The 230686-nt window shown below is 70.1% G+C and carries 194 protein-coding genes and 14 pseudogenes (1 of these 208 only partly in view); 105 read left to right on the top strand and 103 right to left on the bottom strand.

The genetic code is table 11. From position 1 onward, the window contains the following. From CP981_RS06765 to CP981_RS06715, 11 genes are all read left to right on the top strand, one after another. A protein-coding gene (locus tag CP981_RS06765; RefSeq protein ID WP_085924476.1) for a phosphotransferase crosses the window boundary here: on the top strand, window positions 1-489 show its 3' portion. The gene continues 276 nt to the left of window position 1, outside the view; 489 of the gene's 765 nt are visible here — the last part of the coding sequence; its start codon lies beyond the left edge, outside the window; it ends in the stop codon at window positions 487-489. Continuing rightward, window positions 486-1142, top strand: coding sequence for a histidine phosphatase family protein (locus CP981_RS06760; protein WP_085924475.1), 657 nt, complete (start codon window positions 486-488; stop codon window positions 1140-1142). Before CP981_RS06765 ends, CP981_RS06760 begins: the two co-directional genes overlap by 4 nt. Further along, window positions 1139-1975: a phosphotransferase gene (locus CP981_RS06755; RefSeq protein WP_085924474.1), complete on the top strand. Its 837-nt coding sequence runs from the start codon at window positions 1139-1141 to the stop codon at window positions 1973-1975. Before CP981_RS06760 ends, CP981_RS06755 begins: the two co-directional genes overlap by 4 nt. 37 nt (window positions 1976-2012) lie before the next feature. Next, complete coding sequence (locus CP981_RS06750; protein ID WP_244329585.1) at window positions 2013-3008, top strand: NAD-dependent epimerase/dehydratase family protein; 996 nt, start codon at window positions 2013-2015, stop codon at window positions 3006-3008. Window positions 3009-3035: 27 nt separating this feature from the next. Then, window positions 3036-4157, top strand: a complete 1122-nt coding sequence (locus CP981_RS06745; RefSeq protein ID WP_085924473.1) for an adenosylhomocysteinase — start codon at window positions 3036-3038, stop codon at window positions 4155-4157. A gap of 5 nt (window positions 4158-4162) precedes the next feature. Then, entirely contained in the window at window positions 4163-4729 is a 567-nt protein-coding gene (locus CP981_RS06740; protein ID WP_208852907.1) for an NUDIX hydrolase, read from the top strand. A 24-nt stretch (window positions 4730-4753) separates the two neighbouring features. After that, entirely contained in the window at window positions 4754-5554 is an 801-nt protein-coding gene (locus CP981_RS06735; RefSeq protein WP_085924471.1) for a 3-deoxy-manno-octulosonate cytidylyltransferase, read from the top strand. 183 nt (window positions 5555-5737) lie between these two features. After that, window positions 5738-7606 (top strand): pentapeptide repeat-containing protein, encoded by a 1869-nt coding sequence (locus CP981_RS06730; RefSeq protein WP_341873672.1) that lies wholly within the window; start codon window positions 5738-5740, stop codon window positions 7604-7606. Between the two features lie 29 nt (window positions 7607-7635). Continuing rightward, complete coding sequence (locus tag CP981_RS06725; protein ID WP_341873671.1) at window positions 7636-8757, top strand: tyrosine-type recombinase/integrase; 1122 nt, start codon at window positions 7636-7638, stop codon at window positions 8755-8757. Then, window positions 8754-9080 (top strand): helix-turn-helix domain-containing protein, encoded by a 327-nt coding sequence (locus tag CP981_RS06720; protein WP_085924470.1) that lies wholly within the window; start codon window positions 8754-8756, stop codon window positions 9078-9080. The genes CP981_RS06725 and CP981_RS06720 overlap by 4 nt, the downstream gene beginning before the upstream one ends. A 1194-nt stretch (window positions 9081-10274) precedes the next feature. After that, complete coding sequence (locus tag CP981_RS06715; RefSeq protein ID WP_085924469.1) at window positions 10275-11378, top strand: hypothetical protein; 1104 nt, start codon at window positions 10275-10277, stop codon at window positions 11376-11378. 241 nt (window positions 11379-11619) lie between these two features. Here CP981_RS06715 and CP981_RS06710 read toward each other — a convergent pair whose 3' ends face one another. Then, window positions 11620-12729, bottom strand: coding sequence for an FAD-dependent monooxygenase (locus CP981_RS06710; protein WP_085924468.1), 1110 nt, complete (start codon window positions 12727-12729; stop codon window positions 11620-11622). 153 nt (window positions 12730-12882) lie between these two features. On the opposite strand from CP981_RS06710, the gene CP981_RS06705 reads away from it, so the two are divergent. Continuing rightward, a complete protein-coding gene (locus CP981_RS06705) occupies window positions 12883-13821 on the top strand; it encodes a TetR/AcrR family transcriptional regulator C-terminal domain-containing protein (RefSeq protein ID WP_085924467.1) in 939 nt (312 codons plus the stop codon). Window positions 13822-14082: 261 nt separating this feature from the next. Here the strand turns inward: CP981_RS06705 and CP981_RS06700 are convergent, their stop codons facing one another. Beyond that, the gene (locus CP981_RS06700; RefSeq protein WP_167536066.1) at window positions 14083-15012 is read right to left on the bottom strand and encodes a DUF5655 domain-containing protein; all 930 of its coding nucleotides are present in this window, start codon (window positions 15010-15012) and stop codon (window positions 14083-14085) included. Between the two features lie 1347 nt (window positions 15013-16359). Here CP981_RS06700 and CP981_RS37590 point away from each other — a divergent pair. Beyond that, window positions 16360-16527: a hypothetical protein gene (locus CP981_RS37590; RefSeq protein ID WP_167536065.1), complete on the top strand. Its 168-nt coding sequence runs from the start codon at window positions 16360-16362 to the stop codon at window positions 16525-16527. A gap of 512 nt (window positions 16528-17039) precedes the next feature. Here the strand turns inward: CP981_RS37590 and CP981_RS06695 are convergent. Further along, on the bottom strand, window positions 17040-17858 hold the full coding sequence (locus CP981_RS06695; RefSeq protein ID WP_143658864.1) for a hypothetical protein: 819 nt from the start codon (window positions 17856-17858) through the stop codon (window positions 17040-17042). A 96-nt stretch (window positions 17859-17954) separates the two neighbouring features. After that, window positions 17955-19001, bottom strand: a pseudogene (locus CP981_RS06690) (tyrosine-type recombinase/integrase); the annotation flags it as partial. An 847-nt stretch (window positions 19002-19848) separates the two neighbouring features. Here CP981_RS06690 and CP981_RS06680 point away from each other — a divergent pair. The 4 genes from CP981_RS06680 to CP981_RS06665 all read left to right on the top strand — a co-directional run bounded on the left by CP981_RS06680 (window position 19849) and on the right by CP981_RS06665 (window position 22662). Beyond that, entirely contained in the window at window positions 19849-20052 is a 204-nt protein-coding gene (locus CP981_RS06680; RefSeq protein WP_085924465.1) for a cold-shock protein, read from the top strand. A gap of 319 nt (window positions 20053-20371) precedes the next feature. Further along, window positions 20372-21841: a DEAD/DEAH box helicase gene (locus CP981_RS06675; protein ID WP_085924464.1), complete on the top strand. Its 1470-nt coding sequence runs from the start codon at window positions 20372-20374 to the stop codon at window positions 21839-21841. A 46-nt stretch (window positions 21842-21887) separates the two neighbouring features. Further along, the gene (locus CP981_RS06670; protein ID WP_085924561.1) at window positions 21888-22292 is read left to right on the top strand and encodes a CBS domain-containing protein; all 405 of its coding nucleotides are present in this window, start codon (window positions 21888-21890) and stop codon (window positions 22290-22292) included. Between the two features lie 61 nt (window positions 22293-22353). After that, window positions 22354-22662 carry an SCO5918 family protein gene (locus tag CP981_RS06665; RefSeq protein WP_085924463.1) on the top strand — a complete coding sequence of 103 codons (309 nt, stop codon included), beginning with the start codon at window positions 22354-22356 and terminating at the stop codon, window positions 22660-22662. Between the two features lie 128 nt (window positions 22663-22790). On the opposite strand, the gene CP981_RS06660 is transcribed toward CP981_RS06665, so the two are convergent. After that, entirely contained in the window at window positions 22791-23150 is a 360-nt protein-coding gene (locus CP981_RS06660; RefSeq protein WP_085924462.1) for a hypothetical protein, read from the bottom strand. Window positions 23151-24242: 1092 nt separating this feature from the next. Here CP981_RS06660 and CP981_RS06655 point away from each other — a divergent pair. After that, window positions 24243-24581, top strand: a complete 339-nt coding sequence (locus CP981_RS06655) for a helix-turn-helix domain-containing protein (protein WP_085924461.1) — start codon at window positions 24243-24245, stop codon at window positions 24579-24581. Between the two features lie 243 nt (window positions 24582-24824). Continuing rightward, complete coding sequence (locus CP981_RS06650; RefSeq protein WP_085924460.1) at window positions 24825-25028, top strand: cold-shock protein; 204 nt, start codon at window positions 24825-24827, stop codon at window positions 25026-25028. A 326-nt stretch (window positions 25029-25354) separates the two neighbouring features. Here the strand turns inward: CP981_RS06650 and CP981_RS06645 are convergent, their stop codons facing one another. After that, window positions 25355-25915: a hypothetical protein gene (locus CP981_RS06645; RefSeq protein WP_208852906.1), complete on the bottom strand. Its 561-nt coding sequence runs from the start codon at window positions 25913-25915 to the stop codon at window positions 25355-25357. A 212-nt stretch (window positions 25916-26127) separates the two neighbouring features. On the opposite strand from CP981_RS06645, the pseudogene trhA reads away from it, so the two are divergent. After that, window positions 26128-26960 (top strand): annotated as a pseudogene (trhA, locus tag CP981_RS06640) (PAQR family membrane homeostasis protein TrhA). Between the two features lie 293 nt (window positions 26961-27253). Here the strand turns inward: trhA and CP981_RS06635 are convergent. Beyond that, on the bottom strand, window positions 27254-27592 hold the full coding sequence (locus CP981_RS06635; RefSeq protein ID WP_085924459.1) for a MerR family transcriptional regulator: 339 nt from the start codon (window positions 27590-27592) through the stop codon (window positions 27254-27256). 635 nt (window positions 27593-28227) lie between these two features. On the opposite strand from CP981_RS06635, the gene CP981_RS06630 reads away from it, so the two are divergent. Next, entirely contained in the window at window positions 28228-28641 is a 414-nt protein-coding gene (locus CP981_RS06630; protein ID WP_085924458.1) for an ATP-binding protein, read from the top strand. A gap of 352 nt (window positions 28642-28993) precedes the next feature. On the opposite strand, the gene CP981_RS06625 is transcribed toward CP981_RS06630, so the two are convergent. Next, window positions 28994-29518: a serine hydrolase gene (locus CP981_RS06625; protein WP_085924457.1), complete on the bottom strand. Its 525-nt coding sequence runs from the start codon at window positions 29516-29518 to the stop codon at window positions 28994-28996. Window positions 29519-29570: 52 nt separating this feature from the next. Further along, window positions 29571-30638 carry a hypothetical protein gene (locus CP981_RS06620; protein ID WP_341873708.1) on the bottom strand — a complete coding sequence of 356 codons (1068 nt, stop codon included), beginning with the start codon at window positions 30636-30638 and terminating at the stop codon, window positions 29571-29573. Between the two features lie 43 nt (window positions 30639-30681). On the opposite strand from CP981_RS06620, the pseudogene CP981_RS06615 reads away from it, so the two are divergent. Continuing rightward, window positions 30682-31322, top strand: a pseudogene (locus CP981_RS06615) (trypsin-like serine peptidase); the annotation flags it as partial. A 141-nt stretch (window positions 31323-31463) separates the two neighbouring features. Here the strand turns inward: CP981_RS06615 and CP981_RS06610 are convergent. Next, on the bottom strand, window positions 31464-31850 hold the full coding sequence (locus CP981_RS06610; protein WP_085928718.1) for a hypothetical protein: 387 nt from the start codon (window positions 31848-31850) through the stop codon (window positions 31464-31466). A gap of 81 nt (window positions 31851-31931) precedes the next feature. Next, a complete protein-coding gene (locus CP981_RS39125) occupies window positions 31932-35180 on the bottom strand; it encodes an ALF repeat-containing protein (protein WP_280116694.1) in 3249 nt (1082 codons plus the stop codon). Window positions 35181-35659: 479 nt separating this feature from the next. On the opposite strand from CP981_RS39125, the gene CP981_RS06600 reads away from it, so the two are divergent. The 3 genes from CP981_RS06600 to CP981_RS06590 all read left to right on the top strand — a co-directional run bounded on the left by CP981_RS06600 (window position 35660) and on the right by CP981_RS06590 (window position 42678). Continuing rightward, on the top strand, window positions 35660-38107 hold the full coding sequence (locus tag CP981_RS06600; protein WP_150522318.1) for a LamG-like jellyroll fold domain-containing protein: 2448 nt from the start codon (window positions 35660-35662) through the stop codon (window positions 38105-38107). 169 nt (window positions 38108-38276) lie between these two features. Further along, window positions 38277-40367 carry a glycerophosphodiester phosphodiesterase family protein gene (locus tag CP981_RS06595; protein ID WP_167536064.1) on the top strand — a complete coding sequence of 697 codons (2091 nt, stop codon included), beginning with the start codon at window positions 38277-38279 and terminating at the stop codon, window positions 40365-40367. 157 nt (window positions 40368-40524) lie between these two features. After that, the gene (locus CP981_RS06590) at window positions 40525-42678 is read left to right on the top strand and encodes a glycosyltransferase (protein ID WP_085928721.1); all 2154 of its coding nucleotides are present in this window, start codon (window positions 40525-40527) and stop codon (window positions 42676-42678) included. A 90-nt stretch (window positions 42679-42768) separates the two neighbouring features. Here CP981_RS06590 and CP981_RS06580 read toward each other — a convergent pair. The 3 genes and pseudogenes from CP981_RS06580 to CP981_RS06570 form a co-directional block, all read right to left on the bottom strand. Beyond that, window positions 42769-43925, bottom strand: a pseudogene (locus CP981_RS06580) (IS701 family transposase). Window positions 43926-44025: 100 nt separating this feature from the next. Next, window positions 44026-44855: pseudogene (locus tag CP981_RS06575) on the bottom strand (IS5 family transposase). A gap of 103 nt (window positions 44856-44958) precedes the next feature. Next, window positions 44959-45222 (bottom strand): hypothetical protein, encoded by a 264-nt coding sequence (locus CP981_RS06570; protein WP_143658975.1) that lies wholly within the window; start codon window positions 45220-45222, stop codon window positions 44959-44961. A 444-nt stretch (window positions 45223-45666) separates the two neighbouring features. Between CP981_RS06570 and CP981_RS39490 the strand changes: the two are divergent. Continuing rightward, window positions 45667-45798, top strand: a pseudogene (locus CP981_RS39490) (IPT/TIG domain-containing protein); the annotation flags it as partial. Beyond that, window positions 45734-46225: an IPT/TIG domain-containing protein gene (locus tag CP981_RS39485; protein WP_425282207.1), complete on the top strand. Its 492-nt coding sequence runs from the start codon at window positions 45734-45736 to the stop codon at window positions 46223-46225. The pseudogene CP981_RS39490 and the gene CP981_RS39485, both read left to right, overlap by 65 nt. Here the strand turns inward: CP981_RS39485 and CP981_RS06555 are convergent. From CP981_RS06555 to CP981_RS06485, 15 genes and pseudogenes are all read right to left on the bottom strand, one after another. After that, window positions 46214-48076, bottom strand: coding sequence for a hypothetical protein (locus CP981_RS06555; RefSeq protein ID WP_085926502.1), 1863 nt, complete (start codon window positions 48074-48076; stop codon window positions 46214-46216). The genes CP981_RS39485 and CP981_RS06555 overlap by 12 nt on opposite strands. Further along, on the bottom strand, window positions 48069-48497 hold the full coding sequence (locus CP981_RS06550; protein WP_244329583.1) for an ABC-three component system middle component 2: 429 nt from the start codon (window positions 48495-48497) through the stop codon (window positions 48069-48071). Before CP981_RS06550 ends, CP981_RS06555 begins: the two co-directional genes overlap by 8 nt. A 29-nt stretch (window positions 48498-48526) precedes the next feature. Beyond that, on the bottom strand, window positions 48527-49717 hold the full coding sequence (locus tag CP981_RS06545; protein WP_244330013.1) for an ABC-three component system protein: 1191 nt from the start codon (window positions 49715-49717) through the stop codon (window positions 48527-48529). Continuing rightward, window positions 49694-49897 (bottom strand): annotated as a pseudogene (locus tag CP981_RS06540) (transposase family protein); the annotation flags it as partial. The gene CP981_RS06545 and the pseudogene CP981_RS06540, both read right to left, overlap by 24 nt. Window positions 49898-50594: 697 nt before the next feature. Then, window positions 50595-51257 carry an immunity 49 family protein gene (locus CP981_RS06535; RefSeq protein ID WP_244329582.1) on the bottom strand — a complete coding sequence of 221 codons (663 nt, stop codon included), beginning with the start codon at window positions 51255-51257 and terminating at the stop codon, window positions 50595-50597. Window positions 51258-51468: 211 nt separating this feature from the next. Next, on the bottom strand, window positions 51469-52320 hold the full coding sequence (locus CP981_RS06530) for an immunity 49 family protein (protein ID WP_244329581.1): 852 nt from the start codon (window positions 52318-52320) through the stop codon (window positions 51469-51471). A gap of 11 nt (window positions 52321-52331) precedes the next feature. Next, window positions 52332-55148, bottom strand: coding sequence for a hypothetical protein (locus CP981_RS06525; protein ID WP_085926505.1), 2817 nt, complete (start codon window positions 55146-55148; stop codon window positions 52332-52334). Next, the gene (locus CP981_RS06520) at window positions 55145-55597 is read right to left on the bottom strand and encodes a DUF6507 family protein (RefSeq protein WP_085926506.1); all 453 of its coding nucleotides are present in this window, start codon (window positions 55595-55597) and stop codon (window positions 55145-55147) included. Before CP981_RS06520 ends, CP981_RS06525 begins: the two co-directional genes overlap by 4 nt. Window positions 55598-55724: 127 nt before the next feature. Beyond that, entirely contained in the window at window positions 55725-56036 is a 312-nt protein-coding gene (locus tag CP981_RS06515) for a pore-forming ESAT-6 family protein (RefSeq protein WP_042160618.1), read from the bottom strand. Window positions 56037-56085: 49 nt separating this feature from the next. Further along, window positions 56086-56418: a hypothetical protein gene (locus CP981_RS06510; protein WP_085926545.1), complete on the bottom strand. Its 333-nt coding sequence runs from the start codon at window positions 56416-56418 to the stop codon at window positions 56086-56088. 202 nt (window positions 56419-56620) lie between these two features. After that, window positions 56621-58039, bottom strand: a complete 1419-nt coding sequence (locus CP981_RS06505; RefSeq protein ID WP_085926507.1) for a DUF6177 family protein — start codon at window positions 58037-58039, stop codon at window positions 56621-56623. An 85-nt stretch (window positions 58040-58124) separates the two neighbouring features. Beyond that, the gene (gene eccCa, locus CP981_RS06500; protein ID WP_085926508.1) at window positions 58125-62099 is read right to left on the bottom strand and encodes a type VII secretion protein EccCa; all 3975 of its coding nucleotides are present in this window, start codon (window positions 62097-62099) and stop codon (window positions 58125-58127) included. 37 nt (window positions 62100-62136) lie between these two features. Further along, window positions 62137-63363 carry a MinD/ParA family ATP-binding protein gene (locus CP981_RS06495; RefSeq protein WP_085926509.1) on the bottom strand — a complete coding sequence of 409 codons (1227 nt, stop codon included), beginning with the start codon at window positions 63361-63363 and terminating at the stop codon, window positions 62137-62139. A 59-nt stretch (window positions 63364-63422) separates the two neighbouring features. After that, a complete protein-coding gene (gene eccD, locus CP981_RS06490; protein WP_085926510.1) occupies window positions 63423-64778 on the bottom strand; it encodes a type VII secretion integral membrane protein EccD in 1356 nt (451 codons plus the stop codon). A gap of 158 nt (window positions 64779-64936) precedes the next feature. Then, window positions 64937-65215, bottom strand: coding sequence for a hypothetical protein (locus tag CP981_RS06485; RefSeq protein ID WP_085926511.1), 279 nt, complete (start codon window positions 65213-65215; stop codon window positions 64937-64939). Between the two features lie 1614 nt (window positions 65216-66829). On the opposite strand from CP981_RS06485, the gene casA reads away from it, so the two are divergent. The 5 genes from casA to cas6e are packed head-to-tail and all read left to right on the top strand — an operon-like array spanning window position 66830 to window position 72177. Further along, entirely contained in the window at window positions 66830-68635 is a 1806-nt protein-coding gene (gene casA / locus CP981_RS06470; RefSeq protein ID WP_085926512.1) for a type I-E CRISPR-associated protein Cse1/CasA, read from the top strand. Between the two features lie 11 nt (window positions 68636-68646). Then, complete coding sequence (casB, locus tag CP981_RS06465; protein ID WP_085926513.1) at window positions 68647-69279, top strand: type I-E CRISPR-associated protein Cse2/CasB; 633 nt, start codon at window positions 68647-68649, stop codon at window positions 69277-69279. 56 nt (window positions 69280-69335) lie between these two features. Further along, on the top strand, window positions 69336-70490 hold the full coding sequence (cas7e, locus tag CP981_RS06460) for a type I-E CRISPR-associated protein Cas7/Cse4/CasC (RefSeq protein WP_085926514.1): 1155 nt from the start codon (window positions 69336-69338) through the stop codon (window positions 70488-70490). After that, window positions 70487-71350 carry a type I-E CRISPR-associated protein Cas5/CasD gene (gene cas5e, locus CP981_RS06455; protein ID WP_085926515.1) on the top strand — a complete coding sequence of 288 codons (864 nt, stop codon included), beginning with the start codon at window positions 70487-70489 and terminating at the stop codon, window positions 71348-71350. The genes cas7e and cas5e overlap by 4 nt, the downstream gene beginning before the upstream one ends. Before the next feature lie 5 nt (window positions 71351-71355). Further along, entirely contained in the window at window positions 71356-72177 is an 822-nt protein-coding gene (gene cas6e, locus CP981_RS06450; RefSeq protein WP_085926546.1) for a type I-E CRISPR-associated protein Cas6/Cse3/CasE, read from the top strand. On the opposite strand, the gene cas3 is transcribed toward cas6e, so the two are convergent. After that, window positions 72137-75109 (bottom strand): CRISPR-associated helicase Cas3', encoded by a 2973-nt coding sequence (gene cas3, locus CP981_RS06445; RefSeq protein WP_167536063.1) that lies wholly within the window; start codon window positions 75107-75109, stop codon window positions 72137-72139. The genes cas6e and cas3 overlap by 41 nt on opposite strands. A gap of 76 nt (window positions 75110-75185) precedes the next feature. Here cas3 and CP981_RS06440 point away from each other — a divergent pair, with 76 nt between their 5' ends. Further along, window positions 75186-76430: an RNA-dependent RNA polymerase family protein gene (locus tag CP981_RS06440; RefSeq protein ID WP_085926516.1), complete on the top strand. Its 1245-nt coding sequence runs from the start codon at window positions 75186-75188 to the stop codon at window positions 76428-76430. A gap of 47 nt (window positions 76431-76477) precedes the next feature. Further along, window positions 76478-77383, top strand: coding sequence for a nucleotidyl transferase AbiEii/AbiGii toxin family protein (locus CP981_RS06435; protein WP_085926517.1), 906 nt, complete (start codon window positions 76478-76480; stop codon window positions 77381-77383). Between the two features lie 9 nt (window positions 77384-77392). On the opposite strand, the gene CP981_RS06430 is transcribed toward CP981_RS06435, so the two are convergent. From CP981_RS06430 to CP981_RS06415, 3 genes are all read right to left on the bottom strand, one after another. Beyond that, the gene (locus CP981_RS06430) at window positions 77393-78646 is read right to left on the bottom strand and encodes a hypothetical protein (protein ID WP_208852905.1); all 1254 of its coding nucleotides are present in this window, start codon (window positions 78644-78646) and stop codon (window positions 77393-77395) included. A 116-nt stretch (window positions 78647-78762) separates the two neighbouring features. Further along, window positions 78763-79854 carry a hypothetical protein gene (locus tag CP981_RS06425; RefSeq protein WP_244329580.1) on the bottom strand — a complete coding sequence of 364 codons (1092 nt, stop codon included), beginning with the start codon at window positions 79852-79854 and terminating at the stop codon, window positions 78763-78765. A 3117-nt stretch (window positions 79855-82971) separates the two neighbouring features. Next, window positions 82972-84177, bottom strand: a complete 1206-nt coding sequence (locus CP981_RS06415) for a Shedu anti-phage system protein SduA domain-containing protein (RefSeq protein WP_085926520.1) — start codon at window positions 84175-84177, stop codon at window positions 82972-82974. Between the two features lie 1992 nt (window positions 84178-86169). On the opposite strand from CP981_RS06415, the pseudogene CP981_RS06400 reads away from it, so the two are divergent. Together CP981_RS06400 and CP981_RS06390 are read left to right on the top strand one after the other, a co-directional pair. Next, window positions 86170-86945, top strand: a pseudogene (locus CP981_RS06400) (IS630 family transposase); the annotation flags it as partial. A 2867-nt stretch (window positions 86946-89812) separates the two neighbouring features. After that, window positions 89813-90622, top strand: a complete 810-nt coding sequence (locus CP981_RS06390) for a hypothetical protein (RefSeq protein WP_085926522.1) — start codon at window positions 89813-89815, stop codon at window positions 90620-90622. Between the two features lie 901 nt (window positions 90623-91523). Here the strand turns inward: CP981_RS06390 and CP981_RS38115 are convergent. The 4 genes and pseudogenes from CP981_RS38115 to CP981_RS06370 all read right to left on the bottom strand — a co-directional run. Next, window positions 91524-91634 (bottom strand): annotated as a pseudogene (locus CP981_RS38115) (3-hydroxyacyl-CoA dehydrogenase family protein); the annotation flags it as partial. Further along, a complete protein-coding gene (locus CP981_RS37585; protein WP_167536023.1) occupies window positions 91631-91816 on the bottom strand; it encodes a MerR family transcriptional regulator in 186 nt (61 codons plus the stop codon). The gene CP981_RS37585 and the pseudogene CP981_RS38115, both read right to left, overlap by 4 nt. A gap of 1707 nt (window positions 91817-93523) precedes the next feature. Beyond that, the gene (locus CP981_RS06375; protein WP_167536022.1) at window positions 93524-93709 is read right to left on the bottom strand and encodes a helix-turn-helix domain-containing protein; all 186 of its coding nucleotides are present in this window, start codon (window positions 93707-93709) and stop codon (window positions 93524-93526) included. Window positions 93710-93755: 46 nt separating this feature from the next. Then, entirely contained in the window at window positions 93756-94049 is a 294-nt protein-coding gene (locus tag CP981_RS06370; RefSeq protein WP_143658982.1) for a hypothetical protein, read from the bottom strand. Window positions 94050-94089: 40 nt separating this feature from the next. Between CP981_RS06370 and CP981_RS38495 the strand changes: the two are divergent. The 5 genes and pseudogenes from CP981_RS38495 to CP981_RS06345 form a co-directional block, all read left to right on the top strand. Further along, window positions 94090-94236, top strand: a pseudogene (locus tag CP981_RS38495) (peptidase C39 family protein); the annotation flags it as partial. Between the two features lie 480 nt (window positions 94237-94716). Continuing rightward, complete coding sequence (locus CP981_RS06360; protein WP_085926548.1) at window positions 94717-95997, top strand: molybdopterin-dependent oxidoreductase; 1281 nt, start codon at window positions 94717-94719, stop codon at window positions 95995-95997. Continuing rightward, window positions 95994-96512 carry a hypothetical protein gene (locus CP981_RS06355; RefSeq protein ID WP_085926525.1) on the top strand — a complete coding sequence of 173 codons (519 nt, stop codon included), beginning with the start codon at window positions 95994-95996 and terminating at the stop codon, window positions 96510-96512. Before CP981_RS06360 ends, CP981_RS06355 begins: the two co-directional genes overlap by 4 nt. 43 nt (window positions 96513-96555) lie before the next feature. Next, window positions 96556-96738: a hypothetical protein gene (locus tag CP981_RS39345; RefSeq protein WP_085926526.1), complete on the top strand. Its 183-nt coding sequence runs from the start codon at window positions 96556-96558 to the stop codon at window positions 96736-96738. Then, on the top strand, window positions 96735-97448 hold the full coding sequence (locus CP981_RS06345; protein WP_244329579.1) for a methyltransferase domain-containing protein: 714 nt from the start codon (window positions 96735-96737) through the stop codon (window positions 97446-97448). Before CP981_RS39345 ends, CP981_RS06345 begins: the two co-directional genes overlap by 4 nt. 70 nt (window positions 97449-97518) lie before the next feature. Here the strand turns inward: CP981_RS06345 and CP981_RS06340 are convergent, their stop codons facing one another. Further along, a complete protein-coding gene (locus CP981_RS06340; RefSeq protein WP_085926550.1) occupies window positions 97519-98886 on the bottom strand; it encodes a hypothetical protein in 1368 nt (455 codons plus the stop codon). Window positions 98887-99227: 341 nt separating this feature from the next. Between CP981_RS06340 and CP981_RS38485 the strand changes: the two are divergent. From CP981_RS38485 to CP981_RS06320, 3 genes and pseudogenes are all read left to right on the top strand, one after another. Further along, window positions 99228-99686: pseudogene (locus tag CP981_RS38485) on the top strand (NAD-dependent epimerase/dehydratase family protein); the annotation flags it as partial. Between the two features lie 153 nt (window positions 99687-99839). Then, window positions 99840-100568, top strand: a complete 729-nt coding sequence (locus tag CP981_RS06325; RefSeq protein ID WP_208852904.1) for a glycosyltransferase family 2 protein — start codon at window positions 99840-99842, stop codon at window positions 100566-100568. Beyond that, a complete protein-coding gene (locus tag CP981_RS06320; RefSeq protein WP_085926527.1) occupies window positions 100565-101209 on the top strand; it encodes a TIGR04282 family arsenosugar biosynthesis glycosyltransferase in 645 nt (214 codons plus the stop codon). The genes CP981_RS06325 and CP981_RS06320 overlap by 4 nt, the downstream gene beginning before the upstream one ends. Window positions 101210-101398: 189 nt before the next feature. On the opposite strand, the gene CP981_RS06315 is transcribed toward CP981_RS06320, so the two are convergent. Next, on the bottom strand, window positions 101399-102289 hold the full coding sequence (locus tag CP981_RS06315; protein WP_085926528.1) for an aldo/keto reductase: 891 nt from the start codon (window positions 102287-102289) through the stop codon (window positions 101399-101401). A 14-nt stretch (window positions 102290-102303) separates the two neighbouring features. Next, window positions 102304-102795 (bottom strand): NAD-dependent epimerase/dehydratase family protein, encoded by a 492-nt coding sequence (locus tag CP981_RS06310; protein ID WP_085926529.1) that lies wholly within the window; start codon window positions 102793-102795, stop codon window positions 102304-102306. 71 nt (window positions 102796-102866) lie between these two features. Between CP981_RS06310 and CP981_RS06305 the strand changes: the two genes are divergently transcribed. After that, window positions 102867-103814 (top strand): LysR family transcriptional regulator, encoded by a 948-nt coding sequence (locus CP981_RS06305; protein ID WP_085926530.1) that lies wholly within the window; start codon window positions 102867-102869, stop codon window positions 103812-103814. Window positions 103815-103857: 43 nt separating this feature from the next. Here CP981_RS06305 and CP981_RS06300 read toward each other — a convergent pair whose 3' ends face one another. From CP981_RS06300 to CP981_RS06290, 3 genes are all read right to left on the bottom strand, one after another. After that, window positions 103858-105030, bottom strand: coding sequence for an FAD-dependent oxidoreductase (locus CP981_RS06300; protein ID WP_085926531.1), 1173 nt, complete (start codon window positions 105028-105030; stop codon window positions 103858-103860). Between the two features lie 121 nt (window positions 105031-105151). Continuing rightward, window positions 105152-107983, bottom strand: a complete 2832-nt coding sequence (locus CP981_RS06295) for a helix-turn-helix transcriptional regulator (RefSeq protein ID WP_085926532.1) — start codon at window positions 107981-107983, stop codon at window positions 105152-105154. A 618-nt stretch (window positions 107984-108601) separates the two neighbouring features. Next, window positions 108602-109045: a TetR-like C-terminal domain-containing protein gene (locus CP981_RS06290; RefSeq protein ID WP_143658984.1), complete on the bottom strand. Its 444-nt coding sequence runs from the start codon at window positions 109043-109045 to the stop codon at window positions 108602-108604. A 140-nt stretch (window positions 109046-109185) separates the two neighbouring features. Here CP981_RS06290 and CP981_RS06285 point away from each other — a divergent pair, with 140 nt between their 5' ends. After that, the gene (locus CP981_RS06285) at window positions 109186-109467 is read left to right on the top strand and encodes a hypothetical protein (protein WP_244329577.1); all 282 of its coding nucleotides are present in this window, start codon (window positions 109186-109188) and stop codon (window positions 109465-109467) included. A 146-nt stretch (window positions 109468-109613) separates the two neighbouring features. Here CP981_RS06285 and CP981_RS06280 read toward each other — a convergent pair whose 3' ends face one another. Beyond that, a complete protein-coding gene (locus CP981_RS06280; RefSeq protein WP_085926534.1) occupies window positions 109614-110132 on the bottom strand; it encodes a cupin domain-containing protein in 519 nt (172 codons plus the stop codon). Between the two features lie 80 nt (window positions 110133-110212). On the opposite strand from CP981_RS06280, the gene CP981_RS06275 reads away from it, so the two are divergent. Continuing rightward, a complete protein-coding gene (locus tag CP981_RS06275; RefSeq protein ID WP_208852903.1) occupies window positions 110213-111064 on the top strand; it encodes a LysR family transcriptional regulator in 852 nt (283 codons plus the stop codon). A gap of 60 nt (window positions 111065-111124) precedes the next feature. On the opposite strand, the gene CP981_RS06270 is transcribed toward CP981_RS06275, so the two are convergent. After that, the gene (locus CP981_RS06270) at window positions 111125-111850 is read right to left on the bottom strand and encodes an SDR family oxidoreductase (RefSeq protein WP_085926535.1); all 726 of its coding nucleotides are present in this window, start codon (window positions 111848-111850) and stop codon (window positions 111125-111127) included. Window positions 111851-111953: 103 nt separating this feature from the next. On the opposite strand from CP981_RS06270, the gene CP981_RS06265 reads away from it, so the two are divergent. Together CP981_RS06265 and CP981_RS06260 are read left to right on the top strand one after the other, a co-directional pair. Beyond that, a complete protein-coding gene (locus tag CP981_RS06265) occupies window positions 111954-112820 on the top strand; it encodes a LysR family transcriptional regulator (RefSeq protein ID WP_085926536.1) in 867 nt (288 codons plus the stop codon). Window positions 112821-112894: 74 nt separating this feature from the next. Beyond that, complete coding sequence (locus CP981_RS06260) at window positions 112895-113623, top strand: FG-GAP repeat domain-containing protein (protein WP_085926537.1); 729 nt, start codon at window positions 112895-112897, stop codon at window positions 113621-113623. Window positions 113624-113843: 220 nt separating this feature from the next. Here CP981_RS06260 and CP981_RS06255 read toward each other — a convergent pair whose 3' ends face one another. From CP981_RS06255 to CP981_RS06220, 8 genes are all read right to left on the bottom strand, one after another. After that, on the bottom strand, window positions 113844-115175 hold the full coding sequence (locus CP981_RS06255) for an NADase-type glycan-binding domain-containing protein (protein WP_085926538.1): 1332 nt from the start codon (window positions 115173-115175) through the stop codon (window positions 113844-113846). A 2-nt stretch (window positions 115176-115177) separates the two neighbouring features. Next, window positions 115178-115735 (bottom strand): phage tail protein, encoded by a 558-nt coding sequence (locus CP981_RS06250; RefSeq protein WP_085926539.1) that lies wholly within the window; start codon window positions 115733-115735, stop codon window positions 115178-115180. Next, window positions 115732-117735 (bottom strand): putative baseplate assembly protein, encoded by a 2004-nt coding sequence (locus tag CP981_RS06245; protein WP_085926540.1) that lies wholly within the window; start codon window positions 117733-117735, stop codon window positions 115732-115734. The genes CP981_RS06250 and CP981_RS06245 overlap by 4 nt, the downstream gene beginning before the upstream one ends. Then, window positions 117735-118157, bottom strand: coding sequence for a GPW/gp25 family protein (locus CP981_RS06240; protein ID WP_042160556.1), 423 nt, complete (start codon window positions 118155-118157; stop codon window positions 117735-117737). The genes CP981_RS06245 and CP981_RS06240 overlap by 1 nt, the downstream gene beginning before the upstream one ends. Before the next feature lie 48 nt (window positions 118158-118205). After that, window positions 118206-120125, bottom strand: coding sequence for a VgrG-related protein (locus CP981_RS06235; RefSeq protein ID WP_085926541.1), 1920 nt, complete (start codon window positions 120123-120125; stop codon window positions 118206-118208). A gap of 16 nt (window positions 120126-120141) precedes the next feature. After that, window positions 120142-120936: a CIS tube protein gene (locus tag CP981_RS06230; RefSeq protein WP_229893801.1), complete on the bottom strand. Its 795-nt coding sequence runs from the start codon at window positions 120934-120936 to the stop codon at window positions 120142-120144. A 1-nt stretch (window position 120937) separates the two neighbouring features. After that, entirely contained in the window at window positions 120938-121375 is a 438-nt protein-coding gene (locus tag CP981_RS06225) for a phage tail protein (RefSeq protein WP_085926543.1), read from the bottom strand. A 113-nt stretch (window positions 121376-121488) separates the two neighbouring features. Then, a complete protein-coding gene (locus CP981_RS06220; protein WP_150522314.1) occupies window positions 121489-121881 on the bottom strand; it encodes a hypothetical protein in 393 nt (130 codons plus the stop codon). 2053 nt (window positions 121882-123934) lie between these two features. Here CP981_RS06220 and CP981_RS06215 point away from each other — a divergent pair. Further along, a complete protein-coding gene (locus CP981_RS06215) occupies window positions 123935-124132 on the top strand; it encodes a hypothetical protein (RefSeq protein WP_085927348.1) in 198 nt (65 codons plus the stop codon). Between the two features lie 959 nt (window positions 124133-125091). Here CP981_RS06215 and CP981_RS37580 read toward each other — a convergent pair. The 6 genes from CP981_RS37580 to CP981_RS37575 all read right to left on the bottom strand — a co-directional run bounded on the left by CP981_RS37580 (window position 125092) and on the right by CP981_RS37575 (window position 130921). After that, the gene (locus CP981_RS37580; RefSeq protein WP_085927347.1) at window positions 125092-125250 is read right to left on the bottom strand and encodes a DUF6760 family protein; all 159 of its coding nucleotides are present in this window, start codon (window positions 125248-125250) and stop codon (window positions 125092-125094) included. After that, window positions 125247-125660: a hypothetical protein gene (locus CP981_RS06210; RefSeq protein ID WP_085927346.1), complete on the bottom strand. Its 414-nt coding sequence runs from the start codon at window positions 125658-125660 to the stop codon at window positions 125247-125249. Before CP981_RS06210 ends, CP981_RS37580 begins: the two co-directional genes overlap by 4 nt. Further along, on the bottom strand, window positions 125660-126103 hold the full coding sequence (locus tag CP981_RS06205) for a phage tail protein (protein WP_018087540.1): 444 nt from the start codon (window positions 126101-126103) through the stop codon (window positions 125660-125662). Before CP981_RS06205 ends, CP981_RS06210 begins: the two co-directional genes overlap by 1 nt. Before the next feature lie 89 nt (window positions 126104-126192). After that, on the bottom strand, window positions 126193-127776 hold the full coding sequence (locus CP981_RS06200; protein ID WP_085927345.1) for a phage tail sheath family protein: 1584 nt from the start codon (window positions 127774-127776) through the stop codon (window positions 126193-126195). Between the two features lie 89 nt (window positions 127777-127865). Beyond that, window positions 127866-129590: an eCIS core domain-containing protein gene (locus tag CP981_RS38480; protein WP_425282111.1), complete on the bottom strand. Its 1725-nt coding sequence runs from the start codon at window positions 129588-129590 to the stop codon at window positions 127866-127868. 134 nt (window positions 129591-129724) lie between these two features. After that, window positions 129725-130921, bottom strand: coding sequence for a hypothetical protein (locus CP981_RS37575; protein WP_158092693.1), 1197 nt, complete (start codon window positions 130919-130921; stop codon window positions 129725-129727). A gap of 332 nt (window positions 130922-131253) precedes the next feature. Between CP981_RS37575 and CP981_RS06180 the strand changes: the two genes are divergently transcribed. Both CP981_RS06180 and CP981_RS06175 read left to right on the top strand, forming a co-directional pair. After that, window positions 131254-134124, top strand: a complete 2871-nt coding sequence (locus tag CP981_RS06180) for an AfsR/SARP family transcriptional regulator (RefSeq protein ID WP_167536062.1) — start codon at window positions 131254-131256, stop codon at window positions 134122-134124. A 38-nt stretch (window positions 134125-134162) separates the two neighbouring features. After that, on the top strand, window positions 134163-135518 hold the full coding sequence (locus CP981_RS06175) for an RICIN domain-containing protein (protein ID WP_085927341.1): 1356 nt from the start codon (window positions 134163-134165) through the stop codon (window positions 135516-135518). 58 nt (window positions 135519-135576) lie between these two features. On the opposite strand, the gene CP981_RS06170 is transcribed toward CP981_RS06175, so the two are convergent. From CP981_RS06170 to CP981_RS06150, 5 genes are all read right to left on the bottom strand, one after another. Next, entirely contained in the window at window positions 135577-137661 is a 2085-nt protein-coding gene (locus CP981_RS06170) for an ATP-binding protein (RefSeq protein ID WP_085927340.1), read from the bottom strand. Continuing rightward, on the bottom strand, window positions 137658-138317 hold the full coding sequence (locus CP981_RS06165) for a Pvc16 family protein (RefSeq protein WP_085927339.1): 660 nt from the start codon (window positions 138315-138317) through the stop codon (window positions 137658-137660). The genes CP981_RS06170 and CP981_RS06165 overlap by 4 nt, the downstream gene beginning before the upstream one ends. Before the next feature lie 124 nt (window positions 138318-138441). Continuing rightward, a complete protein-coding gene (locus tag CP981_RS06160; protein WP_085927338.1) occupies window positions 138442-139143 on the bottom strand; it encodes a response regulator transcription factor in 702 nt (233 codons plus the stop codon). 227 nt (window positions 139144-139370) lie between these two features. After that, entirely contained in the window at window positions 139371-140906 is a 1536-nt protein-coding gene (locus tag CP981_RS06155) for an amino acid permease (RefSeq protein WP_085927337.1), read from the bottom strand. Window positions 140907-140978: 72 nt separating this feature from the next. After that, entirely contained in the window at window positions 140979-141920 is a 942-nt protein-coding gene (locus CP981_RS06150; protein ID WP_244329576.1) for a hypothetical protein, read from the bottom strand. Between the two features lie 693 nt (window positions 141921-142613). On the opposite strand from CP981_RS06150, the gene CP981_RS38110 reads away from it, so the two are divergent. The 3 genes from CP981_RS38110 to CP981_RS06135 all read left to right on the top strand — a co-directional run bounded on the left by CP981_RS38110 (window position 142614) and on the right by CP981_RS06135 (window position 144956). Next, window positions 142614-143234: a hypothetical protein gene (locus CP981_RS38110; protein WP_244329575.1), complete on the top strand. Its 621-nt coding sequence runs from the start codon at window positions 142614-142616 to the stop codon at window positions 143232-143234. A gap of 173 nt (window positions 143235-143407) precedes the next feature. After that, a complete protein-coding gene (locus CP981_RS06140) occupies window positions 143408-144268 on the top strand; it encodes a DUF3761 domain-containing protein (protein ID WP_244329574.1) in 861 nt (286 codons plus the stop codon). A gap of 121 nt (window positions 144269-144389) precedes the next feature. After that, window positions 144390-144956, top strand: coding sequence for an Rv1352/Rv1906c domain-containing protein (locus CP981_RS06135; RefSeq protein ID WP_085927336.1), 567 nt, complete (start codon window positions 144390-144392; stop codon window positions 144954-144956). Window positions 144957-144981: 25 nt separating this feature from the next. Here the strand turns inward: CP981_RS06135 and CP981_RS06130 are convergent, their stop codons facing one another. Then, window positions 144982-147015 (bottom strand): elongation factor G, encoded by a 2034-nt coding sequence (locus tag CP981_RS06130; RefSeq protein ID WP_085927335.1) that lies wholly within the window; start codon window positions 147013-147015, stop codon window positions 144982-144984. A 263-nt stretch (window positions 147016-147278) separates the two neighbouring features. Here CP981_RS06130 and CP981_RS06125 point away from each other — a divergent pair, with 263 nt between their 5' ends. After that, window positions 147279-149498, top strand: coding sequence for an NADP-dependent isocitrate dehydrogenase (locus CP981_RS06125; protein WP_085927334.1), 2220 nt, complete (start codon window positions 147279-147281; stop codon window positions 149496-149498). A gap of 185 nt (window positions 149499-149683) precedes the next feature. On the opposite strand, the gene CP981_RS06120 is transcribed toward CP981_RS06125, so the two are convergent. The 5 genes from CP981_RS06120 to CP981_RS06100 all read right to left on the bottom strand — a co-directional run bounded on the left by CP981_RS06120 (window position 149684) and on the right by CP981_RS06100 (window position 153418). After that, window positions 149684-150382 (bottom strand): HAD family hydrolase, encoded by a 699-nt coding sequence (locus CP981_RS06120; RefSeq protein ID WP_085927333.1) that lies wholly within the window; start codon window positions 150380-150382, stop codon window positions 149684-149686. Further along, window positions 150379-151119, bottom strand: coding sequence for a phosphatase PAP2 family protein (locus CP981_RS06115; protein WP_085927332.1), 741 nt, complete (start codon window positions 151117-151119; stop codon window positions 150379-150381). The genes CP981_RS06120 and CP981_RS06115 overlap by 4 nt, the downstream gene beginning before the upstream one ends. Before the next feature lie 112 nt (window positions 151120-151231). Next, on the bottom strand, window positions 151232-152167 hold the full coding sequence (locus CP981_RS06110) for a M56 family metallopeptidase (RefSeq protein WP_085927331.1): 936 nt from the start codon (window positions 152165-152167) through the stop codon (window positions 151232-151234). Between the two features lie 138 nt (window positions 152168-152305). Continuing rightward, on the bottom strand, window positions 152306-152905 hold the full coding sequence (locus CP981_RS06105) for a DUF5134 domain-containing protein (protein ID WP_085927330.1): 600 nt from the start codon (window positions 152903-152905) through the stop codon (window positions 152306-152308). Window positions 152906-153031: 126 nt separating this feature from the next. Next, window positions 153032-153418, bottom strand: a complete 387-nt coding sequence (locus tag CP981_RS06100; protein WP_085927329.1) for a VOC family protein — start codon at window positions 153416-153418, stop codon at window positions 153032-153034. Between the two features lie 139 nt (window positions 153419-153557). Here CP981_RS06100 and CP981_RS06095 point away from each other — a divergent pair, with 139 nt between their 5' ends. Continuing rightward, the gene (locus tag CP981_RS06095; protein ID WP_085927328.1) at window positions 153558-154091 is read left to right on the top strand and encodes a GNAT family N-acetyltransferase; all 534 of its coding nucleotides are present in this window, start codon (window positions 153558-153560) and stop codon (window positions 154089-154091) included. A gap of 18 nt (window positions 154092-154109) precedes the next feature. On the opposite strand, the gene CP981_RS06090 is transcribed toward CP981_RS06095, so the two are convergent. From CP981_RS06090 to CP981_RS06075, 4 genes are all read right to left on the bottom strand, one after another. Next, on the bottom strand, window positions 154110-154922 hold the full coding sequence (locus tag CP981_RS06090) for an amino acid ABC transporter ATP-binding protein (RefSeq protein ID WP_244329573.1): 813 nt from the start codon (window positions 154920-154922) through the stop codon (window positions 154110-154112). After that, window positions 154919-155803: an amino acid ABC transporter permease gene (locus CP981_RS06085; protein ID WP_085927327.1), complete on the bottom strand. Its 885-nt coding sequence runs from the start codon at window positions 155801-155803 to the stop codon at window positions 154919-154921. Before CP981_RS06085 ends, CP981_RS06090 begins: the two co-directional genes overlap by 4 nt. A 14-nt stretch (window positions 155804-155817) precedes the next feature. Further along, a complete protein-coding gene (locus tag CP981_RS06080; protein ID WP_085927326.1) occupies window positions 155818-156699 on the bottom strand; it encodes an ABC transporter substrate-binding protein in 882 nt (293 codons plus the stop codon). A 165-nt stretch (window positions 156700-156864) separates the two neighbouring features. Beyond that, window positions 156865-157548 (bottom strand): glycerophosphodiester phosphodiesterase, encoded by a 684-nt coding sequence (locus CP981_RS06075; RefSeq protein WP_085927325.1) that lies wholly within the window; start codon window positions 157546-157548, stop codon window positions 156865-156867. Between the two features lie 524 nt (window positions 157549-158072). Here CP981_RS06075 and CP981_RS06070 point away from each other — a divergent pair. The 5 genes and pseudogenes from CP981_RS06070 to CP981_RS06050 all read left to right on the top strand — a co-directional run bounded on the left by CP981_RS06070 (window position 158073) and on the right by CP981_RS06050 (window position 162378). Next, window positions 158073-159470: a DUF6421 family protein gene (locus CP981_RS06070; RefSeq protein ID WP_085927324.1), complete on the top strand. Its 1398-nt coding sequence runs from the start codon at window positions 158073-158075 to the stop codon at window positions 159468-159470. Window positions 159471-159529: 59 nt separating this feature from the next. Next, complete coding sequence (locus tag CP981_RS06065; protein WP_085927353.1) at window positions 159530-160291, top strand: SDR family oxidoreductase; 762 nt, start codon at window positions 159530-159532, stop codon at window positions 160289-160291. Then, window positions 160270-161358 carry a threonine aldolase family protein gene (locus CP981_RS06060; RefSeq protein WP_085927323.1) on the top strand — a complete coding sequence of 363 codons (1089 nt, stop codon included), beginning with the start codon at window positions 160270-160272 and terminating at the stop codon, window positions 161356-161358. Before CP981_RS06065 ends, CP981_RS06060 begins: the two co-directional genes overlap by 22 nt. 108 nt (window positions 161359-161466) lie before the next feature. After that, window positions 161467-161640: pseudogene (locus CP981_RS38475) on the top strand (transglutaminase); the annotation flags it as partial. Window positions 161641-161652: 12 nt separating this feature from the next. Continuing rightward, window positions 161653-162378 (top strand): B3/B4 domain-containing protein, encoded by a 726-nt coding sequence (locus CP981_RS06050; RefSeq protein ID WP_085927322.1) that lies wholly within the window; start codon window positions 161653-161655, stop codon window positions 162376-162378. Between the two features lie 97 nt (window positions 162379-162475). Here the strand turns inward: CP981_RS06050 and CP981_RS06045 are convergent, their stop codons facing one another. Continuing rightward, the gene (locus tag CP981_RS06045) at window positions 162476-163192 is read right to left on the bottom strand and encodes a lysophospholipid acyltransferase family protein (protein ID WP_085927321.1); all 717 of its coding nucleotides are present in this window, start codon (window positions 163190-163192) and stop codon (window positions 162476-162478) included. 254 nt (window positions 163193-163446) lie between these two features. On the opposite strand from CP981_RS06045, the gene CP981_RS06040 reads away from it, so the two are divergent. The 4 genes from CP981_RS06040 to CP981_RS06025 all read left to right on the top strand — a co-directional run bounded on the left by CP981_RS06040 (window position 163447) and on the right by CP981_RS06025 (window position 166634). Next, window positions 163447-163866 (top strand): TlpA family protein disulfide reductase, encoded by a 420-nt coding sequence (locus CP981_RS06040; protein ID WP_085927320.1) that lies wholly within the window; start codon window positions 163447-163449, stop codon window positions 163864-163866. 225 nt (window positions 163867-164091) lie between these two features. After that, window positions 164092-164598 (top strand): flavin reductase family protein, encoded by a 507-nt coding sequence (locus tag CP981_RS06035; RefSeq protein ID WP_085927319.1) that lies wholly within the window; start codon window positions 164092-164094, stop codon window positions 164596-164598. A gap of 238 nt (window positions 164599-164836) precedes the next feature. Continuing rightward, window positions 164837-165622 carry an electron transfer flavoprotein subunit beta/FixA family protein gene (locus CP981_RS06030; RefSeq protein WP_085927318.1) on the top strand — a complete coding sequence of 262 codons (786 nt, stop codon included), beginning with the start codon at window positions 164837-164839 and terminating at the stop codon, window positions 165620-165622. Between the two features lie 49 nt (window positions 165623-165671). Further along, the gene (locus tag CP981_RS06025) at window positions 165672-166634 is read left to right on the top strand and encodes an electron transfer flavoprotein subunit alpha/FixB family protein (RefSeq protein WP_085927317.1); all 963 of its coding nucleotides are present in this window, start codon (window positions 165672-165674) and stop codon (window positions 166632-166634) included. Between the two features lie 102 nt (window positions 166635-166736). On the opposite strand, the gene CP981_RS06020 is transcribed toward CP981_RS06025, so the two are convergent. Beyond that, window positions 166737-167255: a DinB family protein gene (locus CP981_RS06020; protein ID WP_167536061.1), complete on the bottom strand. Its 519-nt coding sequence runs from the start codon at window positions 167253-167255 to the stop codon at window positions 166737-166739. A 189-nt stretch (window positions 167256-167444) separates the two neighbouring features. On the opposite strand from CP981_RS06020, the gene CP981_RS06015 reads away from it, so the two are divergent. Next, entirely contained in the window at window positions 167445-168731 is a 1287-nt protein-coding gene (locus CP981_RS06015; RefSeq protein ID WP_085927316.1) for a DUF6986 family protein, read from the top strand. A 120-nt stretch (window positions 168732-168851) separates the two neighbouring features. Here CP981_RS06015 and CP981_RS06010 read toward each other — a convergent pair whose 3' ends face one another. After that, entirely contained in the window at window positions 168852-169478 is a 627-nt protein-coding gene (locus tag CP981_RS06010; RefSeq protein ID WP_085927315.1) for a TetR/AcrR family transcriptional regulator, read from the bottom strand. 66 nt (window positions 169479-169544) lie between these two features. On the opposite strand from CP981_RS06010, the gene CP981_RS38105 reads away from it, so the two are divergent. Together CP981_RS38105 and CP981_RS06000 are read left to right on the top strand one after the other, a co-directional pair. Next, window positions 169545-169856 (top strand): hypothetical protein, encoded by a 312-nt coding sequence (locus tag CP981_RS38105; RefSeq protein ID WP_208852902.1) that lies wholly within the window; start codon window positions 169545-169547, stop codon window positions 169854-169856. After that, on the top strand, window positions 169853-170041 hold the full coding sequence (locus tag CP981_RS06000) for a hypothetical protein (RefSeq protein WP_085927314.1): 189 nt from the start codon (window positions 169853-169855) through the stop codon (window positions 170039-170041). The genes CP981_RS38105 and CP981_RS06000 overlap by 4 nt, the downstream gene beginning before the upstream one ends. A 95-nt stretch (window positions 170042-170136) precedes the next feature. Here CP981_RS06000 and CP981_RS05995 read toward each other — a convergent pair whose 3' ends face one another. After that, window positions 170137-171177 (bottom strand): LacI family DNA-binding transcriptional regulator, encoded by a 1041-nt coding sequence (locus CP981_RS05995; RefSeq protein WP_085927313.1) that lies wholly within the window; start codon window positions 171175-171177, stop codon window positions 170137-170139. A gap of 143 nt (window positions 171178-171320) precedes the next feature. Between CP981_RS05995 and CP981_RS05990 the strand changes: the two genes are divergently transcribed. Continuing rightward, complete coding sequence (locus tag CP981_RS05990) at window positions 171321-172274, top strand: ROK family protein (protein WP_085927312.1); 954 nt, start codon at window positions 171321-171323, stop codon at window positions 172272-172274. Between the two features lie 157 nt (window positions 172275-172431). On the opposite strand, the gene CP981_RS05985 is transcribed toward CP981_RS05990, so the two are convergent. Next, complete coding sequence (locus tag CP981_RS05985; RefSeq protein ID WP_244329572.1) at window positions 172432-174507, bottom strand: NPCBM/NEW2 domain-containing protein; 2076 nt, start codon at window positions 174505-174507, stop codon at window positions 172432-172434. A 269-nt stretch (window positions 174508-174776) separates the two neighbouring features. Between CP981_RS05985 and CP981_RS05980 the strand changes: the two genes are divergently transcribed. The 5 genes from CP981_RS05980 (at window position 174777) to CP981_RS05960 (ending at window position 180045) form a co-directional block, all read left to right on the top strand. Then, complete coding sequence (locus CP981_RS05980; protein WP_085927311.1) at window positions 174777-176033, top strand: ABC transporter substrate-binding protein; 1257 nt, start codon at window positions 174777-174779, stop codon at window positions 176031-176033. 44 nt (window positions 176034-176077) lie between these two features. Continuing rightward, window positions 176078-176989 carry a carbohydrate ABC transporter permease gene (locus tag CP981_RS05975; protein ID WP_085927350.1) on the top strand — a complete coding sequence of 304 codons (912 nt, stop codon included), beginning with the start codon at window positions 176078-176080 and terminating at the stop codon, window positions 176987-176989. After that, entirely contained in the window at window positions 176986-177903 is a 918-nt protein-coding gene (locus CP981_RS05970) for a carbohydrate ABC transporter permease (protein ID WP_085927310.1), read from the top strand. The genes CP981_RS05975 and CP981_RS05970 overlap by 4 nt, the downstream gene beginning before the upstream one ends. Window positions 177904-178253: 350 nt before the next feature. Then, window positions 178254-179288 (top strand): NUDIX hydrolase, encoded by a 1035-nt coding sequence (locus CP981_RS05965; RefSeq protein WP_085927309.1) that lies wholly within the window; start codon window positions 178254-178256, stop codon window positions 179286-179288. 391 nt (window positions 179289-179679) lie between these two features. Then, window positions 179680-180045 (top strand): VOC family protein, encoded by a 366-nt coding sequence (locus CP981_RS05960; RefSeq protein ID WP_150522313.1) that lies wholly within the window; start codon window positions 179680-179682, stop codon window positions 180043-180045. Between the two features lie 282 nt (window positions 180046-180327). On the opposite strand, the gene CP981_RS05955 is transcribed toward CP981_RS05960, so the two are convergent. Beyond that, the gene (locus CP981_RS05955; protein ID WP_085928577.1) at window positions 180328-181680 is read right to left on the bottom strand and encodes a dipeptidase; all 1353 of its coding nucleotides are present in this window, start codon (window positions 181678-181680) and stop codon (window positions 180328-180330) included. A 174-nt stretch (window positions 181681-181854) separates the two neighbouring features. Here CP981_RS05955 and CP981_RS05950 point away from each other — a divergent pair, with 174 nt between their 5' ends. The 3 genes from CP981_RS05950 to CP981_RS05940 all read left to right on the top strand — a co-directional run bounded on the left by CP981_RS05950 (window position 181855) and on the right by CP981_RS05940 (window position 185246). Beyond that, window positions 181855-183060 (top strand): geranylgeranyl reductase family protein, encoded by a 1206-nt coding sequence (locus CP981_RS05950; RefSeq protein WP_085928578.1) that lies wholly within the window; start codon window positions 181855-181857, stop codon window positions 183058-183060. Between the two features lie 231 nt (window positions 183061-183291). Continuing rightward, the gene (locus CP981_RS05945) at window positions 183292-184584 is read left to right on the top strand and encodes a sensor histidine kinase (RefSeq protein ID WP_244329571.1); all 1293 of its coding nucleotides are present in this window, start codon (window positions 183292-183294) and stop codon (window positions 184582-184584) included. Next, a complete protein-coding gene (locus CP981_RS05940) occupies window positions 184581-185246 on the top strand; it encodes a response regulator (protein ID WP_085928579.1) in 666 nt (221 codons plus the stop codon). The genes CP981_RS05945 and CP981_RS05940 overlap by 4 nt, the downstream gene beginning before the upstream one ends. Here the strand turns inward: CP981_RS05940 and CP981_RS05935 are convergent. The 3 genes from CP981_RS05935 to CP981_RS05925 all read right to left on the bottom strand — a co-directional run bounded on the left by CP981_RS05935 (window position 185207) and on the right by CP981_RS05925 (window position 187681). Continuing rightward, window positions 185207-185518: a DUF6332 family protein gene (locus CP981_RS05935; RefSeq protein WP_085928580.1), complete on the bottom strand. Its 312-nt coding sequence runs from the start codon at window positions 185516-185518 to the stop codon at window positions 185207-185209. The genes CP981_RS05940 and CP981_RS05935 overlap by 40 nt on opposite strands. 63 nt (window positions 185519-185581) lie before the next feature. Continuing rightward, window positions 185582-186343, bottom strand: coding sequence for a maleylpyruvate isomerase family mycothiol-dependent enzyme (locus tag CP981_RS05930; protein ID WP_085928581.1), 762 nt, complete (start codon window positions 186341-186343; stop codon window positions 185582-185584). A 108-nt stretch (window positions 186344-186451) separates the two neighbouring features. Further along, complete coding sequence (locus tag CP981_RS05925) at window positions 186452-187681, bottom strand: MFS transporter (protein ID WP_085928582.1); 1230 nt, start codon at window positions 187679-187681, stop codon at window positions 186452-186454. Between the two features lie 17 nt (window positions 187682-187698). On the opposite strand from CP981_RS05925, the gene CP981_RS05920 reads away from it, so the two are divergent. From CP981_RS05920 to CP981_RS05900, 5 genes and pseudogenes are all read left to right on the top strand, one after another. Beyond that, window positions 187699-188919, top strand: a complete 1221-nt coding sequence (locus tag CP981_RS05920) for an ROK family protein (protein ID WP_085928583.1) — start codon at window positions 187699-187701, stop codon at window positions 188917-188919. Between the two features lie 238 nt (window positions 188920-189157). Further along, window positions 189158-189301, top strand: a pseudogene (locus tag CP981_RS39480) (ATP-binding protein); the annotation flags it as partial. Between the two features lie 157 nt (window positions 189302-189458). Further along, window positions 189459-190421: an ATP-binding protein gene (locus tag CP981_RS05910; RefSeq protein ID WP_107429616.1), complete on the top strand. Its 963-nt coding sequence runs from the start codon at window positions 189459-189461 to the stop codon at window positions 190419-190421. Between the two features lie 17 nt (window positions 190422-190438). Further along, window positions 190439-190636 carry a response regulator transcription factor gene (locus CP981_RS05905; RefSeq protein ID WP_158092713.1) on the top strand — a complete coding sequence of 66 codons (198 nt, stop codon included), beginning with the start codon at window positions 190439-190441 and terminating at the stop codon, window positions 190634-190636. A 9-nt stretch (window positions 190637-190645) separates the two neighbouring features. After that, on the top strand, window positions 190646-191029 hold the full coding sequence (locus tag CP981_RS05900) for a PPOX class F420-dependent oxidoreductase (RefSeq protein ID WP_085928585.1): 384 nt from the start codon (window positions 190646-190648) through the stop codon (window positions 191027-191029). Window positions 191030-191063: 34 nt separating this feature from the next. Here CP981_RS05900 and CP981_RS05895 read toward each other — a convergent pair whose 3' ends face one another. From CP981_RS05895 to CP981_RS05885, 3 genes are read right to left on the bottom strand one after another with little or no spacing between them, the layout of a single operon-like run. Further along, window positions 191064-192032: a phosphotriesterase family protein gene (locus CP981_RS05895; protein ID WP_085928586.1), complete on the bottom strand. Its 969-nt coding sequence runs from the start codon at window positions 192030-192032 to the stop codon at window positions 191064-191066. Next, window positions 192029-192613, bottom strand: coding sequence for a DUF4865 family protein (locus CP981_RS05890; protein WP_085928587.1), 585 nt, complete (start codon window positions 192611-192613; stop codon window positions 192029-192031). The genes CP981_RS05895 and CP981_RS05890 overlap by 4 nt, the downstream gene beginning before the upstream one ends. A 31-nt stretch (window positions 192614-192644) precedes the next feature. Beyond that, on the bottom strand, window positions 192645-193247 hold the full coding sequence (locus tag CP981_RS05885; RefSeq protein WP_085928588.1) for a TetR/AcrR family transcriptional regulator: 603 nt from the start codon (window positions 193245-193247) through the stop codon (window positions 192645-192647). 267 nt (window positions 193248-193514) lie between these two features. On the opposite strand from CP981_RS05885, the gene CP981_RS05880 reads away from it, so the two are divergent. Next, entirely contained in the window at window positions 193515-193820 is a 306-nt protein-coding gene (locus CP981_RS05880) for an SHOCT domain-containing protein (RefSeq protein ID WP_085928589.1), read from the top strand. 45 nt (window positions 193821-193865) lie between these two features. Here the strand turns inward: CP981_RS05880 and CP981_RS05875 are convergent, their stop codons facing one another. After that, window positions 193866-194372: an ATP-binding protein gene (locus CP981_RS05875; RefSeq protein ID WP_085928590.1), complete on the bottom strand. Its 507-nt coding sequence runs from the start codon at window positions 194370-194372 to the stop codon at window positions 193866-193868. A 175-nt stretch (window positions 194373-194547) separates the two neighbouring features. Then, window positions 194548-194835 carry a hypothetical protein gene (locus tag CP981_RS05870; RefSeq protein ID WP_085928591.1) on the bottom strand — a complete coding sequence of 96 codons (288 nt, stop codon included), beginning with the start codon at window positions 194833-194835 and terminating at the stop codon, window positions 194548-194550. A gap of 241 nt (window positions 194836-195076) precedes the next feature. Here CP981_RS05870 and CP981_RS05865 point away from each other — a divergent pair, with 241 nt between their 5' ends. After that, the gene (locus CP981_RS05865; RefSeq protein ID WP_208852901.1) at window positions 195077-196234 is read left to right on the top strand and encodes a PLP-dependent cysteine synthase family protein; all 1158 of its coding nucleotides are present in this window, start codon (window positions 195077-195079) and stop codon (window positions 196232-196234) included. Between the two features lie 27 nt (window positions 196235-196261). Here the strand turns inward: CP981_RS05865 and CP981_RS05860 are convergent, their stop codons facing one another. After that, window positions 196262-196735, bottom strand: coding sequence for an SRPBCC family protein (locus tag CP981_RS05860; protein ID WP_085928592.1), 474 nt, complete (start codon window positions 196733-196735; stop codon window positions 196262-196264). Window positions 196736-196799: 64 nt separating this feature from the next. Continuing rightward, window positions 196800-197645 (bottom strand): DeoR/GlpR family DNA-binding transcription regulator, encoded by an 846-nt coding sequence (locus CP981_RS05855; RefSeq protein ID WP_085928593.1) that lies wholly within the window; start codon window positions 197643-197645, stop codon window positions 196800-196802. 571 nt (window positions 197646-198216) lie between these two features. Here CP981_RS05855 and CP981_RS05850 point away from each other — a divergent pair. Next, entirely contained in the window at window positions 198217-200634 is a 2418-nt protein-coding gene (locus CP981_RS05850) for a hypothetical protein (RefSeq protein ID WP_208852900.1), read from the top strand. On the opposite strand, the gene CP981_RS05845 is transcribed toward CP981_RS05850, so the two are convergent. From CP981_RS05845 to CP981_RS05820, 6 genes are all read right to left on the bottom strand, one after another. Beyond that, window positions 200604-203042 (bottom strand): right-handed parallel beta-helix repeat-containing protein, encoded by a 2439-nt coding sequence (locus CP981_RS05845; protein WP_085924061.1) that lies wholly within the window; start codon window positions 203040-203042, stop codon window positions 200604-200606. The genes CP981_RS05850 and CP981_RS05845 overlap by 31 nt on opposite strands. A 167-nt stretch (window positions 203043-203209) precedes the next feature. After that, a complete protein-coding gene (locus CP981_RS05840) occupies window positions 203210-203803 on the bottom strand; it encodes an Rv1733c family protein (RefSeq protein WP_085924060.1) in 594 nt (197 codons plus the stop codon). A 175-nt stretch (window positions 203804-203978) separates the two neighbouring features. Then, complete coding sequence (locus CP981_RS05835) at window positions 203979-204422, bottom strand: ATP-binding protein (RefSeq protein ID WP_085924059.1); 444 nt, start codon at window positions 204420-204422, stop codon at window positions 203979-203981. Next, window positions 204416-204826, bottom strand: a complete 411-nt coding sequence (locus CP981_RS05830) for a DEAD/DEAH box helicase family protein (protein ID WP_085924058.1) — start codon at window positions 204824-204826, stop codon at window positions 204416-204418. Before CP981_RS05830 ends, CP981_RS05835 begins: the two co-directional genes overlap by 7 nt. A 134-nt stretch (window positions 204827-204960) precedes the next feature. After that, window positions 204961-205785, bottom strand: coding sequence for an MOSC domain-containing protein (locus CP981_RS05825; protein WP_085924057.1), 825 nt, complete (start codon window positions 205783-205785; stop codon window positions 204961-204963). Window positions 205786-205832: 47 nt separating this feature from the next. Continuing rightward, on the bottom strand, window positions 205833-206285 hold the full coding sequence (locus CP981_RS05820; RefSeq protein WP_085924056.1) for a DUF6643 family protein: 453 nt from the start codon (window positions 206283-206285) through the stop codon (window positions 205833-205835). A 247-nt stretch (window positions 206286-206532) separates the two neighbouring features. Here CP981_RS05820 and CP981_RS05815 point away from each other — a divergent pair, with 247 nt between their 5' ends. Beyond that, window positions 206533-207966: a TerD family protein gene (locus CP981_RS05815; protein WP_085924055.1), complete on the top strand. Its 1434-nt coding sequence runs from the start codon at window positions 206533-206535 to the stop codon at window positions 207964-207966. A 21-nt stretch (window positions 207967-207987) separates the two neighbouring features. Here CP981_RS05815 and CP981_RS05810 read toward each other — a convergent pair whose 3' ends face one another. Then, the gene (locus CP981_RS05810; RefSeq protein ID WP_085924054.1) at window positions 207988-209136 is read right to left on the bottom strand and encodes a glycosyltransferase; all 1149 of its coding nucleotides are present in this window, start codon (window positions 209134-209136) and stop codon (window positions 207988-207990) included. Window positions 209137-209343: 207 nt separating this feature from the next. On the opposite strand from CP981_RS05810, the gene CP981_RS05805 reads away from it, so the two are divergent. The 3 genes from CP981_RS05805 (at window position 209344) to CP981_RS05795 (ending at window position 211510) form a co-directional block, all read left to right on the top strand. After that, window positions 209344-210192, top strand: a complete 849-nt coding sequence (locus CP981_RS05805; protein WP_085924053.1) for a glutamate racemase — start codon at window positions 209344-209346, stop codon at window positions 210190-210192. A gap of 120 nt (window positions 210193-210312) precedes the next feature. Then, window positions 210313-210930, top strand: coding sequence for a hypothetical protein (locus CP981_RS05800; protein ID WP_190841407.1), 618 nt, complete (start codon window positions 210313-210315; stop codon window positions 210928-210930). A 76-nt stretch (window positions 210931-211006) separates the two neighbouring features. Further along, window positions 211007-211510: an NUDIX hydrolase gene (locus CP981_RS05795; RefSeq protein ID WP_085924052.1), complete on the top strand. Its 504-nt coding sequence runs from the start codon at window positions 211007-211009 to the stop codon at window positions 211508-211510. Window positions 211511-211586: 76 nt separating this feature from the next. Here the strand turns inward: CP981_RS05795 and CP981_RS05790 are convergent, their stop codons facing one another. Next, window positions 211587-212129 (bottom strand): hypothetical protein, encoded by a 543-nt coding sequence (locus CP981_RS05790; protein WP_085924051.1) that lies wholly within the window; start codon window positions 212127-212129, stop codon window positions 211587-211589. Window positions 212130-212437: 308 nt separating this feature from the next. On the opposite strand from CP981_RS05790, the gene CP981_RS05785 reads away from it, so the two are divergent. The 3 genes from CP981_RS05785 to CP981_RS05775 all read left to right on the top strand — a co-directional run bounded on the left by CP981_RS05785 (window position 212438) and on the right by CP981_RS05775 (window position 215643). Further along, a complete protein-coding gene (locus CP981_RS05785) occupies window positions 212438-213232 on the top strand; it encodes a 3-hydroxybutyrate dehydrogenase (RefSeq protein WP_085924050.1) in 795 nt (264 codons plus the stop codon). A gap of 71 nt (window positions 213233-213303) precedes the next feature. Then, on the top strand, window positions 213304-215322 hold the full coding sequence (locus CP981_RS05780; protein ID WP_244329570.1) for a helix-turn-helix domain-containing protein: 2019 nt from the start codon (window positions 213304-213306) through the stop codon (window positions 215320-215322). Window positions 215323-215448: 126 nt separating this feature from the next. Next, window positions 215449-215643: a CsbD family protein gene (locus CP981_RS05775; RefSeq protein WP_085924049.1), complete on the top strand. Its 195-nt coding sequence runs from the start codon at window positions 215449-215451 to the stop codon at window positions 215641-215643. 85 nt (window positions 215644-215728) lie between these two features. On the opposite strand, the gene CP981_RS05770 is transcribed toward CP981_RS05775, so the two are convergent. Next, window positions 215729-217153: an MFS transporter gene (locus CP981_RS05770; RefSeq protein WP_244329569.1), complete on the bottom strand. Its 1425-nt coding sequence runs from the start codon at window positions 217151-217153 to the stop codon at window positions 215729-215731. Between the two features lie 364 nt (window positions 217154-217517). Between CP981_RS05770 and CP981_RS05765 the strand changes: the two genes are divergently transcribed. After that, on the top strand, window positions 217518-217946 hold the full coding sequence (locus tag CP981_RS05765) for a hypothetical protein (protein ID WP_085924047.1): 429 nt from the start codon (window positions 217518-217520) through the stop codon (window positions 217944-217946). A gap of 234 nt (window positions 217947-218180) precedes the next feature. Next, the gene (locus CP981_RS05760; RefSeq protein ID WP_085924046.1) at window positions 218181-219101 is read left to right on the top strand and encodes a trypsin-like serine peptidase; all 921 of its coding nucleotides are present in this window, start codon (window positions 218181-218183) and stop codon (window positions 219099-219101) included. Window positions 219102-219347: 246 nt separating this feature from the next. On the opposite strand, the gene CP981_RS05755 is transcribed toward CP981_RS05760, so the two are convergent. Continuing rightward, window positions 219348-219845, bottom strand: a complete 498-nt coding sequence (locus tag CP981_RS05755; RefSeq protein ID WP_085924045.1) for a GNAT family N-acetyltransferase — start codon at window positions 219843-219845, stop codon at window positions 219348-219350. A gap of 294 nt (window positions 219846-220139) precedes the next feature. Here CP981_RS05755 and CP981_RS05750 point away from each other — a divergent pair, with 294 nt between their 5' ends. After that, a complete protein-coding gene (locus CP981_RS05750; protein WP_167536060.1) occupies window positions 220140-220895 on the top strand; it encodes a S1 family peptidase in 756 nt (251 codons plus the stop codon). Between the two features lie 20 nt (window positions 220896-220915). After that, complete coding sequence (locus tag CP981_RS05745; protein ID WP_158092630.1) at window positions 220916-221722, top strand: S1 family peptidase; 807 nt, start codon at window positions 220916-220918, stop codon at window positions 221720-221722. Between the two features lie 153 nt (window positions 221723-221875). Here CP981_RS05745 and CP981_RS38470 read toward each other — a convergent pair. After that, window positions 221876-222175 (bottom strand): annotated as a pseudogene (locus tag CP981_RS38470) (DUF4232 domain-containing protein); the annotation flags it as partial. Here CP981_RS38470 and CP981_RS38465 point away from each other — a divergent pair. The 5 genes from CP981_RS38465 to CP981_RS39475 all read left to right on the top strand — a co-directional run bounded on the left by CP981_RS38465 (window position 222150) and on the right by CP981_RS39475 (window position 225901). Next, window positions 222150-222380, top strand: a complete 231-nt coding sequence (locus CP981_RS38465) for a hypothetical protein (protein WP_244329568.1) — start codon at window positions 222150-222152, stop codon at window positions 222378-222380. The pseudogene CP981_RS38470 and the gene CP981_RS38465 sit on opposite strands and share 26 nt — an antisense overlap. A 409-nt stretch (window positions 222381-222789) precedes the next feature. Then, complete coding sequence (locus CP981_RS05735) at window positions 222790-223614, top strand: hypothetical protein (protein WP_085924076.1); 825 nt, start codon at window positions 222790-222792, stop codon at window positions 223612-223614. A gap of 20 nt (window positions 223615-223634) precedes the next feature. After that, a complete protein-coding gene (locus CP981_RS05730) occupies window positions 223635-224297 on the top strand; it encodes a class F sortase (protein WP_085924075.1) in 663 nt (220 codons plus the stop codon). Window positions 224298-224444: 147 nt separating this feature from the next. Further along, the gene (locus tag CP981_RS05725) at window positions 224445-225653 is read left to right on the top strand and encodes a 4-hydroxybenzoate 3-monooxygenase (protein WP_085924042.1); all 1209 of its coding nucleotides are present in this window, start codon (window positions 224445-224447) and stop codon (window positions 225651-225653) included. 170 nt (window positions 225654-225823) lie between these two features. Further along, window positions 225824-225901, top strand: a complete 78-nt coding sequence (locus CP981_RS39475; RefSeq protein WP_370454205.1) for a 50S ribosomal protein bL37 — start codon at window positions 225824-225826, stop codon at window positions 225899-225901. Between the two features lie 99 nt (window positions 225902-226000). On the opposite strand, the gene CP981_RS05720 is transcribed toward CP981_RS39475, so the two are convergent. Then, a complete protein-coding gene (locus tag CP981_RS05720; protein ID WP_085924041.1) occupies window positions 226001-227233 on the bottom strand; it encodes a serine hydrolase domain-containing protein in 1233 nt (410 codons plus the stop codon). Between the two features lie 348 nt (window positions 227234-227581). Here CP981_RS05720 and CP981_RS05715 point away from each other — a divergent pair, with 348 nt between their 5' ends. From CP981_RS05715 to CP981_RS37570, 3 genes are all read left to right on the top strand, one after another. Continuing rightward, on the top strand, window positions 227582-228406 hold the full coding sequence (locus CP981_RS05715) for a hypothetical protein (protein ID WP_085924040.1): 825 nt from the start codon (window positions 227582-227584) through the stop codon (window positions 228404-228406). 60 nt (window positions 228407-228466) lie between these two features. Continuing rightward, window positions 228467-228790, top strand: a complete 324-nt coding sequence (locus CP981_RS05710; protein ID WP_042160378.1) for a putative quinol monooxygenase — start codon at window positions 228467-228469, stop codon at window positions 228788-228790. A gap of 639 nt (window positions 228791-229429) precedes the next feature. Then, entirely contained in the window at window positions 229430-229606 is a 177-nt protein-coding gene (locus tag CP981_RS37570; RefSeq protein ID WP_158092629.1) for a hypothetical protein, read from the top strand. An 81-nt stretch (window positions 229607-229687) separates the two neighbouring features. Here CP981_RS37570 and CP981_RS05700 read toward each other — a convergent pair whose 3' ends face one another. Beyond that, window positions 229688-230110, bottom strand: coding sequence for a hypothetical protein (locus CP981_RS05700; protein WP_143658850.1), 423 nt, complete (start codon window positions 230108-230110; stop codon window positions 229688-229690). Between the last annotated feature and the right edge of the window lie 576 nt (window positions 230111-230686).

Here is a 230686-nt window from a genome sequence, read left to right as displayed (position 1 = left end):
GAGGGCAGCCTTCTCGCGGCTTTCCGCTCCTGTCGGGAAGTAGCGTTGCGCAACCGGTTGGAGAAGGGCTTTCTGCCCGACACCGCCGCCCTGCACGCGATGCTGACGCTGCTGGAGCGCTCCGCCGATGGGCCTGCCGCCTTCTACAAGGACAGCAACCCGCGGAATTTCCTGATCACCGAGAACGGCACGGTCTTCAGCGTCGACACGGACGACCTCACCCTGGCGCCCTTCGGATACGACCTGGCCAAGCTGATCACGACGCTGATCATGACGCACGGCCCGATCGACCCACCCGACATCGAAGCGGCCCTGAACAGCTACAACCACGCCGCTGCCCGGCACGACGCCCAGCTAGGGGCGACAAGCCGAGAGCGCCTCGGCGACTTCCTCGCACTGCACGCCGTACTGACCGCGCCGTACGCCGGGCGCCACGGCTACCGCTACGGCTGGCTGCATCAGCGCCAACAAACCCAAGGCATCTCGTGATCACCACAGAACTCGTCTTCGTCCGCCACGGCGAGGCTCGCTGCAACGTCGACGGCCGCGTCGGCGGACCCGCAACCTGCACAGGGCTCACCCACCGCGGGTACCTCCAGGTCCAGAGGGCCGCAGCCCAGCTGGCCGCCGAGCACCGAGCCCAGCCCTTCACCGCGCTCTACGCCGGCCCCCGACTGCGCCTACAGCAGAGCGGACAGATCCTCGGGCAGGCCCTCGGCCTGGAGCCCCTCATTGAACCTGGCCTCGATGGCCCCGCTCACGGAGAGGCCGACGGCAAGCCCTGGCACTACGTCAAGACCGCAGCGAACGGCGGACCGCATGCCCACCCAGACCAACCATGGGCCACGGGATCCGACACCTGGAACGGCTACCTCCAGCGAGCCGAGGCGTTTCTCTGCGACCTCATCGCCCGTCACGACGGGGGCCGAGTCCTGTTCGCCGCCCACGGCGAAACGATCCTCGCAGCACACGCCCTCCTGCTCGGACTCGGGCCGATGACGGAAGCCGGCTTCACCGTCTCCCACGCCTCCGTCACTCGCTGGCAGCACCACCACAACCGGCTCGGCCAGCGCCGCTGGATGCTCGACCGGCACAACGACACCGCCCACCTCGCCGCAGCAGCAGCGGGAGCGACGCCGTGAGCACGGCCTACGACGATCCGCGCATCCAACTCGCGCGCCAGACGGTCGGAGCTGTCAGCATCGTCGCCGGCCCGACGCTCCCGCCCCACCTCCTGCAGCTCATCGACACCCGCGGCAACACCTACTTCGCAAAGCAGCACAGAAGCCAGGCGCGATACGTCCAAGAGACGCACGCCTACCTGACGTGGAGACGCCATCTCCAAGACCACGCACCTGAGCTAGTCGACCGCCAGGACTCGACGCACATCCTCCTGCTCACCGCGGTGCCCGGTCGAAGCGGTGACGCACTGGTGCCGGGTTCGGACGAGGAGGAGCGGGCGCACCACGATGCCGGAGCTGTACTTCGAGCTCTTCACCAGGCGACGTGCCGTCGGAGCACCGGCGACATGGGAGACAAGCTGGCAGTCCGTCTCCGAAGCTGGGTTGCCAGGGCCGACCGCGCAGACCTCCTATCGGGCACCGAGCGCAACTTCCTCCTACAGATCGCGGACGAGCTGGCCGGCACCTGCATGGACAGCGCCATCTGCCACCTCGACTACCAACCCAGGAACTGGCGCATCGGAGACGGCTTCTGGGCCTTCGACTTCGAGCACATGCGACGCGACGCCCGCCTCAGGGACTTCGCCCGACTCGAATTCCGCCACTGGCAGGCGGCCCCTCAACTGCGCGAGGCCTTCTTCACCGGATACGGCAGTCGCCCCACGGACACCGAACAACGGCTCCTGGTGCGCTTCGGCGCCATCGAAGCCGTCACCGCGCTCGTCCGCGGCCACGAACAGGACGACGTCCTCCTTAGCGCCCACGGCCGCACCGTCCTGTCCCAACTGAGCTGACCACCACCCACCCGCCAACCCACCTCTGGAGAGTTCCGTGTCAGACAGCCCCTCCGCCGCGACCACATCGAGCCCTCGGCGCGCGCTGGTGACCGGCGCGGCCGGCTTCATCGGATCCCACCTCGCCCACGCCCTGCTCCAGACAGGAACCACCGTCATCGGCGTCGACCGTCGCGACCCCGCAAGAGAGCAGACGGCTGCCACCAACATGGCCGCACTGCACGGTCTCCCTGGCTATATGCACATCACCGCGGACCTCCTCACCTGCGCGATCGATCCGCTCCTCATCGACGCAGACGTTATCTTCCACCTGGCCGGCATTCCCGGCGTACGACCCTCATGGGGACCGCAGTTCAGCGAGTACGTCAACGCCAACATCCTCGCCACCCAGCGGCTCATGGACGCCGCCACCCGCATGCACGTCCCCCGGCTCGTCGTAGCCTCCTCCTCCAGCGTCTACGGCCCCACCAACGGCGGCCCCAGCGTCGAAGGTGATCACCCCCGCCCGGCCTCCCCATACGCCGTCACCAAGCTCGCCGAGGAACAGCTCTGCCTCGCCCACGCCTCCCGAGCCGACTGCCCCACCAGCGTCATCGCCCTGCGGTACTTCACGGTCTACGGCCCCCGCCAGCGCCCCGACATGTTCACCCACCGCGCCCTCCACGCCGCCATGACCGGGGAGCCACTGCGTCTGTACGGAGACGGCCACCAGCGCCGCGACTTCACGTACATCGACGATGCCGTCGCAGCCACCATCTCTGCTGCGGGTGCCCCCATCGACACGGGCATCGTCAATGTCGGCGGCGGAGCCAATGCCTCCTTGCTCGACGTGATCAACATCGCCAACCGCCTCGCCGGCCGAGAGATCCAGATCTATGCCGACAACGTCCGCAACGGAGACGTACTGACCACCCGCGCTGACCCTCGCCGCGCCCAGTCTGTACTCGGCTGGCAGCCGACGGTCGACCTGCCCACCGGCATGCGCGCACAGATGCAGGCCCTGGCCCAGCCCGCCTATCGAAAGGCCGCCTAACCACATGGCGACGAGAGAGGAGTTGCTGTGGAGAGCCCAGAAAAGGCCCGGCTGGACGCCTTCTTCCGGCGAATTACCGAACGCTTCCCCGCCGCAGGTCAGGCCACCTCACTGATCATTACGCACCTGCTCCCCGAACGCCCGGCGTTCCTACGCGCGATGGCTCGCACGACCACCATCGCCGCCGTGCTCCCCAAGCCCAAGTCCGTGACCGAGGAGGCTCTGACAGAGGTCCGCCGCACATACGCCGTCCACACCCTTACCCGTGAACTGTTCGCCGATCCGACCAACGCCCTGGAGTACCTCGAAGAAACCGTGCCCGGTCGCGACATCGTCCTCCTCGACATCGGCGGATACTACGCCCCCAGCCTCCACACGCTGGTCGACAAGTTCTCCGGCCGCATCCTGGGAGTCGTCGAGGACACCGAAAACGGCCACCAGCGGTATGAGGCGCTCGGTCAACTGCCCTGCCCCGTGTTCTCGGTGGCTCGCTCCCCGCTGAAGGACTGCGAGGACCACCTTGTCGGGCGATCCATCGTCTTCTCCACGGACGCCCTGGTCCGCACCCGAGGTGACATCCTCACCAGCCGCGACGCCTGCGTCATCGGATTCGGAAAGGTCGGCCGCAGCATCGCCCAGACCTTGCGAGCCCACGACTTGCGCGTCGTCGTCTACGACAACGACCCCGTCAAGCGGGTGCAAGCCCACTCCCAGGGCTTCCGTACCACCGCCTCCTGCACGGAAGCGATCCGCGAGGCCGGCCTCGTGCTGTGCGCCACCGGCAACCTGGCCCTGCGGCAGAGCGATTTTGCAACCCTGCAGAACGGCGCGTACGTCGCCTCGGTCACCTCCTCCGAGGACGAACTCGAACTCGATGCGCTCGACGACCTCTACCGGCGCACCCCGACGGGGGACCAGCTGACTCGCTACGACGTGACCGGCCACTACTTCTACGTGCTCGCCAACGGCAACGCCGTCAACTTCCTGCACGGCGCGGCCGTCGGCACGTACATCCACCTCGTCCAAGCCGAGATGCTCGCCGCCACATCCGCCCTCAGCCGGGGTGCGCACGACCCGGGCCTCCACGAAATGTCCGCAGACGACCGCCAGGCCATCGCCAGCGTCTGGCTCGACCACTTCGCCAGGTGATCCACATGCCTCCGTCCCGCAGCTACATCCACAACACCACCGAGGCCTACCTCGGGCGCCACCCCGAGGAACGGGAAAGGCTTACGCCTCTCCTGGATGCCCTCTCGCGCCCGGGGGACCCGACCAGCCGTAAGACCTACCCCGGCCACATCACCTGCGGCGCCATCGTGATTGACCGGCACGACCAGGTGCTGCACATCCACCACAAGATCCTCGGCAAGGACCTCGTGCCGGGTGGCCACATCGAGCCTGACGACGCCGCTCTCTCCAGTGCCGCCCAGCGCGAACTCCAGGAGGAGGCCGGCATCCCGCCCAGCGCCGTGGTGCCGCTGACGGGCTACGAAGGCATCCCGCTCGACATCGACGTACACGACATCGCAGCCAACCCCGATAAAGGCGAACCGGCGCACCAGCACTACGACTTCCGGTTCGCTTTCCGACTTCTCGGCGAGCGGAAGATTCACCTCCAAGTCGAGGAAGTCACGGACTACCGGTGGCTGCCCTTCGCCAAGGTCCCTGCACCGACCATCGCTGACAAGCTCGCTCTCCTGCTCAGCTCCACCAGTCCCTGACCCGCCTATCGACCGGAGACCACCGTGGCCGCCACCACAACGAAGTCGAAGCACACCTCGCGCCGTCACATAGCGGTGATCCCATGCCGCTGGGGCGCCTCACGATTCCCAGGAAAGCCCCTGGCCATGCTCGGCGACAAGCCGCTGCTGTGGCATGTCCACCAGCGATGCCAGGAGGCCACGCGGCTCGATGACGCCATCGTCGCGACCGACGACCGTCGCATCGAGGAGACGTGCAGGAAGCTCGCCATTCGCTGCGTGATGACCGGCGAGCACGCCACAGGCACCGACCGTGTCGCCGAATGCGCCCAGTACCTCGACGCCGACGCGTACATCAACGTCCAGGGCGATGAGCCCTTCATCGACCCGGCAGCGATCGACGCCGTCGCGGAAGCAGTGGCTCACCTCGACACAACCACCCCGGCGGTCAACGCTTACACGCGCGTGACTGACGCGGCAGCGGCCATCGACCACAACGTCGTCAAGGTCGTCGTCAGCGCGGACAACAATGCCCTGATGTTCTCCCGCCAGCCGATCCCGTACCCCCGGGGCCACTACCCTGCCTACCTCCGTCAGCTTGGGCTGTACGCGTTCACAGCAGAAGGGCTCGAGATATTCCGGAAACTGAGCCAGGGGCCGCTCGAACGCGCCGAGGGCGTCGAGATGCTGCGTTTCATCGAGCATTCGCGCAACGTGCGGATGTTGCCCGTGGTCGATGCCGGCCTTGCAGTGGACACCCCCGAAGACCTTGTCCGCGCGGGCATCCTTCTGGAACAGGCACAGGCCAGCTCCGGTTCTCCTGAGAGGGGCGGGGGCTGGCCTTAGGTTCTGTCCGTCCGATCATGTGCGGATCCAGATGACCGTGGCGGCGAGGGCCACAGTGCCGAGGTACCTGCTGGAGGGGGAACTCCCAGGTCCCGTTTCCAGACCGGAGAGCTCGAGATTTCAGCGCCGCGCTCCCAGGGCGGGGTGGGCAACTGTCTAGCCACGCTCGATCGTCCTTGGGGCATGACGTCTGCAAACCCCGAACCCCCATCGAGCGCCCCACCGTTGTGGCCGTACTGCGGCCACGATGCCACTCAGGAACACCCGTTCGGCTGCTACGGCATCCGCGTCTCTGGACACACAGCCTGCCTGGCCCACCTGGACGAGACTGACTGCGGCGCCTACCTCGCTACCCTGGCTCCGGGCGCCGACATCGATCACCGCAGCACCCCGTTCACCGAAGACCTGCTGGCCCGGTTACTTGACGCCCTGCGCGACCCCACCACCGAACATCCCCGTATCGGGCCCGCCCGGTTCGACGGGGCGTCCTTCACGGGCCCCGCCCGGTTTGATGAGACGACCTTCACCCACTTCGCCTCGTTCGACGGGGCAACCTTCACCCATGCCGCTTCGTTCGATCGGGTTACCTTCGCCGGTCTCGCCGCGTTCAATCAGACGACCTTCACCTACTCCGTCTGGTTCGACGGGGCGACCTTCACCGGCGCCGCTGCGTTCGGCCGGGCAACTTTCACCGGCGCCGCCCACTTCCGAGTGGCAACCTTCACCGGCGCCGTCCAGTTCCCTGGAGCGACCTTCACCCGCGATGTCACGTTCACCGCGGCCCGATTCGAGGCCGCCCAGTGGCTGGGCCCGCTGGTGTGCGGTGGCGCGGTGAAACTGGATCATGCCGTGTTCGAAACGCCGGTGACGATGATGATCGCCGCGCGAGCGCTATCGCTGCGGCGGACGCGTTGGGCACCCTCGGCCGCGCTGCGGCTGCGTTACGCCGAGGTGGACCTGGCCGGGGCGGTGATGGAGTACCCGGTCACCGTGGCGGCCGAACCGGTCCCCTTCACCGGCCTGAGGGAGGTCCCCCTGTCCGAAGAGGTGCTGGCGGGCCGGGACGTCGGTGTGCGGGTGAGGAACATAAACGGGGTGGACGCCGCGCACCTGGCTCTGACGGACGTGGACCTGTCCGAGTGCCGCTTCGTCGGCGCGGTGCACCTGGACCAGCTCCGCATGGACGGCCGCATCACCTTCGCCCGCCCCCCGATCGGCTGGCACCGCCGCGGACTGATGCCGCTGCGATGGTCCAGGCGCCGTACTCTGGCCGAGGAGCACCACTGGCGCGCCGCCACCGTGAGACAACCCGCCCCCGGCCAGGAGCCTTCCGCCCACGAGTGGCAACCCGGGCCCCACCACCCGGACCTGTCGCCCACCTCCAGCCCGGAGACCCTCGCCGCGCTCTACCGGCAGTTGCGCAAGACCCTGGAGGACGGCAAGAACGAGCCCGGGGCGGCTGATTTCTACTACGGCGAGTGCGAGATGCGTCGTCACGACCGCACCGGCACCCCCTGGGCCGAACGCGCCCTATTGACCACGTACTGGGCGGTGTCCGGGTACGGGTTGCGTGCCTCCCGCGCCCTGGCCTCGCTGGCTGCGGCGATGATCGTCACCGTGGCGGTCACGATGCTGTGGGGCTTGCCCACCCAGGCCCCGAAGACGGAAACCACCGGCCGCCAAGTCGCCGCCGGACAGACACTCGCCCTGACCACCGGCACCCCCGACCCAGTCAATCCCACCGGCCCTTGGGGAGAGCGCGTCACCACGGAGCGGTTCGAGAAGGCTCTGAGCGTAATGATCAACTCGGTGATCTTTCGCTCCTCCGGCCAGGACCCTGACCACTGCCGGCACCTACACCGAGATGACTTCCCGCCTCGCCGAACCTGTCCTCCTTGGCCTCGCGGCCCTGGCCGTGCGCAGCCGCGTCAAACGCTGACCACCACCCAAAGCACCGAACGACCGCAGACGTCACGGTCACCAGGCACTGAAGTGATCGGTGCGCTCGCGCCGTCCCGGATTCCCCGGCGTCCACGTTCGGCGCAACGATGATGCATCGGCTGCAACGCTGGAGGTGGACGGTGACGGGCATCCAGTCTCCGGGGCCTGCGATCTTGGAACTGGCGGAGAACGTAAGGCCGTTGGATCCGGAATCCACGGTCTTCCGGGCGATGCTGGAGGGCTGGGCCCGGCAGCAACGAGCGCGGTTCTTGCAGGAGAGCGGTACGATCGCGCCTCGGCTGGCCTTGATGAGACGGATGGCGGACTTCACTGGCCAGTACCCGTGGCAGTGGACGCCAGCGGAAGCTGAGGCGTTCATCGCGCATCTGCGGTCCGGCTCCAAGCCGATCATGGTGTCGACGGCGCGTGGGTACGAGATCTCGATCCAGATGTTCTGCGCCTACATCAGCGACCCGCGCTACGGCTGGGCGGGCGAGTGCGAGCAGCGCTTCGGGCTGGTGCCCCAGCAGGTCTTCCACGAGTGGAACACCGTGGTGCACGTGGCGGAGTACGAGGGCGATCCGCGTCGTCGGCCGCTGCACTACGACGAGGTGCAGGCGCTGTTCGACGCAGCCGACAGTCGGGTGGAGCAGATCCGTGCCCGGCGGGTCAAAGGCGCGCTGCCGGCGATGCGGGATGCGGCGCTTTTGAAAGTGCTCTACGCGTTCGGTCTGCGGCGGCAGGAAGCTGTCGGACTGGACCTGGTCGACTTTCGGCGGGTGCCGCGAACCGCGCGGTTCGGCCAGTTCGGGGCAGTCTATGTGCGCTTCGGCAAGGCGTCACGAGGCGGCTCGGCGAAGCGGCGCACGGTGCTGCTTGTGCCGGAGATGGACTGGGTCGTGCCGGTGCTGGAGCAATGGGTCGGCGAGGTGCGTCCTCTGCTGCGGGCCGGCACCCATCCCGCGCTGTGGGTCACCGAGCGAGGTGGGCGCCTGCACCGGCGCTCGGTGAACGACATCTTCAACTCGGTACGGGATCTGGCAGGGCTGGCACCGGAGTTGGACCCGCACTGCCTGCGCCACTCGTATGTGACGCACCTGGTGGAGTTCGACTATCCGGAGCGGTTCGTGCAAGAGCAGGTCGGGCATCTGCATGCCTCCACCACGGCGCTGTACACCGGGGTGTCGGATGAGTACCGCACCCGCCAACTGCGCCGTGTCCTGGCCGAGCACCACGACGACCTGTGGGGTGAGAAGCCGTGATTCGGAAGATGGGCTGTGGCTGGCGGCTGCGCCGCCTCATGGCCGAGCAGGGCATGTTCCAGACCTCCGAGCTGGTGCCGCTGCTCGCCGAGCGGGGCGTGCAGCTCTCCCGGGAACAGGTCTATCGCCTGGTGACGCAGGAGCCGCAGCGGCTGTCCATGGACACCTTGGCGGCCTTGTGCGACATCCTGCAGTGCACGCCGAACGACCTGATAGAGATCCGGGTCGTCGACCGGCAGGTCCCCAAGGCGGCCTGCGAGACGTCACCGGCCCCGCCGCCGCAGGTGCGGCGATCGGTGATTCGCCGACCCGAGCAGCCGTGACTGGTCGAGGCGACAGCCGTCGTGACGACGCACGACCCGGCCCTGTCCAAGAAGTCCAGCAACGCCTGCTCATGGCGCTTGGGGAGCAGTGTCCCGAGCTCGACGCGGAGCAGGCCGAGCAGGCCCTTCGCGGGGCCCGGGCATGGACGGGGCGCGGTGCGTCGGAGCTCGATGCGTACATTCATGAGCGGCCGACTGCGTTGCGGGATCCGGGCGTCGGCTTCCCGGTCTCGCTGCGCCGGCTTGCCAAGCTCCTACTGAGTTCCGGCTTTGAGGTGACGTTGCCCGTCTGTGCTGGTTGTGGCGCGGACCAGGATCGGATGACTCTCCACGACCGGCGGCGTCTGTGCGCCAGGTGCCGACCACGGCGAGCCCCGAAGCTGTGCGCACGCTGCGGGAGGATGGGTGTGATTGCCGCCCGCCGGCCCGAGGGCGGCATCTGCTTTCGGTGCTATCGCGTCGACCCGCAGGTCACCCAGCCCTGTGCGAACTGCGGACAGTCGCGGCTACCGGCCGTGCGCCGCGACGACGGCAAACCAGTGTGCGAGCGGTGTTGGGATCGGCCACAACGCGAGTGCTCCCGCTGCCACACCGTCGGCCTGGTCAAGGCCCTCACCGCCGACGGCCCGTTGTGTCCGCGCTGCTACAACGACCAGCGCGAGCGCGGCGAATGCGGATGCTGCGGCGAGATCGCCCCGCTGGCCCGCCGCGCCACCGAGACGCAGCTGGCGTGCTGCTACCGCTGCTACCGGCGCCCCACCCAGCACACCGCCTGCGGCTTCTGCGGTCAGCAGCGTGACTGCCAGCGCCTGGCCGGAGAGAGCTGGGTCTGCCGCCGATGCATGCCCAAGCCGCAGCGGCCGTGCGGCCACTGCGGAAAGTCCCGTCCGACCGCCGCGACCTGGCCGCTTGGCCCGGTGTGTCAGCCCTGCTACGGCACGTTGCGCTACGGCGGCCGTCGGTGCCGCACCTGTGGTCAGGTCCGTCCGCTGACCGGTCGCGACGACGCCGGGACCGGGATCTGTGGCCCATGCGCCGGACACGCATCACCGCCGCCCTGCCTCACCTGCGCCACCGCGGATACCTACGCGCACGGTCAATGCGCGCGCTGCCTCCTCCACGACCGCCTGCGCGACCTGCTTGCCGGCCCCCACCGGTCGGGTCCCCGCTCAGCTCACCCTGCTGATAGACGAGATGATCTCCACCCCGAATCCCGTGCGGCTGCTCAACTGGCTGCAGAAAACAAGCTGTTCCCAGTTCCTTGGCCACCTTGCGGCCAGCGGCGAGCCGATCAGCCACGCCACCCTCGACGCACTACCCGCCGGCCACGACGAGAGCTACGTCCGAGCACTACTCGTGCGCACCAACGTCCTGCCGCCTCGTCAGGAATCGCTCGACCGGATCACCCCATGGCTCGACCGGCTCCTCGCCGAGCGCCCCACCCGGCATGCCCAGCTGCTGCAGCCCTACGTTCAATGGGAGCTGCTGCGCAGGGCGCGTCGCCAGGGCGCCCGCGGCCGATCCGTCGCCGGATCCGGCCTCAAGATCCGCGCGGAAGTCCTCCTCATCCTCGAGTTCCTCACTTGGCTCGATAGCCGCAAACTCACCCTGGCCACCCTGCGCCAGGGCCACGTGGAGGACTGGCTCGATGCCGGACCCGCCCGACGTCACGATCTGTGCATGTTCCTGGCCTGGGCACACCGGCGGGGCCTGACCGGCGCACACGACGTCACCCCCGTCCGTCGCTCCGGAGGCAGCCGGTTTCTCACTGACGACGAACGCTGGGCGCAACTGCGCGAGTGCCTGCACTCCGACGCTCTCCCCTTACGCGTTCGCGTCGGCAGGGCACTCACCCTCCTCTACGGACTGCCTGCCAACCAGATCCGGAACCTGACCGCAGCCGACATCCAACAGCGCGGGACCGACAGCTACCTCAGGCTGCGCACCAGCACCCTCTTCCTCCCGCCCCGCCTGGCCGACCTCTTGGCCGAACTCGCCGCCACCACCCGAGACGAACCCCTGCTGCCGCCCTCGGAGCCATCGCAACAGTGGCTCTTCCCCGGCAACATCCCCGGCCAGCCCATGTCCACGCCCGGCATCAGCCTGCTCATGCGCCGACACGGCTTCCACGTCCAACCCGCACGTATCGCCGCGCTTGTCGCACTCGCCGAGAAGCTACCGGCACCCGTGCTCGCTCAACTGCTGGGCATCTCGATCGACACCGCGCACAAGTGGGCCGCCTACACCCAACCCAATTGGTCCGCCTACCTCGCAGTACGGGACCATGCCTTGGAGTAGAAGTCGCGGAAAACTCAACGGTTTTGGGCTCGACCCGCCACGACGCTCGCAACCAGCCGGATCCGACTGCATGACGCAGTCACGGCCGAGGGAAGGGCTGGTAGCGGGCCGTCTCGCGCACCCGAGGTGCCGCACAGCAGGCGCATTCGTTGGAAGTTCGGCGTCTGCTACCAGGAAGCCGGCCACTCGCCGCCGTCCTCCACGCCGCACCTGCCTGCTCATCTCCGGCAGGGCTGAATGGTCAGTCGTCCAGTGTGATCGCGGTCTTGGCTCGCTCCATGGAATCCTCGGAAGCAGACCCCCCGGGGTTCTCCGTGGCGAGTGCCTGATTGCACTCGACGAACGGGCGCAGTCGTTCCTCATAGCGGGTAAGTGCCGTGCGGTGGTCAGCGCCGGCCTTACGGAGTTCGTCAGCCAGCACGTAGGCGCCCACCAGGGCCAGGCTGGTGCCCTGGCCGGACAGCGGAGACGGGCAGTACCCCGCGTCTCCGACCAGCACTGCTCTGCCCTCCGACCAGCGATCCATGTGGATCTGAGCCATCGCGTCGAAGTAGAAATCGGGTGCTTCCCACATGGCCTTCAGCAGGTTCGGGGTCTCCCCGCCCAGATGTGACATTCGGTCGGCGAGGATCGACTTCTGCTGCTCGGTATCGCGGTAGTCGTAGTCAAGGGGCTCCGATGTGAAGCCGAGAGTAGCCCTGATCTCGGTGTTGTTGCGCACTGGGTAGACGCAGTAGCTCGCGGCGCTGTCCTGGAGCCATACCTGCCAGTCATCGAGGTGCAGGAAGTTGTCGGTGCTGAAGACAGCCACGTGGGGGCCGAGGTGACGGATGAACTGTCGCTCCGGGCCGAAGGTGAGTTGCCGCACCTTCGAGTGCAGGCCGTCCGCACCGACCACGAGATCGAAGGTGCGGTCCTGGCTACGTTCGAAACTGGCCCGTATGCCGTGCGCGCCCTCTTGGAGGAGGGAGATGGAGTCGTCGAAGAGGTACTCGACGTCCTCATGGCTTTGCCGGTACAGCAAGTGCGTGAGGTCCTCGCGCAGCAGCTCGATGTCGTCGCTGTCGAGCCGGCCACTGCTGAGAGTCATGTCGGTGGAGCGCCAGAGTTCGTTGCCGTCGCCGTCGAGCATCGACATGCCACGCATCCGGGTCCGTGCCTGCTGAGTCTGCTCCAGGAGGTGCATCCTGTCGAGGACATCGAGCGCGACACCCCGGACGTCAATCGCCTGACCTCCGGGACGCACGCCGGGGGCGCGTTCGACCACGGTCGGCGCATAGCCGTGATGGCGCAGCCAGTAGGCGAGTGTGAGTCCGGCGACGCTTGCACCGGAGACGAGCACGGTCTTCATGGAATCCCCTTCTTCATACGGTGTACGCACTGAATGTACGACGTACGCGCAGCGCCGCCAAGTGGTGTTTTTGTGCCCCTGTACTAGTGCAGTGAGGGTCGTGAGGGTCATCTTCCCTGGTAATCTCTGTCCTAGTACAGGAAGAAGGAGGGCATGGTGGCCTCGAAACTCATTCCGCCCTACCTGCGCATCGTCGCGGAGATCCGGCGACGCATCGAGGACGGCGAGCTTGCTCCCGGCGACCGAGTCCCGTCGACGCGCCAGATCGCCAAGGAGTGGGACGTGGCGCTGGCCACCGCGACGAAGGCACTGAACACCCTGCGCCAGGAGGGGATCGTGCAGGCCCAGCCACGCGTCGGCACCGTGGTGGCACCCCCTCGCCGCCCCCCGCGAGGCCGGCGCCCCCGCCCGACGCCCGCGCCCGAGCACGAACTGACCCGTGCGCGCATCGTGCGCACCGCCATCGACATCGCCGACTCAGAAGGACTGGATGGGCTGTCCATGCGGGGCATCGCCGCACGCCTGGGTGCCGCCACCATGTCGCCCTATCGCTACGTGAACAGCAAAGACGACCTTGTGCTCCTGATGGCCGACGCGGTCCTCGGCGAACTCTCCTATCCCCCTGAGCCGCCTCGGCGCTGGCGGGCCCGGCTGGAGTTGGGCGCCCGGTCACTCTGGGAGCTGCACCGCGCACATCCCTGGCTTGCGCAGATCGGCCCGCTCACCCGCCCGCTGATGCTGCCCAACCTGATGACCTACTCCGAGTGGATGCTCAGCGCCCTTGACGGGCACGGACTCGACCCGACGACCATGCTCAACCTGAACGTGCTCATCTACAGCTACGTGCAGGGCATCGCAGTCCATCTGGAACGGGAAACCCAGGCTGAGGATGCCACGGGCCTGACCGAAGACCAGTGGCTTGACACCCAGGCGCCGACCCTTGAAGCGATCGTCACCTCTGGCGACTACCCGACGTTCACCCGGGTCATCGATTCCCTCGGCCACGCCGGCTACGACCTGCACCTGGACGAACTGTTCGAGATCGGCCTCACGTCAATGCTCGATGGACTGGCCCTGATCACCGACAGGTGATTCGCCCATCGGAGCCGAGCCCTTGGCCGCATTGCGGACCACGAGGGAGAGCGTCCGCCGAGGAATACCGCACGTTACGAATAAGGTCACTCCACCACTTGAGCAGCGCCTCCACGCCGAGCTGACGAAGGACGACTTCGCCCTGGCCGGGCCGGAGGCATGAGCATGAGAGCGAAGAAGCCGGGGCTGGCGGGCCGCAGACGCCAAAAGGGCGGCTGGAGCATCGAGTAAACCGATGCGCCAGCCGCCCTTCTCGTTGCGTCAGGCCGCCTCGAACGCCCGCCGTATCAGTGGCGCCGCCTTCTCCAGGTCGGCCGCCGAGGCGAGGCGCACCTCCAGGTCCCCGGTCCCCAGGTGCCCGATGCCGCGCATGTCCCGCGTGAAGCCCTCCTCCAACTCGACTGTGTCCGGGTCGAGTCTGAGATAGACCAAGATCGCCTCGTGCTTCGGACGGAAGAGCACCGATGCCACGTTCACCAGCCGCCGGTAGGCGATGTAGTGCCGCAGCGGCGCCACCTCGACCTCGCCCCACGCCGTCAGAGCATCGTCCAGCTCCGCGTACAGGTCCCGCAGGCACTCCGGAACGAGGCCGGCACCCGCCGGCGGAGGAGTCACCGGTGCCGCTGGCGCGTTGGCGACCACCGTCTCTCGGCTTCGCCGAGACGAAGCGGCGGTCGGGAAGCCGGGCGAGGAGTCGACGAGCAGCAGGCTCAGCAGGCCGCCCTCGAAGACCCGGTAACGCACCAGATCGATCCGCTCGGGCAACCGCTGCACGGCCACGCGATCGTGATGGGAGAAGCCTGCCGCGATGCAGACCATCCGCGGGCGACGCCAGTTGATCGACTCGGCAGCCTCCACGCCCAGCACCTTCCGCACGAGCGCCTCGAACTCGTGGTGCGCCGACTCCAGCCAGGAGAGGTAGGAGACGGCCTGCGACAGCACCCCGCTGTCGGAGCCCTTCTTGAACTCGATCACCACCGGGCTGCCGTTCTCGTCCAGCCCGAGCGTGTCGATCCGGCCCCGGTGCCACGGACCGGTCGGGTACTCCGACGCCAGGAACCGGATGCTGAGCATCTGCTCCAGACCGGCCTCGACCCGCCGCTGCAGCTCCACCTCCAGCGCCACCGTCGAACCGGACAGCTCCACGTCCCGTCCGTCCACGTCCCGCCGGAACAACATCAGCTCGGCCACCAGCCAGCGCCCCCTTCCTGTGATCTCTGCAAGAAGACCAATCGACGGACGGCCTGGGGTATTCCGCCTGAGCCGGGGCGCCGGTTTCCGCAGCGTCAACGCGTGCGTTGAGTTCATGTCCCTGCACCCGGCCAGTGGGGTCGACCATGGGGGCGGTTGCGGATCGGTGGCCAAGCTGTGGTCGAGGGTTCGGGCAGCGCCCCCTCTGCGCCTGCTCGATATACCGGAAGTCGCTTTTCCGGAAAAAGCTGGTCCTGGTGTTCGCCGTGTCGGCGCGGAAGTCTATCTGCGGGTGCCGGTTCGGCCGTTACTGACGGATGCGCCAGTTTCCATGAGCTTCACCGGATGCGCCGCAGGTCAGCGCATGGAGGAACCCCCGGCTCCTGTTAGAGGAAGGGGGTCTTCCTGGTCTTCTGCTTGCGACCCGGGAAAGCTGGTCGAGCACCAGCCCGGAATCCGCGGGCTGTTGTCGTCTGCGTATTGGTCGAACTGGGGGTGCCAGATGCTTGTCCGAGGTGATATCGCGCAGGGGCGGCTTCCGGCCTGCCTGACCCTTGGCCAATGGCCGACCGCGCGAGCCGGAGGAGAGCGCGACGAATCATACCTAGTCGGTCAACTTCGCGATCGCCCCAGAGTGAGACGTTCGCGGCCGAGGTCCGGATCTCGCCCGCCTCGGGGCGCGCTGCTGCATATTGGCCACGTGGCAAAGAGGCTGCTTCGGCTCACCAGACGGGAGACTGCATCATGCAGTGCTTTTCGGCCAATGGTTCAGAGGGGCGAGCCCCCTCCTCGGCTGAAGGGGCAACAAGGGAACGCCAGGTCATTGACCTGCGCGTATTCACTAATGTACCCACGCAGCCTGCGTGCGTGAACGCTATAAGCGTCATGGCAGCGCCGGTTTTCGACGGCCTGATCTGTCCGCCCCAGGCTGCGGCACTACGGTCCTGGGTGGTGGCTGCCGCCCGGCACGCCTGCGAGTGCTGCTCGCTGCCTTGATAGACCATCAATCGACATAAGGGATAGGCGTATTGAGTGTAGCCAAGCCCTGCGGCTCGGTTCCTGACCGTGTTTCGAGTTCCGACTTCCAGAGCACTTCGCCGGCTACTCCGCCCGCCACAACATCAGCCGGACCGTCCCCACCGGGGCATGAAGGCGACTTCAGCCGACTGACCCCTCAGCACGCCGGCGACGGCGCCTGGCCTGCTGGCTCGACGCCCCCTGGTCGACCGCATCCACGAACTTGCCGACCACCCCTGAATAAACAAGCAGGTCCGGCGTGGGCCGAAGGTTCCTAGGCCGCCCAGCCCCCGCCGGACCAACAGCACCCCGAAGAACGGAGTACCCACCATGCACAGTATCCGCCGCACGCGGCAGTGGATCGCCCGCCGCCGCACCGCCCTGCTCTCCAGCGCCCTGCGCGGTGCCGCCTACGCCACCGGCACTGGTCTCGTCGGCCTCGCCTTCTACCTGATCCAGCAGCAGCTCGGATCACCCGACGCCCCGGCCGGACGCTGAAGACGCCTTAGCGCGCGACACCGGACCCGGGCCACGCCGCCAGAACATCGCCTGTTGGATGTCGACAAGCGCGTGGACTACGGTGACCGAACGAGACTCCGTGGTGCCAGCATGTCAGCGGAGGGCCGCCACGTGCCGAGGGGTGACGTCCTCCGGTGGACAGACGCCTTTGGACAGGGCAGCACGGGTCAGCACGGCGCAACCCGGTGCACCTGCTCTGATCAGCAGATACGTCACGAGGCGGCACCACGTAGCACCAGGCAACGTGACTGCTCACGGTCTCGTAATGCGTAGGTCTCGGGTTCGAATCCCGAAGGCGGCTCAGTGAGAACCCCAGGTCGGATCTACTCTGACCTGGGGTTTTGTCGTTCAGCGGATGTTAGGGCGGGCGCCGGAAGTGGGCCGTGTGCCTGTCAGCGGTCTCAGTCCTGGTCTCAATCACGTTCACGGGCGCCGAGGGACTCCCGCTCCTGGGGTCGCTGTAGAGCTAGAAGCGCATGGGTTGATCACCCTCATCGATCGGATTGCAGGTCGGGGGTGGATGCCTTGCTGAGTGCCTCCCGTGCGGCGCTCGTGAACCGTTCCCGGCTGAGTTCTCGTGCTTGCTTGTTGCGTATGAGTACATCCCCCATTGAGAACGCCTCGCTCGCAGCAGAGGAGATTCGCTCAAGGTTCGCGCTCAGCGCTTCCCGCGCCTCTCTAGAGGCATGCCGATATCGCTCAATGCTCTCCATCGCTGCCCGCAACAGGGGGTGGCCATCAAGCTCGCCCAGGTCACGCCCCTGACTTCGATGGGTAGCTACGAGTTCCGCAACCTGTCGGCTGCGGCACAGATATTCCTCTGTTGCTTCGGACGCCTCCTCGGTGGGTATCGGGCGCCCATCAACCTCTGCTATTGCGGCCTGGGCCACCTCGGTGAACCGGACGGCGACCTTGACGTCCTCCTGCATCGTCTCTGTCAGAGACTCAGCCGCATACGTGACTTCTGGGGGGCCCAAGATCGCGATGCGTCGTGCGCGCTCTGCCATGCGGTCTGCGGCCAGCCGAAGGTTCTCTAGACCCGTCGAGTCTGAGTTGTCAGCGTCTGCATATGCTTGGGTGATACGTAGACACTCGTCCCAGGCTTCGAGGAAACTCTCATAAGTGTTGAAGCGCTGCTGTCTTAGCCAATGGCCGTGCTCAACGGTGCCTTGGTCTTGTACTTGCCGCCGGACTGCCTCAGCGCTCTTCTCGGCGCCGAACTTGACTGCTCGTGCTCCAACAACGGCCCCAAAGCCCGTTGCAGCGAACCCAAGCACAGCGACAACGAGAGGCATTACTAAGTCGTTCACGCTGACTCATCATGACGGTGCAGCCTGAGCTTGGGAACCCTGCGTCGTATCGAGGCTGTCCCCAGGCGGAAGTGACTCCCACCTGGGAACTCATCCTCAGCAGATGCGGCGGCGACGTCGTGCGCGGGCCGCGCGGTTGTCGACGGGATCAGCCTTGATCGCAGCGGGGCGCTCGGGAGCGGGCACGAAGAACTCGCCCATGCGCCGCATCGCGTCCCTTCGACAGGTGTGATCTGCCCTTCACGTACCGCCTCGTCTGACTGATCTCGGTGTTCCGCAGGATCTCCATGATCGTGGGCATGTCGACGCCCAGGATCGTGCCGGCCGTGTGGCGGCTCCCGTCGTACAGGCGGCGGTCGTCGATCCCGGCCTCGGCGAGCAGCTCCTTGAACTCCTCGTAGTCCTGCCGCGGGTCGAGCGGTCGCCCATCCGGCCGTGAGAACACCACATGGTGTTCTTCCCACAGCTCCTCGGCGGCAGCCCGCATCTCCTCTTGCTGCGCCTTGTGGGCGTGCAGGAACGGGATGAAGACGGGCGGGATCGGGACGGCGTTCCGGCTCTTCTTGGTCTTGGGTCGGGTGAAGGTGAGTCCACCTTCCCTGCGCTGAGGGCAGGCGCTCGCGTGCTTGGCGCACGTATTGGGGCAGGGCTTCGGACAACCCCGCTTGTAGTTCCGGTGCGTGGTGCAGCCGGGCGGGCACGGGTCGAAGCGGTGGAGGCGGCTACCGCAGGCACGAGGGTCGTCACAGCCGTGTCGCCACGTGAGGCGCTGGAGCTGCCACTCCGGACGGAAGAGCTCAGCCTCCAGGTCCACATACGGCCACCGCAGACCGAGGGTTCGCCCTGCCGGAACCCCATGCCGACTCCCACGATCCACCGCATGGAAGTGGGTCGCTTCGCTGCCGCTTCGAGGAACGCCTTGGCCTCCTCCTTGGTGAAGGGATTCGCCTCGGTTTCGTCGATGCTCGGAGGGTCCACGAGCGTCGCGACGTTTTCACCGACGATGCGTCGGCGATGGGCAATCTTCAAGGCGCGGGACAGGATGCGGTGCACTTTCACGACGTGCGAGGGGGCACCCCCGGCATCGAGCAGCGCCCGGTACATCCGCTCTAGTTGCTCCGGTTGTAGCTTGTCGATGCGGTGCGCAGGTCACTGACCTGACGGTAGCCCCAGTGCAACCGGCTCAGCTCGCGTGGTGAGCCTTGTCGACGGTCTCCGTCAAGTGATGGTATCGACAGGCCAGGGTTGTCTGAGAGGCCCTGCAGCGGCGCGGGGCTCCTTTGGGCAGCCAAGCCCTGCCTGATGGCCACTGGCCGCTTCCAGCTAGCGAACGATGGGCGGCCGTGGTGCAGCGCGATTTGTGCACCACGAACGACAGGTACCTCACGCTCCATGGCACGGGCTTCCTCCCGGTGCCGTAGCAGCCTCCCGAGCCGAGGACCGGGCAACGACGCAGACATTCCTTCGGGAAGCCGACGAAGCCGACGAAGCCGCGCAACGGCTGGGCGCCGACGCCAACCACGTGACGCCGAGCAAGCTGCCCCTGAGCACGTACCTCATCACGAGCGCCAGATCGTCGGCCTCAGCGCGGCGTCTGAACTGGCGTGCGCCATTGCCGCGCCCCTGGTGCGACGTGGCCTTCGGTGAGGTGAGGGAACAAGCCCGAACCGAGAAGGCGGGCTTCCTGAATCGTTGCACCCCAGGTGAATCAATACCTGTGCCCGTGAGGTGAGAGTTTAACGGCCCATGCAGTGAGAGTTTTTGCCGCAACGAACAGAGTGGAATTGTCTAACCTACGCAGACCCTGGAGGCGTGCTACTGTCGATCTCAGTTGCAGTTGTGGTTCCCAAAACTTCAAGTGCCCCCACTCGGCTCCTGTCGGTGGGAGTGCTTTTGTATTTCCGGTCATTTTCCGGGCGGGGTAATCATTGCGGCGACACGGCGTCCGCGCAGTGCGGAGGTCGATGTACTGCCCCAAAGGAGATATGACATGGCTGCTGGTACCGTGAAGTGGTTCAACGCGGAAAAGGGCTTCGGCTTCATCGAGCAGGACGGTGGCGGCGCTGACGTGTTCGCCCACTTCTCGAACATCGCCGCCCAGGGCTTCCGCGAGCTGCTCGAAGGCCAGAAGGTGAACTTCGACGTCGCGCAGGGCCAGAAGGGCCTGACAGCCGAGAACATCGTTCCGGCCTGACGCTGACGCACATTTTGTAGCTGGGGCCCGCATCCTTCGGGGTGCGGGCCCCAGCTGCATGCATTTCCCGCAGTGGTTTCACTCGCGAGAAGCCTCGGAGGATCCACAGCTCACCACACGTGGCTCCTCCTTCAGAATGCAGGCGCATCCTGAAGAGCTACACCGCAGATCGCACGTCCCCCATTTAAGCACCCGTGCCCGCGCAAATTTCCGCCGGCCAGATTTGCTTTCATTTGCCATCGGCCCATAGCAGTAATTCCCCGTGCCGCTCATCGCTGCGGGAATTCCTTGATATGCGCCGCATCGAGGAAGGTTCCGCATGAACCGCACACACACGAACGACCGCTCCGCCCGCCCCCGTAATGGAAGTGCCGACGCCAGAAAGAGCGGCAGCCGCTTCGACTCGCCGGCCCGTTCCGGTGGTTACGGCCGCCGGCCCGCCGCAGTGCAGGGTGAGTTCGCGCTCCCCAAGACGATCACCCCCGCGTTGCCCGGCGTTGAGGGCTTCGCCGAGCTCGGCATGCCCGAGCAGCTGCTGGCCGAACTCGGCAAGCAGGGCGTGAGCGCACCGTTCCCGATCCAGGGCGCCACGTTGCCGAACTCCCTGGCGGGCCGTGACGTCCTGGGCCGCGGCCGCACCGGTTCCGGCAAGACCCTCGCCTTCGGCCTCGCCCTGCTCGCCCGTACCGCCGGACAGCGGGCTGAGCCCCGCCAGCCGCTGGGGCTGATCCTCGTACCGACGCGAGAGCTGGCGCAGCAGGTGACCGACGCGCTCACCCCGTACGCCCGCTCCGTCAAGCTGCGGCTGGCCACGCTGGTGGGCGGGATGTCGATCGGCAAGCAGGCCGGCGCACTGCGGGGTGGGGCCGAGGTCGTCGTCGCGACCCCTGGCCGGCTCAAGGACCTCATCGACCGTGGCGACTGCAGGCTGAACCACGTGGGTGTCACGGTGCTGGACGAGGCTGACCAGATGGCTGACATGGGGTTCATGCCGCAGGTCACCGCATTGCTCGACCAGGTCCGCCCGGAGGGGCAGCGGATGCTGTTCTCCGCCACCTTGGACCGTAACGTCGACCTGCTGGTGCGCCGGTATCTGACCGACCCCGTCGTGCATTCGGTCGACCCCTCGGCCGGTGCGGTCACGACGATGGAGCACCACGTCCTGCACGTCCACGGCGCCGACAAGCACGCCGCCACGACCGAGATCGCCGCCCGCGACGGCCGCGTGATCATGTTCCTGGACACCAAGCACGCCGTCGACCGCCTGACCCAGGACCTGCTCAACAGCGGGGTACGGGCCGCCGCGCTGCACGGCGGCAAGTCGCAGCCGCAGCGCACCCGGACCCTGGCCCAGTTCAAGACCGGACATGTCACCGTGCTCGTGGCGACGAACGTCGCGGCGCGAGGCATCCACGTCGACAACCTCGACCTCGTCGTCAACGTCGACCCGCCGACCGACCACAAGGACTACCTCCACCGCGGAGGCCGTACCGCCCGCGCCGGCGAGTCCGGCAGCGTCGTCACGCTCGTCACACCGAACCAGCGCCGCGGCATGGTCCGTCTGATGGCGGACGCCGGGATCCGGCCGCAGACCACCCAGATCCGCTCGGGCGACGAGACCCTGAGCCAAATCACCGGCGCCCAGGCCCCGTCCGGCATCCCGGTCGTCATCACCGCACCGGTGGTAGAACGCCCCCAGCGCAGCGCCTCCTCCCGAGGTCGACGCCGCCCGTCTTCGGCGACCCGGCGCGCGCCCGCACGCCAGTCCGTCTTCGACGCGGCGGCCTAGAAACTTCGTGATCAGGAAGCTGACCCATCTCTGCAGGAGGCACCTTTTGACGCTGGTTCAGATGCAGCCCCGCCCGGCGAGCGCCGACCCCGTGCACAGGACGCTGGTTGAGGTGATGGACGCGGCCGGCCTGCAGGTCTGTGACGACATGAGTGTCGAGGTGGCGCTGTCCGTCATGGCCGCCGCCCGCACGGGCCGACTGGTCCTCTGCGACCAGGACGGCCAGTGCACCGGCCTGGTCACCCGGACCGAACTCAGCGCCGTCCGCGACAGCTCCGCTTACACGGACCGCCTCCGCCTACGGGACATCCTCGGCGAGCAGGGGGCATTCACCTCACCCGTGGCCACGATGGCCGAAGCCGAGCGTGCGATGTGCCGCCTCCGGCTCGGTGCCCTGCCGGTGGTTGACGAGCAAGGCAGCGGTCTGGGCATCCTCGCCCCCTCTCGCTGAACCGCCTCACCCTGGTCGGACCGTTCTCCCCTTCCCCTTCTCCTTCTCCCTGCGAGGCCACATGCGCTGCGTCATCGCCCGTTTCCCCTTCGAGCTCACCAAGAGTGGCGTGCTGGAATCGATGAAGGGCATCAAGCCCGAACCGGGCACCGGCGAATCCGTGATCATCGGCCGCCGCCACTACCCGGTCAAGCAAGTCGGCCAGGTCGTCACCCGCCAGGACCGCCGCGACTTCAGCGCCGCCGAAGTCCTCCGGGCCATGACTCAGCTCGGCTTCACCTGCCGCACTCTCACCACGGCTGCACCTGTACGCATGCTCAGCCCGCTCCAGCAAGCTTCCGCGATGCTCGGCACCCCCGTTTCCGGCTGACCGAGCGAACAGGCACGAGCCGACACCTGAACAGCAGTGTGGGCCCGACTGAACAGCAGTGTGGGCCCGACCGGCGCGTGCCGGTCGGGCCCACACTGCTTGCAACGGGTTCCCGTCGCAGTGGGTGCTCAGTGGTCGGAATAGCTGAAGTCGCCCACGGTCCAGCCGCTGACGTCCTCGATCGCAACGCGGTACATCCCGCCCGTCTCCGGGATCCCCACTGTGCCCTGCAGGATCCGGGCGACATGGAAGTGCAGATGCGTGGGAGGCCCGTCCTTCTTAGCGGGGGCGGGGAAGACGGCGGAGAACTCTTCCAAGCGGTCCGAATCCGTCAGGACCTCCGACACCCTGCGCCTCCACACTGCTTCGGGAGCCAGCCGACCCGTGATGACAGCACCACCGGTGACCACGGTCAGGGACATCTGATTGCTCTGCCCGGACTCCACCAGGGCGACGACGTCAACGAGCAGCTCGTCAGGCTTCGACATGAGGCGGATTATATTCGCCGGCCATTCGGCTGCTTAAGCGGCGACGCTACCGGGCAAGACGGGCAAGCCGCGGCGTCGGCGGCCTCGTCCGCGACCGGGTGTACGAGGCGGTCGAGGAAGTCTCGGGTTGCTCGCGCGCGCCGGCGACGGATTCCGTGGATCGGGCGGTTGCGACGTCGATGCTCAATGCATCCATCAGGTCGCCTTGGTCTCTGGAGCGTCCGTACCCGGTCTTGCCTGCGTGGTGCTTGAGCCCCGGCCTGCGGCGGTTGACCCGGCAATGACACGGCCTCGCGCCTGCCTCGCCGCTGTTCGAAATCGATTACCTCCCCACCGAACACGTGAAAATCTACGTCGACCGGAGTAGACATTGGGTGGTGGTGTGGTTATGGTTTCTCTCGTAGCCCAGAGAGACAGCAGGGCCTGGCAGAGACGAACTGCCGGCCAGTAGTACCGCAGTACCCGCAGTTGCAGTTCGCAGGACGGTGCGGTGGTGGAGTTCCGAAGCCAGGGTTGTTACAGGAAGGCGACGGGACTGACGGCCGGACCGGGTGGCCCGCAGTGATCAGGGGCTGCCGTGAGCAGGACCGCAGTTCGCGTAAGTGCAGCACCCGTAGGTGAAGTTCGCAGTACCCAGCAGTGAAGTAGTGAGCAGCACCTCGGTGAAGGCGTCGGCTGCGGGCGCGCGCATCGGGAGTTCGGCAGTGGGGTTCTAAGCCAGAGCAGACGCAGGACGGGCGACGGGGCTGGCTGCCGAAGAGTGGCGCTGTGCATGGCCACCAGGAGTTCGCAGTACCAGCAGTACGCAGTTCCCATGTGGTAAGTGATTGGTTCAGAGGGAAGAACGGAGGAGCCCCGCACCATCAGGATCGCTCGGGCGGAAGTCTTGGGCCCGGGTACCGCAGGACATCGATAGTGAGGTGGTCTCCGGTCAAGCAACGCGATCCCCGTATCCCCGGCAGAAGCTCGGTCGGGCCAGCGGGAACAGAAGGCCGGCGCAGTACTAGGGCCGGCAGATGGTGTAGCAGTTCCTTCGGGGCCCTGGTGCCACATGGCACCAGGGCCCCTCCACGCGTTCCACAGAGAGGTGCAATGACAGCAGACGACTCGTACGGCCGTCTCGATGACGACGACTACCCCGCCTACACCATGGGCCGGGCCGCCGAGATGCTCGGCACCACCCAGGGCTTCCTCCGCGCCCTCGGCGAAGCACGCCTCATCACCCCGCTCCGCTCCGCGGGCGGCCACCGACGCTACTCCCGCTACCAACTGCGCATCGCCGCCCGCGCCCGGGAACTCGTCGACCAGGGCACACCCATCGAGGCCGCCTGCCGCATTGTCATCCTCGAAGACCAGCTCGAAGAAGCCCAACGCGTCAACGCCGAACACCGCCGCGCCGCCGGATCCCCCAATCCACCGGGTAATGCATGAGACGTGCGTGCCCACCGGCCTCGGCGGCCACGCGCACACGGCCCAGGTGGGCAGCGTGATCATTTCCTATGGTGACGGTGTGTGCGGGCGGGTAGCGTCTGCGTCAGCTGTCATGGTTCGGAAGTTCCCTTCGCCCACGTCTTCGGCGTGGGCGTTCTGCTGTGCTGTGCCGCAGGGGCCAGGGCGATCACCTCCGCCTTCCGCACGTTGCGGGAGGCGCACATCGGCTGGAAGGCATGAGACATGGCTACGGGAACTGCGAAGTCGTTCAACGCGGAGAAGGGCTTCGGCTTCATCGCCCAGGACGGGGGCGGCCCGGACGTGTTCGCCCACTACTCCGCGATCAACTCCTCGGGCTTCCGTGAGCTCCAGGAAGGCCAGGCCGTGACGTTCGACGTCACCCAGGGCCAGAAGGGCCCCCAGGCCGAGAACATCAACTTCGCCTGACGTCGCACTCTGCCCGAGGGATCGGGCACACCCCGTCCGATCTGTCGAGGTGCATCTGGGCACGGTGCGACTTCGGCCGGACCTTCTGAACTCATTCGCTTAAAGGGTTGTCCCGGGTTCGTGCGCATAGCTGTTGAGCCTGGGGCCACGACGGCTACGGTCCTGGTCGCCGGCGTGCAGGTCGTCGGCGACCAGGGTGTTACTCGGAAGCGGCGGGAGCACCGGCCCGGATGAGTAGGGGATACGAGGCCGGGGCTGCGCGCCGCGTGGCGGCTCGGGCGCCGCATGCCCTGTGCGGCTGTCGTGCAGTGGAAGGAGCGGACCTTTTAGATGCTCGTCCAGGCTTCGAGGAAGGCTTTGCGTCCAGCGGGATCGTCCGACCTGCGGTCGGCGTGCAGGACACGCCAGGCGGTGAGTTCCAGATCTCGGAGCCATAGTTCTCCGATGACCTGTGTCTTGAGGTCGGGAAGGTGGTCGGACTCGACGAGGGCTTGACCGATCACCTCCCCGGCTGCGACGCGTTGGGCCGGGGTCATCTCATCGACAGCCGAGAGGATCTGTCGGGCCAGGGCGGTTCCTTCGCCTGCCAGGGATTGCGCCACCTCCGCCTTGATGTTGGCGGGTAGCAGGTAGGCGGTGCCCGAGGACCTCCACAGGTCCGACCAGAAGCGCTCGCCTGCATCGGTGGGGGCAGGGAGCGCGGCCAGCAGTCCGAGGAGATGGCCGATGGCCGCGTAGCCACCGGAGTGGGCCGCTGCGACGACTGCGATGCCGGCGACGCGCTCCACATCGAGATGGCCGGCTTCGAGGTCTGAAGCCAGGCCCAGTTGGTGTTCCAACTGGTCTGTGAGGGGGGCGGATACGTGGGGGCGGACCTCAGGAAGCATCGGCGATCCTTGCGGGTAGGCGAGCGGAGATGCCCGTTCGGAAGCTCTGATCGTTCCCACGACCAGCCGGTCTACTCAGCTTCGGGAGGCCCAATTCGCGGCGGGCACAACGGACCGGAGTCCACACGGCGGCGAGAGCCCACACCCGGCGAGATGCACCTGGCTTTCGGGCTCTCGAAGGGCTGTCCTGCGAGGTCTCCTAGCATGAGCGCATGACTGCCAGTGACGCCCAGAAGTCCGGGGGAGGACGGGAAACCGTGTCCCGTGACGCCGCTGATGCCGAATGTGTCCACGTCGCCTCAGCGCGTGGAGAACACCGCGAAGTCGGGCTGCCCGGCGGATCACAAGGTGACGGTGCAGCAGAAAATGGTCACTCGGTTGCCGCTCTGGTGGAGCAGGCGTCCGACCTGGCCGAATCGATCAAGCCGAGGTTGCGTGGCTGGCTCCATGCCGGAATGGTCCCCGCCGCGCTGATCGCAGGCATCGTACTCATCTGCCTGGCTCGCACCCCACAGGCGGCCTGGGCCTGCGCCGTGTACTCGGTCACCGCCTTGCTGCTGTTTTCAACGAGCGCCATTTACCACCGCGGCACCTGGGGGCCGCTCGGCGAGGCTCTTCTGCGACGTCTCGACCACGCCAACATCTTCCTGATCATCGCCGGAACCTGCACCCCCCTGGCCGTGCTCCTCCTGCCACCGGACCAGAGGTCCGTGCTGTTGTGGATCGTGTGGGCGGGAGCGTTGGCCGGCATCGCGTTCCGGGTCCTGTGGGTCGGAGCCCCGCGCTGGCTGTACACCCCGTGCTACCTGGCCCTGGGATGGGCGCCGGTGCGCGCTACCTGCCCGACTTCCTGCACACCGGCGGAGCGGCCGTACTCACCCTCATCGTGGCCGGCGGTCTCCTCTACAGCGCGGGCGCGGTCGTCTACGCCCTGAAGCGCCCCGACCCCTCACCGCGCTGGTTCGGCTTTCACGAGGTTTTCCACGCGCTGACGGTGGCAGCCTTCACCGCGCACTACATCGCCATTTCCCTCGCAGTCTGCTGACCACTGCGGTTGTCCTGCCGTGGGCCCCGTCCGTCCCTCCCATGCCCCGTTGGCTCGCCCGGCCCCCGATGAATCAGATGCGTGGAGCCTCGCACGCTACCGCGAGATCAGGGACGTTCCGACCGCGGTGCCCGGCCCGGTTGGCGTCAGGCTGACGGCGAAGAACTCCGGCGGCGATATCGCCGGAGTTCGTTTGAAGGGCGGGTGGGACGGGCTGTGGCACCGACGTGTCCGACGCCGACTGAACGTCTCCGGGGCGTGGCGGCGGCCGTGCGCGGGCGCGGGAACGGAGTTCAGACGTCGGCCTTGAGGCGGTGCCCGGAGGATGAAGTGCGCAGTTCTTCGTTGATGCGCTGAGCTTCGTCGAGCTGGTCTTCGAGGATGATGATGCGGCAGGTGGCGTCGACGGGGGTTCCCTGGTCGACGAGTTCGCGGGCGCGTGCGGCGATACGCAGCTGGTAGCGGGAGTAGCGGCGGTGGCCGCCCTCGGAACGCAAAGGCGTGATCAGTTTCGCTTCACCGAGGGCCCGCAGGAAGGCGGGGGTGGTGCCGAGCATTTCGGCGGCTCGCCCCATGGTGTAGGCGGGGTAGTCCTCGTCGTTGAGACGGTCGTGAGAGTTTTCTGCGGTCATTTGCACCTCTGATCGGGGAATGCATCGTGGGGCCCTGGTGCCGAACACGCACCAGGGCCCCGAGGGATTTGAACACCATCTGCCGACTTACTGCGGTGTCGGCTTTCTGTTTCCGCACCGTCGCCCGGGAGAGGGCGAAAAGTGCAGGGATCGCGGATGCGTGACCGGGGACCACCTTCCAATCCGGGGCCTGCGGTACCCGAGCGGCTCACTCCCTCGCCCGGGCGATCCTGATGGCGTCTGCCTCCTCCTCTTTCTTCTGCTGACCTGCTACTGCGGTTCCGCTGGCGGTCCCTGGGGCCGCCCGGCCCGGCAGTCAGTCGCGGGGCCCACGTGCATACCTTTCGGCCCCGCGACTCCACTGCCGTGCCTCTTCTGACACTGCACGCGCGGCAGTTCGACCTCTGCCGCGCCTTTCGATCTCTTGGCTACGACGAAAAGACTAACCCCCGAGGCGCCGCATGTCTACCGCAGTCATGGCAGATTTTCTGTATAGGTGATGGCCGGGCTTCTGTCGTCCACGACTGATGGAAACTGCACCAGGAAGCGCGTTGCCGGGGTGTGGGAACCGAAGGGGCGGGCACACTGCCTGCCACGGCAAAAGGCGCAACGGGTCACAGGTGGGGTGTACACGCATGAACGGTACGAAGATCATCAGCGCCCCTCATCCCGTGCCGACCGTGGTGCGGGGGGAAAGCCCGGACAGCGTCCACCGGGCCCGCGAGGCGGCCCGAGCATTCACCGAGAACCTCACCCCAGCGCCGGATCCCGAGCGTGCGGACGCCTTCCTCCTGGTGGTCTCTGAACTCGCTACCAACGCACTGCGCCACGGCGGTGGCCGGTACACCCTCCAACTCACTGCCGGCCCGGACACGCTGACCGCCGCGGTCAGCGACCTCAGCCCGTCGGCCCCCCGTGAACGCGCACCTGATCTCAACGGTGGTAGCGGTGGCTTCGGCTGGCACATGATCCGCCACCTCACCAGGCACCTGACCATCACCCCTGCCCCCGGAGCCGGTAAAACCATCCATGCCCAACTCCCCCGGTAACCGTGCTGAGGTTGTGGAGAACCTATGCATGACGGCCCGCGGTGACTGGCCAGGTCTGATGTACCTGTCAGAGGGGGAGCGGCGAGAGCATGACGCAGCGGCGGAGCGATTCCGGGAGCGGCATGCTCACCGCGAGGACGGCGGTCGGTGGAGCATTAGCGGATCGCGCGTGAAGCACTGTTCCGCCTGCTGTCCGCCTCCTCCGATGGGGCCTGCGCAGGTCGGAGAAGCTCGCCAAGCTTTTCGCGTCCTTGCCGTCGAAGGACGAGAGGAAGAAGGATCTCGACGCCTGGAACCTGACGCTCACCTGCGACCATGCCGTCACGCGCACCCAGCACCGCGACCACAGCTACTACGGGAGCTCGGTCGTTGAATGCCCCGAGTGCTCTGCCTGCCGTGGCGTTATGCACAGCGAGCGCGTCGGGCCGGCGTACAGCGACGAGGGCGCCCAGGCCGACCGTGCGGCAGTGGACCGGGAGCGCCTTGCCGAAGAACTGACGGCGGTAAGCCGAAGCCCCAGCGTCAGCGGAAGAACGCTGCTGCCACGCAGCGTCACGTCGCGCACGGGCGCGTCCAGGTCGAGGAGGCCAGCCTCTACTGCTTGTCCGGCCAGCGGCCACGTGGCGAGGACCTTGGTGAGGCTGGCTACGTCGTACACGGTGCCCTCGGTCGGGGCGACGTTGCCCAACTCGGGTGCGATGAGGCCGGATGTCAGTACCTCGCGCTGACCGTGGAGGGTGCCGCACACGATGACGCCACCGGGTGTCGCGTCGTCGGCCACCACGTCGTCGAGGGGGCGGTGGCCGCCGCCCCGCCGGCAGGCGACGGCGACTCGCAGGCGGTTCAGGTCGTCGGCAGTGAACGTCGTCACGGGCATGGGTGGGCCTCCGGGGTGGTGGTGATGTCGGCTCCCAGCGTGGCGAGGGTGGTCAGCAGATGGCCGTAGCCGCGCCGGAAGTGGTACATGCCCCGGATCGTAGAAGTCCCCTTGGCGGCCAAGGCGGCAACCAGCAGAGCTGTGCAGCGCGGATGTCTTCGCCGGCCACGTCCGCCGCGCGCAGGCGGGTCGCCCCGTGGACGGAGACGACCGGGCCGTTCGAGGAAATTTCCGCGCCGAACTGTGCGAGCCCCTGCACGTGGGTGTCGCGCCGGGGGTAGATCCGCTCGGTGATGCGGGAGGTGCCGTGGGCCTGGGTGAGCGTCGCGGCGAGCTGCGGCGCGGTGTCGGTCGGCAGCCCAGGGTGAGGCCCGGTTGACGCGTCTACGGCCCGCAGGACGCCGTGCGGGACCGCGGAGATCCCACCGGGCACTTCGGCCAGGAGCACACCGGCGTCGGCGAGCGTGGCGGTCAGCCCGTCGGGGAGTTCGGCGTGGGAGATCCCGGTGAGGGTGAGGGCGCCGCCGGTGGCCGCCGCCGCCATCATGAGCGTGGCCGCCTCGATCCGGTCCCCGGCAATGGTGAACGCGCCGCCCTCGATGGGGTGGTGGCCACCGACGACGTGCAGGCCCCGCGGCCCCCACCGGACGCGGATGCCCCGATCGGCCAAGAACCGGGCGGTCTCGGTGACCTCGGGCTCCACGCTCGGGTGCACGATCAGACTGCGGCCGGGCGCGCAGGAGGCGAGCAGCAAGGCGGAGACGGTGGCGCCGAGGCTCAGCCCGTACGGGGTTGCGACGTCGACCGTGAACGGCTGCACCCCGTGCGGACACACGGCGCGGATGCCGTCCTCGTCCGCACTGACGACCGCACCGGCAGCCTCCATCGCCGCCAGGTGCCGGTCGATGAGCCGGGCGCAGAACGCGTCCCCGCCCGGGTAGGGGAACCAGACCTGTCCGGCGCGTGCCAGCACAGCAGAGGCGAGCACGCAGGTCATGCGTACCTTGCGTCCCAGCTCCCGGTGGATCTCGGGCTGAAGGGCATCGTCCGGGGCGACGCTGAAGTGCCCGCCGTCCACGGTGACGCGCATGCCGGTGTAGGCGAGGATCTGCGCGCACACGCCGGTGTCGAGGATGGGCGGCGCACCGGTGAGCACGAGCGGGGTGTCCACCACCACCGGCCGGGTGTTCTTCACCTACCAGGGCCGCAACGCCTCCTGCTCCGGCGACGCCGTCACCAGCGGCAACAAGAGAACAGTGATCACGGCCGGGCACTGCGTAAAGCTCCAGGGCGCCTGGCACACCAACTGGGTCTTCGTCCCCGGCTACCACGACGGCCAGGCCCCGTACGGCAAGTGGCCGGCGGCCAAAACACTCGCCCCCCCCAGTGGACGGCGAGCGAGGACATCAACTACGACGTCGGCGCCGCGGTGGTCGCCCCGCTCGACGGCAAGAAGCTCACCGACGTCGTCGGCGGCCAGGGCCTGTCCTTCAACTCCGGCTACAGCAAGCCGATGGACGCCTTCGGCTTCCCCGCGGCCGCCCCGTACGACGGCAGCAAGCTCATCTACTGCAGCGGCAACACCATCAAGGACCCGCTGTTCTCCCAGGACCACGGCCTGTCCTGCAACATGACCGGCGGCTCCAGCGGCGGCCCCTGGTTCACCTCGTTCGACGAAAAAACCGGCACCGGCCTCCAGTCCTCGGTGAACAGCTTCGGCTACCAGTTCTGGCCCAACACCATGTTCGGCCCCTACTTCGGCGACGACGCCAAGAACCTCTACAACCAGGCCCAGTCCTCGTGACCCATCCGGGCTGACGGTGGTTCGGGGGCCGTACGAGGAGGAGGTGCGTGCGGCCCCTCAGCCGTGCGGGCGACGTGGCCATGCACCGATCACCCGCCCGCTCCTGGGCCGCATTCGGACTTCGGACTTCCGATTCGGCCGCTACGACAGGATTATCCCCAGGAGCGATCCGATGATGACGGAAGAAATCGCGGAAACTTGATAACGCGCGGGGACATCATACTTCTCTCTCTTGACTCCCGCATTGATCTCCGTGGCGTACTTGTGCATGAGCTTCCTGGCCGGAAAGAGGCCGATCGTGAGCCCCACCCATGCGAAGGAATACAGAATCAGCATGTGCTGCACGGGCCAGTGCTGGTATTGGATTCGGCCGACCAGGATCATGCCGAGGCAGCATGCTGCGGATACGAGAGGAAAGACCGTCCTGCCCTTTCGCCCTGGAATCCATTTAGTCATGGAGAAGCAGAAGAGGGATGTGGCCGCGGCGGCCAGGACTAACAGGTAGACGAGGGGGAGCGAAGCAAGCATGAAGTGCCCCTTTCGGCATGCCCAAAGGCTGGCGGTCACGTGTGCCGCCAGCCCTTGGAGCGGATCCTAACAAGATTCCGGCTACAGCCCCAGCAATCCGGTGATCGGCGATACAAGGTCGTGACCGAACTGCGTGATCTTCGTTGCGACCTTGCCGGCCCCCAGGGCTCCGATCCACTTGGACTGGCCGAAGGTGATCAAGCCCAGGGCTGCGCTTCCCGTGGACTGCCAGAATTGCTGGCTCGTGAATCCGTGCTCGATGCCCGTGAACACCGCGCTGAGCCCTCCGAGCGCTAAGGAGGCAACGGCGAATCCGCCGGCGAGAGCTTCGAGAACGGGCGCGGCCGGCGGGAACATCAGCCCAGCGATGCCGAGTCCGGCGGATATGAACCCGGTGGCGATGCTGAGCTTGTTGGTGGTGTCCGCCCACCACCCCGCGTCCTTCCACCACGGCGTGTCGCCGCCGTTGACGCTGTCGTTATCGGGCGAGTCGACGGGATTGTTGTCGCTCTCCCTGGCTTTCCGCGCTTCCTCGGCTGCTTTTTTGGCGGCCGCCGCGCGTTCGGCCTTCCGCTTGGCCACGGCGATCCGGTGAGCCTGGCTGGCCGCCGCTGCCGCGGTCTTGGCGTCCTTGCCCGCCTGAACGGCCGAGACGCGGGCTTGGGTGGCGGAGGCCTGCGCACTATTGGCGGAGGCCACAGCCCGGTGCGCAGCGCTCAGAGCACGATTGGCGGAGAAGTTCGCCGACCGCGCGGCCGAACGGGCGGTGGCGGCTGCCTTCTTCGCCTCGTTCGCGGAAGCCTGCGCAGCCGCGGCCGACTTGTCCGCAGCATCCGCATTCGCCTTCGCCTCCTTCGCGGACGACAGTGCACGTTTAGCCGACTCCTCAGCCTTGTCCGCCCAATCCGCCGCATCCGTTGCTGCGTTGTGTGCCTTGGCCGCCGCTTGCTGGGCACGGGCCGCGTCCTCCTGCGCCTTGTGCGCGATCTTGGCGGCGGCGGCGATCGAGCCCTGGATGGCGGCGATGTGGGTGGCGGAGTCGTGGTCCAGCTGGGCGGTCTTGTGCTGCACTGTGGCGACGAAGTTGCGGCGCATCCAGGCCGGGCCCTCCATCGCGGCCTGTGCGTGGGCCTTTGTGTAGGGCCCTGCCTTGGCGAGGATGGCGGCGGTGGTGACCGCGTCATCCTGCTTCAGCGCCTCCTGGTAGGTGGTCTCGAAGAATGCGTGCAACGCGGTTGCGGTACCCGCGTTGACTGCTTCATTCGCGGCCTTTTTGACCGCGGAGCCGGGACTGTTGGCGAGGATGCGGAAGATCTGAACGCGATTGTCCATCGCGGCCGCCTCGATCGCGCCTGTCTCCAGGAACGTGGTGGCGGCGTTCGGTGCGTCGCTCTCCAGCGCCTTCTGAGCCGCCTCGGCGATGGCCTGGCTGGAGGTCTGGGCGAGGTAGAGGACGGTCTCTTGGTCGTCCTGCTGCTGCGCGAGAGCCCGATCGGCGTCAATCCACGCGTGGATGTCGGCTTCTGCCCCCGACAGGGCGAAGCGGGCCGCCTCTTTGGTCCAGGTGCCATGTGAGTCGAGGAGGGCAGTGGCGGCCTGGCGCCCTGTAGTGGTGGCCAGTTCGAGGTCGTTCGCCTTCAGTGCTGCCTCGGCGCGGGCGATGAGCTCTTTCGTAGCTTTGTCGGTCTGCTCCTTCTGCGTACGCTTATCGGCGAGCTCGGACAGCTCCTGCTCTTCGACCTGCGCGAGCTGCCGAGCCTCTTGCAGGGCCTGCTTCATGTCCTCGTCCAGACGCTGCCATTCGGCCTCCCGCGCCTTCTTCTCCACTTCGACAGCCTTTGTGACCGCCTTCGTGGCGTTGTTGGCCGCTTCGGTGGCTGCATTGGCGAACTCGGTCGATTTCTTGGCGTATTCGAGGGCCTGCCCCGCATACTTGGCCGCCCACTCGGCAGCGTCTGCGGCCTTCTCGGCATGGTCGGCTGCGGAGTTCGCGGTATCACGTGCGGTTCGCGCCGCCCCGGCGGACGCATTGGCAAGCGCCTGGGCGGTCCCGGCCGCGTTGGTGGCGATGGTGGCGTTGGCATGGGCGATGGACGCCTGTCGCTTGGCTTCGGCCGCCTGGGCCTGGGCCTTGCCCGCCGCGGCGGCTGCCGCGGCTGCGCTGCCGGCTGCGGAAGCCGCATTACGGGCGGCGGAGGCGGCGGCGGATCCGGCGGAGGCGGCCTGTGCGGAGGCGGTGGCGGCGTGGTCGGCGGCCTTCGCGGCGCTTCGGGCCTTGGAGGCAGCGTTGCGTGCAACGATCGCCGCGTTCTTTGCGGCGCTCGCCTGCGAGGCGTCCTTGGAGGCGGCGATAGCGGAGTTGTAGGCGCGGGCGGCGGCGTTCCCCGCACTGGCGGCGGCCTGGCTCGCCGCTGTCGCTGCCCAGGCGGCGCGGCGGGAGGCGGCAACTGCGGCGTGAGAGGCGCGGATGGCTGTGCGGGCGGCGTCCGCGGCACCCTTGGCGGCACTCGCCGCCTTGCGGGCTGCCTTGCCGGACTTGGCCACATCGTCCTTCGCGGCCTCGGCTTCGGCAGCCGCCTTCTGTGCGGCTTCCTTCGCCTTCTCGGCTGCCGTAACGGCGCGGGCGGAGGCCTCCTCGGCCAGCTTCGTCTTCGCGTCGGCCCGTTTGCCTTCGCGTTCGACGACCGCGACGAGTTCCTCGATCGTGGCCGACTCCTGGTCACGGGCCCTGGCGATGTGCTGGCCGGTGTCGAGGAACCACTCGATTTCCTGGGCGCTGCCGGAGAGGGCACGGGAGGCGTACCTCTGCACCTCCGGCCCCGCCTCTGTGAGCATCTTTGACACCTCCACCCGCATGTCTTCCAGGCGGGCGGTGTACTGGCCTCCGGTGAGGAAGGTTTCCAGGGCCGACTGGGTGTCGGTATCGAGGGCGGAGCCTGCCTCCCGGCGCACGGCCTTGTCGCCGGTCGCCATCACTGTCGTGGTGGCGACGCGGAGATCTTCCATGATGGCGGGCTCGTAGCCGTCCTTGAGGAACGCGGCGATAGCCGCATCGCCGCCGTCGATCGCCTTGACGGCCTCGCGGCGGGTGCCCTTTCCGGCCCCAGCGAGGGCGGTCATGATGGCGACTCGGTTGTCCTCCACCGTTGCCCTGGGCAATTCATGATCAAGAAATGTTTTGATTTCGGCATCGGAGCCGAGGAGTGCGGCTTCCGCGGCTGCCCGGGTGGCTTTCCCTCCGGTCATCCACGCCTTGACGGCCTTGGCCCGGTCGGTGTCGGGCAGGTTGAGCGGATCCTCGTCGGTGCCACCCTCCGCGGCATCTGCCACAGCCGCAAGAGGGTTGAGGACGAGGCTCGATGTGGCAGCTGCGGCAGTAGTAGCCGCTGCTGCGGCAAGTAAGCGCCGTCTGCTCCAGTAACTGGTGTCCAAAGCGGTCCTATCGGATGGCGCGCCCGGCGGCAGGCACACAGACGACGGCATGCCGACGAACACGTTCGTGTGGGTTTCCCGCCCATGTCTCGGTAGCGATAGGTGAGTTGACCAGCAACACGAGAGGGCGCTTGCGTGACCATATATACGTGAAGCACTCGCTGGATACCTGTGTACATCCTGTGAAGATGTGAGAAGGAACACAAAGACCATACGGGCGGTAATAAGCGGATTTGCCCTGACTTGTCGAGTGGTGGGGGACGCGAACGCGTGTTTCGATTTCCGGCACCTCCGCGCCCGTACCGCCACCGCACTTGGCGAAGATCGCCCCGAACAGGGGAGCGCGGATCAACTCACCTTTCACGCAAGGGACTTGCATGAATCTCGCACGGCGGACCCTCGTCATGGGTGCGGCAGCGGCGGCCTGCGCGACCGCGGTCATCGCCCCCACCTCACACGGATCCTTACCCCAACTGCCGATGGAGACAGTTGCGGACGCCCAGCCGGGCCATGCGATCGAAGACTTCGTCCACCCGGACGCAGACAAGATCAAAGAAGAAAAGGGGATCACTCTCAAGCGCGGTGACGGCCGCATCATCCTCGCCGAATGCGGCAGCTCAGCAGGGTTGATGGAGGTGTGGTCACGGAAGAACGACAAGGTCTGCTTCCGCATCACAGGTACTTCCGGGTACCTCACCATGGAGATCCCGGCCGTGTTCGCGGTCAAGGGGAGCGCCGATCACGCTGCCGACATCACTCTCACCACGCCGGACAGCAAGAAGGTGGAAGTTGAGGTCGGCAAGGACACCTGGACTCCGGTCGGAGAATCCACCGACCCGCAGGCCCGCGAACACCTTCTGGTCGAGATCGGCGTAGGTCAGGACAGGCCAACGCCTCCGAAGTTGTCGGGAGATGCCGATCGTCCGTGGTTGGCCCGCGTCACAGTGAACAAGCCGGGCTATGAGGGCGGTCGAAGCTGCAGCGGTGCACTCATCGACCGGACATGGGTGCTGACTGCTGCAAGCTGCCTCACGGAGAACCCGTCCCGCCCGCTGCGGACCGCGGCTGCGCCAACGCTCGACGCCACCGCCACCTTCGCCGGGCAACCCCCGGTAAAGATCAATTATTTGATCCCGCGGAGCGACCGGGACGTGCTGCTCGCCCGGCTGGCCACCCCGGTCACCGGCATCAACCCCGCCACGCTCGCGGGAAGCGTCTCCGCTGATGGAACTACGCTGCTGGCTGCAGGGTTCGGCCGTACCGCCACTGAGTGGGTACCCAGCAGTCCGCACCACAGCACCGTGACCCAGAAAGGCGACGCCGCCACCACCCTGGAGCTGACAGGCGGCCGGATCTGCAAGGGCGATGCCGGAGGCCCCGTTCTCGACGGCAACGGACGCATCACGGCGGTTCAAAGTCGCGCCGACCATCCCGGCTGTTTCGGTCAGTCCGGTCAGAGCGCCGACGCGATCGCGGCTCGCACCGACAACATCTCCGGGTGGCTCAAGAGCAGCACCTTCAGCGGCAAGGCAGCGTTCGGCTTGGATGAGGGTGCTGGTGCGCGGCGGATGTCGGGTGGTGTGGCTGAGGAGTTCGTGGCGCAGTTGGGCGGCGGGGCCGAGCTGGGTGTTGCCGGCCGGACGGGTACCGCCCTGCGTCTGAACGGGACGTCGTCGTATGCGGCTACGGCCGGGCCGGTGGTGGACACCACGAAATCTTTCTCGGTATCGGCCTGGGTCAAGCTCGACAACAAGGACCGCAACTACACGTTCCTGTCGCAGGCCGGCAACCGGGCAAGCGGCTTCCAGCTCTACTACTCGAAGACCTACGACAAGTGGGTGTTCAACCGACACACCAAGGACACCGACGACACCACCATCGCCCGGTCCGTGAGTGCGGATGCGGCGCAGGCCGGAACCTGGACGCACCTGGCCGGCGTGTACGACTCCGCGACCAAGAAGGTCCAGCTGTTCGTCAACGGAAAGCCGCAGACAGCAGCCGACTTCACTACTCCGTGGCGAGCCGACGGTGGTCTGCAGATCGGGCGACTGCACTTCCAAGGTGCCTGGCAGGAGAACACCCGCGGTCTTGTCGATGAGGTGCGGACCATTCAGTCCGTCGCCGCACCGGCCGATGTCGCCGCGATCGCCGACGGCGGACTGCCGACCCACCTGCAGGAGCTGGCCTCCTTCCCCCTGGACGAAGAGTCAGGCAGTGCACGGGTCAGCGGTGGTCATGGCGCAGGCCCCGTCGCCACCCTGGCCGGCAGCGGCGCTCAGCTGGGCGTCGTGGGCAAGGTCGGCACCGCCCTGCGTCTGAACGGAACATCCGCCTACGCCGCTACAGCCGGACCGGTGGTGGACACCACGAAATCATTCTCCGTATCGGCCTGGGTCAAGCTCGACAACAAAGACCGCAACTACACGTTCCTGTCGCAGGCCGGCAACCGGGCAAGCGGCTTCCAGCTCTACTACTCGAAGACCTACGACAAGTGGGTGTTCAACCGACACACCAAGGACACCGACGACACCACCATCGCCCGGTCCGTGAGTGCGGATGCGGCGCAGGCCGGAACCTGGACGCACCTGGCCGGCGTGTACGACTCCGCGACCAAGAAGGTCCAGCTGTTCGTCAACGGAAAGCCGCAGACAGCAGCCGACTTCACTACTCCGTGGCGAGCCGGCAGCACCCTGCAGATCGGCAGGCTCTTCTACCAAGGCGTCTGGCAGGAACACTTCGCCGGAGCCATCGACAACGTCCGTATCTGGGACCGATCCATCGAGGCTGAAGAACTCGCCAACGAGGGTATCCAGATCACCGGCTAGTAGTCACTGAAACACATTCTCAGCGGCACCTGGGCCCGGCAGGATCTGCCGGGCCCGGTGCCCCTTCCGCGCCGGCAGGTGAGCTACCGCTCCATACGCCTGGCCTCCTATTGAATGAGGATCTCGAATGAAATCGCGCGGTAGCTTAAAGCTGCCTTCACAGTCTTTTATGGCGTTGGCCGCCGTCCTGTTGACGGCCACTGGGCCCTCACTGTTCGCGACATCGCCCGAGGCAACAGCTTCCGTAGCTCATGCCTCCTCGGCCGAAGAGGCAGCGTTCGGCTTGGATGAGGGTGCTGGTGCGCGGCGGATGTCGGGTGGTGTGGCTGAGGAGTTCGTGGCGCAGTTGGGCGGCGGGGCCGAGCTGGGTGTTGCCGGCCGGACGGGTACCGCCCTGCGTCTGAACGGGACGTCGTCGTATGCGGCTACGGCCGGGCCGGTGGTGGACACCACGAAATCTTTCTCGGTATCGGCCTGGGTCAAGCTCGACAACAAGGACCGCAACTACACGTTCCTGTCGCAGGCCGGCAACCGGGCAAGCGGCTTCCAGCTCTACTACTCGAAGGCCTACGACAAGTGGGTGTTCAACCGGCACACCAAGGACACCGACGACACCACCATAGTCCGGGCCGTGAGCAACAATGCGGCTCACTCGGGCGTATGGACTCATCTAGCCGGTTCCTACGATGCGGCCAAGCAGACACTGTCGCTGTTCGTAGACGGCAAGTTGCAGCAGTCGGTTCAGTTCACTACTCCGTGGCGAGCCGACGGTGGTCTGCAGATCGGGCGACTGCACTTCCAAGGTGCCTGGCAGGAGAACACCCGCGGTCTTGTCGATGAGGTGCGGACCATTCAGTCCGTCGCCGCACCGGCCGATGTCGCCGCGATCGCCGACGGCGGACTGCCGACCCACCTGCAGGAGCTGGCCTCCTTCCCCCTGGACGAAGAGTCAGGCAGTGCACGGGTCAGCGGTGGTCATGGCGCAGGCCCCGTCGCCACCCTGGCCGGCAGCGGCGCTCAGCTGGGCGTCGTGGGCAAGGTCGGCACCGCCCTGCGTCTGAACGGAACATCCGCCTACGCCGCTACAGCCGGACCGGTGGTGGACACCACGAAATCATTCTCCGTATCGGCCTGGGTCAAGCTCGACAACAAAGACCGCAACTACACGTTCCTGTCGCAGGCCGGCAACCGGGCAAGCGGCTTCCAGCTCTACTACTCGAAGACCTACGACAAGTGGGCTTTCAACCGACGCACGAAGGACACCGACGACACGACCATAGTCCGGGCCGTGAGCAACAATGCGGCTCACTCGGGCGTATGGACCCATCTGACCGGTTCCTACGATGCGGCCAAGCAGACACTGTCGCTGTTCGTAGACGGCAAGTTGCAGCAGTCGGTCCCGTTCACCACACCGTGGCGAGCCGACGGCGGCCTGCAGATCGGCCGGCTGCTCCACCAAGGCACCTGGCATGAATACGTCGTCGGCACCATCGACGAGATCCGCATTGCGCAGCGGAGTTCAGCTGTTTCTTGCGCCCGCACCTATGCCATCGGCCACCGTGGCGCCCCGGAGATCGCCCCGGAAAACACGATTGCCTCACTGGAAGCAGCCGCCGATCACGGTGCGGACTGGGTCGAGACGGATGTGCAGTTCACCAAGGACGGTCAACCCGTCATCATGCACGACAACACCGTGGACAGGATGACCAACGGAACAGGACGTATCGACCAGCTCACCGCCGAGGAGATCTCCCGATTGAGGGTGAAGGGGGGCGGACACGTGCCCACCCTGGAAGAGGTCCTGTCCTCCCTGAAGAACCGGCCTGCCCGTCTACTCCTGGAGATCAAGGGGCCGCAGACGTCAGCAGCGGTGGAGCATGCCCTCAAGCTCGTGGCCGAAGCGGGGATGAACGAACGTACCGTGGTCCAGTCCTTCGATGAGGACGTCGTACGGCATGCAGCCGCCTCCGGCTACAGGACCAAGGTCGCACTACTCCGGTCCAAGCTCGATCCGGATCCCGTAGCCACGGCACGCACCTTCGCTCTCAGTGCGTACGCGGTGAACTTCAAGGGACTCTCTGCCCGTCCTGCTGTGGTGGAGCAGCTGAAGGCGGCCGGGGTCGAAGTGTTCGTCTGGACGGTCGACAGCGAGACCGATTGGCAGCTTGCGGCGTCATGGGGTGTTGACGGCGTCATCACCAATCGCCCGGAACTGTTCCTGCCATGGCGGCAATCCCACTGCCCCGAAGCAACGCAGTGAGGAATCAACCCGACCATGACTGGTCACCTTGTCACCGGTGCTTCCCGTGACAAGCGAACGGTTCGACAACCTCCGCAAATCCACCACGGTGTGGTTCCGCTCCCGGACGGCTCCCAGATCGGCGATCGCACATTCCACATCACTGTGAAAGAGAACGATGAAAATCGCGTTCCTCATCAACAATGCGTTCGGCATCGGCGGGACCATCCGATCCACCATGAACCTGTCGCACGCCCTCGCCGCACGCCACGCAGTCGAGGTGGTGAGTGTGCACCGAGTGAGTGACACACCGGCTCTCGCCCTCGATAAACGGGTGCGACTGACCTCCCTGATCGACATGCGTGAAAACAGCCCCGGCTGTGAACGGCGCCACGAGCTGACCCGGCAGCCGTGCACGATGTTCCCCGACACGGGCGCCGCCGCGAACTCCGGGCGCCTGCCGTATTCGGCCCTACACGACGAACGCATCGGCACCTGGCTCCGTCACACCGACGCAGACGTGGTGATTGCCACCCGTCCCGACCTCAACGGCTACCTCGCCCGCGACGCGCGCAGCCGCTACCTGCGCATCGGACAGGAACACCTGAGCCTCGATGCCCACAGTCCGACCCTGCGTGGCCATCAGGCCGATGCCATCGCCGGCCTGGACGCCTTCGTGACCGTATCCGAAGCCGACGCATCCCAGTACCGCGCAGCCCTGCCCGGCGTATCGACGCGAATCCTCTGCATCCCCAACAGCGTGCCCGTGCCCGCGGTCGATCCCTCAACCCGTCGCTCGAAAGTCATCGTGGCCGCGGGCCGGCTGGTCAGCATCAAACGCTATGACCGATTGATCGACGCATTCGCCGAGGTAGCCGCAGACCACCCGGACTGGACCCTGCGCATTTATGGACGCGGCCCCGACAAACCCCGGCTGCGCGAGCAGATCGACCGGCTCGGACTCTACGAACAGGTGCGTCTCATGGGCCCTGTCGCACCGATCGAGACCGAATGGGCAAAGGGCGCCATCGCCGCGGTCTCCTCCGACATGGAGTCCTTCGGCATGACCATCGTCGAAGCCATGCACTGCGGCGTACCGGTCATCGCCACAGATTGCCCGCACGGACCGGCCGAGATCATCGATCACGACACCAACGGCGTCCTCGTGCCGCTGCAGGACAGCAGCGACGCGTACGTGGACGCGCTGAGGCAGCTCATGACGGACGACGCCTTACGCGACCGACTCGGCGATGCCGCCCGTGAACGTGCCCGCGCTTTCGCCCCCGCCTCAGCCGCCCGTCGCTACGAACGGCTCTTCGGTGACCTGCAGACCACTGATCGCCCGTCCCTTTTGACAAGGTTGCGCTCAGCGGTACGCGCAGCCGCGCCCGCGGTGCACACACGGCGGCAGCAACGACCGGCACAGGCCGCAACAGAGCCCCACCACATCACCGCCCCACGCGCATCGGCGCGCGCACGAGCCCTGTCCGACGATGCCCTCCTCATCCGCCTCGTCGCCGACACCCTCCCCACCGGCCTCCTCGACTTCGTCGCCCGGCTGCGCAAGGATCCCAAGGGCCGCGAGATACGCCTCCCCATATCCGAGGCCACCGCACCCGACCAGACTGACCCGCACATCATCCTGCCGGTCGGCGCCGAACTCACCGAAGGCCGCTGGGACTGCTACGTCGCCCACCGTGACAGCAACACCGCCGCGCGTCGTACCCGTCTCACCGCAGCGCTCACTGAACAAGCCGCCCTTGTAGGACGCCACCCCATCGCGGGCCGCAACGGAGTCAGCGCTTGCATCCCGTACACCACAAGCGATGGCTACCTCGCCCTGCGTACCTGGCACCGTCCCGCCCACGCAGAGGTGCACCGCATCACGATCGACGGCGCACACGTCTCGGTCACCGCGACACTGCTCAGTCCGAACATCAAGGCGAACCTGACTGCGGCAGCCGTGGTGGCCGCCTCCCGCACCGGGCCCGAACACGACTTCACCACCTCGGTCACTCAAATTGCCGACGGAAGCTTTGAGTTCACCCTCGACTACCGCGACATGCTCAACCACCGCAGAGCAGAGCACGACCTGTGGGACCTGCGGCTGCGCTTGAACTCCCCAGGCCACGCCCCCATCCCCATAGGCCGCATCGGAGGAGACATAGTTGATCGCAAGATGACAGACAAGACTCCGGTGACGCATCTTGCACACCCGAAGCGTGGCATGACCCGCCTCACGCCCTTCTTCACCGTCGACAACAACCTCGCGCTCAGCGCCAAGGACATACCGGAATCCGCTCGCGACCAGCGCGTCGTGTGTAGTGGCTGATGCGGGCCTGGTGTTGTCGTTTTCGGCGCCAGTGTGACCAGTGCAGGATGTGGTCGACGGGTGTGGGTTGGCGGTCGGTGAGGCGGGTGATCAGGCGTCTGATCTCGGCGAGGCTGAGGTGGATGAGCTGGGAGGATCCGTTTCTGCTTTCTCGGCATCGAGTGCACGGGCCTGCAGGACGGTCAGGCAGGCGTGGGCTGCCATGGCCAGGGTGATGTGACGGTGCCAGCCCGGATAGCGGCGGACTTGGTAGTTGTCCAGGCCGCACTCCTGCTTCGCCGTCTGGAAGCATTCTTCGAGGGCCCACCGGCTGCCGGCGATGTGGATCAACTCGTCCAGGGTGGTGCCGGCGGGGCAGTAGGCGATGTAGTAGGAGATCTGCTCGGGCCGGCTGACGCTGCGGCGGGCGATAACCCAGTGGCGGCGGTCCTCGCGGTGCCAGGGTCGGACTTCGACACGCGCCCAGTCGAACACCCGCATCCCATGAGCACCGTTCCCGCACGAGCGGCGTTTCCACTTCTGCCGCGGCAGGCCCGTGAACAGGTCGTGGACGGGGTGGTCCAGGGCCCAGCGAGTGACGACGGTGTCGTGGCGGGTGGTGGCCATGACATGGAAGACATCGGCCTGCTCCAGCTCGGACCGCCAGCCCTTGCTGAAGCCGTATGCGGCATCAGCGGTCACCCACCGGAACGGAATCTTGTCCGCGATCGCGCGGCGGACCATCTTTTTGGCCATGACGACCTTGGTCTCGAAGCCGACCTCGTCGGCAATGCCGGCCCTGCGGCAGCGTTCACGGTCGTCCGTCCAGGAAGTGGGCAGATATACCTGCGGTCGATCAACGTCCGGCCACCGCCGGCTGCATAGGCGAGGAAGACGCCGACCTGGCAACTCTCCGTCCGTCCCGCGGTTCCGGAGTACTGACGCTGGACCCCTGCCGAGCGCACGCCTTTCTTGAGGAAGCCGGTGTCATCCACAATGAGCACGGCCTCGGGGCCGCCGAGGTGCTCGACGACGTAGTCACGCACATCGTCGAGGACCTCATCCGCTTCCCACTCGATCCGGTTCAGCAGTCGATGGATACGGTCCGGAGCCGCGTGACCGGCCTGTTCGGCCAGTGTCCAGCCGTTCTTCCGCTCCAGCGGAGCAATCAATCCCCGCATGTAGGCAAGCGCCGACTCCCGCGGCTCCGTCCTGGAAAACCGATGCACGAACCGCTCGTGCACAGCATCCAATTCACTGGCCCACATCCTGGCATCAGCAAGGTCCCCACTCGTGCCCAGACCAACGACCGGCCTATCCAACCGTCACGGCAAACACCGTTGCAGTACTAGGAGTTGTCTTCAAATGTCACGCCCACATCAGAAGCGATGCGAGGGCGACGGCTGCTTGGTAGGACTCGGCGGTCTTGTCGTAGCGGGTGGCGATGCCGCGCCACTGTTTCAACCGGTTGAAGCAGCGTTCCACCACGTTGCGCTGCTTGTAGAGCTGCTTGTCGAAAGCCGGCGGGCGTACGCCGCGGCTGCCGCGGCGGAGCCGGTTGCGGATCTGGTCGGCTCGTTCGGGGATGGTGTGGCTGACGCCCCGCCGCCTGAGCCAGGTGCGGATGGCCTTGGAGCTGTAGCCCTTGTCGCCCAGGACATGAGCCGGCCGGACCCGGGGATGTCCCGGGCCGATACGCGGCACCCGTATCGACTCCATCACGGTGGTGAACTGGGTGCAGTCGTTGGTGTTCCCGCCGGTGACAGTGAAGGCGAGCGGGCGGCCCGCCGCGTCGCAGGCGAGATGAATCTTGCTGGTCAGGCCGCCCCGGGAGCGTCCGAGTCCGGGGCTGCGGATCCCCTTTTTCGAGCCCCGGCGGCGTGCTGGTGGGCGCGGACGACGGTGGAGTCGACCGACACGAGCCAGTCGATGTCACCGGCCGCATCCGCCTGCGCCTGGGCGGCCCGCAACATCCGCTCGAAGGTACCGTCCAGCGCCCAACGGCGAAAACGGGTGTGGAGCGTAGCCCACGGCCCGTACCGCTCAGGCACATCCCGCCAAGCCGTGCCGGTACGGAACTTCCACACGATTCCGTTGAGCACAGTGCGGTCATCCAACCGCTTCCGGCCCCGCACGGACTCGGGAAGCAGCGGCCGGACAAACTCCCATTCGGCATCAGACAGTTCATGGCGACGTATCACCCCACCATGATCCACCACTCAAGATCATTTGAAGACACGGCCTAGGACGGGGCAGCCGGGCAGGGGCTCATGGAACCGTGCCGCGGCCTTTGCGGAGGGGCTATCGCCTCCAGACCCGCAGGAAGGTGAGAACGGAGCGATCTGCCAACACCATTGGCGTCAGAGACAGGATCACGCCGGCCTTCAGTAGGTCACTCTGGAAGACCGCAACAAGGATCAGAGCGGTCGTCAGAACGGAAGCCCACCGCACCGTGATTGCACGAATGCTCATGATCGCTGATTGACTGAGGCTGCAGGGTGGAATGCTATTGCCGAAAGACACCAGGCGCTGACTGATCCAGTTCTGGTGCACGCGTGCGATCAACTCGAAGTCCTCCTTCAGGAATTGGGTGGAGCGGACGCGTAAGGGCTTCGAGTCCGGCTGCCGTCGCCTCGGAGCCCTTCTTGCTGTCCTGCCTGCAACGTAGCGAGCAGCCGCCCGCACTACCACTGGCGTGAAACTTCTGAAAGTGGGCTTACTGCCCCCCCCGCCTATAGGTAAGTTGACGCGCAGAACGTCCGATAGGCGGAGCAGATTGAGCATAGGCGGTCAAGTTCGATCATAGGTAGGGCGTTCAGGTAAGGGAAATATCCGCAGGCTTGCTAGAGGTGGGTGATCTGATTCGCATATAGTCCTTCGAAAGAGGGAAGTTCGACCTCTCTTCTCTCCGCTGCCGCTGCAAGTGCAACCCGGACGGGAGCCACCATTCGCGGTCAGGGGACCCACCACGGCTGCATTCATCTACTTCGGGCCACCCCCCTGTGTGGTGTGAGCCCGGCCTCCGGCCCGCTCGCGGGTGGAGCCGCCGTCACCCTCACCGGCACGGACTTGTCCACTGCCACCGCCGTGCGCTTCGGCACCCACACGGTCGTCCCCACCGTCGTCAACGACCGCGAGATGGGCACTACCACGGCCCGCCGGAGACACAGCCGGCGCCGTCGCCGTCAGCGTCATCACAGCGGGCGGCGCCAGCAAGAGCTGGTACTACACCTACGCCGGCGCGCCCACTGTCACCGCTCTCTCGCCCACCTTCGGGGCCCCTTCCGGTGGCATGGCCTTCACGCTGACCGGGACGAACCTGACCAGGGCGAGCGTCACGTTCAACGGTGTGCCGGGCACCAGCATCGTGGTCAACGGCGCGGGGACTTCGCTGACCGGCACCGCACCGCACCGGCGGGCACCGGCACCGTCCAGGTCACCACGCCGGGCGGCAACGCGACCGTCCCCGGCGGCTTCACCTACACCCTCCAGCGCGCCTACGTCACCAACTCCGGCTCCGGCAGCGTCTCCGTCATCAACACGTGGCCTCAGCCGCTCACGGACCTGACCGCCTCTCCCGCCTTGAAGGGAAGAAGCCGGCACGGTCGCCTTCTTGCAGGCCGAACCGGTGGGTGCGGGCTTGGGCGATGACGTCGTGGGGCGGGTCGCCGTTCTCGAAGATGATCACCTGTCCTGGGAAGGTGAGCATGTTCCGGTAGAAGTGATCGACGACGGTCGATGTCATCGGTACGTCGTCACCTGGGGCGTCGCCCTGGGGGTCACTGTGGGGGCCGCGGTAGGTGACGACGGGCGAGTCGAGGACGACGAGCCCGGGGTGCGGCCGGTCGTGCTCACGGCAGTAGTGGGCGAGGGCTGTGGTGAATGCGGAGTGCAGCACGGAGCGGACGCCCTTGCCCCGAGAGGCCCGCAGTCGGTTACCTGCCCTGATCTCCATCTGGTACTGGTCGTACTCCGCGTACTCGACGGAGGGCACCTTCCATGCCTCCAGCGTGTCCTGGAGGACCCGGTCAAAGGCGGAGAGTACCCCGTTCGGAATGTAGTCGGTGGGCCGGTGGGTGGGCGTTGCGGCTTCACCGTCCAGCTGCGACCGGCGTTCTTCCAGTTCCTCGATGCGCTGGTGAAGGTCCAGGTCACGTTCGATGGCCGAGCGGACCTCAAGATGCTGGTCCATGTCCTCGCGCAGCGGGGCGAGCCGTCCCCGGGTGACGGAGATGTCCGCGTCGAGGCGAGCAGCGGATGCCTTCAGCTCCTCCCTGCGGCTGCTGAGTTCTTCGAGCTGACTGAGCAGGTCGCGCATGGTCGGCCGAAGGTCATCGAGGAGGGAGGCGGTCTTGGCCATCTCGGTTTCCACTGCGAGATGTAGCTGAGTCGTCTCGCGTTCGCTGTGGTCGGGGTGCTGGTGTTCGGGTTCGGCGCCGCAGAAGACGCAGGTGCCGACCTTGAAGAACCCCAGGAGGTTGCCGGCCTCGGTGACCATGACGAGCCGGTCGATGTCGGAGCGGTACTGCTTTTCCAGCAGGGTGAACCGGGACATGAGGTCGCCGACCTCGGCCAGGCGCGCTTCTATCCCGGCCAGCTCCTCCGTGACCGACATGCTTTCGGCCACGGAGTTCAGGTGCTGTTGGGTGATGGTCTCGACTGCGCGGGAGTAGCCGTCGATGGTTGTTTGCAGGCGCCGGTGCCGGTCACGGAGTTCCTGGATATTCTCGGAGGTGCTGAGCTTGTTCTGCAGGTCGACGATGATCCGGTCGAGGAGGCTGACCTGCCCTTTGTTGACGCGGCGCTGGCCGGCGTTCATGCCGGTGGTGACCTCGGCGTCGCCTTCTCCGGTAAGCAGCAGCCGCATGACGGAGGCCGCCGCGGTTTTCCCGTTGGCGGAGGAGGAGTGCAGGACTGGGGAGCGTTTGTCGACCATGCGGTTCTCGGGAACGACCGAGAGGTGCACCAGGTCGCTCAGGCGCAGCTCGCGGGTGCCGCCTACATCGTTCGTGCGGATGCGCAGGTCATCCCATCCGAGGCTGCCGAGGAGGAACTGGGAGAGGCTGTTCTTACTGCGCGCGGTGTGCTGGGCCTTGACGTCGAAGTCGGAGGGGCGGGTCACCTGTTCCCGCAGGTCGGCCCAGTACACGTGGATGGTGTTGCTGTCCGGGACACGCAGCAGGGTGAGCGGGGTCCCGTCGTCGAGTTTGAGGCCGAGGAGGATCTGGCTGTATCCCTCGGCTTCGGAGACGGGGTCGAGCTTGCTGCCGCCGAGCATGTACTCGATGGACTCCGCGACGAACGATTTGCCGGTGTCCGAGGCGCCGTAGACGACAGTGAGGGACGGGGCGAAGTCCACTGTGGCGAGCGGCTTGGTCGAGGAGGCGTAGGTGAGGTGTGTCAGACGCAGGTCAGCCATGGCCAGCCCCTTCGGATGCGGAGCCTGTTGCGGCGCGGTTGATGATCTGGTGGGTCACGCTGCGGGCGTGCGCCGGGGAGGCGCAGTGGTGGAGGGCCCACTCGGCGCGTTCGCGCAGAGATGCGACGTAGGGGGCTTCCAGCACTTCGATGAAGGTGGGGCCGTTTTCCGTGGCCGCGTACATGAGGCCGTCGTCGCTGCTGACGAGGTCGGCCAGCCCGGCCCGGATCAGCACGAGAAGACCTTGTTCGAGGAGTTCTCGCTTCCTGCCGAGTTCGCCTTCCTGGGCCGGCAGGTCAGGGTGGAGGCTGTGCGGGCCGTCGAACTCGCCGCTGTGGAGTACGAGGTAGTCCAGCGCGGCGAGCTGGGTGAGGTCGAGGGGCTGGGGGTGGCTCTCGGCCAGGAGGACAAGAGCGCGCACGCCCACCTCGAGTGAGCTGTTGAGCGGGGTCACTGTTCTCCCTCCCGACACCAGATAAGGTGGTTGTCGTTCGCCAGGTGGTGGCATACCCCCTTGCGGACCTGCGGCCCCACGTAGGGCTTGAGGATCGTCTCGGTTACTTCCACGGTTCCCGCGCAGATCATGACGGCTGCGTGGCGTTCCCAGCCGTTGGGGTGAGACCGCTCCGACTCCTCCACGACAATTGTGTAGACATCTTCTTTGACCTGGTCAAAGTATTCCGGCGTGGTCGAGTCCCGCGCGAACACGCGCACGGACTCGGCGGCGAAGAAAGCCACCCGCTGTCGCAGGAGGTGCCCCTTGGCCTCGGCCACGTCCTCGACCTGCTCCAGGGTGTTGATCTTGTCGGGAAACCGCTCACGATAGACATCGACGAGGCGCTGCACGTACCGTGCCTCGTCGTGCCGGGGCCGCTCGGGAGGAGTCAGCTTGATCGGCCCGTTCGCCGGCGGAACGTGCGGGAAACGCGCGAGCCAGTGCGGCGTGGTCATGTGCTCTTCGAGCACCTGATCAAGGTCGATGCACGAGAACATGCCGAAGTCGGTGCCTTCCGCCAGCTCCTCCACCTTGCGGCGCTCGTCATCATCGAGCTTGGTCACGAGCTTGTCCCTGGTCGTGGACAGTTCCTCCAGGAACTTTGCCCGGCACTCGGACGGCTTCGAGATGAGGCGCTTCAGGCTGGCAGCGAATGTGAGAGCAACGAAGACGTAGCGGCTGGGGATGGTGAAATGACCGGCCGCGGCGGCCACGAACATCTTCCGCATCTCCTGGGCCGCAGTGGTCCAGGACAGATCCCGTTTGTACTGCTTGCACTGGTAGTTGTGCCATTCCCCCTCCAGCTTCGCCTGCGTCAGGAAGCCTGCCACGTCGATGCCATGGTCCCCCGCGCCACCTTGCCGCTCAATGAGGTCGTACTTCGCCCCCTGCGTCGGCACCCATTCCTTCACGAACTCCTCAAATTCGCCGGGGTCGTACAGGAGAGTGACCGTCTGCTTCGGCGTCGCCATCCTCGGCATGCTGAGCCTAGGCGGCAGCACTGTCAGTGCCCGCCGCTCTTTGCCCCCCGGCTGACCGTCATGCTGGCTCGTCACACCATCCCCCTTGCTGCGCTTGGCGATCTCAACAGATATCACCGGGACGCAGCCGCATCCAGACCGGAACAGCGGCGCGAACTGCCGCATGGTCAGGTTCGTTCGCCAGTACCCGCGACCAGCAGTGCCTGGTTCTCTAGCGGAAGGCTCCAGGGCCGTCCGCTGCGGACCACGTCCGCACCCTGCCCCTCACTCCGTCTCCAGCTTCCCGAAGGCACGTGGGCTCTGCCCGGAGAGCGGGGCTGTCCAGGACGGCTCCGACACCGTCATCGCACCAGCCACACCAAGATCATCACATCGGGATCAGAGTGACGGTATCCGCTCGGCTGCCGTTATACGAAGCGTCTCCGCTGGCACGGAGCGGACGCTTTCTTGGCGGCCTCCGTACGGCCGTCCCACGGCGTGTCTCCGCCTTGCGGAGACATCCGGGGTTGCACTGGTTCCCGCGCGCATTCCCGGTATCTGCTCCGCGTCGGGTCCCGACAAGCGCGGGAGTCTGGGTGAACCGGACAACGTTCCGTGGTCCCAGCATGCGGGAAGGTGATTACTACGTGGTGAGCGGCGAGGTGCGCCGGTGGACAGCCGGTGGACAGATGCCTTTGGACGGTATAGCACGGGGCGGCACGCCCCAACCTGGTGCACCCGTTCTGATCAGCGAAAACGTCACGAGGTGGCACCACGAGGCATCGGACAACATGATCCCTTTCGGTCTCGTAATGCGTAGGTCTCGGGTTCGAATCCCGAAGACGGCTGTGTGTGCAAGGTTAGCGGGAGGGCCAAGAGCCAGGAGCACCCTTGGTGCAGGCCCGTATGAGGTCGTTGCCGCAGCCCGGAAGGCTGTTCCTCCCTCGGCTCGGTACCGAGGCGCCCAGGAGGGAGAGCCGGGCACCGGCATTTAGAGGACGGGCTGTGCGACGCCCTCAGGGAGGAACCGGACATGCTGGGTAATCCGGCAGGCTAGGCGGTGTTAGGCGTCGAACTCGCCGCGCCAGGCGAAGTCGAGGAGGGCCTCGGGGAGGTAGTCGGTCTCGACCTCGATCGGGAGGCCGTTGGCCTTGGCCAGGCAGGCGATCGCCAGCGGGGCGAGGGCTACGACGCTCAGGATGTTGTGGGTGCGGTCCTCGACTGCGGTCCAGTACTCCTTGTGCCAGCGGACGGCGTCGGCCAGGGCGCCGTTGAAGCCGGCGGCGTCGTTGCGCTGGTAGCGGTAGAGCATCATGATCGGCGGGTACCGCAGATTGCCCATCTCCTCCGCGTCGACGACGCGGGCCTGTTCGGGAGCGCTCAGGTCCACGGCGCGCACCAGGTGCGTGCGCAGGTCGTCCCGGTGGAGCCAGAAGCTCTGGAGGGTCTCCACCCAGGTGTAGGTGTACTCGTCCAGGGCGCCGCCGAGGTCGCGCAGCAGGGACACTGGGATCCGGGCCAGCATGTCGAGGCGGGCTGCTTCACGGCAGATGACCGCGAGGTAGAAGGCGTCGAGCCAGGTGTCTGCGTTGAGGTGGGTCTGCGTCCCGGTGGTGGCGAGGTGGCGCTCCTCCTGGCGGTCTTGCAGGTGATCGCCTCCCGGTCGGGATCGGCGGCGGCGAAGACGGCGGAATGCACCTGCATGGCCAGCGGTCAGGACTCCCACGTCTCCAGCATGACGGCACCGGGGTCCCCCACAGAGCGGACGAGTGTGACGTTCAGTGACTCCATGGCGGCATCCGACCTGGAGCTGTGTGAGGTCTCGATCCTCTCCAGCGATTCCGATGGTGACTCCTCCATGATGGGAACCACCGCCGCCATCGTGTCCTTCTGATAGTCCTGGCGCGGAATGCGCGTTGCCATCTGTTCCAGGTGTCTCACGTGGGGAACTCGCCGCACCAGTTGCGCTTGATGAGGACGGCGGGCAGATATTCGGACTCGACCTCGATGGGGATGCCCGCGTCGTGGGCGATGCAGGCCATGGCGAGAGGGGCGAGGGCGACGAGGCCCGAGATCTGGAAGGCTCGCTCCTCCTCGCTCCAGTACTCCTTGTGCCACTGGAGGGCGTTGGCCAGCGCCCGGTTGAATCCGTCTCGGTCCTTGCGGACGAAGCGGTGGAACATCTCCATCGGGGGGTACAGCAGCTTGCCCACCGTCTCAGGGTCGTCGACGGCTTCCGGGGCGGTGGCGTCGACCGCAGTCACTAGCTTCGGGACGAGGTCCTGACCTCCGAGCCAATAGGTCTGGAGAGTGTCGATCCAAGCGTAGTCGTACTCGCCGAAACGCGAGCCGTTCTCTCGCAGCACGGACAGCGGCACCCGGCACAGGGACGTAATCCTGTCCTTCTCCCTGCACACCACCGCCAGGTAGAAGGCACTGAGCCAGGATCCCGGGTGCACGTACCACTCCGGACCGGTGGCCTGGAGCGTGCGGTCCTTGTGCGCGATGCGGCACTGCACCTGCTCTTCGGTTGTGGTTGCAGCGGCGAACAGGGCGGAGCCGACCTGCATCGCATTCACCCAGGCATCCCACGTGGGGAAGATCGCGGCCCGCGGGTCCATCAGGCAGTGTGCCTCGGCCAGGGTGAGCGTGGTGCCCAGGGCATCACCCAGATTGGTGGTGCCCGCTTCCAGACCGTCGACCAGTTTCTGCGCGTTCTCCTGGAGCACAGCGAGGCCGTCTTCCGCGTTCCCTGTGGGAAAGGGGTGGCGGGGGATGCTCGAGACCAACGCGTTTCTCCTTAGAAGATTTTGAAGTGCTTGAGCTCAGCACCAGCATACTGACCAGTGTTCTCGGTGGCCTGGACGAGAACGTAGCGCAGGCTCTTGTTCTCGATGGCCTCTCTAATCTCCCTGGCGTACTGGGCGTCTTTCGGCGACAGAAGGGCGCGCTGCTCCATATCGGCACAGATTGTGCGGACATACTCGATGGTTCCCTGTTTCACCATGGTGCCCCTGTCGAGCGCACCATTGCCCCGGCGCCAGTCCAGTCGCGCGTTCGGTCCCTTCGCCTCGACGATGATGAGGCTGCCGTCCTTGTCACGCCAGAGCTGGTCGAACCTCTTTGAACCGTTGGGCGTCTCGGGAAGGTCGGTGATCTCGTGGGCCCCCGCGAACTCCTTCTGTAGGAGCATGTGTCGGCGTGCGGCCTCCTCGCCGAGGGCCTCGCCGAGTTTGGTGTTGTTGGAGACGCCCTCGCCGACTGTCTTGTCGAAGTGCTCCTGCGCGTTGGCGAGAGCCTTCGCGGTCTCATCGGTCGGGTTGTTCTTGTAGGCATTCTCGGCGTTGGTCAGGTCCATGCCTGCTGTGCGCTTGGCTGAAACGTCGTCGAGGTGATCGAGGTGGCCTTGCGGGCTGACGGTGTCCCGGCCCCGTACGAGGTCGTCGAGGTGGAACTTCTCCGGGTCCGCGGAAGGCAGTTCGTCGGCGGCCATCCAGCCGCCGTTCGGCTTCTCTACGAGCTTCGGCAGGAGCTGTCCGTCCACCATTTCCTCGGCACTGTTGCGATAGCCGGGCCCCCACTTGTCGTAGTGCTCCGCTCGCCAGGCTGGATCCTCGTTCGCCAGACGCACATGCTCACGCGTGATGGCCGTCCGTTCTGCGGGCGTCCGCTCCTTGGCCGGCTTCTCACGGGCAGCTTCGTACTCCGCGTGATGGGCCGCGCGCGTCGCGTCGTCCACGCCGCCTGGGTTGGCTGCGTCCGGCGAAGGGGTAGCCGGGTGGCCACCGCCCGGGACACCGTTGTCCGTGGAGGAGCTGCCCGACATGACACTGTCGGTCGTGGAGCCGCCCGGTACGTCGTGACCGCCGCCCGTGGACGGGGTGTCCGTGTGGCCTGCGCCGCCCGCGGGATGGTTGTCGCCTGTGTGGCCGGTGCCACCTGTCCCGTTGCCCAGGTTGTTCGTCGCCATGTGGTTGCCCGCGTTACCTCCCGGAGCCCCGTGGTCGCCGGCGCGCCCCGTAGGGGTGGTGTCGTCCGGCCCGGTGTTGCCGTGGCCCGGGTTGTCGCCGGTGCGGGCCGGGTCGGGGATGTCCGAGCCGACGCGTGTGAAGTCGTCGCCTCGTCCGCCGACGCTGGCCAGGACCCGCTGCTCCTGGTGAGCCGGGGTCTCGATTCGTGGGTTGTCCGCGCCCGTGGTGGGTTGGGCGGGCTTCTCCTGGTGGGCGTCCTCGGCGCGTTGGAAGAGGCTGCCGTCCTCGTTGTAGATGTCGGTTCTAGGGTCCATGTACTTGCCGGTGACCGGATCTTTCACCGTCCCCGGTGGGAAGGTGACCGTGTCCTTGGGCAGCTCGATTCTGCCGCCCGGGAGTTTGGTTGCCCCTTCCGGGATGGCGGCGTCCTTGGGCAGCTGGATCGTGCCGTCCGGCATCTCGACGGCGCCTTCAGGCAGGCTGTAGGCGCCCTCGGAGATCTTCGGGGTCTCGACGTGGCCGAGGCCCTTGAGGTGGGCCAGCACGTCGCCGACCTTCGACAGGCCCGCGCCTGCGCCCTTGATGACGTAGGTCATCGGGTCGACGGCGCTGCCCACCTTGCTGACGACGGACAGGCCCTTGGCCAGCGCGCCTGCCTTGCCCGCGCCCTGCACGGCGGCACCGCCACCGCGGGTGAAGAGGGCGGTCACGATGTTGAAGGTGACCGCGCCGGCGGCTCGGGAGCCGTTCGATTCCCACTGGTCCCAGGCCACAAGGGCCTTGCCGGTATCCACCACTGCGGTACGCGAGTCCCGTAGCCAGGAGGGGAGCATCTTCCCCGGCGCCATCCAGTAGGCGACGTTCAAACCGGGCGTGGTGGTGATCGCCACTGCGGTGGAGAGCTTGGCCAGACCGGCCCACGCCTCGCCGGCGGCGTCCCCGCCGTGCCCGCCGAAGAGGGTGTAGATGCCGTCGATGGTGCCCCCCACGCCGTCGACGATGAAGCCCTTGCCGAAGTCCCAGAGGTGCTCTCCCACGTGCCACCAGGGAACGGATTCCTCGACCGTGTCGCCCCAGGGCAGGCTCTTGGATGCCTTGAGGGCTTCGGCGTCGTAGCCGTATCCCTTCTTGTGGGAGGCGTCGATCGTGTGGAGTGCCTTGCCTCCTGGTACCAGCGCGACGATCTTGGCGTGGCAGTCGCGTTCGGCTTCCTGGAACGCTGCCCAGACCTCGGCGATCTTGTTGCGGCGGCCCAGGTTCTCGTCGGTCAGGTCGCCGTCTTCGCTCCAGTCGTCTTCGGCGGCCTCGTTGTCGCGGAAATCGGCGGCTTCCTGCTTGAGCTGCTCCAGCCGGTGGATCAGTGGCCTGATCTCACGGGCGTAGGTGCTCAGAGCCCCGGCGATGGCGTGCATGTCATCGCTCAGGTCGTGCGCCGTGCGCTCCACCGGTTTGGTGACGCCGAACAGCTGCTCCGCCTCGGGTGCCTTGTAGAAGGCGGCCAGTCCGCCGAAGGACTTGTGGACGTCCGAGCCAGCGGTTTGGACCTTGGAGCCGCCAAGGGAGAGCGCCTTCGTCTTGGCTTCCAGAACGTCCAGATCGCCGGTGAAGACCGGTACATCGGCCGGGTCGACCGGTCCGCCGCTCACTTCTTCCCCCCGAAGTCCTTGAGAGCGTCCAGCCGCACCCCGTGGGCGGCGTTCTGGGCGTTCTTGGCCGCCTCCAGATCGCCCTGGACGTATTCATTGGTGGCTTTGGCAGCCCCCAGAACGGCGGCCTGGCAGCGATCGGCCATCGCCGTCATGCGCGGCTTGCGTTTCGTCACGTACTCGGCCAGCGCCGCGGCGACCGGCCCCGTCGCCGTCTGAGTGAACAGGGAGGTGGCCGCCGGTCCCAACGGCTTGTTCGTCGGCGCCCACGGTCCGGGCGACAGCGGTGTTCGGGCCTGCGTGCCCGGCACGGCCGTACCCGCTGCCTGAGCCGCCTCCTGGATGTCAGAGAGCAGTGTGCTGAGGACCTTCCCCAGGTCTTCGGCATGCGTGCCGACGACCTTCAACTGGCCCTGCACTCCCTGCGGCTGGATGTCCCATGACGCCATGAACGCCCCCCTGCGTACACACTTCTTGCACCGCCGCCGCGACCCGCGCGGCGACGCCCCCGTGGCCGGCAACCCGTCCGCGCACTCCGAAGGATTGCCTTATCTGTCGATGCGCTGAGGCGCCAGCTCAGCCGATGTTGTCGACCGCGGCCTTCGCGCGTGCGAGCGTCTGGTGCGCGGTCCCGTCGTTCTTCTCCAGCGTCGTCTTCAGCAGCTGGATGATGCTCCTGACCTCCTGCGAGGCACTGTTCCAGCGCATTTCCTTGCCGTGGTACTCCTCCGCGACACCATCCGCGGCGAAATCCGACATCGCCGCCTTCACCTGCGCATCACGCGCCGCGATCACCTGCTCCAGGCGCGCGATCACCGCCTGGATGTTCCCCTGCGCCTCCGCCGACGCACCCGAGTCGTACGAACGACGGTCCATGCCAGCAGCCACCACAATCACTCCCCCTGAAGATCTGAGTACTTGAGCCGCAAGAAGGCCGTCAGCGGCCCGAGAAGCGGGCCGCGTCGAAGTTCGCCGCCGACATCTGCGACCGGGCATTGTCGGCCTGCTCCTGGTCGCCCGAGCCGAACGCCGTCTCCATGCCCGACTGTCCGCCCACAATCGCGGCCAGCGCACTGTTCAACGATGCCGTGATCTCGTCCGCGCGCGACTTGAACGAGTCGAACGCCACCTTGCCCGACCCGTTGAACTTGCCCTCCAACGGCTGTGCTGCTTGCACGAGTTGGTGGATCAACGTTCCCAGTTCCGTGCTCGACCCCTGCGACTTCGACCTCAGGGTCGAGAGCGTCTGCGCCCCCATGTCGAACTTCATCAGGCTCCCCCCGCCAGACTTGACGATCGTTTGTACGGTCATGCCTATCAATTGCGAAGTCATTGGTGCAATCCGCAATCCCGATGCTATGCCCAAGGTCTGACAACGGCTCAAAACAGCCAGGAGCCCACCCACTTGCCAATGCCCGCGAGGTGCTTGGCAGGGAGGTCCACGCGCACGTTCCCCCCTGTGCCAGGTGCCCTCACTCGCCTTTCAGATGCCGCATCAGGCGTTCGAAGTCCTGCCAGCCCGACAGATCCAACGGGTCCCCAGGCAGTGGGTAGTACATCGCAGGGCGGGTCTTCGGACCGAGGGGGACAGGCGGCTGGGCCAGTGGCGTCTTCCGGGCACGGTCGCCGGGCATCTGGCGCACCTCCTCCGCGCCGAGCACAAAGGCCAGCGGGACACCGGGCCCCTCGAAGCGGGGCGGCACCGCCAAGTCCCGGCGGGCCTTGCGGATCTGGACGAGCATCGACAGGAGGCGGTGGCGGGTGGCGAGCACCTCCGCGGCCCTCGGAAGGGAGTCCACCGGCGGCTCCTCGTCGGGGCCGTAGCCGAACATCAGCGTGACGTACTCCTCCACGCCCGCCTTCGTACGGCTGACGCGCACCGTGGCCAGGCCCGGCCGGTCAGGGCTGCCGACCACCACGAACCAGGTCGGCTCGGGCGCCCGCTCGTAGGCGAGGTCGGTCATCTGGCGCGGCGACCAGGGGAGGTTGGCGGGCTCCGCGGTTCCCCACCCCGCCGGGGGCTCACCGGTGAGTTCGCGCCATATCGACTCCAGCGCACCGCCGAGGACCAGACGTTCGTCCGCGGGGTGGACCGTGCGGAAGGTGACGGCCAGCTGCTGCTCACCGGTGTCCGTGACCTCCTGGTACGAGGCAGCTACCGGGGTGCGGGGGTCATCGGCGGTCGCGTCGGCTGCCGCCACCGGTTGGAACATGCCGTCCTGCCAGCGCAGGACGGCTCCGGACTGTCCGTCGTAGTAGCCGTCCCGCTCGTCGCGCACGACCCAGCGGGACGGCCAGTTGCTCAGGCTGGCGCGTACGGCCGGGGAGAGCGTGGTTCCTGCTGGGGTGACGATCTGGAGGCCCAGTCCGTCACCGGCGGCGGTCTGGACAGCGTCCTGGAGCCAGGCGGTCATGGCGATAACCGGGCGGTCCTGGATGACGACGGCGACCTTGTCGGTGAGGACGTCGACCGCGGGCTGTGCGGCGGCGGGTGTGGGCGCAACGCTCATACCGTCGGTTTCCACCACGGCCAGGGACTGCGCGGCTTCAGGCGGCCAGGCCGAGCCGTCGGCCAAAGCGGCCAGCCGGGCCGCGAAGGTGCCCGCGAGCCGCTCGGCTTCTTCCACACCGGTGGTGGCGCGGGCCTCTGTCCACCAGTACGGAAGCGGCGGCGGGGTGGCTCCGAGCAGCCGCTCGGCCTCGCCCGCGACCTGCACGAGCAGCGGTGCTTCCACGGAGACGAGGGGGCGCCCCTCGGCGTCGCAGAGCCGTACGACCGCGCCTTCGCCCGCCGTGTCCACCAGCTTGTCGGGGCCTCCGGAGAGCAGTCCCGCGAGCATCGCCGACGGGTCGGGCATGCGCTGGGTGAGGGCGATGACGTCCTTGGTCATGTTGTTCTCGTCCGGTCCTTCGTTGTTCGGGGCATGGATGCCGTACGTCTCGTGGTCCGCGTGGGCGGGAGAGCTCTCCTGTATGTCACGCGGGGGAGTACACGGTCTGGATCAGGCGGTTGCTCTGGCCCCTGCGGATGAGGACACCGCGGCCCGGCGGCTGCCAGGAGGCGTAGACGCCGGGAAACAGCTGGCCTTCACCGCGGTCGCCGGCCATGAGGAGCGCGGAGGATCCCGACTCGCGCAAGCCCTGCACCAGAGGCTCGTAGATGCCCCGGGAGGCGCCGGCGACCCGGCGGGTGAGGACGAAGTGGAGACCGATGTCCACCGCGGACGGGATGTACGGCAGGAACGGAGCCAGCGGTTCCTGGCCGGCGGTGGTGAGCACGTCGTAGTCGTCGATGAGGACCACGATCCGCGGACCGCCGCCCCAGCTACCCGGTTCCAGTTCCTCAAGGCCTGCGCCGTCATCGGGTAGCCGCTTGCTCAACTCGGTGCAGACCGCTGTGGCGAGGCCCGCGCACAGCTTGGCGTTGTACGCGTAGCCGCCGTTGAACTCCTCGGGGATCGCGCCACGCAGGCCGCGCCGGGGGTCCATGACGGCGAAGACCAGCTCGTCCTCGCTGTAGCGCTCGATGAGACCGGCGGCGATTGTCTTCAGGAGGTTCGTCTTGCCGCACTCGCTGTCGCCCATGATCAGCAGGTGTTGGTCGTGCTGGAACAGGTCGAGCAGTACGGGTTCGAGTGCTGTCTGGCCCAGGCCGATGGGCACCCGCTGGGGTTCGGCGACCGGGCCCGGCAGGACGTGGGGCTCCAGCCGGTGCGGCAGCACCCGCACCGGCTGTGCGACCTCGCCGCTCCAGGTGGCGCGGATCGACCGGGCCGTGCGCTCCAGAACCGATCCCAGGTCCGCGGTATCGGCGAGCGAGTCCGTACGGGGAAGTGCGACATGTGCGAAGAGCTTGCCGGCGGTCAGGACGCGGCCGGGCTCGTCGGGGGAGAGGGTCACTGCCAGCTTGCTGTCGATGCTGGACTCGCTGGGGTCGTTCAGCCGCAGCTCGACGCGGGTGCCGAAGTTCGACTGGACGGCGATGCGGACGTCGTTCCAGCGGAGCATGCCCGCCACGACGTGGATGCCGTAACCGCCGCCGCGTTGAAGGATGTCGGCGACGGCGTCGTCCAGCTCTTCGAAGTCGTCGCGCAGCGCGCCGAAGCCGTCGATGACGAGCACGATCTCGGCAGAGGCCAGCTGCGGCAGCCGGCCTGCCGCGTGCAGGGTACGCAGCTGATCGACGGAGTCGATGGCATGCTCGCGGAAGAGGTCCTCCCGGGCCGCGAGCATGTTGCGTACCTCGTCGACGGTGCGCGCCACCCGCTCACGGTCGAGGCGACCCGCGACACCCCCGACGTGCGGCAGGCCCGACAGGGCCGCCAGACCGCCGCCGACCAGGTCGAGGCAGTAGACGCCGACCTCCTGCGGGGTGTGAGTCAGCGCGAGGGAGAGGACGAGGGTGCGCAGGAGCGTGGTCTTGCCCGACTGCGGGCCGCCGATGACGGCGGCGTGGCCGCCCGCCACCGTCAGGTCCAGGTACCACTGACCCTGCCACTGCCTGGCCGGATCGTCGAGCAGACCGAGCGGAACCTCCAGTGGGCCGCGGCGCCCCATGAGCTGCGTACCGCGCGCACCGACGTTCAGGGGGCCGGCGACCGCGTCCAGGGCGATCGCGTCGGGCAGCGGGGGCAGCCAGATGCGGCGCACCGAACCAGTGGCGTTGGCCAGCTGCTCGACCATGACGCCCAGCTCGGTCGGCCCCATCTCGCGGCGCCGCACCGCAGGCTCCGGCGCGTCCGCATCCTCCTCAGTGGCAAGGGTGTTGAAGGTGTCGTAGGGGAGGGCGAGGGGCCCGGTGTCCTCTTCGTCCGCGCGCTGCACGGGGCCGCGGTAGGCGCCCGAAACATAGCTGGCCTTGAAGCGGTCGTAGTGGCTGGTGTCAACCTTGAGGTAGCCGAATCCGGGGAGCGGCGGCAGGTGGAAGGCGTCTGCGGTGTCCAGAACCGTACGGGATTCGTCGGCGGAGAAAGTGCGCAGGCCGAGCCGGTACGAGAGGTAGGTGTCCAGACCCTTGAGATGGCCACCCTCGATGCGCTGACTGGACAGCAGCAAGTGCACCCCGATCGAGCGGCCGATACGGCCGATGGACAGAAACAGGTCGATGAAGTCCGGCTTCGCGGTGAGCAGTTCACCGAACTCGTCAATGACGACGAACAGGTGCGGCAGCGCCTCCAGATCCGACCGTCCGCTGGCGCGCAGCGCGGCGTAGTCACCGATGTCGGCGACATTGCCCGCGTCCTTGAGGACCCGCTGACGGCGCTTGACCTCACCGGCGAGCGAGGCGTGGACGCGTTCGACGAGGCCGGCCTGGTTCTCCAGATTGGTGATGACACCGGCGACATGCGGCAGGTCGGCGAACGGCGCGAAGGTCGCCCCGCCCTTGTAGTCGACGAGGACCAGGGCGAGGTCCTCAGGCGGGTGCGTGGCTACCAGGGCGAGGACAATGGTGCGCAGGAGTTCCGACTTCCCCGAGCCAGTGGCACCGACGCACAGACCGTGCGGGCCCATGCCGAGCTCGGAAGACTCCTTCAGGTCCAACAGCACCGGCTCATGTGCATCGTTGATGCCGATCGGTACACGCAGGAAGGCACGTTCGCCGCGCGGCGCCCACAGGCGCGCGAGGTCGAGCTGCGCCACGTCGTCAACGCCGAGCAGCTCGGCGAAGTCCACCGGCCCGGTCAGGGGGGCGTCGGTGAGCGACTCGGCGGACAGCCGCAGTGGCGCCAGCATCCGGGCCAGCCCCTCGGCGAACGGGATGCCGGCCTCGTCCACAGAGCCGTGGGCGAGGACCGGCTCCTGCGCGCGCAAATCCTCGATGAGCACCTGATCGCCGTCGACAGTGATCCGCACGCCGACCTGCCCCGGCTCCTGGACCCGCTGTTCCAGCAGGTGCAGGACGGTGACGCCCATCTCGCGCAGGCCGACGGCCTCGTCGGGACGTGGCAGGTCGACGGCGTCCTCACCATGCCCGTCGGCGACGACCAGCAGCCGGGACGTCATGGACAGGGCGTCCTTGTCGGACAGGCCGCGGCGCACCTCTGCTGCATAGGAGGCGCGACGGCGCAGTTCTGGGCCGAGCTGCCGGGCGAGCTGGGGTGCGGAGGGTGCGATACGGCGAGCGGCTACGGGGCCGTCGAACTGCTCGGAGTCGAGCAGATGCGGCATCCACTTGGCCCACTCCCAGTCGGCGAGCCGGTCCCCGGGCACCGCGATCGCCATTGCCACATCGTCGGGAGCATGCAAGGCAGCGGCTTGCACGAGGAGGGCGCGCGCGACGCGCAGGCAGTCTTCGCGGGGGCCGATGACGCTGACGTTGCCTACACGGTCGAGCGGGACTGTCAGCGGCAGCTCGGTGCCGGTGCGGAAGCGGGCCATCAGCGCCGACGCCTCATTGAGCATGAAGCGGTCGGGCGGGGTGAGGACCGACGAACCCTGCTGCGCGATCTGCAGATCGCGCACGGGCATTTCACCGGTACCGACACGCACGCGCAGAAAGTCGCCGTCGGCGCGACGGCGCTCCCACAGGCGAGCCGGATCGCGCACGATGTCGTAGAGGGCGGCCGGGGCCGGGTTGAGGACATCGGCCCGCTCGCGCCGTTCACGCTCCTCGCCGACCAGCTCCTCGCGCAGATCCTCCAGATAGGCCAGATACGCCTCGCGCTGAGTGCGCCGAGTGCGCTGAGCCTTGCCACGCTGCGAGAAGACCAGCGCGACAGACCCGATGACGGTGACGACGAGAATGATCGCACCCAGCCCGGCGAACTGGCTGTTGCGCACCACCGTCATCATCACCACCGACGACATGACGCCGGCGACCGGCAGCAGCGACATCGCGATATTGCCCGCCTTCCCCTCGGGGAGGTTGGGCGGGGCCTCGATGATGCGCGCCTCGGACGCGGCCGGTGGCCGGGTGGCCCTGGCCGGGCGGTGTATCAGTCGGGTACTCATCCTCGTCCGTCATTCGCGATCGGGCTTGGCATCTGGGTCAGTGACGCTGCTGGGAGAGCTGGAAGACGTCAGCGGCAAGACGGGCGGCGGCTTGCCTGGTCGGGTGAGCCAGCAGTTCGGTATGGATCCGGCCCCCGGCTGCCAAATGCCGGTCATATGGCAGAACCTGAACACTCACCCCGGTGGACCTGAGCGTCTGGATGGCCTCGTCCAGGTCGAGCCCTGAATGGGGTACCAATTCGGTGAGCACGACAACCGTGCCGGCCATCACATGCCGCGGCAGCCCCTGCATCCACTTCAGCACCGCATACGTACTGCGGATGCCCTCCGGCGTGGCAGGCGTGGTCAGAACCCGGCCATGCGCGGCACCGAGCGCGACCCGGCCGACTTCGGCGGGCAACGTCTCACCGTCGATGACCATCACCCCGAAGTAGCGACGCAGCGCCACCACGGCCCGCTCGTACGCCCGGCTGTCCAGCATCACACCGATCTGGCCCTGACTCGCAGGCAGCAACCAGGCGTTGTTGGGCAGTTGGACGAGATATCCGGTGACGTCGAGCAGGGACATGTCCGGCTTGACGATGTCCGCGATATCACTGGTCGTCCAGCGCAGTGCGTCGGCCCCGAGCCGCTGCGGCAGCGAGCCGAGTGCCGGATCGGCCTCCAGGAAGAGCACTGGGTCCTGCCGGTAGTGCGCGTACGTGGTGCCGAGCAGCGCGGCGACGGTCGACTTGCCGGATCCACCCCGGATCGAGGTGACGGCAATCTGCCGACCGGTCGTCACGGGCTGCTGCAGCACCGCAGCGGTGCGGGTGATCTCGGCGACCTCGCGCGCGGCTGACGACGAGAGCGTACGGCGCAGGGCACGTACCGCACGCGCCGCATAGGACTCGCCGTGCCGGGGCTTGCTGCGCAGCGCGTCGGCCAGGCCACCCTCGTCCACCACTACGGCCTGCGAGTCGGGACCGCTCTGGGGCTGGGGGCCCGGGGCGTACGCGGTTGGGGCCTGCTGCTCCTGGTACCCGGCCTGCTGCGGCCAGCCGCCCGGGAGACCCGCCTGCTGCTCCTGCCCCTCGTACGGGCCGGCCTGCCGTGGCGCACCACCGCCAGGGGCGGCGTCCGGCGCTTGGGTGCCCTGTGCCGGCAGTGCGCGGCCCGGCGCGGAAGCGCGGTACGCCTGTCCGCCGGGGCCTTGTGCACCCTGCTCGGCGCCGCCCCTCAGGTCGCGCAGCACATCACCCTGCCAGCCGTCTCCGCTCGGCACGCCTGTTCACCCCCCACTCTGCTGCCCGCCCGCAGCGCCAGCACATCGACTCAGAACTGTCAGAACTGGTTGAGCAGCTGCCCATACACACCGAACACACCAAAGGCGAGCGGGAAGAGCCCCACCATGCCAACGGACTCGACCAGATCGCCCATGCGCCGCAGCCGCACCTGCACATGCTCGGGCACCTGCACCGCCAAAACGACCAACGGCAGCACCGCAGCCACACACAGCACAGACAGCGGCCCGACACCCCCCGCATGCTCCATCCACCACGTCACCAGGCGCACCACCAGGCACGACGCAGCAGCCAAGAGCGCAACAACCTCCACGACCAGCGGGAACGCTCGCGCCCTCGACACCAGCACCACGACAACGAGCGACGCCAGCACCACGCTCCATACGGTCGGCCGCTCGGCCAGTGTGAGCAGCCATCCGGCGAAGACTGCCGAAACCGCAGTGACGATCGTCGAGAGGGCAAGGCCTCGGTGCGTCGCTGCAAGCGCGGTACCTACCTGGTGACGGCTGACGGAGACACCGCCCGAGCGGCGGTCGTCGAGCGCGGTGAGCCCCGATGCCGTCAGCGCAAGCCGCGGCAGCACACCGAGCACCACCAACGAGAAGACAGCCATAACGGCACCGAGCCGGGCCGGATCACCCTGAACCGCGGCCACCGCCTCCCACGCAACGGCGATCGCGGCAGTGGTCACCGCACCAACGAGCCCACCCTTGCCCAGCGGAGAGAAGTAACCAAGGAACACCAGCGTCACGACCAGCGCACCCGCCACGGCAGCGAGCCGCGCGGTGCCAGGCCAGCCGAACGCATCGGCAGCCGTCCACCCCGTGAGAACACCAAGCCCGCCGGCGGCGAGTAGGAGGGCGGTCGCCAGTCCCCGGTTTCCCCGTCCGATCTTGGCGACGAGCGCACCGGCGGCCAGGAGCACAGGCGATACCACTGACAGAGCACCGAACAGGGCGCCCAGTGGGAACTCACGACGGGCGAGCAGCGCGGCGATCACGGCGAAGACGACCGTTGCCACCCCTGCACTGGCCCGGCGCGCAGCGGGACGCCAGCGCCAAGACCGCAGATCGAGGTCGTCAGCGACCTGATCGGTGACGTCGTGCACAACGGGAGCCGGCGGCGCAGAATGCGTCGTCACCAGCCGGAGCACGGCGCCGTCGGCTACCCCGGCCGACGCCAGCGTGCTGTCGTAGGGCAGGACAGAGCCGTCGGCGGTAATCAACTGCCGAGCTACCGGACGCGATGCGGGCCGATCGCCCAGCAACGGCAGGACATCCGGGATCAGTTGCCCTATCGGCGTATCGGAGAGCAGGACGACATCGGCCCGGCGTCGCTCACCGACCAACGTCACTCGGCTCAGTTGCGCCTGGGAACTCGCTGCTCTGCTCACCACTTACCGGAACCTACCATCGCGGGGTTGACGAACTCTTCGGCCAAACGGGACATGCTTCCACGCTGGCTCTGCGTCAGGGAAACCTCTTCTGCACGGTCAGCTCTTCGCGCATTCCCCGGGAATGTCGCAAACTCTGTCCGAATCCGATCCACGGGCTTCTAGGGGGCCGCCGACCTTGTCGGCTGCCCGTACTGCTGCATCTGACGCTGCTGCTTCTCCTGCTCAGCCTTCTGCGTGGCCAGCGTGTGCTGAAGGAACGACCACCCCACGCACCCCGCACACAGGACAGCCGTGATCGCGATCCCCGCGAACACCTTCCCCAGCCGCTCGTCCGCCGTGCGACGTCCCCGCTGCGCCCCGAACAACAGGGCATCCCGCATTCTGCGACGGCGTACCGCCACCGACTCCAGCAGCTGACTGTCGTAATCCCGCGCCATTTCCTCGTCCGTCGCTTCAAGTCGCCTACCGCACTCGCCATGGTCGATGAACCCTTGGCGCCGTTGGCGGCCATACGCTGGCCGTTACTCCACCTTCATGCATGATGGCGCACTCCTGCGCCTGCCGTCGTCCAGCTGGCTCGTCGAGCACCGTCATGCACCCCGGCCGAGGCAGTGCAGGGCGGCCGACTTCAGATTCAGCGACCAGCCAGCACATATCCCGATCGCTCGGTCCACACGACCGTCGAAACGTGCTCCGTGAGCCCGATTCCGGGCAGTGGGACGGGGGGACCGGGGAGCCCGTCACGGGGAGAGCCGACAGCACATGTACGTGTGGGAGAAGCTGGCAGTTTCGTCTGGATCGTCGGGCTGGCCAGAGGGAGATGCCTGCGGTTTGGAGTCCGACCAGGGGGCGCCGGGCGGGTCTCGGTGGCGTTTGTGGCCATGATGTCGTCAGTGGAGGCGGCGACGATGCTCGCGGCGGGCGTGGGCAGCTGCCGGTACGGCTGGGTCCACTCTGCGGCCAGGGAGCAACCCCGCGGGTGCGGGGAGCAGGGCCACCATGGCGGTTTACGTTCACGATCCTGGGGACCAACCCCGCGGGTGCGGGGAGCAGCAACCGACGAATCGGCAGGCTGGCCTACGTCAGGGACCAACCCCGCGGGTGGGGGCAGCTTCATCCAGCACCCTCCTCAGCTGGAGGGACGGGTCCAACCCCCGCGGGTGCGGGGAGCAGACTCGGTAGTCGTCGGCGTAGAAGCGGTAGCCGGGACCAACCCCGCGGGCGCCGGGAGCAGAGCCGCTCAAGGAGGGTACGTGCCTGCTGCTCGGGACCAACCCCGCGGGTGCGGGGAGCAGAGCTTCAAGTTCATCCTCCAGATTCCGGTGCAGGGACCAACCCCGCGGGTGCCGGGAGCAGCCGTGCCACCGCGTCGAACGGGTTCTTCACCGGGGACCAACCCCGCGGGTGCCGGGACCAGCATGGCGCTGTTCGATGTCGCCGAGGCCACGTGGGACCAACCCCGCGGGTGCGGGGAGCAGTTGGCGTAGGCGTTCGCGGTGGTTGGGGTGAGGGGACCAACCCCGCGGGTGCGGGGAGCAGATGCCGCGCGAGCGTAGCTTGCCAGCGTAGGCGGGACTAACCCCGCGGGTGCGGGGAGCAGCCCGCGATCCGGGCCTCCGCGCGGGCCAGCAGGGGACCAACCCCGCGGGTGCGGGGAGCAGATGCCGCCGCCGGGCACCGCGACGACGAAGACGGGACCAACCCCGCGGGTGCGGGGAGCAGACAACCGCGGCCTGGCCCTCGAACAGGTGATCGGGGCCAACCCCGCGGGTGCGGGGAGCAGATCGTCTTGACCTCGGACACGTACATGGAGCTGGGGCCAACCCCGCGGGTGCGGGGAGCAGTGCGGGTGCCTGGCGTGCAAGCTCGGCGCCGTGGGACCAACCCCGCATGCGCGGGGACCACGCACGGAGCAGGCTCTGTACAAGGTGGGCGAGGGGACCAACCCCGCCGGTGCGGGGAACGTTTTGGCATTTGGAGACGGGGCTGGGGGCTGCTGTGTAACGATGCTTCTCGCGTCTCATGGCGTGGATGTATGGGGGGAAGCCTAGTTGTGTAATTTGCTGGATGACGTGTGGTTGTCCGCACGCTCCTCGAACAGTGTTGCGGGGGAGGGGTATCGGGGGCTTGGCGCCTTCGAAGAAGTTGGCGTGCGACGGCTCCTTTTGGAGGCCGAGCGGTTCCAGGACATCGCTGTTGAGCTGCCGACCCAGAAACCGGCGATTTATCGGCAGTTGTTGCTGCCCATCGTCGTGGATGCTCTGGGACGGCCGCGGGATGCCGCTGAGTGGGTTGCGGTGTTCAAGGCTGGGGCCTTCTCTCCTGAGCAGTGCGACAAGCTCAATGCTTACCTTGACGGTCACCGTCACCTGTTCGACCTCTTCGGCAAGGACGCGCCCTTCGCACAGGTCGCGCGGCTGCGCACCGCCAGAGACGAGACCAAAGGGTCTGCGCTTCTGGTGGCGACGGCTGCCACCGGCAACAACGTGCCGCTGTTCTCGTCCCGTTCGGAGGGTGACTCGCTGGATCTGACCCCGGCGCAGGCTGCACGTTGGCTGCTGCACACCCATTGTTGGGACACGGCCGCCATCAAGACAGGTGCAGTGGGCGATCCGCGGGTGAAGGCGGGGAAGACGACGGGGAATCCGGTCGGGCCGCTGGGGCAACTGGGCGTCGTCATGCCCAAGGGTCGTACCGTCTACGAGACTCTTCTGCTCAACATTCCCTTCGGACAGCCACTGCTGTCCGACGACCGGCCTCAGTGGAGGCGTCGAGGGCCGAATGGCAGGGTTGAGGAGACGCTGTCCTGTGCCACACCGGCTTGGCAGGCCCGCGCGTCTCGTGGGCTGTTGGACGTATGGACCTGGCAGTCGCGTCGTATCCGGCTGGTTCCGGAGGAGACCCCAAGCGGGCTGCGGGTCACGCAGGTCGTTGTGGCCGCGGGGGACCGACTGGACAGCACGCCCGATCACGAACCTCATACCGCCTGGATCGTCGACAGTGCCGCTACCCGTGGCAAGAAGAGCGGCAAGGGGAAGAAGGCCGTCTCTCCTGTTCGTCCTCGACGACATCAGCTGGGGCGTGCTGGTTGGCGAGGTCTGAACGCATTGCTGGCGGTTGATCGTGCGGGGGAGCAGATCGATGCGACGGACGTTCGTGCAGGCTTCCACACCAGCGTTCTGCTGAGCCGCATCGGTGCGGTCAGGGAGCGGCTGCCCCAGGAGTACCCGCTCCAGGTAGAGTTGACGGGCATCGCCTACGGCACTCAGTCCTCCATCGTCGAGGATGTCTTCTTCGACGAGATTCCCCTACCGTTGACTGCGCTGAACCCGGACGGCATCGTCTGCGGCTCGCTTCTGGAGGCCCTGAGTCAGGCGGAAAGTCTCGCCAGCGCGGTCAACAGTCTCTCCGCTGATCTGCGGCGGGCGGCCGGCACCGAGCCGATCCCCTGGGACAAGGGGCAACGCCCCGGAGACACCTTGCTGCACGCCCTTGATCCGCTGGTACGTCGGCTGCTGGCCGGACTGCGCACGGTGGGTGAGGACTTCGAGCAGTCCGAGCGTGGATTGACGGCATGGGAGCAAAAGGCCGGGCGGGAGACCTGGAAGGTGGCCGAACAAGTGCTCTCCACAGCCGCCCCGGGGCTCTTCAGTGGCAGGACCGTGACGAAGGACGGCAAGGATCGCGTCTATCAGCTCAGTCGTGCCGAACGTCACTTCCTGGACCGCATGGATGAGATCCTCACCCGCCGCGCGGCCCTGCGGAAGGCCGCACCTGAGCCGCAGCGCAGGCCCCGCTCTCCCAGCCGCCCCGCCACCGCACCACACACGACCGATCGGCCGTCTGACGAAAGCTAAGGGGGACCACCGTGTCTGCCACACCCGAGACCGGCCCCAGCAGCACCACCGAACCCACAGCGTCCACGCCCGTCCGCCGCTACTGGAGCCAGTGCGTACGGAACGATGGCACCTGGCGCATCGATCCCAGGAACGGTGCCCCTATCCAGGCCCCCGGCGAAGACCTCGCCGCCCTGCGGTCCGGCCTGGGGCAGCCGGCTGGCACAGTCCCCGCGCTCTGGCCCTTCTACACCAGCTACACGGACGGACAGGTGACGCCGGAGCTGGAAGCCGAACACGCGGCCCTGTCGCTCTACGGCCTGCATCAGCAGAGCCAGTCCCACCCCATGCACAAGCGGGGTGTTGGGCTGGGGGCGGCCCTGCGCGATCTACGGCACGACGGCCGGTTCAGCACGGAGGCCGTGGACCGCCGGGTCGCAGCCGCAGTGAACACCACCTCTGTGCCTACCCTGGTATATCGGCTGCGGGGCCTGATCACCCAACTCCGGGCGGTCAAAGTGCCCTTGGACTACGACCAGCTGCTGCTAGACATCAAGAACTGGCACTACCCCGAGTCACGTCGACGGGTCCGCCGCACCTGGGGACTGGCGTATCACTCCTGGAATGTCCGCCCGGTCAAGCCGTCCCCTGACCACGTCTCCTAGCGCTCTCACGACAGAGCCGCCACGCCCGTCCGCAGACCGCATCACCGGAGGTCTCCATGGTGCTCACCGCCCCCCGTGCCTACATCGACGTCCACATCCTTCAGACCGTGCCCCCGGCCAACCTCAACCGCGATGATCAGGGCAACCCCAAAGAGGCGTACTACGGCGGTGTGCGACGGTCCCGGGTCTCGTCCCAGGCATGGAAGCGGGCCACCCGCCTCCACTTCACCGAGCGCACGCCCGAACAGGACCTGGCGACCCGCACCAGGCGCATCAGCAGTGCCCTCGCCGGCCTGGTCAGCGCCGACACCGACCTGCCTGCAGAGGCTGCGGCCCGGCTGGCGGGCGCCCTGCTCGCCCCCTTGAAGATCAGCGCTGGAAAGAAGGAGGGGGACACCGCCTACCTGTTCTTCTATGGGCGTCGGCAACTCAGCGCTGTGGCCGCTCTCGTCCGCGATCGTGCGGCCGAACTGGCCGCCCTGGACGACGCAGAGCTGGCAGCCGAGATCGACCGGCTGCCGGTGCAGGAGAAGTTCAGCACTGGACATCCGATGGATGTCGCCCTCTTCGGACGCATGGTGGCCGACATTCCCGCACTGAAGGTCGACGCCGCCACCCAGGTCGCCCACGCCCTGTCCACCCATGCCGTCGAGCTGGAATTCGACTACTTCACCGCCGTCGACGACGAGACCATGAAGGAGCAGGAAACCGGCGCCGGCATGATCGGCACCATCGGCTTCAACTCCGCCACCCTCTACCGCTACGCCTCCGTCAGCCTCCACCAGCTCCTGCACAACCTCACCGACGAGGAGGCAGCGGTCATCGCCGTCGAGGAGTTCGTCACCTCTTTCGCCCGTTCCATGCCCACCGGCTACGGCAACTCCTTCGGCCACCGCACCTTGCCCAGCTTGGTCGCGGTCGTCGTACGCGCAGACCAACCGGTCAACCTCGTTTCCGCCTTCGAGGAACCGGTAGGGGCCCACTCCGGAATCGCCGAGGAGTCCGCCCGCCGCCTGGCGCGCGAGTACGCCACCGCCACCAGGGTGTGGGGCGACACACCCGCCTTCACCGCCCTGTGCCACACCTTCGACTCCTCCGGGAAGACCGCGGAGCAGCTCAGGGACACCTTCGCCGAGCCCGTGGCGTTCCCGAAGCTGCTGACCGGCCTGCGCACCCACCTCACCGACACGGTCAAGCGAGCCACCCGATGACCAGCCCTCCGACGGCAACCCTCGCCCCTCAACGGACGACAACCGAAGCCGTACTCCTGCTCCGCCTGGCCGGCCCCCTCCAATCGTGGGGCTCCCGCAGCGCCTTCAACCGACGCGAGACCAACCCGGAGCCCACCAAATCCGGTGTGATCGGCCTGCTCGCGGCGGCCGCCGGACTGGCTCGCGAGGACCCGCTCGACGAGCTGACGCCGCTCAGCATGGGCGTGCGCGTCGATCAGCCCGGAACGCTGCTGCGTGACTACCACACCGTCAGCGACTTCCGGGGCCGGCCACTGCTCCAGGCCGGAGTCTCGGCCAAGGGCCGTCAGAAACCCACCTCCCCGGCCAAGTACACCCATGTGACCACCCGCTACTACCTCCAGGACGCTGTGTTCGTCGCTGCTGTCACCGGCCCTCGTGACCTGTTGTGCACCCTGGACCAGGCCGTCCGGGCCCCCTCCTTCCCCCTCGCGCTCGGCCGCCGCTCCTGCCCTCCCACCCAGCCGCTCGCCCTCGGCCTGCGGGAAGGAAACCTGGAACACGTCTTGCGGGAGGAGCCCTGGCAGGCCTCCCGGCGTGCCCGTGAGCAGTACGCCGCCCAGTGCGGACGGGAGCAGGAGCTGGACCGGTCGCTGTATCCGGCGCGCATCGACCGTTCCGTCACCCTTGAGGACCCCGAAGGCGACGACGTCCTCCACGACTCCCCGGTCTCCTTCGATCCGTACGCCCGCAGCTTCACCAGCCGACGGGTACGGCATGGCTGGCTGAGTATCCCCACTGGGTTCCCCCAGCCCGACACCGCAGACAACGCCGCGGACGAAGCCGCAGGACACGACCCCTTCGCCCTTCTGGGCTGGTGACCGCCATGACCTACCTCTCCCGCATCCGCATCAACCCCCTTCGCGCCGAAAGCCGTCGTCTGCTGGCCAACCCACGTGCCATGCGCGGTGCCGTCATGGGGGGAATCCCCGACGCCCCGCAGGGCGACCGCGTGCTGTGGCGACTGGACGCAGACAACCCCCGTCGCCCGCACCTGTTCGTGCTCACCTCCGCCAAGCCAGACTGGACCCATATCGTCGAAAAGGCCGGCTGGCCCGACGCCGACGGAGAACACGCCGCCGTCCGCGACTACGCCCCACTCCTCGACCAGATCGCCATCGGCCGGGAGTTCGCGTTCCGCTTGACCGCCAGCCCCGTACAGAACACCGCGGCGCCAGTGAGCCCCACACCCGCGCAGGCAGCCCGCCTCGCCGCTGCCGCGGACAGCGACAGCAAACGCGTACGCGGCTTCAGGCTGGGCCACAGCACCGCAACCGCGCAGCTGAACTGGTTCCTGACCCGTACCGCCCGATGGGGCTTCGACGTCCCCACAGCCCGTACCGACGACGCTGCCCCCGGCCTCGCCGACAGCCGGACCGCCGGTGACGCGCGCAGCGCAGAGGAGGGAGCCGGGGACGTCGGCCCGGCGCGCGACATCCGTATCACCGCAAGCCGTCGGCACTCCTTCGTCAAGAACGGGAAGGGACCCCGCGTCACCTTCCAGAGCGCCACTTTCGAAGGGCGCCTCCAGGTAACCGACCCCGCCGCCTTCGTCACGCGCCTGCTGGAGGGAATCGGCCCTTCGAAGGCATACGGCTGCGGCCTGCTCACCCTCGCCCCACTGCGGAGCCGGACGGCCACGCCGTGACCGGGCCCTCGTCCACCAGTCCGAGCACCGGGTCGTAGCGCACCCGCCGCCCCGAAACGGAAGCGGTGCCGTCGACGCCGAGGACAAGGGCCCTGCGGTACTGCAACCGTTCGTGCCCGCCCCAGCCGGGTGGGACGGACAGCTCAGCGGCCGCTTCCGAAGGGCAGGACGCGGGCAGCTTCACCGTGTCGGCGAGGACCTCGTCAATGAGGTCGTCGTCGGGGACGGAACCGTCCTCTGCCAGAGCCCTCCCCGACAGCGTCAGGTACCTCGCACCGTCATGCTTGACGAGGACGGCCTCCGCCCCGGGATCCCCGTCACGGACCAAGGCGGTCATGCCGGCCTCGCCCTTGGCGGGAGGTACGGCGACGTAATGGAGATCGGCCAGCGTCATTGCCTCTCTGTCACCGCGCCGCGTCAACAGGTAGTAGGAGGCGTTGCCGATGCGCTCCCGTCGCTCGGCCTCCTCCTGCCGCCGGGCCGCGTCGGTGTCGTCCCGCCACGCCGCCGGGACCATGTCATCTCCGCCGTACCCGGCCGCCACCAGCACAGGAATATCCCCCGGGAGACTCCAGCCGCCCGGCTGTCCGGCGGCCGTGAAGACCAGGGCCGCCGTGCGCAGGAGGAGATGGCGGCCATAGCGGGCCTGTGAGCTGGCGGGAAACCTCGGAGCGCCACGGTCGAGCGGGTCCGCGTCGGTGCCGTCCCGGCCAGGAATGGCGCTCCCGGGCGCCCAACCCGTGACGATCACACGTGGCCGGGCCAATCGGCCCGGGCGGCACACCCGGTCACCGCGATGCAGCCGGCCAATTCGCTGCAGCAGCACATCGATCGGGGCCAGGTCGGTGATCAGAACGTCCACATCGATATCAAAAGCCTGCTCGGCCACCCGGGTGGCCACCACGATCATCTGAGGCCGGACCGGCGCCGTGCCGGTCGGCCGCGGGGCGAGCCGGCGCAGACACTCCGCCGTGCGATCGGCACGCGCCCCGAGCGGAATCTGCTCGTGCAGCAGCACCACCCGGTCGCCGAAGCGCTCACGCAATACGGTGCACAGCGCCTGGGCCCGTTCGACGGTGTTGCGAATGACCAGAGCGCATCCGCCGTGCGCCAGTTCTTCTTCGAGTCGGTCGGCTACCGCTGCCTCGGCGGCCGTCCCGGCTGCCCCATGCTCCTCGGAAGCTGCATCCCCCTCGGGAACGGCCTCCGGTATCAGAGCAACGTCGACAGGCCGATCCGTGCGCCAGCTGTCACAGACCGACACGGCGGAGCGGTGGCCGGTGCCGTCCGGTGCGTTCCACACGACGGTGGAGGAGGGGTACCCCTGGGGATGGCGGAGGTCGTCCGCCGTGAACTCCTCGCGTCCCAGGGCTCCAGCCAGATAGGCGTCGACAAGCGCCTGGCGCAGCGGCGCCGGCAGCGTCGCCGACAGCAGCACCACCGGCACGCCCGCCTCGCCGAACCAGCGCAGGCCCTCAAGGAGAAACTGCGAGGTGTAGACATCGGTGGCGTGCACCTCGTCGAGGACGACGACCTTCCCCACCAGCCCCGCCATCCGGAGCATCACAAACTTGGTGCGGGTCGTCGCGTACAGCAGCTGATCGACAGGGCCGACCACGAAGGGGCACAGCAGCCCGCGCGCGTACCCGAAGAACCATTCGGCGGGTACGCGCGCCACCGGCCTGCCGCCCCCGGATCCGTGCGGGCCATCGCTCGCCGACTCGCCGTGCCGCTCGTCCTCGTCGCATTCGCCGACGGCGGCGAGCCTGACCTCCCGCGGCTCTCTCAGCAGGGCGCTCCACTCCTTATTGAAGGTCCGCTTGCCGTGGAGCAGGGCGACCCGATCGGCCAGCTTCTCGTCGATCCGGCTCACCCACTCTCTGACCCTCCCGAACATGGGATCGTCGGTGGACCACTCCGGCATGCCGACGAACACGCCGTCCGCGCCGAACTTCGCCGCCAGGATCTCCGCCGCCATCAGAGCAGTCCTGGTCTTGCCCTCGCCCATCGGCGCCTCGATGACCATCAGGCCGGGAGCCGCCATTTGCCGCGCCGTCTCCATCGCCAGCTCCTGGGAGGGACGCGGCTCGCACCCGAACCGCTTCGCGAAGGCGTCCGGCGGCGGCTCGGGCAGCTCTCCCCAGCCGCCCTGCAGGCCGAGCTGTTGCCAAGCCGCGGCAGCCCGTTGCCGTGCACCTTTGAAGCTCACGTCGGCCAGCTCGTCGATCCCCCGGAAGCCGGGCCCGCTGGCGATCCAGTCTGTCATCACCATGAGCCCGCTCAGCTGGAGTTGGGCGGCACGCGTCGGCACCACTGCGGGGGCGAGAGCGATGAAAGCACCCAGACCCAGTTCTTCGGAAAGACGCTGGACGAGGGCGAGTCGCACCTGCGCCCAGCGTTCGTCGCCCTCCAACTGGCCACGTGCCTTGCGGTCCGGCTTCAGTGCGCTTTCGACGGAGAAGAACCCGTGGTGCCCTGCGACCAGGGGCCACATCCAGTCGACGTGTTCCTCGGGCCAGCCGGCCGCCGACAGCAGCCGTCGCAGCAGATGGCCTCCGGCTCGTCCATGATGCCATGCGAACCGTCCGGCGGTCGGCTCGTGCCACCGCAGTCCGGCCGCCCGTACAGCCTCCGCCCCTGGTGGCCACCGGCGTTGGAAGACAGGAGTGGCTTTTCCGTAGTCGTGCATCCCGCAGAGCCAGATGAACAACCCCCGGCCCTTCCCCGGGCCGCCGGCTGTCTCGTCCAGCAATTGCCGGGTGGACTGAGCCAGATAGCGCTCCCACATGACGTCGGCGACGGCTGCCGCGTCGAGCATGTGCGACAGCAGCAGATTCATGGTTCCGCCGGCATGGCTGGGTGTCTTTCCCACCAAGGCGCCCAGTGCCGCGTGAAGGTCCAGGCTGTCGTCCGGGCCCGGAATGCCGGCCATGCTCCCCCTCTTCGCCACGTCCACTGGTCAGGTTAGGCGATGCGAGCGGCCCCCGTCCGGGTGACATCATGCCGTCGTGCGAGACGACGTCACCGAGCTGAACAGGGCGCTCAGTACGAGTTTCGGCCATGACCTGCTGACCGAGTGGATCCCCGACGCCCTCGGCGCCACCGATGTCATTCGGGATCTGGCTGACGGAACTGTCGCGGTGCCGGAGCGGTTTGATGTCGGGTGGCTTCGGGTGCCCTTGGCCCGGCGGACAGAGAGTGTTCCCGTCGTGCCACCAGCCGTACGCGCCCATGCGCACCTTCTGGTCGAGCGCTCGCTGCACCGCCAAGAGCTGCGCCCGGAGGTGTTCAGCTACCGTTCCCCGGTCTGGGACTACCGCTCCGCCTATCGGGCACGACAGACCCGTATGCGCGAGATGGGACGCCGAAGTGATCTGCCGCTCGTCCTGAGGCTCGACATTCACCGCTTCGGCCAGTCGCTTCCCCTGTGGGTGCTGCTCGATGCTCCCTGGATAACCGGCGAGTTGGCGGGATATCTGACCGCACTGCACCGTGCCACCGGCCGGTGCCTCCTGCCCGGTCACCGCTGGGCCAACCGGCTCGGTACCGCAGTGCTGGCCCCGATCGATGCTCTCCTGACCGTGACGACGCCGGGCCGGTGGCTGCGCTGGGGCGACGACTGGCATGTCTTCGTCCGCAACAGCGCGGAAGCGGAACAGGTCCGAGGTGCCGTGGAAGACGGGCTGGAAGCACTTGGTCTGCGGCTGTCCGAAGAAAAGAGCACCACCGAGCCGGTGAACGATCTGTTCGCGGGACCGGCCCACGACGTCGCGGGCCACCCACCCGAGGTATGGCGCAGGGGGATACAGGACGCCGATGTGCGTGCCCTCAGGTACGCCCTGGCCCGTATCGAGCCCGACGCGCAGGTGTCCCGGGCCCTCGCCGGCACCGTACGAACGTGGCCGGTGCTGCTGCCGCGTGCGGTCCAGTACCTCGACCGCGCCGTGGGTACCCCAGCGGGCCAAGAAGCGGCTCGAGAACTACTGGAGGCCGCCCACACGGATCTGTTCGCGGCCGCACGGATACTTGCCCTGGCCGGCCAGCATCAGGAACTTGCGTCGGGCGTCTCCGACAGGCTGCTGGACCTGGCCGCCGGCTGCGGGATCTCCGGGCTGCGGGCCCTGGCAGCACGCGTCGCCCTGTGCAGCGGGCGTCGGCGGCTGGTACCCGAACCACCTCCGCGCCTGCTGCGCTGGATCGCTCAAGGCGCAGACATCCGGCGGAATCCGCCCTCCGTGGCCACTCTCCTGTGACACCGTCATTCCTGTGAACCGGGCGGACACGCGATCGAGGGGCTTGGATGGAACAGCGGCGCGGGCCATGGGAGCAGGCCGACCGGACCACGCTTCCCACAGCTGACCAACACCTGGTCCAATCCATAGCGGCGGTCCTGTCGAGTATCGACCGGCTCCTGCCACCGCACGCCTGGCATCTCAAGGGTTCGACGGCGCTTCTCGGGTGGATGGGCCCTTCGGCCCGGCTGCCGAATGATGTCGATATGGCTCTTTCGGCGAGCGCGGGCCGACTGCTGCTGTCCGCTACCGAACTGCCTCCCGCCCCGCAGGGGGAGAGCCTCTGGCTGCTGCGTTCGGAACCCGTGGTGTTCAGCTCGCCCGGCAGGGCGACCGTACACCGGGCATTGGTCCGCGTACGGGCGGGGGAGGCCATCGGGAAGGTCCTGCTCAACATCCTGCTGGTGCCGGATGGTGAGGCCGCGGGCGACAACCGCACCGCACCTCTGGACTTTCCCGGCCGGAACGCCCCGGTCACCGTACCGGCGGCGACCCTCAGCCGGTGCCTGGCGCAGAAGCTGCTGCGCTACACCCGCAGGCGCGACGGCGGCAAGATCAATACGCGTTGGACCGATCTCACGGACTTCCTGCTGGCCGCTGCGAGCCCCTTGGCTCCCGCGCTGCTCCTGGACGAGGTGCGGCGTGACGTGGCGATTGAATTCGCCGCCATGGGGCGCACATGGCCGGACCACCTGCCTCAACCACCGTGGGAGTGGCTGGATTTCTGGGACACGGCAACCTTCCGGGACGGCTTGGAGTTCGGCCGCCTGCCTGAAGCAGCGGACCGGCTCGCAGAGTTCTGGAATCCGGTACTGGAGACGAGGGTTGCTCCGTACGGCCCCTCCACCGCACCGGTACCGCCGACGGCGCCACAGGTGTGGTCGTCCAGCGCATGGAAGTGGGCGACCGCATGAGGTCAGGGCTCACGCTCCCGCCGACGTGTCCGGTATCGATTCCTGTATCGATGCGAAGAGTTGGTCGATGTGGCCCTGTGCGGTGGGCGGCAGGTGCAGACGCCACCAGTCGCGCCATCGCAGTGCGTGCGTGAGATGGTGGAAACCCGGGGTGCCGGGTCCTGCCCTCCGCAAAGCGGACAGAAAACCGACGACGGAATCGGCCGCTCGGGAGTCGAGGGGGTTACCGAAAGCGTGGAAGAACCGCTCCTGGTGTCCCGTGCCTTTGAGGGCCTTGGTCACATGGAGGCTGAAATGCGCGCGACGGCGGGCCGCGGTGAGCCCTCGCTCGTCCATGGGCGCCACACCGGCCCCACTGTGCATACGACCCGCACTCTCAGCGTTCGCCGCGACCATCGCCGAACGCATCAGTGCGGCGTCGGAGACGACGCCGGAGAGGCCGTCCCCCAGCGTCGCGAAGAGCCGGCCACCGGCCGCGACCGCGTCGCTCAGGGCCCGCAGATGGCGTGAGAGCAGCGATTCACGCCGCACCCGAAGCCGGTATGCCCGGTCCAACACGTCCGCCACCGGCAGGGATCCGTCCAGCCAAGCCGTGCTCAGGGGAAGCAGCTCGTGCGCACTGCCCTCCGTAACACGCTCACCGCTTTCCCGGTCGAGGGTGCCCCATTCGATGTCGTGAACGTCGCTGACCGCGTAGAGACCTCGCTGCGGTGGCCTCTGCGCGAACACGTCCCAGGCGTCGGCCGACGGCACCCCGGGAAAACGCGGATCTTCTCCCGGGAGGGCACCCGAGCCCTCGTCGGCACCGCCCAGCGGCCGGACAAGGACACCGGCGAGCAGCGAGGCACCCCGCTCAGGTGACAGGAGTCCCGGCACCCGCAACAGGACATCAGCGGCCCGGCACGGCCGAAGATCCGGCCGGTCCCGCCGCAGCCGAGCGGCCATCGAAATGGCGTAGCAGGCACGCAGCAGCCCCTCCCGCCTCTCGTCGCCACTCCCGCTGAGGGAAACGAAGTCGAAGGCCCAGCCATGCCGAACCCCGCTGTCGCTGCCTCCAGCCGGAGGCTCCATGCACAGGCCCGCGGGGACAGCATGCTTCCCGGCGCGGACCAGGACCAGATCCTTGCCGTAGTACGAAGGGTTCCATGCGGTGCCGAGGCGATGCCCGATCGCCGCCAGGCTCTGCCGGACTCGCGAGAGCCCCGCCATGTGATCCCCGCTGTCCTCCACGCTGGCGCGCAACGCGCTCGTGACGACAACCACGCTCGCCTCTTGATGTGGCTCGCGGGCGAAGCGGGCGAGCACGTCCCCCGTGTCCGCACATCCCAACGGGTATCCGGGAGCATGCCGGGGCGGCCACGAGAAGGCCGGTGGCGGCGTCACCGCCTGCCACCCCGCCACTTGCGCCGGAAGAGATCCACGAACAGCCTGCGCAGTCCAGGGAACAGCGTGACGAGGCCCACGGTGACCACACCGGTCGCCCCGAGGATCCGAAACAGCGACGAGGACCCGGCCTGAGGAAGCCCCTGCCAGATAGCGAGCCCCGTGGTCAACGGCAGGCCGACCGCAGCGAGCAGGCCGAGTATCGCGTTGGTCGTCTCCGTCTCGGCGGACTGCACCTGGCGGGACAGTTCGCCGAGGTCGCTGACGAGGCTCTGCAGCGATTGCGGCAGACCGGCACTCTGCTGCCATGCCCGCACCATGGCATCGACGGTTCCTTGCCGGCCGAAGCCGGCCGCCCAGTAGCTGCGACGGAAGACGAGCAGATCCCTTTCCATCTGCGCCACTTTCCGTCGGCGGGGTTCGTGCTCGCCGATCCGCGCCACTTCGCTGCCGAAAGCGTCCAGCACAGTCTGCTGCAACCGGGCCAGAGCCAAGGCATCGGCGTACAGCGTCGCCAGGTGATAGCTGGTGCCGTCGTAGTAGTTACGTGGCACTCCGACACCCGGATCCTGCTCGGTACCCACCAGGGTGAGACCACGAATACCCAGCACGCCCCGGACCTTGGTGGGCAGCGGCAGGCGCATGGCGTGGAGTTGCTCCGCGGCCTCCGGGCCAGGCGGATACAACGTCGCGTGATGCAGATGCCACAGCCACTGATCGAGGGAGTCCCAATTCCGCTGCGCACGCCCCGGATGCAGCCGCACCAGACCACTCTGGGCGGTGACGAGGGTGCAGTGCACCGCCTCCCGCTCGGTGTCAGCGATCCGGCACCCCGACGGCAGCTGCCGTGCGACCCAGGCTCGTTGGGCGCCCTGCCCGTGGTGCGGGTCGACGTCAGCGCACTCCTGAAGGGTTTTCGGTAGCTGCGCCGGCGGATCCGACGGCAGAACGCCGTGCAGAAGAGCCACCCCGTTCGCGTGAACCGGTGAGTCCATGTCCTTCAGCGCGCTGAGCGCAGTGTCGTTCAGGCGCACCAACTCGATGGCTGAAAGCTGGAAACGGGAAGGCGACGCCTCTGCCTGGGGCACCTCCCGATGCCACCGGACGTGCTGCCCCCACAGGAGCGGTTCGAGGTGACGCTGCGTGTATGCGACACGGCGGGATGCGCTGGACACCACTTCGTCGGGCCGGCCAACGCGCCAGCGTCGTTCCAGAGGGCCAGCACGGAAAGACGCCCCCGGGACGTCATCCATGTGGACAGCGATGATCAGGACGGTATCCCTACGGATGAGCGCCCGAGGATCATCCCGTCTCGACGCGCGTCCGTGACGATTGCCTGTACGGCTCATCCGAGGCAGTCCAACGCCTCGCGAAGGTAGCCACGCCGCTCCGACGGCCCCACGTGCCGCCACCGCCTCGGCCCCTCGGAAACCTCACCCCGTACCAGGACACGGGCGTACCGGCCCAACGGCGCCCCCCTGGCAACCAGGGTCATCGTGCCGGGCAGCGCTCTCGCCCGGTGGAATGTGAAAGCCGACATGCCATATGCGTCGCCTGCGCACACCGTGGCTGTTCGGTGCTCTGTCACGACCACTCGCTCCCCGCAGCTTGCGTCGAATCGGTACCCCCATTCGCGGGGCTCATAGCGGACGACCCGGTAACCCGGAGACCGGGACGATTCCGCGCCGAGGAGGGGGTCGCCGTCGCAGAGGGGTTCGTCGGCTTCGGTGATGTCCAACAAGCTGTTGTGCACGGTTCCGCGCAACACGGTGGACGAGAAGTCCCAACGGTGATCGTGGGCTTGTGAGTCCTCTTCACCAGCAAGCCAGACGTGCAGGAAAAGCCGTCTTGAGCCCTCGACTACCAGCGCCAAGGGCAGCTTGACGAAGCCGTTCGGGTGCGCCACGGGCGCGGCTATTGCAGGGGCGAGGAGCGTGTCGTCGTAGGAGTCGTGCAACGCCGCGATGAGCGCGGACCTGGCGAGCCCCTGAGGTACGGGCCCACGGTCGGCAGCTTCGCGGTGGTGCGGCACTGGGTTCGTCCCTGAGGCGTCGACTCGACCTGTTCGCACAGTGCTCCTCGTCGTCTCGCATCACCCACTTACCGTCAGTTTAAGGGACATGGGATGCCGGATGCCGCTCTTATGTTCGGACTGCCGGTCTGTACCGGACCGGAAAGCCGCAGTCCGCGAGGTTTGTTCAGGGCTGCTCGGGAGGCACCACTATCCGGCCCACGGTTCGCTCGCGGCAGTCGGTTACCGAATGGGCGGAGACTGGGCGTCGGCACGTTCTGCCGACTGGCTAGAAGAGGCCGGTGCGCATGTGCTGCGTGAGGTTGTCGAGGACCTCGCGCAGCCACGGGCTGCGGACGGGGTGTCGCGCAGGACGCCCTCCAGGGACCCACCCGCATGCGCGGGGACCACTTCGCCATCCTTGAGGTCAAGAGCGAAGAGGAGGGACCAACCCCGCATGCGCGGGGAGCAGTAGCTCAACGTCGGCCTGGGCCGCATCGAGATGAGACTAACCCCGCGGGTGCGGGGAGCAGCCGAACGTGGGCCATCAAGCCCGGCCATGTAGGGACCATCCCCACAGGCACGGGGAGCAGGCACGAGCTGCTGCACCCCAGCCAACTCAAGCCGGGATCATCCCCGCGCGGGCGGGGACCACTGACAGACGGCACCATCTGTGGAGCCATCCCCGCTTTAACGGGGCAAAGTGGTTCTTTGTGGCATGTCTTGGACTCATTCTCCAACGCGTGCAAGGCCGCGCATTACAGCTGCGACGTACCTACCTCCCCCCATCGCGGCAACACCAACGACCGCGATCGCAGTACATCCTGCCAAGAGGCTGAAGACCTCGTGCGGAGACTTCCCCTGAAGGTACAAGACACTGCCCATCACCTGGCACGGGACAACACTTAGTACGTAGATGACAGGCGCTAAGGCCCCTACCGGACGCTCACCATTCATGTGCTTCATCATTCTCCTGAGTGTGAACTTGTGCGCTCCTGACGGTGCACTGAGCCAGCAAGAAGGCTGGCGATCCCTCCAACCGAGACTCTTAGTTGAGTCTGAAAGCATTGACCGCACCCTCTGTGTTGCCGATTCGCGATTGACGGAACAAAGTCACCCTTTCGGTAGGGCTGGTGCAACACCAGAACGACTGTTGTGAAGCGGCACGCCCCGCGGGAGCGGGAAGCAGGAGTAAGCAGGCGAAGCCGACCTCGTCTCGCAGGGACCAACTCTGCGGGTTGCGGGGAGCGGAGGTCGGCGGTGCCCCCGGGGCCCCGATCCGCGGGACCAACCCGGGGGCGGGGGCAGTGGGCTGGGGCATCGATGGCGAGGCTCGTCCAGGGGCCAACCCCGCATGCACGGGGTCCACCTCTGACCAGCCCTCTGGCGGCCGTACTTCCGGGGGCCAACCCCGCATGCGCGGGGACCACGGTGTGGACCAAGGGGCGGTCGATGGGGTGCAGACCAACCTCGCATGCGCGGGGACCACTGCGTCGTGATCGATTTCCGTAGTTCGGTGTCGGGACCAACCCCGCATGCGCGGGGACCCACACAGACCAGGAGACCGCCATGCTCGCAGCCACGGGACCAACCCCGCGGGTGCGGGGAGCAGCAGCAGGGCGGGGTCGACGACCAGGGCGTGCAGGGAACAACCCCGCGGATGCGGGGAGCGGTTGACCTGGAGCAGCCCAACCGCTCCGATGCTGGGGACAACCCCGCGGGTGCGGGGAGCAGCCCAGCCGGGTCAGCTTGACGATGTCGTCCTTGGGACCAACCCCGCGGGTGCGGGGAGCAGGAGGGCCAGTCGGCTCCGTGGCAACTGACGACGGGACCAACCTCGCAGGTGCGGGGAGCAGCTTCGCCCGTACTTCTTCGGCCCCACGCCCATGGGACCACCCCGCACGTGCGGGGAGCAGGCGATGAAGTTCCGGCAATAGGACCCCCCAGGGGACCAACCCCGCGGGTGCGGAGAGCAGGCGCCGGCCTTCATGTCGAGCCGCGCGATCTCGGGACCAGCCCCGCGGGCGCGGGGAGCAGGGGGAACGCTGCGCCTCGGTGAGCTGGTACTTGGGACCAACCCCGCGGGCGCGGGGAGCAGACCACGTTGAGGCTCAACGCCGCCTTACGGCTGGGACCAACCCCGCGGGTGCGGGGAGCAGCTCATGGCGTAGAAGGGGTGGATGTGCGGCTGATTTCAAGCGAGTCGAAGGCGCTGGTCGGGGGCGTCTCGACGTAGGGGGTCGGGTGACTCGTTAATACGCATCAGCCAGTCGTAGGTGCGTACCTGGATGTGTGAGCGCCGGGCATGGAGTTCCCGGATGTCGGCAGCCGCGTCGTCGGCGTCCTCGCGAGCCATGATGATCAAGCCGGGAACCTCGGCCGTGATGCCCGGCAGGCCCAGTCCATCGGCACCGCGCGCGGAGCGGGCGTAGTGCAGGTTGTTGGAAAGCCACTTGCGCCAGTCCTCGATCTGGTCAACCGCGTGGCGCAGGGTTTTCGTCGCCCGCTTGTTGCCGGGGTTGGTCAGGCGGCTGACCGGACTCTCCAGCTCGACCAGCGTCCAGCGAAGCCCTAGGGAAGTCTCACCGGCGATCATGAAGTCGGCCATGTAATGGTTCCCGAGCTGGACCTGGGGCCGAACCCAGGTGTCGTGGGTGCCCACGACGGTACCGGCCAGCAGCGCCGGGTGCTTCTCCAGCAGTCGCTGCATCGCGGCTTCGTCGTCCGCTGCCTCCAGTGCGTTGCGGAGAGCTTCGACCGCCGCCTGGGTCGCTGGGAAGCCGATCCGCCAGGGGGCCAGCTGCGCTTCCTCGGCTCGTGTGATCCGGGACGGGTTACTTTGGACCGCAGCGGCGTATTCGCGCGCCAGGCTGAGCTGGTCGAGATAGCCGTCCTCGCTGGGGCGGGTGATGCGGGTGACCCGGTGCGGGGCGGTGCCGAGCCCGTGGCCACCCCGGAAGTGCAGCCGGCCGTTGGCGCCGACTGACGAAATCTCGCCGTACAGGTCCGGGCCCCTGCGTCGATCGCGGGCGGTAACAACGTCATCGACTCCGGGCTCCAGTTGGCGTAGGGCAGCGGCGGACTCACGGTCACGGGCGACGCGTAGCCAGGCGTTGAGCACTTCCCGGCACTTGAGTTCATCCATGCTGGGAACCGCGAGGTCGGTGCGCGCCGCGAGATCGAGGAGGACCTCGTACTCTTCGTCGCCGAAGTCCCTGGCAAGCACAAGCTCCAAAGGTGCCCGTAGCAGGACGCGCAGCTCAGCTGCGGCGACCGGAACGGGTGTGGTTTGCCCCAGGTCGGTGCCCAGGGCCCGCGCGACGGTGATCTGCGCGTCTGTAGGCGCCGCGCACTTGCGTTCGAGGCCATCGGCCACGGCCTGCCACTTGAGCTCCGGCACTTTCCCCTCCCTATAAACCGACTTGCCCACCGTAGCCACAATCGGCGACGCGGTGTTGCGGTTCCTCCACCTGGGGTAACGAGTGGAACAGAAGGGACGGCACCGGAGTTTGGACGTGATGACCACAGTCCTCGTGGTTACGGGTGCCGGTCAACCAGATGGAGCGGGCTCCTACGGGAGGGGCCGTGCAGTCGCTGCGGAAACCTCGGCCGACCGTCTTCGAGCCCCTGAACGTGGCCAGCCTCCAGCGGGGCCGGTCCGGCACGCTGTCGTCGTCGCGCGCGGGCAGGCTGCCCCGGCTCTTCCGGCTGCGGGCAGCGCCGAAGCTGATGCCCACGTGGGAGGCGACCTCGGTTTAGCCCCAGAGCTGTTGGTCGTCGGCCATCGTGACCTTTCCGTTCGTCGGGATGAGCGAACGCAACGCAGGGCAAGGCCGCCCCCGCCTTGCTCGGCGCAGTGCTCCCCCCCGCGGGTGCGGGGAGCAGCCGGAGTCCTGGTTCATCTTGCGGAGCACGGTGGGGCCAAACCCGGCGGGTGCGGGGACTACGCCGGGCGACACACGGGCGCGCCACTAGTCCAGGGACCAACCCTGCATGCGCGGGGACCACACGGTGGTTCGGCGGCGGTGAACGGTCTCCGAGGGACCAACCCCGCTTGCGCGGGGACCACCGACACAACCTGCCCTCCGGCGCCTGGGTCCAGGGACCAACCCCGCATGCGCGGGGACCACTACAGCCGTCTTGCGGAAGCGCTGGTGAAGCAGGGACCAACCCCGCGGGTGCGGGGAGCAGCCCGAGCAGAAGAAGCCCATGGAGCTAATCGCGGGACCAGTCCTGCATGCGCGGGGACCACACGTACCCGCCCCACACGCTGTTGTCGGCGGTGGGACCAACCCCGCATGCGCGGGGACCACAACACGTTCGACCCCGTCACCGGGCGCCAGGAGGGACCAACCCCGCATGCGCAGGGACTACCCCCACCAGGGCACGTCGACCGGGGTCATGATGGGACCAACCCCGCAGGCGCGGGGACAACGACGAGGTGTATCGCCGGGCCGGCGTGAAGCTGGGACCAATCCCGCATGCGCGGGGACCACTTCGGCTCAAGTTCCTTCAGGCGCTTCCGGAGGGGACCAACCCCGCATGCGCGGGGACCACTACAGCGTGCTGGTGAAAATCATGCCGACCGTGGGACCAACCCCGCATGCGCGGGGACCACCCTGAGCCGCCGGGGCGCGGGTGTTCGTCGCGGGGACCAACCTCGCATGCGCGGGGACCACAAGTCGCGGGTTACGGCCCAGGTGTGGCCGCAGGGACCAACCCCGCATGCGCGGGGACCACAGGCCGCGAGCTGCGGTTTCAGGAAGGCGGTGAGTTGCTTTTACTTACTTTCAGCGATTCGGACATAATGCCCTTCGGTTGGGTTGCGGGTCCAGCGGGGCGGCAGCGATCCACGGAGCCATTGCGGCCTGAGGCACCGCTCCGGCGTCGTACCGCTGGCGCATGTGATGTCGGTGTCCCCAGGCTAATACTGGACTCTCTCTCGATCCGTCACGCCGGATCTTGCCGGGTTTGAGCCGGCGCCAGGGCGGGGCGCGATGCCCGATTCAGCTTGGCCGCCCGCCGACGGCAGGATGTATGCAGCCGGGCTGATGGAGATGTTGCCTGGGAGCTGTTCCGCCTACCGCAGTAACGGGCTCATAAAAGGCGTCGCCGACGGTGCCTGAGGCCGAACAGGACGCGAGCGCGCCGTGCGGTGCGCCGCCGATTGATCCACCCAGGCCGGTCGCATGGGCGGCCGTGGTCCTGTCCCCGGCTTGACCCCGCAGCCTGTGTCGTAGCCCGAGCTTGGCGATGGTGGGCCGTGGCCGTAGCTACTGAGGTTGAACTCGTGGAGTCGTAGGGGGCTGATGGCTGGTAGTCCCCTGCGGTATCACGGGAGCATGCGGTATCCACAAGGGGGCGGGCTGACGGCCGAACGGCGGCAGTTCCGCGAAGAGTTACGCTGAGCCGTGTGAAGACGGTGATCGGACGGCGCTTCCATCTGACCTACACGGTCCAGGGCGTGCGCAAACTCCTGGTCCGTCATGGCTGGTCCTGCCAAGTCCCTGCGCGACGGGCGATGGAGCGGGACGACGAGGCGGTGGCCGGGTGGGTCAAGGAGGTGTGGCCCTGCGCGGAAGACTCGCGGCGGCCCGTGGAGCCTGGCTCGTCTTCGAGGACGAAGCCGGATTCTCCATGACGCCGCCGCAGGCGAAGACCTGGTCACAGCGCGGCCGCACCCCGGTGGTGCGAGTGCGGGGCCGTTCCCGCAGACGGATATCGATCGCCGCGCTGACCTGCTACAAGCCTGGCCACCGGTCGAGGCTGATCTACCGGCCCCGCCGCGACGACGGCAACCGCGACGGGCGCAAGAGCTTCTCCTGGCGCGACTACCGGGACCTGCTGACCGCCGCCCACCAGCAGCTCGGCGGCCCGATCGTGCTCGTGTGGGACAACTTGCACGTCCACAAGGCCGCCGAACTGCGGGAATGGGCCGCATCCCAGGACTGGCTGACCATCTACTACCTGCCGCCCTACGCTCCCGACCTCAACCCCGTCGAAGGGATCTGGTCCCTCCTGCGGCGCGGCTGGCTCTCCAACGTCGCCTTCAGCACCCCCGAACACCTCGTCCAGCGCATCCGACGCGGCCTACGGCACATCCAGTACCGCAGCCACCTCATAGACGGCTGCCTCACCGTGACGCGCCTGACCATCAGACCTGCTTGAGCAACCCAGCGACATCACGAGTTCAACCTCAGTAGCTGAGGCCCATTCGGGTCCATCACCCGAGTGGCGAGCGATGGACCCGAGTCAGCTCAACGAGCCCCGCAGAGGCGGGGAACATTCAGCGCAGGTCCCTTATCGAAGAGCCAACCCCGCATGCGCGTGCAATACGATGCAGCATTTTGCAGCGTGGGAGCAACCCCGCACGCGCGGGGACCACTGGGCGAGAGTGATCTGCTGGAGTTCGACCCCGGGACCAACCCCGCATGCGCGAGGACCACGCCGACCAAGACGACAAGGGGCAGGGGATGGAGGGACCAACCCCGCATGCGCGGGGACCACGACGCCTTCGCCCAGGTCCTCACGAGCGGCGCGGGACCAACCCCGCGGGCGCGGGGAGCAGACTTCGTGACCTGCATCGTTGCACGCGCACACCACGGCTTTGAACCACTTCCACCGACTCCAACATTCAGGACATCACCCCCTTGCGCACCAAGACCCGCTAACGTTCACCGCCCCTTTGTGCCGGAGAGCTGTCACCCAGACTGCCCGCACAGGAGCCGGCCCCGAGACAAAGTCGAGGGGAAAACTCCGCCAGCTCTGATCGCGGAGGCCATTCCGGCCGGCGCAGGGAACAGCGGAACGCCGGGTGAGCCATCTCCGCCCGCTCCGGGCCACTCCGATGCGGACGCGTAGCAGGAGGCGACGAGCCGCCGCACGCCCGGTCGTGGAGCCATCCCCGCACGCGCGGGGAACAGTCCGCCAAGTATCTCGGCGACATCATGGACCAGGGACCATCCCCGCGGGTACGGGGAGCAGGGCATGCACGACATCAGCGAACGGGTCGTCATGGGGCCAGCCCCGCGGGTGCGGGGAGCAGGTGCCGTCGTGGTGGGTGAGTTGCCACCGCTCGGGACCATCCCCGCGGGTGCGGGGAGTAGACGGGCCGGACGACGACCGGCTGAAGGAGGCCGGGACCATCCCCGTAGGCCCGGGGAGCAGGCATCGAAGGTCGATCGGGGCGCAATCCGGCTGGGGCCATCCCTGCGGCTGCAGGGAGCAGGAGCCGACCTACGTCCCGCGCACCCGCCGCGCGGGACCATCCCCGCGGGTGCGGGGAGCAGGCGGAGACTGCGAAGGAGTCAGGCTGCTGGTGGGAACCATCCCGCAGGCGCGGGGAGCAGACTTCGTGACCTGCATCGTTACACGCCCAGCACCGTGTTCTGAACCACTTTCACTAACTCAGGCTTTCACGACATACAGGTACAGCTTCGAGGCCACGCGGCTCTTGGGACAGGGGGGCTTCAGGTCTTGCCCTGGCGCTCCGTGGCGACCGCGCGAAGTAGAAGGACGACGACCGCACAGTGAGCAGCGAGGCGGCACCATCCCACGCGTGCGGGGAGCAGTCTGCCTGTGCGAAGCTGCGGCGCTCTGCTACGGGAACACCCCCGCAGCAGTCCTGGATGATCCATCAGCGACCGCGCCGCGGGACCACCCCCGCGAGTGCTGAGGGGCAGGTCCCCCGCATGCGCGGGGACCACAGGTCGGCGATCCAGTGCTCGGCGTCGGGGTGGGGACCAACCCCGCGGGTGCGGGGAGCAGACCCGGCAGGGCAAGGGCTCGTTCGTCACGCCGGGACCAACCCCGCGGGTGCGGGGAGCAGCCACGGCGCAGGTAGTAGTCCTGTAGCTGGAGGGGACCAACCCCGCGGGTGCGGGGAGCAGACTTGCCGAGACCGGGCTCACTGAAGAGCACCGGGACCAACCCCGCGGGTGCGGGGAGCAGTCGGTCAGGACACCGTCCTGGACCAGGACAGGGGGACCAACCCCGCGGGTGCGGGGAGCAGGCTCAGACGGGATGGCAGGCATACTGGACTCCGGGACCAACCCCGCGGGTGCGGGGAGCAGAAAGCGCGGGCCGGTCGTCATCCCGCGAAGAAGGGACCAACCCCGCGGGTGCGGGGAGCAGCTGGACGTGTACGTGCCCACCGACGCCCCGGCGGGACCAACCCCGCGGGTGCGGGGAGCAGAACGGCTTCTCCAGCGTCGACGACGCCAAGGCGGGACCAACCCCGCGGGTGCGGGGAGCAGCCGCCATCACGCGGTACCTGTCCGGGCGTTTCGGGACCAACCCCGCATGCGCGGGGACCACTGTCTACCAGCTGGCTCCGCGCCGAACTGGCGGGGACCAACCCCGCATGCGCGGGGACCACACTGCCGGTCGTGGTCCGACTGGTCCCGGTTCGGGACCAACCCCGCATGCGCGGGGACCACAAGCCGCGAAGGAAGCTGCCGAGGTTGGGCTCGGGACCAACCCCGCATGCGCGGGGACCACAAGGACGACGAGGCGACGACGCCTGCCGCGGCGGGACCAACCCCGCATGCGCGGGGACCACACTTGTGAATCCTGGCACCGATCGCGCCAGGTGGGACCAACCCCGCATGCGCGGGGACCACGAGTCGGCGGCGGCCTTGCGGGCGGCGGCCATGGGACCAACCCCGCATGCGCGGGGACCACGCCGGGCCTACGGAAACGGTATGGCGTGGAGCGGGACCAACCCCGCATGCGCGGGGACCACGCTGCCCGCTGTGCGCGGGCCACCGCCGACTGGGGACCAACCCCGCATGCGCGGGGACCACCGGGTCCTCGACGGCCACCTGAGCCGAGGCCAGGGACCAACCCCGCATGCGCGGGGACCACAGGTCGTGAGCTGCGGTTTCAGGGAGACGATGAGTTGTTTTTACTTACTTTCAGCGATTCGGACATAATGGCCTTCGAATGGGTTGCAGGTCCGGCGGGGCGGCAACGGTCCGCGGAGCCATTGTGGCCTGGGGTACCGCTCCAGCGTCGTACCGCTGGTACATGTGGGGGTGCCCGGCCGGCAGCAGCTGTTCGACTGGGTCGTCGACGTGGACGGAGACCGGCCGCGGTTGCGCCTGGTGCGCGGCGGTCAAAGCACCGGCAAAAGCCTTCTGTTGGCGTGGTTTCTGGCGGGAGCAGCTGCCGCTGGCCACCCCCGCACGACGGTCCACGCCACCATCCCCGCCGATGGGCTGACCGCGGATACGTTCGCCTGGGACCTCGGCCGTCAGCTGGGCTATGGGCCACTTCCCCTGGACCGCCTGTTGAACCAGGTCGTCTCCAACCAGCGGCCAACCCTCCTTCTCGTTCCCGACCTGCACCGAGCCGGACGCGGCTTCGCCGACCTCGCGCAGGCCGATCCGACGACGCTCGTCACTGCGTTCCTCGGGCCTCTCCTCGCGTTTCCTCACATCCGGGCCGTGATCGAGGTCGGCGATTCGGGGCTGCTCGCTGATCATTCTGCCGAAGTCATCGAGGGGCACCCTGACGACGCTCACGAACTGGCCGGCGCCGAGACCACCACTTTCGCAGGTCTCATGGCGGCCGTTCCGCACACCGCCGTCGGCCGCCCTGACTGGGCGCAGGCTCCGGACGACATCCGCCGGCGCGTGCTCGATCGAGCGCTGCATGAGACCGGCGGTCAGCTGACCGCGGAGGCCGAGCGTCTGCTGGCCGACCCCGGCTTTCTCGTCTACGGGCCAGCTCACGCCATCACGGCCGCGATGGAGGACGAACGGCTCCGGCTGCCTGGCGGAGCGCGCTGCATCTGGCGCCGGGCAGCGCCGCAGCTCACCGCGACCGAGCACAGCCACCTGTAGCGGGCGGCTCTCCTGCACGCTGCTGCCCTCGGTGAAAACGACCGTCTCGCCGCATACCTCCAGCCCCTTGCCGAACAGCATCACTGGACTGCCACCTGGGCATAACACGACGTGCCGGTCATCGCACATTGCCAGCTTTCGGGAGACAACGGCCAGCTACTGGTCTCTGACCCCCTGGGCCGACTCCATCTTTACGACCGCGGAACAGGGCGGCACACGAGCATCCCGCCGGCATTGCCGGTGCGCCCCGCAGGCATCGTCGGGACCGACTCCGACGCCCTACTGGTTCTCGACGACGACGGAGTCCCGCACGCCGTCACCTTCGACGAGGACGGGGCAGCCGCCACGTTGCTCGGACACATCGTTGCCCACCACACCCAGGCGCTCCCATCCGCCGGAGGCTCGCGGCCCACTGCCCTGGGCTCCTGTTCCGGGTCGCCTCTGATCCCCGTCGGGGACACCAGCGGAGCCGTCCATGTCTGGTCCCTGACCGCCTACTCCCCACCCCCCCGGAGCCACCGCCTCCACACAGTTCCGATCACAGCGGTCACCTGTCTGCCACTCGGCGACGACGGACCCACCCTCGTGTTCAGCGCCGCCTTCGACGGGTCCAGGGATTTTTCAGGGACTTTCCGCTCTGTCTCAGGGACTTTCCAGGGACATTCTGCTGAGTAAGCCGGAAAGGCCCTGACAGCTTCGAAAGGTCAAAACCCCAGGTCAGGACAGATTTTTGTTGGTCGATGACGCTCGCCGGTGCTGTGACCCGTGCGCCAGGCGGCGATGTGCGACTGAGGGGCTGGCGGCCGTCGTGGGAATCCACCCGAGGGCAGCCCTACTGTTGGCGCTGCTCCAGGTGAACTCACCCTGAAGCAGCGCCAGTTGACGGCGTCGTTACCTTCCCCTAGTACGAGTAGAACCCCGACCCGGACTTCCGCCCCAGCCGGCCCGCGTCGACCATCCGGGCGAGCAGCGGGGGAGCGGCGTACAGGGGCTCCTTGTACTTGACGTTCATGCAACCCCCTGTTCGCGGCAATTTCCTTCCAGCCAGGTCATGACCTCGTTGGGCCAGAACCGCAGCTGTTGGCCCACACGGAAGCTGGGGATGGCCTGCTTCTCGTGATTGTCGTAAACCCAGGAGGTGGGCTTTCCGAGAAAGTTCGCCAGAGCCGGCACGGTCCACATTTTTTGATCCATCGCTGCTCACCTCCATAGGTTGGGAGTGCGACAGGATAAGGATGGATCACGGCCGCACCAAATGGCCCGTACAGCGCCACTTGACCTTCATGGGCCCGTCGTGCGGGCGTCTGTGCGTGAGACTGTGTGAGCGTCGGGGTGACGCACAGTGAAGAAGGCGCATCTCGTCCGTCTCGGTGCTGTCCAGGGTTCGGCCTTCAGCGCCAGAAGCCAGCACCGATCCAGGGCTCCCTTGTCCACGACCGTCGCCAAAACCGCACCAATCACTTCGAGCATGCCTGGCGGGTCTTCCCGCCGGGGGTGATGTTGTAGCTCGAATTTCCGGCCACGACAAATGTGGGCTCGGTTGGACGATTTGGCTACGGCGCGAGGTGGGCCTTGAGTGCCCGTGGCTCCGAATTGCGCCGTCGGAGGTCTCCCGAATGGACCATGACGGCGCAGCGTGGCAAAGCGTCGATCATCGTCGGCGCGGCTGCGGCCGCTGAGGTAGCGATGCGTATCCAGCAACAGGGCTGCCGAGGCGGGTGGGTCGGAAGATTCTTCGGGCTGCTGAGGAGTCCATCGGGTACGACGGACCAACCCCGCGGGTGCGGGAGCAGGGGGCCAGACCACGTATCCGGGCGGCGGGGACCAACCCCGCGGGTGCGGGGAGCAGACGCTGTCCCGGGTGGCGAACCGCATCAAGAAGGGGCCAACCCCGCGGGTGCGGGGAACAGTCCGTCATGCCCTCCGGCCGGCGGTTGCGGCGGGGACCAACCCCGCATGAGCGGGGGCCACCTCGTCACCAGCCACCGTGACCCCGGTCCACCGGGACCAACCCCGCATGCGCGGGGACCACTACCGGTGGGACATCAATCAAACCGGCTGGGCGGGACCAACCCCGCACGCGCGGGGAGCAGAGCATCCCACCCCCACACACCATTTCCCTCATGGGGACCAACCCCGCGGGCGCGGGGACCACTGGGGCATGGACTCCGGGGTGGACGAGCGCCCGGGACCAACCCCGCGGGTGCGGGGAGCAGTCGTGAGGCCACACGTCCATGGTGAGCGTGATGGGACCAACCCCGCACGCGCGGGGACCACACCTTGAAAGGCAGGTGAGTGAGGATCACTTTGGGACCAACCCCGCACGCGCGGGGACCACAGGTCGTGATCTGCGGTTTCAGGAAGACGGTGAGTTGTTTTTACTTAGTTTCAGCGATTCGGACATAGTGGCCTTCGAGTGGGTTGCGGGTCCGGCGGGGCGGCAGTGGTCCGCGGAGCCATTGTGGCCTGGGGTACTGCTCCGGCGTCGTACATGTGATGTCTGTGTCCCCAGGCTAATACTGGGCTCTCTCTCGACCCGTCACGACGGCTCTTGCCGGGATGGAGCTGGCGCCATGGGGGCGCGATGCCCGATTCGGCTTGGCGCCCGCCGACGGTGGGCCCTCTGCAGCCGGGCTGATGGAGGTGTTGCCTGGGAGCTGCTCCGCCTACCGCAATAAGTGGATGGCTTCCCTTGAGGCCCTCGCCGGCCGGGGGCATCCCGGGGACTTTTCGGGGACTTTCAAGCCTGTCCCAGGGACATTCCGGGGACCTTCCGCCGGGTAAGCAGGGAAGGCCCTGACCATGCTGAAAGACACGAACGCGCTGGTCATGGCCCACAACCTCAGCACTCGATGATGTTCACCGCCAGCCCGCCGCGCGCCGTCTCCTTGTACTTGACGTTCATGCGACCTCCTGTTCGCGGCAATTTCCTTCCAGCCAGGTCTTGATCTCGCTGGGCCAGAACCGCAGTTGTTGGCCCACGCGAAAGCTGGGGATGGCCTGCTTCTCGTGATTGTCGTAAACCCAGGAGGTGGGCTTTCCGAGAAAGTTCGCCAGAGCTGGCACGGTCCACATTTTTTGATCCATCGCTGCTCACCTCCGTAGGTCGGGAGTGCGACAGGATAAGGATGGATCACGGCCGCGCCAAATGGCCCGTATAGCGCCACATGACCTTCATGGGCCCGTCGTGGCGGGTGTCCCCGCGCGTGAGACGGGTGTGGGCGTCGGGGTGACGCACGGTGAAGAATGCCCAACTCGTCCGTCTCGGTGCTGTCCAGGGTTCGGCCTTCAGCGCCAGAAGCCAGCACCGATCCAGCACAACGCCCCCGAAGGGACCGGAAGGGGCGGCAGCGGAAGTCAGCACGAACTCAGCACGGTCCGGCTCGGGCTCGTTCGAGGCGAACGAGCCCGAGCCGTTGACCTGCATGTTTGTCATCGTGTCCGATGTCTGATAAGAACCCGCCTCCCAGTTCGAGAACATCTGGCTGCGGACCAAGCGCAAGAACGCCGAAGGCAAGGTCGTCGGCGGCAGTGGCGGGGTCTGCTACCTGTACTTCCCGGCCAGGCCGGCACCAACTCAGCAGCGGGTACTGGGGGAACTGGGAATCCGCTGAGCATGTGCACCCCGAAGGTGGCCTCGATGACCTGCTGGTCGGGCCGGAGCAGGCGCGCGTGTTTGCCGCCGTACGTGTTTGCCGCCGTACATCGGGCAGCGTTCGACGGGTCGAGGTGCACGGACGAGCGCCGGCACGCGATGGCGGCCGTGCGAGGGAGTCCGTCGTGGACCGGGGTGAGGTCGGCGTGGGGCCGAAAGGGTTCCGTAATGTGCGGCAAAGGGTGAATTGCGCGTCGAGCTGCATACGGTGAGTCCTGGGCGGCGATCATGCCGCACCGGCCACCGTGAGGGGATCGATGTGGAGGGTAGTGACCGTGATGGTGAGCCTCGTGACAGGCCGCAGCGACAGCCTGACAAGGCGGCCGACAGCAGCCCGCCACCCCGAGGGAGCTCCGCACATCGACGGGCCGCTGGTGCCGCCCCATCCACCGAAAGGGCCGCCAAGCCCCCTCCCGGTCGTCGCCGGCGCCTCGCCGCACTGCTGAACAGTCCGCCGCCGGGGCCCACGCGGCCGGGGTTCTGGCGCAGTCCGCTGCGGGGGCCGTGGCTGACGTCGGTTTTCGGGCTGATTCTCCTGGTCGGCATCACCGTGCTGTTCGTGACCGGACTGCTGTCCTACGCCGCGTACAACCCGAATCTGGCACCGGGCAACGACAAGACGCCGGAAAAGGGCTGGCTCGGCTTCTATCTGTTCTCCTGGCCGACCAGCCCGTACTGGCTCTACCGCCTCACCCAGGGAATCCACGTGACGCTGGGCCTCGTGCTGATCCCGGTCCTGCTGGCAAAGCTCTGGTCGGTCGTCCCCAAGCTGTTCACCTGGCCGCCGGTGCGTTCACTGAGTCATGCGCTGGAGCGGCTCTCGTTGCTGCTGCTCGTGGGCGGGGTGCTGTTCGAATTCGTCACCGGCGTGCTCAACATCCAGCTCCACTACATCTTCCCCGGGTCCTTCTACACCCTGCACTTCTACGGCGCCTGGGTCTTCATCGGCGCCTTCGTCGTCCATGTCGCCTTCCGGATTCCCACCATGGCAAGGGCGCTGCGCAGCCGTCGCTTCCGCAGCGTCCTGCGTACCCCCGCAGCCCGCACGACACCCGAAGCGGCGGATGACACCGGCCTGGTGACCCCCGACCCCGCGCCGCCCACGATGTCACGGCGTGGCGCGCTCGGCCTGGTGGGCGCCGGCTCGCTGGCACTGCTCGTCGTGACGGCCGGGCAGAGCATCGGCGGGGCCCTGCGCAAGACCGCGCTGCTGGCACCGCACGGGCAGGACCCGGGAACTGGCCCCAATGGCTTTCAGATCAACAAGACCGCGGCGGAGGTAGGCATCCGCGCCCGCGACATCGGGCCTGCCTGGCGCCTGGTCGTACGCGGCCCCGGCCGGGAGCGGATCTTCACCCGTGCGCAGGTTCTGGCGCTGCCGCAGCACACGGCAGCCCTGCCGATCGCCTGCGTGGAGGGCTGGTCCACCGACGATCTGGACTGGAGCGGTGTGCGGCTGGCCGACCTGGCAGCCCTGGTCGGACTGCGGCAGAGCCCGCCGGGCGTGTTCGTCGAGTCTGCCCAGCGCGGAGGAGCCTTCAGCTCCACGCATCTGCGTGACAACCAGGTGCGTGACCCCAGGTCACTGCTCGCCCTGCGGGTCAATGGCGCGGACCTCTCCCCGGATCACGGCTATCCGGCGCGGATCATCGTCCCGGCCAACCCCGGTGTGCACAACACCAAATGGGTCACTCGCCTCACCTTCGGAGCAGCACAATGAAGGGCTTCCGCACTCGCTACGGCGCATCCCCCCTGCACCTCTTGCTCGTGCTGTGCTCCTTCGCCCTGGCCGTCTATGCGGGACTCCGGTTGCTGAAGGGAGACACGCTCGGGGTCGTCCTCTGGTTCGTGGGCGCCGCGCTCCTGCACGACGTGGTCTTTCTCCCCCTCTACACCGTCACCGACCGAGTGGTGCAATGCGTCTTCCGGCGCAGCAGGGACGCGACGGACCGCTCGCACTCGCTGACAGGCCGGATCAACTACCTCCGCGTGCCCGCTTTCGTGGCTCTCCTGCTGCTCCTCGTCTGGTATCCGCTCATCCTGAACCGGGTCCCGGGCTTCACCTCGTACACCGGCCTATCGGCCGAAGTGTTCTGGGGCCGCTGGCTGCTGATCACGGCTGCCCTCTTCGCAGCCTCCGCAGTGTGTTTGCTGGTCACCATGTGGCGTGCGCATGCGCCCCGGCCGAGAGCGCACGAAGCCCCTCCCAAGGCGCCCGGCCGACACCAGGCGTAACCAAGGCCGCCAGTTCCGAGAAAGGGCCGATAGGGAAATCCCGATGCCTCGCGCACCTGAACGAATCACACCGACCGTCCTGGCCGAGCAACCCGCCCCGGGCTTCCGGGCCGTCGGCCTGACCGAACCGGATCCCAGGCTGCTGTTGGGCGTCCCGATGCCCACGGAGACCACCGGCGCCACCCAGCACCATCGGCTCCTCAACGCGAAGGCACCTGTCCGGTGAGCACCGAGGAGCATGCGCCGGAGCAGCCGCTGGGCTCCGGCCCCCGGCACGAGGACCCGTATGCGCACGCATTGCAGGACGGCCGCGGTCCGCTCTACATACGCCGTATGGACGGTGGAGTTCTGTCGTCAGAGGTGGACCGCTGGTGTGCCGCTCCGGACCCCGCCGACATGAGCGTCCTGCGGCGGTGCAAGGGGGCCGTCCTCGACATCGGTTGCGGACCGGGGCGCTTGGTCAGCGCCCTCCGGGCGCTCGGCCACCTCGTGCTCGGCATCGACATCAACCATGCCGCCGTCGCGCGGACCGCCGACACCGGAGGCGCGGCGCTGTGCCGATCTGTCTTCGAACGACTTCCTGGTGAAGGGCTCTGGAATACGGCGTTGCTCATGGACGGCAACATCGGGATCGGCGGTGACCCGCCGGCCTTGCTGGTGCGGATCGGGAGCCTGGTGTCTCCCCGTGGGGGCCTGTTGCTGGTGGAGGCGGCCGCTCATGACGTCCACGAACGGTTGCATGTGCAGTTCGACGACGGCCGTGGCCGCCGTGGAACGCCCTTCCCCTGGGCCCGTGTCGGTGTGGCCGCGTTGCGTCGCACGGCAGCGGCCACCGGGTGGCAGCCGGGCGAACACTGGTCGGTCGGCGACCGTCACTTCCTCGAACTGAAGCGGTCCGCCGGCTCTCGCCCGGCACCCACGCGGCCTCAAGGCTGAGGGAAGTCGCAGCAGCGGGCGCTGCGTTCCTGGATGGCGGCTCCCGGCCCCGGACCCAGGCCTGCGGCGGTCACCAGCCGGTCAGCAACAGATGGTTGACGAGGAGGGCGAGGACGGCCTGTGCGGCCAGCCACCGAGCATGAGCCCGGCGTGGGAGCAGCGCGCAGGCGGGGAGCAGCCAGACCGCGAAGGTCAGCCAGATCCGTTCGGTCTCTGCCTTGCTCATTCCGGACAGATCCGCGAGCAGCATCATGCACAACGCCGCGGCGATCAGCACCGACAGCGCACCACGCCCGGCCGGTGGCCTACGCCGCATCCCCCGCACGGCCGGCCGCAGAGGTCCGGCGGCTCGGCACAGACCCGCGACCGTGGCCAGGCCCACTGTCAGCACCTGGGCGGCGAGGTTGGCCCAGATGAAGTAGCCGTACGGGCGTACCTTGGCGGCGCCCTGGTAGTAACGCTCGACGAGGGTCGTGTAGCCGTCGAGCCACCAGAACCCGGCGGCGGTGAAGGCCGCCACCCACAGCAGCACTCCCAGGAGCACCAACGGAAGGGGGCGGGCTGACCGGGCGAGGAGGAGGACGGCGGCACCGAGCACGACGAGGACCGTCAGGCCGTAGGAGAGGTACCAGGCAAGCCCCACGAGCAGACCGGCACCCAGAGCAGCGAGGCCGGGCAGGCGTGTGGTGCGAGTGGCCGCCAGCGCGAGCAGCGCAACCGCCCAGGCGGAGACACCGGCGAAGTAGCCGTCGGCACTGACACCGATCCACACCGCCGCCGGGGCCAGCACCAGGAACGGCGCTGCTTGCCGGGCCAGTTGCTCACCACACAGCGCCCGCACGGCCACCACGACCGCGGCTGCGAACGACGACCCGACGGTGATGCACCAGGCTGCCGCCCAGGCGCCGCCGCCCAACCCGATACGGTCCAGGCCGACGAACGTCAGCAGTGCGCCGGGCGGGTGACCGGCCACATGCGCCGGCCAGATGTGCGGCGAGCCCACCAGGATGTGGTTCGTGAAGTCCCGCAGGAAAGCGGGCACGTCGTGCACGCCGTTCACCGACCGCAGGTACTCCAGACCGGTGGTCAGCCGCTCGGCGATCCCGCGCCCCCAACCGTCCACGAGCGCCAGCGACCACGTCCATGCCATTGCCGCGCCCCAGACGGCCGGCACCAGCACCCGCCACGACAGGCGCCGCGCAGTCGTCGGACCGTAGACCACCACGAGCGCGGCGACGGCGAGAGCGGCCGGCGTCCCCGGGCCGATATGCGGCAGCCACCACGCATACAGCGGCGGCCACCCCAGCCGCAGAACCCCCTCCGAACCGTAAACGGTCCTGTTGAGGAGTCGTCCGATGACCACCGCCAGCGCGATCAGCACGACCGCGGCCACCACTGCCCACACATCGCGTCGGCACTCCCGCTTCCGCGCACTCATCGTCACCGCGTCACCGTCGGCGGGGACGGCTGACCGTTCGCTGACCTTACGGTTCGACACAGCGGATCACATCGTTCGCAGTATGGGCGGCTCGGCCCGGCCAGCGGTGTTCGGGGGTTTTCGTAGTCGTGGCGGCAGCCTTCGTTCCAGGTGGTGCGCTCATTGCCGTAGGCGGGGATGCCGCCCCGGGAATCCTCGTCCACGGTGACGCAACGCTGCCCATCGTGGGGGCCCGGCGGCCGGGCCGGCCGCAGCGGCACGACCGGTCGCCGACGTCCACCCCGACAGCCGAACAGACCGGTGGGGAGAGCCGGTGGGCTCGGCGGATTGCGGCCCGCGCAGGTCATGGGCCCGCTCGGTCCGCACCTTGCGGCCGCGACGCCAAGGCCGTGGCCGAGGCCCTGTGGGGTGTGGATGCCGTCTGCCATCAGGCGGCGATGGTCGGGCTCGGCAAGGACTTCGCCGACGCCCCCGCCTACGTGGGCTGCAACGACCTGGGCACCGCGGTGTTGCCGGCCGGCATGGCCGAGGCCGGGGTACGGCGTCTGGTGCTGGCGAGTTCGATGGTGGTCTACGGAGAGGGGCGCTACGAGTGCCCGGGGCACGGTGTCGTACGGCCGGAGCCGCGCAAGGTGGCCGACTTGGAGGTGGGACGCTTCGAGCTATCCTGCCCGAGGTGCGGTGAGCCGCTCGCCCCCGGCCTGGTGGCCGAGGACGCCCCGCTTGATCCGCGCAACGTCTATGCCGCCACCAATGCGCGACGAACTGGGCTGGAAGCCGGAGGTCGCGTTCGCGGAGGGAATGGCGGAGTTCGCGGCGGCCTCGCTGCGAGCCGGCTGATCAGGCGGGGGGCTGCCCGGGTCCTCCTCGATCTCTCGCGCAGCCGAGGATGTCAGCGATTCATGAGACCTCTAATTCCCATTTGCTCCTTTTGTCTCCGTAGGGTGGGTGGCGTGATCGAGACATCCCCTTCCTCGGCTGCTCCTGTGGACGTGGTGCTGCCCTGCCTCGACGAGGCCGAGGCCCTGCCGTGGGTGCTGGGCCGAATCCCCTCGGGCTGGCGCGCGATCGTCGTCGACAACGGCTCCGTCGACAACTCGCCGGACATCGCCCGCGCCCTCGGGGCGCATGTCGTACACGAACCGCGGCGCGGCTTCGGCGCCGCCTGCCACGCGGGCCTGACCGCCGCCACGGCCGACATCGTCTGCTTCTGCGACTGCGACGCCTCCCTCGACCCCGCACTTCTGCCTGCTGTCGGCGGGCCCGTCCTCGACGGTTCCGCCGACCTCGTACTGGGCCGCCGCAGGCCCGTTACGCGCCGCGCCTGGCCACTGCACGCCCGCCTGGCCAACCTGGAGCTGGCCCGTCTGATCCGCCGGCGTACCGGACTGCGGCTGCACGACCTGGGCCCGATGCGCGCCGCCCGCCGTCAGTCGCTGCTCGCTCTGGACCTGACCGACCGGCGCTCCGGCTACCCGCTGCAGATGGTGGTCCGTGCCGCCGACGCAGGCTGGCGGGTGGCGGAGACGGATGTGCCGTATCGCCCGCGCACGGGCCGCTCGAAGGTCACCGGTACCTGGCGGGGCACCTGGCATGCGGTACGGGACATGCGTGCTGTCCTCGCCGAGCGGCCCGTCACCGACCCGGTGTCCGCGGCGACCACCCCAGGAACCGGACGATGAGCGCCCGGCTTCCGGCGACGGTGTTGGTCATCGCCAAGGAACCCGTGCCGGGGCGGGTCATGACGCGACTCACCCCGCCCTACACGCCCCAGGAGGCGGCCGCTCTGGCCGAGGCAGCCCTCGCCGACACCCTGCACACGGTGCTCAAGGTCCCCGTCCGGCGCCGAGTCCTCGTTCTCGACGGTGTTCCCGGCCCCTGGCTGCCGCCCGGCTTCGACCTCATGGCCCAGGGCGCCGGCGGCCTGGACGAGCGGATCGCGGCCGCCTTCGGCCACTGTGACCGCGGACCGGCCGTCCTGATCGGGATGGATACCCCCCAACTGACCGCGGACCTCCTTGCGGGGGTCGGCCGGGACAGCACCGATGCCTGGTTCGGGCCGGCCGCGGACGGCGGATTCTGGGCGCTGGGTTTCGCCGACCCGGCGCACGCCGCGGCCCTCGTACGAGGCGTGCCGATGTCCACCGACCGCACCGGGGCGATCCAGCGGCGCCGCCTTGCCGAGGCGGGGCTGAGCGTGAGCGACCTGCCGGTGCTGCGTGATGTGGACACCGCCGCCGACGCCGCCGCGGTCGCCGCCTGCTGCCCTCCTGGCTCGCGCTTCACCACCACCCTGAACTCGCTCGCGGAGGCCGGGCGGTGAGCGCCACGTCAAGCGGTAGGGACCCAGGCCCTCGTCGAGTGGGCAACGCGGACTGCGGCCCGACGGTCTCCGCAGACCTCGGTGGTATGGCCTGCGGGGATCCAGAGCAGCAGGCCGGTGAAGTGCTTGCAGACGGTCTGCTGGGAGACGGCAGCCGGCATTGCGATGTCGGCCGGCGAGTGGGCCCGCTCAGCCGGACAGTGGCAGGGCGTCTTCCAGCTGTGTCTGCTCCTCCGCGCTGAGCTCGATCTCCACAGCCCTGGCGGAGCTTTGGATGGAGGCCGGGCGGCTGGCGCCCGGTACCGGGATCACCGTGGGGGAACGGGTCAGCAGCCAGGCCAGGGCGATCTGTTGTGGGCCGGCGCCGTGTTCGGCCGCGATGCGGTGGAAGGCGGTGCTCGCAGAGGTCGGGCCGGACGGTCCGTCGAGGGAGCTGCGGGAGATGCCGCCCAGCGGGCTCCAGGGCAGGAAGGCCAGCCCCAGCTGCGTACTCAGCCGCAGTTCGGGTTCGCTGTCGCGTACGGCGGGCGAGTACTGGTTCTGCACGGAGACGAGGTCGTCGCCGAGGATCGCGTGGGCCTGGCGGATTTGGCCGGTGGTGACGTTGGAGATCCCGGCGGCGCGGATGGTGCCGGCGTCGAGCAGCTCGCGCAGCGCGCCCACGGACTCCGCCCAGGGCACGGACGGGTCCGGCTTGTGCAACTGGTACAGGCCGATGGCCTCAACTCCCAGGCGTTTACGGGATGCTTCGGCGGCGTGCTTGAGGTGGGCGGGGGAGGCGGTGACGGTCCAGCTGCCGTCGCCGGGACGGCCGCGGCCGCCCTTCGTGGCGACGAGGACGTGAGAGGTGTCCCGGCCGTAGCGGGCCAGGGCGCGCGCGACGAGAAATTCGTTGTGACCGGCTTCCCCCGCGTGCCAGTGATAGCTGTCGGCGGTGTCGATGAGCGTGACCCCGGCGTCCAGGGCGGCGTGCAGGGTGGCGATCGCCTGTCGTTCGTCCGGGCGGTGCTCGATGGACAGCGGCATGGCACCCAGGCCGACGGCGCTGACGGTGGTGTTTCCGATAGTGCGGTATTGCATGGTGGGTGTGTTCCTCAGGCGGTGGGGGCGGCGGTGGCGTCGAGGGCTTCGGCCTGGCGCTTGCCTTCGGCGTAGTGCGTTGGAAGGTATGCCGCGTCGTGCCAGGGCAGGTCCGTGGCCACCAGCCAGGTGGCCGGGTCCACGATCTCCTCCGGCACCGGCGTGCCGTGCGGGACGGTGGCCGGCGCGGCGGTTGCCGGGTCGTAGACCTCGATCGTGGACGTCACGACGTAGCGCCGGGTGCGGCCGCTGAAGGTACGGGCGGCGATCGCGGCCTGCACCGGGGTGTAGCAGATCTGGTCGATGACCACGTCGAAGGTGGCCGAGCCGAGCGCGGCGGTCAGGGCGGCTTCGTCGTTGCGGTCGACGGCGAGGTGCGCGATCCCGGCGGGTGTCCGGGTCGAGCCGCGGTTGATCACCGTGACCTGGTGGTCGGCCGTCTGAAGGCGCTTCACCAGGAGCTTGCCGACATATCGGCTTCCGCCGATCACACAGATCTTGGGCATGCGCCCCATCCTGGACACCTAAAGTCATCAGCAGAAGTGCCCACTTACTGGATACGCATTAAGGAATACTGTTGATCGATGTGCAGCGGCTGCGGGTCCTGCGGACGGTGGCGGAACACGGCAGCTTCAACCGGGCGGCGCAGGCCCTCCACCTCACCCCCTCCGCCATCTCCCAGCACATCGCCGCCCTGGAACGCAGCCTCGGCGCCCAGGTCGTGGCGCGCAGCACTCGCGGAGTCACCCTCACCCCGGCCGGCCGGATCATGGTCGGGGCCGCCGAGTCGGTCGCCGCGGAACTCGCCCACGCCCAGCAGCAGGTCGACCGGCTCGGCAGCGGCCGCACCCAGCTCACCATCGCCACCTTCACCAGCGGCGGCAGGCTCCTGCTGCCCGGCGCACTCGCCCGCCTCACCACCGCCCATCCCGACACCGTGGTCCACGTGCGGGAGGCCGAGCCCGAAAACAGCCTGCCGCTGGTCCGCCAGGGCGCCGTAGACCTCGCCCTCGCCTACCACTTCGACGGCCCGCTGCCCAGCCAACCTGGCCAGAGCTCCAGCCTGGCGTGGACGGCACTCATGGATGACCCCCTGCACGTCGTCCTGCCCGAGACGCACCCCCTGGCCGGCCGCACAGCGCTCGATATCACCGAACTGGCCGCCGAGCCCTGGGTACTCGGCTGCCACAAGACCGAGTCCTACCTCCGCCGCTACGCCGAACACGCCGGCTTCGCCCCCGAGGTGCGCGGCACCACGACCGACTACTTCTTCGCCCGCTCCCTCGTCGCCGCGGGCACGGGGATCTCACTGGTCCCTTCGATCGCACTGACCCCGCCGATCCCGGGACTACGCACCATCCCGATCACGCCGCCGACTCCGAGCCGGCACCTCGGCGTTGCCACGATCCACCGCCGCAACCACCCTCAGGTCAGCACCCTGATCCAGGCCCTCCAGGAACAGGCAGCGGCGTGGGTAGCGCTCTCCGGTGACGACGTGAACGCGGGTGCCCAGCCGGGTCGTTGACTGCGTACGGATCGCGAACCCGGTGGACTGATCGTCCCGCTGCTCAGTCCACGGCGCCGGTGACGGCGTTCAGATCGCGGTTCCAGTCCAGCTGGGCGGCGAGAGTGTCGTCGCCGGGGCGTGGCGGGGGCGGTCCTCCGCCGGTGCGGGACGGGGCGCGGGTGCCGCGGGAGATCTCTCCGCTGGCGGTGATGTTGTGCTCCACGCGGGGGCGGCGGCACGCCTCGTAGAGGGAGAGTGCGCTGTCCGGGTCGGGGGTGTCCCGTAGGGACTTGGCGAGGATGACGGCGTCCTCCAGTGCCATCGAGGCCCCTTGCCCCGTCGCTGGTGAGGCCGCGTGCGCCGCATCGCCGATGATCAGCGTCCGGCCGGAACGCCAGGGGGTGCCGGGCGGCAGTTCGGTGGCGTTGGTGGCCATGATGTCGTCGGTGGAGGCCGCGACGATGCCCGCGGCGGGGGTGGCGTCCTTGCTCAGCAGCGCGACGAGTTGCTCCCGCCAGCGGGACGGCGTGGGGTGTGCGAGTGCGTCGGCGGGGACGGCCTCCCCGCCGACGCGGGCGAACCAGTACGCCTCCCCGTCCGGCGAGACCGCGTAGCCGAAGGCGGCGGAGCTGCCCCGCACCATGGTGATGTGGCCGGTGTCCTCCGCCACCGGGGCGCTGCGCGTGTAGCCGTAGAAGACGCTCTGCCCCGCGTAGACGGGCTCCACGCCGGGCGCGATCGACTGTCGGACGGTCGAGCTCAGACCGTCCGCGCCGACGAGAAGATCACCGGTCGCGACGCCGCCGTCGGCGAATCGCGCGGTCACCTCGTCCGGGCCGTTCTCGACGGACACCAGCCGCGCACCGTGCGAGAGCCCGATTCCCCGACGCACGGCCTCCGCCTGGAGAGCGGCGCTCAACTCGCCCCGGCGCAGGCACCGGTACCGCAGCAGCGCGTCGTCGGCTTCACCCAGCGGCACCTGAGCCATCTCGCTGCCCCGGGCGTCGAGCACCCGCATGGAGCGCAGCGGGAAACCGAGCGCGGTGACCACATCCGAGGCATCGAGCTCCGCGAGTGCGCGCATCCCGTTGCTCGCCAGGGTCAGGAACGCCCCTATGTCCTCGGCTGTGTCGGGGTGCGCCTCGTGCACGGTGACGTCGAATCCCGCCTTGTGCAAGGCCAGCGCGGTCGCCGTACCGGCGATCCCGCCACCGATGACCAGAATGTGTGTCACGTACCAGTCCGCTCTTTTGTTCGGTCCCCTCGGGCGTCCGGATCCATGATGCACCCGGCCCCGAGCGAAAGGCCTCCATGTTCGCACTGCGGGAGCCAGGGGCCGTGACGCCTCCCGGGCGTCATCTCCCCTGGCTGGTGCGGCGGATGAATTCGGCGGCTATTTCGACCCGCGAGGCGAGCGTCAGCTTCTTGAGAATGTGCGAGACATGGGTGCTGACGGTGCGTCGGGAGATGGACATCAGGGTGGCGATCTCGGGGTTGGAGCGGCCGCCCGCGACATGGCTCGCGACGATGCGTTCGGTTTCGGTGAGCGCATCCCAGCCATGCCGGTGACCGCTGCGCGTGCCCCGTACGCCGCGGTGTACGGCGACGGCACGCAAACGGGCGGCGGCGCGGGCCGCGTCCCAGTCGGCGCCCAGGCGCGTGTAGATCGCCAGCGCCTGATCGAGCACCACGCGGGCTTGTGCCGGATGTCGGCGGCCGGCCAGCAGCTCCGCCGCGTCGGTGTGGGCGTGTGCCTCGCTCAGGGGTCTGGGCGCCTCGTGGTAGCAGCGCGCCGCCTCCAGGAGCAGGTCCGGGTCCTGGTCGAGCAGCCCTTGGCAGCGGTAGGCGTCGCCGATGTGGTGCGGCACGGCGCTGTGGTCGGCACGAGCCCGGGCAGCGGCGGTGAAGCGCTGGGCTTCCGCGGTCTCGCCCCGGGACAGCGCGAGCCGGACGAGATCAGGGGTCAGAAAGCCGAGGATACGTCGGCTGGGCAGATGGCCGATGCCGTTGTCGAAGGCGTGCGCAAGCCGGCTGTAGGCCTGCTCGGAAGCGCCGCCGGCCTCGTCGGCGAGGGCGCGGGCGCACAGCGGCAGATGCTCGTAGAACCAGGCGACCGTTCCGGTGTCGGACGCCGCGTCCACGGCGGTCAGGTGGGCTGCGGCGTCACTTCGCTGCCCTCGGTGGACGGCGATCAGCGCCGCCACCGAGCGCAGGGCCCGGCTCATCGCGAAGTGCTCGCCCGGGTCGAGCCCGGCCTCGACTTCGGTGAGGGCGTCGTCCCAGCGGCCGGTGTTGAACGCGAGGAGCGCACTCGCCAAGTGGTACCAGGGCAGGAACATCCCGCCCGCTCGCTCCGTGGCCTCATGGACAGCTGCCAGCGTGCGCTGCGCCTCCGGCCCTCGGTCGAGCTCGGTATAGCCGCTGGCCAGGGTGAGCTGCAACCGGAAGCGCTCTGCGGGGTGGTAGGAGCGCGCGGCGAACCGGATGGCCTGTTGGGCCAGTTCCAGTGCTTCGGGTCCGGGTGCTTCGAGGAAGCGTGCGCCGGACAGCACATGCAGGGCATTGGCCAGCGTCGGGGCGTCGCCACGCGCTTCGCGGTGAGCCGCCTCTGCCACCCTCTCGGCTTCCCGGCGCCTGCCCAGCGACAACAGGCACATGGCGCTGACGGCCCGAAACCGCGTCGACTCGGTCGCCGGAACCCCCTCGCTGCCCTGTACGGCCTGGGCTTCGGCCAGCGCCAGGTCCGGCCGGCCGCGGTAGAAGGCGGCCTGCACAACGATCCAGCGCAGCGCCCACTCCCACTCGGCGGCACCCGGTTCGAGCAGCGCGCAGCGAGCGGTTTCCTCGGCGGCTGCCAGCTCCCCCAGGGTCAACTGGGCGAGGGCACGGTGCCGTTGGAGACCTCCCCGGCGCGGATCACCGGGCCCCGTCAGCGCCAGAGCCCTGTCGGTCAGCCGGATGACCAGGGCGGGGGCCCGGCTGGTGAGCGCGGCGGCCGATTCCATCAGCCAGGACGTCAGGAAGCCGCCCGCCTCGGGTGCCTCGGCGAGCAGATGCCCGGCGACTCGTTCGGGAGTCGCACCGGTACCGGCGAGGACCTGTGCCGCCCTGAGGTGCAGCATGGCACGCGTCGAGCCCGGCAGGGCCTCGTACAGGGCGTGCCGTACGAGTGCATGGCGGAAGACCAGGTGGCTGCCGACCTCACACAGGATGCCGGACCCTGCTGCCTCGCTGACGATGCTGAGCACCTCGTGCGCCGGCCTGTCCAGGACTGCCGCGAGGTCGGTCACCGTGCAGTCGGCTCCCAGCACCGCGGCGACACGGAGCGCCTGGAGCACGTCGTCGCGCAGATGACGCAATCGATGGGTGATCAGTGTCTTCAGCGGCGGGACAGGAAGGTCGCAGAGGGACTCCGCGACTCCGTCGTGTACCTCGATCGCCTTTTCACGCAGCAAGGCAGCGGCCAGCTCCGTGAGGTACATGGGGTTTCCCGCCGCGCCCTGAGCCATGGACCACAGCCGTGGACCGGGCGCACCGCCGCACTGCTCGGTCAGCAGGGCCGATGCGGCGAACGGACTCAGCGGCGCCAACTCCAGCACGGTGTGCCGCCCGAGCGCCGCCCCACGCACCAGCCGGTCGACCTCACACAGGTGGTCCGGCCGATAGGCCCCGACAAGGAGCAGCGGGAGTTGATGTACTGAACGCATCAACCGGCGTACCACCTCCAGGCTCGCCGGGTCGGCCCACTGAAGGTTGTCGAAGAAAAGCGCCAGGGGTTCGCGGGCACACAGCTCTTCCACCAGACCCAGCAGCGCCTCCATACCGGCGAAGTCCGCCTCGCCCCCACCGCCCAGCGCCCCCGGTATCCCGCGCCGTTCGTGTCCCTGCACGATCTCGGCGACACGGGAGCGAAGACCATCGCTGGACGCCGCGTCCGCCCCCAGGCAGCCGGCGATCGCGGCAAAGGGCAGCTGCCGCTCCCTGTCCTGCGCCGCCCCGCTCCGCGCCCGCATCCCCAGTCGCCGCGCCGTCCCCATGCCCTCCTCCAGCACGGAGGTCTTGCCCAGACCGGCCTCCCCGACGATGAAGGCACTCTGCCCGGCGCCCGCCACGGCGGCCTCCACAAGCCTCCTCACTTCCGCCGTCTCGGCCTCACGACCCACAAGACCGCTGATACGGGCTTCCATGCTCACCCCTATATGTCAGATATGTATCGGGTGTATGTCGGGTCGTTGAGAAGAGCGCAGCACCACGTCCCGACGTCCGTGATCTGCGGGAAACGCATGGGAGGCGGCAGCGTCGTGACATGGTCGCGGCCCGAGAGCGACCGTGAGTGAACGGGTGAACGGCCCTCGCGGCGACCGATCTCTGTGACAGATTTCAGCGGCGGGCTGCGCGGTCGTGACGGCCCGCCGCAACAGACAGCTGGACCGCACCATGAACACCGCATGGAATGGGCGCGCGACCCAAGACCGTGCACCGCACGGCACGCGCAACGCACCGAATTCGCCCGCATAAACAGCCCGCCGGCTTTATGAACTGTCCTCTACGCCAGGCGGAAATGCCCGGGACGGCCCGCATGGCTTCTGTGACACACCAAAGCGGCTGCATTTGTGCCCCCCCGCTTCTGGCCCATGGCAGTCCTGTACGCCATCAAGATCCCACGCAGCGGAGCTACCGGGCGTCCCTCCACCGGTTGAGCTCGACTAGGCCTCAGGTCGGAGAACCTGGTGCGACTTTTGACGGATGACCCTGGAACGCCGCATCAACCCGAATGCCCTATGTCCTCAAGGAGCTGTATCACGTCACGAGTTCGCTGCCGGATTCGTCTCGGGTGCCGGGAGGTCCGGGCTGATGAGGGCGAGTGTTGCGTCGAGAAGTGTGGCCGTCAGGGTGGGGAGTTGGCCGGGGGATTCGGACAGTAGGAAGAGCCAGGCGAAGACGGGGCCGACGAGCAGGGCGTTGAGGGTGGCCGGGTCGGGGCGGGTGGTGAGTTCGCCGCGTGCGGTGGCGCGGTCCAGGACCTCTGTGAGGGTCTGGAGCTGGGCTCCGAGGTATTTCTCGTTGAACCGGTCGCCCAGTGCGGGGTCGGCGTGGACATCGGCCAGCAGGCCGGGGACCGTCCCCTGTGGTGGAAGGGTCAAGCTGTCCGCGATCTCGGCGAGTATGGCGGCCAGGTCGGCGCGGAGCGATCCGAGGTCGGGTGCCACGGCCAGGAACTGATCCGGCAGCAGAACGTCAAAGATCATCTCTTGTTTGGTGGCGTGGCGCCGGTAGATCGCCGCCTTGCCCACGCCGGCTCGCGCTGCTCGCGTCAACGCTGGAGGGGGCAGCACGCTACGCGGGGGAGTGGTTCAGCGGGGCGCTGTGGCACGAAGGCTTCTCCGATATGAGCCCGGCCAACAGCGCCCTCTGGCTGTCTCTGGAGAGCTTCGGCCCGCCGCTCCTCGTGGTCGGCCTGATCGTCCTGTGGCTGGACCGACGCGGCATCACTCCACCGTCGTTCATCGCGTGGTCGCTGGGGATCTTGGGCGTGGTGGACGCCGTCATCCTCATCACCACGCCCTGGCCGCTCTTCCTGCTCGCCTGCATCCTGCTGCTGGCCGGAGGCCGCCGCACCGCCGCCCGCGCCAACGCCACGCCGCACGCCGACGCGACGCGGATGCCGTAGCTCGGACGGCGACCCGGTCGACCAGGCGACCCCCCCGACGCCTGCGCCCCGTTGGCCCACGGATTGAGCGCGGCCGGCCGGATCCGGTGACGGACAGACGGCCGGGGCGGTGCGGCCGGCCGGGGGCGGTGCGGACGGTCCGGCCGCTAGGCGAAGTCGGTGGCGGGCTCGGTGGCGTAACGGCTCATCACCTGGATATTCGCCTGGGGCGTCGGCGCCTTGCCGCCGGCGAACATCGCCTCCAGGTCACGGAAGTACTGCAGGTACAGGTCCGGCGTGAGGATGCTCAGCATGACGGCCGGCTGGTCGGTCGCGTTGGCGAAGGTGTGCGGGGCCCCGGGCGGGACCATCACGAAGGTGCCCGCGGTCGCGTCGTAGTTGTCGTCGCCGACCGTGAACCGCACGGTGCCGGAGATGATGTAGAAGCCCTCGTCGTGCTGGGCGTGGCGGTGCTGGGGCGGTCCGGGGGTATGCGGCGCGAGGACGGACTCGGCGAGGCCGAGACGGTGCCCGGTGTTGCTGCCGTCCTCCAGGACCCGCATGCGCGTGGTGCCCAGGAGGATCGTCTCGCCGTCGCCGGGACCGACCACCGATACTGCGGGTTCGGGCATCGGCGATACGGCGGGTTCGGGCATCGGCTCACTGGTCTTCGGTTTGTCAGTCATGCTCCGATTCCACTGCCGGGGCGACGCGACAGTCCAAGACCCATCCCGTGCAGTCGATACCGAATGGGTATCGTTGCAGCATGGAGCTACGCACGCTGCGCTACTTCGTCGCGGTCGCCGAGGAACTCCACTTCGGCCGGGCCGCCGCCCGGCTGCACATGAGCCAGCCACCGCTGAGCCGGGCGATCAAGCAGCTGGAGACCGAGGTGGGCGCCGCGCTGTTCGACCGGTCGTCCGCCGGTGTCACGCTGACGCCGGTGGGGGCGGTGCTGCTCGATGAGGCGCGCTCCCTGCTCGACCAGGCCGACCGGGTACGGGTACGGGTGGCCGCGGCGGCCGGCGCCGCGACCCTCACCGTCGGCATGCTGGGCGACAGCACCGACCCGGGCGCGGCCCGACTGGCCGGCGCCTACCGCCGGCTGCATCCGCGCGTTGAGGTCCGCATCCGCGAGGCCGACCTGACCGATCCCACCTGCGGGCTGCACGCCGGACTGGTCGACGTCGCCCTGACCCGTGGCCCCTTCGACGAGACCGCCCTGACCGTGCGCGCGCTGCGCGCCGACCCGGTGGGAGCGCTGCTGCGCGCCGACGACCCGCTGGCCCGCCACGGCAGCGTGCAGCTGGCCGACCTGGCCGATCGCCGCTGGTTCCGGTTTCCGGAGGGCACCGACCCCCGCTGGCAGTCGTACTGGAACGGCGGGGAACCCCGCGAGGGCCCGGTGGTGCGCGCCGTCCAGGAATGTCAGCAAGCCGTGCTCTGGAACGGCACGGTCGGCATGACCCTCCTGAACCACGAGCCGGCCGCGGGGCTCACCGTCGTGCCGCTGACCGACATGCCGCCGAGCCGCGTGGTCGCGGCATGGAACGAGGGCGACACGAATCCACTGATCCGCTCGTTCGTCCAGACCGCGATCACCGCCTACCGACGCTGAGATCCTCACCGCCCGGCATCGAATGGGCTCTTGGGAGCCGTCTGTGCGCCGGCACCCGGGTCACCACGGCACCTCTCCCGCGTCGTCGAAGAAGCTGCCGGTCGGGCCGTCGTCGGGCAGGGTCGCGAGGTGGAGGGCGATCGCGGCGCCTTGTTCCGGGGTGCGGAAGCCGCGGAAGTCGTTGAGGTCGGTCGCGCAGTAGCCGGGGCAGGCGGCGTTGATCAGGATGTTGGTGTCGCTGAGCTCCTTGGCGTACTGGACGGTGACGGCGTTGAGGAACGTCTTCGACGGCGCGTACGCGGCGGAGATCGGGCCCGTTTCGGTGCCGGGAGTGGTCTGGCGGGTGAGGGAGCCGACGCCGCTGGACATGTTCACGAGCCGTGGTGACGACGAGCGGCGCAGCAGCGGCAGCATCGCGTTGGTGACGCGGATGACGCCGATCACGTTGGTCTCCACGGCCGCCCGCACCGTCGCCACATCGACCGTGGTCGGCATCTGCGGCCCATCGCCGGTGATCCCGGCGTTGTTGACGAGCACGTCGAGACGTCCGGCGCCGTCCTCGATCAGCCGGGCCGCGTCGGCCACGCTGGCGTCGTCGGTCACGTCGAGCGGCACCCCGAACGCGTCGACGCCGGCCGCCCGCAGCTTCGCCACGGCGGTCTCGCGCCGTTCCTCGTCCCGGGCGCCGACCCCGACCCGCCAGCCCAAGGTGCCGAGCCCGGCCGCGATCTCGTATCCGATTCCCTTGTTCGCGCCGGTCACCAGCGCGATGGTTTGTTCGCTCATGCGACTGATCATGTCCGGGCCTGGCGGGAGCCGGCCAACACCGACTGGGTGGGCAGCGATACCGCGTGGGTATCGATCCAGGTGGCGGCGGTACCATATCGGCGTGGAGACAAGGGAGTTGCGGTACTTCGTCGCCGTCGCCGAGGAGCTGCACTTCGGCCGGGCCGCGCAACGGCTCGGGATCGCGCAGCCCCCGCTGTCGCGGGCGATCGGTCAGCTCGAACGGCGTCTCGGGGCAGCGTTGCTGCAACGCACCAGCCGGGCGGTCACTCTGACGGAGGCCGGGGCGGTGCTCCTGCGGGAGGCCCGGGCGGCGCTCGATGCGGTCGAGGCCGCCGAACGCCGCACCCGTCGCGCCGCGCTCGCCGCAACCGGCCGGCCCGGCGTGGTCCTGGCCACGAAGGCCGGGGCGTCCAGCGATCTGCTGGCGAATCTGCTTGCCACCTACGCAGCCGAACCCGATGCGGTCACCGTCGATCTGCTCCTGTGCGGCATCGGCGAGCAGGAACGCATGCTGCGCGACGGGCGGGCCGATGTGGCTCTGCTGCACCTGCCGTTCGACGCCACGGCCGGCTTCGACACCGAAGAGCTCCGCACGGAGGGGCAGGTGGTGATTCTGCCGGCCGGGCATCTCCTCACCGCACGGACCCATGTGCACACGGCCGAAGTCGCCGCACTGGCCGACCTGCCGCTGCCGCGCTGGCCCCGCCGCGACGGTACCTACCCGGACGGCCCCGGCCCGCAGGCCCGGGACCATGCGCAGTTGTTCCAGCTGATCGCGCTCGGCCGCACCTGCTGGATCGCGCCCGAGTCGTGCCGGACCCAACTACGCGAGGATCTCGCCGCCGTACCGGTGGTGGATGCGCCGATGGTCACGACGGTGATCGCCTGGCCGCCGCACAGCCGGTCCCGAGCCGTCGCGGGCCTCGTCCGGGCGGCGACGCCCCGTTCGCACGTCACGGTTGTGTAATACGGCGATCCGGGCATCAACGTGCCTGGAGCTGACGGCATCTCACCGCGCAGCATCCACATGAGGAGTTGAAGATGCTGCACAAGCGCTTACGTCTGATCGCCGTGCCGGTCGCGGCTGTCGCTCTGCCCCTGACTGTCGCCGGCTTCCCGGCCCATGCGGCCGGCGCGGCGCCGTCCGGCAAGGCCGCCGCGACGACGGCCCCGTGCCTGGCCGATGCCACCACGCTGCTCGGCGATCTCGACGGCGACGGTCACCGGGACAAGATCAGCAACCCCGGCCTCACCGGTATCAAGATGACGATCCAGTGGGGGGCCGCGAACGGCTCGTTCGGCCCCAAGCAGGCCGTCAGCGCCCTTCTCGGCGCGAAGAAGGGGGAGGTCGCGACCGCCGCGGTCGCCGACTTCCAGCGGGACGGCACACTGGACATGGTCGTCAACCTCGTCACACCCGCCGACGGGGACGACCCCTCGACGGCGCGCGTCGCGGACTACCGCCCCGGGCCGCTCAAGCGGACGAATCTGAGCTCCGCCAAGTCCCGGCACCTCGACATCGGCGACCACGGCGAGGCGCAGCAGCTGCGGATCGCCAACTACGGCGGCGACGCGTACCCGGACCTGGCGATCCGCAACAACGCCGGTGACGGGACGCTGGACCGGGACGTGCGCCTGACGAATCCGCGCAGCGGTCCGGGGAACTACGACTACGACCTTCAGGTGAAGTACGGCGAGTTCGGGACCACGTCGGAGCCGCCGGCCATGCCCGTCGACGGCTGGAAGCACTTCTACAAGCCCTGCTCCTGACCACAACCGGGGACGCCGACGGTCTTCTGGACACCGGACGACGCCACCCGCCCGCACCTTCGAGTCGGCAGGGCGGCCGTCCCGGTCGTGACCGCGCGTGGCCGCCGCATGCCCGCTTGCCCGGCCGGCCGTTGCGGGGGAGGAGTACGCACCACCCCCGCAGCAGCCCCGAGCCCCTCCGGCCCGTCCCTGTCAACTAGTACATCGACTAGTTCATCGACTAGTTCATCGACCGTCCGAAGAACTCCAGGGCGGCGATGGCTACCTGCTTGTCCTCCCCGATGCCGTAGGCGGAGTGCAGCACCAGTCGTACGGTCATCGCGTTCCGTACCGCCACATCGATTTTCTGGACCCCGCCGTCATTGATCCGGGCGTGCGAGAGGTGCCGCTTGCCCGCGGAGTCGGTCACGATCAGATCGAACTCGTGCGGGCGGGCCGGGTCGGCGGCCTGCGGGGTGCGTGCCGAGGCGCCGGGGGTGATCAGGATGTTGAGGAGGTCGGTGGGCTGGCCGAAGGCGGCCTCCAGGTACTGGCCGTTGGAGTTGCCCACATAGCCGGTGCCCCACCAGGTGTTGGAGTAGCCGTCGAACGCGAGCTTCACGTCGTGGCCGGGGCCGGAGTGCGAGGCCTTCCAGAGGGCGGCGGGCACCGGGACGCGCTTGGCGAAGTGGTCCTGCACGGCCTGTGCGGCGGGCGGACCACCGATGATCCCCCCGACCACGACGCCCGCGATCACCGCCGCCACCACTGCCCGGCCGATCCACTTGGCGCGGCCGCGGTCCAGGCGCGGCCGCTGCCCGGCGTACGGGCCTTCGGCGGCCTCGCGCGTGGTCTCGACGAGGGGGAGGGCGCAGCTCCGGCAGAAGTGCCGGCCCGGCGTGTTGAGCACTCCGCAGCTCCGGCACGGTGCGCCGTTCTCGGGCTGAGGGGCTGCCTCCGGGGTGCGGACCCGGGGCCGGGACGCGTCGGGACGGCCCGGCAGAACGCTGCCGGGCGCCTCGGGAGGCGGGGTGGCGGTGGCGCCCGGTACGGGGACGAGGAGGGCGCGGATTCCCGTTTCGGAGATGCCTCGCTCGCCGGCCGGGCGGGGGGCGGCCTGACCGGGCCGGTTTTCCCCGCTGTCCTGGCCGGCTTGACCGGCGTGGCCGTCCGTGCCCGGCCGGGGCCCGCTCGTGGCCTCGTGGTTCGGGGCGGTGGAGGGGAGCGGGGCGGTCGGTTCGCCGTTGGCGTCCGGCTTCGGGGCGGCGGCCGGGGCGGCGCCGCCGGAGTGCCCGGTGGCGGGCGCCGGGGCGGGAGCGGCAGCGGGGGGTGTCGTGGGAGGCGTGGTGTCGCCGGACCGGCCGGTGTGGTCCGGGGTGCCGGCGGCGGATTGCGGGACGTTCGTGGCGGGGGTCCCGGGCGCCGGCGGGGCCGCGGGGGTCGTACCCCCCTGATCCCCGGTGGGCACCGGCCGGTCCCAGCGCAGGAAGGCTCCGCAGGAGTCGCAGAAGGACTGGTCCGTCTGGGGGGCGGGCGAGCCGCAGTCGGGGCAGGTGGTGTGAGCGCTGGGCATGGTCAGGTTCCTTCAGGGGTGGGCAGGTGGGTCACCTCGGCCGCGAAGGGGAGGTGTGCGGGACAGGCCGCTGCGACGACGGCGTGCAGACGGTGCGGGTCGACGGTGGCGGGGTCGCGGACCCGCAGGGTCACCCGCAGGCCGGGGTGCGGTGAGCCCGGGAAGGCGCCGAGAGGCCGCGCGGACCAGGTCGCGCCACCGCTCTCGATGATCTGCGGGCGCACTCCGAAGGCCAGCTCGACGGCGTCCGACAGGCCGCGCCGGGTGCCGCGTACGCGATGCAGCGAGACGGCCGTGGCCACCGCGCGGCGGCGGGTGGCCAGCGGTTCCGTGCCGTCGAGTTCGGTGCCGACCCAGGTGGTCAGCCAGTCGACGAAGTCTTCCGGGGCGAGTGCGGGCGTGTAGTAGCTCTCCAGGCAGTCCAGGACGTTGAAGAGGGGGGCCAGGATGACATCGAGGCCCTCCACGAAGCGCTGGGCGAAGTCGTCATCGGCGTAGACCGCGGGGAGTTGTTCGCCCAGTGGATGCGGGGAGGTCATCCCCGCCGTGGTGCCCCTCATCGGGCCTCGATCACGCGGACGCGGTGGTCGAACGGGAACAGGAGCGCGGAGCGGGCGAGTTCGATGCGGTCGGTGGCGTCGCCGCGGCGGCCGGTGAGCGGGTCCGCGGGGTGCAGCAGGACCTCGTCGACGAGTTCCACACCGGGGACCCGCTGAAGGGCCGCGAAGATCTCCCCGGCGCGCAGCGGGCGGCCGAAGGGCCAGCCGTCGCCGTGGGCGCCACCGGTCAGCGGGTCGAGGTAGGCGTAGAGCGCGTCCAGGGCCTCGGCGCGGACGCGGTCGGCCCGCGCCGCCCGGAAGGAGTGCAGCGTGGCGACGACCGTGACGCCCTGGTAGAAGGGCGGGCCGACCGCGAGGCGGGTGCCCACCGGGCGGCGCTCGTCGAGGAACTGCGTCACCCGGCCCAGGAGTTCCTCACCCGGCACCAGCTGCTCGAAGCGGAGCCGGCCGCCGCGGTCGGGGACGGCCTGCGGGACGACCAGGACCCGGACGGCGTTCTCGCCGGTCCGGCCGGTCCGGCCGGCCTCGGGGCCCGATGTGCTCGCGGCCGAGGGCTCGGCCGGATCGACCGCGAGACAGGCGATCCGGGCGGCCTCGGGGGCCGCGCGCCGCGCCAGTTCCTCGTAGTCGCGGGCCGTCACGGCCCGTTCCTGCGCGCGCAGCGTGATCGGCGCGCGGACCTTCGCCTCCTGCACCGTCTCGCCGTCGACCCCGCCGCGCGCCGCTTCACGGTTCTCCACCCGCGCCACGTACGGGATGGAGCTGCGCAGCGCCTGGATCGCCCCGCGCGCCACATTGCCCGTCCGGCCGCCGCCGGTGCGGTAGGACGGGACCCGGATCACCGAGCCCTTGACCGGGACGGCCCCGAACTGCCTGATGGAGCCGTCCGGTTCGCGCACCGAAGGACCGAAGGCGATCTCGCCGGTGGCCTCCTCCAGGGTGATGTGCCGGTCGTGCGGGCCGGAGGCCGCGAAGTCGGTGACGACCTGCCACTCCTGCCAGCCGTCGCCGTCCGAGATCTCCAGGCGCAGCGGCGGGCGGTCGGCGACGACGGGCGCGTGTGCCAGCCGCATCCGCTGGCCGGGCACGCCCGCGGACTCGCCGAGCAGCTCGTCCTGCACCACGACGGCGTGTGCCGCCGCCGTCGTGCCCCCGATGGTGAACGCGGAGGCGGACCGTACGGTCGGTGAGGCGCTGTAGAACGGCTGGCCGGGCGCGGCTTCGACGACCCGGCAGCGCAGCCATGCGGCATCCGTCCGGCCGATGCGTGAGCCGGTGTGCCCGGCCGGGATGTGCAGTATGACCTCGCCGGGCCGGTTGAGGCCGCCGGTGGAGTCCTCCGCGACCTCGCACTCCGCCCATCCGTCGGCGGTCCAGGCCTCCCAGAGCAGCGGCGGCTGACGCGGGTCGACGCCGACGCCGTCCACCCGGCTGTCCAGCTGCAACACGGCCGCACACCGCGGCACCGCCGCCGACAGCCCGAACAGAAGGGTGTCGCCCGGCTGCGGGGCGGCCGAGAAGACGGACACATCGTTGCCGCCGAAGATGTCCTGGCCACAGTCCTCGGGGGTGGTGCCCACCTCCTGCCGCAGTACGGCGTCCAGTTCGCAGGGCACGACGGTCAGATCGTCCTCGGTCGCGAAGACCACCGACTCCTCGGTCTCGGTGCGGCCGGTGGCCACCTCCGTCCCGGCGGGCAGTACGACCGGCTCGGGCTGCGGGGCGGAGAGCCAGAAGGTGACGTCGGCGCGGGCGGCGGAGGGCGGGAAGAGGGTGACGCCCAGCAGGTCGAGGAAAGCCAGATGGTTCTTCTCCGGCACCCGGTTGAGCCGGTAGACGATCTGGTCGGCCATGTGCGCGACGGCCTCGATGAGGGTCACGCCCGGGTCCGAGACATTGTGGTCGGTCCACTCGGGGCAGCGCTGCTGGATATAGCGCTTGGCGTCGTCGACGAACTGCTGAAAGCGGCGGTCGTCGAGATGGGGTGCGGGCAGGGCCATCAGGCTTCGCTTTCGGTGGACGGCGATTCCGTGGACGGGATCACATAGAAGGGGAAGACGAGGCTGCGCGGGTTGTTGGTGCCGCGCACGCTGTAGCGCACGTCGATGAACAGCACGGACGGCTCGTCGGGCGCCGGGCTCACCTCGACGTCCTGGACCTCGATGCGCGGCTCCCAGCGGTCGAGCGAGTACCGCACCTCATAGCGGATACGGCCGGCCGTCGCCTCGTTGACCGGCGCGAAGACCATGTCGTGCACGGCACAGCCGAATTCCGGCCGCATCGGCCGCTCGCCGGGCGCGGTGGCGAGGACGAGCCGGATGGACTCCTCGATCTCCCGCTCCCGGCGGGCCAGTGCGATACCGCCGCCCGCGTCGGTACGCAGCGGGAAGGCCCAGCCCGCACCGACGAACTGTTCACTCATGTCCGGTGCCCCCCTTGAGACGCATGTCCCTCAACTTCATCGAGCCCCCTAGAACGGAATGCCGTTGCGCAGGACGGCCGGTGCGTTCAGCGTGACCGTGGCCGGCGAGTTGATGGCCGCCGCGGCGCCCGCGTTGACGGCGACCGCGCCGACCGCGCTGACGGAGACCGCGCCCACGGAGTTGACGGCCACCGCGCCGGCCGACTTGAGGCTGATGGCGCCGGTCGCGTTGATGTCCGCCACGGCGCCCGCCATGACGCCGAACTTCGCGCCCGCCTTGATGTCGACCGCCCCGCCGGCGCTCATCGTCAGCGAGCCACCCGCGATCAGCGACAGGTTGCCGCCCGCCTTGATGCTCACATTCCGGGTCCCGGTGATGGAGACGGAGCCGTCGCTGCGGATGGTGACCGCGGTGCGCGTCTCGTCCATGTGGACGGTGAGCCTGCCGTTGCCGGTCTGGAGCCTGATGCCGCTCTTCATCCGGGACTTGGCGTCGACGAGCTCGACGGTGTGGCCGCTGCGCGAGGCGAGGGAGCGCCAGTTGATCCGGCCGCTGGTCGGATCCACCGGCTGGAGCCCGTCCGTGTTGGGCGTCGGCTTGTCGCGGCCGTTGTACAGCCCGGCGAGGACGTACGGATGCTCCAGCGAGCCCCGGTCGAAGGCGCACAGCACCTCGTCGCCGACCTCCGGCAGGATCAGCCCGCCGCCCCGCACCCCGCCCAGCTGCGCGACCCGGCACCAGTCGCTCTCGTAGGTGTCCGACAGCCAGGGGAAGCGCAGCCTGACCCGGCCCAGCTTCAGCGGGTCCTTGGCATTGCTGACCAGCGCCATGGCCACCCCCGGCATGGGCGGCGCGGCCTCCGCACCGCCGGACGCGAGCCCGTACAGCGAACGGAACTGCCGCCCGGAGACGTTCAGCCAGGTGGTGAACTGCCGCCCGGACTCGAAGACATGGCGGACACCGGTCGCCGTGTACTTCCCCTCGAAGGGGAACCCCGCGCCCTTGAGCGCGACGGGCTGCCCCGGCTTCAGCTTCGGATTCCCGGTGACCGCCACCTCCAGCTCCGCGAAGGAGCCCGCCACATCGTCGGCAAGGGCACGCGCGGCATGGGTGACCTGGGCCTGGGTGGTGAACGGAGTGTCCGTGGCGGTCAGTTCGGCCTTCCCGAACGGCTTGCTCAGCGCCGAGGGGGCGATGTCCGCGACGATGTCCTTGCTCGTCGTGGCCGGGGACTGGGCGGACAGCGCACGCTTGGCCCGCATGTCCCAGCCGCGCGCGCCCGCCTTGTCGACCTGCCCGGCGGCGGTGACCGCGATCCGGCTGTGCATCGCGTTGTGGCCGAACTCCAGGACGTACGGGCTCTGCGCGGCCGGTGTGCTGTCGGCCGGCGCGGACGACGCCGGGGTGAGCTTGCCGAACTGGAGCTTGCCCTGCGGGTCGAAGGAGAGATGGACGTCGTTCTCCTGGGCGAGGCGCGTCAGGAAGTCCCAGTCGGTGATATTGGGCTGGGTGGCCAGCTCATAGACGGTGCGGGTGGCCTCCACCTTGCCGAGGGAGAGCTTGTTGAGGCCGGCGAGACGGCGCACGATGTCGCTCGCGGTCATATTGGGGTAGCCCGCGACGCGGCGATTGCGCAGCAGCCGGTGCCCCGGGTCGTAGCCCCGTACGACCAGGTACTTTCCGCTCGCGTCCGCGTCCACCTCAAGGGCGGTGACCTCGCCGGTCACCATGGGCGTGCCGCGCTGCCCGTCCGTGAAGGGCGACAGCACCGCCTTCGCACCGACCTTGATCTGCGGGAACGTCTTGAGGATGTCCGATCCCGAGTCGGTGAAGGTGAGTTCGAAGGCGGACGGCACATTGACGCTCGCGTCCACCCAGCCCGCGATGAGCAGGGCGGCGAGCTTGTCGGGCAGCGGCGAGCCGCCGATCTCGGCATGCAGGACGCTGGTGTACGTCTTTTCACTCATCGGATGCTCTCGCTGCTCATCGGGTGGCCTCGCGGGTGGTGGGATGGCCGGTGGGACGGTGTTCCGAACGGCTTCCGGGCCGCTCTTCGGGAGGGTCTTCGTCGGCCGCGGGCAGCAGCAGCTCCGTGCCCGGCCGCAGCCGCATCGGGTCGTCGATCTCGTTCGCCTCCGCGATCAGCCGCCAGCGGGTCGCGTCCCCGTACTCCCGCCAGGCCAGCGAGGCGAGCGAGTCACCCGCGACCGTGCGGTGGATACGGCGTGCGGACAGCGCGCCGGAGGTGGGGTTCTGTCCCTTGGTGGGCATGGCCACCTCGGTCAGGGACAGCGTGCAGGTGGCGCGGATCGGTTCGCCGGTGGGGTTGAAGAGGGTGTACGTGGCGTTGACGCTCGTCACATATGCCACGAACTGCACCGTGTTGAACGACCCCCACGAAAACCGCACCCAAGGCGGCGAAGGACGCTTGGAGTTGACGCTCTGCGCCGTCACCTCGCAGCAGGACAGCAGCAGTTCGATCTGCTTCTGCACCTTCCCGGAATTCGGGGTGCCCGACGCGTCCAGGAACACCTCCAGCTGGAGCGTGGCGGGCCGGGTGCCGGTGAACTTGGGCGGCGCGCCCCGCATATAGGCGACCGCGGCCTGGGTGTGCCACTCGGCCTCCCGCCCGAGCTGCAACTGGGTCGGATTGAACTGGAACTCCACCTCACCGATGCGCCCGCCGATGGAACCGCCGAGGTCGGTGGGGGGCTGATGGATCGCGAGGGCGGCCCGTACGAGGCTCGCGCCCGCCTTCCCGCCGGTCGGTGCGGCCACCTCAGGCACCTCCCGCGTCGGTGAATCCGTGGTGCGCGATCTCCAGCGTCTCGGTCGCCACCCCCGGGCTGGCCGGGTCCAGACTCGGCCCCTGCCAGCGCACCGGCAGCACCTCCACCAGCCCCCACTGCGCGACGATCGAGCCGTCGGCGCGCAGCGCGGCGATCTGCGCGGTGGGCCGGCTGATGCCGGTGGCGAGCGACGAGATCCAGGCGGCCACCCGGGCGGTGTCGGCGGTGAGCGGCCGGGTCAGACGGATCGTGGAGAACGTCACGCGGGTGGGCAACTGCCAGACGAAACCGTTGTTGCCGCCCTCCTGCCGCTGCTCCACCTCCACCTCGGACGCCAGGCCGTCGCAGCCGTTGAACAGGCCGAGGTCCTGGCCGTCGATGGTCAGCTTGAAGAAGACGGTGGAACCGGGGTCCTGGGCCTGAGGCATGGTCGGTGGTTCTTTCGGGTGAGGTGGCGATGAGCGGGCTGGAGGGGGACGCGGGTCGGGATCTGGAGGGGGACGGAGACGGGGGCTGGGGCGGGGACGGGCGCTGGCGCGGGTCAGCGGCCGTGATCGCGCAGTCGGCCGATGCGTTCGCGGTCCCCGCGCAACTCGGCACGGAGCAGCCGCGAGAGCGGCGCCACCAGCCGCCGGGCGAGGGCATCGAGGGCGGCGGGGTCGGTGGGGGTGCTGGGCTCGGTGGGGGTTGGGGCGGGCGTGGTGGAGGTGCTTGGGGCGGTCTGCGGGGTGGCCGATGTGGGGGAGTTGGGGGTGCGCTGGAGGGGGCGGGAGGTTGCGGACGGGGTGGGGGCTGGGCCGGGGGGCGTGGCTCGTGCGGCCGACTGCTGGCGTGTGGGTGGGGTGGGCGAGGTGAGCGGCTGGGAGGCCGGGGTCGGGGTCGGTGCCGGGGTTCCGGTTCCCGGAGCGATGGGTGCGCGCTGCACTACGGGCATGGCGGGGGCGGTGGGTGCGGTGCGGACCGTGTGGGACGGAGTGAGCGAGGGGCTCGGGGGCCGTCCCGGTGCCGGTGCCGGGGCACCGAGGGCGGCGGGCGCGGGCTGCATCATGGGCATGCCGAGGGCGGCGGGCGCGGTGCGGACCGTGCGCGAGGGGCTCGGTGTCCGTGTGGGTGTCGGCGCGGATACCGGTTTCTGCAGGGCGACGGCTGGGACAGCTGCCGCGCGTCGGGACGCCGGTCCCGCTGTGCCGGCGGGGCCCGTCGTGCTCTCCGGGCTCGCCGTGCTCGTCGCGGCGCGAAGGGGGATGGCGGAGGGGGCCTGCACGCTGGAGCGCTGCACCGCTGCGGGTCCGGCGGCCGCCGCCCCGTGACCGGTGGGCCGTTGCCGCGCACCTGGGTCCAGCGCACGTGCGGACGCGAGGGGCGCACGACGGGCGACGAGAGGAGCGGCGGCGGGAGGGCGGGGGGCGCTGGTTGCCAGAGGTTGGCTTGTCGGCGCTTGGCGGCTCGCTGGTGTAGGGGAGCCCTGTGCGGGAGTTTTCGGCGTGCGGGATTGCGGGGTACGGGCATCCGGCGTGTGGGATTCCCGTGGGTGGGACTGCGGCTGAGGCGATTCCGGGGTGTGGCTGTGTGATGTACGGCTTTCCGGTGTGTGCGCTGTCGGCAACGGGCCTACGGGGGCGGGGCGTTCAAGGGCCTTCGCGGCGCGCTGCAACGGGGCCGGGGCCCTGGCCGGGGTCGGGGACGAGGCTGGCCCCGGTGTGGGGGGCGGCGTTTGGCGGGGGGCCGGTGTCGGGATCGGTGACGGGGCCGGCGTCGCTTGGGGTGCCTGTGCCTGTGCCTGTGCCTGTGCCTGCGCCGGCACCGGGGCCGGGGCCGATGCAGGTGTCGGCGTAGGCGTCGGTGCAGTGCCCTCGCTACGGAGCGCGGTGGACTCCGTAGGTGCACCGATCAGCGGCTTGCGCTGGATCGCGGGTGCTGAGGGCCGCCCACGGTCCGGCGTACGGCTTTCAGCGGCCGGAGGCTGGGCAGGCCGCGCGTCGGCCGCAACGTCCCTGGCCGGGGTGCCGGTCTCCGCGCTCGGGAGCAGCGGAGCGCCAAGTCCCAGGCGCTGGCGTCCTGTTACCGCGGACTTCCGCGCGGGCCGCTGGGCGGCCTGCTGCGCGGCTCGCTGGACCGGCCGGCCCGTTTGGCCGCCGTCGCCCGCGGCCGGGCTCGCGGCGGGGCGTGGCGCCGCGCTCGGGGCCGCGTGATCACTGGTGTCGGCGTTTGCGGGTGAGGGCGTGCTCTTGGGCGAGGACGGACGCGAAACCGGTCGCGGGTTCGTGGCCGGGCTCGCGCTTGGTGCGGTGCCTGGAGTCGGCGGGGTCACGTCGTCACCCGGCGTCGGGATGACACCCGGTACGGCGTCCGTGATCGGGGCGGTCCTCGGCGCGCTGCTCTGGTTCGGGTCGATCGGCTTGCGTGGGCCGAACGCCCGCCGCTGGACGACCCGGTGGGGGTTGTCGGGTCGTACAGCGGCGGGGGCCGGTGCCGCACCCTCGCTCGCCGGCTCGGCGGCAGCGGTGCGGGGTGAGGGGGGAGAGACCGGAGGCGCCGCTTCCGGACGTGTGGCGGCCGCCGGCGCCGGTGCTTCGGTGCGCTGCAAAGGCGTAGGGGTGGGGGAGGAGGCGGTGTCGCTGCTCGTCGGCTGAGACGCGGTGGCCGGCCGCAGCCGGCGCGGCGGCATCGCGACCTTGCCGGCCGAGGTGAGCGGGGACCGCGCCCCGACGGCCTTCCGTACGGGCCGGGCCACCGGCAAGTCGGAGGAGAGGCCGGCGGACCTCGCCGCACGCGATGCGGAGCGAGCGGCTTCACCTCCGTCACCGGGCGCAGCCTCGCCGCCGTACGCAGTCTGGCCACCGGGCACGGCCGTGGCACCAGGCGCGACCTTGGCACCCGGCGCGACCGTGCCACCCCCGCGCGCCCCGTCATCACCGCTGGATGACTGCTTGGCCACCGCCGACCTCTGCGCACTCCGCTGACCGCCCGACGGCACGGCAGACGGCGTGGCGGACGACGTGACGGGCGGTGTGGTGGACGGAGTTACAGACGGCCCGGCGACCGGCCTGCCCGCCGAGGCGACCGGAGGCGTGCCCGGCGCTATGGCCGAAGCCGCCTTCGCTGCGTTCGCCGTGTCCGCTGCGTTCGATACGTCGTTCCGCGAGGCGGTCGCGGCCGCGCTCTCGCCCCCCGAAGCCGGTTGACGAGGAGCGCGCGCGGCCTCCGCCGGGTTCCGCGCCGCACCCGGCGCCGCCGCCCGCTGTACGGCCGCCGCATCCCGGGTCTCCGCCGGGCCCGCGTCCCGGAACTCCGGACGTGCCGCATCCCGGCTCTCCCTGGGCACCGCACCTCGGGTCTCCCCACGTGCCGCACCCCGCGTCTCCGCACGTGCGGCAGCCGAACTCGCCGCGCGTGCCGGACCTCGGTTCTTCTCATGTGCGGCACCAGGGTTCCCCGCGTCAGCGGCATCCCGCGTCCCGGCACGCGCCGCGCCGGGCGCCGCCGCCCGCTGCACAGCTGCCGCCTCCGGGCTCCCGGTACGTGCTGCATCCGGGCTCCCGGTACGCGCCGCATCCCGGGCTTCGGTACGCGCCGCGTTCGACGCCGCCGCCCGCTGCACGGCGGCCCCACCCCGAGTCCCGGTACGTGCCGTATCCCGGGCCTCAGTACGTGCCGCGGCCCGAGTCTCCGCACGCGCGGCCCCCCGGCTCTCCGCACGCACTCCTGGCCCGCCCCGAGCCGCGTAACGCCCCCCGACGCCCGGCCCCGGCCCCTCGCTCCCGTCCGGAGCCTCATCCCCCCGCCCCGCGACCGGAAGCCGCAGGACGGGGAGTCCGAGGTCGGCGGGGCGGCCGGTGACCGGCACCAGGGCATCGCGGAGGACGCCGGAGGGGGCTGTGGCGTGGACGTCATGCCCCAGTTCCCCTCCGAAGGAGGGGTCGCGGTGTGCGCTCAGCGACGCGGCGAAGCCGGGCTCCGCGACGGGGCGCGGCGTTCCCAGGACGCGCTGGATGGGGGGCACGGCGGACCAGCCGCCGGCGCCGCCACCGTCCGCGCCCCCGGCAGCGGCCTCCGCGGCCGCCCCGGCCTCAGGCCCTTGCGCAGGCTGCGAACCCTGGGCATCCTGCGACCTCCGCCGCCACCTGAACAACCCCATCCTCCGTCACTGCTTCCCTTCAGCCCGCTCCACCAGGGCGGCGATCTGTGACACGTACGCGCGCCGGTCGGCGTGTTCGAGATCGAGGATGTCGTCGATGCCCCAGTGGAAGTGGTAGGCGAGATAAGCGACTTCCTCTTCGATACGCCCGGTCGCGTACGTCACGATTCCCCCAGGCGGCTCCCGGCCAGCTCCACTTCGAAGGACTCCTCGCAGTGCGGGCAGGACACCGCGGCGCGGGTATGCCCCTCCGCATTGATCTGCCGGTAGAAGTCCTGAAGAAAGGCCAGGTCGGAGGCGAACATGTTCTCCACCGTCCCGTCGTGCACGGAGGCGAGCGTCCCGAGCCGGGTGATGACCCGGCCCAGCAGCACGACCGACAGATATGCCGGGTTCTCGCGCACGCGCACATCCCGCAGCGGGATCAGTTCGTCCCGTGCCGTCGCGAGCCGCATCGCACCGTTTCGGTGCACGGTCCCGGACTCGTCCACGAATCCGCGTGGCAGCTCGAATTCGAATTCCGTACGCAACGGCTCGCGTTGCTGTTGCGCCCCCGCCGGGCCCTCGCGCCGCATTACTCGATGACCAGCTCTTCGAAGACGATCGTGACCTGCTCGGTCAGCGCGGCGGCGTCGCCCGCCTTGACCCCGCTGGTCTCGACCTTGCTGCACCAGGCATTGCGCATGTTGTAACGCTTCACGGGGTTGTTCTGGTAGTCCATCATCATGATGGTGGCGTTCTTACGGGCCGAACCCATGTCGCCCGCGATGGACTTGTTGATCCACTCGCTGAACGCGCCGCTCTGCGTCATACCGCGGGTCACGGTGCATTCGCCGGCCTTCTTCGTGCCGGGCATCTTCTTCACGACGGGCTTGCCGTCCGCCGAGACCTGCTGATATTCGATGACGTCCTGCTCCATGGTCAGTCCGCTGACCTCCTGGAGGTATTCGACCATCACGCCGTCGATCTGGAGGCCGAAATTGTGTGAGGTGAGGGCATCACCGGGCTGAAGGGACAAGGTGGTTCACTCCTGTGGTGAGAAGAAAAGTGGTGACGGGGAGAGGGGTGAGGAAGAGGGCGGGCGCCGGGCCCGGAATCACTGAACGTTTACTCCTCCAGCTCCCCGCCGCCACCCGAGAACTGGGCCAGCCGGAAGACCACGAATTCGGCGGGCTTGACCGGCGCGATGCCGATCTCGCACACGACCCGGCCCAGGTCGACGGACTCGACGGGGTTGGTCTCCGCGTCACACTTCACATAGAACGCGTCCTCGGGCCGCTGCCCGAACAGGGCGCCAGAGCGCCACTCATTCACCAGGAACGCCGAGATGTTGCGCCGGATACGGGCCCACAGCGCCGCGTCGTTCGGCTCGAACACCACCCACTGGGTGCCGATGAGAATCGACTCCTCCAGGTAGTTGAAGTAGCGCCGCACGTTCAGGTAACGCCAGGCCGGGTCGGAGGCCATGGTCCGTGCGCCCCACACCCGGATGCCGCGGCCGGGGAAGGCCCGGATGCAGTTCACGCCGACCGGGTTGAGCAGATCCTGCTCGCCGCGGGTGATCTGGAGCTCCAGGTCGACGGCCCCGCGGACGATTTCGTTGGCGGGGGCCTTGTGGACGCCGCGCTCGGAGTCGTTACGGGCCCACACACCGGCCATGTGGCCGGACGGCGGGATGATGCGGGTCTGGCCGTTGGCCGGGTCGAAGGCCTTGATCCAGGGGTAGTAGAGCGCGGCGTAGCGGGAGTCGTAGCCCGCGACCTCCTGGCGCCACTTACGGATGTCGCGGGCGTTGAGCGCCGGCGGCGGGTCCAGGATCGCCATCCGGTCGCCCATCAGCTCGCAGTGCGCGACCAGACCCAGCTGGACGGCCTTGACCTGCTCCAGGTCGATCAGGCCCTGCTGGTAGGCGGCCATCAGGTCGGGGACGGCGACCATGTTGACCTCGTCGAGCGCCTCCAGGCCGCCGAAGCCGGTGCGGTCGGCGGAGTCGCCGATGAACTGGCCGGAGGCGAGCCGCTCGACCGCGCCGTTCCCGGCGGGGGCGGGGGCGGCGGGTGCCGGGGTGGGCGGGGCCAGCGTGACCTGCTGGGCGTCCGGCTTCGTCAACTGCCCGGCCGGGACGGCCTCTTCGATGACGATCGTCTTGGAGCGCTGCTTCACCTGCGCGACGACATAGTTCCGCGCGCTCTTCTTCGCGCTGACGTCGAAGCTCTCGACGGCCTTGTCGCCGTCCTTGACGACCAGCTTGAACCGGTCGGCGCTGCCCTCGCCCTCGACGTCCTGCACCTCGACGGTGAGCGCTCCGCCGTTGGCCGAACCGGCCGCGATCGCCGAGACCTTGAAGGCCCCGAGCGCGCTGGGCTCACCGGCCGTCAGCGCCCTGGGCGCCTCCGGGGCCGCGGCGGCCTGCTGCGCTCCGTCGTCGGTCCCGCCGACCCGTACGACATACGCGGCGGTGCCACCGTTGTTGAAGAAGCCGTACACGGAGTGCGCGAGGTAGTACCCGTCCGTGAACTCCCCGAAGGCGGCCACGTACTGGGACCAGTTCGTCACCAGGGTCGGCTCATTGAGCGGACCGGTGGGAGCGAGGCCGACAAAGGCCGCCACCGATGTCCCGACCCCTTCAATGGGCCGCGATCCGCTGGCGACTTCCTCGACATAGACGCCGGGGGACAGGTAGCTGGGCATGTTCTGTTACTCCCTGGATAGGCGAACCGGCCGGTTCGCTTGCTTCTCGTGAGGTGTGCTGACGCTGAAGGAATGGCGGGCGATGAGGGTCAGGGCATCGCGTATTCGAAGGTGGCGGTGAAGGAGCTCATCGAGGTGGCGGCGATCTTGTCGCACCCCTTGTAGAACTCTTCCGCGTCGTTCGGATCGAAGTCGTTGGCGGAGACCAGCTGAGCGAGTGCCTGGTATTCGTTGATCGCCCGCTTCTTGAAGTCCCCGTCGTCCTGGTCCACGTCCGCATCGCGGTGGAACTGCGAGTCCTTGGAGCCGCCGGTGGCGGAGTTCCCCTTGGCCTTGGCGAAGATGGCGTACCGGTTGAGGGCCTCGTGCAGCGTGCCGGCCTCGCCGGTGACGACCTGGTTGAAGGCGGCGATCGCCACGGTCGGGTTGGCGGCGGCCCGGCGGAATTCGGCGCCCTGGATGATGGCGACCACCTTCGTGCAGTATTTGCGGCCGTCCTCGCTCATGCCCTCGAAGCCATATTCCGGCTCGGTCAGGGCCCGGATGAAATGCTTGGCGAGTTCCTTGTCGGACAGGCCGCTGCTGTTCGCGGCGCGTTCGAAAAGCGTGTCGTACTCGCCTTCCTGGGGGCCGCCCAGGACGAAGTTTCCGGTATGGCCGATGGAGTAGGCGTTTCCGGTCGGCTTGTGCTTGAACGGGTTCACCATCTTCTGGCGATTGCGGAACCCGTCGAGGTCCTGTTCCGTCCCGCGCAGCGAAAGCCGCCGGCGGACCTCGGCGAGGCGATGGATCTGCTCGGTCTCGGAGATCTTCGCTGCCGTGTGCTCCGGGTTCGACGCACCGGTCTTGATGGCGGTGGGAACCACCGGCGGAAGGTGGGCCGCCGCTGCCGCGCGGACCCGCTTCTCGGCGAAGTCCAGGAGATCCTCGTACGACCCGTACCGCCCGAGGTCCTGCTCCTCGCCCGCCATCTTGACGAGTTCGTTCCGGACCTTGGTCTTGAAGTCGTCGTCCCACCGGGCATGGCGTGCCTTGCCCTTGGCGATCAGCGATTCGACGGGAAGGACATCGTCAGCGGTCGTGACGGTCTTGTTCGCGATCTTGAAGGTCCGCTGTACGGGATGATGCCCGCCCGTGGTGCCGTGGCCCGGCGCGGGTGCGGGGTCGGCCGTCCGCTGCACCTCTGCGGACAGCACCCGGCTCGCGTTGGCCTCCGCTTCCTTCTCGAACCGGTCGGACGGGTCGCTCACCTTCGTCCCGTCACCGCGGTCGGTGCCCGCGACCGGGCCGTTGCGCTGCTGGATGACGTGCGTCAGTTCGTGCGCGAGCATGTGGCGGCCGGACGCGGAGGACGTGTCGTAGCGGCCGCGCTGGAAGACGATGTGCGAACCGGAGGTGTACGCATGCGCCTGGACGGCCTCGGCCGACTCATGGGCGGAGGTGTCGGTGTGCACCCGCACGTCGGAGAAGTCCGCGCCCAGGCGGGTCTCCATGTCGGCGCGGACCGGCTCGTCGAGGGGGCGGCCGGGCGCGCGCAGGACATCCTGGACGGCCGAGCGCTGCACGGTGGGGGGTGCGCCGTGTCCGCAGCCCGGGCCTTGCCGGTGCTGCTCCTGGCCGGCCAGGGCGGCGGTGAACGCCGCGTTGCCCACGGCCCGTTGGAGGGCGGCGGCCGCCTCCGGGGTCAGCCGCTCCGCCTCGCCGGCCGCTGTCCGGCGGGCCGCGTCGGAAGCCGGGGAGGGCGTCGTACGGGCGGGCTGCGCCGCCCCCGGGCGTGCGCTCCCCGAGCCCGGCTGCCGATCCTGTGCCCGCACGTCGTTCCTCCCCCATACCCTGCTGACCACTGCTGGCCGTCTTTGCGCCCTACGCTTTCAACCCTGGCGGACGGGCGGCCCCGGCTGTAGAGACGAACGGGCGCCTTCGGGGGCAGAGCGCACTGCCCGATCGGTCACGTGGGCGGCGCCGTCCGTGCTGCGTACGCCAGGTTCTGGCCGCGGATGACGGTGTCGAAGGACTGGTCGGTCCCGGCCCGGCCGTACAGCGCGAAGTAGCCGAGGGACTTGCCGTGCTGAACCACGCTGGTGCGGTCGGCGGCGGTCTCGTACGTCAGGGTGTCGGAGCCGTCGCGCAGGATGACGGCGGCGAAGTGGTTCGCCCAGCCGTCCGGGGCCGCTCCGGTCAGGTCGACGTAGTGGTTCTCACCGACGGCGGGGGCGTCACGCCGCACGCTGAGCCCGCCGTCCGCCGGCCTGCCGATGAGCTGGGCCGCCGCTGCCTGGCAGTCGTTGGGGAGCGTGATGAGCAGCTCGTGCACCTGGGCCTCCTGGTTCTCGACGGCGGGGAGGCCGGCGAGGAAGTCGGAGGTCAGGCCGGGCATGAGGACGGCGAGGTCGGTCAGCCCGTCCCGGCCCGTGCGCTCCGGGTAGGGGAAGCGCGCGGCGACCCAGCCGCCGCCCATCGTGGCCACCGCCAGCTTCATGGCCTCGGCCCGCAGGCCGTCGACGGCGGAGCTGCGCGGTTCGGCCCGCGCCTGGCGGGCCGTCACGATGCGCTGGGTGAGGGCGACGAGCTGCCGGAGTTCCGGGGGATCGGCCAGGGAGCGCAGGTAGGCGGCACGCTTGTCGTCGCGCTGGGCCCCGGTGTCCCCGCGTACGGGCTCGTGACCGGCCCCTTCCGGATTGCGGCCGGCGGCCCGTACGGCGGCCTCCGCCCTGGCCGCGTCCTTGTACACGGGCAGCACCCGGTACAGAGTGCGCTCACCGACCTGCACCGCCGCCCCGCGCTCCAGGGTGATCGGCACCCGGTCCTGGGAGTCGAGGCTGTGCGCGGCGGCGGTGATCATGTCTGCGTCGGCGTACGCCTCCTGCCGTCCCCGGAGGGCGATGCCGCCCTGCGAGGAGACCTTGTCGAAGCCGTGTGCGGCCTCACCCTCCGCGTACCGCTGCACCTGCTGTGGCTCTCTTGCCTGTTCCGGCGCCAGCGCGCGGGCGACCGCCGCGTTGCCCGCGGTCCGTTGGAGGGTGCGCAGCGCATCCGGCCCATGGGTGGACAGGGCCGATGCGGGGGTGCGGGGGCGCTCGGGTCCGCGGGTGGCGGTGCGTGGCGCCGATTCCCCTCCCGTGGCCCGCCGTTCGTGTGCGTGCACGAGGGCTCCGTTCTGGCGGCCGGTGATTCGTTGGTCCGGGGTCCGTCCTGAGTGGCCCCGTGGCCCGGCCCAGGTGGCCCCACGCCGATTTTCGGCCGCAGCGCTGATCACCTCCAGAGGCGGAAGGGGAGCCGAACGGGCAGCGCGATTGCCCTGCCGGACACCGATGTGCACGGGAAACGCTGGTGAGCGGCGCCGAGAAGCCCTGGCGGCCGGAGAAAGAGGGGGGAATGGGCGTTGGGTCAATATCAGACGTTTTCCTGGAATCAGTGTTCGCATGCTGGGCTACGTTTGGTACGGCCGGTACATCAGTGCTGGTCCGAAGGGGTGGCGTGGCAGGTCGACAGGGGCAGGGGAGCGAGCCGGCGGTGCACAGCGACGCAAATGAGCCGTCGGGCGCGGAACGGGCGGGCAGCCCGGACCGCGCCGGGCGGCTGCGGTTTCAGGTGCTCGGCCCGGTGCGGGCCTGGCGCGGAGACCGTCCGCTGCCGCTCGGCCCGCCACAGCAGCGCGCCGTACTGGCGATGCTGCTGCTGCACGCCGGCCGGCCGGTCTCCGTAGCGCAGTTGGTGGACGCGCTGTGGGACGAGCGGCCGCCGCCGCGGGCGGTGGGCACCGTGCGGACGTATATCTCCCGGCTGCGCGGCCTGTTGGAGCCGGAGCGTGCGCCCCGGCAGCACGCACAGCTGCTGGTGTCGTCGGGCGGTGGCTACGCATTACGCCTCCCCGGCGAGGCGCTGGACGCGGCGGGCTTCGAGGAGCGGCTGGTCACGGCCCGCCGGTTGCGACGCGCGGGCGACACCGCGGGCGCGTACGAGCAACTGAGGGGTGCGCTGGCACTCCCGGAGGGTACGGCGCTGGCCGGACTGCCCGGACCGTACGCCCAGCGGCAGCGCGACCGGCTCACCGAACTGTGCGTCACCGCCCGGGAGGAATTCTTCGACTGCGGGCTGGAGTTGGGCGGCCCGACCGGTCCGCCGGGCGACTCGATAGCCGGACTGCGGGCCTTCGCCGCCGAGCATCCACTACGGGAACGCACCCAGGCCCTGCTGATGCTGGCCCTGCACCGCGCGGGCCGCCGGGCCGAGGCCCTCGGGGCCTACGCGGCCACCCGTCGCACCCTCGATGCGGAACTCGGCACCGGGCCGGGGTCCGAACTCCGAGCGGTATATGGGAAGTTGCGGGAGCGGACCGAGAGCTATGGGCGTGCCGGGCCCGGGACCGGTCCGGGCACCGGGCGTGGGGCCGGGCGTGTTTCCGGCCCCACGCCCAACGCCCCGCAGATCCCCCCGCAGACCGCCCCGCCGTCACCCGTACCGGCTCAGCTCCCGCCCGACATCGCCGACTTCACGGGGCGTACGGAGGCCGTCGGCCAGCTGGCCTCGGCGCTGCGTGGGGCGGCCGGTGGGCGGGCGCCGGTGGTGGTGACGCTCAGTGGGCTCGGCGGGGTCGGCAAGACCGCACTGGCGCTGCATGTGGCGCATTCCGTACGCGCCTGCTTCCCCGACGGGCAGCTGTATGTGGACCTCCAGGGCACCGGCCGGGCTCCGGCCGACAGCGGCGCCGTGCTGACGCGCTTCCTGCGCGCGCTCGGCGTCGCGGCGAGCGCCGTACCGGACGGGCTGGAGCAGAAGTCCGCCCTGTACCGCTCGCTGATCGCCGACCGCAGGGTCCTCGTACTCCTCGACAACGCCCGCGACAGCGCACAGGTGCGGCCGCTGCTGCCCGGGGCGCCGGGGTCCGCGGTGCTGGTCACCGGCCGTGCGCGGACGCTCGCGCTGCCCGGTGCCGGCCGGGTCGACGTGGAGGTGATGGACGAAGCGGAGGCGCTGGGGCTGCTCGGCGCGATCGTGGGGGCGGAGCGGGCGGCCGCCGAGCCGGAAGCCGCCCGCGAACTGGTCGCCGTCTGTGGCGGGTTGCCGCTCGCCGTACGCATCGCCGCCGCCCGCCTGGCATCCCGGCCGGGCTGGGCCCTGGCCGACCTCGTGGCCCGGCTGAGCGAGCGGCGGCGGCTGGACGAGCTGCGGGTGGGCGACCTGGGAGTGGAAGCGACCTTCCGGGTCGGCTACGAGGCACTCGGCCCCGGCCTCGCCCACGCCTTCCGGGCCCTCGCCCTGGGCGGCCTGCCGACGTTCTGCCGGGCCGCCGCGGCCGCGCTGCTGGACACCACGGACGACGCGGCGGAGGCGGCGGTCGAGGCGCTGGTCGATGCCGGGCTGCTGGAGGCGCACGGCGAGGACCGCTACCGCTATCACGACCTGGTCGGATTGTTCGCCCGGCGGCTCGGCGAGCGCCATGAGAGCCCTGCCGAGCGGGCGGCGGCCCAGCACCGCTGCTTCGACCATGTGCGGGCCACCGTCCTGACCGCGGCGCGGCTGATCAGGCCACACGGCGCCCCGCCGGATCTGCTGCGCCGCCCGGACCGCCCGGGCCGTGCACTCGCCGATGCCGACGCCGCCCGCGAGTGGCTGCACGCCGCGCACCCGCGGCTGTACACGGCCGTCGAGCGGGTCCTGGACGCGACCCCCGGCCTGCTGGGCCCCACCGTGGACCTCCTCACCGCATGGTCGTATGCGCTCCGGACCACCGCGCGCCACCGCGAGCTCGAACCGCTGATCCGCCGCGCCGTGGACAGCGCCCGGCGGCACGGCGACGACAGGGCAGCGGCACATGCCCGGCGTCTGCTCCGGGTCCCGCGGTCCGGCATCGGGACGGACGGCACCGGGACGTACGGCCGGGCGGTGCGCGCGCTCCCCGAGAGCCTGCGGCCGGTCCGTGAGCCTCTGCTCAGCGCCAAGGACGCCCACGAACTTGCCCTCGTGCTCGCGGCGGGGAGTCGGGAGCGCACCGGAACTCCGTACCGGCCGGCGGGCCCTCGTCGGCAGGCGCAGCGGCGGTGCCGTCGTGCGCAGCACCCGTGCCGGGAGGCGCTGACCCGGGCCCGGCGCGCTTGCCGCGAACCGGGCGGGGGCGGCCGGGCGCGGGCCGCCCGCGACCGGGTGGTGCCGGGCCCCGGCGAGTCCGGCCGGGGCCCGCCCCGCGCTGCTCCCGGCGCGAGCGGTGCCGGCGCGGCGCTGCGCGGCCGAGGTGGTGACGGCGTCCGGCTGCAAGTCCCCCCAGGGGTGGTCGGCGGGGCATGTTGCGGTGCAAGGAGCCGTACGGACATCCGACTCTGCCCCCGGCTCTGCCCTTCCGCACGCTGACCCGGACCCGGCGCAGCCGGTTGACTGCACTGGTGAGTATGTGGACTTCACTGGAACCGGCTTCGACCACCGTCGACCCCGGTTCCGTCGCGAGGGTAAGGCTGCGGGTACGCAACACGGGCGACACCGTGGAGGAGTACCGGCTGCGGCCGGCCGGCGACGCAGCGGGCTGGACACGGGTGGAGCCGGATGTGCTGCGGCTGTATCCCGGCGCCGAGGGCACGGCGCAGGTCGAGTTCGCGCCTCCGCGTACGCCGGACGCCGCCGCGGGGCCGACGCCGTTCGGGATCCGCGTCGAGCCGACGGAGCACCCGGAGATCCGTGATGTCGTCGAGGGACAGCTCACGGTGGGGCCGTTCTCCGAACTCCGCTGCGAACTGGTGCCGTTGACCGTACGCGGCCGGTGGCGCGCCAAGGCGTCGGTCGCCGTCGACAACCTCGGCAACCAGCCGCTGACGGTGTCCCTGTCCGGCCGCGAGAACGGTGACGCCCTCACCGTCGAACCCGAGCCGACATCGGTCCAGGTCGCGCCGGGCCGGGCGGCCTTCACGCGACTCAACATCCGCCCGGGAACGGTGAGTTGGGTCGGCGGGACCAACAAGCACCCGTTCACCCTCTCCGTGCAGCGCGCCGGAGTCCCGGAGCCGACCGAGCTGCACGGCACCTACCTCCAGCCGTCCGTGCTGCCGCGCTGGGCGATGGCGGTGCTCTCGCTGCTGCTCGTGGCGGTCGTGGCCTTCGTGGCCCTGTGGTTCCGAGCCGTGCCCAAGCTGACGTCGAGCGCGCGGGAGAAGGCCGGCGCGTCCCACAAGATCCCGCCGAAGGAAGACAAGCCGTCCGCGCCGGCGCCGTCCAAGCCGCCGGAGGAGAAGCCCGAGGAGAAGCCGCCGGAGGAGAAGCCCGAGGAGCCCGCCGGCGGCGAGGAGCCGAAGGACGAGGGACCGGCGCAGCAGACCATCCGGTCCGGCGGCGACGCCGGCTGGTACCTCCAGGCCAACGGGGGCAGTCAGGTCGACGGCACCCAGATCGGCCAGAGCCCCCAGTGGACGGGTGACCAGTTCGGCCGCAACCAGTGGTGGATCATTCACCACTACCCCGAGGACAACTCCGTCGCCCTGGAGTCGGCCAGTGCCCCGGGCAGCATCGCCCAGCTGAAGCCGAACACCAACCAGGTCGAGCTCTGGGCGGCCGACCAGGAGCAGCTGAAGTCGGGCCAGCTGCCGCCCCACCAGAAGTGGCGGCTGACGGACACCGACGACGGCCACACCCGCATCGTCAATGTGAGCAACGGGGAGTGCCTGACCGATCTTCAGAATGACAAGGGCTCGCTGTCCTGGAAGTGCGCCGACGGGCCCAACGAGCGGCAGGACTGGACGCTCGGCGAAGGGCCGTGACACCGGCCGGGGCCGGCCGGAACAGTGTCCGGCCGGCCCCCGCGACATCCCCGGAGGGTCAGTCCCACAACGGCGAGGCGTCCGGCACCAACCGCCCCATCTTGCGGTACTCGCGCCGGGCCCCGGCCCGTATGTCCTCGGCCGACACCGCCTCGCCGCGCCCCGCCGCGAGATAGCCCGCGGTCACCGCGGCCGACCGGATCGCCCCGCCGGACAGCTCGTACTCCTTGGCGCAGACATCGAGAGCGAGGTCGTCCGCGCAGGGGGTGGCGGCCAGGCAGGAACGCCACAGGGCGATCCGCTGCTCGGCATCCGGGAACGGGAAGTCGACCACCAGGTCCAGCCGCCGGGTGAACGCCTCGTCGATGTTGGCCCGCAGATTGGTGGTCAGGACGGCGATCCCGTCGAACGCCTCCAGCCGCTGGAGCAGATACGCGCTCTCCAGATTCGCGTACCGGTCGTGTGAGCTCTTGACCTCCGAGCGCTTGCCGAAGACGGCGTCCGCCTCGTCGAAGAGCAGCACGGCGTCCGTACGGTCGGCCTCGGAGAAGATCCGCTCCAGATTCTTCTCGGTCTCCCCGATGTACTTGTCCACCACGGCGGACAGCTCCACCACATAGAGATCCAGGCCCAGTTCGCCGGCCACGACCTCCGCGGAGAGCGTCTTTCCGGTACCGGACTCCCCGGCGAACAGCGCCACCACGCCTCTGCCGCGCCCGCCGCCGGTGCGCAGCCGCCACTCGCCCAGCACCTTCTCCCGATGCCGCGCCCGCTGCACCAGTTCGTGCAGCAGCGTCTGCGGTTCGGGCGGCAGGACGAGCCCGTCGAAGCCGACGGCGGGCCGGATGCGCCGGGCGTGCCGGTCCAGCAGCGGCGCGGACTGCTGACGCGCGCTGTGCTGGACATGGGCGGCGGTCACCGGCGTCCCGTCGAAGGCGGCGAGGGCGGTGGCCGCACGGGCCGCCCGGCGGATCTGCGCGGCGCCCAGCCGGTACGGCGCCACGGCCGCGGCCAGGTCGAAGCCGTCGTCGACGACGCCGAGTTCGGTGCTCCAGACCTCATCCGCCGCCGCCCCGGCATCCGGCGCGTCCAGCGCGAACAGCCCGGAATCCGGGGCCCAGCCCGGGTCGTACGGCTCGCTCCCGAAGAAGATCACCGGCACGTCCCGGCCCGCCAGCGCCCGGACGAGCCCGTCCGGCTGCTCCGGCAGCGGCCCCACGACGACCGCGGCCCGCCGCAGCCGCGCCTCCCGCAGCAGCGCGCCCGCGAGGCCCGTCCCGTCACCGCGCCGGCCGTCCGGCCGATAGCGCAGCACCGGCAGACCGGCGCGCCGCAGCCCGTCGGTCACCGGTGCGGCGGCGGTGCCGGGCCGGCGCTCCCGCAGATGTACGGCGAGCGGCCGCTCGCTCGCGAGGACGGCGAGCCGCCCGGCGAACGTCTCGTCCTCGGTGCGGGCATCGCTTCCCGCAGGGTCGGCAGGCGGCTGTCCCGCCGTCATCAACTCGACCTCACCAGCGCCGAGTTCCGGATCGAGACCGTCGTCCCCCAGCAGATGGGCCACCACCCGCTCCGGCACCCGCAGCGCCCGTCCCGGCAGCGGCCGGTCCTCGTCCTCGATGACGAGCAGCCCACCGGACAGCAGCGGCGCGGCGGGGTGGAAACGGGCCCGGGCCGCGGGCTCGTACGGGCCGGTGCCCGCCAGGTCCAGCGCCAGCGCGACCGTCGCCCGGCGACGCCCGACATCGTCGTTGAGGTAGCCGTACAGCGGCTCGAAGCCCCGGTCCACATCCGGCGCGAGCGCGGCCAGGAGGATATGCAGGTCCAGGGCCGACAGCCCGAACCGCCCGGCGAGCGTGACCGATCGGTCCGAGGCCCGCGAGGGGTCCGATGCCTCGTCGGCCGGCTCGCCCGCATTTGCCTGACCCTCGAACCTCTCGCCTATGTACCGTTCGGCCTCCCCGGGCGCCTGCGCGGCCAGTCGTCGGGCCGTCTCCGGGGTCACATACAAGCCGCGCAGCGGATCCGCAGCCGTCGGATCGTCGGCGCTGCGCCGCTCGACCAGCCCGGCCACCCGCTCCCGCAGCTCCGCCAGCCGGGCCAGCAGGGCGCCGCCGGGGGTCTTGCCCGCTGTCGCCCCCGTCACCGTTCCTCCTCGCTGTCCTTCGCGGACGGCGAGGCGCCCGGAGCGGACCGCAGCATCCGGGGCTCGGAGTCGCCGGGGACACCGTCGATGCCGCGGACGACCGTGACCGCGCCCTCCGTGACCGGCGGCGCCACCTCGTACGACGGCGAGACCGGGACGGGCACGGTGACCACCACGTCCAGGGACGGCTTGAGTTCGCCGCCGAGCGCCGACCAGATATCGGCGATCGAGCGGGACTCGGGCGGCGGCACCGCGACGGTGAGCGGAATGCTCACCTCCAGCCCGCGGAGCGCGTCCGGCAACGCGGCCGCCGGTAGGATCTCGTGCGAGAGCAGGCAGCCCAGCGCGGCGGACAGCAGCCGGTGCTCGTCCTCCGGGCGGGTGGTCCACGCCGTGACCAGGTAGGACAGCCGGAACCAGCGGGGCGGCTGACGTCGGCGCACGACCACCCCGCGGGCGTCCCGTTCCGCGATCGCCCCGCGCTCGCGGCGGGCGACGTCCTCGCGGATGTCGTAGAGATACGCATTGAGCGTGGGGGCGTTGCGCCGCGCCGCCCAGTCGCGGGTCGGCGCCTCGAACGCGACGTCCCCGGTGCCGTCCGGCAGTACCCCGCCGCGCAGCACCCGCCGGATCGCCTCATCGACTTCGTGCATCATGCGCGTTCCCCCGCCCGGCGGCCCGCCGCTTGCTGTGCCTGCTCCGTCACCCATGTACCCCTTGCTCTTGCCGTCGCACGTGTCTCCGCGCCCGCACCCGTATCCGTGCCTGCTGCCGTCCCCATCAGATGTAGCCCTCTCGCAGCGCGTAGGCGACGGCGTGCGCGCGGTTGTGCAACTGGAGCCGCGTCATCAGGGCGTGCAGGATGTTCTTGACGGTGCGCTCGGAGTAGGCGAGCTTCTCGGAGATCTGCCGGGTGTCCAGCCCCTCGGCGATCAGCCGCAGCACATCGACCTCGCGCGGCGCCATCCCGAGCGTCGGTACGAACCCGACGGAGGGCGAGGTCGCCACCGACCGCCGCAGCTGCCCTACTTGGGTGAGCAGCGTGCTGATCAGGTCCGGCGGCAGGTCGCCCTCGCCGCGCGCCGCGCTCTGCACCGCCCGCAACAGCCGCTGCGGGGTGGCCTGATGACGCCACAGGATGGCCCGTACGCCGTACTCCACGGCTGTCATCAGCTCCGGCTCGCGCAGATCCCGGGCAATGAGCACGACGCGCTGCTCGCCGCCCCGTACGAGTCGTCTCAGTTCGGCCGCGGCCAGGTCGTCGAACCGGTCGATGGGCATGATCGCCACGGTCCCGACCGCTTCCCCGCCGTTTTCCTTCGCTCTGCCACGTTCCGCCTGCTCCGTCCGCTCCCTGACCGCCGTTCCGGTCTGGTTCTGGACAAGCTCGACGGTGGGCTGGTGCTGGAGGTGACTGACAACTCCGGCCCGACTGAGCGGGTCGGCGGCGTGCACTGTCACCGTGACACGTGTATCCGGCACTTATGTTCCTCGTCTCGCCCCCGATTGACCAACGGTCACAGAGTGAGTGAAGGCAATCAACAAACGTTTACCGGGCAATCAACGCCAGAAGCGGAGCCTTCGGCGTCGAGGCGAGGAGGGACACGACCACCGCATCACCGTGGGGAAGGCGGGTCGTGCGGAGCCGGGGGTAACGCGCGGCGGGAGAGTGCGCGTCACCCCCGTGGCCGACGGGGGCCGGAGGCCGCCTAGTGCGAGGTGGAAGCCGTTCGGTCCGGCGGCGAGGCCTGCGACGGGTTGCTGCGCGGGTGCTGCGGGTTGAGGAACCACTTGCGGGCGGAGACCAGCCACCAGGTACCGGCGAAGACCAGCACCACACCCACGGTGAGGGGCGCGTAGTTGAACGTCTCCAGGGTCACCGGGCTCAGCTGCGGCAGCATGAACAGCACGGTGATGATCGCGACCCAGCTGACCGCGATCACGCCCACCGGTTTCGACCAGCGGCCCAGGTGCCAGGGGCCGCGCCGGAAGTTCTCTCCCTGACGCAGACGCAGCAGGGTGGGCACCACGTAGGCGATGTAGAGGCCGATCGTCGCGATGGAGGTGACGGCGGCGTACGCGGTCGTGTTGAACAGGTACGGCAGACCGAGGACGAACGCACCGCCCGCGGCGAGCCACACCGCGTTGGTGGGGGTGCGGGTCCCCGGGTGGAGCTTGTGCCAGACGGCGGAGAACGGCAGCGCCCCGTCGCGGGAGAAGGCGTAGATCATGCGGGAGTTCGCGGTCACGGACGCCATCCCGCAGAACAGCTGGGCGCCGATGATGACCAGCAGCATCAGCTTGCCGGTGCCGGCGCCGAGCGCGTCCAGGAAGATCTGCGCCGGCGGCACCCCGGTGCCCGACTCCAGGGCGCCGTTGTAGGACTGGATGGCGAAGGTCAGACCGAAGAGCAGCACGAATCCGGCCGCCCAGGACACCACGATCGAGCGGACGATGCCCTTCGGCCCCTCCACCGAGGCGTTCTTCGTCTCCTCCGTCATATGGGCGGACGCGTCATAGCCGGTGAAGGTGTACTGCGCCATCAGCAGACCGATGAGCGCGACATAGACAGCGGAGCCCCAGCCGGTGTTGTTGACGAACTCGGTGAAGACGAACGCGGGGGACTGGTGCTTGTCGGGGATCACCAGCAGGGCGCCGACGATGACCACGACGCCGATCAGATGCCACCAGACCGAGACGGTGTTGAAGAAGCCGACCACGCGCACCCGGAAGGTGTTCACCACGGCGTGCAGCAGGAGGATCACGCCGAAGAGCGTGATCGTGTGGACGGGGGTGGCGGCGTAGCCGAATTGGAGCTTCAGATAGGCGTTGAGGAAAGACGCGGCGCCGAAGTCGATGCCCGCGGTCACGGCCACCTGGCCGAGCGTGTTGAACCAGCCGGTGAACCACGCCCAGGCCGGCGCGGACCGCTGCGGAGCGAGCTTGTGCGCCCAGAAGTAGAGGCCGGCGGAGGTCGGATAGGAGGAACAGACCTCGGCCATCGCCAGGCCCACGAACAGCGTCATCAGGCCGACGACCACCCAGCCCCACATGATCAGGGCCGGCCCGCCGGTGTTCATACCGAAGCCGTACATGGTCAGGCAGCCGGACAGGATGCTGATGATGGTGAACGAGACGGCGAAATTCTGCCGCCCGGACATCGAGCGGTCCAATGTCTGGGCGATGCCCAGTTCGGCGAGGCGTTCCTCCTCCGTCTGCGTGACGCTTGGAATCTCCAGTGGCATGGCTGGGACCTCTCCTGTTGGTGGCGCGGTGACGTGCGGAACAACCTCGGCCGGGGCTACGGGGCTACGGGGCTACGGGGCGGACCCCTTGACCGCCCATTTCCGATGCCGCGCGAAGAGCTGCTGGGCGTCTCCGCAATAGCTCCACGGCACATCCGTGGCGTACGGCCCGATGGCGTCGAACACCTCGGCCGCCGCCCGGTGCTGATTCGCGAAGGACATCGCATGGGCCAGGTAGTTGGCGTCCTCATGGAAGGCGGCGTGCGGCATGGAAGGGGCCCGGTAGGTCCACCAGTTCACCCACGCCTGCTGGGTCGACGGGTTGTCCGTCCACGGGTGGACCGTCAGGCCGTAGCGGTGCCCTTCCCTCTTCATCCGCGTCCGGTGCGACTCGGCGAGCGCGACCAGCGGCAGGACGTGCAACGGCATTCCGCGGGGGACATGGGCGCACCGTTCCTGCGCCCAGTGGAACATCTCGCCCGCCACGCCGTGCTGGTCCGGGAACATGTAGGTGAGCAGCTCGTGGTGCGCCTCCCTGTTCCACGGGTCGCGTTCCTCGATCTCCTGCCACACGCTGTGCACCGTCTCCCGCCACTGCCGGTCGCGTGGCGGGGAGTGGAAGCGCAGCAGGGCGAGCATGACGACATACGACGTCGGATCGGCCGGCAGGGCGTCACCGGCGGCATGGCAGGCCTCCCAGGCCTGTTCCATCTCCGCGCCGCTGCCCTGCCCCCGTGGGCCGGCCATCGAGCGCAGCGCCAGAACGGTGGCGAGGAGAGCCAGCGCGTGCGGAGAGCGGGGTTCGGCCTGGGCCCAGGTGTCGGCGAAGGTGAGCCGGGCCCCCGCGCGGGCGAGCACCTGGAGGCGGAAGATCCGGCGGTCCCAGTCGGCGCCGGTCGCGGCCAGCAGTTCACGTGCGCCTTCCCACCGGCCCATCGCGGCGTCCTCCACCACCGCGCGCAACCGGGTGTCGTCCCGTGCCGGATGCCGGTCGAAGGCCGGTTGACGTCTCACGGCTGCCCCGCCGACGTTCTCTCGGGTGTGGGGAACAGTTCCTCACCGTGCGCGGGACGGCGCGCACGGGGGTGATCAACAGGCACTTTTCAGGCCTCCGGGTGGGCGGCCGCCGTGACGGACGCCGACGTAGGGGGAGCGTGTCGCGCTGGGCGAACGACCATGGGGCCGGCCGGGCCCGTATGCCCGGCGTCCTTGACGGGCGGGCCGGTGAGGGCGGCGGGCGAGGCGCTGTGGCACCGGTTCCGCGCCGCTGGTGAGAAGGCTGCGCGGACCTCGTGGGGGACCGGGGGCGATCGCCGCGAGCCCCGGATCCGGCCCCTGCTGCGGGGCTGTCTCGTGCGCAGGCGACAGCCCGATACGACCTTGAGGGGCAATCACCGCAATCTCCTGTACGTGGCATGCATGTACTGCGCAAGCGGGCTGTCAACTTCGGTCATGAGGTGCTGACTTGAGAAAGAAGACTATTCACTGATGCGCGCCTGCGCACATTGCTTCGGCGATAAAAGCTCATGTGATGGGGCTGCCGGCCGACGCCGTGCGGGCGCCATCGCGCCGACAAGGCCCCGTCCCTGCGCCCCCATTGCCCGGCTCACCCGTTTTGGTCACGACATCATCACAGGTTCTTCACTTCATCTGCTTCGATGTTCAACAACTCGATACTCTCCCGGTTTCAGACACCTAGGGGGAACCGTGACCTATCAGCAGCCTCCGTCCCAGCCCGGACAACAGCCGCCGAACCCGTACGGGATGTACGCGCCGCCGCCGAAGAAGATGAGCACCGGCGCCAAGGTCGGCATCGGCTGCGGCGGCGCCTTCGGTGCGCTCGTCCTGCTCGGCGTCATCGGCGCCGCGATCGGCGGCGGCGACTCCGGAACGCCGGCCGAAAAGCCCGCCAGGGCCGCCGCCGCACCGGCGCCGGAGCGCGCGAAGGAGAAGGCCGCACCGGCCGACGCCAAGCCGGAGAAGAAGCCGGAGAAGAAGCCGGAGGGGAAGCCGGACAAGCCGGAGAAGAAGCCCGCGCCGGCTCCCGAGTCGCCGGCCGACCAGTTCAAGGCCTTCGTCGCGAAGCACGGAAGCCCGAACGAGAAGGCCGCCCTCGGGCACGTCACCAAAGTCCAGGGCGCCGACGAGCTCAACGACATCCTCGACTCGGTCGACATCTACACCGACTTCACCGGCGGACTGATGGGCCCCCACCAGAGCGAAGGCAAGCTGATCGCCTCCGCCTTCGCCGACTGGAAGGAATCCAGGAACGGCCTCGTCACCGTTTATGACGTCAAGGGCGAGATCCTCTCCAACGGCAACTTCTGACCGCCTGACGCGATGGGAGGGCCGTACCGCGGGCCGCAGAGCGGCGCGGCCCCCCTCGCGCAGCCGGCGCTCTCACACCACTTGTCTCCCCGGTTCCAGCCGGGCGGCGGCTCGCGACCGTGGGCAGGGCCATGCATGCAGGGGAGTATGCAGTCGCACGACAGGGGGGCCATATGGCCGGGAACCAACGGCCGGTGTCGCCGGAAGAGAAGAAGAACGCCCGGCTCGGCTGCGCGGTCATCGCCGTATTCGTGCTGCTGGTCGGCGGATGCGTCAACTTGATGGACGGTGACGAGGACTCGAAGTCGACCGCCAGTAGCTCGGTCTCCGACGCGTCCGGCGCGGCAGACGCATCGGAGGCAGCAGATGCGGGGGACGAAACCGCCGCACCCGCCGCACCCGACGCGTCCGATGCGACAGACGGAGGCGACGCCTCCGACAGCGAGAGCAGCACCGTCACCGTGCCGGACTACACCGGGAGCAACCTTCAGGAGGCGCAGGACGACGCGCAAGGCAGGGGCATCTACCTGCTGGAGAGCCGTGATCTGTCCGTCCGCCACCGCACGCAGGTGTGGGACCGGAACTGGCAGGTGTGCGCGCAGGAGCCGACCGCCGGGTCGGACATGGCGGACACCGAAACGCTGACCTTCACCGTTGTGAAGACCGGTGAGAGCTGCGACGCACCTGACGCGGCAGGGTCCGCGGGCGATGACGGAGCCCCTGAGCCCACGGACGATCCGGCCGGGGACGGCAGTTCCGGCACCTCCGGTTCGTCCAGCTCCTCGGGCACGGACGGGGGCGGCTCCTCCGGCTCCTCCGGTTCGTCCGGCTCCTCCGGCGGCTCCAGTTCCTCCGGGAGTGCCGGTTCCGACGGCGGCAGCAGTTCCACGAGCGGCGGCGAAGAGGAAGCCCAGGCCCCGGCAGGCGCCTCCGCGCAGTGCAACGACGGGACCTACAGCTACAGCGCGCACCGGCGGGGCACCTGCAGCCACCACCACGGGGTCGCGGTCTGGCTGCGGAGCCTTCCGGCCTGAACGGCCGCTCGGCCCGGAAGCGGGCGTAAGGGGCGCGGGTCGCGCGGGCGACCGGCCGTGCAACCTTCGACGGCATTGGGCGGTCTTCACGACAACATCACAGATGCCAGGGGGATTGATCATGTCGTACTCGCCGCAGCCCGCGCCCTCCGGTCAGCAGCTTCGCCCGCTCGCGCCGCTGCCGTTCGTGCCCCTGTCGGCCGGGCAGCCGCCGGTGACGCAGCCGCCGGTGTCCCAGCACTCCGGGCTCAAGATCGCGGTGGGGGCCGGCTGCGCCCTGGTCGTCTTCGGGCTCGGTGTCACCGTCGGCAGCGGCAAGAAGGACGGGGCGCGGCCCGCCCGCGATGTCACGGTCACCGTCACCGCCAAGACGGCGCAGGCCGCAGCGGAGAAGGCGGGCCGGACGACCGGGCGCACCGCGCAGGCGACGGCGCCCGCCGGGCCGGACACCACGGTCAGCCAGGGCAGCTACCGCGTAGGGGACGACATCGCGGCCGGCACCTACCGGACCGGCGGCCCCGCCGCCTCCGATATGCCGATGTGCTACTGGGCGCGGGCCAAGGACTCCAGCGGCGCTGGGGAAAGCATCCTCGCCAATGGCACCCCCAAGGGCCCGGCCCGCGTCACCGTGCACACGGGGGAGACCTTCGAGACCAACGGCTGCCGGCGGTGGACGAAGGTGGGCTGACGGCCTGTCACTCACGAGGGGGCCGTCAGGTCGCCGAGCCGCCACCGTCCGCGTGCCCGGCCACCCGTCGCACGACCTTCAGCAGATACTCCTTGCGATGCAGCGGATCGTGGTCCGTCCGCGACCGGACCGGGATTTCGCCCCGCACCGGCTGGTATCCGCCGAAGGTGCACTCCAGAACGCCCTCGCCGCGGGTCAGTCCCGGCAGCCGGCGCTCCAGTTCATGCACCCGGGCCACCGGGATCTCGCCCTCCAGCAGGCATTCCGTACCCTGCACCGCCTGTGTGCGCGGCACCGCGTGCAGCCGGGCGAGCGCCGGCGACAGCGGGCCGAGCGAGTCCGCCGGGATCTCCAGCCGGAAGCGGTGCACCGGTTCGTACACCTGGGTGCCGGCCCGTCGCAGGGCGTCCATCAGCACCAGCGGCGTCAGATGCCGGAAGTCGCCCGAGGTGCTCGACATGCTCTTGTCGAAGACGCCGTGGGAGTGGCTCTGCCGGGCCCAGTAGCCGGAGTGCGTCAGGGTCACCGTGCAGTCCTCGACCTGCCACCCGTGCACCCCTTGGCGCAGCGTCTCGTGCACGGTCTCCTCGACGGCCTTGATGAACGAGTACGGCATCGAGCCGAGCTCCACCTCCAGCCGGAAGTCCGACCCGGTGCCGGCCGGTGCCGGATCGACGCGGAGCCCGACGGTCGCGAGGAAGGGGTTGGGTTCCTTGGCGATGATCTCGACTGCCGCGCCCGAGCCGGCGGGCCGTTCGATGCACAGGGCCGTGGTCTCGCGGAAGTCGACCTCGACAGCGAACTCCTCGGCCAGGGTCGCCTCGATGACCTCCTTCTGGACCTCCCCGTAGAGCGACAGGGAGGTCTGCCCGCGCAGCGCGTCCTGCCGCAGATTGATCAGCGGATCCTGCTCGGCGAGCTGGGTCAGCGCGAGATGCAGCGCCCGTTTGTCGGCGGGGTGGCGCGGGACCACGACCGTTTCCAGCGTCGGCGGGGCGAAGTGCTGCCGGGGGGTGTCCGCGGTCGCCGTGCCGACGGTGTCGCCGGTCCGGATGCCGCCCAGTCCCCACAGTTTGCCGATCCGGCCCGCGGTGACCGTGTCGCGGCGGGGTGCCGAGCCCTGGTCGAAGACGCTGATCGCGGTGACCTTGGCCGCGTCGGGCCGCGGGGCGCCGGGGCCGTGGAAGGGCAGCAGGTCCCGGGTCCGTACCGTCCCCGAGAACATCCGGACCCAGGCGATCTTCTCGCCCGCCGGACCGCGCTCCACCTTGAAGACCGTGCCGGAAACGGGGCCGTCGGCGGCGTCCCCGGCGGTGGGCAGCAGCTCGGTGAGCCCGGCCATCAGCGCCTCCAGGCCCGCACCGGTGACGGCTGAGCCGAAGAACACCGGATGTACCAGCCCCCGTTTCGTCTGCGCGGCCAGCTCCCTGCGCAGCCGCCCGTAAGGGAGGGCCGAGGCGTCCTCGACGTAGGCGGCCAGCAGGGCGTCGTCGTGCGTGGTCAGCAGGTCGGCCAGCCGGTCGGTGAAGGCGGTATCGGCGGCGCCGTAGGGGGTGACCCGCGCCCGGCGGGTGCCCGCATCTTGCACGGCGGTCATGGCGACGGCGGCCGGGGTCAGCCGGTCGGCGATCTGCCGCAGCACGCGCTCGCCCGCCGCGCCCCGGCGGTCCACCTTGTTCACGAAGATCAGGGTCGGAACGCCCAGCCGCTTCAGGGTCCGCAGCAGTACGCGGGTCTGTGCCTGGACGCCCTCCACGGCGGAGACGACGAGGACCGCGCCGTCCAGTACGTTCAGCACCCGTTCCACCTCGGCGATGAAGTCCGGGTGGCCGGGCGTGTCGATCAGATTGACCGTGGCCCCGTCCAGGGCGAACGACACCACGGCGGATTTGATGGTGATGCCGCGCCGCCGCTCCAGCGCGAGGGAATCGGTGCGGGTGCTGCCGTCATCGACGCTGCCGATCTCGTCGATGACCCCGGCGGCATACAGCAGCCGCTCGGTCAGGCTCGTCTTACCGGCGTCTACGTGCGCCAGAATTCCCAGGTTGAGTGTGTGCACCAGGCGTCATGTCCTTGTGATCGATGAAAAATCCCTTCTGGGTGGACATGGCTGCCTCGGGCATGGTGGTGCGCTCCTTCGTCGGTCGGCGGATGCCGGGAGTAGAGCAGTCGCCCGGACCGGTGAGCAACGGGTTTTCACCGGTCGCGGCAGGTCGGAACTATTTCCTCCGGTTTTGCCCGGGGCGGGGTCCTGTCGAGAGGGGGCGGCCCACGAGATATCTTGATGTCGAGCAATGTTGCAGACGTGGAGCGGAGCACCCGGTGACTGACTCGACCATCATTTACACCCACACTGACGAGGCCCCGGCCCTGGCGACGTATTCGTTCTTGCCTGTGATCCAGGCATACGCGTCGACGGCCGGCGTCAGCGTGGAGACCCGTGACATCTCCCTGGCCGGTCGCATCATCGCGAGCTTCCCCGAGTACCTGGAGGAGGGCCAGCGCATCGACGACGCCCTCGCCGAGCTCGGTGAGCTGGCGAAGACTCCCGAGGCCAACATCATCAAGCTGCCGAACATCTCGGCCTCGATCCCGCAGCTGAAGGCGGCCGTCGCCGAGCTTCAGGAGCAGGGCTACGCGCTGCCGGCCTACCCGGACGACCCGAAGACCGACGAGGAGCGCGACATCCGCGCCCGCTACGACAAGGTCAAGGGCAGCGCCGTCAACCCGGTCCTGCGTGAGGGCAACTCCGACCGCCGGGCACCCGCCTCGGTCAAGAACTACGCCAAGTCCAACCCGCACCGCATGGGCGCCTGGACGGCGGACTCGAAGACGAACGTCGCCACCATGGGCGTCGACGACTTCCGCTCCACCGAGAAGTCCGCGGTCATCGGCCAGGACGGCACGCTGCGCATCGAGCTGTCGGGCGACGACGGCTCCACCACCGTCCTGCGCGAGTCGGTACCGGTCCTCGCGGGCGAGGTCGTCGACGCGTCCGTGATGCGGGTGGCCGCGCTGCGTGAGTTCCTCACCGCGCAGATCGCCCGTGCCAAGGCCGAGGGCGTGCTGTTCTCGGTGCACCTGAAGGCCACGATGATGAAGGTCTCCGACCCGATCATCTTCGGCCACGTGGTCCGCGCCTTCTTCCCGAAGACGTTCGCCCAGTACGGCGAGTCGCTCGCGGCCGCCGGTCTGACCCCGAACGACGGTCTCGGCGGCATCTACAAGGGCCTGGAGTCGCTGGCCGACGGCGCCGAGATCAAGGCGTCCTTCGACGCCGAGCTCGCCGAGGGCCCGGAGCTCGCCATGGTCGACTCCGACCGCGGCATCAGCAACCTGCACGTCCCGAGCGATGTCATCGTCGACGCCTCCATGCCGGCCATGATCCGCACCTCCGGCCACATGTGGGGCCCGGACGGCGCCGAGGCCGACACCCTCGCGGTCCTCCCCGACAGCAGCTACGCCGGCATCTACCAGGCCGTCCTCGACGACTGCCGCGCCCACGGCGCCTACGACCCGTCCACCATGGGCTCGGTCCCGAACGTCGGCCTCATGGCGCAGAAGGCCGAGGAGTACGGCAGCCACGACAAGACCTTCGAGATCCCGGTCACCGGCACCGTCCGGGTCCTCGACGAGAACGGCAACGCCGTCCTGGAGCAGACCGTCGGCGCCGGCGACATCTTCCGGATGTGCCAGACCAAGGACGCGCCGATCCGCGACTGGGTCAAGCTCGCCGTCACCCGCGCCCGTGCGACCGGCAACCCGGCCGTGTTCTGGCTCGACGCCGACCGTGCGCACGACGCCCAGCTCATCGAGAAGGTCAAGACCTACCTCGCCGAGCACGACACCGACGGTCTTCAGCTGGAGATCATGTCGCCGGTCGACGCGATCACCTTCTCCCTGGAGCGGATCCGCCGCGGCGAGGACACGATCTCGGTCACCGGCAATGTGCTGCGTGACTACCTGACCGACCTGTTCCCGATCCTGGAGCTGGGCACCAGCGCGAAGATGCTCTCGGTCGTCCCGCTGATGAACGGCGGCGGCCTGTTCGAGACCGGCGCCGGCGGCTCCGCGCCCAAGCACGTCCAGCAGCTGGTCAAGGAGAACTACCTGCGCTGGGACAGCCTGGGTGAGTTCCTCGCCCTCGCGGTGAGCTTCGAGCACCTCGCGCAGAAGACCGGCAACGCGCGCGCCCAGGTGCTCGCCGACACCCTGGACCGTGCCACCGGCACCTTCCTCAACGAGAACAAGTCGCCCAGCCGCAAGCTCGGCGGTATCGACAATCGCGGCAGCCACTTCTACCTCGCGCTTTACTGGGCGCAGGAGCTGGCCAAGCAGACCGACGACACTCAGCTCGCGGAGGCGTTCGCGGCTCTCGCCAAGACGCTGACCGAGCAGGAGCAGACCATCGTCGACGAGCTGATCGCGGTGCAGGGCTCCCCGGTCGACATCGGCGGCTACTACCAGCCCGTCGTGGCGAAGGCCGATGCGGTCATGCGTCCGTCGAAGACCCTCAACCAGGCGCTGGCGAACCTCAGCTGACCCGACAGCTGCGCACGCCCCTGCCGCCCCGGCCGGTCTCCCACCGGCCGGGGCGGTGCCATATCCGGCGGCGCCCCGGGCAGGGGTAGCGTCACCGTGCAGAGACCGCTCATTTCCGCACGGGGGTATCGAGGCCCCGGTCCACCGGCTGACCACCGCGCCCCGGCCCGTCCGGCGCCCGTCGCTCAGCCCACGAGGTCCAGAACCGGCCGCAGCCCGTCCGGGCGCCGGTCCACCGGCAGATGGTCCACCGGCAGGAACGAGCAGCCCAGTGCCGTGGCCCCGCCGTCCGCCTTACGGTCGTCGCCCACCATCAGGACGCCGGACGGATCCAGCCCCAACTCCCGGCAGGCCAGGGCGAAGAGCTGCGGGTCCGGCTTCTGGATGCCGTGCTCATAGGACAGCACGCAGACGTCCAGATAGCGGTCCAGGCCATGGCCGCGGAGCACCGGCCGCAGATCCCAGCCGATATTGCTCACCAGGCCGGCCCGGGTGCCGCGGCGGTGCAGTTCCGCCAGCACCTCGGCGGCGTCGGGGTACGGCTGCCAGGCCGCCGCCGTCATATGGCGGTCGTAGAGCGCGTCGTACAACGCGGGGTCGGGCAGCGGCACTTGGCGGGCCAGGCCGGTGTAGACCGCACGGTGGTGGCGGGCGTCGCGGTCCCTGATCTGCCACAAGTCGGCCAGCGCGGCGGGGATCTCGGCGGGCGAGGTGGCGCCGGGCAGCGCACCGGCCCGTTCCAGCGCGGCCGCCGCGCGGGCGATCTCGGCGTCGGCCATGGCCGTACCGCAGGTGGCCAGCGCCGCCCGCAGCCAGGACTCGGCGGGCTCGATCCGCAGCAGGGTTCCGGAGAAGTCGAAGAGCACACCCTTGATATTCGTCATGACCGCCTTCCTGCCCCCTGTGCGGCGCCGTTCCCCACCCGTGGCGCAAAACCGGTGTACGCCGCTGCCGCCGCGGCCACCAGCGCCCCGCCCAGCAGCCAGCCCCCGACGACATCCGACAGCCAGTGCACGCCCAGATATACCCGGGTGAAGCCGACGCCGACCACCGAGACCACGGCCACCGTCCCGGCCGTCCAGCGCCACAGCGAACGTGCCCCGCACCGGGACAGCAGCCACAGCACCAGCGCGCCCGCGATCAGCGCGGACATCGCGTGCCCCGACGGGAACGCCGCGTAATGCGCCGAGTCCACCGGGTCCGGCCAGACCGGGCGGTCCCGGCCGACCATCGCCTTCAGCACCTGCTGTAGCCCCGTTCCGACGAGCGCGGTGGCCGCCACCCAGACGCCGAGCAGCCGTTCACCCCGCCGTACGAGCAACACCACCGCCGCCACCAGCACCACACGCATCATCCACGGGTCCCACAGCCAGTCGCTGAGCACCCGGTTGAGGCGGGTCCAGCCGGGCGCGGCGACGGCCGTCCGGTGCAGCGCGCCGGCCAGCGCCCGGTCCACCGCCATCAGGGGTTCCCAGCGCACGGCGACCAGGGTCAGCAGCAGACCGAAGACGAGGACGCAGAGGACGGCGCAGGGGAGGGCCGGGACCCGCGAGGCGGGTGCGGGACGGCGGTCGTCGTCCACGGCGGACGACCGGACGGTGGGGCGCGGCGTCGGTGGCATATCCCGATCCTCGCCGATACGCGGCGTCCGGGGCCACGCCGACCCACCGGCCACCGTCGTCCGGCCCCGGCCCCGGCCCCGGTCATCGGCCAGAGGCCAGGGCGCGTCCGCCCTACGCCAGAGCCCTCAGCCCGGGAATGAAGGTCACCAGCAGGGGAATGGCCGGAACCAGCGCCGCCACCGCCGTCATCCGCAGCCGGCGGGCGGGGGTGAAGCGGGGTGCGGGGGCCAGCAGCCGGTCCACCCGCTCCGGTACCTGGGCGAGCTGGGCGGGGCAGGGGCCGAACACCCCGCGGTCCTCGTTGAGTTCGACCAGGGCCAGGGCGATCGTCCGGCGGCCGAAGCGGCGCGAGGCCACATCGTCGGCGGCCAGCTCGACCAGCCGGTGCACCTGGTCGCGGAACGCCGCGAAGACCGGGACCTGCGGAAAACCGGCGGCCAGCGCCGAGGCGCAGTACAGCAGAAGATCGTGCCGGGCCCGCGCATGGCCCTGCTCATGGGCGATCAGCGCATCGAGCTGATGCCCCTTCAGCCGACGCAACGCCGAGGTGGTGATGACCAGTTGGGGCGAGGCGTGGGACAGCCACCAGGCCTCCGGGCGGTCTCCCTCCAGGACGACCAGACGCTCTCCGGAGGGCTTCTCGCCGGGCAACAACGGCGCGCGGCGCAGCAGCTCGGCCCGCCGCTGCCGACGACGGGCACGTACCGCCCGTACCTCGCGGGTCAGCGCGACGGCCGTCCAGGCGCCGCCGCCCGCCAGCAGCAGGGCCAGCACCCCGGCCCAGGGCCCGTGCGTCTGGAGCGCGTACGCCTCGACGACGACCCGCGGGGCGAACCCGAACACCGGGCTGCGGACGGCTTCCCAGGCGGCGGCCGCGCTCAGCGACATCGCGAGCAGACAGCACAGCAGAACACCGGCGACCACGCACTGCCACACCCACAGGGCGAGCACCGGCTCACGGTCGGGCCAGTCGGAACGGGCCATCAGCCGTGGCGCCATTGCCGCGGCCAGCACGCCGAGCATCATCAGCGCGAGAGGGACCATCATGCCGCCACCCTATGAGCGCACGACTACCCGTTGGTACGGCCGCGCGACGGAAGTGATGCATGCCACCCCTGCACCAGGCCTGCACGGTCCACGGGCGCCCGCCTGGCGCCGAACCGGGCGGCAGTGCATCACCGCAGCTCACAGCGCCAGCAGCATCGCCAGCATGCCGATACCCATCGCCACCCGGCAGGCCGGCAGCACCCCGGCGCCCGCCACCGGCACCGGCCCGCCCGCCGCCACGTCCCCGGCCCCCGCACCCGCCGCCGGCACCAGCCGCACCCCGGCCGCGAGGACATACCCCGTGAAGTAGACGAGCAACAGCCCCGTCAGCAACGGCACACCGCCCGGCACCGCATGCGCCATCGGGCCCGTCCCGCCCGCCTGGCCCAGCTGCGCCATCTGGCCCATCTGCCCTGTGTGGCCCGCCTGTTGGGGCGTCGGGACGACCATCGCGAGCGCCATGTACGCCATCGCCAGCGCGCCCACCGCATGATGCAGATGGCGGTGCGCCAGTGCCCACAGGCCCGCCGCCCCGAAGACCGCGGTGAACAGCCATAGCGACCACGACGGCGCCGCCACCGGCCAGGCCATCGCCGCCATCCCCAGCGCCATCAGCCCCTCACCGCGCACCTCGCCCCGCTGCGCGGCCGGTCCACTGCGCGCCCGCACCAGGCAATACGCGCCGGCGGCGGTCCCCAGCAGCACCAGCAGCCAGCCGACCCACACCGGTCCGTGCACGGAGCACCTCCCCTCGCACCCGTACGCATCGGGGGCAGGATGCCCGCCGGGCGTCCGGCACACGGGAGCGCACGGGCGCAAACGGGGAGCGCGATGGTGGGGCGCCGCCGGGGCACAAAGACGGCCTCAGGGGCGATAGCGCAGCGGATGGTCCGCCGGGACCTCGGTCAGCACGATCCGGTGGCCGTCCGGGTCGGCGATCCACATCTCGATCAGCCCCCACGGCTCCTGCGCGGGCGCGCGCTGCACCTCCACCCCGTGCGCCAGCAGCTCCTGGTGCGCCGCCGCCGCGTCCGCCACCTGGAGCCACAGCTGGAGGGTCTCCGTGGGCGGCCCGGCGGTCCGCCCTGACACCTCCAGGAAGCCGCCGCCGAGGAAGTAGACCGTGCCGCGCTCGGGGCCGGTACCGAATTCCCGGTAGATCTCCAGCCCCAGCGCCGTGCCGTAGAACGCCCGCGACCGCTCGGGGTCGGCCGGCCGCAACAGCACCCTGCTGCTCAGTACATGCACCATGTCCGGACCCTACGCCGCCCGCCCCGCGCGGCCGGGCACCCGCCGCCGGAAGACCGGGACAATCGGCCCTGACACCGCACACCCGGCAGTTGTTAGCCTCCCTGAAGCCACTCGTCCGCCTGAGAGGACTCCCCGCACCATGCCCACCAGCGAGCTGACCTTCCGCACCGCCCTCGATGCCGACGTCCCCGGGCTCGTCGACCTCATCGAGTCGGCCTACCGCGGGGACACCAGCCGCGGCGGCTGGACGACGGAGGCGGACCTGCTGGAGGGGCAGCGCACCGACCCGGCGGGCGTCACCGCCGTCGTGCGCAACGAGACCGGCCGGCTGCTGATCGCCGAGCGGGACGGTGTGCTGATCGCCTGCTGCCAGCTCGAACACCGCGGGGACCATGCGTACTTCGGGATGTTCGCGGTGCGCCCGGAGCTCCAGGGCGGCGGCCTCGGCAAGGTGATCATTGCGGAGGCGGAGCGGACCGCGCAGGACATCTGGGGCGCCCGGGAGATGCGGATGACGGTCATCCGGCAGCGCACGGAGCTGATCGCCTGGTACGAGCGCCGCGGCTACCGGCGCACCGGGGAGTGCACCCCGTTCCCGTACGGCGACGAGCGGTTCGGCATCCCCCAGCGCCCCGACCTGGAATTCGAGCTGCTGGTCAAGCCGCTCGGCTAGCCGCCCACCGGCCGCTGTTCAGAGCCGCCCCGCCTGGATGATCCGTTGCAGGAACTGCCGGGTGCGGTCGTGCCGCGGAGCGCCGAAGACCTGCTCGGAGGTGCCGCGCTCCAGTACCACTCCGCCGTCCAGGAAGCACACCTGGTCGGCGACCTCCCGCGCGAAGCCCATCTCATGGGTGGCGATGACCATGGTCATGCCGTCCGTCTTGAGCTCGCGGACGACCTCCAGCACCTCGCCGACCAGCTCCGGGTCGAGGGCCGCGGTGATCTCGTCGAGCAGCAGCAGCCGGGGCCGCCCGGCCAGCGCGCGGACGATCGCGACCCGCTGCTGCTGGCCGCCGCTGAGCCGGTCCGGGTACTCCCCGGCCCGCCCGCCGAGCCCGAGCCGTTCCAGCAGCTCACGGGCCCGCTCCTCCGCCTCGGCGCGCGGCACCCCGTGCACCCGGCGGGGCGCCAGCGTGATGTTGTCCAGCACGGTCATGTGCGGGAAGAGGTTGTACGCCTGGAAGACCACGCCGATCCGGCGGCGCACCGCGTCGACATCGGCCCGCGGGTCGGTGATCTCCTCGCCGTCCAGGAAGATCGCGCCGTCGTCGATCTCCTCCAGCAGATTTGCGCAGCGCAGCAGGGTGGACTTGCCCGAACCGGAGGCGCCGATCAGCGCGGTCACGGTGTGCGGCGGGACCTCCAGATCCACGTCCCGCAGCACGACCGTGCCGCGACCGTAGGTCTTGCGTACGGACTCCAGCCGCAGCACCGGCCGGTCGCCGGGCGCGGCCGGGCCGGCGGTCTCCGCAGCGGGCCGCGGGGTGTCGTCCGTCGTGCTCATACCAGCCCTCCCTGGGCGCGCCTGCGGTCCATGCGGGCCGTGATCCAGTCCGTGCAGCGGGTCATCGGGATGGTCAGCGCGACGAAGACGAGCCCGGCCACGACGTACGGCGTGAAGTTGAAGTCCTTGCCGGCGATGATCTGCGCCGCGTAGACCGCGTCCACTGCGCCCGCGATGGACACCAGCCCGGTGTCCTTCTGGAGCGAGACCAGATCGTTCAGCAGCGGCGGCACCACCCGCCGCACCGCCTGCGGCAGCACCACGAAGCGCAGCGCCTGGCCGCCGGAGAGCCCCAGCGACCGGGCCGCGGCCCGCTGCGAGGGGTGCACCGATTCGATACCGGCCCGGAAGACCTCGGCGACGTAGGCCGAGTACGTCAGCACCAGCGCGGTCCCGCCGAGCAGCACCGGATCCGTGGTCACGCCTTGCAGCCGCAGCGCCGGCACCCCGAAGACCACCATCAGCAGACAGATGATCAGCGGCAGTCCGCGGAAGAAGTCGGTGTACGCGGCGGCCAGCGCACGCAGCGGGAAGAACACCGGGCCGCGCAGCGTCCGGGCCACCGCCAGCAGCAGCCCGAGCACCAGCACCGCCGCTCCGCACACCACCAGCAGCCGCAGGTTCAGCAGCAGCCCGTCCAGCACCTTCGGCAGCGCCATCCGGGCGTACTCCGGGCTGAAGAACGTCTCGCGGGTACGCGGCCAGCCGGGCGAGCGGGTGATGACCAGGAAGAGGACCGCGCCGGTGACCAGGGTGCTCAGCGCGGCGACAGCGGTCGCACGCCGGGATCTGGCACGCCGGAACCGCTCCCGCTCGATCCGCCGCGCCGAGGGCACATACCCGTCGCCGTCCGCCTCCGGCGCCGTACGGCTCTTCAACACGCCGCCTCCGTACGTCACTTGAGCACCGGCACGGAAACGGCGTCGGCCAGCCACTTCTTCTCCAGCCGGGCCAGGGTGCCGTTCTTCCGCAGCGCGTCCACCGCGGCCGTCACACAGCCGGTGATCCGGCTCTCCTTGTCCAGGACCAGCCCGAACTGCTCGTCGGTGGCACCGGTGGCCGCGAACTGCCCGACGACCTCGGCGTCCTTGACCTCCGCCGAGGTGATGTAGAAGGCGGTCGGCAGATCGGTGAGGATCGCGTCGACCTGGCCGTTCCTCAGCGCGGACTTGGCCAGGTCGTTCTTCTGGAAGACGGCCGGCTGCTGGGTGGGCCGGACGGTGTCCTGGAGGACGTCCAGGCTGGTGCTGCCGACCTGCGCACCGAGCTTGACCCGCCGCAGATCCTCGATGCTCTTGGCACGCGCCGCCTTGGAGCCCTTGAGCGCGATCACCGCCTGCCGTACGCCGTAGTAGCCGGAGGAGAAGGCGACGGCCCGCTTGCGCGCGGCGCTGACGGAGATCTGATTGATGTCGAAGTCGAACTTCTTCGCACCGGGCGCGAAGGCGTTGTTGAACGGCACGGTCTGCCAGTGCACCGCGCCCTTGCCGTAGCCCAGCTGCCGGGCGACGGCGTACGCGACCGCGGATTCGAAGCCCTTGCCGTTGGCCGGGTCGTCGTCGTGGAACCACGGTGCGTACGCGGGCTTGTCGGTGCCGACCGTGAGCGTCCCGTGGGCCACGGTGGCCAGTTGGCCGCGTGTACAGCTCTGTCTGCCCTGCCCGGCGGCCCCCGGGCCACCGGGGGACGCGTCCTGCGGGGCACAGCCGACGGCCGCGGTGAGCAGCGCGACGGTGGCGCAAGCGGCAAGGCGGAGAGGGCGGTTGGCGAGGCGCATGGCGGGAGCGTGGCAGTGCGCGAGGTGATCTGTCGAGATCGCCAACGGAAAAATCCGCATGCTGGAATCACATTGCAGGGTTGTGAACTGCGGATTTCTCGTATGCCGGGGCGGGGCCCGAGGGACGCGGTGCGCCCCGCCCGGCCGGGCGCCGCGCCCGCCGTATTACGCCGTGAAGCGGACCGCCCGCCGGATCTCCGGCAGGTCGGTCACCACGCCGTCCAGGCCGAGCCCGCGGGCGAGGCGGAGCTGGTCGTGGGTGTTGACCGTCCAGGCCACGACCTTCAGCTGCGCGGCGTGCGCCCGCTCGACCAGTTCCAGGGTGAGCCGGCGGATGTTCAGCGAGAGCATCGTGGCGCCGACGGCCAGCGCCCGGTCGACGACATCGGCGCCGTAGCGGCTGCCGACCAGCGCGGTACGGACGCCGGGCAGCAGGGTCCGGATCGCGGCCAGCGCCTCGTCGTGGAAGGAGATCACCTCGACCCGGTCGACCAGATCGCGGGAGCGCAGCACCTCGGCCAGCGCCTGCGCGGCCGCCACATCCTTGATCTCGGCCTGGAGCGGCGCCTTGACCGCCGTCACGACCTCCTCGAAGACGGGGATCCGCTCGCCCCGCCCGGCATCGAGCTCACGCAGTTCGGCGAGGGTGCGCTCGGCGATCGGTCCGGCGCCGTCGGTGGTCCGGTCCACGTCCGCGTCGTGCATCACCACGAGCGCGCCGTCCTTGCTCAGATGCAGATCCAGCTCGATGACATCGAGGCCCTCCTGCTCGGCGCGCACGAAGGAGCGCAGGGTGTTCTCCGGCTCGACGCCCATCATCCCGCGGTGTCCGATGGTGAGAAAGGACAAGGCTGCCTCGCTTCTGTCGGCTCGGTGCCGCTGTCGGCTCGGTCCCGGTGTCGACCGTCGGCAACGGCGTAACGAAATGGCGCTCAGCCTAACGGGACCGAACGGCGGAAAAAGGGGTGCCGGACCGGCCCCGGTGTGTCCAGTACGGGTACCCGCCATATCCCGCTTCCAGACCCCTCACCCTCCCGTGGGCGAGTCCTCAACGCGCTGACGGGGCCCGGCCGCGGCGGCGCCGGGGAGCGGGTGTGTCATATGCCATACGGCTACGGAGAGTAGGTGACCCGGCGGTCGGACCGCGCCCCTCCGGGAAGCGAGAAGGCCTCCTTTCCCGTCAACTTCCCCTGGAAGAAGCGCCGAAACCCTCGCCCTCATGGGCAGGAAGTGTCGCCCAAGCCGTCACGCACAGGAAAAATCGGCGTGACCGCGGGGTGTCGGCAGAAAAATTTTCATCAGCCCCACTTGAGGCGGCGATCCTCGGCTGGTTACCGTGGGCTGACAACACGATCTACCGCCGGAGGGCAGTCATGACGGAAATTCTTTCGCCTGTGGGTGTCCAGGAGGCCACCACGACCGCGGAGAGTGTGGTCGCGCACCCGGCGTGGTCCGTGCTCAAGGACGCGGTCGAGACCATCCGCCCCTGGCAGTCCAAGGACGGTTCGATCGACCTGGCGGCGGAGGGCGCGCCGAGCGCCGACGCCGTGCGCGCCGAGGTCGACCGCGTGATAGCGGCCATCGGTGAGCTCGCCCCGTTGGTGCCGCACGACGCCGCCTACCACCAGGCGCTCGCCGCCGACCTGCGCCGCTGGGTCGACAGCGGCTTCGAGGTGCCGGACTTCCTGGACTCGCTGCTCGCCTTCCAGCCCGCCCAGCAGCGCGCCGACGGCCTTCAGCACCTCGTGCTGTTCCCCATGTACACCCAGAACGGCAACCTGGACCGCAACTTCGAGGCCGTCGTCCTGCGCATGGTCTGGCCGGACTGGCTCGCCGAGCTGGAGCGCACCCGCTACGACAACCCCCTCTTCTGCGGCATCACCTTCGAGGACTTCACGGCCGGCTACGACACCCACTCCGCCGTGCTCTTCCCGGAGACCATCGCGGTGCGCGAGGCCCCGGAGCGGTTCAGCTGGGGCGGGATCTTCTGCGACCGCGAGGCCGCCCGCTTCCGCCGGGTCAGCCAGGCCGCCATCGAGATCCTCGGTGTCGAACTCCCCGACGACATCCGCGCGATGCTGGACGACCAGAAGCGCTGCCAGGAGTCGTTCGTGCTGTGGGACATGGTGCACGACCGCACCCACAGCCACGGTGACCTGCCGTTCGACCCGTTCATGATCAAGCAGCGCCAGCCGTTCTGGATGTACGGCCTGGAGGAGCTGCGCTGCGACCTCACCGCCTTCAAGGAGGCCGTGAAGCTGGAGGCCGAGGGGTACCCCCAGGCGCGCGATGTGCAGTTCACGGTGATCTTCGACCGGATGTTCCGGTTCCCCGTCAGCGGCGACCGGGTCCGCAACTACGACGGCCTGGGCGGCCAGCTGCTCTTCGCCTACCTGCACAAGCACGACGTCGTACGCTGGACGGACAACACACTGCACATCGACTGGGAGCGGGCGCCCAAGGTCACCAACCAGCTGTGCGGCGAGATCGAAAAGCTCTACCGCGACGGCATCGACCGGCCCAAGCTGGTCCACTGGTTCGCTGCGTACGACCTCGTCTCGACCTACCTCGCCCCGCACCCGGGCTCGGTCTGGGCCAAGGGACCGGACGCCCTCGACCTGGACCAGCCGCCGCGCAAACTCGTGGATGACGTGCTCCCCGACGAATTCCCGCTGAGCATGTTCTACGAAGCGCTCGCCAAGAAGCTGCGTGCTGTGATCGCCTCTACCAAGGGCATCACGGCCCACAGTGACGCATTGGCGGCGGCATGACGACGGACCGGAACACCCGGCCGCAGGCCGTCGAGAAGCAGGACGAGGAGGCGACGAAGATGGGTACGTCGACGGGTGGCCAGGGGCCGCTGGAGGGTGCGGTCATCGCAGTGGCGGGTGCGGCCGGACCGGCCGGGCGCGCGACCCTGCTGCGGCTGGCCGAAGCGGGTGCGGTGGTGGTCGGTTCGGACTCCCACCCCGAGCGGCTGGCGGAGGCCGTGGACGCGGCGCGCTACGCCCACGGCGGCGCCACGGTGATAGGGGACACCGTTGATCTCCTCGACCTGGACCAGGCCCGCGAATGGGCGGACCGCACGGAGAAGGAATTCGGCCGGATCGACGGTCTGGTGCATCTGGTCGGCGGCTGGCGCGGTTCGTCGACGTTCGCGGAGACCGACCTGGCCGACTGGGACATGCTGCACAAGCTGCTGGTCCGCACCGTCCAGCACACCTCCCTCGCCTTCTACGACGCCCTGGAGCGCAGCGGCAACGGCCGTTTTCTCCTCACCAGCGCGGCCGGCGCCAGCAAGCCCACCGGGGGCAACGCCGCCTATGCCGCCTCCAAGGCCGCGGCCGAGGCCTGGACGCTGGCCATGGCGGACGGCTTCCGCAAGGCAGGGGGTGAGCAGGGGCCGCGCGCCGCTGCTGCCATCCTGATCGTGAAGGCGCTCGTCAACGACCAGATGCGCGCCGAGCGACCGAACGCGAAGTTCGCGGGCTTCACGGACGTCACGGAGTTGGCCGAGGCCATCGCCGGGGTCTGGAGCCGGCCCGCCCAGGAAGTGAATGGACAGCGTCTGTGGCTGACCCCCGAGCCGTGACCGGAGCGAAGACCGACGCCCGGCAGCACCACGATCCCGAGATACGCGGCTTCGCCAGCGACAACTACGCGGGCGCGCATCCCGAGGTGCTCGCCGCGCTCGCCCTTGCCAACGGCGGCCATCAGGTCGCCTACGGCGAGGACGACTACACCGCGCACCTCCAGCGGGTGTTCCGCAGCCACTTCGGGCAGCGTGCCGAGGCGTTCCCGGTGTTCAACGGCACCGGCGCCAATGTCGTCGCCCTCCAGGCCGTGACCGACCGCTGGGGCGCGGTGATCGCCGCCGAGTCCGCGCACATCCACGTGGATGAGTGCGGTGCGCCCGAGCGCGTGGGCGGGCTCAAGCTGCTGACCGTGCCGACCGAGGACGGCAAGCTCACTCCCGAGCTGATCGACCGCCAGGCGTACGGCTGGGACGACGAGCACCGTGCCATGCCGCAGGTCGTCTCGATCGCCCAGAGCACCGAGCTCGGCACGGTCTACACGCCGGACGAGATCCGGGCGATCTGCGAACACGCCCATGAGCGCGGCATGGTGGTGCATCTGGACGGCTCGCGGATAGCCAACGCCGCGGCGACGCTCGATGTCCCGATGCGGGCCTTCACCAACGCCGTGGGCGTCGACATCCTCTCCTTCGGCGGCACGAAGAACGGTGCGGTCTTCGGTGAGGCCGTGGTCGTGCTCAACCCCGACCGGGTGCGGGCGATGAAGCATCTGCGGAAGCTGTCCATGCAGCTGGCCTCCAAGATGCGCTTCGTCTCCGTCCAGTTGGAGGCGCTGCTGGCCAAGGACCTGTGGCTGCGCAACGCCCGGCATGCCAACACCATGGCGCAGCGGCTGGCGGCCGGGGTGCGGGAGATCGGCGGGGTGGAGATCCTCTACCCCGTGCAGTCCAACGGGGTGTTCGCCCGGCTGCCGCACGATGTCAGCGAGCGGCTCCAGAAGCGCTACCGCTTCTACTTCTGGGACGAGGCGGACGGTGTCGTGCGCTGGATGTGCGCCTTCGACACCGCGGTGGAGGACGTCGACGGCTTCCTCGCCGCACTCCGCGAGGAGATGGGTCGCTAGAACGCACTGCATAGCTATGCGCCCGGTCGAAAAGTCATTGACTCTCGGCCGGGCGCATCGCTACGTTCCCCTGCGGGCGGCGGGCATCCCCACCGCGCTCTGCTACTTGTCGACGCGCAGTTCCGCCCCGACCGCGAGCAGCTCGCCTTCACCGTGCGACCGGAGTCCAATGAAGTGGACTACCCGGTGCTATTTGCTGAACCTCACCCGGCCGTGCTCCAATGCCTGCGAGAGGCCGTCGACCGGCCTCACCTCTGGCAGACGCTCCCCACCGATCTCTGAGGAACGGCCCTGATGCCCAGCTCTTCGCAGGTCTCCGACCGCACCTGCGCCCTGCATGTCTCCGACGAGGTGCGCGCCCTGGCACCCGGCTTCGGCTGTCTTGCCGTGGAAGCCCACGGTCTGACCAACGGGCCCAGCGACGAGGCCGGTGCGGCACTCCTGGACGACGCCACCCGCCGGCTCGCCGCGCGCCTCGACGGGCGTGCCCCGCAGGACGATCCGCACATCGCCGCCTGGCGCGCCACGTACACCGCCTTCGGCAGCAAGCCGTCCCGTACCCGCAACTCCGCCGAGGCACTGGCCAGGCGGGCGCTCGCGGACGGCGGTCTGCCGCGCATCAACCGCCTCGTCGACCTCTACAACGCCATCAGCGTCGCCCACCTCATCCCCGTGGGCGGCGAGGACCTGGACCGTATCCAGGGCGGTATGCGACTCGTGCGGGCCACCGGCGACGAGCCGTTCGTGACCGCGGCCGGGGGCGCCGAGGTGATCGAGTACCCCGACGCGGGCGAGGTGGTCTGGTGCGATGACGAGGGCGTCACCTGCCGCCGCTGGAACTGGCGGCAGGGCGTGCGTACCCGTCTCACCGAGGACTCGGTCAGCGCCCTGTTCCTGCTGGAGCGGATGGCCCCCATGACGCTCGACGAGCTGGCGGCCGCGGGCGCCGAGCTGGCCGAGGCGCTGCACCGGGCCTGCCCGGATGCCCGGATCGAGATCGGCGAGATCTGGTCCTTGTGACCCGGGCCGTGCGGACCGGCCGGCGGAAGGGACCGCGGCCGGTCCGGTGGCGGCGTGGCCGGCCGGTCGGGCCGTTACGCGAGGCTTCCGGGGACCGTCAGGCGAGGCTGCCGGGCGCCGCGGGGGCCGTGCCGCCCAGGTGGGCCGGGATCCACCAGGTGTCCTCGGCGTCCTTCGGGCGTACGGGGTAGGCGCGCTGGGCCGCCTCCAGCAGATCCTGCACCCGGGTCCGCAGCCGGTCGGTGATCTTCTCGGCCTGCTCGGCCGGGTCGGCCGCCATCGGCTCGCCCACCCGGATCGTTATCGGGAAGTGGTTCCGGCCCAGATCGCGCTTGTGGCCCTTGGTCCACAGCCGCTGGGTGCCCCACAGCGCCACCGGCAGCAGCGGCACCCCGGCCTCCTGGGCCAGCCGCGCCGCACCCGACTTGAAGTTCTTCAGGGTGAAGCTCTCGGAGATCGTCGCCTCGGGGAAGACCCCGATGATCTCGCCCGAACGCAGTGCGGTCAGCGCGTGCTTGTAGGCGTGCATCCCCTGGCCGCGGTCCACGGGGATGTGCTTCATCGCGCGCATCAGCGGTCCCGACACCTTGTGCCGGAAGACCGACTCCTTCGCCATGAAGCGCACCAGCCGCTTGGCCGGCCGCGCGGTCAGCCCGGCGAAGACGAAGTCCAGGTACCCGATGTGATTGCTCACCAGAACCGCCCCGCCGCGGCGCGGAATGTTATCCGTCCCGGCGATGTCGAATTTCAGATCGAGCGCCTTGAAGAGCGTGCGGGCGGCGCCGATCACCGGCGGATAGACGAGCTCTGCCATTGTCCGGAGGACCCCTTTTCCACGCCTGGGGAGGGTTCTCCCGGCGGAAACCTACGCAGTCGTAACTGCGGCTTTCGGGAGATCGTGCCCGATGTCGGCCGCGGCGGCCAGCGCGCCGGCCGCCCGGACCGGGAGATTCTTGTCACGTGGCGGCTGTTCAACGGGCAGTTCTCCGCAGCAGAAGGTACCTCTCGCGCCCCGGACAGGATGCGTCCCCGGGAATCTTTGTGGTCCCGTGAACGCTGCATCCGTGGATGACGGGACTCATGGTGTGCCTCGGGGCGCTCGCGGCGGCGAGTGTCTCCGGCGGGGGACATCAACGCCGCAATGGGAGGCTGACGGTGCGGGAGCAGGACGACACGGCACGGCTGGGCGCCGCCGAGATCGGGGCGGCGCTGGGGGAGCGGGCCACCCTGCTGCAGTTCTCCAGCGCCTTCTGCCAGCCCTGCCGGGCCACCCGGCGCACCCTCACCGAGGTCGCCGGCATGGTCGACGGCGTGGCCCATGTCGAGATCGACGCGGAGGACCATCTGGAGCTCGTACGGCAGCTCCAGGTCCAGCGCACCCCGACGGTGCTGGTGCTCGACGCGGACGGCGCGATCGTGCGCCGCGCCTCCGGGCAGCCACGGAAGGCGGATGTGATCGCGGCCCTCGGCGCGGCGGTCCGTGATTGATCTCCCAGATGGCGGGCTCCCCTTGACGCTGTGGGTCACGAATCGTCACTCTGACGTGATGCGGCCAGGACCCCTTCTCTACGGACGCGCCCACGTCGACCTTCTGCGGACTGCCAGCGCCCGCTGTCCGGGCATGTGAGCAGCGACGACACCACTGCCGCCGACCGCCGCCCGGCCGTCGGCGGCCCCGCCCGGGCTCGTACTCGACAGCAGAAGGACAACTCCATGACGGCCCTGACCGGCCTCGGCACGCCGCAGACCGCCTCTCCCGAGCTCCTGCGCTCGGTCTTCCGGCAGCACGCCGCCGGTGTCGCGGTGATCACCGCGCCCGGCTCGCGCCCCGCGGGCTTCACCGCCACCTCCCTCACCTCGGTCGCCGCCGACCCGCCGCTGCTCTCGTTCGGTGTGGGCACCGGCTCCTCCAGCTGGCCGGCCGTCTCGGCGGCCGAGTACATCGGCGTGCACATACTCGGCGAGCATCAGCAGGAGCTGGCCGCCACCTTCGCGCGCAGTGGCGCCGACCGCTTCGGCCCCGCCACCTCCTGGCGCACCGGCCCCGAGGGCGTGCCCCTTCTGGAGGGCGTCCTGGCCTGGCTGGTGTGCAAGGTCGAGGCGAGGGTGCCGGCCGGCGACCACTGCCTCGTGATCGCGCAGCCCGTCGTCGGTGACCCGGCCGGGCCCGGCCGTCCGCTCCTCTATCACCAGGGCCGTTTCAACGCGCTGCGCGACTGACGATCCGTCGCGGAACCCGACACGCGCGGGTTCCCGCGGGGCTTCCTCTTCCTCCGTTCAGGGCCGTTGGCAAGGTCACATTTCGACGGCCTTGATTCGGGGCACGAGACTGGATGTACTGGCGAGTAATATGACGGTCGGCGTGGGGAACCGGATCCGACCGGGAGCCGCCCCAACAGGCGCCTATGCTGCCAGCACAAGGCAGTTCTGAAGAGACGAAGCAGGTAGGAGAGTCGGCGTGAGCTTGAGGATCGTTGTCTGTGTGAAGTACGTGCCCGACGCCACCGGCGACCGGCACTTCGCCGAGGACCTGACCGTCGACCGGGACGATGTGGACGGTCTGCTCTCGGAGCTCGACGAGTACGCCGTCGAGCAGGCCCTCCAGATCAAGGAAGCGGCCGACGACGCGGAGATCACGGTCCTCACCGTCGGTCCCGAGGACGCCAACGACGCGCTGCGCAAGGCGCTGTCGATGGGCGCCGACAAGGCCGTCCACGTCGAGGACGACGACCTGCACGGCACCGACGCGCTCGGCACCTCCCTCGTGCTCGCCAAGGCCATCGAGAAGACCGGCTACGACCTCGTGGTCTGCGGTATGGCCTCCACCGACGGCACGATGGGTGTGCTGCCCGCGCTGCTCGCCGAGCGTCTGAACGTCCCTCAGGTCACCCAGCTCTCCGAGGTCTCCGTCGACGGTGGCAAGGTCACCGGCCGCCGGGACGGCGACACCGCCAGCGAGCAGCTGGAGGCCGCGCTGCCGGCCGTCGTGTCCGTCACCGACCAGTCGGGTGAGGCGCGTTACCCCTCCTTCAAGGGCATCATGGCCGCCAAGAAGAAGCCGGTGGAGTCCCTGGACCTGGAGGACCTGGAGATCGAGGCGGACGAGGTCGGCCTCGAGGGCGCCTGGACCAAGGTCGAGGACGCCGCCGAGCGTCCGGCCCGTACGGCGGGCACGATCGTCAAGGACGAGGGCGAGGGCGGCAAGCAGCTCGCCGAGTTCCTCGCGGGCCAGAAGTTCATCTGAGCCGCAGCCCTTTCCACCGCCCTCATTCTTCCCGCAGGAGAGCAATCCCATGGCTGAAGTTCTTGTCTACGTCGACCACGTGGACGGTGCCGTCCGCAAGCCCACCCTCGAACTGCTCACCCTCGCCCGCCGCATCGGCGAGCCGGTAGCGGTGCACCTCGGCCCGCACGCCGACGAGGCCGCCAAGGTCCTCGCCGAGCACGGCGCGGTCAAGGTCCTGGCCGCCGACGCCCCGGAGTTCGCCGAGTACCTCGTCGCGCCCAAGGTCGACGCGCTCCAGGCCGCCTACGACGCGGTCTCCCCGGCCGCCGTGCTGCTGCCGTCCTCCGCGGAGGGCAAGGAGATCGGTGCCCGCCTCGCGGTCCGCATCGGCTCCGGCATCATCACCGACGCCGTCGACCTGGAGGCCGGCGCCGAGGGCCCGGTGGCCACGCAGTCCGTCTTCGCGGCCTCGTACACCACCAAGTCCCGCATCACCAAGGGCACCCCGGTCATCACCGTCAAGCCCAACTCCGCCGCCCCGGAGGCCGCGCCGGCCGCCGGCACGGTCGAGCAGCTCGCGGTGACCGTCGCCGACTCCTCCAAGGGCACCAAGATCGTCTCGCGCACGCCGCGTGAGTCGACCGGCCGCCCGGAGCTGACCGAGGCCGCGATCGTGGTCTCCGGTGGCCGTGGCGTCAACGGCGCCGAGAACTTCCCGGTCATCGAGGCGCTCGCCGACTCGCTCGGTGCGGCCGTCGGCGCCTCGCGTGCCGCCGTGGACGCCGGCTGGTACCCGCACACCAACCAGGTCGGCCAGACCGGTAAGTCGGTCTCGCCGCAGCTGTACATCGCGGCGGGCATCTCCGGTGCGATCCAGCACCGCGCCGGTATGCAGACCTCGAAGACCATCGTCGCCATCAACAAGGACGAAGAGGCCCCCATCTTCGAGCTGGTCGACTACGGCGTGGTCGGCGACCTCTTCGACGTCGTCCCGGCCCTCACCGACGAGGTCAAGACCCGCAAGGGCTGAGCCCGTCCAGGTGCCGGCCCCTTCGGCACAGCACGAGGCCCCGTACGCGCGCCGCGTACGGGGCCTCGTGCGTCCGCGGCGGAAGGGCCGCGGGGACACCCCCTAGCTGCCGGTCACGCCGTCGATCTGCTCGCGGAGGAGATCCGCATGGCCGTTGTGCCGTGCGTACTCCTCGATCATGTGGACGTAGATCCAGCGCAGGCTCAGCGGGCGGCCCCGGGAGCTGAGGAAGGTCTCGTCCAGCTCGCTGTCCGCCACGGCCTTGTCGCAGGCCTCGATCTCGGTGCGGAAGGCCGCGAAATGCTCCTCGGCGGCGGCCGGGTCGAGATCGTCGAAGTCGGCGTCGGGATGGTCCTCGGTGATGTAGTGATCGTCGATCCGTTCGCTGAGGAAGCGCTTGCGGAACCAGACCCGTTCGACATACGTCATGTGGCGCACCAGGCCCAGCAGGGTGAGGTTGGACGGCGCGCTGCCGGCCTGGATGAGCTGGTCGGCGGTGAGTCCGGCGCATTTCGCGAGCAGGGTGGCGCGATGGAAGTCGAGCCAGCCCTGAAGCATCTCCCGTTCACCGGCCACGGTGGGGAGTTCTTTGCGCTCGATGGTGGGTGCGATCCAAGTCATGCGGGGAGTCTGGCGGGAGCGGCGCCGGGGCGCCACGGGGTTTCCGGTCGGCGGCCGTGCGACCTGCTCCGCTCCGGGCGGGGGGTGTTGACCTTGCCGAATGACCCGGATAACTTCGCTATACGGATTGTTGATTCCGTTAGGCGGAATGCGCTCGATGGTCGGGCCGAGCACCGGGAGGGGCAGCGAATGGGGCAGCAGGAGACCGTGGCGACGAGCCTCGCGGACACCGTACGCGAGGGCATCGGCGCCGCTCTCGCCCAGGTGGACGCGGATCTGGCGCGGCGCTACCCGGGCGACCCCGGCACCCGCCAGCCGGTCCACACGGTCTATGTCCCCGGCGATGCCTTCGCCGCCGACACCCTGCGCTCCTGGGGCGACCAGGCGCTCGCCGCCCTCGACGCGCACGCCCCCGACGCCGGGGCGCTCGCCGCGGTCCTCGGCCTCCCCGACGCGCTTGCCGACGAGGTCCATGACCGGGTCCGCGCCAAACTGCTCCGGGAGCCCGTCGAGGATCTGCGGATCGACTTCGAGGACGGCTACGGCCCCCGCCCGGACGCCGAGGAGGACGCGGCCGCCGCCCGTGCCGCCACCCTGGTCGCCGCCGCGTACGAGAACCGCACCGCCGCCCCGTACATGGGCATCCGGATGAAGTGCATGGAGGCCGCCGTCCGCGACCGCGGTATCCGCACCCTCGACATCTTCCTCACCGGCCTGATGGCGGCCGGCGGGCTGCCCGACGGGCTGGTCCTCACGCTCCCCAAGGTGACCTACGCCGAGCAGGTCACCGCCATGGTGCGGCTGCTGGAGGCCTTCGAGCGGGCGCACGGCCTGGAGAGCGGCCGGATCGGCTTCGAGATCCAGATCGAGACCACCCAGTCGATCCTGGGCGCCGACGGCCGGGCCACCGTCGCCCGCATGATCGAGGCGGCCGAGGGCCGTGCCACGTCCCTGCACTACGGCACCTTCGACTACAGCGCCTCCTGCGGTGTCAGCGCCGCCCACCAGTCCCTCGACCACCCCGTGGCCGACCACGCCAAGGCCGTGATGCAGGTCGCGGCGGCCGGCACCGGCGTACGGCTCTCCGACGGCTCGACCAATGTCCTCCCCGTCGGCCCGGCCGACCGGGTCCACGCGGCCTGGCGGCTCCACCACGGCCTCGTGAGCCGCTCGTTGGCCCGCGCCTACTATCAGGGCTGGGACATGCACCCGGCCCATCTGCCCACCCGCTACGCCGCGGTCTACGCCTTCTACCGCGGCGGCCTGGAGCAGGCCGCGGCCCGGCTCGCGGCGTATGTCGCCAAGGCCGGCGGTGACGTCATGGACGAGCCCGCCACCGCCAAGGCGCTCAGCGGCTATCTGCTGCGCGGACTGGACTGCGGCGCCGTGGATACGGCCGAGGTCGCCCGGCTGACCGGGCTGACCCGCGCCGACCTGGACACCCTCGCGGGCCGCCCGGCAGCGACGGGCGGCTGAGCGCAGCAGTCGACATGCGGCACAACCCCGCGTGTGCGCAGGGGAGTTGACTGCCGACCGTGCTCACGGGCCCGTCAGGCCCGACCGGGCCCCCGCCGATTCGGCGGGGGCCTTGGTGCGTCAGTCCGCCGCCGGGCCGAGGTCATCGAGGTGGGCACGCAGGACGCTGGCGCAGGTCCGGTCGTCCAGCACCTCGGGCCGTAGTACGGCGGTGAAGGCGAGGCCGTCCAGAAGGGACGTCAGCCGCTCGGTCTCGGTCTCGACCTGGAGCCCCGGCCGCAGCCCGCCCGCCGAGTCGAGTCGGGTGAGGATGCGGCGCACCAGGGCCCGGGTGGCGACGGCGGTCTCGTGGGCGAGGCCGTCCAGCGCGGGATCGGTCCGGGCGGCCGTGGAGAAGTCGACGAGGACGGTGACCTCGGCGCGCCGGCGGTCGTCCAGGGGCAGCAACTCGGACAGCAGCTCCACCGCGAACCGGCGGATCCGGGGGCCGGAGAGCCCGTCCAGTTCACCGAACTCGTCGATCCGGCGCTGGAGTCGGTCGCCGACCCGGTCGACCATCGACCGCATCGCAAAGCGGATCAGCTCTTCCTGGCCGGCGAAGTAGTGCCGGACCGAACCGATGTTGAGCCGTGCCTCGTCGGCGACGGCGCGCAGGGAGGCGCGCTGGAGGCCGTCGCGTACGGCCACGCGGAAGAGGGCGTCGACGACCTCGCGGCGCCGGGCCTCGCGGTCCACCTGTTTGGGCATGAGCCCTTTCTATCACGGCTGTGATAAATTGTTTTCTATCACACCCGTGATACAAAAATGCGAGAGGTGATCATGGAACAGGTCCTGAACCTTCTTCTCCTTCGATTCGGCCTGCTCGTCGGCGGTTTGGTGGTGCTGGCGCTGCTGGTCTTCGCGGTGGCGGTGGTGCTCCGGCGCCGGGGGAAGCTGGGCGAGGTGCGCCGGTACGCGGCACCCGCCGCGCGGGCCGTGGGCCGCCGCCTGGACGCCCGGGGCGCCGCGCGGGGCCGCGGTCCCTCCCGGAGCGGCGGATCGCCGGCCGGTGCGGCGCTCCGGGCCGCCGCCCGTCACCTGGACGACGACGGGCGCGGGAAGCAGGGGCGGGGTGCGGGCCGATGACGGGCGACGAGCCGCTCCACGCCCTCGCCCGGGGCGACGGCGGCGGCCTGCTCCACCATCTGCTGGTCGATCAGGCGATCAAGGTCGCCCTCGTGCTCGTCGCGCTGCTCGTGCTGGCGCTGGGCATGAGGCTCATCTGGAAGAAGGCCGGCCGCGCCGGGCCCGCTCGGCGCGACGACCGGTGACGCCGGGGCCGCGGCGGGTCCTGCGCCTGCGGCGGGTCCTGGGTGCGCGGCGGTCTCAGGGGTGTCCGGCGGTCCCGGCGTGTCCGGCCTGCAGGTCAGCTCTCCGCAGGCGGGATCTCGCCCGAGCCGCGGGGGATCAGCCGGGTGGGTATCTCCCTCCGGCGGGGGGCGTCATCGGCGCCGTCGAGCCGGCGGAAGAGCAGCTGCGCCGCCGTACGGCCGAGTCGTGCGGCGTCCTGGGCGACGACGGTGATGGCGGGGCTGACCAGATCGGCGAGCTCGAAGTCGTCGAAGCCCACGAGGGCGACCGGGCGCGGGTGGCCGGCGAGCACCCGCACCGCCGTGACGGTGACGCGGTTGTTGCCCGCGAACAGTGCGGTCACCGGCTGCGGGCCGGCCAGCATGGTGGTGGCGGCGGACCGCACCCGCTCCGGCGCGGTCGGGCCGAGGGAGACCCAGGACTCGTCAACGGGCAGGCCGGCGGCGGCCATTGCCGTACGGTAGCCGCGCAGCCGCTCATGGGCGGTGTGGATCCGGGGCTGGTCGCCGATGAAACCGATCCGGCGGTGGCCGTGCGCGATGAGATGGGCCACCGCGTCCTGGGCGCCGCCGAAGCTGTCGGAGAGAACGACATCGGCGTCGATGCGGCCGGCCGGGCGGTCGACGAAGACGGTGGCTATGCCGGCCGCGATCTCCGGTGCCAGATACCGGTGGTCGTCCGCGGCCGGGATGATGACCAGGCCGTCCACCCGCCGGGCACACAGGGCGAGCACCAACTCCTGTTCGCGGGCCGGGTCCTCGGCGCTGGAGCCGTTGATCAGCAGGGCACCGTGGCTGCGGGCGACTTCCTCGACGGCGCGGTTGAGCGGTCCGTAGAAGGGGTCGGCGAGATCCTCCAGCACCAGGCCGATGCTGGCGGTGCGTCCTTTGCGCAGAATCCGGGCGGAGTCGTTACGGCGGAATCCGAGGGCCGTGATGGCCTCCTGGACGCGGCGTTCGGTGTCCGGGGTGACCCCTGGCTCGCCGTTGACCACACGGGAGACCGTCTTGAGGCCGACCCCCGCGCGCGCTGCGACATCCTTCATCGTGGGCCGGGTGCCATAGCGGCGGGACGTGCCCCGCGCGGTGTCGCTCACGGTGTGCGGTCCTGATTCTGTCGGCATCGGCGTGTGGCGTCGAGCATAGCCCCTAGACAACGTTGTCAATGGCGGGAAGACTGGCGTTCTCACGCCGGGCCGGTACGCTCGGCCCCCGGGCCCCACCAGGAGATTCCACACCGATGCAGACGGACCTCAGCGCAGCCTTGGACATCGGCGGCACCAAGATCGCCGGCGCTCTGGTGGACCCCCGCGGCAGACTGCTCGTACGGGCCGCCCGGCCCACCCCCGCCGACAAGGACGGGGCGACGGTGATGCGCGCGGTGGCCGAGGTGCTCGGCGAGCTGGCGGCGGCGCCGGACTGGGTCCGGGTGGCGGCCGTCGGAATCGGCAGCGCGGGCCCGGTGGACGCCGCCACCGGCACCGTCAGCCCGGTCAACATCCCCGGCTGGCGCGACTTCCCGCTCGTCGCCGGAGTGCGGGCGCTCGTCGGGGAGCGTCCCGTCGTCCTGGTCGGTGACGGCGTCGCGATGACCGCGGCCGAGCACTGGCAGGGCGCCGCACGGGGCCACGCCAACGCCCTCTGCATGGTGGTGTCCACCGGGGTCGGCGGCGGGCTGGTCCTCAACGGCCGGCTGCACCCGGGGCCCACGGGAAACGCCGGCCACATCGGCCACATCAGCGTCGATGTCGACGGGGACCCCTGCCCGTGCGGGTCCCGCGGCTGTGTCGAGCGGATCGCCAGCGGCCCCAACATCGCCCGCCGGGCGCTGGCCCACGGCTGGCAGCCGGGCCCCGACGGTGACACCAGCGCGGCCGGCGTCGCCGCCGCCGCACACGCCGGTGACCCGGTCGCCCTGCGCTCTTTCGAGCGAGCGGCCCGGGCGCTGGCCGCCGGGATCGCCGCCACCGCCACGCTCGTCGAGATCGATATCGCGGTCATCGGCGGCGGGGTCGCGGGCGCGGGGGAGGTCCTCTTCCGCCCGCTGCGCGCGGCTCTGCGGGACTACGCGACGCTGTCGTTCGTGTCGGGCCTGACGGTCGTACCCGCCCAAATGGGCACGGACGCCGGGGTGGTGGGCGCCGCGGCCGCCGCACAACAGTCCCGCCTCGATGCCTTCGTCCCCACGCCCTGACGTCACCACGGGCCCCCGCGCGCCCCTTGGTGCAGCGTCGTCCATCTCAAGGGCGGGGAGAACGACCACCGGTCCCGGGCTGCCCATCTGCTGACAGCCCGGGACGCGGTCCGGGTGCCGGGCGGACCCAGGGGGCCCGCCCGGCAGCATGTGCCGCTCAGCAGCTGAACGTGGCGTCCGCCCAGTCGGCGTGGTCGTAGTCGATACCGTCCCCGCCGTCGGTCACGAGCAGCCGGACGGTCTGTGCACCGGAGACCGGGGCGCTGATGGCCCGGGCGGAATCCGCGCCGGTCACCCCGGCGATCCGGGCGACCCGCTTGCCGTCGGCCCACACCTCGAAGTCCACCGAGCCACGGTCGCCCGCCTCGTCGTCGATTCCGGCCCGGGCGCTGAACACGGAGCACCGCCCGCCCGTGTAGAAGCTCACCTCGCTGGCGGCGTGTACCCCGAGGCCCTTCGCGAAGCCGGTGCCGCCGATGCTGAGCGGCCGGCCGTCCCCGGCCCCGTCTTCCCCGACGCTGGTGTTCTTCTCCACCGGGCCCCAGCCGTTGGCGGCGGTGAGCCAGGGCAGTGCGGCGGCGTCCGCGGTCCCGGACGGCGGGGGCACCACGACATGGGCCGTGCCGGGCAGGGTGGCGGTGCTGCGCTCGCCGCGCGGTGAGCGGTAGTCGGCGGTCAGCGGCAGGGCGTAGGCACCGGGCGCGGTGCCGGCCGGTGCGGTGATCCGCCAGCTGGTGCGGAGGGTACGGCCGCCGGGCAGGGCGCGGGCCGACGCGGGCGAGGTGGCCTGGACCCGCCAGCCCCGCGGGGCCTTGAGCGTCACCGTGAGGCGCTTGGCGGGGGTGCCGCCCAGGTTGCGGACGGTGGAGCTGAGTCCCGCGGCGGTGCCGGCCTCGACCAGCGGCGTACGGTCGGTGCCGGTCTCGACGGCCGGCGGGTAGGTGGCCCAGCGCGGGTCGGCGGAGACCCGGTAGACGGTGGTGCCGTGCGCCGGGACGGTCGCGGAGACGGTGCCCGTGGTGTGGGTGTCCCGGTGCTGCCACAGGTCGCGCAGCCGGTAGCCGCCGGCCTGCGGCAGACCGATGTCCTTGGCCGTGGTGGAGATCCGCTGCGGCCGGCCGGTCTCGTTGAACAGCGCCACCGCCCGGTCCCCGTTGGCCAGTTGCCGGACCACCGTCCAGCGGCCGTCCTCGGACTTCAGCACGGTGGCCTGCTTGCCCAGGGTGTCCTGGTCGATGGCGATGAGGTCCTTGTTGGCCAGGATCTCGAACGTCTCCGGGGTCGCCTTGCGCAGATCGGACCCGATCAGCAGCGGGGCGGCCATCATCGACCACAGGGAGAAGTGGCTGCGGTACTCGGTGTCCGTCATTCCGCCGTTGCCGACCTCCAGCATGTCCGGGTCGTTCCAGTGCCCGGGCCCGGCGTGCGCGGCGAGCGGCAGATTCTGCTTCGCGATGGCGAGCATGCTCGACCACGAGTCACTGATGTCGCCGGTCGTGCGCCACAGATGCCCTACGTCCGACGCCCACTCCCAGGGCTTGTTCTCGCCCCATTCGCAGATGCTGTAGACGATGGGCCGCCCGGTGGCCTTGAGGGCGTCCCGCATGGTGCGGTACCGCTGCTGGGCGTCCACTCCCATGTTGTTGCAGTTGTCGTACTTGAGGTAGTCCACGCCCCAGTCCGCGAACTGCTGGGCGTCGGACTTCTCATGGCCCAGGCCGCCGGGGAACCCGGCCGGGTTGCAGGTTTTGATGCCGGCGCTCGTGTAGATGCCGAATTTCAGGCCCTTGGCGTGGACGTAGTCGGCCACCGCCTTGATGCCGTGCGGGAAGCGCTGCGGATCCGGTACGAGCTTGCCGTGCACGTCGCGGGTGGGCAGCGCCCAGCAGTCGTCGAGATTGACGTACCGGTAGCCGGCGTCCTTGAGGCCTTTGGTGACGAAGAGGTCGGCGATGCCCTTGACCATCTCCTCGTTGAACTCCGCCCGGCAGTGGGTGGAGTTCCAGTTGTTGAAGCCCATCGGGGGCGTCTTGGCGAGCCCGCCGGGAAGCCGGGGGGCCGGCGCGGCCCCGGCGGTACGGGCGGCGGGGGCGGCGCCGGGGGCCGGGGCGTCGGGTGTCCGGGCGGTGGCGGGCAGGGCGGTCACCCCTGCCGTGCACAGCAGCGCGGCGGACAGCGCTCCGACGATTCTTCGGCGTCCTCGCCGGTGGGTGGTGCCGATATGAACGCGCATGCTTCGCGTCCTCCGTCTTCACGAGAGGTGTGGTGGGGGCATGTACCGGTCACTGGCGAGTGTTTACGGTAGGGCTTGTTGGAGTCTGTTGGAAGAGGAGCGGTAACGGTTCCTGCTCCGCCTGCCAAAACCCTTGACGCGCCGTGCCGTTCAGAGTGAGATCCCACCACTCGCGTTCGTTTCTGTTTGGTTCCACCCCTGAGGAGGGGGATATGGTCCCGTCAACGTTCAGCGGCTCGACTGCACATGGGGAAGTGGCAGGACGTCCGATGTCCCGCCGGACACTGCTGCGGGGCGCGGCGGTCGGCGCGGGGGCGGTGGCCCTCCCGTCCGTGCTCGCCGCCTGCAGCAGCGGCCCCGGCGGCGTCACGATGGGGTCCAACGCCTCGGACCCCGTACCGAAGAAGGCCTTCGCCGCGGCCTTCACGGCGTACGAGAAGAAGTCCAAGAAGACGGTGCGGGTCAATACCGTCAATCACGAGAACTTCCAGGAGAACATCAACCGCTACCTCCAGGGCACCCCGGACGATGTCTTCATGTGGTTCGCCGGCAACCGTATGCAGTACTTCGCACAGAAGGGACTGCTCTCCGACATCAGCGACCTGTGGCGGGATTTCGACGGATTCTCCGAGGCACTGAAGAAGCAGTCGACGGGCCTGGACGGCAAGCAGTATCTGGTGCCGTACTACTACTATCCCTGGGCCGTCTTCCACCGGAAGAGCGTCTTCCGGGAGCGGGGATACGACATCCCCAAGACCTTTGACCAGTACCGGGCGCTCGCCCAGCAGATGCAGAAGGACGGTCTGGTGCCGTTCGCCTTCGGCGACAAGGACGGCTGGCCGGCCATGGGCACCTTCGACTACCTCAATATGCGCGCCAACGGCTACGACTTCCATATCGCGCTGCTGCGCGGCGAGAAATCCTGGAACAGCCCGCAGGTGAAGCAGGTATTCGACCTGTGGCGCGGCCTGTTGCCCTATCACCAGCAGGGCGCCAACGGCCGTACGTGGCAGGAGGCCGCACAGACCCTCGCGCAGAAGAAGGCCGGTATGACGGTGCTCGGACTGCCGCACCCCGGCCAGCAGTTCAGCGCCGCCGACCGGGAGGACCTGGACTTCTTCCCCTTCCCGGAGATCGACCCGGCCCACGGACAGGACGCGGTCGAGGCGCCGATCGACGGATTTCTGATGTCGAAGAAGGCCAAGGACAGGGACGGGGCGAAAGAGCTGCTGAAGTTCCTCGCCACCCCTCAGGCGGAGGACAGCTACCTCAAGTCCGACCCCAACAACGTCGCGGTCAACAGCGGCGCCGACACCGCCGCCTACACCCCGCTCCAGAAGAAGGCCGTCCAACTCGTCTCGGGCGCCCGGCAGATATCGCAGTTCCTGGACCGCGACACCCGGCCCGATTTCGCCTCGACCGTGATGATTCAGGCGATCCAGCAGTTCCTCAACAAGCCGGATGACATCGACGGACTGGTGAACGACATCGAACGCCAGAAGAAGCAGATCTTCTCCGCGACGTGAGACCCCGCCGAATGGCCACCGTGAAAGACGGGGAGCGAATCGCCGTGCCGAACCTCCGCGCACGGCGCGCCCGGCGACCGGGGCCGCGCCGGTACACCCGCCGCGACCGCCTCGTCCTGGGCGTGCTGCTGGGCCTGCCGATCCTGCTCGACCTCGCCCTGATCTGGGGCCCGACATTCGCCTCCGTCGGACTGTCCTTCACCACCTGGGACGGTATCGGCGATATCCGGTGGGCCGGTCTCAACAATTACGACCACCTCTTCACCGGCTATCCGCAGTTCTGGCCGGCGGTCCGCCACAATCTGCTGTGGCTGGCCTTCCTGGGGCTGCTCGCGGCCCCCTTCGGCCTGCTGCTCGCCGTCCTCATCGACCGCGGCGTCCGCTTCAGCCGTTTCTACCAGTCGACGCTCTATATGCCGGTGGTGCTCTCGCTCGCCGTCGTCGGCTTTATCGCCCAGCTGATCCTCTCCCGGGACCAGGGCGCACTGAACGCGGTCCTCGGCAGCAAAAATCCCACCGACTGGCTGGGAAATCCCGGGCTCAATATCTGGATGGTGCTGCTGGCCGCCGGCTGGCGGCACACCGGCTATGTCATGATCCTCTATCTCGCCGGACTGAAATCCGTCGACCCCGGCCTCAAAGAGGCCGCCGCTCTTGACGGCGCCAGTGCACGCCAGACATTCTTCCGGGTCGTCCTTCCCACCCTGCGCCCGGTGAACGTCATTGTCGGCGTCATCACCGTCATCGAATCGCTGCGGGCCTTCGACATCGTCTACGCCGTCAACAAGGGCCGCAACGGACTGGAGCTGCTGTCCGTGCTCGTCACCGACAACATCATCGGCGAGGCGAGCCGCATCGGATTCGGCTCGGCGCTCGCCGTCGTCCTGCTGCTGGTCTCCCTGGGATTCATCGTGACCTATCTCGTCCAGGAACTCCGAGGGGAGCGCCGACGATGACCGCCTCCGCCACCACCGCGCCGCCCACCCTCCGGCCGGAACCCACGGCTCCGGCACCGACACGCCGCCGCGGCCGATTCGGCATCCACCTCTTCCTGGGCGCCGTCTCCCTCGCCTTCCTCGCCCCCTTGCTGCTGGCCGTCTATGCCTCGCTGCGCCCCTACGAAGAAACCGCGCAATACGGCTACTTCTCCTTCCCCCGCCGGCTCTCCTTCGATTACTACCGGCAGGCCTTCATCGACTCCGGGATGAGCAAATACTTTCTGAACTCGCTGCTCATCGCCGTCCCCGGCGTGCTGCTCACGCTCTTCCTGGCCTCGTTCGTGGCCTTCGCCGTGTCCCGGCTGCGGATGCGCGGCGGCATCCTCCTGCTGATGGTCTTCACCGCCGGGAATCTGTTGCCCCAACAGGTGATCGTCACCCCGCTCTATGTCCTGTTCAACAAGATTCCGCTGCCGTACTGGATGTCCGACTCCCTGACGATGTACGACTCCCTCTGGGCCGTCATCGCCGTCCAGACCGCTTTCCAACTCGGCTTCTGCGTCTTCGTCCTGGCCAATTTCATGCGCACCCTGCCGCAGGAAATCCTGGAGGCCGCGATCGTCGACGGAGCCGGCGTCTGGACACAGTTCTGGCGGGTCACCCTTCCCCTGTGCCGCCCCGCGCTCGCCGCCCTCGGCACCCTGCAATTCACCTGGATGTACAACGATTTCCTCTGGGGCCTGGTCTTCCTCTCCGACGGCGACAAACTCCCGGTCACCTCGGCCCTCAACAACCTGCGCGGCGAATTCTTCACGGACTACAACCTGCTGGCCGCGGGCTCCGTCCTCGTCGCCCTGCCCACGGTCCTGGTCTTCCTGCTCCTCCAGCGGCATTTCATCGCCGGTCTGACCCTCGGCGCGAGCAAGGGGTAGGGGGAACCGTACGGATCCGGCTGCCGGGCCCCACGATGGGCCGCCGTCATATGCGGCGCCCCGCAGGCCGGCGGCGGTTCGAAAACCCGTTATCGGGTGGGGGTTTCGGTACAGGAGGGGCGGGGGAGCGCTTGTTAGCCGGGGGCTTCGCGGCGGCGGATACGGTGACCGGCATCCGCCGCACGCGGCATTTCTCGATCGGCACGACCATGGGTGAGCGACGTCCCCTGGCCGGGCCGATAGTCGAATGTGCAACGTTCCCGGTCGTGCGCGCGGCCCCTGGTTCCCGAGCGTTTCCGTGGCAGGGTGTTGCGGGCAACTCACCTGGGGTCTAGGGAAGAGGGGAAACCGTGATCGTCTGGCTGAACGGCACGTTCGGTGCGGGCAAGACCACTACGGCTCAAGAATTGCTCGACCTGCTTCCCGGAAGCACGCTCTATGACCCCGAACTCCTCGGCAGCGGACTGCGGTTGATGCTGCCCGCCAAGCGGTTCGAGGAGATCGACGACTATCAGGACCTGCCGGCCTGGCGTCGGATGGTCGTGGACACCGCCGCCGCCCTGCTCACCGAAGTACCCGGCCCGCTCGTGACGCCGATGACGCTGCTGCGCCAGGAGTACCGCGACGAGATCTTCGGCGCCCTCGCCGCCCGCCGGATACCCGTACGACATGTCCTGCTGCACGCCGAGGAAACGATCCTGCGGGCGCGGATGGCCCACCGCGAGGAGACCCCGGACGCCCCCGAAGCCCAGGAGTCGATCCGCCGGTGGAGCCTGGAACACCTCGCGCCGTACGCCGACGCCCTGCCATGGCTGCGCGGCGACGCCCACGTCGTCGACACCACCCGGCTCACGCCCCGGCAGGCCGCCGAGCAGGTCGCCGAGGCCGTCCGCACCGGCGCCGGCACCTGCGACATCGTGCAGACCCCCGAACCGACCGCCGAAACCCTCGCCGCCGGCGTCCTCCTCTTCGACGACCAGGACCGGGTCCTGCTCGTCGACCCCACCTACAAGGCCGGCTGGGAATTCCCCGGCGGCGTCGTGGAACGCGGCGAGGCTCCCGCCCAGGCCGGCGTACGAGAGGTGGCCGAGGAACTCGGCATCGAACTCCCCCGCGCCCTCCGCCTGTTGGTACTCGACTGGGAAGCCCCCCACCCACCCGCCTTCGGCGGCCTCCGCCTCCTTTACGACGGCGGCACCCTCTCCCCCGACCGCATCAGCAAGCTACAGCTGCCCGGCGCGGAGTTGCGCGACTGGCGCTTCGTGACGGAGTCCGAAGCCGAGACGATGCTGCCACCGGTGCGGTGGAACCGCCTCCGCTGGGCGCTTCGCGCCAGGGAGCGGGGGTGCCCGCTCTATCTGGAGGCGGGGGCGACTCTGGGGTGACCTCCCACGTTTTCGGCTGGCCCGCCGTGGTTGTCGCTCGCCGTTCCGCTGCGCTTTGCCTCGGCCGACGTTTGCGGGTTCCCCGCCGTTGCGCCTGCGGCGGGCGTTGCCGCTGCGCGGGGCTGTCGGGTGCGGTGACGGGCCTGCGCGGGTGGGGGTTTCCGGACTGCTTCGCTTTACGTCCGGAAACCCCCACCCGCGCAGACCCGTCCCCTCCCGTTGGAGGGTGGGAAAACCTTGGTGGGGGTTCATGTAGGACTCCAGCCGTAGATCGTGATGTGACGGACGATGCGGCTAAGGTCTACGCGCTCGGCGGTCCTACGTTGCGCCTTCCCACGCGTCGGGCCGTGGCTCATCGGAGCCAGGGGCCCGGCATGTTGGAGGAACACCGGTGATCGGCAAGCTGCAGTGCGTGGACTGTCCGGATGTCCTTGAACTCGCCCGGTTCTACCAATCGCTCCTCGGCGGCGCGGTCAACCAGCCCGATTCCAGGTGGGCGGTCAGTGACGACTTTTCGACCCTTCACACGGGCTCTGGCCTGGTCTTGGCGTTCCAGCGCGTGAAGGGTCACCGGGCGCCGCGGTGGCCGGACAGCACGTACCCGCAGCAGTTTCATCTGGACCTCGATGTCCCGGACCTTGACCAGGCCCAGGAACAGGTCCTGGGCTTCGGCGCCACGCTGCTGCACGTCGACACCCGCGGTTGGAGGATCTTCGCAGATCCGGCGGGCCACCCCTTCTGTCTCCTCAGAGGCTGACAGAGAGCGGCCGGACCTTCGCTTTCGCCCAGCGATGTCCGTCTTCCGACGCCAGCCCCCACCCACCGTCACTCACTCCCCCAACGGGAGGGGACGGGCCGGAGGGGCCTGGTGTGTGGACGTAAAGCGAAGCAGTCCACACACCAGGCCCCGGAGGCCCGTCACCGCACCCACAGCCCCGCGCAGCGGACCCCGCCCGCCGCAGGCGCAACGGCGGGGGCACCGCGAAGCGGGCCACAAACGGCGAGCAACAACCACGGCGGGCAAGACAAACACGTGGGATCAGTCCGCATATCGCCGCAGGAAGAGGGCCTCCGCAAGGGACAGGCGTTCCAGTTCCTGGGGGGACACGCTCTCGTTGACCGCGTGGATTTGGGCCTCCGGCTCGCTGAGGCCGATGAGGAGGATTTCCGCCGCGGGGTAGAGCGCGGCCAGCGTGTTGCACAGGGGGATGGAGCCGCCCATGCCGGAGGTCTGCATCTCCGCGCCGTCGTAGGCCTCTTGGAGGGCCTCGGCCATGGAGGTGTAGGCGGGGCTGGTGGTGTCGGCGCGGAATGCCTGGCCCTGGCCGACCTGTTCGACTGCGACCCGGGCTCCCCAGGGAGCGGCCGTCTCCAGGTGGGCGGCCAGCAGCTTGGTCGCCTCGGCCGCGTCCGTGCCCGGCGGTACCCGCAGGCTGATCAGTGCCCGTGCGCCTGCCTGTACGGACGGGGTGGCGCCGACCACCGGGGGGCAGTCGATGCCGAGTACGGTGACGGCCGGGCGGGCCCAGATGCGGTCCGCGATCGTGCCGTCGCCGAGCAGCCCGACGCCGTCCAGGATCTTGGCGTCCTTGCGGAAGTCCTCCTCCGGGTACTGGAGGCCGTCCCAGGTGGCGTCGGCGGCCAGGCCGGTCACCGTCGTCGAACCGTCGTCGGCGCGCAGCGAGTCCAGGATGCGGATGAGTGCCGCCAGCGCGTCGGGGGCCGCGCCGCCGAACTGGCCGGAGTGCAGATTGCCCTCCAGGGTGTCGACCCGGACGCGGACCAGGGTCATGCCGCGCAGTGTCGCGGTCACCGTCGGCAGCCCGACCCGGAAGTTGCCGGTGTCGCCGATGACGATGGCGTCGGCGGTGAGCAGGTCCGGGTGCGCCTCGGCGTACCGCTCCAGACCGCCGGTGCCCTGTTCCTCCGAACCCTCCACGATCACCTTGACGTTGACCGGGACGCCGCCGTGCTCCTTGAGCGCGCGCAGCGCCGTCAGATGCATGATCAGGCCGCCCTTGCAGTCCGCGGCGCCGCGGCCGTACCAGCGGCCGTCGCGCTCGGTCAGCTCGAAGGGCGGGGAGACCCAGGCGGTCTCGTCCAGCGGCGGCTGCACGTCGTAGTGGGCGTACAGCAGGACCGTGGGAGCTCCGGCCGGGCCGGGGAGGAAGCCGTAGACGGACTGCGTGCCGTCCGGGGTGTCCAGCAGCGCCACGTCCTGGAAGCCGTCGGCCCGCAGCGTGTCGGCGATCCAGTTGGCGGCCGCCTCGCACTCGCTCTTGGGGAACTGGGCGGGATCCGCGACCGACTTGAAGGCCACCAGCTCGGCCAGCTCGGTCCTGGCGCGGGGCTGGAGTGCGGCGACGGTACGTGCGAGCGGGCTTTGCGGCATGGAACGCTCCTCGTGGGCGCGACGTTGTGCGTACGGGCCGTCCGGACCTCGTGAGCCGGACGGGCCGGACGTACGGGCATCAGTCACCCGATCTTCCCACAGGCCTCTTGCGCAACAACGGCCCGTAGGATGCGGGTACACGCAGCCAGGCATCGAACGGGAGCAGAAGTACAGGTGAGCAGCGAGCGGGCAGCGGAGGACAATCAGCAGGTGTGGGACGTCGTGGTGGTGGGCGCGGGGCCCGCGGGCGCCTCGGCCGCGCATGCCGCGGCCTGTACGGGACGCCGCGTCCTGCTCCTGGAGAAAGCGGAACTCCCGCGCTACAAGACCTGCGGCGGCGGCATCATCGGACCCTCCCGGGACTCCCTCCCGCCGGGCTTCGACCTGCCGCTGCGCGACCGGGTGCATGCGGTGACGTTCTCGCTGAACGGCCGGCTGGCCCGCACCCGCCGCTCCAAGAACATGCTGTTCGGGCTGATCAACCGCCCCGAGTTCGACGCCCGGCTGGTCGAGTCGGCCAAGGACGCGGGCGCGACGGTCCGTACGGGCGTCACGGTCTCCCGGGTGGAGCAGCACGGCGCCGAGGTGCCCGACCGGCGGACCGTCGCGGTGGTGCTCGGCGACGGTGAGGTGGTGCTGGCCCGTTCGGTGATCGGCGCGGACGGCAGCGCGGGCCGTATAGGAGCGCATGTCGGGGTCAAGCTCGACCAGGTCGATCTGGGTCTGGAGGCGGAGATCCCGGTGCCGCCGCCGGTCGCCGAGGACTGGGCGGGGCGGGTGCTCATCGACTGGGGGCCGATTCCCGGCAGCTACGGCTGGGTCTTCCCCAAGGGCGACACCCTCACCGTCGGGGTCATCTCCGCGCGCGGCGAGGGCGCGGCGACCAAGCGCTATCTGGAGGACTTCATCGGGCGGCTGGGCCTGGCCGGTTTCGAGCCGAGCATCTCGTCCGGGCATCTGACGCGCTGCCGCGCCGATGACTCCCCGCTGTCCCGCGGCCGGGTGCTGGTGTGCGGTGACGCGGCCGGGCTGCTGGAGCCGTGGACGCGGGAGGGCATCTCGTTCGCGCTGCGGTCCGGGCGGCTCGCGGGGGAGTGGGCGGTGCGCGTCGCCGAGGCGCATGACGCGGTGGACGCCCGCCGCCAGGCCCTCAATTACGCCTTCGCCATCAAGGCGGGCCTCGGGGTGGAGATGGGCGTGGGCCGCCAGATGCTCAAGGTCTTCTCGCGCCGCCCCGGTCTGATGCATGCCGCCGTCACGGGCTTCCGCCCGGCCTGGCAGGCCTTTGCGAAGATCACCCGGGGGACGACGACGCTGGCCGAGATCGTCCGCACGCACTCGGTGGCGCGGCGGGCGCTGGAGGCGATGGACCGCGGCTGAGGCGGGGCGCCGGGGGCGGCCCGGTGCCTGGTGAGAGGGCCGGCCGGGCGCCTGGCGCCAGGGCCCGGCTGTTCGGCCGTGGCACGCCGGGCCGCGGGTCGCCCGGTCCGGGGTCTCGACGTCGGCCGTCCCGTACTCCCAGACGTGGGCGTCCCGTACTCCCGGAGGAGTACATCCGGTCACCGCGCCGGGCTGACGCCGCCGGGCCCCGTCGCGGACTAGCGTGACGGCATGGAGAACGCAAGGCCGCCGTGGGCGCGGCGCTCCGTCGGCCCGGCGTGGGAACGGTGGCTGGCGACGCCGCCCGGGGAACCGCGCGGGCGGTCCGGCACCCGGCTGCCCTGGCTGTCGACCCTCGTTGTGACGCTGGGGGTGACGGTCGGTTCCGGCTTCGCCGGCCACGGTCAGCCGGACCGCGTGCCGCTGGACTCCCTCGGGCGTGCGCTGCTGGTCCTCGGCGGGGCCCTGCTGCTGTTCCGGCACCGCTTCCCGCGGACCGTCGCCATCGGCACCGCCACCGCCACCGTCGCCTACCTGGCGGCCGGCTTTCCGTACGGACCGGTTTTCCTCCTCCTCGCCGTCGGCGCCTTCGCGGCGGTCGTCGCGGGGCACCGCAAGGTCGCCTGGTGGGCGCTGGGCGGGGTGTGGGCCGCCCACGTCCTGATCGCCCACTGGCTCTACCGGTGGCTGCCGCCGCCGCACGACGGGCCCGCGCCCTGGGGCGAGGAACTGCTGGTCACGGCCTGGGTGGTGGCCGTGGTGGCGCTCTCCGAGCTGGTGCGGGTGCGCCGGGAGCAGCTGGCGAAGGCCCAGGCCGAGCGGGCCGCCGCGGAACGCCGCAGGGCGGACGAGGAGCGGCTGCGGATCGCCCGCGAGCTGCATGACGTGCTGGCCCACAGCATCTCCGTCATCAACGTCCAGGCGGGCGTGGGGCTGGCGCTGCTCGACAGCGACCCGGAGCAGGCGCGGAGCGCGCTGACCACCATCAAGGACGCGAGCAAGGAAGCGCTCGGCGAGGTCCGTCAGGTCCTCGACACCCTGCGTACGCCGGGCGACGCGCCGCGCTCCCCGGCCCCCGGGCTGGACCGGCTGCCCGAACTCACCGAGCAGGCCAGGAGCGCCGGGCTCACCGTGGACGTCACCACCGAGGGCACTCCGGCCACGCTGCCGCCCGGCACCGACCTCGCCGCGTTCCGCATCGTCCAGGAGGCGCTCACCAACACCGTCCGCCACTCCGGCTCCCGTACGGCCCGGGTGCTGCTCCGCCACACCCCCGGCGCGCTGGAGATCCGGGTCGACGACGACGGCCCGGCGACCGCCGGCGCGGGCGAGCCGGGTGGCGGCAACGGACTGATCGGGATGCGGGAGCGGGCCGCCGCGCTGGGCGGCACCGTCGAGGCGGGGCCGCGCCCGGACGGCGGCTTCCGGGTCCGGGCCCGTATCCCGCTGACCGGTGCGGGGGCCCGGGACCCGGGTTCGGGGGCGGATACGGTGGCCCCTGCCGTCCCCGAGGAGGAGTCGTGATCCGGGTACTGCTCGCCGACGATCAGCTGCTGGTGCGGGCCGGCTTCAAGGCGCTGCTGGACGCCCAGCCCGATATCGAGGTGGTCGCCGAGGCCGCGGACGGGCAGCAGGCGCTGGCCGCGGTCCGTGAACACCGCCCGGACATCGTCCTGATGGACATCCGGATGCCGGTGGTGGACGGCCTGGTCGCCACCCGCCGGATCACCGAGGACCCGCGGTTGCGGGAGGTGAAGGTCGTCATGCTGACCACCTTCGAGCTGGACGAGTACGTCTTCGAGGCGATCCGCTCCGGAGCCTCCGGCTTTCTGGTCAAGGACACCGAACCGGAGGAGCTGCTACGGGCCGTGCGCGCGGTGGTCGCCGGTGACGCCCTGCTCTCGCCCGGCGTCACCCGCCGCCTCATCGCCGAGTTCGCGGCCCGCTCCAAGGAACCGGCCGCGGCCGGTGCGCTGTCCGCACTGACCGAGCGGGAGCGCGAGGTGATGGCGCTGGTCGGCATCGGCCTGTCCAACGAGGAGATCGCCCGCCGGCTGGTCGTCAGCCCGCTCACCGCCAAGACACATGTCAGCCGCACCATGGTCAAACTGGGCGCCCGCGACCGTGCCCAACTGGTCGTGCTGGCCTACGAGTCGGGGCTGGTGCGGCCCGGGTGGCTGGGGTGAAACCAGACGACGTCCCCGGGGGACGGGCCGGGGCCCGGCCGACCGGGCGGACGCCGTAGCACCCGCACCACCCGGACACCGCACAGCGCTCCGCCGAGGACACCGCTCACCGCGAGCCACGGCCCGCGCCATGCGCCCGGCACCGGGCCCCACACCGCCGCACCGGCCAGCACCGCGAAACCGGAGGCGCCCAGGAAAGTGCCGCTGACCAGGGCAAACATCATCTCGACAGTGATCGCGTCGCGTTCGGCCTGCGGACGGCTGGGTGACATACCGTCAGTCTTCCAGCGCCGCCTCCTCCGGTCCATCGCAGGCCGGAGCGCTTCCGCGATCCGTCAGACGCCGCCCCGCTCCTGCCACAGCCGGGACAGGGTCTCGTCGCCGGTGATGGTCAGCGCGTCCCACGGGAGGCGGTTCCACAGCGCGAGATACAGCTCCTCGGCCGGGCCCTCGATCGTGCAGTCGGCCGGCTTTCCGGCGTCCGGAGCGCCGGCGTCGGGGGTGGTGCGCACCGTCTGCGGCGGGGCGTCGGAGAGGTGCACGGTCCAGTCGGCGCCGGGGGAGTTCACGGCCCGCAGCCGCAGCGTACGGGGCGTGTCCGTACGGACCCGGCTGCGGTCGCGGGCGTGAAAGCCCGTCAGGAGTTCATCGATGCCGTCGGCGGCGAAGGCGGACGGGAGCGGGGTGAGGGAGGCGCCGATCGCCTGCTGGGCGTCCGCGCGGTGCACCGAGGTCTCGTGCGCCTGCCGGCGGGCCCAGAACGCCAGGGGGGACGGGGCGGGCAGGAACGTCCAGGCGGAGAGGTCCTGCCGTGCGGAGTGCAGTGCCAGGACGAGGTGGTGGTGGCCCTCGCGGAGCCAGGGCACGAGCTCGTCATCGGCCAGATCCGGGGCCTCGGGGGGACGGCTGGGCTGCTGCACGCCCTGTGTCACGAACTCCGTCGCCCAGCGGTGCACCTGTCCGACATGGGTGACCAGATCCCGCATCTGCCAGTCGGGACAGGCCGGAATCCGGGCATCCGGCCCCGCCTCCTGCGCGGCATCGGCGAGCAGGCCGCCGTCCAGTCGCAGCGTTTCGACGAACTCAGTGATCTCCATACCCACGAGTCTGCCAGCCGGCACTGACAGCGAACCCCCGCGGGTCCGGACGCTGACGGCACAGCGGGAGGTGGGCCGGGGGACGGCGCCCGAGGTCGCCCCGGTGCGTCACGTTCGCCCGGTGTGTGCCCGGCGGGTGGCGTAGGCGATACCCGCCGCGAGCGCGGCGAGGAGGGCGACCGTGGTCAGCGCGGCGGGCAGCCCGACCGCCTCGGCGAGGAAGCCGATGGCGGGCGGGCCGAGCAGCATGCCGCCGTAGCCGACCGTGGAGGCCACGGCGACGCCGTCCGGACCGCCGGTCTCGCCGGCCCGTGCCAGGGCGATGGGGAAGATGTTGGCGAGGCCCAGGCCTGCGACGGCGAAGCCCGCACAGGCCCACCAGGCCGTGGGCGCGAGCGCGCCGAGGAGCATCCCCGCGGTCGCCGTCGTGCCGCCCGCGATCAGCGCCCGGGCCGCGCCGAAGCGCTGCACGACCGCCGTTCCGGACAGCCGCCCCACGGTCATCGCCAGCGCGAACACCGCGTAGCCTGCCGCGGCCGTGCCGGGCCCGGCGTCCAGGTCCTGGGAGAGGTGCAGCGCGCCCCAGTCGGCCATCGCCCCCTCGCCGTACGCGGTGCACAGGGCGATCAGCCCGAACACGAGCACCGGACGGCGCGCCCGGCCCGCCCGGCTGTTCCCCGGGTGGCGGTCCTCCGGCGCGGGCAACTGCTCGGGAACCTCCGGCACCGGGTTGCGGCACAGCGCGCGCCCCGCGACGAGCGTCACCAGCAGCCCGATCACGGCGAGCACCAGCAGATGGACGGTGGCGGACAGCCCGCCCGCGAGCAGTCCGCCGAGGCCCGCGCCGAGCATGCCGCCCAGGCTGAAGGCGGCGTGGAAGCCCGGCATCACGGGGCGCCGCAGGGCGCCGATGAGTGCGACTGCGGCGCTGTTCATCGCGACGTTGAGCGCGCCGTACGCGGCGCCGAAGACCAGCAGGACGAGTCCCAGCGCGGTCGCGGAGCGGGTGAGCGGCGGCAGCACGATGCTCAGGGAAAGGGCGGCCGCGGCGGCGACCGTCACCAGGGGGCTGCCGAACCGCCGGCACAGTCGTCCGGCGATCATCATGAAGGCGACCGCGCCGGCCGACACGCCGAGCAGGGCGAGCCCGAGGCTGCCCGCTCCGGCGCCGGTCTGCGCCTTGATCGCGGGGATCCGGACGACCCATCCGGCGAAGAGGAAGCCGTCCATGGCGAAGAATGCGGTGAGCGCGATACGGGAGCGGGTCAGGCGCGGCTCGGTGGGGACGGAGCCCTGGTTCCCCGTGAGGGCCCTCCGCATTTTGTTTAGCGTCGGCACAAAGTCAGAATAGGGGTGTGACCCAGACTCGGACAACCAGGCTGGAGCGGGGCCGCGGCGCCCTCGGACCCGCACTGGAGCTCGTACACACCGGCCGCGCGCCCACCCGCGCCGTCCTGACCTCCGAACTCGGCGTGACCCGCGCGACCGCGGGAGCGGTGGCCGCCGAGCTCGAAGCGCTCGGACTGATCACCGTCGACTCCCGGCCGACCGCCTCGGCCGGCTCCCAAGGGCGGCCCTCCCACCGGCTGTTCGTCGCCGAGCGCGGACCGGTCGTGCTCGCCGCGCAGATCCACGCGGACGGGTTCCGGGTCGCGCTGGTCGGCCTCGGCGGCCGCATCGTGGCGACCTCGACCGGCTGCGGCGCCATCCCCGCCGACCCGGCGCATGTGCTCGCCGACGTCGTCGCGGCCGGCGCCGACCTGCTGCGTGAGACCGGACGGCGCTGCCTCGGCGCCGGTCTCGCGGTGCCCTCCGCCGTCGCCGAACCGGACGGCGAGGCCCTCAACCCGCTGCACCTCGCCTGGCCCCGGGGCGCCCCCGTACGCGCCCTCTTCCTGCGCTCGCTCGCCGAGGCCGGCATCCCGGGAGTCACCGAGGAGATCGGCTTCAGCGGCAACGATGTCAACCTCATGGCGCTCGCCGAACACCGGCACGGGGCCGGCCGGGGCGCCCGTGACCTGCTCTGTGTGGCCTCCGGGCACCGGGGCGTCGGCGGGGCGCTGGTGCTCGACGGCCGTCTGCACAGCGGCAGTTCGGGCCTGGCGCTGGAGGTCGGCCATCTGACCGTTCACCCCGAGGGGGCGCCCTGCCACTGCGGCAGCCGCGGCTGCCTGGACGTCGAGGCGGACCCGCTCGCCTTCCTCGGCGCCGCGGGCCGCGCACCGGGCCCCGAGGGCTCCCTGCTCCAGCAGTCCGCCGATCTACTGCGGGACGAGTACGCCGATCCGGGCGTGCGCGCCGCGGCGGACCTCCTCATCGACCGCCTCGGGCTGGGCCTCGCCGGCCTCGTCAACATCCTCAACCCCGACCGCATCGTCCTCGGCGGACTGCATCGCGCCCTGCTGGAGGCCGACCCGGAACGGCTGCGCGCGGTGGTCGCCGACCGCAGCCTGTGGGGCCGCAGCGGCGGGGTGCCGATCCTGCCGTGCAGCCTCGACCACAACAGCCTGGTCGGCGCGGCCGAACTGGCCTGGCAGCCGGTGCTGGACGATCCGCTGGTCGTCCTCGACCGGTAGGGGGTGGGTGGAGTCCGGGGCGGCCCCCGGCACGGGGCGGCGCATCCGTCAGCAGGCGGAGGGGGTGACCGCCGGCCGCCGCGCCCGGCCGCCCTCGCTCGACAGCGGGACGCGGCGCGTCGATTTCTTCCGGTCCGCGGCGGTTGCCGGCGCACATCCTCGGGTGCCCGCCGTCGGCGAACGCCGCTTTTACGGCCGCCCACGGTAGCCGGCCGCAACGGGCCTACAACTACAGGGGATCGCCCGGCTCCTGGAACGCGCCGCCGCCGGCCACGGGCAGGCGCTGTTCGTGCACGGGGAACCGGGCATCGGCAAGACCGCCCTGGTGACCGAGGCCGCGCGGCACGCCGGGCGGCTGGGCATGCAGGTGCTCACCGGATCGGCGGAGGAGACGAGCGGTGCCTGCCGTTCTCGGCAGTCTCGGGCTGCCTCGGCGTGGACGCGGCGTCCGCCGACCCCCGGCGGGTGCGCGTCGCCCACGTCCTGTCCGGTGAGGGCCGGCAGGGCGCGGCCGGAGCACCGGCGGGACCGTCCTGGGGGTGGACTTCGCCACCGTCGAGGCGTTCCTCGGCCTGGTGGACGAGCTGTGTGCGGCGGGACCGGTCCTGATGGTGCTGGACGGCCTTCACTGGGCGGATGCGGCAAGCCTGCTGATACTGCGCCGGTTGCAGCGGGTCATGGCCCAGCTGCCGCTGATGCTGATCGGCGCCTACCGGACCGTGCCCCGGGTCGCGGCGCTCGCCGGACTCCGCGCCGGCTCCGACGGCGTCCGGCCCGCGGAGCTGTCCCTGGGGCCCCTGGAGCCGTCCGCCGTCACCGCGCTGGTGACGGACCTCGTTGGCGCCCCGCCCGGCACGGCGCTGGCCGCGCGGGTCGCCGAGGCGGCCGGAAACCCCCTGTACGTCACCGAGTTGATCACCGCGCTCGACCGGGAGTCGGCCATCACGGTGCGTGCCGGAGCCGCCGAGGTCAGCGGCTTCACGGCACCGGCGTCGCTGGCGGACGCCCTGGTACACCGGCTGAGCTTCCTGTCCGAGGACGCCCGCCACCTGTTGCGGGTGGCCGCCGTGCTCGGCTCCCGCTTCGCCGTCAGCCTGCTGACGAAGGTGCTCGGCAGAGGCGCCGGCGACGTACTGGCCCCGGTCATGGAGGCCGTCGAGGCCGGTGTGCTGACCGGCGCCGGTGAGCAACTGGCCTTCCGGCACGATCTGATCCGCCGGGTGCTGCACGACGCCCAGCCCCGGTCCGTGCGGGTCACCGTGCACCAGGAGGCCGGCCGCGCGCTGGCGGAAGCCGGTGCGCCGGTCGAGCGGCGCGCGGCAGGCCACGGACCGGATCGAGGCCATCGCGCGGACCAGCGGCGCACCGCACCACCACGCCGACGCGCTCCGCTGCCGGGGGCTCCTGGCGGGCCGCCCCGAGCTGCTCCTCGAAGCCGCCGAGCGCTTTCCGCCGCGGCCACCACGGCGAGCCGCAGGCCGGCGCCGGCTGGGACTCCCTGACGGCGACCCAGCTCACGGTGGCCTCGTACGTCGCCCAGGGCCTGCCGAACCCGGAGATCGCGGCACGGATGTTCGTCTCCCGCCGCACCACACAGACCCATGTCTCGCACATCCTCGCCTGGCTGGGACTCTCCTCCCGCGTCGAGCTCGCCACCGCCTACGCCCGGCGGCAGGGCCGGGGACCAGGGCGCAGCGGAACGCGGCGGAGTCCGTAGGCTGCGGCCATGATTCCCGAAGCGGTCGCGCGCAGTCCGTACGTCAGCTTGATCACCTTCCGCCGGAACGGGACGCCGGTGGCCACCCCCGTATGGGCGGTGGCCGAAGGGGCGGAACTCCTGGTGTGGACGCGGGACGACAGCTGGAAGGTGAAGCGGCTGCGGCACGACCCGCGGGTGACCGTCACCCCGTGCGATGTGCGCGGCCGGATCGCCGAGGGCGCCCGGACCGTCGAGGGCACCGGCCGGCTCCTGGAGGGCGCGGCCGGGCTGGGCCGGGTGCGCAAGGCGATGGCGCGCAAATACGGGCTGCGGTTCCGGCTGATGGACGTGGTCGGTGCGCTGGTGCGCGGCGGCAAGCGGCCGCATGTGGGGATCTCGGTCACCCTGTAGTGGCCGGGCCTGCTGCCCGGGCGACCGGCCCCGTTCACCGGCTGTGGTGCGGCGCCCGAGCCCAGTCGGCGGCGAAGGCGCGCGCCGGATTGGCCGTCAGAAACCGGGTCACCAGGTCCGCACCCAGGGTGCGGACCAGCCGCTCCCGGTGGCGGCACAGCAGATACGGCATCCCCGGGCCGCCGTTGACCGAGCGGGCCCCGGCCGTGGTGGTGTCGCCGCCCACCAGGATCCGGTCGGCGAAGCCCGCGTCGGCGAGCGCGGCCACCGCCTCGGGCAGCCGCCAGTCGGTCGCGTGATGGGCCCGCGAGGGGCCGTCGAAGGCCAGGTACGCCCCGGCCCCGGCGGCCGCCCGGTGCACGACGAGGTCCGGCGAACGGTTGAGATGACCGAGGATCACCCGGTCCGGCGGGACCGCCAACGTGCCGCAGAGCAGGTCGAGTACGTCCAGCGCCCCGGTGCCCAGCTCCAGGTGGACGCCGATGGCGGCGCCGGTCGCCCGCTGCGCCTCGGCGGCGGCCGTCATGGTCTGCCGGGCGTGCCGGTCCAGCCCGTGGAAGCCGCCGGCGACCTTGATCATCCCGGCCCGGGGCCCGGTGCCGCCGATCCCCTCGGTCAGCTCGCTGACGAACAGCCCGGCCAGATCCGCACCGACCCGCGTCAGCAGCTCGGGGGAGTAGTGCGCCGCCTGGTGCAGTCCGGTGGCGGAGACGATCCGTACGCCCGACTCCCGTGCCAGCCGCGGCAGTTCAGCGGCGCGGCGGCCCATGCCGTACGGCGTCCACTGGATCACCGCCGCGCCGCCGGCCGCGCGAAAGGCGCTCAGCTCGGCGGCCGCCGCCTCGGCGTCGTCCAACTCCTGCCCCGGGAGTTGCGGGCTGCGCAGGAAAAGATGGTCGTGGGCGTCGCAGATGCCGAGGTCGGCGGGCGCGATATCGCCGAGGACGGTACGGATGGCGGGGGAGGCGGGGGCCACGGGCTCGTCCGCGGGGGCCCGGTTCACCACTGCCGTCCCTCGCCCAGCAGGCCGATGCCCGGGGCGGACAGATGCAGCACCTGGTAGCGGTCGCCCGCGGACCGCGGGGCGTTGTCCGCCCAGAGGGTGAAGTGGACCAGTTCCCAGCGCCGCGGGTCGAGGGCCAGCGCGGTGGTGTGCACCCCCTCCGTCGTGGCCAGCTCCTCGTGTCCGGCGATCGCTTGGGCGATGACGGTGGCGGAGTCGGCGTCCTCGGCGAGCGTCACGGTGCGCCGGGTGAAGGCGCGGGGGAGCGCACCGGCGGCCGGGCCCGGGCGGTGGAAGAGCCCCTGCCAGTGCTGGACGGCCGGCCGTCCGAAGTCGCGGACCACACCGCGGAATCCGTCCCCCAGGAGGAAGCGGTTCATGGCCTCCGGGTCGGCCCAGAGGTAGAACGGCGCGTACTGGTTGACCGGCGCGTCGTCGACCCCGCGCTCCCGGATCCCGTACGCCTTCAGGCCGAGCCCGGCGAAGTCGTCCAGGAGGTGACCCCTGGTCCGGACGCGGTCCCGGATGATCTGCATGTCGTAGTCGGCGGGCAGGGTGATCGCGTACTGCATGGCGTGCATGACGGCTCCGTACGGGTGCGGGGAAGGGGGCTCAGCCGGTGGTGCGGGTGCCGGGCGTGCACTGGGCGGCGAGCAGCGCCAGCACGCCCTGCACGGCGGCGTCGAAGGGGGCGGGGTCGTCGGCCGCACGGGCCAGGACATAGCCGCCCTGGACGACGGCCGCGACGGCCGCGGCCCCGGCCGCCGGGTCCAGTTCGGCGGCCAGCTCACCCCGGCGCTGCCCTTCGGCGAGCACCTCGGCGATCCGGCCCTGGAGCCAGCCGAACAGCTCGTCCAGCGGCTGCCGCAGCTCCGCACTGCGCACCACATCGCGGTCCTGCGTCATCCGGCCGATCGGGCAGCCGCGCAGCACCCGCCGCTCGCGCAGCAGATACGCCGCGATGCGGTCGTACGCCGTACCGGGACCGCCCAGGCACGATTCGGCGCCCTGCTTCAGCTCCTCCGCGGTACGCCGGATCGCCGCCAGGGCGAGCTCGGACTTGCCCGAGAAGTGGTGGTACATGCTGCCCTGGCCGACACCCGCGCGCTCCAGGATCGCCTTGGGGCTGGTACCGACATAGCCCCGTTCCCACAGCAGCTCCTGGGTGCTCCGGACGAGTCGCTCCTGTGTGCGGAGCGGTTCCTGAGTGCTCATACAGCGCACTGTACATACTAGTAGTTACAGTGATCAAGGAAGGAGGGGAGGTGAGGGGTGAACAGGGGCGCGCGGGGGGCGTGCGGGCGGTGGGGAGCAGCCGTCGGTGCCCCGTGTACTTCCCGCGTCGTACGGACGGAGCCGCTGGCCGTACGACGACCGGCGGCCCCCGAAGGGCGAGGCTCGAAGGAGACCGGAAGCACCCGGTCCGCCCGGGGCCGAAGGCCCCGGCCGACCCCTCCCCCACCCAGCTAGGAGCTGATTGCGATGTCCGGACTCGCCGACCCCTGGTCCGGCGGTGGCCCCGGCCCCTGGATCCTGTTCGCCCCCTTCGTCTGGGCGCTGGTCATCGTCGGCGTGGTGACACTGCTGCGCCGCACCGTATGGCGCCGCGGCGGGCCCGGACGGCAGTTCCGCGGCCCGCAGTACCCCGCGCGCGCCGATGCGCCCTCGCCCCTGGCCGTCCTCGGCCGGCGCTTCGCCGCGGGCGAGATCGACGAGGAGGAGTACTGGCGCCGGCTCTCCGTCCTGGAGGAACACTTCGCCACGGGCCCCAAGGGGGGCGCGGCCTGACCGCCGAGGCGGGGCGGCCCCGGCGGCGCTGACCGGGCCGGCCCGTCAGCCGACCCTGGTGCCCCGTATGCGGGGGTGTGTCCCGGCCACCGTACGGGCGTCCCCCAACGGCACGGACTCCCCGTATCCGCAGACCGTACGGGCCTCTTCGGGCGGCGTGGTCAGGGCCGGAAGGGTGAACCACACGACCTTGCCGCTGCCGTCCGGGCGCACCCCCCAGCTCTCGCTGAGCGCCGCGATCAGCGCCAGCCCGCGGCCGCAGGTCTCCCAGCTCTCGGGGACCCGGATCCGGGGAAGCCGGGGGTCCTCGTCGTGCACCGACACCGTCAACTGATCAAGAAGAACGCACAGTTCCACGGTGCAGTGCTTGCTGGGACGGGCGTGCCGGTGCACATTGGCGAGGAGTTCGGTCACCCCGAGGGCCGCAGGGTCTATCAGGGCGTCAAGACGCCAGTGCCGCAGCTGGGCGGAGACGATTCTGCGCACATGTCCGATGCGAGCCGGAACGGCTTGGAGCTCCACCGTGCAGTGCCTGCTGGGCTGCCTGATCACGACCGCGACTCCCTGATGAGGCCGGGCGCCCCTCGTACCGGGCAGGGGCGAAGATCGGATCCAGCGATGCCGACTACACCACAGCGTCACCGCTGGTGAACCCTCAGTGATACGAGTCCAGGGTCAGTCGGCCGCAGCGCTCCCGCAACCGCACCTCCTCGGCCGGAGCAGGCCGTCAGCGGTGCGGCGGGCGTGCCGCCTCCAGGGCCTTGAGGAAGAGTTCCGGGGCGCCGAGCGTGAGCGAATAGCGGTGCCCGTTGAGCGTGGCAAGCGCCCGGTCCCGCGCCGCGAACAGCGGTTTATGGGCCTGTACGGCCTGGAGCGGGGCGCTGTCGATCTCGGTTCCGTAGCTGGTCAGCAGCGCCAGCCTGCCATCGCTGATGACGACCTGGCCGGCGCGGGTCAGGGACCGCAGCCACCGCTCGATCCGTACGCCGGTCGCGTTGAACTCAGGCTCCGCCATGCCGGCACCTCCTCGGTAGACGGGCAGCTGCCCTCCACCGCCCCTTGGGGGAAGTCTGCCGGTACCGCGCCCGGCGCACCAGTGGCACCGGCGTGCGGTGCGCACAACACCCCTGCCCCCTGGCCTCCTTGGGGTATCTCAAAGTGATGTTTATGCAGGTGAGAAGGGTGTGGCGGGTGGTTATAGTCGGTAGCGGCCCGCCGTTTTCCACGGGCCTTCGAAACCCCCGGAGGAGCGCGCCGTGACCACCGCACAGCAGCCGCAGAGCCGGCCTGACCACGAGGCCGCGGCCGAAGCCCCGATACCGACCGTCGACGTCGACCGCACGGATCCGGACTACCGAAGCTGGCTCAAAGAGGCCGTGCGCAAGGTCCAGGCGGATGCCAACCGCACCGCCGACACCCACCTGCTGCGCTTCCCGCTGCCCGAGCGGTGGGGCATCGACCTCTACCTCAAGGACGAGTCGACGCACCCCACCGGCAGCCTCAAGCACCGGCTGGCCCGCTCGCTGTTCCTCTACGGGCTGTGCAATGGCTGGATCCGCCCCGGCAAGCCCGTCATCGAGGCCTCCAGCGGCTCCACGGCCGTCTCCGAGGCCTACTTCGCCTCCCTCATCGGGGTGCCGTTCATCGCGGTGATGCCGGCCACCACCAGCCGCGAGAAGACCCGCCTGATCGAGTTCCACGGCGGCACCTGCCATCTGGTGCAGGACCCGCGGACCGTCTACGAGGTCTCCGCCCGGCTCGCCGCCGAATCCGGCGGCCACTACATGGACCAGTTCACCTACGCGGAACGGGCCACCGACTGGCGCGGCAACAACAACATCGCCGAGTCGATCTACCAGCAGCTGCGGCTGGAGCGCTATCCCGAGCCCGCCTGGATCGTGGCCACCGCGGGTACCGGCGGCACCTCCGCGACCATCGCCCGCTATGTCCACTACATGCAGTACGACACCCGCATCTGCGTCCCCGACCCGGAGAACTCTTGCTTCTTCGACGGCTGGCGCACCGGCGACGCGAAGACGGACTGTGCCACCGCCTCCCGTATCGAGGGCATCGGGCGGCCCCGTATGGAACCGAGCTTCGTGCCCGGTGCGATAGACCGCATGATGAAGGTCCCGGACGCGGCCAGCATCGCGGCCGTACGCGCCCTGGAGACCGCGATAGGCCGCAAGGCGGGCGGGTCGACCGGCACCGGGCTGTGGAGCGCCCTGAAGATCGTCGCCGAGATGGTCGCCGACGGCCGTAAGGGATCCGTCGTCACCCTGCTGTGCGACCCCGGCGACCGCTACCTCGACAAGTACTACTCCGACGCCTGGCTGGACGCCCAGGGGCTGGACATCACGCCCTACGCGCGCACCCTTGACGAGTTCCTGGCCACCGGCTCCTGGCCGGCCTGAGCCGCCGGGCGGCGTGCGGAGCCGGGCTCAGGACCGGGTGAGCCTGCGGTCCAGGGCCCGCGCCGACTGCCGGAAGGCGTGACCCAGACCGGGCCGGGCCAGCGTCAGCAGAGCGCGGAACGGCGCCGGGCCGTCCGCCGCGAACGTCCACCGCAGCCGGGTGCCACCGCTCGCCGGTGTCAGCCGCCAGTCCTCCAACAGAGCCCGCAGACCAGGGGCGTTGGTGGTATCGACGCGGTAGGCGTAGTGGGCGTCGGGCTCGGCCGCCAGGACCGTCTCGGTGAAGCGGGTGCCACCGGTCAGCCGCACCTCCCGGCCCGCGCCGCCCTGCGTCGCCGCCGAGCGCGCCACGCCCGTGAACCAGCGCGACCAGCCGGCCACATCGTCCGCCAGCGCCGCGTACACCGCCTTCGGTGGCGCGCTGATCTCCGCGGCGAACACCAGCCGCAATGGGGCGGACTCGACGAAGTCGAGCTCTACGGGGCGGAGTCGGCGTGCCATGGGACGAGCACCCCCTACGGGACGGTCGGCGAGCCTGCGCGGGCTCACCATAGCTGGCGATCCGTCAGATGTCTGCGTCGTCCGGCTGCTCGCCCGCCACCACCAGCTCCGGCGGCAGCTCCGCGAACTCCGCACGCGTCTGCGCGGGAATCCCGGCATCCGTCACCAGCACATCCACCTCGTCCAGCGTGGCGAACGAACTCAGGCCGACGGTGCCCCACTTGGTGTGGTCGGCGACCACCACCACCCGGCGCGCGGACCGCACGAAATGCCGGTTGGTCTCCGCCTCCGCCAGATTCGGCGTCGACAGACCCGCCTCGACCGATATGCCGTGCACCCCGAGGAACAGCACATCGAAGTGCAGCGACCGGATCGCGGCGTCCGCCACCGGGCCCACCAAAGTGTCCGACGGCGTACGCACCCCGCCCGTCAGCACCACCGTCGCGGCCCCCGCGCGCGATCCCGTGCCGCCGCTGGCCGCCGCCCGCTGCGCGGTGTAGAACACATCCGCCACCCGCACCGAATTCGTCACCACCGTCAGATCCGGCACCTCCAGCAGCTGCTGGGCCAGCGCGAACGCGGTCGTACCGCCCGCCAGCGCGATCGCGCTGCCCGGCGCCGCCATCTCGGCCGCCGCCTTGGCGATGTCCTCCTTGGCGCTCAGCTCCAGCCCCGACTTCGCCTCGAAACCGGGCTCATGCGCACTCGGCTCGCTGACCGGCACCGCGCCGCCGTGCACCTTCTCCACCAGGCCCTGGCGGGCCAGCGCATCCAGATCGCGACGGACCGTCATGTCCGACACGTTCAGCTTGCGGGTCAGCTCATTGACCCGCACCCCGCCCCGCCGTCTGACCTCGTCGAGAATCAGGGCACGCCGCTGCTCCGCAAGGAGATTCTGGTTGTCGCTCACCCCGGCCCGTCCCTTCCGCCCCGGCTCACTGTGTCGGGTCGTACGCGCTGGCTCACCGCCTGCGATCACTGATGCCCTCATCCTCGCACGAGGCGCTGACAGTGACGGGGGGGTCGGGGGAGAGGGGGAGGGGATGGCGGGGTGGGGTGGGTGCCGGGGGGCGGGACGACGGTGTGTGTTGGGTGGGGTGAGCGCGGCATGGCGGCGTGGAGGGCGGGTTGGCGGGGCTTCGGGCCTGGGCGTGGCCGGCGCTGGTTTGCCGGCGGCGGTTGGCCCCGGCGGTTGCTCCCCCGCCCCCTCCCCCTCTCCCCTTCGGGGGAGGGGGCGGGGGTGGGTTCGGGGGTGGGGGGACGCGCGAAGCGCGAAGCACGAAGCCGCAAGCGACGCCAACCCGCCGCCACCCCGCCGCCATCACCACCCCGAAGGGCCGCCGCCACCGCCCCCCAACCGCCCCCCCAATCCGCCCCCTCAGAACACCACCCCCCTGTGGTGCTGGATGTCCCCGCAAGGGGAAGAGACAATCCTGGGGCCGTCGCACCGCATGGCGCCGCACGGACTACGGGGGAATTCAGTGGAGACCGCGGACCCGACACCGCACGCCCGCTCAACGGACCGTGACACCGCAGCAGATGGGCCACCGCGCACCGCACCACAGCTCTCCCTGGAGCTGCTGGTGCACGGCGTCGGCGGCACCACCGCCCAGGAGATGCTCGGTGACCCACGAGTCCAGCTGATCACCGGCGACGACACCGCCGCCTGCTACCGCCGTACCGACGACGCGGACGCCGAGCAACGCCCCGACGACTACCGGGGCGAGCCGGTCCGCGAGGCGTACTGCTGGTCCAACCTCACCTCGGGCAACGGCGCCCGCGCCCTGTGGCTGATCCTGGTGCCCTTCATGGTCGCCAACCTCGCCCACTGGATGCGCCCGGCCGCGCCGTCCGAGCACCCGGCCCAGCGGATCTACGACCTGCTCGTACGGATCCTCGCCCTCACCCTCACGGTCCTGCTCGCCGCCGCGGCCTGTGAGGTGGCCCTCGACCTCACCGCCTGGCAGTGCGCCGGCACCACCGTCTGCGCCGCCGGCAAATCCTGGATGGGCTTCCTCAGCCCCGACAACTCCGGCTGGTGGAGCGCCCCGGGCCGCCGTCTCGCGCTCGCGTCCATGGTGCCGCTGCTCGTCATCGGCTTCCTGTGGGGGCTCTCGCGCCGCACCTGGAGTGCCTACGAATCCGCCTCACCGCCGCCGCGGCTGCCCGGCACCTCCCGTGACACCCCGGTCGCCGAACGCACCGCGCTCAGCCGTGAGGGCTTCTGGTACGGCCGCCGGCTGGTCGCCAGGCTGCGCGCCGCGCACACCACGGCCGGTGTGCTGACCGTCGCCGCGGTGCTGCTCGCCGCCGCCGCGAAGGCCGACGGGGACGGCGGCCACCCCGTCCTCGCGGTCACCGGCCGGGCGCTGACCGCTCTGGTCATCGTGCTCGCCGCCGCCACCCTGATCGTGGTCTGGCGCACCGCCCGCAGCGAGGGCGCACCGGATGTCTCCTCGGACCACCTGGTGGTACGGACGCTGCCGTTCGCCTCCCTGGCGGTGCTGGCGCTGACCCTGGTGTACACCGGCTGGGCCCGCCCCGGTGCGCGCAGCCGCGGCCCGCTGCCCGGCGCCGACGCCTTCGGCGGGATCGCCGTCTTCCAGGGCGTGCTGGTCCTGGCGCTGGCGGTGACCGCCTGGGTACTCCAGCGCGCCGCCCGCGACGACGCCCGCACCGCGCTGCGCGGCATGGGCGGGCCCGCCGTCGCGCTGCTGGCCTGCGCGGTCGGCGGGGTGCTGTCCGGGGGCGTCGCCCAGCGCTTCGCGGACTGGCTGGACGGCGGCGCGACCCCCGGCCAGGCGCACGCCCCCATCCCCGGGCCGCCGGTCCTGCTGTCCTGGCAGGCCTCGGTCATTCCCGTGCTGCTGGTCGTCGTCGCCGCGGTCGCGGTGCTCGCCGCCATCCGCATGGTGATCGTCCGCAACCGGGTGGCCAAGGACGTCCCCGGGCTCTACGACCCGCGCGAGCAGCCCGACGCGGGCCGCACCAAGCGCATCGCCGCGACCATCGCCGGCGCCGGACTCACCGACTCCGCGCCCGTCCTGATCGCCGCCACCTCCGCCGTCACTCTCGTCCTCGGGGCCGGTGCGGTGATCGGCGCGTGGCTCACCGGCCGGGCGCCCGGCCGGGCCACCGAAGGCGCACCGCCCGTCGTGCACGCCGCCGCCGAGACCGCGGAGTCGCTGGGGTCCTGGCTGATGGGCGCCGGGGTCATACTGCTGATCACCATGGGCCGGCGCGCCTACCGCGACCACTCCGCCCGCCGCACCATCGGCATCCTGTGGGACGTCGGTACGTTCTGGCCCCGCGCCGCCCACCCCTTCGCACCGCCCTGCTACGCCGAGCGCGCCGTCCCCGACCTCACCTGGCGGATGGCGACCTGGACCGAGCGGTTCGACGGCCGGCTGGTGCTCTCCGGGCACTCGCAGGGCAGTGTGCTGGCGGCCGCCGCGGTCTGGCAGCTGGACCTGGTCACCCGCAGCCGCGTCGCCCTGCTGACGTACGGCAGCCCGCTGGAGCGTCTCTACGGGCGCTGGTTCCCGGCCTTCTTCGGGCCGCCCGCGCTGACCGGACTGCACCGCGAGATGGACGACTGGCGCAATCTGTGGCGCTTCACCGACCCCATCGGCGGCCCGATCCGGCTCACCTGCGAGGGTGGCCGGCGGATCGACCAGGGGCCGCTGCGCGATCCGCTCTCCTTCGGCCGCACGTTGCAGAACCCGCTGCCCGCCCAGATCCTGGGCCATGGCGACTACCAGGCCGACCCGGTCTTCGGGACGGTCCGCGCCGAACTCATCGCCCGGCTCAGCCCGGACCTGCCGGGTCAGCGGCCCGCTGGGGACGAGAGCCCCGAGGGCCGTCCGGCTCAGGGGAGTTCGGGCAGGTCGTCCGGGTAGAGGAGGGTCAGGTCGTCGGTGCTCGGGTCGGTCAGCTGCGCCACCCGGCCCGCGTGCCGCTCGACCATCGCCTCGAACGTCTGCCGTGCGGTGCGGCCGTTGCCGAAGGAGGGGCCCTTGGGGAGCGCGGTGAAGTACTTCAGCAGTGCCTCGCCGGTCCCCTCGGCGAGGCGGTACTCATGCTCCTCGCCCTGCTGCTCGACGATCCGCAGCAGCTCCTCGGGCGCGTAGTCGCCGAAGGTGATGGTCCGTGAGAAGCGGGACGCCACACCGGGGTTGACCGCCAGGAAGCGCTCCATCTCGGCGGTGTAGCCCGCCACGATCACCACCACTGCCTCCCGGTGGTCCTCCATCAGCTTCACGAGGGTGTCGATGGCCTCCTTGCCGAAGTCCCGTCCGGAGTCCTCGGGGGAGAGGGCATACGCCTCGTCGATGAAGAGCACGCCGCCGCGCGCCCGGTCGAACGCCTCCTGGGTACGGATCGCCGTCGAGCCGATGTGCTCGCCCACCAGGTCCACCCGGGACACCTCGACCAGATGCCCGCGCTCCAACACCGCCAGGGCCGCCAGGATTTCGCCGTACAGCCGGGCCACGGTCGTCTTGCCGGTACCGGGGGAGCCGGTGAAGACCAGATGGCGGCGCACCGACGCGGCCTTCAGCCCCGCCTCCTGGCGCCGGCGCCCCACCTCGATCATGTTGATCAGGCTGCGCACCTCACGCTTGACGCTCTCCAGCCCCACCAGGGTGTCCAGCTCGCCCAGCACCTCGTCGGAGGGCCGGCTGCTGACGGCCGGTTCCGCGGCCGCCGGCGCGGGCGCGGCCGGCGGCGGGCCCTGCGCCGGGACGTTGCCCAGCAGCCCGGCCGTCTGGGTCAGCTGCTGCACCGCGGGTGCCGTCGCGCCGGCGGCAGGTGTCGGTACGGCACGGCTCTCGTCGCTGGTGCAGTCCTGGACCGTCGGCCCGTCGCCCTGCCCGGCCCCGCCCTCGGCGAACTCGTAGCCGCCGCGGGCACACCGCTCCGTACGGCACCGGGTCAGTGTCGTACGGCAGCCGTCGATCACATGGAAGCCGAAGCCGGAACTCCCGGTGACCCGGCAGCCCTGGAAGGTGCCGCGGCCCTCCGCGGAGACATAGAACCCGGCCTCGGCCGGTGAACTGACCGTGCAGCCCTCGATGGTGGGGTCCGCGCCCTTGGTGACGATCACGCCGGTCTGCGCACCGTCGATGGTGCAGTTGGCGAGCGTGCCGCCGCTGCCGTGGTCACGGAACCAGGCGCCCGTCGCGGCCTCCCGGATCCGGCAGTCGTCCAGCTGCACGGTCGCCCCGTCGCTCACCGACACCGCGGTGTTGCGGACCTGTGCGATATCGCAGTCGACGACATCGGCGCGGGAGCCCCGGTCCAGGACGAACAGCGCGTCCGGGACATCGTGCACCCGGGTCGAGTCCAGTACGGCGGTGGCGCCGTCGCTCACCCACACCGCCGGGTAGTCGCCCGTACTGTCGTGGATCTCGCACTGGTTGGCGTCCACGCGGGTGCCCGGGTCCCAGACGGACAGCCCGTTGCGTCCGAAGTGCCGCACCGTGCTGCGGGTCAGCGTCAGCACCGAACGGGACCGCAGGTCGACGGCGTTCTCCGGGATGTCGTGGATATCGCAGTCGGCGAGGGTGAGCACCGCGTCGGTGTCCAGGGTGACGCCGTCGGCGGAGGTGCGGTGGACCGTGCAGTCGGTGAAGTGGCCGGTGGCCCGCGACGCGACCTGGATGCCCGCGCCCTTGATCTCGTACAGCTCGCAGCCCACCGCCTCGACCGCGCTGCCCTCGCCGTGCAGCGACAGCCCGGCGCCCGAGGCGTGGTGGATCCGGCAGTTCTCCAGCCGGGGGTGGGCCCCGCCGCGCACCGCCACCCCGGCCTGCCCGGCGGCCATCACCTCGCACTCCTCGAAGACGCCGCCGGCGCCGTCCAGGACGCTGATTCCCACGCCGCCCGCGTTGTCGACCGTGCAGCGGCGCACCGTGGGGCGGGCGCCGCCGCGGACCTCGATGCCGGACGCGGACCGGGTCACCACCCGCAGCCCGGCCAGCTCCGGGGCGCCGTCCTCCACCAGCAGCGCGGGCGCGGCCGAATCCGTCGCCTCCAGATGCAGATCGTGGACGGTGGCCGAGGCGCGTACCGTCAGCGCCACCCCGTCGGACGGGGCGATCCGCACCGAACCGCGCGCGCCGTCCGGGCCGCGCAGCGTCACCGCGCGCGCCAGCACCAGATTCTCGCGGTAGGTACCGGCCGGGACGGTCAGCACATCACCGTCCCCGGCGGCCTCCAGGGCGGCGGCGAGCGAGCTGTACTCCCCTGTACGGCGTCGCCAACGGGACGTTCCGGAGTGCGTCACCTGGACCGAGCCCTGTGCCATGGCGCTGTCGTGCCCCCACTTCGTGCGGCTGTTGTCGGCCCGGCACCATCCGTCCGCGGATGTCCGTATTCCGGTCTGCGAGGCCCCAGCCGAGAGGCTGGCGCCACCACCGTAGCGCGCCCGGCGGGCGGCAGTTGACACGGTCAGCCGCCTCGAAAGGCAGCCGCTCAGCTGCCCGCGTCGGCCCGGCCCCAGTCCTGGCCGGCCCGTTTCCACTCCTGGTCCCAGCGGCGGAAACGACGCACCATCAGCTGCCAGACGACCATCCGCCGGGCGCCCTCGATCATCATCCCGACCCCGGCCGTGGTGCCCAGCCCGGCCAGCACCGCATGGGTGGCCGCCGTACTCGTGTCCATCGGCCGCGGCACCACCCGGCCCCGGCCGTCCGTCCAGATCCGGAACCGCTCACCGGTCTCCACCGGCCGGGGCGCGGCGAGCTGCCCGATATGCGCGCTGCCGTCCCGGGCGATCCAACGGGCGAGGACCCGGCGGTGCGCATCGCGCTGCGAGGAGGTCTCCGGATCGGGGTCGAGCGGGGCCCGGGAGAGCAGCCGTTCGACCGTGACCCACGTCAGATGCCGCTGCTGGTGCTGTATCCGTACGGTCTCCAGCAGTGCGCCCTGCGCGGCCCGTCCGGTGAGCCAGCCCGCGGAGGTCGCCCCCAGGGCGATCAGGAGGGCCGCGACGAGCGCCACCCAGGCCTCGATCCGATCCGTCCGGCGCCGCAGCGGATTGCGCCGCCAGCGCCATACGCCTCTCATCGCTCGCATCGTTGCCCCCTCTCCGTGTCCGTGAATACCGCATCAGGGGTGGTCCAGGCGAGAGTTCTGCGAAGAGAGAGCAACATCACCGCGTACAAAAGGCAACATCCGGACGTACGGAACGGGGCCCCGTCCGCCCTCGCCCCGGGCCCGCCGGGCCCGGCCTCCTGCCTGGTCAGCGCAGCCGTACGGCTACCGTCACCACGGCGCCCGGCAGGCCCGTCCCCGGCGCCCCGCCCGTCACCGCGAACCGGTCCGCCACCAGGCGCGCCAGCCACAGCCCGCGCCCCATGGGCGCGCCGTCCAGGCCGGGCAGCAGCTCGGGGATCACCTCCTCGCTGAACCCGGGTCCGGCGTCGCTGATCCGGCACTCCAGCTCCTCGCCCACCCGCCGCAGCACCAGCCGCCCCGAGCCACCCGCGTGTTCCACGGCATTGCCCGCGATCTCGTCCACCGCCAGCACGAACTCGCCGCGCCGTGGCTCACCCAGCCCCTCCCGGGCCGCGCACTCCTCGACCAGCAGCCGCAGTTGCGGCAGCAGCCGGGCGGTGAAACGCCGCTCCAGCAGCCGGTGACCGGACTCCTCCGCCGGCACCTCGGCCGGACCGGAGCTCACCACGCGCGCACCACCTCCGTCAGGGCCGGCCGTGACACGGTCCCGGCGCCCAGCCGGCGCAGCAACCAGCGCTGCCCGCGGTCGCAGTGCACTTCGATGCAGGGATGGGCCCGTTGCATGGCGGCGAGCATCACCTCGCGCATGCTGCTCACCACCAACTGGCCGCGCTCGCGCGCCCGGACCGTGCTGCGGCTGGGGAAGTCGATCCTGGCCAGTACCTCGCCCTCCGGCACCCCGGGGGAGGGCAGCACCAGCACCTTCTCGCCGCGGGCCGGCCCGAGCCGTACGAACGCCGTGACGACCTCCCAGCGCACCTCGTCATCGCCGTAACTCACAAAGGCGTGGTCCCCGGGGCGCAGATGCTGGACGGGACGCGGACGGTCGCATCCGGTGTCCCTCGCAGCCATCGGCCCACAGCTCTCCGTCGTCCGGCGGCCCATCCGTCGGCGCCGCCGGGCGCACACCGCGGGCAGATGGTCACCGGCCGCGGCGGCCCGCCGCCGGTCGGGAAACCCCACGGTGCGGGGCGCGCGCCGGCCCGTCAGCCGAGTATCTCGAACGGGTCGCCGATGCGGATCGTGCCGACCCCACGAGGTATCAGATTCTGGCCGAAGACCAGCCGGTCACCGAAGCGGCGATGGTGGGCGAGCGTCCGCAGCGGTTCCTTGCCGCGCTCGGCGGTGCGCTGGTCGGTTGTCGTGACCACGCAGCGTGCGCTGGGCTTGGCCACCTCGAATTCCACCTCGCCGATACGGATCCGGCGCCAGTCGTCCTCCGCCCAGGGCGCGGTGCCGTCCACGACCACATTGGGCCGGAAACGGTTCATGGGCAGCGGCCCCTCGTCGGCGTGGTCGCCCTGCGCGATGAGCGAGTTGAGGGCGTCCAGCGACGAGGTGGTGGTCAGCAGCAGCGGGAAGCCGTCGGCGAAGCTGACCGTGTCGCCGGGCGCGGAGTACGCCGGGGCGATGGGCCGGCGCTTCTCCGGGGCGTCGAGATACACCAGCCGGCACTCGACGCCCAGATACCCGCGGAACCACCCGTCCGCCTCCGGGCCCGCGGGCACCGCCTCGACCTCGTCCTTCCAGACCTCGACCGGGACCGTCTTCCCGGACCCGGGCACCGCGACCGTCAGCGGCTCCCTCCCGGGCGCGGTGAGCCCGAGGGCACCGCCCGGCAGCCCCTCGGCGCGCGCCAACGCCAGCGTCGGCTGCTGTCGTTGGGTGAGCTGCCTGCCCTCGGCGTCCACCAGCAGCCAGCGTCGGTCCCCGGCGAGCCCCCACGGCTCCACGACCGCCTCGCCGGGACCGGACCCCGCAATGGATTTGACCGGGTAGAGATGGATCGACTGGAGCGCAGGCTTCGGCATGTCTGCCATCCTGCCAGCCGCCTCGGACAGTTGACCGATCGCCCAGGTCAGTACCCGCGCGGGTACTGGCGGCCGTACGGGTCGTCGTAGGGCGAGGCGGGGCGCGGCGCGACCGGGGCGGCCGGACGCATCGCCTCGTACCCCGTGCCCATGGGCGGGCGCTGGGGCTGCTGCTGGGGCGGGGACTGATAGCCGCGGGAGCCCGCCTGCTGCGGGATGTACGGCGCGGGCGTCTGCTGGAGCGGGGCGACCGGCTGTGCGGCCGCTCCCGGGTAACCCTGCGCGGGCGAGGGGTAGGAGGGCGCGGCCGGGAGGGCCGGAAGCGCCGAGGGCAGCGCCGGCAAATAGGACGAACCCGTCTCATAAGGGGAGGGGTTCACCCGGATCGGGGCGATCTGCGGCGTACCGCGCTCTGCGACGAGGCTGTCGTAGATCGGAGTGTCCGGGAAGGAAGGCGAAGCGTAGTAGCCGCCGCCGTAGGTAGAGCGGGGGGAGGTCATACCTCTTAAGTTAAGCCCACGATGTGCCGATTGGGGAGTCTGGAAAGAGGGTTGTTTTACGTGTTCGGAGTGGCCATGGAGCGCCAATGTGAGCGAACTTGTGGAAATCGGTCGCGATCGCCCGTAGGGATCGTGTAAAGACCTCGCTTCTCGCAGGTGAACAAGGGGCGTTCGGAGTGGTGGGGGACAAGTAGGTTGGGGGGTGCCACCACCGACGGGGCACGGCGGACGAGAGGAAGGCGCGGCGATGTCGATGCTCAAGGGCAGCAATGTTCCGGTTCCGGTCCCGGCGGTCCGGGTCGAACTGGGCTGGCAGACGGCCCCGGGGACACCGGACGTGGACGCCTCCGCCCTGCTGCTGGTGTCCGGAAAGGTCCGCGACGACGGCGACTTCGTCTTCTACAACCAGGCCACGCACGCCTCCGGGGCCGTACGCCACGAAGGCAAGCGCCCGGCCGGCGGCGCGATGACCGACTGCCTCGCGGTCGACCTGGCCGCCGTCGAACCCGCCGTCGACACGGTGGTGCTCGCCGCCTCCGCCGACGGCGGCAGCTTCGGCAGCGTCCCGGGGCTGCACATCCGGGTGCTGGACGCCGCGGGCGGCGCCGAACTCGCCCGCTTCGACAGCCAGGACGCCGGCACCGAGACCGCCTTCGTCCTCGGCGAGCTCTACCGGCGCCAGGGCGGCTGGAAGTTCCGTGCGGTGGGGCAGGGGTACGCCACCGGGCTGGCCGGCCTGGCCACCGACTTCGGCATCAGCGTCGAGGAACCGGCGGCGCCCCCGGCCCCGGCACCCGCCGCGTCCGCCCCCGTCGCCCCCGCTCCGCCGCCCGCCGCACCCCCGGCCATGGCGCCCCCGGCCATGGCTCCCGCGCCGCCGATGGCGCCGCCGCCCCCGGCTCCCGCGCCCCCCACGGGGCAGCCCCCGGCTCCCGCGCCCCCGTGGCCGACGGGGCAGCCGGCGGCGCCCGTGCCGCCCCCGCCGGGGCAGCCCGCGCCCGCCCCCGCGCCCGTGCGTCTGACCAAGGTCACCCTCACGAAGGACGCCCCGGCCGTCTCCCTGACGAAGCAGGGCGGCACCTCCGGCGCGATGCGGGTGAACCTCAACTGGAACGCCGGTTCGGCGGGCAAGCGGCTGGGCAAGAAGCTCGGCCGCAAGGCGATGGAGGCCATGGGTGCCCGCGGCGCGCTGCTGCCCTCCGGGGAGCTCGACCTCGACCTGTGCGCGCTCTACCAACTCACCGACGGCGCCGCGGGCGTGGTCCATCCGCTGGGCAACAACTTCGGCGCCCTGCACGCCCCGCCGTACATCCAGCTCGACGGCGACGACCGCACCGGCGGCGTCGCGGCCGGCGAGAACATGACCATCAACCTCGACCACCAGGACCGCATCAAGCGCATCCTGATCTTCGTCACGGTGTACGCCGGCGCCCGCAGCTTCGAGGGGCTGAGCGCGACCGTCACCCTCCAGCCCCAGCACGGCGCCCCGGTCGACTTCACCCTGGACGCCTGCACGGTGCCCTCCAACGTCTGCGCGCTGGCCATGATCACCAACACCGGCAGCGAACTCGTCGTCCAGCGCGAGGCCCGCTACCTCGTCCCCGAGCCCGGAGTCAGCCCGCAGCGCACCGTCGACCACGCCTACGGCTGGGGCCTGGACTGGTCCCCGGCCCGTAAGTGACGGCGGCACCGGGGGCGCCGCTCAGGGCGCCGGATACGTCCGGCCCTTCCAGGCCGCGCCGCGCCCCCGGTAGTGCTGCACCGCCGAGTCCACCGTCATCAGCAGATAGAGCAGTGCGGTGAAGGGCAGCAGCGGCGCCGCCCACAGCGGCTGTCCGTAGTAGCGCAGCATCGGCAGATAGGTCCCGCTCATCACCGCCCAGGCCGCCCCGCCCAGCGCCGCGAGCACCGGCCCACCGCCGGCCAGTCCCGCCACCAGCGCGACGGGCGGCACCAGATAGACCAGCGCCAGGCCCAGCACCGTGCCGAGCAGCAGCAGGGGCCGGTGCCGCAGTTGGGCGTACGCGCTGCGCGAGACCATCCGCCACAGCGCGCCCGGCCGCGGATACGGCCGCACGCTGTCCACCCGGTCCGCCAGCCCCAGCCAGATCCGCCCGCCGCCGCGCTGGACCGCCCGCGCCAGCGTCACATCGTCGATCACCGCATGCCGGATCGCCTCCGGGATACCCGCCCGCTCCGCGGCCTCCCGCCGCAGCAGCACACAGCCCCCGGCCGCGGCCGCGGTCCGCGCCCCGGGCCGGTTGACCCAGCGGAAGGGGTAGAGCTGCCCGAAGAAGTAGACGAACGCCGGCACGATCAGCCGCTCCCAGAACGTCACCACCCGCAGCCGCGCCATCTGGGAGACCAGATCCAGCTCCGCCGACCGGGCTGCCGCCACCAACTCCCGCAGACTGTCCGGCTCGTGCGCGATATCCGCGTCGGTCAGCAGCAGATACTCCGGCGCGACGCGCTCGCGCGCCAGCGCCATCCCGTGCCGTACGGCCCACAGCTTCCCCGTCCACCCCGGCTCGGGCTCGCCGGGCGCGGACACCGTCAGCGGCAGCCCGCCGCGCGCGGCCGCCAGGCGCCGGGCCAGCGCGCCGGTCCCGTCCGTACTGCCGTCGTCGACCAGGAACACCTCCGCCCGGCCCGGGTACTTCTGCCCGAGCAGCGACGGCAGGCTGTCCGGCAGCACCGCGGCCTCGTCCCGTGCCGGGACCACCACACCGACCGACGGCCAGCGCTCCGGATCCCGGCGGTCCGGCAGCCGTACGTCCGTCCGCCAGAAGAAGCCCTGCCCCAGCAGCAGCCACACCCAGGCCAGCAGGGACCCGGCACCGATCCACTCCATCGCTCCCACGGCCGCAGTCTGCCGCACCGCACCGGGCACGCCCGGGCCTGCGACACGGTGTCGGCACGGGGAGTCAGGGGAGGACGGGGAGACCGGGGCAAAGGGGAGGGGAGGCGCCGGGAAGAGAGCGGGCCGGCGGTCTTTGGGGGCGCCCGGCCGGGCCGCCCGGTATGACAAGCCGGACGGGCGGCTGAGTAAAGTGTCCGGGTGAAGATCGCGCTGATGGACTCCGGGACCGGGCTTCTCGCGGCGGCCGCCGCCATGCGGCGACTGCGGCCGGACGCCGATCTGGTCCTCTCCTCCGACCCCGACGGGATGCCCTGGGGCCCCCGCACCCCCGACGATGTCACCGCCCATGCGCTGGCCGTGGCCCGCGCGGCGGCCGCGCACCGCCCCGACGCCCTGATCGTCGCCTGCAATACCGCGTCCGTGCACGCGCTGCCCGCGCTCCGCGCCGAACTGGAACCGCAGATCCCGGTCATCGGCACCGTCCCGGCGATCAAGCCCGCCGCGGCCGGCGACGGCCCCGTCGCCATCTGGGCGACCCCCGCCACCACCGGCAGCCCCTACCAGCGGAATCTGATCGAACAGTTCGGGCGCGGGCTGGAGATCACCGGGGTGCCGTGCCAGGGGCTCGCCCACGCGGTCCAGGTCGCCGACGAGGCCGCGATCGACGACGCCATCGCGGCCGCCGCCCATCTCACCCCACGGGACGTACGCACCGTCGTCCTGGGCTGCACCCACTACGAGCTGGTCGCCGAACGCATCCGGGCCGCCCTCCAGCAGCCCGGCGCCCCTGCGCTCGTGCTGCACGGCTCCGCCGAGGCGGTCGCCGCCCAGGCGCTGCGCCGTATCGGTGCCGAACCGGCCCCGGCGGCCGCCCCGACCGGCGCCCTCAGCGTGATCCTCAGCGGCCGCCCCGCCGGACTGCCGGCCGTGGCGCTCGCCTACGCCGAGGGCCGGCTGCTCGCCCGGAGCCGTACGGACCTGGCGCCGGGAGCTGTGCTGCCGGCCGCTCCCGCCCCCGACGGAGCAGCCGCGACGGCCCGCCGCTGACGTCTCCCGAGACGGCCCGCCGGAGACGTCACCCATGACGTCTCCGGTCTCGCAACCCGGGCCGGAATGGGGCCGTCCGACGCAGTGCCACGGGGTGCGAAGACGCGTACGCTGCGTTTCATGAGGGACCACCCCCACGAGGGGGCAGCAGCCCCCGGTAACTACGGCAGTACCGACGGTGACAGCAGTGGAGCGCGCCCTGGCGGCGGCTCCCATGCCGAGATCCCCGAGGTCTGGCACGGCAGCGCCACCAACCGCATCCAGTGGCTGCTGGCCGCGATCGGCGCGGCCTGTCTGGCGCTGGGCATCCTGCTCGCCGTCGAGAGCAACTGGACCTCGGGGCGCGCGCCCCTGGTGATGTCGGTGGTGGGCTGTGTCGCGGCCGGTCTGCTGGTGCTCTTCGGCACGCTCGCCTTCGTCCATGTCGCGGTACGCGTCGACAAGGAAGCCCTGGAAGTACGGTGCGGCCATATAGGGGTGCCCCGCCGACGCATTCCGCTGGACACCGTCGTCGGTGCCGATTTCACCCCCCAGGTCACGCCCCGCCACTGGGGCGGCTGGGGCTACCGCTGGCGCCCCGAGCAGGGCACCGCCGTGGTGGTCCGCCGGGGCGAGGGCGTGATCCTCCGGCTCGGCGACGGGATGACCTTCACCGTCACCGTCGATGACGCCGAGGGCGCCGTCCGGGCCATCCGGGGCCGGCTCCGGCCGCGCGAGGGGACCCCGGCGGGCACCTGACCGCCGCGCGGACGGGTGTGCCCGGCGCGCGTACTCCGGGCGGGGCCGGTCGGGGAGGTCCCGTAGGGTCGAACCCATGGCAACCCCCGACTTCATCCGTGACCTCCGGAACTCCATCGGCCGCCAGCTCCTCTGGCTGCCCGGGGTGAGCGCGGTCGTCTTCGATGACCAGGGCCGGGTCCTGCTGGGCAAGCGGGTCGACACCGGCGGCTGGTCGGTGATCGGGGGCATCCCCGAGCCCGGCGAGCAGCCTGCCGAGACCGCGGTGCGGGAGGTCTACGAGGAGACCGCCGTACGGGTCGTCCCCGAGGGCATCGTGCTCGTCGAGACCATGCCGCCCACCCGCTACCCCAATGGCGACGTCTGCCAGTTCATGGACGTGACGCTGCGCTGCCGGGCGGTCGGCGGTACGGCGCGGGTCAATGACGACGAGTCGCTGGAGGTGGGCTGGTTCGCCGTGGACGCGCTGCCGGAGCTGGAGGAGTACGCGCTGACCCGGATCAAGCGGGCGCTGGAGGCCGGGCCGACGTGGTTTCAGGGGATGGGTGCGGAGCCGGCGGGCGGGCACCCGGAAGCCTGATCCCCGGCGGCCGCCCCCGGGGGCTCAGGCCGCCGGACGACAGGCATGGGCTCGGGCGTCGGGCGTCGGTGCCGGGCTACAGCTCCTCCGTCGACGGCTCGTCCATCGGGTCGGACTCGTCGGGAAGCGGCGGCAGCTCCGACTCGTCCGGGGCGCCGGGCTCTTCGGTGCTCGCGCCGGGCGGCTCCTCCGTGTGCATCTCCCGTTCGGCCTTGCGGCAGGTGGTGATCCAGGTGCCGGTGGGGCCGCTCTCGTACTGGCACATCCAGCCGCGTACGGAGAGCGTGGCCCGGTCGTCGCGGGCGTCCCGCGGCGCCCGCACGAAGAACTCGGACATCACCGCACGGGCCTCCCCGCAGCCCACCGTGCCCCCGGCCCCGGGGTCGGCGAAGAGGGTGACGTCTCCTTCCGGGCCCAGTGCGTCGGGGAGTTCACCGCAGTTCACCGGTTGGCCGGGGACGGTCGGGGAAGCGGAGCCCGCCCCACCGTCCGGGGTACGGTCCGGCCCGCCGCCGGTGGGGGAGGCCGCGGCCGTCGTGTCCTGGCCGCCGTCCGCGTCCCCGCAGCCCGCGGCGGCCAGCGCGAACAGCACCGTCGGTACGGCGATGAGTCTCCGCATGTCGGCCTCCCTGGTGGCGGCGGTGCGCAGACGGCATGCCGCCCCACCGCACAGACCTTAGGAGCCCGCCGGGCGCCGGGCGATCCGGGACGGCCGTTCGGGTGACGCGCACCGGACGGCCGGGGCCCGCGCGGCGGCGTCGCCTGGGGCGTGGCGGGCCTCGTTCCGGGGGAGTTGTCGGATGCCGGGTCACCGGCCCGCGGTCGTCCGCCCGTGCTGCCCGACAGGTGCCGCCACCACACCCGGGCCCCCAAGTGTGGGGCTGGACCACATCGATGCCGGCCCCACACGCTGCCTAGGGTGCGGACATGACCGCGATCGGCACCCCAGACCCGGTATCCCTCGATCTCGACGGCCGTACCGCTCTCGTCACCGGTGCGGCCGGTGGCATCGGACGCGCCTGCGCGCTGCGGCTGGCGGCGGCCGGCGCCACGGTGCGCGCGGTCGACCGGGACACCGACGGCCTGGCCCGCCTCGTGACGGACCACCCGAACGGCGCCCGTGGCCGGATCGAACCGTGCCCGCTGGATCTCACCGATCTGGACGCCGCCGAGCGGATCGCGGCCGGCACCGATCTGCTCGTCAACAACGCGGGCCTCCAGCTCGTCCGGCCCATCGAGGAGTTCCCGCCCGAGGTCTTCCACGAGGTCCTGACCGTGATGCTGGAGGCGCCCTTCCGGCTGCTGCGGGGCGCGCTGCCCCATATGTACGCGCGGGGCTGGGGCCGGGTCATCAACATCTCGTCCGTGCACGGCCTGCGGGCGTCCCCCTTCAAGTCGGCGTATGTCGCGGCGAAGCACGGCCTGGAAGGGCTGTCCAAGACCGCGGCCCTGGAGGGCGCCCCGCACGGCGTCACCAGCAACTGCGTCAATCCCGGCTATGTCCGCACCCCGCTGGTCGAACGGCAGCTCGCCGACCAGGCCGCCGCGCACGGCATCCCCGAGGAGCGCGTACTGGCCGAGATTCTGCTCGCCGACTCCGCCCTCAAGCGGCTGGTCGAACCGGCGGAGGTCGCCGAGGCCGTCGCCTATCTCTGCACCCCGCAGGCGTCCTTCGTGACGGGCACCTCGCTCGCCCTGGACGGCGGCTGGACCGCACACTGAGCAGCCCCCGGTCCGTATCCGGGCGGGCGGAGGCCGGCGCACCGCGACGACCCGGAGGTATCCCTGTGACCATGCCCACCGAACAGCCGGCGCCCGAGCCGGGCCCTGAGTCCGTCAAGACCCCGCGGGCGGCGCCCGTTCCGTACGCACCGGAGGACACCCCGCCCGGCCAAGACGGCCACGACCCGGCCGAGGCCCCCTTCCTCGGTCTGCTGGCCGCCGGCGCCGCGGCCGAGGAGTACGAGCGTCCGGTGCTGCGGGCCCGTGCCGGGGGCGCGTCCGCCGGCCGGCTCGCCGCACTGGAGCGGGCCAAGCTGCGCGCGCTGCGGGTGCGCGCCGAACTGGAGGACCGCCGGCGGCGGGAGGCCGAGCTGTCCGCGCTCTACGCGACCGCGCACGACCTGGCCGGGCTGCGGGACCTCGACGCGGTGCTGCGCGCGATCGTCCGCCGGGCCCGCTCCCTGCTGGGCACCGAGGTCGCCTACCTCACCCTCCACGACCCGTCCGCCGGTGACACCTCCATGCGGGTCACCGACGGCTCGGTCTCGGCGCGGTTCCAGCAGCTGCGGCTCGGGATGGGCGAGGGGCTGGGCGGGCTGGTCGCGCAGACCGCCCGGCCGTACGTCACCGACAGCTACTTCCACGACGAGCGGTTCCGGCACACCCGCACCATCGACTCGGGCGTCCAGGACGAGGGGCTGGTGGCGATCCTCGGGGTGCCGTTGATGCTCGGCAGCGGCGTGATCGGGGTGCTGTTCGCCGCTGACCGCCGCGAGCGGGTCTTCGAGCACGGCCAGATCGCGCTGCTCGCCGCCCACGCGGCCCATGCCGCCGTCGCCATCGACACCGCCAACCTCCTTGACGGGACCCGTAAGACGCTCACCGAACTGGAGGCCGCGAACGAGATCATCCGCGACCGCAGCGCGGTCATCGAGCGCGCCTCGGACGTCCATGACCGGCTGACCGAACTGGTGCTGCGCGGCGGCGGGGTCCAGGACGTCGCCGGGGCGGTGGCGGAAGTGCTGGCCGGCGAGGTCGAGTTCACCGAGCCCGGCGCGGCACCGGCCGAGGCCCTGGACCGCTCGCGCGCCGACGGGCACGCCGTACGGGACGGCGCGGACTGGGTCGCGGCAGTGGGGGCGGGCGGCGAGGTCCTGGGCGCCCTCGTGCTGCGCGGCCACCCGGCCCTCGACCCGGTCGACCAGCGGACGCTGGAACGGGCCGCCATGGTCACCTCTCTGCTCCTGCTCGCCCGGCGGACCGCCGGCGAGGCCGAACAGCGGGTGCGCGGCGAGCTGTTGGACGATCTGCTGAACGCCGCGGACCGCGACCCCCGGCTGCTCCGGGAACGCGCGGCCCGCGTCGGCGCCGACCTCGATGCGCCGCATGTCGTCCTGGCCGCCCGGACCGACGCGCCCGGTGGCGGGGACGACGATGCCCACTCCCACGGCGCCGACCGCCGCCGGCTCTGGTCGGCGGCCTCCCATCTCGCCGCCACCCGCCGGGGTCTGGCAGCCATACGGGACGGTGGTGCCGTGCTGCTGCTGCCGCTCGATCCCGGCGGCGACCCGGCGCACGCCGCCCGCGAGACCGCGGCCCGGCTCGGTGCCGCGCTGCACCTGCCCGTCACGGTCGGCGCCTCGGCTCCGGTCCCGGCCCCCGCCGCCCGCCCCGCGGCGGTCGCGGACGCCTACGCGGAGGCCGGCCGCTGCCGGGAGGCGCTCAGCGTGCTGGGCCGGGCCGGCCAGGGTGCGGCCGCCGCCGACTTCGGCTTCCTCGGCCTGCTGCTCGCCGACACCCGCGATGTGCACGGCTTCGTTCGCCGCACGCTCGGCGCGGTCACCGAGTACGACGCCCGCCGCGGTACGGAACTGCTGCGGACCCTCGGCGCCTACTTCGCCTGCGGAATGAGCCCGGCCCGCACCAAGGAGGCGCTGCACGTGCATGTCAACACCGTGGCGCAGCGACTGGACCGGGTGAGCCGGCTGCTGGGACCCGACTGGCAGACCCCGGCGCGCGCCCTGGAGATCCAGCTGGCGCTGCGGCTGCACCAGCTCTCCTCCGCAGTGGTGGGCGATACCGGCGCGTAGCAGGAGGCGAGGATCCGCGGCGTGCCCACAGCCGGTCGGTACCGATGGCCGCCTCCGGGTGCGCGCCGTCGCGACCTGCGGCAGCGTGGTGCCGAAGCTTTCCCCCCACTGACAGAGGAGTGCGACATGGGTGACAAGGGCGGCATGGACAAGATGAAGGGCAAGGCCAAGCAGAAGGCCGGCAAGATCATGGGCGACGAGCGGCTGAAGGGCGAGGGCCGCGCGGACGAGGCCAAGGGCAGGGCCAAGGAAGCGATGAGCGACGCCAAGGAGAACGCCCGCGGGATGAAGGACTCCATGAAGGGCAAGAGCCGCTCCTGACGCCCGGCGGGGGCGTGGCGGGCCTGCTGCCCCGTCTCCCGGAGCGTCCCCGGGCCCGCCACGCCCCCGCCGTACATCAGGTTTCTCAGGCCCCTCCGGACGGTACGGCCGACGATGCCCCGCCGTCCGGACCGGCCGTACCCGCATCGGCCGAACGGCCCCCGCCGGGCACCGCGCCCCCATCCATGTCGGCGAGGTCCCGGCTCCGGGTCTCCCGCGCCACACCCACCGCGACCAGCGTCAGCAGCGCGGCGGCGATGACGTACAGCGCGATCGGCGTCGGGCTGTCGTAGTCGGCGAGCAGCGCGGTCGCGATCAGCGGGGCGGGCGCGCCGGCCGCGACGGACGAGAACTGGGCACCGATCGAGGCGCCCGAGTACCGCATCCGGGTCGCGAACATCTCCGCGAAGAAGGCCGCCTGCGGCGCGTACATCGCACCGTGGAAGACCAGCCCGACGCTCACCGCGAGCAGCAGCGGCCCGAACCGGCCGCTGTCCACGAGCGCGAAGAACGGGAACGCCCAGACGCCGACGCCGACCGCGCCCAGCAGATAGACCGGCCGGCGCCCGATCCGGTCCGAGAGCGCGCCCCAGGCGGGGATCACCGCGAAGTGCAGCGCCGAGGCGAGCAATACGGCGTTCAGCGCGGTCTGCTGCGACAGCGCGGTGTGCGAGGTCGCGTACACGAGCACAAAGGCCGTGATGACGTAGTACGAGATGTTCTCGGCCATCCGCGCCCCCATCGCGATCAGCACATCCCGCCAGTGGTGCCTGAGCACCGCCACCAACGGCATCTTCTCCACCGCGGCACCCTCCGCCCGCCGGGCCTCGGCACGCGCCAACGCGGCCTGGAAAACGGGCGATTCATCCACCGAGAGCCGCACCCACAGCCCGACGACCACCAGCACACCCGAGAGCAGGAACGGCACCCGCCACCCCCAGGACACGAACGCCGCATCCGACAGCACCGCCGTCATCACCGACAGCACTCCCGTGGCCAGCAACTGCCCCGCAGGCGCGCCGGTTTGCGGCCACGACGCCCAGAAACCGCGCCGCCGGGCGTCCCCGTGCTCCGACACCAGCAGCACCGCGCCGCCCCACTCCCCGCCCAGCGCGAACCCCTGCACCAGCCGCAGCGCGGTCAGCAACACCGGCGCCGCCGTGCCCACCGTCGCATGCGTCGGCAACAACCCGATCGCGAACGTCGCACCCCCCATCAGCAGCAGACTCACCACCAGCAACTTCTTGCGCCCCAGCCGGTCCCCGTAATGCCCGAAGACCAACGCCCCGACCGGCCGCGCCGCAAACCCCACCGCATACGTCAGAAACGACAGCAACGTCCCGACCAGCGGATCCGACCCGGGAAAGAACAGCTTGTTGAACACCAGCGCGGCAGCGGACCCATAGAGAAAGAAGTCGTACCACTCCACGGTCGTGCCGATGAGACTCGCGGCAACGATGCGCTTGAGCTGGGCGGGCGGCGGTGGGCTGGCGGTCGCGGGGGAGGACATCGGCACCACTTCCTGACGACGGGCGAAGACGCTTCGTATCGCCACACCGTAGAAACGCCCAGGCCAGACGCACATGTGGCCGGCCGCCACACTTCGGGGCCGGACGGTGCGCGCGGGGACCATGACGGGGGCGTGGGGGAGTGGGGGCGAAGCAGGCGTCGGACTTGGCTGGTGCCGGACCTCATCTGCGGGCGTACACGGGGCTGAGCCGGTGCGCCCCACGCCGTCCATGTCCTGTTCCGGCCACCCTCATGTCCGCCAATGACCGGTTCTCGCCTGGTTGGGAAGGGCGGCTACTGCGAAGCTCATGGCTTCGCAGAAGGCCCTATGCCGCATAAATGGTCCTTTAGGGAAAGGAATCCGCATGCGCGTCAGACTCGTTACGGCCGCCGTGGCTCTCTCCGTCGCACTGGGTGGCACCGTCCTCGTCGCCCCCGCCGCTCAGGCCGCGGCGCACCGGCCCTCCGCAGTGGTGGCCAAGGTGGCCGCGGCCGGCTTCAACGTCGGGGGGATCTGGACGCTGTATCAGAGCAACTCGGCCAACGCCACGCTCTCCGTGACCCAGGACGCCCAGGGGAAGCTCACCGGCACAGCCAGGACGGGAAGTGCGACGACGGGCACCATCGAGGGGTTCGTGGACGGTTCCTATCTCTACTTCGTCATAGCCTGGAGCGACGGCTCAAGGGGCCGCTACATAGGTTCCCGCGGTGCTGACGGCCGCCTCAGCGGAGTCTCCACCGACCTGGCGCATCCCTCCAGCCAGGCCACGTGGTACACCACTTGGACGTTCTGACGTCCCATACCTCCCTGCGTGGCCCCGGTGTGCTGCACCGGGGCCACGCCTCGTCCGCGTCCGGAGCGGTCCGGGTCGGCCGCTCCGGACGCCGGGCGGGCACGACACGTCGGGCATCGCGCACTTATGTCACAGATCATCAACAACGCAACCAAATAGGCGGGTTGACCTCTCTTGCAGATGAGAGCTGACAGCCCTTGTCCACTGCCTGTGCCAGCCGAGGAGACATCTGCCGTGTCCGAGACATCCACTTCCGTGATCCGGCGCCTTCGTGGGCGGGCCACGGGACTCGCAGTGGCCGGTACGGCCCTCGTCCTCGCTGTCCCGATCCCGGCGACGGCCGTGGCCGGCCCGGCCCCTGCGGCCTCGGCCGACCCGGTCTCCGTCCTGTCGTACACGGCCAAGGAGCGCCAGGAAGCCCTCGCCTACTGGACGCCCGCCCGCATCAAGGCCGTCGGGAAGTCCGTGGACCTCGGTCCGACCGGGCCGAAGGCCAAGCCGTGGCGGGGCACCGCGCTGAAGACCGTGGGGCGGCTCTTCTTCGTCAACGCGAACGGCGCCGATACCTGGTGCACGGCCACTGCCGTCAAGAGCGCCAATCGCTCCGCCGTGATGACCGCCGCACACTGTGTGCGCCGGGGCTCCTCTCCCTTCAACACCAACATCGAGATGGTGTTCGTCCCGGCCTACAGCAAGGGCAAGATGCCCTACGGCGCGTTCGCGGTCCGCACCGCCGTCACCCCGCGCAACTGGGAGAACGACTCCACCGACGACCTGTCCACGCTGGTCGTCGACGCCGACAAGAACGGCCGCAAGCTCACCGACGTCGTGGGCGGCCAGGACATCGCCTTCAACCGCCCCGTTGGCGGCACCATCTCCGCGTTCGGCTACTCGGCCACCCGCCCGCAGCTCGGCGAGGAACTCCTCCACTGCGTCGGTACGGCCAAGGAGAAGAGCGGCGTACAGGCCATCCCCTGCGACATGAGCGGCGGCTCCAGCGGCGGGCCGTGGCTGGCCGACTTCAACGCCACTACTGGCAAGGGCACCCTGGTCTCGGTCAACAGTGCACTGGACTCCCTGACACCGACCGAGATGCAGGGAGAAGTGCTGGGAGTCACGGCCAAGAAGGTGTACGACCGGGCCCAGCACGGCTGACGCGGCGGCGCGGGTAGGTACGGGTACCCGACGCCAGGGCACTATCGCCGCGCGAAGGGACGCCTGCGTCGTCGACCGTGGCCAGGGGCCGCCGCCCGAGCGGTGACAGGCAACCGTGCGGTGGTGTGTGGCATCTCCATGGGCGACAACGGCCGGTGGCCCCCGGCCTCGGCGATGCGTTTACAGCACCACCTGCCGATGGGCCTCTGACGCCCATCGACGTGCCCAGGCGCCGCCTCGGACGTGTCACGAGGTAGGCGGCAGCGCGAGCCAGTCCTGCCAGGTGATGTCGCGGCCCAGGTAACGGGGCTGCTGGAAGGGCCAGTCGGCGGCGATCCACCGCGGCACCAGCGCGTCGAGCGCGCGTTCCGCCTCGCCGCCGACGAGGTCGTCCACCACCCACCAGGAGACCTCTCCGTCGGAGCCGGTGCGCTCGGGCGGGTCGATGTAGACGCAGCCGAGGATCGCCGTCTCCTCCTCGTCCAGCAGCGCGTAGTTGAATGACTGGTGCGCGGCTATCTCCTTCTCGTGCCGCAGCAGGTCGATGCGGTCCGCTTCATAGGTCATCGTCTCCGCGGGCCAAGCCCAGGCCGGGCCGAAGATCTCCCACAGGCGCTCACGGGAGCCCATCACGGCGGGGTAGTCGAGCGGGGTGTCCGCCTCCCGGATCGGCCGCAGGTGAAGCGCGGTGTCGGGCACGGGCACGTACACGGGGTGGACGAAGTCGTCAGGCAGCCAACTCATAAGAGCTGAGGCTACAACCGGTCGGAGTGGCCGCCACGGCGGAACCGTTCGACGGACGTGCGGAGCAGCTTGATCTCTGCGCCGGTGACGATGCCACACCGTCCCTTTTTCGGCGCTTGCGTGGCGCAGCGCTGTCAAGAGGCCCGGGCTCCGGTCGGCCATATGCGGGTGGTGGGGCGGGGCAGGCAACCGCGGTGCGGATCGTGGCCTCTCCATGGGCGACTTTGTTCTCTCGCCAATGGAGGACTGATGGGTAAGGCGAGAACACACCGTGCTGCCTGGGCGGGTGCGGTCATGGCAGGAGCGGCGCTGGTGGCGTCGGCTGCGCCGCCCGCCGCCGCGGTGGTCGGGGGAGACCGGGCCGAGATCAAGAAATATCCCTGGACCGTGGCGCTGACGTCGCAGGACGTGAAGGAGCCGGAGTGTGCGGGCACGCTCGTCGCGCCGCGCAAGGTGCTGACCGCGTCCCACTGCGTGAGCGCGGCCACCGTCGATGGTGTGCGGGTGGTGGGCGGCCGGGAGGACCTACGGGATACCCGTAAGGGCACCGTGCGCAAGGTGACGAAACTGTGGATCCACCCCAAGGCCGACACCGAGGGGCACGGCGCCACCTACGCGCACGACCTCGCCGTGCTCACCCTCAACGCCCCTATGCCGTACCGCACTCTGCCGCTCGCCACCCCGGCGCAGCAGAAGCTGTACGAGGAAGGCGCGCCCAACCGGGTGCTGGGCTGGGGCTCCACGACGGGCCGCGATGACGACACCCGGGTGCCGCCGTTGCAGACCGCGCTGATCCCCAACCGGGGTGATGAGCAGTGCATCACGGCGTACGGCACCCTTAGGTACCGCTCGGCGTACACGATGTGCATCGGCTATCCGGCGGGCGGCGTCAGTGCGTGCTCCGGTGACAGTGGGGGCCCGGTCGTGGTGCGGGGGCGGCTCGTCGGGGTCATCAGTGGTGGCGGCAGTTGCACCAGCCGTCTCTATCCGGGAGTCGCGGTGAAGTCGGCCTCCTATTACTCGCTCCTCCAGAGCCAGATCGCCGGGTAGGGGTGGGAGGGAGTATGCGGATGACACGGCACAGCTACCTGCGATGGCCGGTTCTGCTGAGTCTCATGGTGCTCGTCGGGGCCGGTTTCGCCGTGCTGCCGGCACCCACCGCCCAGGCCGTCGTCGGCGGGCAGAAGACCACTACGGCGGCGGCACCCTGGGCCGTCGCGATCAATCTGTGGCGGCAGACCGACACTTACCCGCGCTCGGGGCAGTTCTGTGGCGGCACCCTCGTCACGCCGACGAAGGTCGTCACCGCCGCCCATTGCGTCGTGGACGAGGCGCCCACCGATCTGGGGGCGGTGGCCGGCCGTACCGACCTGCGTCGTCACGAGGGCCGGATGCGCAAGGTGACCAAGGTCTGGATCCATCCGCGGTTCGGCCGCCATCTGGAGAACGATGTCGCCGTCCTCACGCTCGACAAGCCGATGCCGCCGCAGTACACCCCGCTGCCGATAGCCACCGCCGCCGACACCGGGCTGTACCGCCCCGGCACCGGCGCACGGGTGTACGGCTGGGGCCTGCTGGATTACGAGAACCGTGCGGCGAACGCGCTCCGGGCGGCGCACCTGCGGGTGCTCCCCGACCGGACGTGCCAACGGCTCAACCCCGGGGGCGACTTCGATCCCACGATGCACGTCTGTGCCAATAATTCCGTCACCGGCGCCCATCATGCCGAGGGCGACAGTGGCGGCCCGCTCGTCGCCGGTGGCAAGCTGATCGGGACCGTCAGCTGGCTGGCCAACAGCGACGCCGCCACACCGACGCCGGGCGTCTACACCCGGGTCGCGGCCTTTTCCCGCGAGATCACCAAGCAGCTCGGGTGAGGGAGGCACGGTGAACGGGGCGGTGGCCGTCCGCCCCGTTACGTCCGTGCGCCATAGGCATGATCCGTAGGTCAGTGCGTCGGACGCCGAGCTCTGCCAGTAGGTGACGGCGGCGTTGTCGTCCTTGTGCGTGCCTGCGGGCAGGGTGAGCTTGGCGGGGGTGCCCACCGGACCGGAGCCGTTGCGCGGAGCGAAGTGCACGCTGAGGCGCTGGGCGGTGCGGCCATGGGTGTCACCGCCGGGCTCTCCGCTGAGCTGGATCGCGGCGTAGGCGGACCGGCCCGGGGCGACGGTCACGACCGACTGCGGCTTGCTGTCCTCGATGATCCGGGTCACCGACTGGTCGTCGTCGAAGCCCAGGAGGGGCACGGAGTAGGCGTCGCAGGCGCGGGATCCGCTATTGGTGATCGTGAGGAGCAAGTGATTGATGGGACGCGTGACCTTGCTGACCACGACCTTGACGGTCGCTCCCGTACAGGCACCCGACGAGCCGCTCCCGGCGCCCTGGTTCGCCCCGGCACCGCCGCCGGTCTTTCCGCCGCCCGGCCGGCTCGGGGCGCCGGATTCCGGGCGTGCCGCGGATGACATCTCCCGTCTCGGTGTGCTGCTCACAGCCTGCGCGGCGGGCGCCCGGGTGCCAACCGATCCGGGACAATGAGAGAAGCCGGAACGCTGAAACAGGCTCTGACCTGGGGAAACGACCACTGCCTGGAATGCTTTCCTGGAACGGCGGAACGAACAGGGGCGCAGGGCGGGGACGGAAACGGCGGAGTTCGCAGGGCAGTTGCGCCGGCTGAGGGAGCACTCCGACCGTAGTTGTGGCGTCCTCGCCGGGCAGTTGCATATGAGCTGGCCGCCCGGCGGGCCGAGGGGCTGCCCCTGAGCACGCCCCGGGGAGGCGTCATCGCGGCCCCGGGAGAAGGCCGTCAAAAACTTTTTCAACCCACCACCAATCCGCGGGCGTTGCGGCTCCGAATGACGTGTGACACCTCGCCGAGGTGTTGCTGTCGAACCCGGACGACGTGCGGTCCCCCTCCTCCGCGGAGGCCGCCGGAAAAGGAACGATCGTGATAGCCAAGCGCACCCGCCACCTCGCCGTAGTCGTCGCTCTGCCCGCCGCCCTGGCCCTCACCGTAGGCGCCTCGTCCCAGGCCGTCGCCCAGGGCACCGGAGCGTTCCAGATCAACCTGGCACAGCTGAACAACTCCGGTTCCAAGGGCACGGCGATGCTCAGCCTCCAGGGCAGGCAGCTGACCGTGAAGATCGAGTCCGAGGGGCTCGTGCCCGGCCAGCCCTCCGCTCAGCACCTCCACGGTTCCACCGACGGCCATGACTTCCACTGCCCGGACGCGAGCGACGACACGAACGGCGACGGCGTCCTCAACAACACCGAAGCCACCGTCGATTACGGCAATATCAACATCTCGCTCACCACCAAGGGGCCCACGGACATGAAGAGCGGTCTCGCCGTCGACCGCATGCCCGTGGCGAACGCGCAGGGCAAGCTCTCCTACGAGCGCACCATCCCGGTCTCCCAGGACGTGGTCGACCACATCAAGGACCTGCACATCGTGCAGCACGGCATCGACCGCAACGACAACAAGAAGTACGACTTCGAGGGGGCGGGCAAGAGCGAACTCGACCCGAAGCTCCCCCAGGAGGCCACCGCCCCGACCAACTGCGGTGAGGTCCTGGGCGCCGCGGTGGGTTCCATTCCGGTCGGCGGCGTCGAGACCGGCACCGGGCCGGTTGAGGAGGGCGGGGTTCCGGCCGCGGTGCTGGGCGCGGGCGGGGCCGCCCTCGTGGCGACGGCCGGTGCGCTGGCCCTCGTGCGGCGCCGGAAGAACGTCCTCGCCGCCGGGCGGGCCGGGGACAACGGGGCCGCCGCGTGAGCCGCCGGTACGAGGACACCATGAGCACCGTACGCCGCCGGGGCCACCGCGCCACCGGCTACGCCGTCGCCGCGGCCCTGTCGGCCCTGCTTCTCGCGGGGTGCGGAGGGCAGGACGCGGCGCCGCCCCGGTCGCTCCCCGCGGGGCAGCCGCCGGGTGACGGTGGCGGGCAGTCGTCCGACGACGCGGCGCCGGGCGGCGGCTCCGGGAGCAAGGCGGCCGCCAGTATGCCGAAGTCGGTTCCGCAGCGGCTCTCCATCCCGTCGCTCCAGGTCTCCTCCACGCTGGAGACACTGGGACAGCAGAAGAACGGTGCCATGGAGACGCCCCGGGACCCCGACAAGGCGGGCTGGTACCAGCCGGGGCCCACGCCCGGCTCCCAGGGACCGGCGGTGATCGCCGGCCATGTCTCCTGGAACGGCAAGCCGTCGGTGTTCCAGAAGCTGTCGTCGATGAAGCGCGGGGACACCATCGAGGTGTCCCGGCAGGACGGGAAGACGGCGAAGTTCACCGTCGACCGCATCGCCCAGTACCCGAAGAACAAGTTCCCCACGCTGGAGGTGTACAAGAACCTCGATCACGCCGGCCTCCGCCTGATCACCTGCGGCGGTGAGTACGACGAGGGGCAGCACTACTTCCCCGACAACGTGGTGGTGTTCGCCAGCCTCACGGGCAGCGCGTAGACCGGACGCGCGCCGCACCGGCCGGCGATCCGGCGCCCCGCACGGGCGACCGGGCCGCTCGCCGGTGCCGGGGCGCCGGACCGTCGCTTCGGGGCAACCGCCATACTGCCAGCGATCTTTCCTCGCCCCCGAAGGGAACCTCGCGACGTGTCCTCCACCGCCCCTCGCCCCGTCACACGCACCCGCGTCGTCATCATCGGCGCCGGTCCCGCCGGGCTCACCGTGGCGAATCTGCTGCGCACCGCCGGAGTCGACTGTGTGCTGCTGGAAGCGGAGAGCCGGGAGTTCATCGAGCAGCGGCCGCGGGCCGGGTTCATGGAGGAGTGGGCGGTGCGCGCACTGGCCCGGCACGGGCTGGCCGACCGGCTGCTCGAACGGGCCCCTACACAGGGCGAGTTCGAGTTCCGGTTCGACGGGGAGCGGCACACGATGCGGACCGGCGAGCTGTCGGGCCGCCGTCACTACGTCTATCCGCAGCCGCTCCTGGTCACCGACCTCGTGGCGTCGTACGTGGACCGGGCGGGCGGTGAGGTCCGCTTCGGGGTACGTGAGGTGGCACTGCACGACATCGACAGCGACCGGCCGGCGGTGTCGTACACCGATCCGGTGACCGGTGACCGGCACCGGATCGAGTGTGACTTCATCGCCGGCTGCGACGGCGCCCGCGGGGTGTCCCGGGCAGCCGTCCCCGACGGCCGGGCGGTCCTCACCCGCCATGACCACGGCGTCGCCTGGCTGGCGCTCCTCGCCGAGGCACCGCCGTCCGCGGACGGCGTGATCTTCGGCATCCACGAGCGCGGGTTCGGTGCCCATATGGCCCGCAGCGACCGGGTCACCCGCTACTACCTCCAGGTTGCGCCGGGTGAGGACGCCGGGAACTGGTCGCATGACCGGGTGTGGGACGAACTGCGCGCCCGGCTCGCCGCGGACGGCGCCCCGCCGCTCGCTGAAGGACCGCTGATCGAGAAGGTGGTCCTGGACATGCACAACTATGTGGTGGAGCCGATGGTATTCGGCCGCCTCCACCTGGCGGGTGACGCGGCGCATCTGGTCGCCCCGATCGCCGCGAAGGGCATGAACCTTGCGATCAATGACGCGCTGCTGCTCGGCGACGCGCTGATCGCGCACTACGAGGGCGACGAGAGCGGGCTTGCCGGATATTCGGAGGCGTGTCTGCGGCGGGTCTGGCAGTACCTGGAGTTCTCGCAGTGGCTGTCCTCTGTGCTGCACGGTGCCTCGTCCGGCGACCGCTTCCAGGCGGGCACGGCGCGGGCGCGGCTGCGGCGGCTGCTGGGGTCGGAGTCCGCGGCGAAGGCGTTCGCCGGGCTGTACATGGGCGAGGAAGCCGATCTGTGACGCCCTGGCGGACCGGGCGGGCGGTGCCTCCGTGGGGTGACTCACAAACCGGGGTGGGGTGGGATCCCGCGGACCTGGGTACGCGGCCTCGTGATCGCCGGGCGAGATACCGTTGAGAAGTGGTAGAAATTCGGCGAAAAGCATCGCTGAGTGATGGAGGAGGCAGACGTATGTCATCGAAGCGCCGTCGTAAGAAGAAGGCACGTCGCAAGAACGGTGCCAACCACGGCAAGCGGCCCCAGTCCTGAACGAAGGCTGTGACCGGACCTCGCCGATGGGGTTCTGGTGGGCTCCGTGTCTCCGCACTTCAGCGGAGCGCGGAGCCCACAGTGCTGTGCGGCACCGGCTCACGCCTTCGTCAGGGCCTCGGCTATCCGCTGGGAGACCTGTGCCTGGGTGGCGTCGCGCCGGGTCGGGTTGAACGAGAAGACCACGCGGCGCTGTTGGTCCCGGGTGGCAAACATGGCCGAGCTGTAGCCGTACCGTTCGCCGGTCTTGCCCCACAGGGTGATGCCGTTCACCGTGAAGGTCTGTAGGCCCGCGGCATAGCGGGCCGGAGTGCCGTCCACCATGCGCACCTCGTCCGGGGGCAGGGTGAACATCCGCTCCAGCTCATGGGGCGGCAGGAGTTCGCCCGAGAACAGGGCGGTGAGGAAGCGGTCCAGATCGCCGGTACGGGAGATCATCTCGCCCTCTCCCCAGGCGGCCGACTGGTCGAACTTGGTGATGTCCAGCAGGGAGCCGTCCGACATCCGCAGATAGCCGTGCACATGCGGCCAGTGAATCCGTGGGTCGTTGCCGGGCACGGCGGTGTGCCGCAGGTCCAGCGGGCGCAGGATGCGGTGCGCGATCGCTTCGCCGTAGCGGCAGCCCGTCAGCCGCTCGATCAGCAGGGCCAGAAGGACGTAATTGATGCCCCGGTACTCCTGCTTGGTGCCGGGGGCGAACTTCATGGGGCCGTGCGCCACCTGCGCCACGAGCTGCTCGGGCGTCCACCGGTCGTAGCGGTGCCGGGCGATGTCCTCCGGGGAGGACGGGTCGTAGGGCGGGTCCTGCTCGTCGGGCAGCCCGCTGGTGTGGTTCAGCAGCTGTGCCACCGTGATCGGCGGGAACCCCGACGGCAGCAGACCGGGCAGCACACGCTGAACCGGCTGCTCCGGCGACAGCCGGCGCTCGGCGGCGAGCTGGAGCACCACCGTCGCCACGAACACCTTGGTGATGCTGCCGATCCGGAAGGTGTCCCGCTCATGGACCGCGCGGCCGGTGGCCCGGTCGGCGACGCCCTCGGTGCCGCACCAGCGCCCGGCCGAACCACTCACCCGCAGCTGGGCCGCGGTCAGCTCCGGATGCTCCAGATCGGCGAGGGCGGCCCGCAGCGCGGGCACGTTCAGCGGAGGGACGGGGACAGGGGCGTGGGCGGACGGGTTCCGGCGGGCCGGGCCGCCGCCCGACGACAGGGCCGATGACGGGGCCGGGCCCGGACGGGACGCGGCACCGGCCGGGCCCGCCGTGGCGGCGACCACCGCGCCGGACAGTGCGGCCCCCACAACTGCCCTGCGGGACAAGGGAGAAAGGCTCATGTCGAACAGCTTCGCGGCCGCGCCCCGCGCCGTCGTCAGGGGTCACCCTGACCCGCCCCTGAACCACCCCGGAGACACGCCCCGAGCCTGGCCGGACTCCGTGCCCCGATGCCCAACCGGAAACGCCCGCCGGAAACGCCGCCGGAACGCCCGCCCGAGCACGCTCCCGCGCTCGACACCGTGCCCGGCGCCGCCACGGTCACCGCCCCGCTCCCCGCCGTGGTGCCGCACCGCCCGTTTCACCCGCCCCGTCCGTCCCGCCCGCACCGCTGACGCGCCCGAGTAGAGGGAGCCCAGGCGGCGGTCTAGCGTGGAAGGGAGTTTCGCCTCCCGGGAGGGGCTGTTGCCATGTCTCAGGGCCGGACGGACACCGCCTCCGGTGGCCGGCTGTCGCATTTCCTCGACAGCCCCGTCATCGGAATGTCGCCATGGATCGCGATGTCGGTCCTGGTCGGGCCGGGCCGCTTCGAGCTGGCCGTCGCCATAGCCCTGGCCCTTGCCGTGGCCATCGTCATCGTCGGCCGTATACGCCGTCCCGGGTCCTCCTTCAAAATTCTGGAGATCGCCGATGTGGTGTTCTTCGCGGTGATGGCGGTCATCGGCATTTTCGCCTCCCCGGGCACCCACCGCTGGCTGGAGAATTATTCGGGCGAGGTCGCGAACATCGCCCTGATGACGATCGCCCTCGGGTCCATGGCGTGCCGGGTGCCGTTCACCCTCCAGTACGCCCGGGAACAGGTGCCCCGCGAGTTCTGGGGCGAGCCCAGATTCCTGCGGACCAATTACTACATCACGGGTGCATGGGGCGCCGCATTCGCCGTGGCAGCGATAGCGGGGGCCTATGGCGACCTCGTGCTGCACAATTCCAATAACCCGTGGACCGGCTGGATCATCCAAATCGCGGCCATCATCGCGGCCCTGCAGTTCACCCAGTGGTACCCGGACGTGGTGCGGGCGCGTTCACTGCGCGAACGGGGTCTGCCCGGCCCGCCCGAACCCCCGCTGAGCAGCCTGCTCATCCCGCTGGCGGGCTATCTGACCCCGGTGGGCATCGTGGTCCTCGTCAGCGGGGCCGGGCCGGTGTGGCTGGGCGTGGCGCTGATCGTGCTGGGCATAGTGCTCGTCAAATCCCTGAGCCGCGAGAAAGAGGCCGAGCCCGAGGTATCGCGCTGACCCGAGGTATCACGGTGAGGGGTTGACGGCACCGGGTGCCACGTGATCTAGAATCGCTGAATGATCTTTATCGTCGTCAAGTTTCCCGTGAAGCCCGAGTACGCCGAGGAGTGGCCGCAGCACGTCGCCTCCTTCACCGAGGCCACCCGCGCCGAACCCGGCAACCTGTGGTTCGAATGGTCCCGCAGCATCGAGGACCCGAACACCTATGTCCTGGTCGAGGCATTCAAGGACGATGCCGCCGAAGCGCATGTCAATTCCGACCACTTCCGCGCCGCCATCGAGCAGATGCGCCCGCTGCTGCGCCGCACCCCCGACATTGTGAGCACCACCATCGAGGGCGCGGACGGCTGGAGCGCCATGGGTGAGATCACCATCGACTAAGGACCGGCGACCGGCTGAACGGCCGTCGGCTGGAAGTCGACCGTCGCCGACCGCCGCGCCGAGCGGGAGCGCGTACGTCGCGAGCAGCGGCTGGCCGACGGACCGCGCTCGGAGCACGGCAGCCGGCCCTGCTCATCCGGCGTGTGCCACACATGCGAGCCCGACCGCGCGATGGCCACGGTCCCGGCGCAGCGCAAGGTGGAGGGCCCGCCGCGTGGTTCCTGCGGCGAGTGCGGATGCAGGATCTTCCTGGTCGGCGCCGCGCTCAAGGACAGTCTGTGCAAGCCCTGCCGAACGAGGCAGCCGCAGCGACAGCGGAATGGCCCGCACTCGGCGAAGCAACTGGAGCGGCAACCTGCACCGGCTGCCGGCCCGGCTCGACCGATAGGAGACGCAGGCCCGGGCACCGGGACGCGCCGATGCAGTATGATCATGACGCAGCTTCGGCCCGCAGGTCGGAGCCGCGCGTCTGTGGTCCAAGGAAAGACGCCCACCAGCCGGTGGGAGATGCAGGTGCAAGGCCTGCCGGGCGCTCCATTCAAGGGGCCCTTCCTCGCACGAGGAAGGGCCCCTTTGCGCTGAACGCCTGGCCCTTGGAGCCGGCGCAGCAAAAAGTGCCGCGCCGAAGCAGCCGCACTGGTGACAGTGGTGGTGCAGGAGACGACAGCCCGCGAGTTCGGGATCGTGAAGTCGGATCTCACCGCGGCGCGGACTCAGGACGACGGCCATCAGGCGGCCGCCGTGCTTCAGCACTGTCTCGGCCAACCAGCTGTCCGGGTCGTCCGCGATGCACGAGACGGCGACCAGCGTGCCTAAGGCTGATGCCGTCGGGGATCTGGGAAAGTGATGATCTTCCAGAAGAGCACGACTGCCAAGTTCCCCGACGACGTCACGGATTCAGGCTGCTGCGACACATGTCCGCAGACCGTAGACCGGATCCCAGTTGGCGCTCGGGTCCTGGTAGAACGCGTTGGGCGTGGTGTAGATCGGATTGGTCGAGCCGCCGGAACCGTACATGCGGACTCGCCGGCTCTGCGTCTGGTTGTTGATCCATGCGCCCGGTCCAGCGAGCGTGGGACTCCCTGAAGCCACGTCGTAGTACTGGCAGTAGTAGAAGTCCCACTGCGTGGCATTCCCGTCCATGGTCGCGCAGAAGTTCCCGTAGTTGCAGTTCATGGCCGCCAGAGGTCCCGGCGTGGTGCGCAGGTCCCGGGCATGCCGCTCACCGGGCACCGCCACCGTGATCTGCCCGCCCGGGAAGGCGATGGTGTTCGGACCGCTCTGATAGCTGTCGCGCATGGCGGGCAGGTAGCTGTCCACCCTCTTCTGCAGGGCCGTTGCCTCTGAAGCGGTGAGACCGGCCTGCCGTGCCTGGGCCGTCCAGGAGGAGTTCGCGTGGGCAGTACCGCCGGTACCCAGCACAGCGTTGCCGCCAGCGCGGCGGCCACAGCACATGTCCATCTCGTACGTCTCATCGTCGTCCCCTCATTCCACTGCTCGGCTCATACGGAGTGCTTGGAGATGCCGCGATGCACGCGGTCGGTCCTTGACCGAACTACTTCTGTGGATGGAGCAGCACTCCGACCGGGGCGGCATGCTGCGCTCGAATGGTTCAAGCCCTGCGGCTGATACCCCGGCTCCCCTGCCCGCCACGGAACAACGGAAGTCCGGTGGGTCCGCTCCGAGAGGCTGCGGACCCACCGGACTTCCCCGTCAGACGTGATCAGGCCCATCGGCTCCAGCCGGGGGATCGCGCAGGACTCCCCAGGTCTGTCCGGCTCAACGTTTCGACGAGGTCCGGAAGAGGGCGGACTCTGTTCGTGGCCTGCTGTCGAGGAACGGACGAGTTACTCGACCCAGATGTAAAGGGCCCACCTGCTGCCGCGCGGAGTGCAG

The organism is Streptomyces platensis, from assembly GCF_008704855.1.
Taxonomy (GTDB): Bacteria; Actinomycetota; Actinomycetes; order Streptomycetales; family Streptomycetaceae; genus Streptomyces; species Streptomyces platensis.
This window is presented reverse-complemented; position numbering and strand designations above follow the sequence as displayed.

Bases quoted from the DNA above. Each gene is read 5' to 3' on its own strand.
- CP981_RS06015 (WP_085927316.1), top strand. From the start codon at position 167,445: ATGGGGCAGCAGGAGACCGTGGCGACGAGCCTCGCGGACACCGTACGC.
- CP981_RS06665 (WP_085924463.1), top strand. From the start codon at position 22,354: ATGCGCTGCGTCATCGCCCGTTTCCCCTTCGAGCTCACCAAGAGTGGC.
- CP981_RS06210 (WP_085927346.1), bottom strand. From the start codon at position 125,660: ATGCGGCGCGAGGGCCCGGCGGGGGCGCAACAGCAACGCGAGCCGTTG.
- CP981_RS06235 (WP_085926541.1), bottom strand. From the start codon at position 120,125: ATGAGTGAAAAGACGTACACCAGCGTCCTGCATGCCGAGATCGGCGGC.
- CP981_RS06705 (WP_085924467.1), top strand. From the start codon at position 12,883: ATGGTGGCCTCGAAACTCATTCCGCCCTACCTGCGCATCGTCGCGGAG.
- CP981_RS05750 (WP_167536060.1), top strand. From the start codon at position 220,140: ATGGCAGGAGCGGCGCTGGTGGCGTCGGCTGCGCCGCCCGCCGCCGCG.
- CP981_RS05710 (WP_042160378.1), top strand. From the start codon at position 228,467: ATGATCTTTATCGTCGTCAAGTTTCCCGTGAAGCCCGAGTACGCCGAG.
- cas3 (WP_167536063.1), bottom strand. From the start codon at position 75,109: ATGGCCGGCATTCCGGGCCCGGACGACAGCCTGGACCTTCACGCGGCA.
- CP981_RS05820 (WP_085924056.1), bottom strand. From the start codon at position 206,285: ATGACCTCCCCCCGCTCTACCTACGGCGGCGGCTACTACGCTTCGCCT.
- CP981_RS05930 (WP_085928581.1), bottom strand. From the start codon at position 186,343: ATGGAGATCACTGAGTTCGTCGAAACGCTGCGACTGGACGGCGGCCTG.
- CP981_RS06295 (WP_085926532.1), bottom strand. From the start codon at position 107,983: ATGGAAGCCCGTATCAGCGGTCTTGTGGGTCGTGAGGCCGAGACGGCG.
- CP981_RS38465 (WP_244329568.1), top strand. From the start codon at position 222,150: ATGGGACGCGTGACCTTGCTGACCACGACCTTGACGGTCGCTCCCGTA.
- CP981_RS06370 (WP_143658982.1), bottom strand. From the start codon at position 94,049: ATGCAGGTCAACGGCTCGGGCTCGTTCGCCTCGAACGAGCCCGAGCCG.
- CP981_RS06280 (WP_085926534.1), bottom strand. From the start codon at position 110,132: ATGACTGACAAACCGAAGACCAGTGAGCCGATGCCCGAACCCGCCGTA.
- CP981_RS06245 (WP_085926540.1), bottom strand. From the start codon at position 117,735: ATGGCCCTGCCCGCACCCCATCTCGACGACCGCCGCTTTCAGCAGTTC.
- CP981_RS06090 (WP_244329573.1), bottom strand. From the start codon at position 154,922: ATGAGCACGACGGACGACACCCCGCGGCCCGCTGCGGAGACCGCCGGC.
- CP981_RS05730 (WP_085924075.1), top strand. From the start codon at position 223,635: ATGAGCACCGTACGCCGCCGGGGCCACCGCGCCACCGGCTACGCCGTC.
- CP981_RS06510 (WP_085926545.1), bottom strand. From the start codon at position 56,418: ATGAAGTTCGACATGGGGGCGCAGACGCTCTCGACCCTGAGGTCGAAG.
- CP981_RS06200 (WP_085927345.1), bottom strand. From the start codon at position 127,776: ATGCCCAGCTACCTGTCCCCCGGCGTCTATGTCGAGGAAGTCGCCAGC.
- CP981_RS06315 (WP_085926528.1), bottom strand. From the start codon at position 102,289: ATGCAATACCGCACTATCGGAAACACCACCGTCAGCGCCGTCGGCCTG.
- CP981_RS05790 (WP_085924051.1), bottom strand. From the start codon at position 212,129: ATGCGGAGACTCATCGCCGTACCGACGGTGCTGTTCGCGCTGGCCGCC.
- CP981_RS06155 (WP_085927337.1), bottom strand. From the start codon at position 140,906: ATGCCACTGGAGATTCCAAGCGTCACGCAGACGGAGGAGGAACGCCTC.
- CP981_RS06040 (WP_085927320.1), top strand. From the start codon at position 163,447: ATGACGGGACTCATGGTGTGCCTCGGGGCGCTCGCGGCGGCGAGTGTC.
- CP981_RS05860 (WP_085928592.1), bottom strand. From the start codon at position 196,735: ATGGCACGCCGACTCCGCCCCGTAGAGCTCGACTTCGTCGAGTCCGCC.
- CP981_RS06120 (WP_085927333.1), bottom strand. From the start codon at position 150,382: ATGACGAATATCAAGGGTGTGCTCTTCGACTTCTCCGGAACCCTGCTG.
- CP981_RS06220 (WP_150522314.1), bottom strand. From the start codon at position 121,881: ATGCCCGTAGTGCAGCGCGCACCCATCGCTCCGGGAACCGGAACCCCG.
- CP981_RS06225 (WP_085926543.1), bottom strand. From the start codon at position 121,375: ATGCCTCAGGCCCAGGACCCCGGTTCCACCGTCTTCTTCAAGCTGACC.
- CP981_RS06660 (WP_085924462.1), bottom strand. From the start codon at position 23,150: ATGTCGAAGCCTGACGAGCTGCTCGTTGACGTCGTCGCCCTGGTGGAG.
- CP981_RS06600 (WP_150522318.1), top strand. From the start codon at position 35,660: ATGAATCTCGCACGGCGGACCCTCGTCATGGGTGCGGCAGCGGCGGCC.
- CP981_RS06635 (WP_085924459.1), bottom strand. From the start codon at position 27,592: ATGACCGCAGAAAACTCTCACGACCGTCTCAACGACGAGGACTACCCC.
- CP981_RS05745 (WP_158092630.1), top strand. From the start codon at position 220,916: ATGACACGGCACAGCTACCTGCGATGGCCGGTTCTGCTGAGTCTCATG.
- CP981_RS05775 (WP_085924049.1), top strand. From the start codon at position 215,449: ATGGGTGACAAGGGCGGCATGGACAAGATGAAGGGCAAGGCCAAGCAG.
- CP981_RS06250 (WP_085926539.1), bottom strand. From the start codon at position 115,735: ATGAGGGGCACCACGGCGGGGATGACCTCCCCGCATCCACTGGGCGAA.
- CP981_RS37585 (WP_167536023.1), bottom strand. From the start codon at position 91,816: ATGGATCAAAAAATGTGGACCGTGCCGGCTCTGGCGAACTTTCTCGGA.
- CP981_RS06240 (WP_042160556.1), bottom strand. From the start codon at position 118,157: ATGAGTGAACAGTTCGTCGGTGCGGGCTGGGCCTTCCCGCTGCGTACC.
- CP981_RS05885 (WP_085928588.1), bottom strand. From the start codon at position 193,247: ATGAGCACTCAGGAACCGCTCCGCACACAGGAGCGACTCGTCCGGAGC.
- CP981_RS05980 (WP_085927311.1), top strand. From the start codon at position 174,777: ATGTCCCGCCGGACACTGCTGCGGGGCGCGGCGGTCGGCGCGGGGGCG.
- CP981_RS05845 (WP_085924061.1), bottom strand. From the start codon at position 203,042: ATGGCACAGGGCTCGGTCCAGGTGACGCACTCCGGAACGTCCCGTTGG.
- CP981_RS06675 (WP_085924464.1), top strand. From the start codon at position 20,372: ATGAACCGCACACACACGAACGACCGCTCCGCCCGCCCCCGTAATGGA.
- CP981_RS37590 (WP_167536065.1), top strand. From the start codon at position 16,360: ATGCACAGTATCCGCCGCACGCGGCAGTGGATCGCCCGCCGCCGCACC.
- CP981_RS06140 (WP_244329574.1), top strand. From the start codon at position 143,408: ATGGCCGGGAACCAACGGCCGGTGTCGCCGGAAGAGAAGAAGAACGCC.
- CP981_RS06715 (WP_085924469.1), top strand. From the start codon at position 10,275: ATGATCTCCACCCCGAATCCCGTGCGGCTGCTCAACTGGCTGCAGAAA.
- CP981_RS05985 (WP_244329572.1), bottom strand. From the start codon at position 174,507: ATGCGCGTTCATATCGGCACCACCCACCGGCGAGGACGCCGAAGAATC.
- CP981_RS06655 (WP_085924461.1), top strand. From the start codon at position 24,243: ATGACAGCAGACGACTCGTACGGCCGTCTCGATGACGACGACTACCCC.
- CP981_RS39345 (WP_085926526.1), top strand. From the start codon at position 96,556: ATGCCTCGCGCACCTGAACGAATCACACCGACCGTCCTGGCCGAGCAA.
- CP981_RS05830 (WP_085924058.1), bottom strand. From the start codon at position 204,826: ATGGCTGCGAGGGACACCGGATGCGACCGTCCGCGTCCCGTCCAGCAT.
- CP981_RS06555 (WP_085926502.1), bottom strand. From the start codon at position 48,076: ATGGCTGACCTGCGTCTGACACACCTCACCTACGCCTCCTCGACCAAG.
- CP981_RS06050 (WP_085927322.1), top strand. From the start codon at position 161,653: ATGCCCAGCTCTTCGCAGGTCTCCGACCGCACCTGCGCCCTGCATGTC.
- CP981_RS06045 (WP_085927321.1), bottom strand. From the start codon at position 163,192: ATGGCAGAGCTCGTCTATCCGCCGGTGATCGGCGCCGCCCGCACGCTC.
- CP981_RS39475 (WP_370454205.1), top strand. From the start codon at position 225,824: ATGTCATCGAAGCGCCGTCGTAAGAAGAAGGCACGTCGCAAGAACGGT.
- CP981_RS06520 (WP_085926506.1), bottom strand. From the start codon at position 55,597: ATGGCGTCATGGGACATCCAGCCGCAGGGAGTGCAGGGCCAGTTGAAG.
- CP981_RS05935 (WP_085928580.1), bottom strand. From the start codon at position 185,518: ATGTCACCCAGCCGTCCGCAGGCCGAACGCGACGCGATCACTGTCGAG.
- CP981_RS06095 (WP_085927328.1), top strand. From the start codon at position 153,558: ATGCCCACCAGCGAGCTGACCTTCCGCACCGCCCTCGATGCCGACGTC.
- CP981_RS05815 (WP_085924055.1), top strand. From the start codon at position 206,533: ATGTCGATGCTCAAGGGCAGCAATGTTCCGGTTCCGGTCCCGGCGGTC.
- CP981_RS06595 (WP_167536064.1), top strand. From the start codon at position 38,277: ATGGCGTTGGCCGCCGTCCTGTTGACGGCCACTGGGCCCTCACTGTTC.
- CP981_RS06650 (WP_085924460.1), top strand. From the start codon at position 24,825: ATGGCTACGGGAACTGCGAAGTCGTTCAACGCGGAGAAGGGCTTCGGC.
- CP981_RS06310 (WP_085926529.1), bottom strand. From the start codon at position 102,795: ATGCCCAAGATCTGTGTGATCGGCGGAAGCCGATATGTCGGCAAGCTC.
- CP981_RS06290 (WP_143658984.1), bottom strand. From the start codon at position 109,045: ATGATCTTTGACGTTCTGCTGCCGGATCAGTTCCTGGCCGTGGCACCC.
- CP981_RS06730 (WP_341873672.1), top strand. From the start codon at position 5,738: ATGACGTCTGCAAACCCCGAACCCCCATCGAGCGCCCCACCGTTGTGG.
- CP981_RS05945 (WP_244329571.1), top strand. From the start codon at position 183,292: ATGGAGAACGCAAGGCCGCCGTGGGCGCGGCGCTCCGTCGGCCCGGCG.
- CP981_RS05900 (WP_085928585.1), top strand. From the start codon at position 190,646: ATGATTCCCGAAGCGGTCGCGCGCAGTCCGTACGTCAGCTTGATCACC.
- CP981_RS06080 (WP_085927326.1), bottom strand. From the start codon at position 156,699: ATGCGCCTCGCCAACCGCCCTCTCCGCCTTGCCGCTTGCGCCACCGTC.
- CP981_RS05880 (WP_085928589.1), top strand. From the start codon at position 193,515: ATGTCCGGACTCGCCGACCCCTGGTCCGGCGGTGGCCCCGGCCCCTGG.
- CP981_RS06175 (WP_085927341.1), top strand. From the start codon at position 134,163: ATGTGGACTTCACTGGAACCGGCTTCGACCACCGTCGACCCCGGTTCC.
- CP981_RS06340 (WP_085926550.1), bottom strand. From the start codon at position 98,886: ATGAGTGCGCGGAAGCGGGAGTGCCGACGCGATGTGTGGGCAGTGGTG.
- CP981_RS05810 (WP_085924054.1), bottom strand. From the start codon at position 209,136: ATGGAGTGGATCGGTGCCGGGTCCCTGCTGGCCTGGGTGTGGCTGCTG.
- CP981_RS06025 (WP_085927317.1), top strand. From the start codon at position 165,672: ATGGCTGAAGTTCTTGTCTACGTCGACCACGTGGACGGTGCCGTCCGC.
- CP981_RS06505 (WP_085926507.1), bottom strand. From the start codon at position 58,039: ATGACCAAGGACGTCATCGCCCTCACCCAGCGCATGCCCGACCCGTCG.
- CP981_RS06485 (WP_085926511.1), bottom strand. From the start codon at position 65,215: ATGGCGCGGGATTACGACAGTCAGCTGCTGGAGTCGGTGGCGGTACGC.
- CP981_RS05765 (WP_085924047.1), top strand. From the start codon at position 217,518: ATGCGCGTCAGACTCGTTACGGCCGCCGTGGCTCTCTCCGTCGCACTG.
- CP981_RS05755 (WP_085924045.1), bottom strand. From the start codon at position 219,845: ATGAGTTGGCTGCCTGACGACTTCGTCCACCCCGTGTACGTGCCCGTG.
- CP981_RS06630 (WP_085924458.1), top strand. From the start codon at position 28,228: ATGAACGGTACGAAGATCATCAGCGCCCCTCATCCCGTGCCGACCGTG.
- CP981_RS06255 (WP_085926538.1), bottom strand. From the start codon at position 115,175: ATGCCCAGCGCTCACACCACCTGCCCCGACTGCGGCTCGCCCGCCCCC.
- CP981_RS05970 (WP_085927310.1), top strand. From the start codon at position 176,986: ATGACCGCCTCCGCCACCACCGCGCCGCCCACCCTCCGGCCGGAACCC.
- CP981_RS06270 (WP_085926535.1), bottom strand. From the start codon at position 111,850: ATGAGCGAACAAACCATCGCGCTGGTGACCGGCGCGAACAAGGGAATC.
- CP981_RS06625 (WP_085924457.1), bottom strand. From the start codon at position 29,518: ATGCCCGTGACGACGTTCACTGCCGACGACCTGAACCGCCTGCGAGTC.
- CP981_RS06710 (WP_085924468.1), bottom strand. From the start codon at position 12,729: ATGAAGACCGTGCTCGTCTCCGGTGCAAGCGTCGCCGGACTCACACTC.
- CP981_RS05785 (WP_085924050.1), top strand. From the start codon at position 212,438: ATGACCGCGATCGGCACCCCAGACCCGGTATCCCTCGATCTCGACGGC.
- CP981_RS06100 (WP_085927329.1), bottom strand. From the start codon at position 153,418: ATGGTGCATGTACTGAGCAGCAGGGTGCTGTTGCGGCCGGCCGACCCC.
- CP981_RS06285 (WP_244329577.1), top strand. From the start codon at position 109,186: ATGAGCCCGGCCAACAGCGCCCTCTGGCTGTCTCTGGAGAGCTTCGGC.
- CP981_RS05715 (WP_085924040.1), top strand. From the start codon at position 227,582: ATGTCTCAGGGCCGGACGGACACCGCCTCCGGTGGCCGGCTGTCGCAT.
- CP981_RS06020 (WP_167536061.1), bottom strand. From the start codon at position 167,255: ATGACTTGGATCGCACCCACCATCGAGCGCAAAGAACTCCCCACCGTG.
- CP981_RS06110 (WP_085927331.1), bottom strand. From the start codon at position 152,167: ATGATGGTCCCTCTCGCGCTGATGATGCTCGGCGTGCTGGCCGCGGCA.
- CP981_RS06010 (WP_085927315.1), bottom strand. From the start codon at position 169,478: ATGCCCAAACAGGTGGACCGCGAGGCCCGGCGCCGCGAGGTCGTCGAC.
- cas7e (WP_085926514.1), top strand. From the start codon at position 69,336: ATGGTGCTCACCGCCCCCCGTGCCTACATCGACGTCCACATCCTTCAG.
- CP981_RS06035 (WP_085927319.1), top strand. From the start codon at position 164,092: ATGACGGCCCTGACCGGCCTCGGCACGCCGCAGACCGCCTCTCCCGAG.
- cas6e (WP_085926546.1), top strand. From the start codon at position 71,356: ATGACCTACCTCTCCCGCATCCGCATCAACCCCCTTCGCGCCGAAAGC.
- CP981_RS05840 (WP_085924060.1), bottom strand. From the start codon at position 203,803: ATGAGAGGCGTATGGCGCTGGCGGCGCAATCCGCTGCGGCGCCGGACG.
- CP981_RS05955 (WP_085928577.1), bottom strand. From the start codon at position 181,680: ATGCCGCAAAGCCCGCTCGCACGTACCGTCGCCGCACTCCAGCCCCGC.
- CP981_RS05780 (WP_244329570.1), top strand. From the start codon at position 213,304: ATGCCCACCGAACAGCCGGCGCCCGAGCCGGGCCCTGAGTCCGTCAAG.
- cas5e (WP_085926515.1), top strand. From the start codon at position 70,487: ATGACCAGCCCTCCGACGGCAACCCTCGCCCCTCAACGGACGACAACC.
- CP981_RS06435 (WP_085926517.1), top strand. From the start codon at position 76,478: ATGGAACAGCGGCGCGGGCCATGGGAGCAGGCCGACCGGACCACGCTT.
- CP981_RS05795 (WP_085924052.1), top strand. From the start codon at position 211,007: ATGGCAACCCCCGACTTCATCCGTGACCTCCGGAACTCCATCGGCCGC.
- CP981_RS06590 (WP_085928721.1), top strand. From the start codon at position 40,525: ATGAAAATCGCGTTCCTCATCAACAATGCGTTCGGCATCGGCGGGACC.
- eccCa (WP_085926508.1), bottom strand. From the start codon at position 62,099: ATGAGTACCCGACTGATACACCGCCCGGCCAGGGCCACCCGGCCACCG.
- CP981_RS06545 (WP_244330013.1), bottom strand. From the start codon at position 49,717: ATGCGGCAGTTCGCGCCGCTGTTCCGGTCTGGATGCGGCTGCGTCCCG.
- CP981_RS05890 (WP_085928587.1), bottom strand. From the start codon at position 192,613: ATGCACGCCATGCAGTACGCGATCACCCTGCCCGCCGACTACGACATG.
- CP981_RS06135 (WP_085927336.1), top strand. From the start codon at position 144,390: ATGTCGTACTCGCCGCAGCCCGCGCCCTCCGGTCAGCAGCTTCGCCCG.
- CP981_RS06375 (WP_167536022.1), bottom strand. From the start codon at position 93,709: ATGGATCAAAAAATGTGGACCGTGCCAGCTCTGGCGAACTTTCTCGGA.
- CP981_RS05800 (WP_190841407.1), top strand. From the start codon at position 210,313: ATGAGGGACCACCCCCACGAGGGGGCAGCAGCCCCCGGTAACTACGGC.
- CP981_RS06275 (WP_208852903.1), top strand. From the start codon at position 110,213: ATGGAGCTACGCACGCTGCGCTACTTCGTCGCGGTCGCCGAGGAACTC.
- CP981_RS06070 (WP_085927324.1), top strand. From the start codon at position 158,073: ATGACGGAAATTCTTTCGCCTGTGGGTGTCCAGGAGGCCACCACGACC.
- CP981_RS06320 (WP_085926527.1), top strand. From the start codon at position 100,565: ATGAGCGCCCGGCTTCCGGCGACGGTGTTGGTCATCGCCAAGGAACCC.
- CP981_RS06610 (WP_085928718.1), bottom strand. From the start codon at position 31,850: ATGCTTGCTTCGCTCCCCCTCGTCTACCTGTTAGTCCTGGCCGCCGCG.
- CP981_RS06165 (WP_085927339.1), bottom strand. From the start codon at position 138,317: ATGATGCACGAAGTCGATGAGGCGATCCGGCGGGTGCTGCGCGGCGGG.
- CP981_RS06000 (WP_085927314.1), top strand. From the start codon at position 169,853: ATGACGGGCGACGAGCCGCTCCACGCCCTCGCCCGGGGCGACGGCGGC.
- CP981_RS06260 (WP_085926537.1), top strand. From the start codon at position 112,895: ATGCTGCACAAGCGCTTACGTCTGATCGCCGTGCCGGTCGCGGCTGTC.
- CP981_RS05870 (WP_085928591.1), bottom strand. From the start codon at position 194,835: ATGGCGGAGCCTGAGTTCAACGCGACCGGCGTACGGATCGAGCGGTGG.
- CP981_RS06355 (WP_085926525.1), top strand. From the start codon at position 95,994: ATGAAGGGCTTCCGCACTCGCTACGGCGCATCCCCCCTGCACCTCTTG.
- CP981_RS06645 (WP_208852906.1), bottom strand. From the start codon at position 25,915: ATGCTTCCTGAGGTCCGCCCCCACGTATCCGCCCCCCTCACAGACCAG.
- CP981_RS06740 (WP_208852907.1), top strand. From the start codon at position 4,163: ATGCCTCCGTCCCGCAGCTACATCCACAACACCACCGAGGCCTACCTC.
- CP981_RS05720 (WP_085924041.1), bottom strand. From the start codon at position 227,233: ATGAGCCTTTCTCCCTTGTCCCGCAGGGCAGTTGTGGGGGCCGCACTG.
- CP981_RS06065 (WP_085927353.1), top strand. From the start codon at position 159,530: ATGGGTACGTCGACGGGTGGCCAGGGGCCGCTGGAGGGTGCGGTCATC.
- CP981_RS05770 (WP_244329569.1), bottom strand. From the start codon at position 217,153: ATGTCCTCCCCCGCGACCGCCAGCCCACCGCCGCCCGCCCAGCTCAAG.
- CP981_RS06680 (WP_085924465.1), top strand. From the start codon at position 19,849: ATGGCTGCTGGTACCGTGAAGTGGTTCAACGCGGAAAAGGGCTTCGGC.
- CP981_RS05825 (WP_085924057.1), bottom strand. From the start codon at position 205,785: ATGCCGAAGCCTGCGCTCCAGTCGATCCATCTCTACCCGGTCAAATCC.
- CP981_RS06115 (WP_085927332.1), bottom strand. From the start codon at position 151,119: ATGCCACCGACGCCGCGCCCCACCGTCCGGTCGTCCGCCGTGGACGAC.
- CP981_RS05990 (WP_085927312.1), top strand. From the start codon at position 171,321: ATGCAGACGGACCTCAGCGCAGCCTTGGACATCGGCGGCACCAAGATC.